This window comes from Micromonospora coxensis, from assembly GCF_900090295.1.
Lineage (GTDB): Bacteria > Actinomycetota > Actinomycetes > Mycobacteriales > Micromonosporaceae > Micromonospora > Micromonospora coxensis.
Genome location: NZ_LT607753.1, coordinates 4,307,666 through 4,535,934 on the forward strand (window position 1 = coordinate 4,307,666; position 228,269 = coordinate 4,535,934).

General features: G+C 73.2%; 202 protein-coding genes, 1 tRNA gene and 2 pseudogenes (2 of these 205 running past the window's edge). 110 read left to right on the top strand and 95 right to left on the bottom strand.

Going from position 1 to position 228,269, the window contains the following annotated elements; translation table 11 throughout:
* The 8 genes from cydD to deoC all read right to left on the bottom strand — a co-directional run.
* Positions 1 to 851, bottom strand: partial view of a thiol reductant ABC exporter subunit CydD gene (gene cydD / locus GA0070614_RS19775; protein WP_088977360.1) — the 5' portion only. The gene continues 850 nt to the left of window position 1, outside the view; the window shows 851 of its 1,701 coding nt (coding positions 1–851); its start codon is at positions 849 to 851; its stop codon lies beyond the left edge, outside the window.
* Positions 848 to 1,852, bottom strand: a complete 1,005-nt coding sequence (locus GA0070614_RS19780; protein WP_088977361.1) for a cytochrome d ubiquinol oxidase subunit II — start codon at positions 1,850 to 1,852, stop codon at positions 848 to 850. The genes cydD and GA0070614_RS19780 overlap by 4 nt, the downstream gene beginning before the upstream one ends.
* A gap of 12 nt (positions 1,853 to 1,864) precedes the next feature.
* The gene (locus GA0070614_RS19785; RefSeq protein ID WP_088977362.1) at positions 1,865 to 3,115 is read right to left on the bottom strand and encodes a cytochrome ubiquinol oxidase subunit I; all 1,251 of its coding nucleotides are present in this window, start codon (positions 3,113 to 3,115) and stop codon (positions 1,865 to 1,867) included.
* A gap of 119 nt (positions 3,116 to 3,234) precedes the next feature.
* Positions 3,235 to 4,140 carry a M56 family metallopeptidase gene (locus GA0070614_RS19790; RefSeq protein WP_088977363.1) on the bottom strand — a complete coding sequence of 302 codons (906 nt, stop codon included), beginning with the start codon at positions 4,138 to 4,140 and terminating at the stop codon, positions 3,235 to 3,237.
* A gap of 11 nt (positions 4,141 to 4,151) precedes the next feature.
* Entirely contained in the window at positions 4,152 to 4,583 is a 432-nt protein-coding gene (locus GA0070614_RS19795; RefSeq protein ID WP_088977364.1) for a BlaI/MecI/CopY family transcriptional regulator, read from the bottom strand.
* Between the two features lie 194 nt (positions 4,584 to 4,777).
* Positions 4,778 to 5,602, bottom strand: coding sequence for an aldehyde dehydrogenase family protein (locus GA0070614_RS19800; RefSeq protein ID WP_088977365.1), 825 nt, complete (start codon positions 5,600 to 5,602; stop codon positions 4,778 to 4,780).
* Positions 5,595 to 7,025 (bottom strand): aldehyde dehydrogenase family protein, encoded by a 1,431-nt coding sequence (locus GA0070614_RS19805; RefSeq protein WP_088979531.1) that lies wholly within the window; start codon positions 7,023 to 7,025, stop codon positions 5,595 to 5,597. The genes GA0070614_RS19800 and GA0070614_RS19805 overlap by 8 nt, the downstream gene beginning before the upstream one ends.
* Positions 7,026 to 7,030: 5 nt before the next feature.
* The gene (gene deoC, locus GA0070614_RS19810) at positions 7,031 to 7,990 is read right to left on the bottom strand and encodes a deoxyribose-phosphate aldolase (protein WP_088977366.1); all 960 of its coding nucleotides are present in this window, start codon (positions 7,988 to 7,990) and stop codon (positions 7,031 to 7,033) included.
* Positions 7,991 to 8,126: 136 nt separating this feature from the next.
* Here deoC and upp point away from each other — a divergent pair, with 136 nt between their 5' ends.
* Both upp and GA0070614_RS19820 read left to right on the top strand, forming a co-directional pair.
* Positions 8,127 to 8,759 carry a uracil phosphoribosyltransferase gene (gene upp / locus GA0070614_RS19815; protein ID WP_088977367.1) on the top strand — a complete coding sequence of 211 codons (633 nt, stop codon included), beginning with the start codon at positions 8,127 to 8,129 and terminating at the stop codon, positions 8,757 to 8,759.
* A 75-nt stretch (positions 8,760 to 8,834) separates the two neighbouring features.
* Positions 8,835 to 9,512 carry a GOLPH3/VPS74 family protein gene (locus tag GA0070614_RS19820; RefSeq protein WP_088977368.1) on the top strand — a complete coding sequence of 226 codons (678 nt, stop codon included), beginning with the start codon at positions 8,835 to 8,837 and terminating at the stop codon, positions 9,510 to 9,512.
* 109 nt (positions 9,513 to 9,621) lie between these two features.
* On the opposite strand, the gene GA0070614_RS19825 is transcribed toward GA0070614_RS19820, so the two are convergent.
* Positions 9,622 to 11,286: a phospho-sugar mutase gene (locus tag GA0070614_RS19825; RefSeq protein WP_088977369.1), complete on the bottom strand. Its 1,665-nt coding sequence runs from the start codon at positions 11,284 to 11,286 to the stop codon at positions 9,622 to 9,624.
* A 49-nt stretch (positions 11,287 to 11,335) separates the two neighbouring features.
* A complete protein-coding gene (locus tag GA0070614_RS19830) occupies positions 11,336 to 13,441 on the bottom strand; it encodes a protein kinase domain-containing protein (RefSeq protein ID WP_088977370.1) in 2,106 nt (701 codons plus the stop codon).
* Positions 13,442 to 13,637: 196 nt separating this feature from the next.
* Between GA0070614_RS19830 and GA0070614_RS19835 the strand changes: the two genes are divergently transcribed.
* Together GA0070614_RS19835 and GA0070614_RS19840 are read left to right on the top strand one after the other, a co-directional pair.
* On the top strand, positions 13,638 to 15,221 hold the full coding sequence (locus GA0070614_RS19835) for an acyl-CoA mutase large subunit family protein (protein ID WP_088977371.1): 1,584 nt from the start codon (positions 13,638 to 13,640) through the stop codon (positions 15,219 to 15,221).
* 660 nt (positions 15,222 to 15,881) lie between these two features.
* Positions 15,882 to 17,144 (top strand): amidohydrolase, encoded by a 1,263-nt coding sequence (locus GA0070614_RS19840; protein WP_088977372.1) that lies wholly within the window; start codon positions 15,882 to 15,884, stop codon positions 17,142 to 17,144.
* Here the strand turns inward: GA0070614_RS19840 and GA0070614_RS19845 are convergent.
* Entirely contained in the window at positions 17,098 to 18,105 is a 1,008-nt protein-coding gene (locus GA0070614_RS19845) for a DUF4349 domain-containing protein (RefSeq protein ID WP_088977373.1), read from the bottom strand. The two genes, GA0070614_RS19840 and GA0070614_RS19845, sit on opposite strands and share 47 nt — an antisense overlap.
* A gap of 120 nt (positions 18,106 to 18,225) precedes the next feature.
* On the opposite strand from GA0070614_RS19845, the gene GA0070614_RS19850 reads away from it, so the two are divergent.
* Genes GA0070614_RS19850 through GA0070614_RS19865 form a run of 4 tightly spaced genes read left to right on the top strand, consistent with a single transcriptional unit; the run spans position 18,226 to position 21,586 of the window.
* Entirely contained in the window at positions 18,226 to 18,858 is a 633-nt protein-coding gene (locus GA0070614_RS19850) for an MBL fold metallo-hydrolase (protein WP_088977374.1), read from the top strand.
* Between the two features lie 3 nt (positions 18,859 to 18,861).
* Complete coding sequence (locus tag GA0070614_RS19855) at positions 18,862 to 19,803, top strand: hypothetical protein (protein WP_088977375.1); 942 nt, start codon at positions 18,862 to 18,864, stop codon at positions 19,801 to 19,803.
* A gap of 31 nt (positions 19,804 to 19,834) precedes the next feature.
* Positions 19,835 to 20,581, top strand: a complete 747-nt coding sequence (locus GA0070614_RS19860) for an SCO6745 family protein (RefSeq protein ID WP_088977376.1) — start codon at positions 19,835 to 19,837, stop codon at positions 20,579 to 20,581.
* A 42-nt stretch (positions 20,582 to 20,623) separates the two neighbouring features.
* Positions 20,624 to 21,586, top strand: coding sequence for a GNAT family N-acetyltransferase (locus tag GA0070614_RS19865; protein ID WP_088977377.1), 963 nt, complete (start codon positions 20,624 to 20,626; stop codon positions 21,584 to 21,586).
* Positions 21,587 to 21,748: 162 nt separating this feature from the next.
* Here the strand turns inward: GA0070614_RS19865 and GA0070614_RS19870 are convergent, their stop codons facing one another.
* Positions 21,749 to 22,204: a gamma-glutamylcyclotransferase gene (locus GA0070614_RS19870; RefSeq protein WP_088977378.1), complete on the bottom strand. Its 456-nt coding sequence runs from the start codon at positions 22,202 to 22,204 to the stop codon at positions 21,749 to 21,751.
* A 165-nt stretch (positions 22,205 to 22,369) separates the two neighbouring features.
* Between GA0070614_RS19870 and GA0070614_RS19875 the strand changes: the two genes are divergently transcribed.
* Positions 22,370 to 23,773 (top strand): NAD(P)H-quinone dehydrogenase, encoded by a 1,404-nt coding sequence (locus GA0070614_RS19875; RefSeq protein ID WP_088977379.1) that lies wholly within the window; start codon positions 22,370 to 22,372, stop codon positions 23,771 to 23,773.
* 51 nt (positions 23,774 to 23,824) lie between these two features.
* Here the strand turns inward: GA0070614_RS19875 and GA0070614_RS19880 are convergent, their stop codons facing one another.
* The 3 genes from GA0070614_RS19880 to GA0070614_RS19890 all read right to left on the bottom strand — a co-directional run bounded on the left by GA0070614_RS19880 (position 23,825) and on the right by GA0070614_RS19890 (position 26,096).
* Positions 23,825 to 24,658: an NAD(P)H-binding protein gene (locus tag GA0070614_RS19880; RefSeq protein WP_088979532.1), complete on the bottom strand. Its 834-nt coding sequence runs from the start codon at positions 24,656 to 24,658 to the stop codon at positions 23,825 to 23,827.
* A 71-nt stretch (positions 24,659 to 24,729) separates the two neighbouring features.
* Positions 24,730 to 25,338, bottom strand: coding sequence for a DUF998 domain-containing protein (locus GA0070614_RS19885; RefSeq protein WP_088977380.1), 609 nt, complete (start codon positions 25,336 to 25,338; stop codon positions 24,730 to 24,732).
* A gap of 152 nt (positions 25,339 to 25,490) precedes the next feature.
* Positions 25,491 to 26,096: a DedA family protein gene (locus GA0070614_RS19890; protein ID WP_088979533.1), complete on the bottom strand. Its 606-nt coding sequence runs from the start codon at positions 26,094 to 26,096 to the stop codon at positions 25,491 to 25,493.
* Between the two features lie 520 nt (positions 26,097 to 26,616).
* On the opposite strand from GA0070614_RS19890, the gene thrS reads away from it, so the two are divergent.
* On the top strand, positions 26,617 to 27,834 hold the full coding sequence (gene thrS, locus GA0070614_RS19895; protein ID WP_088977381.1) for a threonine--tRNA ligase: 1,218 nt from the start codon (positions 26,617 to 26,619) through the stop codon (positions 27,832 to 27,834).
* A gap of 65 nt (positions 27,835 to 27,899) precedes the next feature.
* On the opposite strand, the gene GA0070614_RS19900 is transcribed toward thrS, so the two are convergent.
* The 4 genes from GA0070614_RS19900 to GA0070614_RS19915 form a co-directional block, all read right to left on the bottom strand.
* Positions 27,900 to 29,840 carry an ABC transporter ATP-binding protein gene (locus GA0070614_RS19900; protein ID WP_088979534.1) on the bottom strand — a complete coding sequence of 647 codons (1,941 nt, stop codon included), beginning with the start codon at positions 29,838 to 29,840 and terminating at the stop codon, positions 27,900 to 27,902.
* Between the two features lie 92 nt (positions 29,841 to 29,932).
* Entirely contained in the window at positions 29,933 to 31,666 is a 1,734-nt protein-coding gene (locus GA0070614_RS19905; RefSeq protein ID WP_088977382.1) for an ABC transporter ATP-binding protein, read from the bottom strand.
* A complete protein-coding gene (locus tag GA0070614_RS19910; protein WP_088979535.1) occupies positions 31,660 to 32,181 on the bottom strand; it encodes a MarR family winged helix-turn-helix transcriptional regulator in 522 nt (173 codons plus the stop codon). The genes GA0070614_RS19905 and GA0070614_RS19910 overlap by 7 nt, the downstream gene beginning before the upstream one ends.
* Positions 32,182 to 32,212: 31 nt before the next feature.
* Positions 32,213 to 32,659 carry a DoxX family protein gene (locus tag GA0070614_RS19915; RefSeq protein WP_088977383.1) on the bottom strand — a complete coding sequence of 149 codons (447 nt, stop codon included), beginning with the start codon at positions 32,657 to 32,659 and terminating at the stop codon, positions 32,213 to 32,215.
* Positions 32,660 to 32,745: 86 nt separating this feature from the next.
* Between GA0070614_RS19915 and GA0070614_RS19920 the strand changes: the two genes are divergently transcribed.
* Positions 32,746 to 33,297: a TetR/AcrR family transcriptional regulator gene (locus GA0070614_RS19920; RefSeq protein ID WP_088977384.1), complete on the top strand. Its 552-nt coding sequence runs from the start codon at positions 32,746 to 32,748 to the stop codon at positions 33,295 to 33,297.
* Between the two features lie 317 nt (positions 33,298 to 33,614).
* Here GA0070614_RS19920 and GA0070614_RS19925 read toward each other — a convergent pair whose 3' ends face one another.
* The gene (locus tag GA0070614_RS19925) at positions 33,615 to 34,157 is read right to left on the bottom strand and encodes a MarR family winged helix-turn-helix transcriptional regulator (RefSeq protein WP_408630699.1); all 543 of its coding nucleotides are present in this window, start codon (positions 34,155 to 34,157) and stop codon (positions 33,615 to 33,617) included.
* Between the two features lie 56 nt (positions 34,158 to 34,213).
* Here GA0070614_RS19925 and GA0070614_RS19930 point away from each other — a divergent pair, with 56 nt between their 5' ends.
* Positions 34,214 to 35,839: an MFS transporter gene (locus tag GA0070614_RS19930; protein WP_088977386.1), complete on the top strand. Its 1,626-nt coding sequence runs from the start codon at positions 34,214 to 34,216 to the stop codon at positions 35,837 to 35,839.
* 154 nt (positions 35,840 to 35,993) lie between these two features.
* On the opposite strand, the gene GA0070614_RS19935 is transcribed toward GA0070614_RS19930, so the two are convergent.
* Positions 35,994 to 37,433 carry a GuaB1 family IMP dehydrogenase-related protein gene (locus GA0070614_RS19935; RefSeq protein WP_088977387.1) on the bottom strand — a complete coding sequence of 480 codons (1,440 nt, stop codon included), beginning with the start codon at positions 37,431 to 37,433 and terminating at the stop codon, positions 35,994 to 35,996.
* Between the two features lie 249 nt (positions 37,434 to 37,682).
* On the bottom strand, positions 37,683 to 39,434 hold the full coding sequence (locus GA0070614_RS19940; RefSeq protein WP_088977388.1) for an acetyl/propionyl/methylcrotonyl-CoA carboxylase subunit alpha: 1,752 nt from the start codon (positions 39,432 to 39,434) through the stop codon (positions 37,683 to 37,685).
* Positions 39,435 to 39,581: 147 nt separating this feature from the next.
* On the opposite strand from GA0070614_RS19940, the gene GA0070614_RS19945 reads away from it, so the two are divergent.
* From GA0070614_RS19945 to GA0070614_RS19960, 4 genes are all read left to right on the top strand, one after another.
* The gene (locus tag GA0070614_RS19945) at positions 39,582 to 40,202 is read left to right on the top strand and encodes a PadR family transcriptional regulator (RefSeq protein WP_088977389.1); all 621 of its coding nucleotides are present in this window, start codon (positions 39,582 to 39,584) and stop codon (positions 40,200 to 40,202) included.
* A 116-nt stretch (positions 40,203 to 40,318) separates the two neighbouring features.
* Positions 40,319 to 41,278: an ATP-binding cassette domain-containing protein gene (locus GA0070614_RS19950; RefSeq protein ID WP_088977390.1), complete on the top strand. Its 960-nt coding sequence runs from the start codon at positions 40,319 to 40,321 to the stop codon at positions 41,276 to 41,278.
* 17 nt (positions 41,279 to 41,295) lie between these two features.
* On the top strand, positions 41,296 to 42,051 hold the full coding sequence (locus GA0070614_RS19955) for an ABC transporter permease (RefSeq protein ID WP_088977391.1): 756 nt from the start codon (positions 41,296 to 41,298) through the stop codon (positions 42,049 to 42,051).
* Between the two features lie 58 nt (positions 42,052 to 42,109).
* Positions 42,110 to 43,393 carry an MFS transporter gene (locus tag GA0070614_RS19960; protein ID WP_088977392.1) on the top strand — a complete coding sequence of 428 codons (1,284 nt, stop codon included), beginning with the start codon at positions 42,110 to 42,112 and terminating at the stop codon, positions 43,391 to 43,393.
* Positions 43,394 to 43,496: 103 nt separating this feature from the next.
* Here the strand turns inward: GA0070614_RS19960 and GA0070614_RS19965 are convergent, their stop codons facing one another.
* From GA0070614_RS19965 to mycP, 3 genes are read right to left on the bottom strand one after another with little or no spacing between them, the layout of a single operon-like run.
* Complete coding sequence (locus GA0070614_RS19965; protein WP_088977393.1) at positions 43,497 to 44,150, bottom strand: O-methyltransferase; 654 nt, start codon at positions 44,148 to 44,150, stop codon at positions 43,497 to 43,499.
* Between the two features lie 9 nt (positions 44,151 to 44,159).
* Positions 44,160 to 44,816, bottom strand: a complete 657-nt coding sequence (locus GA0070614_RS19970) for a Maf family protein (protein WP_088979536.1) — start codon at positions 44,814 to 44,816, stop codon at positions 44,160 to 44,162.
* A gap of 10 nt (positions 44,817 to 44,826) precedes the next feature.
* A complete protein-coding gene (gene mycP, locus GA0070614_RS19975; RefSeq protein ID WP_088979537.1) occupies positions 44,827 to 45,951 on the bottom strand; it encodes a type VII secretion-associated serine protease mycosin in 1,125 nt (374 codons plus the stop codon).
* 867 nt (positions 45,952 to 46,818) lie between these two features.
* On the opposite strand from mycP, the gene GA0070614_RS31555 reads away from it, so the two are divergent.
* Positions 46,819 to 47,007 carry a hypothetical protein gene (locus GA0070614_RS31555; protein WP_157745047.1) on the top strand — a complete coding sequence of 63 codons (189 nt, stop codon included), beginning with the start codon at positions 46,819 to 46,821 and terminating at the stop codon, positions 47,005 to 47,007.
* A 355-nt stretch (positions 47,008 to 47,362) separates the two neighbouring features.
* Here GA0070614_RS31555 and GA0070614_RS19985 read toward each other — a convergent pair whose 3' ends face one another.
* Both GA0070614_RS19985 and GA0070614_RS19990 read right to left on the bottom strand, forming a co-directional pair.
* Entirely contained in the window at positions 47,363 to 47,818 is a 456-nt protein-coding gene (locus tag GA0070614_RS19985) for a hypothetical protein (RefSeq protein WP_088977394.1), read from the bottom strand.
* A 111-nt stretch (positions 47,819 to 47,929) separates the two neighbouring features.
* Entirely contained in the window at positions 47,930 to 48,142 is a 213-nt protein-coding gene (locus GA0070614_RS19990) for an acyl-CoA carboxylase subunit epsilon (protein ID WP_088977395.1), read from the bottom strand.
* Positions 48,143 to 48,233: 91 nt separating this feature from the next.
* Between GA0070614_RS19990 and GA0070614_RS19995 the strand changes: the two genes are divergently transcribed.
* Entirely contained in the window at positions 48,234 to 50,117 is a 1,884-nt protein-coding gene (locus GA0070614_RS19995; RefSeq protein WP_088977396.1) for a serine/threonine-protein kinase, read from the top strand.
* Between the two features lie 89 nt (positions 50,118 to 50,206).
* On the top strand, positions 50,207 to 50,431 hold the full coding sequence (locus GA0070614_RS20000) for a hypothetical protein (RefSeq protein WP_088977397.1): 225 nt from the start codon (positions 50,207 to 50,209) through the stop codon (positions 50,429 to 50,431).
* Positions 50,432 to 50,522: 91 nt separating this feature from the next.
* Here GA0070614_RS20000 and GA0070614_RS20005 read toward each other — a convergent pair whose 3' ends face one another.
* Together GA0070614_RS20005 and GA0070614_RS20010 are read right to left on the bottom strand one after the other, a co-directional pair.
* A complete protein-coding gene (locus GA0070614_RS20005; protein WP_088977398.1) occupies positions 50,523 to 51,275 on the bottom strand; it encodes a lysozyme in 753 nt (250 codons plus the stop codon).
* Positions 51,276 to 51,402: 127 nt separating this feature from the next.
* Positions 51,403 to 51,948 (bottom strand): Uma2 family endonuclease, encoded by a 546-nt coding sequence (locus GA0070614_RS20010; RefSeq protein WP_231933340.1) that lies wholly within the window; start codon positions 51,946 to 51,948, stop codon positions 51,403 to 51,405.
* A gap of 100 nt (positions 51,949 to 52,048) precedes the next feature.
* On the opposite strand from GA0070614_RS20010, the gene GA0070614_RS20015 reads away from it, so the two are divergent.
* From GA0070614_RS20015 to GA0070614_RS20025, 3 genes are all read left to right on the top strand, one after another.
* Positions 52,049 to 52,792, top strand: coding sequence for a M50 family metallopeptidase (locus GA0070614_RS20015; protein WP_088977399.1), 744 nt, complete (start codon positions 52,049 to 52,051; stop codon positions 52,790 to 52,792).
* A 114-nt stretch (positions 52,793 to 52,906) separates the two neighbouring features.
* Entirely contained in the window at positions 52,907 to 53,398 is a 492-nt protein-coding gene (locus GA0070614_RS20020; protein WP_088977400.1) for a SigE family RNA polymerase sigma factor, read from the top strand.
* On the top strand, positions 53,398 to 54,291 hold the full coding sequence (locus GA0070614_RS20025) for a hypothetical protein (protein WP_088977401.1): 894 nt from the start codon (positions 53,398 to 53,400) through the stop codon (positions 54,289 to 54,291). Before GA0070614_RS20020 ends, GA0070614_RS20025 begins: the two co-directional genes overlap by 1 nt.
* A 48-nt stretch (positions 54,292 to 54,339) precedes the next feature.
* On the opposite strand, the gene GA0070614_RS20030 is transcribed toward GA0070614_RS20025, so the two are convergent.
* Entirely contained in the window at positions 54,340 to 55,923 is a 1,584-nt protein-coding gene (locus GA0070614_RS20030) for an acyl-CoA carboxylase subunit beta (protein ID WP_088977402.1), read from the bottom strand.
* Positions 55,924 to 56,009: 86 nt separating this feature from the next.
* Here GA0070614_RS20030 and GA0070614_RS20035 point away from each other — a divergent pair, with 86 nt between their 5' ends.
* Positions 56,010 to 56,891 carry a biotin--[acetyl-CoA-carboxylase] ligase gene (locus GA0070614_RS20035; RefSeq protein ID WP_088977403.1) on the top strand — a complete coding sequence of 294 codons (882 nt, stop codon included), beginning with the start codon at positions 56,010 to 56,012 and terminating at the stop codon, positions 56,889 to 56,891.
* Positions 56,892 to 57,054: 163 nt separating this feature from the next.
* On the top strand, positions 57,055 to 57,627 hold the full coding sequence (locus tag GA0070614_RS20040) for a PH domain-containing protein (protein WP_088977404.1): 573 nt from the start codon (positions 57,055 to 57,057) through the stop codon (positions 57,625 to 57,627).
* Between the two features lie 191 nt (positions 57,628 to 57,818).
* Here GA0070614_RS20040 and GA0070614_RS20045 read toward each other — a convergent pair whose 3' ends face one another.
* Together GA0070614_RS20045 and GA0070614_RS31560 are read right to left on the bottom strand one after the other, a co-directional pair.
* Positions 57,819 to 58,529: a GtrA family protein gene (locus GA0070614_RS20045; protein ID WP_088977405.1), complete on the bottom strand. Its 711-nt coding sequence runs from the start codon at positions 58,527 to 58,529 to the stop codon at positions 57,819 to 57,821.
* Between the two features lie 62 nt (positions 58,530 to 58,591).
* Positions 58,592 to 59,131 (bottom strand): GtrA family protein, encoded by a 540-nt coding sequence (locus GA0070614_RS31560; protein ID WP_088979540.1) that lies wholly within the window; start codon positions 59,129 to 59,131, stop codon positions 58,592 to 58,594.
* 464 nt (positions 59,132 to 59,595) lie between these two features.
* Here GA0070614_RS31560 and GA0070614_RS20055 point away from each other — a divergent pair, with 464 nt between their 5' ends.
* The 4 genes from GA0070614_RS20055 to GA0070614_RS20070 all read left to right on the top strand — a co-directional run bounded on the left by GA0070614_RS20055 (position 59,596) and on the right by GA0070614_RS20070 (position 64,629).
* Positions 59,596 to 61,440, top strand: coding sequence for a phosphoenolpyruvate carboxykinase (GTP) (locus GA0070614_RS20055; RefSeq protein ID WP_088977406.1), 1,845 nt, complete (start codon positions 59,596 to 59,598; stop codon positions 61,438 to 61,440).
* Between the two features lie 37 nt (positions 61,441 to 61,477).
* Positions 61,478 to 62,341: a hypothetical protein gene (locus GA0070614_RS20060; protein ID WP_088977407.1), complete on the top strand. Its 864-nt coding sequence runs from the start codon at positions 61,478 to 61,480 to the stop codon at positions 62,339 to 62,341.
* A 343-nt stretch (positions 62,342 to 62,684) separates the two neighbouring features.
* Entirely contained in the window at positions 62,685 to 63,812 is a 1,128-nt protein-coding gene (locus GA0070614_RS20065) for a geranylgeranyl reductase family protein (RefSeq protein ID WP_088977408.1), read from the top strand.
* 46 nt (positions 63,813 to 63,858) lie between these two features.
* A complete protein-coding gene (locus tag GA0070614_RS20070; RefSeq protein ID WP_088977409.1) occupies positions 63,859 to 64,629 on the top strand; it encodes an isoprenyl transferase in 771 nt (256 codons plus the stop codon).
* Between the two features lie 140 nt (positions 64,630 to 64,769).
* Here GA0070614_RS20070 and otsB read toward each other — a convergent pair whose 3' ends face one another.
* The 3 genes from otsB to GA0070614_RS20085 form a co-directional block, all read right to left on the bottom strand.
* Positions 64,770 to 65,594, bottom strand: a complete 825-nt coding sequence (gene otsB / locus GA0070614_RS20075; protein WP_088977410.1) for a trehalose-phosphatase — start codon at positions 65,592 to 65,594, stop codon at positions 64,770 to 64,772.
* Between the two features lie 92 nt (positions 65,595 to 65,686).
* Entirely contained in the window at positions 65,687 to 66,040 is a 354-nt protein-coding gene (locus tag GA0070614_RS20080; RefSeq protein ID WP_088977411.1) for a hypothetical protein, read from the bottom strand.
* Between the two features lie 162 nt (positions 66,041 to 66,202).
* Entirely contained in the window at positions 66,203 to 66,643 is a 441-nt protein-coding gene (locus tag GA0070614_RS20085) for an XRE family transcriptional regulator (protein WP_088977412.1), read from the bottom strand.
* 264 nt (positions 66,644 to 66,907) lie between these two features.
* Between GA0070614_RS20085 and GA0070614_RS20090 the strand changes: the two genes are divergently transcribed.
* The 6 genes from GA0070614_RS20090 to GA0070614_RS20115 all read left to right on the top strand — a co-directional run bounded on the left by GA0070614_RS20090 (position 66,908) and on the right by GA0070614_RS20115 (position 72,247).
* Positions 66,908 to 67,252 carry a hypothetical protein gene (locus GA0070614_RS20090; protein ID WP_088977413.1) on the top strand — a complete coding sequence of 115 codons (345 nt, stop codon included), beginning with the start codon at positions 66,908 to 66,910 and terminating at the stop codon, positions 67,250 to 67,252.
* A gap of 31 nt (positions 67,253 to 67,283) precedes the next feature.
* Positions 67,284 to 67,658: a hypothetical protein gene (locus GA0070614_RS20095; RefSeq protein WP_088977414.1), complete on the top strand. Its 375-nt coding sequence runs from the start codon at positions 67,284 to 67,286 to the stop codon at positions 67,656 to 67,658.
* Between the two features lie 344 nt (positions 67,659 to 68,002).
* Entirely contained in the window at positions 68,003 to 69,418 is a 1,416-nt protein-coding gene (locus tag GA0070614_RS20100; protein ID WP_088977415.1) for a PhoH family protein, read from the top strand.
* Between the two features lie 277 nt (positions 69,419 to 69,695).
* Complete coding sequence (locus tag GA0070614_RS20105; RefSeq protein WP_088977416.1) at positions 69,696 to 70,388, top strand: aggregation-promoting factor C-terminal-like domain-containing protein; 693 nt, start codon at positions 69,696 to 69,698, stop codon at positions 70,386 to 70,388.
* Positions 70,389 to 70,503: 115 nt separating this feature from the next.
* Positions 70,504 to 71,157 (top strand): rhomboid family intramembrane serine protease, encoded by a 654-nt coding sequence (locus GA0070614_RS20110; protein ID WP_088977417.1) that lies wholly within the window; start codon positions 70,504 to 70,506, stop codon positions 71,155 to 71,157.
* A 121-nt stretch (positions 71,158 to 71,278) separates the two neighbouring features.
* On the top strand, positions 71,279 to 72,247 hold the full coding sequence (locus tag GA0070614_RS20115) for an NAD(P)/FAD-dependent oxidoreductase (protein WP_088977418.1): 969 nt from the start codon (positions 71,279 to 71,281) through the stop codon (positions 72,245 to 72,247).
* Positions 72,248 to 72,316: 69 nt separating this feature from the next.
* Here GA0070614_RS20115 and GA0070614_RS20120 read toward each other — a convergent pair whose 3' ends face one another.
* Complete coding sequence (locus GA0070614_RS20120; protein WP_088977419.1) at positions 72,317 to 73,003, bottom strand: TetR/AcrR family transcriptional regulator; 687 nt, start codon at positions 73,001 to 73,003, stop codon at positions 72,317 to 72,319.
* Positions 73,004 to 73,145: 142 nt separating this feature from the next.
* Here GA0070614_RS20120 and GA0070614_RS20125 point away from each other — a divergent pair, with 142 nt between their 5' ends.
* Positions 73,146 to 74,063: an NAD-dependent epimerase/dehydratase family protein gene (locus GA0070614_RS20125; RefSeq protein ID WP_088977420.1), complete on the top strand. Its 918-nt coding sequence runs from the start codon at positions 73,146 to 73,148 to the stop codon at positions 74,061 to 74,063.
* 12 nt (positions 74,064 to 74,075) lie between these two features.
* Here GA0070614_RS20125 and GA0070614_RS20130 read toward each other — a convergent pair whose 3' ends face one another.
* Both GA0070614_RS20130 and glpX read right to left on the bottom strand, forming a co-directional pair.
* Positions 74,076 to 75,047, bottom strand: coding sequence for a DMT family transporter (locus tag GA0070614_RS20130; RefSeq protein WP_088977421.1), 972 nt, complete (start codon positions 75,045 to 75,047; stop codon positions 74,076 to 74,078).
* Positions 75,044 to 76,075 carry a class II fructose-bisphosphatase gene (gene glpX, locus GA0070614_RS20135; RefSeq protein ID WP_088977422.1) on the bottom strand — a complete coding sequence of 344 codons (1,032 nt, stop codon included), beginning with the start codon at positions 76,073 to 76,075 and terminating at the stop codon, positions 75,044 to 75,046. The genes GA0070614_RS20130 and glpX overlap by 4 nt, the downstream gene beginning before the upstream one ends.
* Positions 76,076 to 76,232: 157 nt before the next feature.
* On the opposite strand from glpX, the gene GA0070614_RS20140 reads away from it, so the two are divergent.
* Together GA0070614_RS20140 and GA0070614_RS20150 are read left to right on the top strand one after the other, a co-directional pair.
* Positions 76,233 to 77,021, top strand: a complete 789-nt coding sequence (locus GA0070614_RS20140; RefSeq protein WP_088977423.1) for a DUF4245 domain-containing protein — start codon at positions 76,233 to 76,235, stop codon at positions 77,019 to 77,021.
* A 324-nt stretch (positions 77,022 to 77,345) separates the two neighbouring features.
* Complete coding sequence (locus GA0070614_RS20150; RefSeq protein WP_088977425.1) at positions 77,346 to 78,191, top strand: hypothetical protein; 846 nt, start codon at positions 77,346 to 77,348, stop codon at positions 78,189 to 78,191.
* Positions 78,192 to 78,231: 40 nt separating this feature from the next.
* Here GA0070614_RS20150 and GA0070614_RS20155 read toward each other — a convergent pair whose 3' ends face one another.
* Positions 78,232 to 78,444, bottom strand: coding sequence for an exodeoxyribonuclease VII small subunit (locus GA0070614_RS20155; protein ID WP_088977426.1), 213 nt, complete (start codon positions 78,442 to 78,444; stop codon positions 78,232 to 78,234).
* Positions 78,444 to 79,670, bottom strand: a complete 1,227-nt coding sequence (xseA, locus tag GA0070614_RS20160; RefSeq protein WP_088977427.1) for an exodeoxyribonuclease VII large subunit — start codon at positions 79,668 to 79,670, stop codon at positions 78,444 to 78,446. The genes GA0070614_RS20155 and xseA overlap by 1 nt, the downstream gene beginning before the upstream one ends.
* A 131-nt stretch (positions 79,671 to 79,801) precedes the next feature.
* Here xseA and GA0070614_RS20165 point away from each other — a divergent pair, with 131 nt between their 5' ends.
* Complete coding sequence (locus GA0070614_RS20165) at positions 79,802 to 80,791, top strand: 4-hydroxy-3-methylbut-2-enyl diphosphate reductase (protein ID WP_088977428.1); 990 nt, start codon at positions 79,802 to 79,804, stop codon at positions 80,789 to 80,791.
* A 43-nt stretch (positions 80,792 to 80,834) separates the two neighbouring features.
* Positions 80,835 to 81,284: a hypothetical protein gene (locus GA0070614_RS20170; protein WP_088977429.1), complete on the top strand. Its 450-nt coding sequence runs from the start codon at positions 80,835 to 80,837 to the stop codon at positions 81,282 to 81,284.
* 77 nt (positions 81,285 to 81,361) lie between these two features.
* Here the strand turns inward: GA0070614_RS20170 and GA0070614_RS20175 are convergent, their stop codons facing one another.
* The 3 genes from GA0070614_RS20175 to GA0070614_RS20185 form a co-directional block, all read right to left on the bottom strand.
* Entirely contained in the window at positions 81,362 to 84,592 is a 3,231-nt protein-coding gene (locus GA0070614_RS20175) for a S8 family serine peptidase (RefSeq protein ID WP_088977430.1), read from the bottom strand.
* A 297-nt stretch (positions 84,593 to 84,889) separates the two neighbouring features.
* Positions 84,890 to 88,192 (bottom strand): S8 family serine peptidase, encoded by a 3,303-nt coding sequence (locus GA0070614_RS20180; protein ID WP_088977431.1) that lies wholly within the window; start codon positions 88,190 to 88,192, stop codon positions 84,890 to 84,892.
* Between the two features lie 149 nt (positions 88,193 to 88,341).
* Positions 88,342 to 89,505 (bottom strand): DNA recombination protein RmuC, encoded by a 1,164-nt coding sequence (locus GA0070614_RS20185; protein ID WP_088977432.1) that lies wholly within the window; start codon positions 89,503 to 89,505, stop codon positions 88,342 to 88,344.
* 54 nt (positions 89,506 to 89,559) lie between these two features.
* On the opposite strand from GA0070614_RS20185, the gene GA0070614_RS20190 reads away from it, so the two are divergent.
* A complete protein-coding gene (locus tag GA0070614_RS20190) occupies positions 89,560 to 90,342 on the top strand; it encodes a hypothetical protein (RefSeq protein WP_088979541.1) in 783 nt (260 codons plus the stop codon).
* Between the two features lie 282 nt (positions 90,343 to 90,624).
* Here the strand turns inward: GA0070614_RS20190 and ppc are convergent, their stop codons facing one another.
* Both ppc and GA0070614_RS20200 read right to left on the bottom strand, forming a co-directional pair.
* A complete protein-coding gene (ppc, locus tag GA0070614_RS20195) occupies positions 90,625 to 93,411 on the bottom strand; it encodes a phosphoenolpyruvate carboxylase (protein WP_088979542.1) in 2,787 nt (928 codons plus the stop codon).
* Positions 93,412 to 93,519: 108 nt separating this feature from the next.
* Entirely contained in the window at positions 93,520 to 94,542 is a 1,023-nt protein-coding gene (locus GA0070614_RS20200) for a hypothetical protein (RefSeq protein WP_088977433.1), read from the bottom strand.
* Between the two features lie 101 nt (positions 94,543 to 94,643).
* Here GA0070614_RS20200 and GA0070614_RS20205 point away from each other — a divergent pair, with 101 nt between their 5' ends.
* Complete coding sequence (locus GA0070614_RS20205) at positions 94,644 to 95,684, top strand: S66 family peptidase (RefSeq protein WP_088977434.1); 1,041 nt, start codon at positions 94,644 to 94,646, stop codon at positions 95,682 to 95,684.
* A 27-nt stretch (positions 95,685 to 95,711) separates the two neighbouring features.
* Here GA0070614_RS20205 and GA0070614_RS20210 read toward each other — a convergent pair whose 3' ends face one another.
* Together GA0070614_RS20210 and GA0070614_RS20215 are read right to left on the bottom strand one after the other, a co-directional pair.
* Entirely contained in the window at positions 95,712 to 96,632 is a 921-nt protein-coding gene (locus tag GA0070614_RS20210; protein WP_088977435.1) for a cyclase family protein, read from the bottom strand.
* Positions 96,633 to 96,808: 176 nt separating this feature from the next.
* Positions 96,809 to 97,378 (bottom strand): hypothetical protein, encoded by a 570-nt coding sequence (locus GA0070614_RS20215; RefSeq protein WP_172892468.1) that lies wholly within the window; start codon positions 97,376 to 97,378, stop codon positions 96,809 to 96,811.
* A 359-nt stretch (positions 97,379 to 97,737) separates the two neighbouring features.
* Between GA0070614_RS20215 and mfd the strand changes: the two genes are divergently transcribed.
* The 3 genes from mfd (at position 97,738) to GA0070614_RS20230 (ending at position 103,237) form a co-directional block, all read left to right on the top strand.
* Entirely contained in the window at positions 97,738 to 101,376 is a 3,639-nt protein-coding gene (mfd, locus tag GA0070614_RS20220) for a transcription-repair coupling factor (protein WP_088977437.1), read from the top strand.
* A gap of 95 nt (positions 101,377 to 101,471) precedes the next feature.
* Positions 101,472 to 102,257 (top strand): SurA N-terminal domain-containing protein, encoded by a 786-nt coding sequence (locus tag GA0070614_RS20225; RefSeq protein ID WP_088979543.1) that lies wholly within the window; start codon positions 101,472 to 101,474, stop codon positions 102,255 to 102,257.
* A complete protein-coding gene (locus GA0070614_RS20230; protein WP_088979544.1) occupies positions 102,254 to 103,237 on the top strand; it encodes a nucleoside triphosphate pyrophosphohydrolase in 984 nt (327 codons plus the stop codon). Before GA0070614_RS20225 ends, GA0070614_RS20230 begins: the two co-directional genes overlap by 4 nt.
* Before the next feature lie 139 nt (positions 103,238 to 103,376).
* Here the strand turns inward: GA0070614_RS20230 and GA0070614_RS20235 are convergent, their stop codons facing one another.
* The 3 genes from GA0070614_RS20235 to GA0070614_RS20245 are packed head-to-tail and all read right to left on the bottom strand — an operon-like array spanning position 103,377 to position 106,734.
* A complete protein-coding gene (locus GA0070614_RS20235; RefSeq protein WP_088977438.1) occupies positions 103,377 to 105,536 on the bottom strand; it encodes an FtsX-like permease family protein in 2,160 nt (719 codons plus the stop codon).
* The gene (locus tag GA0070614_RS20240; protein ID WP_088977439.1) at positions 105,533 to 106,213 is read right to left on the bottom strand and encodes an ABC transporter ATP-binding protein; all 681 of its coding nucleotides are present in this window, start codon (positions 106,211 to 106,213) and stop codon (positions 105,533 to 105,535) included. The genes GA0070614_RS20235 and GA0070614_RS20240 overlap by 4 nt, the downstream gene beginning before the upstream one ends.
* The gene (locus GA0070614_RS20245; protein ID WP_088977440.1) at positions 106,210 to 106,734 is read right to left on the bottom strand and encodes a PadR family transcriptional regulator; all 525 of its coding nucleotides are present in this window, start codon (positions 106,732 to 106,734) and stop codon (positions 106,210 to 106,212) included. The genes GA0070614_RS20240 and GA0070614_RS20245 overlap by 4 nt, the downstream gene beginning before the upstream one ends.
* Before the next feature lie 89 nt (positions 106,735 to 106,823).
* Between GA0070614_RS20245 and GA0070614_RS20250 the strand changes: the two genes are divergently transcribed.
* A complete protein-coding gene (locus GA0070614_RS20250) occupies positions 106,824 to 108,443 on the top strand; it encodes a DUF885 domain-containing protein (RefSeq protein WP_088977441.1) in 1,620 nt (539 codons plus the stop codon).
* Positions 108,444 to 108,494: 51 nt separating this feature from the next.
* Here the strand turns inward: GA0070614_RS20250 and nudC are convergent, their stop codons facing one another.
* Positions 108,495 to 109,376, bottom strand: a complete 882-nt coding sequence (nudC, locus tag GA0070614_RS20255) for an NAD(+) diphosphatase (protein ID WP_088977442.1) — start codon at positions 109,374 to 109,376, stop codon at positions 108,495 to 108,497.
* Positions 109,373 to 110,065 carry a hypothetical protein gene (locus GA0070614_RS20260; protein ID WP_088979545.1) on the bottom strand — a complete coding sequence of 231 codons (693 nt, stop codon included), beginning with the start codon at positions 110,063 to 110,065 and terminating at the stop codon, positions 109,373 to 109,375. The genes nudC and GA0070614_RS20260 overlap by 4 nt, the downstream gene beginning before the upstream one ends.
* A gap of 233 nt (positions 110,066 to 110,298) precedes the next feature.
* Here GA0070614_RS20260 and eno point away from each other — a divergent pair, with 233 nt between their 5' ends.
* The 5 genes from eno to GA0070614_RS20285 are packed head-to-tail and all read left to right on the top strand — an operon-like array spanning position 110,299 to position 114,316.
* Positions 110,299 to 111,582 (top strand): phosphopyruvate hydratase, encoded by a 1,284-nt coding sequence (eno, locus tag GA0070614_RS20265; RefSeq protein ID WP_088977443.1) that lies wholly within the window; start codon positions 110,299 to 110,301, stop codon positions 111,580 to 111,582.
* Positions 111,583 to 111,616: 34 nt separating this feature from the next.
* Positions 111,617 to 112,237, top strand: coding sequence for an FtsB family cell division protein (locus GA0070614_RS20270; protein WP_088979546.1), 621 nt, complete (start codon positions 111,617 to 111,619; stop codon positions 112,235 to 112,237).
* Positions 112,238 to 112,271: 34 nt separating this feature from the next.
* Positions 112,272 to 112,829 (top strand): DUF501 domain-containing protein, encoded by a 558-nt coding sequence (locus GA0070614_RS20275; RefSeq protein ID WP_088979547.1) that lies wholly within the window; start codon positions 112,272 to 112,274, stop codon positions 112,827 to 112,829.
* 2 nt (positions 112,830 to 112,831) lie between these two features.
* A complete protein-coding gene (locus GA0070614_RS20280) occupies positions 112,832 to 113,335 on the top strand; it encodes an amino-acid N-acetyltransferase (protein ID WP_088977444.1) in 504 nt (167 codons plus the stop codon).
* A gap of 48 nt (positions 113,336 to 113,383) precedes the next feature.
* Positions 113,384 to 114,316, top strand: a complete 933-nt coding sequence (locus GA0070614_RS20285) for a Ppx/GppA phosphatase family protein (RefSeq protein ID WP_088977445.1) — start codon at positions 113,384 to 113,386, stop codon at positions 114,314 to 114,316.
* Positions 114,317 to 114,360: 44 nt separating this feature from the next.
* Here the strand turns inward: GA0070614_RS20285 and GA0070614_RS20290 are convergent, their stop codons facing one another.
* Together GA0070614_RS20290 and GA0070614_RS20295 are read right to left on the bottom strand one after the other, a co-directional pair.
* On the bottom strand, positions 114,361 to 114,678 hold the full coding sequence (locus tag GA0070614_RS20290) for a helix-turn-helix domain-containing protein (protein ID WP_088977446.1): 318 nt from the start codon (positions 114,676 to 114,678) through the stop codon (positions 114,361 to 114,363).
* Complete coding sequence (locus GA0070614_RS20295) at positions 114,675 to 115,040, bottom strand: type II toxin-antitoxin system RelE/ParE family toxin (RefSeq protein WP_088977447.1); 366 nt, start codon at positions 115,038 to 115,040, stop codon at positions 114,675 to 114,677. The genes GA0070614_RS20290 and GA0070614_RS20295 overlap by 4 nt, the downstream gene beginning before the upstream one ends.
* Before the next feature lie 103 nt (positions 115,041 to 115,143).
* Between GA0070614_RS20295 and GA0070614_RS20300 the strand changes: the two genes are divergently transcribed.
* From GA0070614_RS20300 to GA0070614_RS20350, 11 genes are all read left to right on the top strand, one after another.
* Positions 115,144 to 115,476, top strand: coding sequence for a PadR family transcriptional regulator (locus GA0070614_RS20300; RefSeq protein WP_088977448.1), 333 nt, complete (start codon positions 115,144 to 115,146; stop codon positions 115,474 to 115,476).
* The gene (locus GA0070614_RS20305) at positions 115,473 to 116,534 is read left to right on the top strand and encodes an HAAS signaling domain-containing protein (RefSeq protein WP_088977449.1); all 1,062 of its coding nucleotides are present in this window, start codon (positions 115,473 to 115,475) and stop codon (positions 116,532 to 116,534) included. Before GA0070614_RS20300 ends, GA0070614_RS20305 begins: the two co-directional genes overlap by 4 nt.
* 108 nt (positions 116,535 to 116,642) lie before the next feature.
* The gene (locus GA0070614_RS20310; protein ID WP_157745049.1) at positions 116,643 to 117,275 is read left to right on the top strand and encodes an LppU/SCO3897 family protein; all 633 of its coding nucleotides are present in this window, start codon (positions 116,643 to 116,645) and stop codon (positions 117,273 to 117,275) included.
* Between the two features lie 203 nt (positions 117,276 to 117,478).
* Positions 117,479 to 118,165: a dienelactone hydrolase family protein gene (locus GA0070614_RS20315; protein WP_088977451.1), complete on the top strand. Its 687-nt coding sequence runs from the start codon at positions 117,479 to 117,481 to the stop codon at positions 118,163 to 118,165.
* The gene (locus tag GA0070614_RS20320; RefSeq protein WP_408630700.1) at positions 118,158 to 118,898 is read left to right on the top strand and encodes a uracil-DNA glycosylase; all 741 of its coding nucleotides are present in this window, start codon (positions 118,158 to 118,160) and stop codon (positions 118,896 to 118,898) included. Before GA0070614_RS20315 ends, GA0070614_RS20320 begins: the two co-directional genes overlap by 8 nt.
* 19 nt (positions 118,899 to 118,917) lie before the next feature.
* Positions 118,918 to 119,661 carry a DUF4129 domain-containing protein gene (locus tag GA0070614_RS20325; protein WP_088977453.1) on the top strand — a complete coding sequence of 248 codons (744 nt, stop codon included), beginning with the start codon at positions 118,918 to 118,920 and terminating at the stop codon, positions 119,659 to 119,661.
* Complete coding sequence (locus GA0070614_RS20330; protein WP_088977454.1) at positions 119,658 to 120,245, top strand: hypothetical protein; 588 nt, start codon at positions 119,658 to 119,660, stop codon at positions 120,243 to 120,245. Before GA0070614_RS20325 ends, GA0070614_RS20330 begins: the two co-directional genes overlap by 4 nt.
* A complete protein-coding gene (locus tag GA0070614_RS20335; RefSeq protein ID WP_088977455.1) occupies positions 120,242 to 121,249 on the top strand; it encodes an AAA family ATPase in 1,008 nt (335 codons plus the stop codon). The genes GA0070614_RS20330 and GA0070614_RS20335 overlap by 4 nt, the downstream gene beginning before the upstream one ends.
* Positions 121,246 to 122,625, top strand: coding sequence for a DUF58 domain-containing protein (locus tag GA0070614_RS20340; RefSeq protein ID WP_088977456.1), 1,380 nt, complete (start codon positions 121,246 to 121,248; stop codon positions 122,623 to 122,625). The genes GA0070614_RS20335 and GA0070614_RS20340 overlap by 4 nt, the downstream gene beginning before the upstream one ends.
* A 55-nt stretch (positions 122,626 to 122,680) precedes the next feature.
* Positions 122,681 to 123,241, top strand: coding sequence for a hypothetical protein (locus GA0070614_RS20345; RefSeq protein WP_088977457.1), 561 nt, complete (start codon positions 122,681 to 122,683; stop codon positions 123,239 to 123,241).
* A 102-nt stretch (positions 123,242 to 123,343) separates the two neighbouring features.
* Positions 123,344 to 124,696 carry an NAD(P)/FAD-dependent oxidoreductase gene (locus tag GA0070614_RS20350; RefSeq protein ID WP_088977458.1) on the top strand — a complete coding sequence of 451 codons (1,353 nt, stop codon included), beginning with the start codon at positions 123,344 to 123,346 and terminating at the stop codon, positions 124,694 to 124,696.
* 88 nt (positions 124,697 to 124,784) lie between these two features.
* On the opposite strand, the gene GA0070614_RS20355 is transcribed toward GA0070614_RS20350, so the two are convergent.
* Complete coding sequence (locus GA0070614_RS20355; protein WP_088977459.1) at positions 124,785 to 126,620, bottom strand: hypothetical protein; 1,836 nt, start codon at positions 126,618 to 126,620, stop codon at positions 124,785 to 124,787.
* 102 nt (positions 126,621 to 126,722) lie between these two features.
* Here GA0070614_RS20355 and GA0070614_RS20360 point away from each other — a divergent pair.
* From GA0070614_RS20360 to GA0070614_RS20375, 4 genes are all read left to right on the top strand, one after another.
* Positions 126,723 to 126,803 (top strand) — tRNA-Leu (locus GA0070614_RS20360).
* A gap of 110 nt (positions 126,804 to 126,913) precedes the next feature.
* A complete protein-coding gene (locus GA0070614_RS20365) occupies positions 126,914 to 127,735 on the top strand; it encodes a Bax inhibitor-1/YccA family protein (RefSeq protein ID WP_088977460.1) in 822 nt (273 codons plus the stop codon).
* Between the two features lie 147 nt (positions 127,736 to 127,882).
* On the top strand, positions 127,883 to 128,638 hold the full coding sequence (locus GA0070614_RS20370) for a Bax inhibitor-1/YccA family protein (protein WP_088977461.1): 756 nt from the start codon (positions 127,883 to 127,885) through the stop codon (positions 128,636 to 128,638).
* Positions 128,639 to 128,675: 37 nt separating this feature from the next.
* Positions 128,676 to 128,996: a hypothetical protein gene (locus GA0070614_RS20375; RefSeq protein WP_088977462.1), complete on the top strand. Its 321-nt coding sequence runs from the start codon at positions 128,676 to 128,678 to the stop codon at positions 128,994 to 128,996.
* Here the strand turns inward: GA0070614_RS20375 and GA0070614_RS20380 are convergent.
* From GA0070614_RS20380 to GA0070614_RS20390, 3 genes and pseudogenes are all read right to left on the bottom strand, one after another.
* Positions 128,993 to 130,255 carry an acetyl-CoA C-acetyltransferase gene (locus tag GA0070614_RS20380; protein ID WP_088977463.1) on the bottom strand — a complete coding sequence of 421 codons (1,263 nt, stop codon included), beginning with the start codon at positions 130,253 to 130,255 and terminating at the stop codon, positions 128,993 to 128,995. The two genes, GA0070614_RS20375 and GA0070614_RS20380, sit on opposite strands and share 4 nt — an antisense overlap.
* A gap of 83 nt (positions 130,256 to 130,338) precedes the next feature.
* The gene (locus GA0070614_RS20385) at positions 130,339 to 131,142 is read right to left on the bottom strand and encodes an SGNH/GDSL hydrolase family protein (protein WP_088977464.1); all 804 of its coding nucleotides are present in this window, start codon (positions 131,140 to 131,142) and stop codon (positions 130,339 to 130,341) included.
* Positions 131,139 to 132,271: pseudogene (locus GA0070614_RS20390) on the bottom strand (SGNH/GDSL hydrolase family protein). The gene GA0070614_RS20385 and the pseudogene GA0070614_RS20390 overlap by 4 nt, the downstream one beginning before the upstream one ends.
* 173 nt (positions 132,272 to 132,444) lie before the next feature.
* On the opposite strand from GA0070614_RS20390, the gene GA0070614_RS20395 reads away from it, so the two are divergent.
* Both GA0070614_RS20395 and GA0070614_RS20400 read left to right on the top strand, forming a co-directional pair.
* Positions 132,445 to 132,801 (top strand): YkvA family protein, encoded by a 357-nt coding sequence (locus tag GA0070614_RS20395; RefSeq protein ID WP_088977466.1) that lies wholly within the window; start codon positions 132,445 to 132,447, stop codon positions 132,799 to 132,801.
* 76 nt (positions 132,802 to 132,877) lie between these two features.
* Positions 132,878 to 134,248 carry a cystathionine beta-synthase gene (locus GA0070614_RS20400; RefSeq protein WP_088977467.1) on the top strand — a complete coding sequence of 457 codons (1,371 nt, stop codon included), beginning with the start codon at positions 132,878 to 132,880 and terminating at the stop codon, positions 134,246 to 134,248.
* Positions 134,249 to 134,299: 51 nt separating this feature from the next.
* Here GA0070614_RS20400 and GA0070614_RS20405 read toward each other — a convergent pair whose 3' ends face one another.
* The 6 genes from GA0070614_RS20405 to msrA all read right to left on the bottom strand — a co-directional run bounded on the left by GA0070614_RS20405 (position 134,300) and on the right by msrA (position 142,054).
* Positions 134,300 to 134,809: a GNAT family N-acetyltransferase gene (locus GA0070614_RS20405; protein ID WP_088977468.1), complete on the bottom strand. Its 510-nt coding sequence runs from the start codon at positions 134,807 to 134,809 to the stop codon at positions 134,300 to 134,302.
* Positions 134,806 to 135,735: a ribonuclease Z gene (locus tag GA0070614_RS20410; RefSeq protein ID WP_088977469.1), complete on the bottom strand. Its 930-nt coding sequence runs from the start codon at positions 135,733 to 135,735 to the stop codon at positions 134,806 to 134,808. The genes GA0070614_RS20405 and GA0070614_RS20410 overlap by 4 nt, the downstream gene beginning before the upstream one ends.
* A gap of 620 nt (positions 135,736 to 136,355) precedes the next feature.
* Positions 136,356 to 137,531 (bottom strand): osmoprotectant NAGGN system M42 family peptidase, encoded by a 1,176-nt coding sequence (locus GA0070614_RS20415; protein WP_088977470.1) that lies wholly within the window; start codon positions 137,529 to 137,531, stop codon positions 136,356 to 136,358.
* On the bottom strand, positions 137,528 to 139,357 hold the full coding sequence (gene ngg / locus GA0070614_RS20420) for an N-acetylglutaminylglutamine synthetase (protein ID WP_088977471.1): 1,830 nt from the start codon (positions 139,355 to 139,357) through the stop codon (positions 137,528 to 137,530). Before ngg ends, GA0070614_RS20415 begins: the two co-directional genes overlap by 4 nt.
* 2 nt (positions 139,358 to 139,359) lie before the next feature.
* Entirely contained in the window at positions 139,360 to 141,144 is a 1,785-nt protein-coding gene (locus tag GA0070614_RS20425; protein ID WP_088977472.1) for an N-acetylglutaminylglutamine amidotransferase, read from the bottom strand.
* A 247-nt stretch (positions 141,145 to 141,391) separates the two neighbouring features.
* Positions 141,392 to 142,054: a peptide-methionine (S)-S-oxide reductase MsrA gene (msrA, locus tag GA0070614_RS20430; RefSeq protein WP_088977473.1), complete on the bottom strand. Its 663-nt coding sequence runs from the start codon at positions 142,052 to 142,054 to the stop codon at positions 141,392 to 141,394.
* Positions 142,055 to 142,406: 352 nt separating this feature from the next.
* Here msrA and GA0070614_RS20435 point away from each other — a divergent pair, with 352 nt between their 5' ends.
* On the top strand, positions 142,407 to 143,660 hold the full coding sequence (locus tag GA0070614_RS20435) for a cation:proton antiporter domain-containing protein (RefSeq protein ID WP_157745050.1): 1,254 nt from the start codon (positions 142,407 to 142,409) through the stop codon (positions 143,658 to 143,660).
* Positions 143,661 to 143,727: 67 nt separating this feature from the next.
* Positions 143,728 to 144,234, top strand: coding sequence for a hypothetical protein (locus tag GA0070614_RS20440; protein ID WP_157745051.1), 507 nt, complete (start codon positions 143,728 to 143,730; stop codon positions 144,232 to 144,234).
* Between the two features lie 83 nt (positions 144,235 to 144,317).
* On the opposite strand, the gene GA0070614_RS20445 is transcribed toward GA0070614_RS20440, so the two are convergent.
* The 4 genes from GA0070614_RS20445 to GA0070614_RS20460 all read right to left on the bottom strand — a co-directional run bounded on the left by GA0070614_RS20445 (position 144,318) and on the right by GA0070614_RS20460 (position 147,646).
* Positions 144,318 to 145,922, bottom strand: a complete 1,605-nt coding sequence (locus GA0070614_RS20445) for a hypothetical protein (RefSeq protein WP_157745052.1) — start codon at positions 145,920 to 145,922, stop codon at positions 144,318 to 144,320.
* 229 nt (positions 145,923 to 146,151) lie between these two features.
* A complete protein-coding gene (locus tag GA0070614_RS20450) occupies positions 146,152 to 146,574 on the bottom strand; it encodes an HIT family protein (protein ID WP_088977477.1) in 423 nt (140 codons plus the stop codon).
* 46 nt (positions 146,575 to 146,620) lie between these two features.
* Complete coding sequence (locus GA0070614_RS20455) at positions 146,621 to 147,316, bottom strand: nucleotidyl transferase AbiEii/AbiGii toxin family protein (RefSeq protein ID WP_088977478.1); 696 nt, start codon at positions 147,314 to 147,316, stop codon at positions 146,621 to 146,623.
* Positions 147,317 to 147,319: 3 nt separating this feature from the next.
* Positions 147,320 to 147,646 (bottom strand): hypothetical protein, encoded by a 327-nt coding sequence (locus tag GA0070614_RS20460; RefSeq protein WP_088977479.1) that lies wholly within the window; start codon positions 147,644 to 147,646, stop codon positions 147,320 to 147,322.
* Between the two features lie 96 nt (positions 147,647 to 147,742).
* On the opposite strand from GA0070614_RS20460, the gene GA0070614_RS20465 reads away from it, so the two are divergent.
* From GA0070614_RS20465 to ilvA, 4 genes are read left to right on the top strand one after another with little or no spacing between them, the layout of a single operon-like run.
* Positions 147,743 to 148,885, top strand: a complete 1,143-nt coding sequence (locus GA0070614_RS20465; protein ID WP_088977480.1) for a cystathionine gamma-synthase — start codon at positions 147,743 to 147,745, stop codon at positions 148,883 to 148,885.
* Between the two features lie 16 nt (positions 148,886 to 148,901).
* Positions 148,902 to 150,311, top strand: a complete 1,410-nt coding sequence (locus tag GA0070614_RS20470; RefSeq protein WP_088977481.1) for an amidase — start codon at positions 148,902 to 148,904, stop codon at positions 150,309 to 150,311.
* 49 nt (positions 150,312 to 150,360) lie between these two features.
* Positions 150,361 to 151,257, top strand: coding sequence for a DUF4328 domain-containing protein (locus GA0070614_RS20475; RefSeq protein ID WP_088977482.1), 897 nt, complete (start codon positions 150,361 to 150,363; stop codon positions 151,255 to 151,257).
* Positions 151,254 to 152,474 carry a threonine ammonia-lyase gene (gene ilvA / locus GA0070614_RS20480; RefSeq protein WP_088977483.1) on the top strand — a complete coding sequence of 407 codons (1,221 nt, stop codon included), beginning with the start codon at positions 151,254 to 151,256 and terminating at the stop codon, positions 152,472 to 152,474. The genes GA0070614_RS20475 and ilvA overlap by 4 nt, the downstream gene beginning before the upstream one ends.
* Before the next feature lie 70 nt (positions 152,475 to 152,544).
* Here ilvA and greA read toward each other — a convergent pair whose 3' ends face one another.
* Together greA and GA0070614_RS20490 are read right to left on the bottom strand one after the other, a co-directional pair.
* Positions 152,545 to 153,045: a transcription elongation factor GreA gene (gene greA, locus GA0070614_RS20485; protein ID WP_088977484.1), complete on the bottom strand. Its 501-nt coding sequence runs from the start codon at positions 153,043 to 153,045 to the stop codon at positions 152,545 to 152,547.
* A gap of 141 nt (positions 153,046 to 153,186) precedes the next feature.
* Positions 153,187 to 153,621, bottom strand: a complete 435-nt coding sequence (locus GA0070614_RS20490; RefSeq protein WP_088977485.1) for a DUF4307 domain-containing protein — start codon at positions 153,619 to 153,621, stop codon at positions 153,187 to 153,189.
* A 187-nt stretch (positions 153,622 to 153,808) separates the two neighbouring features.
* On the opposite strand from GA0070614_RS20490, the gene mca reads away from it, so the two are divergent.
* The 3 genes from mca (at position 153,809) to GA0070614_RS20505 (ending at position 157,743) form a co-directional block, all read left to right on the top strand.
* Entirely contained in the window at positions 153,809 to 154,690 is an 882-nt protein-coding gene (gene mca / locus GA0070614_RS20495; protein WP_088977486.1) for a mycothiol conjugate amidase Mca, read from the top strand.
* A gap of 48 nt (positions 154,691 to 154,738) precedes the next feature.
* Positions 154,739 to 155,032, top strand: a complete 294-nt coding sequence (locus tag GA0070614_RS20500) for a hypothetical protein (protein ID WP_088977487.1) — start codon at positions 154,739 to 154,741, stop codon at positions 155,030 to 155,032.
* A gap of 248 nt (positions 155,033 to 155,280) precedes the next feature.
* Positions 155,281 to 157,743, top strand: a complete 2,463-nt coding sequence (locus GA0070614_RS20505; protein ID WP_408630779.1) for a putative bifunctional diguanylate cyclase/phosphodiesterase — start codon at positions 155,281 to 155,283, stop codon at positions 157,741 to 157,743.
* A gap of 102 nt (positions 157,744 to 157,845) precedes the next feature.
* Here the strand turns inward: GA0070614_RS20505 and GA0070614_RS20510 are convergent, their stop codons facing one another.
* Positions 157,846 to 158,877, bottom strand: a complete 1,032-nt coding sequence (locus GA0070614_RS20510) for a phosphatidylinositol-specific phospholipase C domain-containing protein (RefSeq protein WP_088977488.1) — start codon at positions 158,875 to 158,877, stop codon at positions 157,846 to 157,848.
* A 133-nt stretch (positions 158,878 to 159,010) separates the two neighbouring features.
* On the opposite strand from GA0070614_RS20510, the gene GA0070614_RS20515 reads away from it, so the two are divergent.
* Entirely contained in the window at positions 159,011 to 161,047 is a 2,037-nt protein-coding gene (locus GA0070614_RS20515) for a thioredoxin domain-containing protein (protein ID WP_088977489.1), read from the top strand.
* A gap of 98 nt (positions 161,048 to 161,145) precedes the next feature.
* Here GA0070614_RS20515 and GA0070614_RS20520 read toward each other — a convergent pair whose 3' ends face one another.
* A complete protein-coding gene (locus GA0070614_RS20520) occupies positions 161,146 to 161,796 on the bottom strand; it encodes a pyridoxine/pyridoxamine 5'-phosphate oxidase (protein WP_088977490.1) in 651 nt (216 codons plus the stop codon).
* Positions 161,797 to 162,008: 212 nt separating this feature from the next.
* Here GA0070614_RS20520 and GA0070614_RS20525 point away from each other — a divergent pair, with 212 nt between their 5' ends.
* Together GA0070614_RS20525 and purE are read left to right on the top strand one after the other, a co-directional pair.
* Positions 162,009 to 163,169, top strand: a complete 1,161-nt coding sequence (locus GA0070614_RS20525) for a 5-(carboxyamino)imidazole ribonucleotide synthase (protein ID WP_088977491.1) — start codon at positions 162,009 to 162,011, stop codon at positions 163,167 to 163,169.
* A 46-nt stretch (positions 163,170 to 163,215) separates the two neighbouring features.
* Positions 163,216 to 163,707, top strand: a complete 492-nt coding sequence (gene purE, locus GA0070614_RS20530) for a 5-(carboxyamino)imidazole ribonucleotide mutase (protein WP_088977492.1) — start codon at positions 163,216 to 163,218, stop codon at positions 163,705 to 163,707.
* A 114-nt stretch (positions 163,708 to 163,821) separates the two neighbouring features.
* On the opposite strand, the gene GA0070614_RS20535 is transcribed toward purE, so the two are convergent.
* Positions 163,822 to 168,741: a zinc ribbon domain-containing protein gene (locus tag GA0070614_RS20535; RefSeq protein ID WP_088979549.1), complete on the bottom strand. Its 4,920-nt coding sequence runs from the start codon at positions 168,739 to 168,741 to the stop codon at positions 163,822 to 163,824.
* Between the two features lie 154 nt (positions 168,742 to 168,895).
* Positions 168,896 to 170,323 carry a UDP-glucose dehydrogenase family protein gene (locus tag GA0070614_RS20540; RefSeq protein WP_088977493.1) on the bottom strand — a complete coding sequence of 476 codons (1,428 nt, stop codon included), beginning with the start codon at positions 170,321 to 170,323 and terminating at the stop codon, positions 168,896 to 168,898.
* 250 nt (positions 170,324 to 170,573) lie between these two features.
* Between GA0070614_RS20540 and GA0070614_RS20545 the strand changes: the two genes are divergently transcribed.
* On the top strand, positions 170,574 to 171,737 hold the full coding sequence (locus GA0070614_RS20545; RefSeq protein WP_088977494.1) for an acyl-CoA dehydrogenase family protein: 1,164 nt from the start codon (positions 170,574 to 170,576) through the stop codon (positions 171,735 to 171,737).
* 42 nt (positions 171,738 to 171,779) lie between these two features.
* Here the strand turns inward: GA0070614_RS20545 and GA0070614_RS20550 are convergent, their stop codons facing one another.
* Complete coding sequence (locus GA0070614_RS20550) at positions 171,780 to 172,451, bottom strand: hypothetical protein (protein WP_088977495.1); 672 nt, start codon at positions 172,449 to 172,451, stop codon at positions 171,780 to 171,782.
* A 23-nt stretch (positions 172,452 to 172,474) separates the two neighbouring features.
* Between GA0070614_RS20550 and GA0070614_RS20555 the strand changes: the two genes are divergently transcribed.
* On the top strand, positions 172,475 to 172,990 hold the full coding sequence (locus GA0070614_RS20555; protein WP_088977496.1) for an acyl-CoA thioesterase: 516 nt from the start codon (positions 172,475 to 172,477) through the stop codon (positions 172,988 to 172,990).
* Positions 172,991 to 173,164: 174 nt separating this feature from the next.
* Positions 173,165 to 175,156: an acetoacetate--CoA ligase gene (locus tag GA0070614_RS20560; RefSeq protein ID WP_088977497.1), complete on the top strand. Its 1,992-nt coding sequence runs from the start codon at positions 173,165 to 173,167 to the stop codon at positions 175,154 to 175,156.
* 125 nt (positions 175,157 to 175,281) lie between these two features.
* Here GA0070614_RS20560 and GA0070614_RS20565 read toward each other — a convergent pair whose 3' ends face one another.
* Positions 175,282 to 175,971, bottom strand: coding sequence for a TIGR03089 family protein (locus GA0070614_RS20565; protein ID WP_088977498.1), 690 nt, complete (start codon positions 175,969 to 175,971; stop codon positions 175,282 to 175,284).
* Between the two features lie 151 nt (positions 175,972 to 176,122).
* Here GA0070614_RS20565 and GA0070614_RS20570 point away from each other — a divergent pair, with 151 nt between their 5' ends.
* Positions 176,123 to 177,268: a glycosyltransferase family 4 protein gene (locus GA0070614_RS20570; protein WP_088977499.1), complete on the top strand. Its 1,146-nt coding sequence runs from the start codon at positions 176,123 to 176,125 to the stop codon at positions 177,266 to 177,268.
* A 52-nt stretch (positions 177,269 to 177,320) separates the two neighbouring features.
* Positions 177,321 to 178,412 (top strand): mannose-1-phosphate guanylyltransferase, encoded by a 1,092-nt coding sequence (locus tag GA0070614_RS20575; protein WP_088979550.1) that lies wholly within the window; start codon positions 177,321 to 177,323, stop codon positions 178,410 to 178,412.
* 118 nt (positions 178,413 to 178,530) lie between these two features.
* Here GA0070614_RS20575 and GA0070614_RS20580 read toward each other — a convergent pair whose 3' ends face one another.
* Positions 178,531 to 179,136 carry an NUDIX hydrolase gene (locus GA0070614_RS20580; protein ID WP_088977500.1) on the bottom strand — a complete coding sequence of 202 codons (606 nt, stop codon included), beginning with the start codon at positions 179,134 to 179,136 and terminating at the stop codon, positions 178,531 to 178,533.
* A 39-nt stretch (positions 179,137 to 179,175) separates the two neighbouring features.
* Here GA0070614_RS20580 and GA0070614_RS20585 point away from each other — a divergent pair, with 39 nt between their 5' ends.
* The gene (locus GA0070614_RS20585; RefSeq protein WP_088977501.1) at positions 179,176 to 180,213 is read left to right on the top strand and encodes a hypothetical protein; all 1,038 of its coding nucleotides are present in this window, start codon (positions 179,176 to 179,178) and stop codon (positions 180,211 to 180,213) included.
* 273 nt (positions 180,214 to 180,486) lie between these two features.
* A complete protein-coding gene (locus tag GA0070614_RS20590) occupies positions 180,487 to 181,485 on the top strand; it encodes an ArsR/SmtB family transcription factor (RefSeq protein ID WP_088977502.1) in 999 nt (332 codons plus the stop codon).
* 60 nt (positions 181,486 to 181,545) lie between these two features.
* Here GA0070614_RS20590 and GA0070614_RS20595 read toward each other — a convergent pair whose 3' ends face one another.
* A complete protein-coding gene (locus tag GA0070614_RS20595) occupies positions 181,546 to 182,634 on the bottom strand; it encodes a coenzyme F420-0:L-glutamate ligase (RefSeq protein ID WP_088977503.1) in 1,089 nt (362 codons plus the stop codon).
* Entirely contained in the window at positions 182,631 to 183,581 is a 951-nt protein-coding gene (gene cofD, locus GA0070614_RS20600) for a 2-phospho-L-lactate transferase (protein ID WP_088979551.1), read from the bottom strand. Before cofD ends, GA0070614_RS20595 begins: the two co-directional genes overlap by 4 nt.
* Before the next feature lie 97 nt (positions 183,582 to 183,678).
* On the opposite strand from cofD, the gene GA0070614_RS20605 reads away from it, so the two are divergent.
* From GA0070614_RS20605 to GA0070614_RS20630, 6 genes are all read left to right on the top strand, one after another.
* Positions 183,679 to 184,569 (top strand): hypothetical protein, encoded by an 891-nt coding sequence (locus GA0070614_RS20605; protein WP_088977504.1) that lies wholly within the window; start codon positions 183,679 to 183,681, stop codon positions 184,567 to 184,569.
* Between the two features lie 149 nt (positions 184,570 to 184,718).
* A complete protein-coding gene (locus GA0070614_RS20610; RefSeq protein ID WP_088977505.1) occupies positions 184,719 to 187,250 on the top strand; it encodes a bifunctional FO biosynthesis protein CofGH in 2,532 nt (843 codons plus the stop codon).
* A gap of 126 nt (positions 187,251 to 187,376) precedes the next feature.
* On the top strand, positions 187,377 to 187,658 hold the full coding sequence (locus GA0070614_RS20615; protein ID WP_088977506.1) for a hypothetical protein: 282 nt from the start codon (positions 187,377 to 187,379) through the stop codon (positions 187,656 to 187,658).
* A 99-nt stretch (positions 187,659 to 187,757) separates the two neighbouring features.
* Positions 187,758 to 189,155 (top strand): DUF4331 domain-containing protein, encoded by a 1,398-nt coding sequence (locus tag GA0070614_RS20620; protein ID WP_088977507.1) that lies wholly within the window; start codon positions 187,758 to 187,760, stop codon positions 189,153 to 189,155.
* Between the two features lie 16 nt (positions 189,156 to 189,171).
* Positions 189,172 to 189,522 carry a phospholipase gene (locus GA0070614_RS20625; RefSeq protein WP_088977508.1) on the top strand — a complete coding sequence of 117 codons (351 nt, stop codon included), beginning with the start codon at positions 189,172 to 189,174 and terminating at the stop codon, positions 189,520 to 189,522.
* A gap of 462 nt (positions 189,523 to 189,984) precedes the next feature.
* Positions 189,985 to 190,242, top strand: a complete 258-nt coding sequence (locus GA0070614_RS20630) for a WhiB family transcriptional regulator (protein WP_007455784.1) — start codon at positions 189,985 to 189,987, stop codon at positions 190,240 to 190,242.
* A gap of 107 nt (positions 190,243 to 190,349) precedes the next feature.
* Here GA0070614_RS20630 and GA0070614_RS20635 read toward each other — a convergent pair whose 3' ends face one another.
* Positions 190,350 to 190,799, bottom strand: a complete 450-nt coding sequence (locus GA0070614_RS20635) for a metallopeptidase family protein (protein WP_088963879.1) — start codon at positions 190,797 to 190,799, stop codon at positions 190,350 to 190,352.
* Between the two features lie 154 nt (positions 190,800 to 190,953).
* Here GA0070614_RS20635 and GA0070614_RS20640 point away from each other — a divergent pair, with 154 nt between their 5' ends.
* The gene (locus tag GA0070614_RS20640; protein ID WP_088977509.1) at positions 190,954 to 191,322 is read left to right on the top strand and encodes a DUF3499 domain-containing protein; all 369 of its coding nucleotides are present in this window, start codon (positions 190,954 to 190,956) and stop codon (positions 191,320 to 191,322) included.
* Between the two features lie 334 nt (positions 191,323 to 191,656).
* On the opposite strand, the gene GA0070614_RS20645 is transcribed toward GA0070614_RS20640, so the two are convergent.
* The 3 genes from GA0070614_RS20645 to GA0070614_RS20655 form a co-directional block, all read right to left on the bottom strand.
* The gene (locus GA0070614_RS20645; protein ID WP_088977510.1) at positions 191,657 to 193,033 is read right to left on the bottom strand and encodes an NAD(P)/FAD-dependent oxidoreductase; all 1,377 of its coding nucleotides are present in this window, start codon (positions 193,031 to 193,033) and stop codon (positions 191,657 to 191,659) included.
* An 83-nt stretch (positions 193,034 to 193,116) separates the two neighbouring features.
* Positions 193,117 to 194,463, bottom strand: a complete 1,347-nt coding sequence (locus GA0070614_RS20650) for an aspartate aminotransferase family protein (RefSeq protein WP_088977511.1) — start codon at positions 194,461 to 194,463, stop codon at positions 193,117 to 193,119.
* A gap of 152 nt (positions 194,464 to 194,615) precedes the next feature.
* Positions 194,616 to 195,128, bottom strand: coding sequence for an Lrp/AsnC family transcriptional regulator (locus GA0070614_RS20655; protein WP_088977512.1), 513 nt, complete (start codon positions 195,126 to 195,128; stop codon positions 194,616 to 194,618).
* A gap of 207 nt (positions 195,129 to 195,335) precedes the next feature.
* Between GA0070614_RS20655 and GA0070614_RS20660 the strand changes: the two genes are divergently transcribed.
* From GA0070614_RS20660 to GA0070614_RS20695, 8 genes are all read left to right on the top strand, one after another.
* Positions 195,336 to 196,520, top strand: coding sequence for a polyamine ABC transporter substrate-binding protein (locus tag GA0070614_RS20660; protein WP_088977513.1), 1,185 nt, complete (start codon positions 195,336 to 195,338; stop codon positions 196,518 to 196,520).
* A 5-nt stretch (positions 196,521 to 196,525) separates the two neighbouring features.
* Positions 196,526 to 197,692: an ABC transporter ATP-binding protein gene (locus GA0070614_RS20665; protein WP_088979552.1), complete on the top strand. Its 1,167-nt coding sequence runs from the start codon at positions 196,526 to 196,528 to the stop codon at positions 197,690 to 197,692.
* Positions 197,693 to 197,780: 88 nt separating this feature from the next.
* Positions 197,781 to 198,692, top strand: a complete 912-nt coding sequence (locus GA0070614_RS20670) for an ABC transporter permease (RefSeq protein WP_088977514.1) — start codon at positions 197,781 to 197,783, stop codon at positions 198,690 to 198,692.
* Entirely contained in the window at positions 198,689 to 199,531 is an 843-nt protein-coding gene (locus GA0070614_RS20675; RefSeq protein WP_231933341.1) for an ABC transporter permease, read from the top strand. Before GA0070614_RS20670 ends, GA0070614_RS20675 begins: the two co-directional genes overlap by 4 nt.
* On the top strand, positions 199,528 to 200,949 hold the full coding sequence (locus tag GA0070614_RS20680; RefSeq protein ID WP_088977515.1) for an NAD(P)/FAD-dependent oxidoreductase: 1,422 nt from the start codon (positions 199,528 to 199,530) through the stop codon (positions 200,947 to 200,949). Before GA0070614_RS20675 ends, GA0070614_RS20680 begins: the two co-directional genes overlap by 4 nt.
* Entirely contained in the window at positions 200,949 to 202,148 is a 1,200-nt protein-coding gene (locus GA0070614_RS20685) for a saccharopine dehydrogenase family protein (protein WP_088977516.1), read from the top strand. Before GA0070614_RS20680 ends, GA0070614_RS20685 begins: the two co-directional genes overlap by 1 nt.
* Positions 202,145 to 203,155, top strand: coding sequence for an agmatinase (speB, locus tag GA0070614_RS20690; RefSeq protein WP_088977517.1), 1,011 nt, complete (start codon positions 202,145 to 202,147; stop codon positions 203,153 to 203,155). Before GA0070614_RS20685 ends, speB begins: the two co-directional genes overlap by 4 nt.
* A 147-nt stretch (positions 203,156 to 203,302) precedes the next feature.
* On the top strand, positions 203,303 to 204,049 hold the full coding sequence (locus tag GA0070614_RS20695; protein WP_088977518.1) for a LamG-like jellyroll fold domain-containing protein: 747 nt from the start codon (positions 203,303 to 203,305) through the stop codon (positions 204,047 to 204,049).
* Between the two features lie 57 nt (positions 204,050 to 204,106).
* Here the strand turns inward: GA0070614_RS20695 and GA0070614_RS20700 are convergent, their stop codons facing one another.
* The 5 genes from GA0070614_RS20700 to GA0070614_RS20720 form a co-directional block, all read right to left on the bottom strand.
* On the bottom strand, positions 204,107 to 204,994 hold the full coding sequence (locus GA0070614_RS20700; RefSeq protein WP_088977519.1) for a hypothetical protein: 888 nt from the start codon (positions 204,992 to 204,994) through the stop codon (positions 204,107 to 204,109).
* A complete protein-coding gene (locus GA0070614_RS20705; protein ID WP_088977520.1) occupies positions 204,991 to 205,512 on the bottom strand; it encodes a polysaccharide deacetylase family protein in 522 nt (173 codons plus the stop codon). The genes GA0070614_RS20700 and GA0070614_RS20705 overlap by 4 nt, the downstream gene beginning before the upstream one ends.
* A gap of 115 nt (positions 205,513 to 205,627) precedes the next feature.
* Positions 205,628 to 206,020 carry a DUF779 domain-containing protein gene (locus GA0070614_RS20710; protein WP_088977521.1) on the bottom strand — a complete coding sequence of 131 codons (393 nt, stop codon included), beginning with the start codon at positions 206,018 to 206,020 and terminating at the stop codon, positions 205,628 to 205,630.
* Positions 206,020 to 207,525, bottom strand: coding sequence for an acetaldehyde dehydrogenase ExaC (gene exaC, locus GA0070614_RS20715; protein ID WP_088977522.1), 1,506 nt, complete (start codon positions 207,523 to 207,525; stop codon positions 206,020 to 206,022). The genes GA0070614_RS20710 and exaC overlap by 1 nt, the downstream gene beginning before the upstream one ends.
* 40 nt (positions 207,526 to 207,565) lie before the next feature.
* Positions 207,566 to 208,849, bottom strand: coding sequence for a GAF domain-containing protein (locus tag GA0070614_RS20720; RefSeq protein WP_088977523.1), 1,284 nt, complete (start codon positions 208,847 to 208,849; stop codon positions 207,566 to 207,568).
* 298 nt (positions 208,850 to 209,147) lie between these two features.
* On the opposite strand from GA0070614_RS20720, the gene GA0070614_RS20725 reads away from it, so the two are divergent.
* Positions 209,148 to 209,837 (top strand): RlpA-like double-psi beta-barrel domain-containing protein, encoded by a 690-nt coding sequence (locus GA0070614_RS20725; RefSeq protein WP_088977524.1) that lies wholly within the window; start codon positions 209,148 to 209,150, stop codon positions 209,835 to 209,837.
* Between the two features lie 237 nt (positions 209,838 to 210,074).
* Here GA0070614_RS20725 and GA0070614_RS20730 read toward each other — a convergent pair whose 3' ends face one another.
* From GA0070614_RS20730 to GA0070614_RS20755, 6 genes are all read right to left on the bottom strand, one after another.
* Complete coding sequence (locus GA0070614_RS20730) at positions 210,075 to 212,021, bottom strand: proprotein convertase P-domain-containing protein (protein ID WP_088977525.1); 1,947 nt, start codon at positions 212,019 to 212,021, stop codon at positions 210,075 to 210,077.
* 285 nt (positions 212,022 to 212,306) lie between these two features.
* Entirely contained in the window at positions 212,307 to 213,293 is a 987-nt protein-coding gene (locus GA0070614_RS20735; protein WP_088979554.1) for a transporter, read from the bottom strand.
* On the bottom strand, positions 213,290 to 214,180 hold the full coding sequence (locus GA0070614_RS20740; protein WP_088977526.1) for an ABC transporter ATP-binding protein: 891 nt from the start codon (positions 214,178 to 214,180) through the stop codon (positions 213,290 to 213,292). Before GA0070614_RS20740 ends, GA0070614_RS20735 begins: the two co-directional genes overlap by 4 nt.
* 11 nt (positions 214,181 to 214,191) lie before the next feature.
* On the bottom strand, positions 214,192 to 214,608 hold the full coding sequence (locus GA0070614_RS20745; protein ID WP_088977527.1) for a GntR family transcriptional regulator: 417 nt from the start codon (positions 214,606 to 214,608) through the stop codon (positions 214,192 to 214,194).
* Positions 214,609 to 214,787: 179 nt separating this feature from the next.
* Positions 214,788 to 216,059 (bottom strand): 4-aminobutyrate--2-oxoglutarate transaminase, encoded by a 1,272-nt coding sequence (gabT, locus tag GA0070614_RS20750; RefSeq protein WP_088977528.1) that lies wholly within the window; start codon positions 216,057 to 216,059, stop codon positions 214,788 to 214,790.
* Positions 216,060 to 216,115: 56 nt separating this feature from the next.
* A complete protein-coding gene (locus GA0070614_RS20755; RefSeq protein ID WP_088977529.1) occupies positions 216,116 to 217,549 on the bottom strand; it encodes a gamma-aminobutyraldehyde dehydrogenase in 1,434 nt (477 codons plus the stop codon).
* Positions 217,550 to 217,689: 140 nt separating this feature from the next.
* Between GA0070614_RS20755 and GA0070614_RS20760 the strand changes: the two genes are divergently transcribed.
* On the top strand, positions 217,690 to 219,129 hold the full coding sequence (locus GA0070614_RS20760) for an aldehyde dehydrogenase family protein (protein ID WP_088977530.1): 1,440 nt from the start codon (positions 217,690 to 217,692) through the stop codon (positions 219,127 to 219,129).
* Between the two features lie 15 nt (positions 219,130 to 219,144).
* Here the strand turns inward: GA0070614_RS20760 and GA0070614_RS20765 are convergent, their stop codons facing one another.
* The gene (locus tag GA0070614_RS20765) at positions 219,145 to 220,377 is read right to left on the bottom strand and encodes an SUKH-3 domain-containing protein (protein ID WP_172892470.1); all 1,233 of its coding nucleotides are present in this window, start codon (positions 220,375 to 220,377) and stop codon (positions 219,145 to 219,147) included.
* A 76-nt stretch (positions 220,378 to 220,453) separates the two neighbouring features.
* Between GA0070614_RS20765 and GA0070614_RS20770 the strand changes: the two genes are divergently transcribed.
* The 7 genes and pseudogenes from GA0070614_RS20770 to GA0070614_RS20800 all read left to right on the top strand — a co-directional run.
* Positions 220,454 to 220,885: a YbaB/EbfC family nucleoid-associated protein gene (locus tag GA0070614_RS20770; RefSeq protein ID WP_331715091.1), complete on the top strand. Its 432-nt coding sequence runs from the start codon at positions 220,454 to 220,456 to the stop codon at positions 220,883 to 220,885.
* Complete coding sequence (locus tag GA0070614_RS20775) at positions 220,878 to 221,222, top strand: hypothetical protein (RefSeq protein WP_088977532.1); 345 nt, start codon at positions 220,878 to 220,880, stop codon at positions 221,220 to 221,222. The genes GA0070614_RS20770 and GA0070614_RS20775 overlap by 8 nt, the downstream gene beginning before the upstream one ends.
* Before the next feature lie 17 nt (positions 221,223 to 221,239).
* The gene (locus GA0070614_RS20780) at positions 221,240 to 225,286 is read left to right on the top strand and encodes a toxin glutamine deamidase domain-containing protein (protein ID WP_088977533.1); all 4,047 of its coding nucleotides are present in this window, start codon (positions 221,240 to 221,242) and stop codon (positions 225,284 to 225,286) included.
* 394 nt (positions 225,287 to 225,680) lie between these two features.
* Entirely contained in the window at positions 225,681 to 225,875 is a 195-nt protein-coding gene (locus tag GA0070614_RS20785; protein ID WP_088977534.1) for a hypothetical protein, read from the top strand.
* Positions 225,876 to 226,017: 142 nt separating this feature from the next.
* Positions 226,018 to 226,707: pseudogene (gene nfi / locus GA0070614_RS20790) on the top strand (deoxyribonuclease V); the annotation flags it as partial.
* Positions 226,708 to 227,072: 365 nt separating this feature from the next.
* Positions 227,073 to 228,161: a hypothetical protein gene (locus GA0070614_RS20795; protein ID WP_088979556.1), complete on the top strand. Its 1,089-nt coding sequence runs from the start codon at positions 227,073 to 227,075 to the stop codon at positions 228,159 to 228,161.
* Between the two features lie 69 nt (positions 228,162 to 228,230).
* Positions 228,231 to 228,269, top strand: the beginning of a protein-coding gene (locus GA0070614_RS20800; RefSeq protein WP_088977535.1) for a phosphomannomutase/phosphoglucomutase. The gene runs 1,344 nt beyond the window's last position; only the first 39 of its 1,383 coding nucleotides appear in the window; its start codon is at positions 228,231 to 228,233; its stop codon lies off the right edge, out of view.

The following is a 228,269-nucleotide window of genomic DNA, read 5'->3' on the forward strand; positions in this document are numbered from 1 at the left end:
TCCGGCGTGAGCAGCAGCACCAGCAGCGCGGTGGAGAGGGTGATCCCGCCGCCGAGCAGCCGGATGCCGACCGGCACCGCGACCAGCGCCACCGAGAGGGTGGCGACCAGTTCCAGCACCAGCGCGGAGAGGAAGGCGATGCGCAGCGTCTTCATGGTGGCGACCCGGTGGCCGTCGGCCATCCGACGCACCACGTCGGTCTGGGCCCGGGCCCGGCCGAAGGCGCGCAGCGTGGGCAGCCCGGCGACCATGTCGAGGAAGTGCCCGCCGAGCAGCGACAGCCGCCGCCACTGCCGTTCGGTGGCGGCCTGCGCCTGCCAGCCGAGCAGCGCGCCGAAGACCGGGATCAGCGGGATGGTCAGCGCGACGATCAGCGCCGAGCCCCAGTCGGCGAAGACCAGCCGGGCCAGCACGGCCACCGGCACGGTCACGCTCAGCACGAGCTGGGGGAGGTAGCCGGTGAAGTAGGCGTCGAGCGCGTCCAGGCCGCGCCCGGTGAGGGTGGCGAGCCGGCCGGCCCGCTGGCCGGCGACCCAGCCGGGCCCGTGTCGGCCGACGGCGGCGAGCAGGTCCGCGCGCAGGGTCGCCTTCACGGTGGCCGCGGCCCGGGCCGCCACGGTGCCCTGCGCCCAGGTGACCAGCGCGCGGGCGCCGACGGCGGCGACGAAGGCGGCCAGCGCGACGGTGTCGAGCCGGCCGCCGAACGCGGTGGCCAGCACCGTGGCCAGGGCGGTGGCCTGCCCCACGACCAGCAGCGCCGTGACCCCGCCGAGGACCGCGAGCACGGCGAGGTCGCGCCGGGCCGCGGGGACCCGGCGCAGCAGACGCGGGTCGAAGGGACGGCGGTTCACCAGTACACCGGTGCCCTGCCGTCGGTCCGTCCCCGGAAAACCCACCAGCACATCGCCTGAAAGCCTAGTAGGGCCGGCAGGAGCGGAATCGTGAGCCAGCCCAGCAGCCGCAGCGTCGGCCCGCTCGCCGCCGCCTCGGCCACGGTCAGGGTGGCTGCCGGGTCGACCGTGGAGACCAGCACGGCGGGCCAGAGCGTCGCCCCGACCAGCGCCACCGGCAGCGCCAGCGCCGCCCCGGTGGCGGCGAAGGCCACCCCGGGCCGCCGCCGGGCGAGCGCCGCGCGGGCCACCAGCAGCGCCGTGACCAGCGCCGACGGCAGCAGTACGGCGGCCGTCGGCTGCTGCACGGTGGCGCGTACCCGGTCGGAGAGCAGGCCCAGGGCGGTGGCGGCGACGACCGCGACGACCGCCACCGGGACGAGCCGTCCGGCCAGCCGGCCGAGGGCGGCGGCGTCGGCGGCCGGCAGCCGCAGCGTGAGGAAGGTCGCACCGTGCGCCGCGACCAGGGCGAGCATCGCGAGCCCGGTGGCGGCGGCGAACGGGGTGGCCAGGTGGGTCACTCCGGCGACGTGGCCGTCGGCGTGCAGGGGTACGCCCTGCAACAGCCCGCCGAGCAGCCCGCCCCAGCCGAACGCGGCGAGCGCGCTGCCGACCACCACCACCCGGTCCCACCCGGCGCGGGCGGCGGCGCTGCGGGGCCGGCTGCGCAGCTGCACGCCGACGGTCACCAGGATCACCCCGACCAGCGCGCCGACCACGACCGGGTAGAAGCCGGAGAGCAGTTCCCCTTCGAGGGTGGGGAACGCGCCGAAGAGGATGCCGACGAAGGCCACCAGCCACACCTCGTTGCCGAGGAAGAACGGGCCGAGCGCGGTGAGGCCGGCGCGGCGGGTGGCCGGGCCGCCCCGGGCGAGCAGCAGCCCGACGCCGTAGTCGTAGCCACCGAGGACGAGGTAGCTGGCGAAGAAGAGGCCGAGCAGGGCGTACCAGGCGAGTTCCACGGGGGTCTCTCCTCAGGCGAAGGCGGGCGCGGGGCGGGGCTCGTCGTCCGGGGTGCCGGGCGGCCGGCCGAGCGCGGGGTCGGCGGCGCCCCGGGCGGCGTGCCGGGCGAGCAGCGTCCAGTTGGTGACCGCGAGCGCGCCGAGCAGCAGGCTGAACCCGATCAGCGAGGCGAGCATGAGCCCGGGGTCGACCCTGGAGACGGCCTGCTCGGTGGGGAGCAGCCCGTACGCCACCCAGGGCTGGCGGCCGACCTCGCGGGCGATCCAGCCGAGGATCACCGCGACGAACGGCAGTGGCAGGGCGAGCATGGTCAGCCAGAGCGGGAAGCGCAGCCGGATGATCCAGTCCCGCCAGAGCAGCGGCAGCAGCAGCCAGACGGCGCCGAGGGTGAAGCCGATCAGGATCATGAAGCCGAGCCCGACGCTGGCGAGCGCCGGTGGGGTGTAGTCACCGGGGCCGAACCGGGCGGTCCACTCGGCGACCAGCGCGTCGGCGGCCGGACTGCCGCCGAACTTGGTGGGCTGCACCTGCCCGATCGGGCCGAACTGGGCGAAGCCGAAGCCCTGCACCAGGGTCACCGCGCCGGCCGCGGTGACCAGGCCGAGCCGCAGCGAGGTGCGGAACAGCGCGAAGTCGGGGGTCCGCCGCAGCAGGTGCCAGGCGCTGACGGCGGCCATCAGGATCCCGCCGGTGAGCAGCGCGGCGGCGACGACGTGCCCGAACGCCATGCCGAAGGTGGGGTTGGTGAGCAGCGCGCCGAAGTCGGTGAGGTGGGCGATGCCGTCGCGCACCTCGTATCCGACCGGGTTCTGCAGCCAGGCGTTCGCCACCATGATCCAGAAGGCCGAGGCGTACGCGGTGAGCGCGACCCCCCAGAGCAGCGCGAGGTGCACCCCCCGGCGCAGCCGGTGCCAGCCGAAGATCCACATGCCGAGGAACGTCGACTCCAGGAAGAACGCCACGAGCGTCTCGATCGCCAGGGGTGCGCCGAAGACGTTGCCGACGTAGCGCGACAGCCCGCTCCAGTTCAGCCCGAACTGGAACTCCATGACGATGCCGGTGGCGATGCCAAGCACGTAGTTGATCACGTAGAGCTGCCCCCAGAAGCGGGTCAGCCGCTCCCACTTCGGGTTGCCGGTGAGGAACCAGGCGGTCTGCATGCCGACCAGCAGGGTGACCAGGCCGAGGGTGACCACCACGAAGAGGAAGTGGATCGAGGTGGTGGTGGCGAACTGCAGGCGCGCGAGGAGCAGGGTGTCCATGACCGCTCTCCAGGAGTTGGCTCTCTTGTCGTAGCGACCCTACAAGTAGGGACGCTACATATCCCTCGGCGACGATCCCTAGGGGAGACCCGGATTTCCGACCGCCCGTCGCGGGCCGGTCAGCTCAGGAAGAGCGAGACCGGCAGGGCGACCAGGGTGGCCGCGACGGCCAGCGCGGTGGCCCCGATGACCCGGGGCGGCCGGTCGGCGACCATCAGCCGCTGCACCCGCACGTCCAGATCGGTGTCGCCCATGCCGAGCGCGCCCGCCGGGGTGATCCGGTCGCCGCAGGCGGCGAAGCGGCGCAGCGCCCCCGCCAGCGGGGCCTCGGCGTGCAGCTCCCGGGCCTTGTCGTCGGCCCGCATCTCGACCAGCAGGGCGACCCGCTCGTGCGCGTCGCGTACCCAGCGGAACCAGGGCAGCGCGCGGCGGAGCGCGGTGAACGGCAGCAGCACCAGGTCGTGCCGCTCCTGCGCGTGCGCCCGCTCGTGGGTGAGCACCGCCGCCAGCTCGGCCCGGTCCAGCAGGTCGAGCGTGCCGGCGCTGACCACCACCCGGGGCCGCACCCCGGGCAGGCAGTACGCCGCGGCGCTCGGGTGGTCCAGCACCAGCGCGCCCGGCACCGTGGGGTCCCGGCGGGCGACCAGGGTGAGCAGGTCCCGGTGCCGGCGCTGGGCGCGGACGGTGGCCTGGACGCTGCGGACGGTCGTGGTGAGCAGCACCGCGCCGATGCCGAAGCCGACACCGACCAGGCCCAGGTGCACGGCCCCCACGCCGGCCGGGAGGGTGCCGTGGCCCAGGTCGGCGGCGAGGGCGAGCAGGGCGCTGCCGGTCGGCAGGTCGTACGCGGCCAGGCCGAGCGCCATCGGCAGGCCCATCGCGGAGAGGCCGACCGCCAGCCCGACCGCCTGCCAGCAGACGATCGCGACCCGCGGGGCCCGCCACGTCCAGGTGGACGCGGCCAGGACCTGCGCGGTCAGGTAGCAGGCCAGCATCGACGCGGCGAAGTGCACGGCGAAGGCCACGGCGTCCGTCCCTACCGGTCCGTCGCCTCGTCGGCGGCCCTGCTCCGGCCGGCGCGCGGGTCGTCGATCCGGTCGGTGAGCCCCGCCTGCGCGCCGAGCGCCGCGCGGAGCACGTCCGCCTCGGTGCCGGTGACCGAGCGGGCGAAGCGGACCAGCGCCGCGTCCCGGCTGCCGCCGAGGTCGAGCGCGTCGAGCATGAGCTGGGCGATGTGCGCCTCCCGGCTGGCGGCGGCCCGGTAGCGCCAGGCCCGCCCCTCCCGCCGGCGCTGCACCATGCCCTTGCCGGCCAGCCGGTCCAGCACGGTCATCACCGTCGTGTACGCCAGCTCACGCCCGTCGAGGGCGTCGGCGACCTCCCGCACGGTCACTCCGTCCGACGTGGCGGGGACCGAGTCCCACAACACGTCCATCACCGCACGTTCCAGATCGCCCAGCCGAGTCACCCGCCAATCCTACCCCGCGTAGTAGACCGGCCCACCACCCCGCCGACCGGGAACCCGACGCTGGGCAGCCCCCGTGAGATGGACCCCACGCGGACGCTGCGCCCGAGGGTTTCCGGGGAGCCCGCCCACGCAGGGATCAAGCCTGACCGCCCGGAGTGGGCGGGCTCCCCGGAAACCCCGACAGCGACCCGCGATCACACCCCCTTCGGGTGCCAGACCGTCTTCGTCTCCAGCAGGGTGGTCATCCGGGTGATGCCCGGGTCGCCGGTCCAGTCGTGGTCGGCCGGCGCCGGCCGGAGCACCCGCTTGAGGTTCTGCGCGGCGCTGACCTCCAGGTCGGCCGCCAGCTCGGCGTCGGTGACCCCGGTCAGGTCGATCGCGTTGACGTCCATGTGGCTCGCCAGCGTCGGCACGGTCTCCTTCAGGTGACCGGTGAGGATGTTGACCACCCCGCCGGGCAGGTCGGAGGTGGCCAGCACCTCGGCCAGGGTCACCGCCGCCAGCGGCGCCGACGGCGAGGCCGCCGCCACCACCGTGTTGCCGGTGACGATCGCCGGGGCGATCACGCTGACCAGGCCCAGCAGCGCCGGCTGCTCCGGGGCCACCACGGCCACCACGCCGGTCGGCTCGGGCGCCGACAGGTTGAAGTACGGCCCGGCGACCGGGTTGGCGCCGCCGTAGACCTGGGGGAGCTTGTCGGACCAGCCGGCGTACCAGACCCACCGGTCGATCGCCGCGTCCACCTCGTCGGCCGGGACGCCCAGGGCGACGAACTGCTCGCGCCGGCCCTCCAGCATCTCCGCGACCCGGTAGAGGATCTGACCCCGGTTGTACGCGGTCGCCCCGGCCCACCCCTTCAGGGCGGCGCGGGCGGCCACGACGGCGTCCCGCGCGTCCTTGCGGGAGGCCAGCGACACGTTGGAGTCCTGCACGAGATACGACCGTCCCGACTCGCTGCGCGGGAACTTCCCGCCGATGAAGAGCTTGTACGTCTTGCGTACCGCGACCCGCTCAGACATTGAGGTAGCCCTCCAGCCCGTGCCGGCCGCCCTCGCGACCGTAGCCCGACTCCTTGTAGCCGCCGAACGGCGAGGTGGGGTCGAACTTGTTGAACGTGTTGGCCCACACCACACCGGCGCGCAGCCGGTCGGCCATCCAGAGGATCCGGGAGCCCTTCTCGGTCCAGATCCCCGCCGACAGCCCGTACGGCGTGTTGTTGGCCTTCTCCACGGCCTCGGCCGGGGTCCGGAAGGTCAGCACGGACAGCACCGGGCCGAAGATCTCCTCCCGGGCGATCCGGTGCGCCTGGGTGACCCCGGTGAAGATGGTCGGCGCGAACCAGAAGCCCCGCTCGGGCAGCTCGCACGCGGGCGACCAGCGCTCGGCGCCCTCGGCGGCGCCCGCGTCGGACAGCTCGCGGATCCGGGCGAGCTGGGCGGCCGAGTTGATCGCGCCGATGTCGGTGTTCTTGTCCAGCGGGTCGCCGACGCGCAGCTGGGCCATCCGGCGCTTGAGCGACTCCAGCACCCGGTCGGCGACCGACTCCTGGACCAGCAGCCGGGAGCCGGCGCAGCAGACGTGGCCCTGGTTGAAGAAGATGCCGTTGACGATGCCCTCGACGGCCTGGTCGACCGGGGCGTCGTCGAAGACGATGTTGGCGGCCTTGCCGCCCAGCTCCAGGGTGAGCTTCTTGCGGGTGCCGGCGACCGCCCGGGCGATGGCCCGGCCGACCTCGGTGGAGCCGGTGAAGGCGACCTTGTCCACGCCCGGGTGCTCGACCAGCGCCCGGCCGGTGTCGCCGGCGCCGGTGACGATGTTGACCACGCCGGCCGGCAGGTCGGCCTGCTGGCAGATCTCGGCGAAGAGCAGCGCGGTCAGCGGGGTGGTCTCGGCCGGCTTGAGCACCACCGTGTTGCCCGCCGCCAGCGCCGGGGCGATCTTCCAGGCCAGCATGAGCAGCGGGAAGTTCCACGGGATGACCTGCGCGGCGACACCGAGCGGCCGGGGGTTCGGACCGAACCCGGCGTGCTCCAGCTTGTCGGCCCAGCCGGCGTAGTAGAAGAAGTGCGCGGCGACCAGCGGCAGGTCGACGTCGCGGGACTCCTTGATCGGCTTGCCGTTGTCCAGCGACTCCAGCACGGCCAGCTCGCGGGAGCGCTCCTGGATGATCCGGGCGATCCGGAACAGGTACTTGGCCCGGTCCCGGCCCGGCATCGGGCCCCAGGCCTTCTCGTACGCGGTGCGGGCGGCGCGGACGGCGCGCTCGACGTCCTGGCTGCCGCCCTCGGCGATCTCGGCCAGCACCTCCTCGGAGGCCGGGTTGATCGACTTGAAGCTGCCGCCGTCGGCCGGGTCGACGAACCGTCCGTCGATGAACAGCCCGTAGGAGGGCTTGAGGTCCACCACCGAGCGCGACTCGGGGGCGGGCGCGTATTCGAACATCACTCTCAGTCCAGGGTGAAGTAGTCGGGACCGGAGTAGACGCCGGTCGTCAGCTTGGTGCGCTGCATGAGCAGGTCGTTCAGGAGGCTGGACGCGCCGAAGCGGAACCAGTCCGGGTCCAGCCAGTCCGCGCCGACGGTCTCGTTGACCATCACCAGGTACTTGATCGCGTCCTTGGTGGTCTTGATGCCGCCGGCCGGCTTCACGCCGACCTGCCGCCCGGTGGCGGCGCGGAAGTCGCGGACCGCCTCCAGCATCACCAGGGTCACCGGCAGGGTCGCGGCGACCGGGACCTTGCCGGTGGAGGTCTTGATGAAGTCGCCGCCGGCCAGCATGGCCAGCCAGGAGGCGCGCCGCACGTTGTCGTACGTGGCCAGCTCGCCGGTCTCCAGGATCACCTTCAGGTGGGCGTCCCCGCAGGCTTCCTTGGTGGCCACGATCTCGTCGTAGACCTCCGAGTAGCGGCCGGCCAGGAAGGCGCCCCGGTTGATCACCATGTCGATCTCGTCGGCGCCGGCCTCGACGGCCGCCCGGGTGTCGGCCAGCTTGATCTCCAGCGGGGCCTGGCCGGACGGGAAGGCGGTCGCCACGCTGGCCAGGTGCACCCCAGAGCCACGCAGGACCTCGGCCACGTACGGGACCATCGCCGGGTAGACGCAGACCGCGCCGACGTGCGGGCAGGACGGGTCGGCCGGGTCGGGGCGCAGCGCCTTGGCCGCGAGCGCCCGCACCTTGCCGGGGGTGTCGGCCCCTTCCAGGGTGGTCAGGTCGACCATCCGGATGGCCAGGTCGATGGCCTGGGCCTTGGCCGTGGTCTTGATGGAGCGGGTGCCGAGTTGTGCCGCCCGCTGCTCCGCGCCGACCTGGTCCACGCCCGGCAGGCCGTGCAGGAAGGTCCGCAGAGCGGTCTCGGATCGTCCCAGCTCGGAGAGGTCCGACCGGGCCGACGTCGTCGTCGCCGTCATGCCCCGAATACTACGCATCCGCGAGCCGAGTGATCTTGGTCACGGCGACACCGTCGACAGCGCCACACGTGAGCGGCGTCGCTGGTCGGGCCGCACCCGCAGTGCCGGAGCGGGCGGACCGGTAGGTTGAGCGATCGTGGACGTACACGTCATTGACCACCCGCTCGCCCAGTCGCGGCTGACCGCCATGCGCGACGCCCGCTCCGACTCCTCGTCGTTCCGGGCGGCGCTGCACGAACTCACCACCATGCTGGTGTACGAGGCCGCGCGCTCCTTCCCGGTGGAGAAGTACCCGGTGCAGACCCCGGTCACCGGGACCGAGGGCACCCGGCTGGCCAACCCGCCGCTGCTGGTGCCGGTGCTGCGGGCCGGGCTGGGAATGGCCGACGCCGCCCTCGGCCTGCTGCCGGAGTCGTCGATGGGCTTCGTCGGGCTGGCCCGCGACGAGCAGACGTACGAGCCGCGCGCGTACATGGAGTCGCTGCCCCGCGACCTGACCGGCCTGCCGGTGCTGGTGCTCGACCCGATGCTGGCCACCGGCGGCTCGCTGGAGCACTGCTGCCGGCTGCTCGCGGACCGGGGCTGCACCGACATCACCGTGCTCTGCGTGCTGGCCGCGCCGGTCGGCATCGAGCGGCTGGCCCAGTCCGGCCTGCCGTTGCGCCTGGTCACCGCGTCGATCGACGAGGGGCTGAACGACGACATGTTCATCGTCCCGGGCCTCGGCGACGCCGGTGACCGGCAGTTCGGTGGCATGCCCCGGTTCTGAGCGGCGGGCCGGCCCGCCGTCGGCCCGGGCGCGTTGGGGCGCGGGAGGTGCGCGCAACCGCTACCGTCTCGGGCCATGACTGGTGTTGCGCTCGCCGAAGAGCTGCTGCTGCTGGCGTACGACGACGAGACCGGCCGGGCGACCATGCCCCGGATCAGCCTCGACCTGGGGATGGCCGCGGCCGTCCTGGTGGAGCTGGCCCTGGCCGGCCGGATCGCGTACGCCGACGGATCCCTGGTGGCGACCGACCCGACGCCGCTCGGCGAGCCGATCCTGGACGGGGTGCTGGCCCGGATCGCGGCGGACACCCCGCACAGCCCGTCCTCCTGGGTGCAGCGGCTCCGGCACGGCCTGCGCGACCGGATCCTCGCCGATCTGGTGAGCCGGGGCGTGGTCCGCGACGTCGAGGAGACCGAGCTGGACTTCATCGTCGTGCACCGCTACCCGGCGGCGGACCCCTCGGTGGAGGAGGACACCCGCCTGCGGCTCGGCGCGGCGCTCGCCGACGGGCACCTGCCCGACGAGCGGACCGCCGCCCTGGCCACCCTGGTGGCGGTGCTGCGGATGGAGCCCGCGCTGGGGCTGACCGGCAACGACGCCGTCGACGCCCGCCGCCGGCTGGAGGAGATCGCCGGCGGCGCCGGCTTCTCCGGCAACGTCAGCCTCGACGACTCGGTCGTCCGCCCCTCCGTCGGCCTGGTCGTCGCCGCCCTCGGCCACGCCGTCGACCAGGCCCTCGGCAAACGCCCCTGACCCCCTGACCCCCCGGGCCCACCCCCGCCCAACCCTGTTGATCATGAAGTTATTGCCACCGGAGAGCGCTTACTGGGGCAATAACTTCATGATCAACGCAAGGGGGTGGTCAGAGGCCGAGGGCGGTGGCGATCTCGGTGCGCAGCGCCGCGATCGCGGTCTGGGCGCGGGTGCGGGCCGAGGGGACGTCGCCGTCCGCGACCGGCTCCACCACCTCCAGGTACGCCTTCAGCTTCGGCTCGGTGCCGGAGGGGCGGATCACCACCCGGGCGGCGGCGGTCCGCAGGATCACCACGTCCGAGGCGGGTAGCAGGTCCTGCGCCTCGGTCACCGGCTGCCCGAGCAGCGCGCCCGGCCGGGCCGCCCGGATCCGGGCCATCGCGTCGGCGATCACCCGCAGGTCGTCCACCCGGACCGAGAGCTGGTCGGTGTGGTGCACGCCGAACTCGGCCGCCAGCTCGTCCAGCCGGTCGGTGAGCGTACGCCCCTGCTCCTTCAGCCCGGCGGCCAGCTCCGCGACGGTCAGCGCGGCGGTGATGCCGTCCTTGTCGCGCACGTGCTCCGGGGCGACGCAGTAGCCCAGCGCCTCCTCGTACCCGAACACCAGCGGCTGCGCCCCGCCGCCGGCCCGCACGATCCACTTGAACCCGGTCAGCGTCTCGTCGTACGGCAGGCCCCGGGCGGCGCACATCGCCCGCAGCAGCGACGACGACACGATCGTGGTGGCGTACAGGCCGCTCACCCCGCGCCGCATCAGGTGGTCGGCGAGCAGCGCGCCCACCTCGTCCCCGCGCAGCATCCGCCACGATCCCGCCGCCCGGACGGCCACCGCGCAGCGGTCCGCGTCCGGGTCGTTGGCGATGGCGACGTCCGCCCCCGTCGCGTCGGCGAGCGCCACCAACCGGTCGACCGCGCCCGGCTCCTCCGGGTTCGGGAAGCTCACCGTCGGGAAGGCCGGATCCGGCTCGGCCTGGTCCGGCACCACGCCCGGCACCGGGAAGCCGGCCCGGGCGAAGGCGGCGGTCAGCACCGCCGCGCCCACCCCGTGCAACGGCGTGTACGCCACCTTCAGGTCGCGGGGACCGTCCGGGTCGATCACCGAGGCGGCCCGCTCCACGTACCCGGCCACCAGGTCGTCGCCGAGCACCTGGCCGGCCGGGCCGAGGGGCACCTGCGCCAGCGGGCCGACCGACCGGATGGCCGCCTCGATCCCCGCGTCGGCCGGCGGCACGATCTGCGCGCCCGCGCCGAGCGCCCCGCCGAGCTGGGCGCCCAGGTAGACCTTGTAGCCGTTGTCCTGCGGCGGGTTGTGGCTGGCGGTCACCATCACCCCGGCGACCGCGCCGAGGTGCCGCACCGCGTACGCCAGCACCGGGGTGGGCAGCGGGCGGGGCAGCAGCAGCGCCGGCCGGCCCGCCCCGGTGGCCACCTGGGCGGTGCGCTCGGCGAACGCACGGGAGCCGTGCCGGGCGTCGTACCCGATCACCAGCGGGCCCTCGCCGCCCTCGGCGGCGAGCCAGGCGACCAGCCCGGCGGCGGCCCGGGTGACCACGGCGAGGTTCATGCCGTTGGGGCCGGCGCGCAGCGGGCCGCGCAGCCCGGCGGTACCGAAGGTCAGTGACCCGGCGAACCGGTCGGCCAGCTCCGGCCCGCTGCCCGGCAGCCGGTCGAGCACCGCCCGCAGCTCGTCCCGGCTGGCCGGATCGGGATCGTCGTCGAGCCAGCGCCGGGCCCGGTCACGAAGGTCGTCAAGGTCAGTGGTTTCCGCCGCCATTGCCTATGGATAGCACGGCGGCGGATCACCACGGCCCGGTGGCCTCGACTCAGCCGGCCGCCGTGAGCTGGAACGACTTCACCATCTCGTCGAAGATCGGCTTGCTCTCGGCGAACTTGGCGTCCGTCGAGGTCAGGTAGAACGAGTAGATCCGGCCGCCGTCGACCAGGCCGCGCCACACGCCGTGCCGCATCGTGTCACCGTCGCCGCAGGTGTACTCCAGTTCGGCGGCGTCCTTGCCGGCCAGCTTCTGCTCGGTCAGGTCGACCCGGTTGTAGGGCTTGGCGCAGGACTTGAACTTCTGGAGGTTCTGCTCGGCCACCTCCGCCCAGCCCATGGAGGTGCGTCCGCCCTTCTCGACCAGGATGCGGACCTTGCGGCTCTCGTCCTCCGGGTCGACGTAGTCGACCCAGTCGCCCGCGCTCTTGCGCTGCCAACCCTTGGGCACCATCAACCGGACGCCCTTGCCGCTGTGCTCCTGCATGTCGGGTACTCCGGCGGCCGGCGCGGTCGGCTGGGCCTGCTGCGGGGCGGGCGGCGCCGGGTCGTCACCGCCGGAGAACGCGATGACGCCGACCAGCAGCAGCACGGCCAGCCCGCCGGCCGCCGCGAGCTGCATCTTGCGGGGCCAGCCCTTGACCGTGGTGACCAGCTGCCCGCCGGCGCCCTTGACCTTGTCGAGCGCCCCGCCGCCGGAACCGGGCGGCGGGCCGGCCGGCGCGGAGGTCCACGGCTGACCGGTGCCGGGGACCGACCACTGGCCGCCGCCGTACACCGGCTGGGTCGCCTCCGGCGCGCCGGAGCCGTACACCCGCTGGGTGGCGTCGGGGGTGCCGCCGCCGTACACCCGCTGGGTGGCGTCCGGGTGGGTGGTGCCCAGGCGCTGGGTCGCGTCGGGGTGCCCGCCGAGGTGCCGGGTGGCGTCGGCCTGCCCGGCGCCGATGCGCTGGGTGGCCTCCGGGGCGCCGCCGTAGGTGCCGCCGGCCGGGCGGGCCGGCGCGGGCATCGCGCCGGTCGGGGTGTGCAGCGGGCCGGCCAGCGCGTCGGCGCTGGTGTCGTCGAGCCCGGCGGACCGGGCGGCGGCCGGCTCGGGACGCTCGCCCCGGCGCAGCGCGGCCAGCCGGTCGGTCAGCGACTCGCCCGGCGCGAGCATCGCCCGGCCGCCGATCTGCCCGCTCGGCTTCGGCTCCGGCCGGGCCGTCGGGGGCGGGGTGGACGGGCGCTGCACCGGCACCACCGCGTACGGGTCGGTGACCGAGTTGACCGCGGTCGCGGTGCTGGTCAGCGCTCCGGCGAGGAGTTCGCGCAGCATGCCCCGGGCGGTGTGCACGTCGAGCCGGCGGGCCGGGTCCTTCTCCAGCAGCCCCATCAGCACCCGGGTCAGCGGCCCGCTGCGTTGCGGCGTGGCCGGCGGGTCCTCGACCACGGCGTGCATGGTCTCGATCGGATCGCCCTTGTCGAACGGGGGACGCCCCTCCACCGCGGTGTAGAGCGTCACGCCGAGGGAGAACAGGTCGCTCGGCGGGCCGAAGTCCTGCCCCATGGCCCGCTCGGGCGAGATGAAGTGCGGCGAGCCGAGCACCATGCCGGGGGTGGTGAGCTGGACGTCGGTGGGCATCCGGGCCACCCCGAAGTCGGTCAGCACGCAGCGACCGTCGGTGCAGATCAGCACGTTGGCCGGCTTGACGTCGCGGTGCAGCACACCGTTGGCGTGCGCCACCTCCAGCGCGCCGAGCAGCGCGATGCCGATCTTGGCGACCGCCCGGGGCGCGACCGGCCCGTCCTCGATGACCATGTCGGCGAGGCTGCGCGCGTCCAGCAGCTCCATCACGATCCACGGCCGGCCACCCTCGGTGACCACGTCGTACACCTGGACCACGGCCGGGTGCTGGATGGCCGCGGCGGCCCGGGCCTCGCGCAGGGTGCGCTCGTACATCGCGTCGCGGTCGCTCGGGGCCAGCCCCGGCGGGAGGACGACCTCCTTGACCGCCACGTCCCGCCTCAGCAGCGTGTCTGTGGCGCGCCAGACCGTGCCCATGCCGCCGTTGCCCACCGCCGAGCGCAGCGAGTAGCGGCCACCGATGGTGGTGCCGGGCGCCGCGCGTCCGTTGGGGGGACTCACTGGTCCGCCGCTCCACGTCGGGATCTGAGTCACAGAAAAGCCACCGGGAGGTCGAGGGGGCTGGGACACAACCTCTCTATCTTGCTGGTTCCGACGCCCGATGCGAAACCCGACGCGGCGGTCGTTTGCCTACCGGACGGTACGTGCCCGTGGGCTCACCTCCCGTCCACCGGACAGGTGTGCGCAATCCCTCACCCATCGGCACGTCCCGCCGTCCTACCATCCGGTGATGAGCGAACGGCGGTCCAGCGAGTCCGGTTTCCCCATCAAGGGCGTCTACACGGCGGCCGACCTGCCCGGGGACCTGGAGACCCGGCTGGGTGGCCCCGGCGAGTACCCGTACACCCGTGGCGTCTACCCGACGATGTACACCTCCCGCCCGTGGACCATGCGGCAGTACGCCGGTTTCGGCACCGCCACCGAGTCCAACGCGCGCTACCACCAGTTGTTGCGGGCCGGCACGATGGGCCTCTCCGTCGCGTTCGACCTGCCCACCCAGATGGGCTACGACTCCGACGACCCGATCGCGCACGGCGAGGTCGGCAAGGTCGGGGTGGCGATCGACTCCATCGAGGACATGCGGATGCTCTTCGACGGCATCCCGCTGGACAAGGTCTCCACCTCGATGACGATCAACGCGCCCGGTTCGGTGCTGCTCCTGCTCTACCAGCTCGTGGCGGAGGAGAACGGGGTCGCCGGCGGCGCGCTCAACGGCACCATCCAGAACGACATCCTCAAGGAGTACATCGCCCGGGGGACGTACATCTTCCCGCCGAAGCCCTCGCTGCGGCTGGTGGCCGACACCTTCGCGTACTGCCGGGCGGAGGTGCCGAAGTGGAACACCATCTCCATCTCCGGCTACCACATGGCCGAGGCCGGCGCGTCGCCCGCGCAGGAGATCGCGTTCACCCTGGCCAACGGCGTGGAGTACGTCCGTGCCGCGCTCGCCGCCGGCCTGGCGGTGGACGACTTCGCGCCCCGGCTGTCGTTCTTCTTCGTGGCCCGGACGACCCTGCTGGAGGAGGTCGCCAAGTTCCGCGCCGCCCGGCGGATCTGGGCCCGGCTGATGCGCGACGACTTCGGCGCGAAGGACCCGAAGTCGATGATGCTGCGCTTCCACACCCAGACGGCGGGCGTGCAGCTCACCGCCCAGCAGCCCGAGGTCAACCTGGTCCGGGTGGCGGTGCAGGGGCTCGGCGCGGTGCTCGGCGGCACCCAGTCGCTGCACACCAACAGCTTCGACGAGGCGATCGCGCTGCCCACCGAGAAGGCGGCCCGGCTGGCGCTGCGGACCCAGCAGGTGCTGGCGTACGAGACGGACCTGACCGCCACCGTCGACCCGTTCGCCGGGTCGTACGTGGTGGAGGCGATGACCGCCGAGATCGAGGCGGCGGCCAACGAGCTGATGGACCGGGTCTTCGACCACGGTTCGGCGGTGGACGCCATCGAGGCCGGGTTCCAGAAGCGGGAGATCGAGCAGTCGGCGTACCGGATCGCCCAGGAGATCGACTCGGGCGAGCGGGTGGTGGTCGGGCTCAACCGCTTCACCATCGACACCGACGAGCCGTACGAGCCGCTGCGGGTGGACCCGACGATCGAGGCGGCGCAGGCCGAGCGGCTGGCCAAGCTGCGCGCCGACCGCGACCACGGGACGGTCGAGCGGGCCCTGGCCGAGCTGCGCGCCGCCGCCGAGGGCAGCGCGAACGTGCTGTACCCGATGAAGGAGGCGCTGCGGGCGCGGGCGACCGTCGGCGAGGTCTGCGGGACGCTGCGCCAGGTCTGGGGGACGTACCGCCCGAGCGACCGGTTCTGACCCGACCGTCCCGCCACCGGCGGGACGACCCGACGGCGGTCCCGCCGGCGCTCGCCGCGCCGGTGGGGCCGCCGTCGGCGTACCCGGCCCGGTCCCCGTCGCGGCGGGAACGCGGCGCGACCCGGGCGCGGACGGAGTCGCCGGACGGGCGCGGGCGGGGCTACCGTCGGTCACGGCGCCCTGGCCCGTCCCCCCGGAGGGCCGGCGGGGCGGCGGGGCGTTGCGGGGCGGGGCGTGTGCCCCGGGGCTCCCGGGGTAAAGCGAACGGATGAGCCGGAACGGACAGCATGTCCGGTCGCGGGTGGGACAGCCGTGTCACCGTCGGGAGTCGCCCGGCTGCCGAGGGTCGTCGGTTAATTGTCGGAGCGACCGTGAATTGCGGCGACTAATGCGACAATTCGGTAACGGCCACGGATTCGGAGCCGATTTCGCGACCGCCCAAATCGGTTACGCGTTGTAGGAGGTGGGGGGCAGATGACGGCGTTCGACCGCGATCTACCTGCTGTCCCGCAAATATTCGAGCCCTCCCACCAGGGCTTACGTGACGCTGTGCGGTCCGATCACTACCGTAACGAGGTTGCGCAGCGTCACCGTCGGAGGTCTAGGCTGTCTGCTGTCCTCCCCGATGATCCATCCATTCCTAGTGATCGAGAATTCGACGTGACGAGTGCGTTGACGCTGCCGAACGGCAGCCAGCTGGCGTCGTCCTGGCCGGAGGCGCCGTCCGGGTCCCAACCCCTGCCATTTGATCTGGATCATCTGCTCGCCCTGCGGGTACCCGGGCTCATCGCCACCCGGCGCCACATCCACTCCCACCCGGAACTCTCCGGTGAGGAGTTCGAGACGGCGGCGCTGATCGCCCGGGAACTCTCCCTGGCGGGCCTGCACCCACGGCTGCTGCCCAAGGGCAACGGGGTCATCTGCGACATCGACGGCCGCCCGGACGGGCCGGTGATCGCGCTCCGCGCCGACATCGACGCGCTGCCGCTGACCGACGTCAAGGACGTGACGTACCGGTCCACGGTGGAGGGTGTCTGCCACGCCTGCGGCCACGACGTGCACACCACGGTGATGCTCGGCGTCGGCATGCTGCTGGCACAGCTCAAGGACGCCGGTCAGCTCGACGGCCGGGTCCGGCTGATCTTCCAGCCGGCGGAGGAGATCCTGCCCTGCGGCTCGCTGGAGGTCATCGAGGCCGGCGGGCTGGAGGACGTGGTCCAGATCTTCGCCGTCCACTGCGACCCGAACCTGCCGGTGGGCAAGGTCGGCCTGCGGGTCGGCCCGATCACCGCCGCGGCCGACAACGTCACCGTCCGGCTCACCGGCCCGGGCGGGCACACCGCCCGCCCGCACCTGACCGTCGACCTGGTCGACGCGCTCGGCCGGCTGGTCACCGAGGTGCCGGCCCTGGTCAGCCGCCGGGTGCCGGCCAACAGCGGGCTGCTGCTGGTCTTCGGCCACGCCTCGGCCGGCACCCGGTACAACGTCATCCCGTCCGAGGCGTGCGCGTCCGGCACCCTGCGGGTGATGGACCGCGACACCTGGGAGCAGGCCCCCAAGATCGTCGCTCAGGTCGTCCGGGACGTGATCGCGCCCACCGGCGCCACCGTCGACCTGGAGTACCTGCGCGGGCGTCCGCCGGTCAGCAACGACTCCCGGGCCATCCAGGTCCTCACCGCCGCCACCGCCGCGGCGCTCGGCCCCGAGGGGATCGCCGAGACGCCGCAGAGCATGGGCGGTGAGGACTTCTCCTGGTACCTGGAGTACGTCCCCGGCGCGCTGGCCCGCCTCGGCGTCGGCCGGTCCGGGCCCAACGTGGACCTGCACCGGGCGTCGTTCGACGTCGACGAGCGGGCCATCCCCGCCGGGGTGCGGCTCATGGTGCAGACCGCGCTGAAGGCACTGGCGGCGGCCCGGCAGTAGCGGGAGCCGTCGGCAGGGGCCCGCCGGGCGTCGGCGGGTGCGGCCCGCCGACCGGCGTCGCGGGCGGCGGCGGTGGCGCGGTCCGCCGACGCCGCCGCCGCAGCACCGCCACGACCAGCACCACCGGTACGCCGATCGTCAGCAGCCAGGGCAGCACCGCCCCCAGCACGGTGAGCAGGATGCTCATCGAGGCGACGAAGACCTTCCAGCCGCCGCGCAGCCCCACCATGAAGCCGGTCTCGGCCTCCTCCTCCGCGGTCGAGGCGTCCTTGCCGACGAAGGTCACCGTGATCGTGGAGAGCGCGGTCAGGTCGGCCAGCCGCTTCTTCCTCGCCTCCAGCGAGGCCAGGTCGGCCTCCCGCTCGGCCACCTCCCGCTCCAGTGTCACCAGCTCGGAGACCGAGGTGGCCCGGGCCAGCAGCCTGCGGGCGCTCTCCACCCGGGCCCGCTGGGTCGCGATCCGGGCGTCCAGGTCGACGACCGCCTCGGTGACGTCCTCCGTCTTCACCTCCCGGCGCTGCTGCCGGCCGTACGTGGCCAGCTCGTCGAGGAGCGCGGTGAACTTCTCCGCCGGCACCCGCAGCTCCAGCCGCGCCTGCGCGCTGGCGGCCACGCTGCGCCGGTCGTCGCCGCCGACGAAGCCGCCGGCCGTGGTCACCGCGGTCACCGCCCGGCGGGCCGCGCCCTCCACGTCGTCGACCTGCACCCGCATCGTTCCGGTGTAGATGATCGACCGCTGGTCGACCCGCAGGTCCGGCGCGCCCGCCCCGGCCTTGCCCTGCTCCGCGGCCCCACCCCGCTCCGGCGCGCCCCCCGCCGGGGCCTCGGCGGCCGGCGCCTGCGCCGCCGAGTCGCCCGCCGAATCCGAGCGGTCCGCCGCCCCGCAACCGGCCAGCAGCACCGCCGCCAGCCCCAGCGCCGTGAGGGCCACGCCCCCGCGCCGTGTCGTCCGTCCCGTCATCCCCGCTCCGTCCTCTCCGGTCCGGCTCTGCGCCGGCGATAGCTCGGACGCGACGCGACACCGCGCCGGTTCCGGCAGACTGCGACGAGGACATCACGATTCGATAATCGAGGAGTCACGATGCAGGTCACCAAGTACGCCCACTCCTGCCTCCGGGTCGAGCACGACGGCGGGGTGCTGGTCGTCGACCCGGGCGTGTTCAGCGACGCCGCGTCGGCGCTGGACGGGGCGGACGCGGTGCTGATCACCCACGAGCACCCGGACCACGTCGACGTCGCAGCGCTCACCCGCCGGCTGGAGAAGGCTCCCGTCCCGGTGCGCGGCCCCGCCTCGCTCGCCGGCGTCCTCGGCGACGCGGCCGAGGCGCTCACCCCGGTCACCCCCGGCGACACCTTCACCGCGGCCGGCGTACCGGTCCGCGTCCTCGGCGGCCGGCACGCCGTCATCCACCCCGACATCCCCGTCGTGGAGAACGTCGGCTACCTGCTCGACGGGCGCGTCTATCACCCCGGCGACGCGCTGCACGTCCCCGAGGACGTCGAGGTGGAGACGCTCTTCGCCCCGATCCACGCGCCGTGGTCGAAGTTCTCCGAGGTGGTCGACTTCATCCGGGCGGTCGCCCCGCGCCGCGCGTACGCCCTGCACGACGGGCTGCTCAACGGCAACGGATTCGGCATCCTCGACCGGCAGTACACCGCGCTGTCCCGCACCGACTACCAGCGGGTCGAGCCGGGCACCCGGATCGACGTCTGAGCCGTGGCCGCGCCCCCGTCCGACGTGGTCCAGCAGCTCTACCGCACGCCGCCGGACAAGTTCGTCGCCGCCCGGGACGTCGCCGTCGCCGATGCCCGCCGGGCCGGTGACGCCGCCGCCGCCCGCCGGATCGCCAGGCTCAAGCGGCCCACCGTGGCCGCCTGGCTGGTCAACCTGCTCGCCCTGGAACGCCCCGAACTGGTCGCCGACCTGACGCAGCTGGCCGAGGCGCTGCGCACCGCCCAGCGCGACCTGAAGGGACCGAAGCTGCGGGAACTCTCCGCCCAGCGGCGCGCGGTGGTGGGCGCCCTGGTCGCCGAGGTGCGCCGGATCGCGGCCCGCACCCCGGACGCGCCCCCGGCCGCCCGCCTGCCGCTGGCCGAGGTCGAGTCCACCCTCAACGCCGCGCTCGCCGACACCGAGGTCGCCGAGCAGGTACGCAGTGGACAGCTGCTCAGGGCGGCGCACTACGCCGGCTTCGGCGAGGTGCCCCGGCCACAGCTGCGGCTGGTCACCGGCGGCGGGGAGGAGGCTGCCCGGGTACCCGGGAAGGAGACCGACCGCGACGGCGCGCGCCGGGCCCGCGACGAGCGGGCGGCGGCCCGGGCCGCCCGGGCCGAACGCGCCCGGCGGCGCCGGACGCTGGAGCGCGAGCTGACGGCGGCGCGCGGCGAACAGCGGCGAGCCGAGCAGGACCTGGACGGCGCCGCGACGGCCGAACGGGACGGCGCCGCGACCCTCGACCGGATCGAGGCCGAACTGGCCGAACTGGAACGCCGGCGGGCCGCCGCCGAGCAGGAGCTGAGCCGGTCGAAACTGGCCCGCCGGGGCGCGGAACGGGCGCTCACCGCCGCCCGGCGCCGCACGGGTGAGGTGGAGGCGGCGATCGAGGCGCTGGACGCCGAAGAGGAGGATGCCGCCGACGGCGAGGGCGAGGCAGACTGAGCGCGATGGATGCGCGCGACAGGCGGTGGCGATGACCCCGGAGCAGGTGGCGGCCGCCAGCAAACCGGCCGTGCTCGAACTGGGGGAGGCGTTCAGCCGCTGCCCCGGCACGTTGCGCCGGGCCCGGCTGCTCGGCATCTCCGGCTGGGCCTTCTACATCACCGGGCGGGCCGGCGCGCTCGGCGACGTCCGCGCCGAGACCGTCGCCGCCGCGATCGGCTTCATCGCCCCCGAGGCGGTCGCCGACGGCTGGGACGCCTCCGCCCGGGTGGTCCGGCCGCTGGAGGTGGCCGCCGCCAACCTCGCCGAGTGCTGCCGCTGGGGCGCCCAGCACCTCGACGACCTGCCCGGCACGCCCCGGCTGGCGGTGCTGCTGGATCGGGTCGTCGCCGCCGCGGACGCCACCGGGATGCCGCTCTTCGCCGCCTGGCGGGCGATGCCGGTGCCGCAGCACGCCGCCGGGGCCCGGGCGGCGGTGGCGTTGCTGCTGCTGCGCGAGCACTTCACCGGGGCGTACCTGCTGGCGGTGCGGGCCGGCGGGATGACCCCGCTGGAGGCGGTGCTGGCCGGGCCGGAGGGGGAGGCCGGGGCGACCGCCTGCGGCTGGTCCCCGCCGTACCCGCCGGTCGGGCCGCTGGTGCGGCGGCGGCTCTGGGCCGAGGCGGTGACCGACCGGCTGGCCTCGACCGCGTTCCGGGTGCTCCGGCCGGGGGAGGGCGCGGAACTGGTCGCGCTCCTCGGCGCCACCCGGGCCGGGCTGCGCACCGGCGTCCGATAATTCGGCGGCGCGCGGGGCGGTGCTCCTGCCACCATCTGCGCCGTGACCCTTCCCGCCGGCTGGACCGCCCGCCGCCCCACCCTGGACGACGTGCCGGCGATCCTCGCCGTGGTGCACGCCGCCGACACCTTCGCCGTCGGCCACCCGGACTTCGACGCCGAGGACGTCGAGGCAGCGCTGACCGCGCCCTTCTTCGACCCGACCCGCGACTCCTGGCTGGCCGAAGACCCGGACGGCCGGGTCGTCGGCTGCACCCTGATCGACAACCCGACCGGCGTGGGCCGGGAGTTCGTCGAGGTCTACGTCGACCCCGAGCGGGGCGCGGCGGTGCGCGCGCCGCTGCTCGCCCGGGTCCTCGACCGGATCGCCGAACGCGCCGCCGAGCGGGGCCTGCCGGCGCTGACCGCCCGGACCACCGTCTTCGCCCCGGAGACCCGCTGGGCGGCGGAGCTGGCCGAGGCCGGCTTCACCCGGGTGAAGAGGTACGTACGGATGACCCGCCCGCTGGCCGGGCTGCCCGCCGAGCCGCCGCCCCCGCCGGGGGTGGACGTGCGGCCGTTGCGCGCCGACGACGAGGCCGACCTGCGCCTGTTCCACCGGATCTTCGACACCGCGTTCCGGGACACCCCGGACTACGAGCCGGTCGGCTTCGACCAGTGGCGCGAGCAGCTGCCCCGCTACGCCAAGGTCTGGGACGAGTGGTTCGTCGCCGAGGTCGACGGCGAGCCGGCCGGGGCCCTGCAGTCCTCCGACCAGGCGCTCGACCAGGACACCGGCTGGGTGCGCACGCTGTCGGTGCTGCCCGCGTACCGGCGGCGCGGGGTGGGCGCGGCGCTGCTGCGGCGGGCCTTCACCGTCTACGCGGCGAAGGGCCGCGCCGCCGCCGGCCTGGGCGTGGACCTGACCAACCCGACCTCACCGGCGACCCTCTACCGCTCGGTGGGGCTGCGCGAGGAACGCTGGACCGACATGTACGAGCGGAGCGTCCCCGCCGCCGGTGTGTGATGGGCGACGCCGGCCGGGGTCGGCGACACGCGCCGGGGACGCCGGGAGCAGACTGGGGGCGTGCGACACACCCGGAGAGGCTGTCGAGGAGCCGCGCGGGCCGGGGCTGCCCGGACGGCGTCGGCGTCGCCGCCGAGGCCCGGCTGCGCGCCCCGGCACGCCCTAGGCCGACGCGGTGCCGGTGGGGCGGGAGCGCAGTTCGCTGACGTAGTCGTCCGGCGCGCCGGCCTTCTCGGCCGCGTTCGCGATCTCCGACAGGTACCAGGAGGTCGGCAGGCCGCCCTCGTAGCCGTCGAAGACGTAGATCCACGCGGTCACGTCCCCGTCCAGGGTCGAGACCCGTACGTGCAGCTTGCGGTACGTGCCGGCGGTCACGCCCTCGATCTCGTCGAGCTGCGCGGCGTCGTACGGGTGGATGTCGTACAGCGCCACGAAGACCCGGTCGCCCGGGGACTCGACGACGGTGCTGACGGAGCCCTCCCAGCCGATCACGTCCTCGCCCGCGAAGGTCAGTCGCCAGCCCTCCAGCCAGCCGATGCCCACCATCGGCGAATGCGGACAGTAGGCGCGCATCCGGGCGGGGTCCAGGTTTGAGCCGTAGGCGGCGTAGTGACGCACGGCGATGACGATAGCCCGGCGGACGGGTGGGGGAGAATACGACGGTGCGTGTCGGACGCGTTCGGGAGAAGAAAGTCACTGTGAGCATCGGTCGGGGTAGAGCGCGATGAGCGCGAGGAGTGCAGCGGAGCGGAGCCCCGCAGTCGCGAATGAGAGGATGGCCCGGTGAGCCGGATAGTGATCATCGGCGGAGGGCCGGCCGGCTACGAGGCGGCTCTGGTCGCCGCGCAACTGGACGCCGACGTGACCGTGGTGGAGGCCGAGGGGGCCGGCGGCGCCTGCGTGCTGTCCGACTGCGTCCCGTCGAAGACCTTCATCGCCAGCTCGGAGGTGGTCACCGGCTACCGGGACACCGAGGAGTTCGGGGTGCACTCCGACGGGCTGGAGGCCGTGACGGTCGACGCCCGTACGGTCCACGACCGGGTGAAGCGGCTCGCCCTGGTGCAGTCCGCCGACATCCACGCCAAGCTCGTGAAGGCCGGGGTCACCTTCGTCGCCGGCACCGCCCGGCTGGGTGAGGACACGCTCGGTCACACCCACCGGGTGGTCGTCACCCCGGCCGACGGTGGCGGTGAGTACTCGATCGCCGCCTCGACCGTCCTGGTCGCCACCGGCGCCACCCCGCGCCAGCTCCCCACCGCCGTCCCGGACGGCGAGCGGATCCTCACCTGGCGACAGGTGTACGACCTGCCCGAGCTGCCCGAGCACCTGATCGTGGTCGGCTCCGGCGTCACCGGCGCCGAGTTCGCCAGCGCCTACCTGGCCATGGGCGTTCAGGTCACCCTGGTCTCCAGCCGGGACCGGGTGATGCCGCACGAGGACGCCGACGCCGCCATGGCGATCGAGCGGGTGTTCCGCAACCGGGGGATGAGCATCCTCAACAACTCCCGGGCGGACGCGGTCCGGCGCACCGACGACGGGGTCGAGGTCGAACTCTCCGACGGTCGGGTGGTGTCCGGCTCGCACGCCCTGATCGCCGTCGGCTCGATCCCGAACACCGCCGGCCTGGGCCTGGCCGAGTACGGCGTCGAGCTGGCCAAGGGCGGCTACGTCACCGTCGACCGGGTGTCGCGCACCAACGTCCCCGGCATCTACGCCGCCGGCGACTGCACCGGGGTGCTGCCGCTGGCCAGTGTCGCCGCCATGCAGGGCCGGATCGCGATGTGGCACGCCCTCGGCGAGGCGGTCCGCCCGCTGCGGCTGCGTACCGTCGCGGCGAACGTCTTCACCGACCCGGAGCTGGCCACCGTCGGCGTCTCCCAGGACGAGGTGGACGCCGGCAAGGTGCCCGCCCGCCAGGTGATGCTGCCGCTGTCGGGCAACGCCCGGGCGAAGATGGACGACCTGGCCGACGGCTTCGTGAAGCTGTTCTGCCGGCCGGCCAGCGGCCAGGTGATCGGCGGCGTGGTGGTGGCGCCGAAGGCGAGCGAGCTGATCCTGCCGATCACCATGGCGGTGGAGAACAACCTGACCGTCAACGAGCTGGCCCAGACCATCACGATCTACCCGTCGCTGTCCGGCTCGATCACCGAGGCGGCCCGTCAGCTCATGCTGCACGAGCTGGAGTGACGCGGGTACCGCCGGGTCGGCCCCGTGGTCCGACCCGGCGGCACGCGCGGGTCACCGGAAGTCGGCGGCGTGCTCGGCGGCCCACTGCGCGTAGGTGCGGGCGGGGCGGCCGGTGAGCCGCTCGACGGTGTCGGTGACCTGCTCGGGGTGGTCCACGAACGCGGCCCAACCGGCCAGGGCCGCGTCGGCGAAGTCCGGGTCGCCGAAGGCGGCGGAGAGCATCACCCGGGCCTCCTCGACGGGCATGTCGGTCCAGCGCAGCTCCCGGCCGATCGCCCGGCCGATGACGCGTACCTGCTCCTCCTGGGTCAGGGCCGCCGGTCCGCTGAGCAGGTAGCGGGCCCCGGCGTGACCGTCCGACGTCAACGCGACGACGGCAGCCTCGGCGAGGTCCCGTTCGTGCACGAGCGACCGGGCTGCGCCCCCGTAGGGCCAGCGCACCGTGTCGCCGGCGCGGATCTGGTCCGCCCAGCCGAGCGTGTTCGCGGCGAAGCCGACCGGACGCAGGAAGGTCCACTCCGCGCCGGATGCCTCGACGGCCCGTTCCACGAGCCCCCAGGACGACTCCGGCTGATCGGCGCCGGGCGCGGAGAGGTACACGATCCGGGCTCCGTGGGCCGCGATCATGCGGGTCACCTCGGGCGCGGTCGTCCGGGCCACCGCCGGATCGGTGAACGGCCAGACCAGGAAGACCGCGTCCACCCCGGCCAGGTGCGGCGCGAGCGACGCCGGTTCGGCGAGGTCGGCGGCCACCACCTCCACCTCCGCCGGCAGCCCCGCGGTCGACGGGTTCCGGGTCACCGCGCGGACCCGCTCACCGCGGGCCACCAGCACCGACACCACCGCCCGGCCGACCGTGCCGGTCGCCCCCGTCACCAGGATCATCGCCGCCTCCTCGCTCATCGGGGTACCGCCGACCCCAGGGGGTGACGCTAGGAGTTCAACCGCGCTCGAAGTCAAGATCGAGCGACCCGCCGGCTCGGCGGCCGGGCGGCCAGGGCGACCGCGACCACGACGAGCGACGCGACCTCGGCGAGGATCAGCAGCCGCTCGGCGAGGCCGAGCAGCACCCGGTCCCCGGGGTACGCGGACCAGACCATCGCCCCGGCCAACAGCAGACTGGTGACGGCGAGGACGCGCAGCCGGCCCGCGGCGGGTCCGCCCAGACGGTCGGCGAGCAGCCAGCCGGCGAGCGGCAGGGCGAGGAAGGCCGCCACCGAGGCGTAGCGGTGCACGTACGCGGCGGTGTCCATGGGCAGGCCGGGTTCGTTCGTCGGCACCACGGCGGCCAGCAGCAGCCCGCCGATCCAGGCGGCGAGCAGCAGCCCGGCGACCCGGGGACGGCGGGCGCCGCGCAGCGCGGGGGACAGGTGGGCGCTGGCGGCGGCGAGCACCACCATCGCCACGTCGATGACGCCGCCCCGGTCGGAGACGGCGAAGTCGCTGACGGTCAGCGACCAGGGGTTCAGGTCGTCGTTCACCTCGACATGCCCGATCACCGCCAGCGTCGCCGCCAGGGCGATCCCGCCGAGGGCCAGCAGGCCGTTCGTCCGGTCGTCACGCATGCCCCAGCCTGTCGCCGCGGGCACCCGAGACGGATCCGGGACGCCCACCGACATCGATCCCGGGAACCACCCCTAGGTAGCTCCCGGGCCGACCTCCGCCGGGACTGTTGATCCATGGGTCGGGCGGGAGACGCCGACGCGCGATCGGCCGTTCAGTCGACCGGGACCTGGGGGCGGACGCGGTCGCCCAGCACCGTCATCGCCCAGCCGGCCGCCGCGAACCCGACCGCCGCCGCGCCCGCGATCACCGCCAGCTGCCAGGCCGACTCGGTCAGGGCCGCGCCACCGAGATGCCCGACCAGCCCGCCGTACGCCGCCCAGCCCGTCGCGGCGAGGGCCTCGTAGAGGAGGAAGAGCCGCCAGGGGTAGCGGCTGCGGCCGGCGGAGAAGCAGGCCGCCATCCGGCCGCCGGGCACGAAGCGGCAGAGCAGGATGACCAGCGGGCCGGGGCGACGCAGTCCCCGGGTGACCCGTCCGGCCATCCGGCGGGCCCGGGTCGGCTCGGCGTGCCGGGGCGTGCGGCGGCCTGGGGCGCTGCGCCCCAGCAGGTAGCAGGCGAGGTCGCCGGTGAAGACGCCGAGGGCGCCGACGCCGATGGTCAGGGGCAGGCTCAGCCCGCCGTAGACGGTGAGCGCGCCACCGGTGATCATGACGACCTGGGTGGGGACGACCGGCACGAAGGCGTCGGCGATCAGCAGGCCCAGCAGCGCGAGGTACGCCCACTGCGGCGACGCCATCTCAGTGAGAAGTTCGGGCACGACTGCCACCTCGCCGGTCAAGGCCGATCACGTCCCCCGAGCCTGACGGCGTGTCCGGCGTCACCGCGGACGGCCCCGGTCGGTGGTGACCACGGACACGACAAGGCCACCGGGATACAACGACACAGCTCGACCCGATGTGACGGACCGGTCGCCGGGAAACCGTACCGGTCCGGGACGGCGCATCGGCGGTCGTCGGCGTACCGTTGACGGGACGCGGCCCGTTGCGCGTCGGGCCCCCCGTTCCCGACGACCGGGCCGCGCCGGGCCGCCGGCAGGTCCCGTGCCGGCGGCCCACCCTCTCCTCGTACCGCACCTCGCCCGGAAATCCGTTCGCCGGGTGGGCCACCGCGGTCGTACCGTCGCCGCATGCGCAGCGCGGTGGTGACCACGACGCCGGGAGTCCCCGGCGCGCCGCACTGACGTACCCCGTCGACGAGGCCCCGGGCGATCCGCCCCGGGGCCTCGCGGCGTTCCGGACCAGGTCGCCCCCGGGTCGTACCCGATCAAGGAGAGCGACATGATCGACCACCGCAGGCTCGGCCGGGAGCTGGACCTGTTCGTCTCCGACCCGCTCGCCGGGGCCGGGCTGCCGATCTGGCTGCCGGCCGGCGCCGCCGCCCGGCACGCGGTCGAGGAGTACGTCCGGGAGTTGGAGCGCCGGGCCGGCTACCGGCACGTCTACTCCCCGCCCCTGGGCAAACGGGAACTGTTCGAACTCTCCGGGCACCTCGGCTACTTCGCCGACGACATGTTCCCGCCGCTGCGGCTCTCCGCCGACGACGAGTTCGTGCTGCGGCCGGCGCTCTGCCCGCACCACGCGCTGGTGTACCGGGCCCGGGGCCGCTCCTACCGGGAGCTGCCGCTGCGCGTCGCCGAGCTGGGCGGGATGTACCGGGCGGAACGCTCGGGCGTGCTGGGCGGGCTGTCCCGGGTGCGCGCCATCTCGCTGAACGACGCGCACAACTTCTGCGCCCTGGACCAGGTGGGCGCGGAGGTCCGGGAGGTCCTGGGGCTGATCCGCCAGGCGCACGCCGCGCTCGGCGTCCGGTCGGCCGGGTTCCGGCTGTCGCTGCGCGGGCCGGGCGAGAAGTACGTCGGCGACGACGCGCAGTGGGCGCGGGCCGAGGACCTGCTGCGCGCCGCGCTCGACGGGGTGCAGTTCACCGAGGCCCCCGGGGAGGCCGCCTTCTACGGCCCGAAGATCGACGTCCAGATCCTCGACGCCGCCGGGCGGGAGTCCACCATCGCCACCGTGCAGCTCGACTTCGACAAGCCGGAGCGGTTCGACCTGTCGTACACCGACTCCGACGGCGCCCGACGGCGGCCGGTGATGGTGCACCGCAGCCTGGTCGGCAGCATGGAACGCCTCTTCGCCTACCTGATCGAGGTGCACCAGGGCGCCTTCCCGGCGTGGTACGCCCCGGTGCAGCTGGTGGTGCTCCCGGTCGACGCCGGGCAGGCCGACGCGGCGGAGGAACTGGCCCACCGGGCGCTCGACGCCGGGCTGCGGGTCGAGGTCGACCACGCCGGCTCGCTGGGCGCCCGGGTCCGCGACGCGACCCGCCGCAAGGTCCCGTACGTCGGGGTGGTCGGTGCCCGGGAGGCGGCCGACGGGTCGGTGGCCCTGCGCCTGCGCGACGGTCGTGGCCCGGACCCGCTGCCGGTCGCGGACGCCCTGCGGCTGATCGGCCGGGTCGTCGCCGAGCGCTCGGCCGACCTGCTGCCGGCCGGTTGACGGTACGGGGTGGTGGCCGGGGCGCTCCTGCCCCGGCCACCACCCCGGCGGTGTCGGCACGGCGGTCAGCCCCCCACCGGCGCCGGCTCCGGAGCCGCCCCGGCCTCGTCGTCGTCCACCAGCGCCCCGGCGAACTGCGCCCGGTACAGCCGGTGGTACGCGCCGTGCGCCGCGAGCAGTTCCTCGTGGGTGCCCTGCTCGACGATCCGGCCGTTCTCCATCATCAGGATCAGGTCGGCGTCGCGGATGGTGGAGAGCCGGTGGGCGATCACGAAGCTGGTCCGGTCCGAGCGCAGCGCCGCCATCGCCCGTTGCAGCAGCACCTCGGTACGGGTGTCGACCGAGCTGGTCGCCTCGTCCAGGATCAGCAGCGACGGCTCGGCCAGGAACGCCCGGGCGATGGTGATCAGCTGCTTCTCGCCGGCGCTGACGTTGCTCCCCTCCTCGTCGATCACGGTGTCGTACCCGTCGGGGAGGCTGCGTACGAAGCGGTCCACGAAGGTGGCCCGGGCCGCGGCGTGGATCTCCTCCTCGCTCGCGTCCGGCCGCCCGTACGCGATGTTGTCGCGGATGGTGCCGCCGAAGAGCCAGGTGTCCTGGAGCACCATGCCGATCCGGCCGCGCAGGTCGTCGCGGCGCAGCGTGGTGATGTCCACCCCGTCCAGGGTGATCCGGCCGGCGTCCAGCTCGTAGAACCGCATGATCAGGTTGACCAGGGTGGTCTTGCCGGCGCCGGTCGGGCCGACGATCGCCACGGTGTGTCCGGGCTCGGCGACCAGGGACAGGTCCTCGATCAGCGGCTTGTCCGGGTCGTACCGGAAGGAGACGTGCGCGAACTCGACCCGGCCGTGCGGGTCGGTGACCCGGGCCGGCGGCTCCGGGTCGGGGCTCTGCTCCTCGGCGTCGAGCACCGCGAACACCCGCTCGGCGGAGGCCACCCCGGACTGGAGCAGGTTCGCCATCGACGCCACCTGGGTCAGCGGCTGGGTGAACTGCCGCGAGTACTGGATGAACGCCTGCACGTCGCCGAGGCTCATCGACCCGGACGCCACCCGCAGCCCGCCGACCACGGCGATCGCGACGTAGCTGAGGTTCCCGATGAAGAACATCGCCGGCATGATGATCCCGGAGATGAACTGGGCGCCGAAGCTGGCGTGGAACAGCTCGTCGTTCTTGGCGTGGAAGGCGGCCTGCACCTCCCGCTGCCGGCCGAAGACCTTGACCAGCTCGTGGCCGGTGAACGCCTCCTCGATCTGCCCGTTCAGCTCGCCGGTGTGCGTCCACTGGGCGATGAACTTGCGCTGCGACCGCTTGGCGATCTGCCCGGTCACCAGCACCGACAACGGCACCGCCACCAGGGCGACCAGCGCCAGCAGCGGCGAGATCCAGAACATCATGGCCAGCACGCCGACCACGGTGAGCAGCGAGGTGAGCAGTTGGCTCAACGTCTGCGAGAGGGTCTGCGAGATGTTGTCGATGTCGTTGGTGACCCGGCTGAGCAGCTCACCCCGGGGCTGCCGGTCGAAGTAGGGCAGCGGGAGCCGGTTGAGCTTCTCCTCCACCTCGGCGCGCAGCCGCAGCACCGTACGCTGCACCACCCCGTTGAGCAGCCAGCCCTGCCACCACATCAGCAGGCTGGCGCCCAGGTAGAGGGCGACGGCGAGGGCGAGGGTGCGGCCCAGGGCGGTGAAGTCGATGCCCACCCCGGGGACGACGTCCATCCGTGCCAGCATGTCGGCGAAGTTGTCGTTGCCCGCCGCCCGGGCCGCCGCCACCGCCTGCTCGGCGCTGCTGCCGGCGGGGAGCTGCCGGCCGATCACCCCGGTGAAGATGATGTCGGTGGCGTGACCGAGGATCTTCGGACCGACCACGCTGGCCGCGACGCTCGCCACGGCCAGGGTGACGATCGAGTAGAGGTGCAGCCGGTGCGGCCGGAGCCGGCCGAGCAGCCGCCGGGCCGACGGCCCGAAGTTCAGCGACTTCTCCGCCGGCATTCCGGCGCCCATCCACGGCGGCCCGCCGCCCTGCCGGCCCGGGGGCAGCCGCTTCGGCGTCCGCGCCTCGGCGGCCGGCTTCTGATCGGGTACGCGCTGCGCGGTCACGCCGCCACCTCCGTGGTCTGCTGGGACGCCACGATCTCGGCGTACGTCGGGCAGTCGGCCAGCAGGTCCTCGTGCCGGCCCAGCCCGACGACGGCCCCGTCCTCCAGCACGACGATCTGGTCGGCGTCGACGATCGTGGAGACCCGCTGGGCGACGATCACCACGGCGGCGTCCTCGGTGACCGGCCGCAGCGCCGCCCGCAGCCGGGCGTCGGTGCCGAGGTCGAGCGCCGAGAACGAGTCGTCGAAGAGGTAGATCTCCGGCTTGCGGACCAGCGCGCGGGCGATGGCCAGCCGCTGCCGCTGCCCGCCGGAGACGTTCGTGCCGCCCTGCGCGATCGGGGCGTCCAGCCCGCCGGGCATCTGCGCCACGAAGTCACGGGCCTGGGCGATCTCCAGCGCCGTCCACAGCTCCTCGTCGGTGGCGTCCGGGTTGCCGTAGCGCAGGTTGCTGGCGACCGTGCCGGTGAACAGGTACGGCCGCTGCGGCACCAGCCCGATCCGCCGCCACAGCTCGTCGGGCTCCAGTTCCCGCACGTCCACCCCGTCGACCAGCACCGCCCCGGCGGTCGCGTCGACCAGGCGGGGGATCAGGGTGAGCAGGGTGGTCTTGCCGGCGCCGGTGGAGCCGATGATCGCGGTGGTCCGTCCGGGGCTCGCCCGGAACGAGATGTCGCGCAGCACCGGCGCGCTCGCCCCCGGGTACTGGAAGGAGACGCCGCGCAGCTCCAACTCGCCGCGCCCCTCGACCCGGGTCACCGGCCGGACCGGCGGCACCACCGACGAGTCGGTGTCGAGCACCTCGACGATCCGCTCGGCGCAGACCGCCGCCCGGGGCACCATCATCAGCATGAAGGTCGCCATCATCACGGCCATCAGGATCTGCATCAGGTACTGGAGGAACGCGGTGAGCGCGCCGACCTGGATCTGCTCGGCGTCGACCCGCTGCGCGCCGAACCAGAGCACGGCGACGCTGGAGACGTTGAGCACCAGCATGACGATCGGGAAGATCAGCGCCTGGAGCCGGCCGACCCGCAGGGCGGTGTCGGTGAGGTCGGCGTTGGCGGTCGCGAAGCGGTCCGTCTCGTACGGCTCGCGGACGAAGGCCCGGACCACCCGGATGCCGGTGATCTGCTCGCGCAGCACCCGGTTGACGGTGTCGATCCGGGTCTGCATGAGCCGGAAGCCCGGCACCATCCGCCGGATGACCAGGCCGAGCGCGACCGCCAGCACCGGCACGCTGACCAGCATCAGCCAGGAGAGCCCGACGTCCTCGCGCAGCGCCATCACCACGCCGCCGACGCTCATGATCGGCGCGGCCACCAGCATGGTGCAGCTCATCAGCACGAGCATCTGCACCTGTTGCACGTCGTTGGTGTTGCGGGTGATCAGCGACGGCGCGCCGAAGCGGGCCACCTCGCGGGCGGAGAAGCGGTTGACCTGTTCGAAGACATCGCTGCGGACGTCCCGCCCGAAGGCCATCGCGGTCCGCGCGCCCAGGTACACGGCGGCCACCGAGCAGACGATCTGCACCAGGCTGACCAGCAGCATCCAGCCGCCGGTGCGCAGGATGTAGCCGGTGTCGCCCCGGGCCACGCCGAGGTCGATGATGTCGGCGTTGAGGCTCGGCAGGTAGAGCGAGGCCATCGTGCCGACGAACTGGAAGAGCACCACCGCGAGCAGGGGCCGGTGGTACGGGCGGAGGTGGCCGCGGAGCAGGCGGATCAGCACGGCGGGCCCCCCGGCGTCGGCTGGTCGGGATCATGGAGTCGTGGGTTCAACCGGCTGTCCTCCCCGTCGGACATGCTCACGATCAATTCGGTCAGGAACTCCCGGATCACCGCCTTCTTCGCCGGGTCGGCGTCGACGGAGGTGAGCGGGGTGTCGCGGTGGATCAGGGCGACGAGCTGCCGCAGCTGCTCCCGTCCCCGGTCGGTGAGGGCGAGCTGCACCGCGCGGCGGTCGGCGCCGTCCCGGCGGCGGACGACGAAGCCGTCGCGTTCGAGGGTGTCGACGATGCCGGTGAGGGTGGCCGGGCGGACGAAGCACTGCTCGGCGACCTGCCGGTGGGTGGCGTCCTCCATGCCGGCCAGGGTGAACAGCACCCGCGCCCCGGCCGGGGTGAGGCCGTGGTGCTCGGCCAGGTAGCGCCCCCAGTGCTGGTCGACGAGGTGGCCGGCGACCGACACCAGGCGCCCGATCGGCACCTGGCGCAGCGCGTCCGGGAAGCGGATCAGCGGGTCCATCTGCACGGCGTACACGTTAGCCCCCAAATGGTCAGGGGCCAAACGAAATAGCGACGGCGACGGCGACGAAGAGGACCTGCAGCGCGGTGCGGGCCGCCAACGGGGTGACCGGCCGGCCGCCCAGGGTCAGCCCGCGACGGGCCGCCGAGACGTTCGCGGGGAACATCGCCACCATCAGCAGGGCGAGCGCGGCGGCAGCCCAGCGTGCGGTGGCCGGGACCAGCAGGGCCACGGCGCCGACCAGTTCCAGCACGCCGGTGACGGTGACGAGCAGGTCCGGGCGGGGGAGTCGCGGCGGGACCATCGCGATCAGGTCGGCGCGGCGCGGTGAGGCGAAGTGCGCGAACCCGGTCAGCGCGAACATCAGTGCCAGGCCTACCCGGAGCGCGGGGTGCCAGCCGTCGAGGGGGTCGACGCCGGTCAGGCCGGCCAGCCGGGCGAGGGCGGCGCCGACGACGAGGGCGATCAGTGGGGCCATGGGAACCTCCGGGAGGGGAGCATCTTGATAATGACAAGATATGCCCGGCGGTGGTGGTCTTGTCAATGCCAAGTTACGATCGCGCAATGACGAGCAACCGGCCGTACCACCACGGCGACCTGCGCCGCGCCCTGCTCGTGACGACGGCGGAGGCGATCCGGGAAGCCGGTCCGGCGGCGCTCAGCCTGCGGGACCTCGCCCGCCGGGCCGGCGTCTCGCACGCCGCCCCGGCGCACCACTTCGGCGACAAGGCGGGGCTGCTCACCGCGTTCGCCGTCGAGGGCTTCGAACTGCTCGCCGAGGAGCTGGGCCGGGCCGGCGACGACCTGCTGGAGGCCGGCGTGGCGTACGTCCGGTTCGCCGTCGAGCACCGGGCCCACTTCGAGGTGATGTTCCGCCCCGACCTCTACCGGCCCGACGATCCCGCGCTGGTCGCCGCCCGGGCCCGGTCCGGCGCGGCGCTGCACGGCGGGGTGGCCGCCCATCCGGCCGCCTCCGCCCCCGACCGCGACGCCCTCGCGGCCTGGTCGATCGTGCACGGCTTCGCCACCCTCTGGCTGGCCGGCGCCCTGCCGCCCGACGTGGGGGACGACCCCGAGACCACCGCCCGCGAGGTCATCCGCCGCCTCTTCGCGTGACCCCGCCGGCCACGGCCCGCAGGTGTTCCCGCCCGACGTGGCTCCCGCGCGGCCTGCCCGGGTGCGGTTCCCCGGCGCTTCGCGCGGCTCGGCCTGGATCTCGCGCGGCTCTGCCCGTAATCCCGCGCGGCTCTGTCTGAGATCCCGCGCGGCTCAGCCCGTGATCCCGCGCGGCTCTGCCTGAGATCCCGCGCGGCTCGGCCCGTCATCCCGCGCGGCTCTGCCTGAGATCTCGCGCGACCCCGCCCGGGATCCCGCTTCCGCCTCGCTCTTCCGGCACGCGCCGGATCCCGGTGTGGACCCGGCAGCAGGGGCGGTCAGTCCGGGCGCGGGCCGGAGCGCGGCTCGTCCGGCGCCGTCGCGACGTACTCGCGCATCACCGCGGCGACCTCGCGCAGGAACGCGGTGGTCGCGGCCGCCTGGTCGGGGGTGAGCCGGGCGACCGCCTGCTCGACCCCGGCGAGCATCGGCCGCAACGCCGCCAGCACCTCGTCGTGGGCCTGCGCGGTGACCTGGAGCGAGAGCCGACGGCGGTCGCTCGGGTGCGGTGCCCGTTCCACGTGGCCGGCCTGCACCAGGCGGTCGACCAGGGTGGTGGCCGAGGCGGAGCGGATGCCGAGCCGGTGGCCCAGTTCCACCGGGCCGAGCGGCACGGGGGAGGAGATCAGGTGGTCGATGGCCGCCGCGTCGGTGGTGCCGATGCCGAGCCGGCGGGCCAGCGCCCCCCGGGTGTCACCGGCGGCCCGGAGCACCTCGCGCAGGGCGCGGGCGGTCTCGCTGGTCGTCGGCGCCTCGCTGTACGGCCCTCGGCGCGACACGCCGGACGCCCCACGCTCACCGGTTGACGCCGCCCCCTGCACGGGTAAAAGCTAGCACCTCAGGTAGCTAGAAAATCTAGCTAGTCGAGGAGGCCCGGATGCGCGGCGACGGACGCGGCCGCTGGTGGGGACTGCTGGCCATCAGCCTCGGTGTCGCGATGATCATCGTGGACGCGACGATCGTGAACGTCGCCGTACCGCAGATCATCCGGGACCTGGGCATCACCTCCGCCGACGCGCAGTGGGTGCAGGAGGCGTACACCCTGGTCTTCGCGGCCCTGCTGCTGGTCGCCGGCCGCTTCGCCGACCGGGTCGGACGGCGGCGGATGTTCGTCGCCGGCGTGGTGGTCTTCGTCGCGGCCAGCGTGCTCGCCGCCGTAGCCGGCACCGGGGAGACGCTGATCGCCTCCCGGGTCCTGCAGGGTGTCGGCGGCGCGATGATGCTGCCCACCTCGCTCTCCCTGCTCAACGCGAACTTCACCGGCCGGGAGAAGGGCGTCGCCTTTGCCGTCTGGGGCTCCACCATCGGCGGCGCGGCCGCCCTCGGCCCGCTGCTCGGCGGCTGGCTGACCACCGAGTACTCCTGGCGGTGGGCGTTCGGCATCAACGTCCCGGTCGGCGTCGCCGTGGTCGCGGCCACCCTCGCCCTGGTCCGCGAGTCCCGCGACGACCGGGCCGAACGCGGCGTCGATTTGGTCGGCGCGCTGCTGTCGGTGATCGGCATGACCGGCATCGTCTTCGCCCTCATCGAGGGCCGCACCTACGGCTGGTGGGAGCGGGAGCGGCCGTTCCGCCTCTTCGGTCTGGACTGGACCGCCACGCTCTCCCCGGTGCCGGTCGCCGGGCTGCTCGGGCTCGCCGCGCTCGGCGTCTTCGTGGCCCAGCAGCTGCGCCGAGGCCGGGCCGGCCGTCCCGCCCTGCTCGACCTGTCGCTGTTCGGCATCCGCTCGTTCCGTAACGGCGTCCTCGCCGCCGCGATCGTCAGCCTCGGCGAGTTCGGGCTGCTCTTCGCCCTGCCACTGTGGTTCCAGAACGTCCTCGGCTACAGCGCCTTCGGCACCGGCGCCGCGCTGCTGCCGCTCGCCGTCGGCAGCTTCCTGGCCAGCGGGCTCGGCAGGCCGCTCACCCGGCGCTGGGGCGCCGCCCGGATGGTCCAGCTCGGGGTCGCCGCCGAACTGGTCGGCGTCGCCGGGATCGGCCTGGTCGTCGCGCCGGACACCCGGTGGTGGGCCCCGCTGGGCTTCCTCTTCGTGTACGGCGTCGGTGTCGGCCTGGCGACCGCGCAGCTCACCGGCGTCTCCCTCGCCGACGTGCCGGTGCAGCGCAGCGGACAGGGCTCGGGCATCCAGAGCACCGCCCGGCAGGTCGGCTCCGCGCTCGGCATCGCGGTGCTCGGCACGGTGCTCTTCGCCAGCCTGGGCGGCCTGCTCGGCGACCGCCTCGCCGACCGGCCGGAACTCGACGCGGCGCAGCGCGACCGGGTGGTCGCCGAGGTCAAGGACAGCGCCGGCGCGGCCATCACCGGCCTGGCCGCCGACCCGCGTACGGCGCCGATCGCCGACGAGGCGAAGGAGGCGTTCTCCGACGCCACCCGGTACGCCGCGTTCACCGCCGCCGGCTTCCTCCTGGTGGGCCTGCTCGCCTGCACCCGCCTGCCCCGATCCGAGCCCGCCCTCACGGACCCCCGCACCGTCCCCTCCCGCGAACCCACCCCCACCCACTGAACCCGACCCCGCCCCGCCCCGCCCCGGCTCGCCCCGCCCCGGCCCGGTGATCAAGAAGTTTGCGTCTGTCCAGGGGCCGTGACGTACCGCAAACCCCTTGATCACCGAAGCCGGGTGGGCCGGGGCGGGTGGGTTCGGGTGAGGTGGGGGGGGGTCACCAGCTGGTGGGGAGGGGCATGCCTTCGGTGTAGCCGGCGGTGCTCTGGACGCCGACCAGAACACGCTCGTGGAACTCGTCCAGGTTGCGCGCACCCGCGTACGTGAAGGCGCTGCGCACACCCGAGATGATCTCGTCGATCAGGTCCTCCACCCCCGGACGGGTCGGGTCCAGGTACATCCGGGCGGAGGAGATGCCCTCCTCGAAGATCGCCTTGCGGGCCCGGTCGAAGGCGCTGTCCTCGGCGGTCCGCGCGCTGACCGCCCGCGCCGAGGCCATCCCGAAGCTCTCCTTGTAACGCCGCCCGTCCGGCTCGGTGTAGAGGTCGCCGGGGGACTCGTAGGTGCCGGCGAACCAGGAGCCGATCATGACGTTGGACGCGCCGGCCGCGAGCGCCAGCGCCACGTCGCGCGGATGCCGTACGCCACCGTCGGCCCAGACGTGCCGGCCCAGTTCGCGGGCCGCCGCCGCGCAGTCCAGCACGGCGGAGAACTGCGGCCGGCCCACGCCGGTCATCATCCGGGTGGTGCACATCGCGCCCGGTCCGACGCCGACCTTCACGATGTCCGCGCCGGCCTCCACGAGGTCACGGACGCCCTCGGCGGTCACCACGTTGCCGGCCGCGACCGGGACACCCGGGTCGAGCGCGCGGACCGCCCGCAGCGCCGAGATCATCCGCTCCTGGTGGCCGTGCGCGGTGTCCACGACCAGGGTGTCCACCCCGGCCGCCAGCAGCGCCTCGGCCTTGCCGGTCACGTCGCCGTTGATGCCCACCGCCGCCGCGATCCGCAGCCGGCCCCGGTCGTCCACGGCCGGCCGGTAGAGGGTGGCGCGCAGCGCGCCCTGCCGGGTGAGCACCCCGATCAGGCGTCCGTCGGCGTCCACCACGGGCGCCAACCGGCGTCGCCCCGCGGAGAGCCGGTCGAAGCCGGTACGCGGGTCCGCGTCCGCCGGCACCGTGTGCAGCTCGGTCGACATCACGTGCCGTAGCTGGGCGAAGCGGTCCACCCCGACGGTGTCCGCCTCGGTGACCACGCCGACCGGGCGGTTCGCGTCGTCGACCACGATCACCGCGCCGTGCGACCGCTTCGGCAGCAGGTGGATGGCGTCGCCGACGGTGTCGGTCGGGCCGAGCGTGATCGGGGTGTCGTGCACCAGGTGCCGCTGCTTCACCCAGGCGACCACGGTGGCGACCACCTCGATCGGGATGTCCTGCGGGATCACCGCGATCGCGCCGCGCCGGGCGACGGTCTCGGCCATCCGCCGGCCGGAGACGGCGGTCATGTTCGACACCACCAGCGGGATGGTGGTGCCCGTGCCGTCGCCGGTGGACAGGTCGACGTCGAGCCGGGAGCCCACCTCGGAGCGGGCCGGGGCCATGAAGACGTCGTTGTAGGTCAGGTCGTGCGCGGGGACCGCGCCATGAAGGAACCGCACCGGGCCATCATCCCTGCTCCCACCCGCTCCCGCCCCCGCTGGTGCCCCAAACCACCCCTCCCCTCCCACCCCACCCCACCCCACCTCCCACTCCGCCCCGCCTCCGCCCCACCCCGGCCTCCGGGCGCACTTACAGAGAAAGAGTGGCTATCCGGCCTGGGATAGCCACTCTTTCTCTGTAAGTGCGGACGTCGAGGGGGAGGGCGGAGGGTGAGGGGTGGGAGGGCGGAGGGGGAGGGGGAGGGAGGGTCAGGCGATGGTGCAGATGGGGGCGCCGGCGGTGATGACCGCGCCCACCTCGGCGGTGAGGCCGCTGACCGTGCCGGACTTGTGGGCGTGCAGGGGCTGCTCCATCTTCATCGCCTCCAGCACCACGACCAGATCGCCCTCGGCGACGGTGTCCCCCTCCGCCACAGCGATCTTGACGATGGTGCCCTGCATGGGCGAGGCGAGCGCGTCGCCGCTGACCGTGGCACCGGCCTTGGCGCCACCGCCCCGGCGGGCCGGCTTGCGGGCGGCGGGCGAGGCGGTGGTCGTACCCCCGCCGTAGCCGGCGGGGAGGCTGACCTCCAGCCGCTTGCCACCCACCTCGACCACGACGGTCTCGCGCTCGGCCGGGCCCTCGACGGCCCCGGCCGGCGCGGTGAAGGCCGGCACGGTGTTGTCGAACTCGGTCTCGATCCACCGGGTGTGCACGGTGAACGGCGCGGCGGTGAACGCGGGGTCCCGGACGACCAGGCGGTGGAAGGGCAGCGCGGTGGCCATGCCCTCGACGACCATCTCGTCCAGTGCCCGGCGGGCCCGCTCGATCGCCTCGGTACGGGTCTCGCCGGTGATGATCACCTTGGCCAGCAGCGAGTCGAAGTTGCCGCCGATGACGTCGCCGGCCGAGATGCCGGTGTCGACCCGGACGCCGGGGCCGGTGGGCAGCCGCAGCGCGGTGATGGTGCCCGGGGCGGGCAGGAAGTTGCGGCCCGGGTCCTCGCCGTTGATCCGGAACTCGATGGCGTGCCCGCGCGGGGTCGGGTCCTCGGTGAAGCGCAGCTTCTCGCCGTCGGCGATGCGGAACTGCTCGCGGACCAGGTCGATGCCGGCGGTCTCCTCGGTGACCGGGTGCTCCACCTGGAGTCGGGTGTTGACCTCCAGGAAGGAGATGGTGCCGTCGGCGCCGACCAGGTACTCGACGGTGCCGGCGCCGTGGTAGCCGGCCTCCCGGCAGATCGCCTTGGCGCTGTCGTGGATCTGCCGGCGCTGGGCGTCGGTGAGGAACGGCGCGGGGGCCTCCTCGACCAGTTTCTGGTGCCGGCGCTGCAACGAGCAGTCCCGGGTGCCGACGACGATGACGTTGCCGTGCTGGTCGGCGAGGACCTGCGCCTCCACGTGGCGGGGCTTGTCCAGGTACCGCTCGACGAAGCACTCGCCCCGACCGAACGCGGCGACCGCCTCGCGGGTGGCCGACTCGAACAGGTGCGGGATCTCCTCCATCGTGCGGGCCACCTTGAGCCCGCGCCCGCCGCCGCCGAAGGCCGCCTTGATGGCGACCGGCAGGCCGTGGTCGACGGCGAAGGCCATCACCTCGTCGGCGTTGCCGACCGGGTCGGGGGTGCCGGGGACCAGGGGAGCGCCGGCGCGCTGGGCGATGTGCCGGGCGGTGACCTTGTCACCCAGGTCGCGGATCGCCTGCGGGGTGGGGCCGATCCAGGTCAGCCCGGCGTCGATGACGGCCTGGGCGAAGTCGGCGTTCTCCGAGAGGAAGCCGTAGCCGGGGTGGACGGCGTCCGCGCCCGACTTCCCGGCGACGTCGATCAGCTTGTCGATCCGCAGGTAGCTGTCGGCCGCGGTGTCGCCACCGAGGGCGTACGCCTCGTCGGCGAGGGTGGCGTGCAGGGCGTCCCGGTCGGAGTCCGCGTAGACGGCGACGCTGCCCAGCCCGGCGTCGCGGCAGGCGCGGATGACGCGGACGGCGATCTCGCCGCGGTTGGCGATGAGTACCTTGCGCACCTTGAGGGCTCCTCCCGGAAGGTCGTTGACCGGGAGTGTATCGGCCACGCTGGACCCCCTAACGATCGCTCAGTGTGGGATGTGGCACTGTTCCGCCGGCCGTTAGTCAAACTTGTTTATTACGCTTGGCGGGTGTCTGCGACTCGCATGATGATTCTCGGCCTGGTCCGCTGGATGCAGCCGGTGCACGGCTACGACGTGCGCCGGGAGCTGCTCAGTTGGAACGCCGACAAGTGGGCCAACGTGCAGCCCGGATCGATCTACCACGCCCTGCGCAAGCTCGCCGAGGAGGGCCTGCTGCGGGAGGTGGCGACCGAGCAGGTCGGCGCCCGCCCGGCCCGCACCACGTACGAGGTGACGCCCAAGGGCGAGGACGAGTTCGAGGGACTGCTGCGCGCCCAGTGGTGGCAGGTGCACGAGACGCCCGACCCGTTCGTGGCCGCCTTCTCGTTCCTGCCCGCCATGCCGCGCGACGAGGCGGCGGCGGCCCTGCGCAACCGGGCCAACCTGCTGCGCGCCGGGGTCGAGTCGATGCGGGCCTCGCTGGCCTCCGACTGGGTGCGCGACACCAAGCCGGTGCACGTGGGCTGGATGTTCGAGTTGTGGCTGGCCCGGGCCGAGGCGGAGATCGACTGGTGCGGGCGGATCGCGGAGCGGATCGACTCCGGAGTGTCGTACCTGCCTGCTGGGCTGGCCGGGGCGGAGGACTGGCCGGGGTGGACGGACGGGGCGGCGCGACAGGGGCAGACGCGGAATAATCAACGTTGACCAAAAAAGTTATATCGCGTTAGCCTGCTCGCGGGACACACGGGGGAACGCGCCGTCCCGGCGCCGTTCCCGGGGGAGGGTGGCCGGTGCGGCCGGCCGGACGACCAGGAGCAGACATGATCGAGACCAGGGGGTTGCGGAAGTCCTTCCGCTCCCGCGCCGGTCGCCAGATAAAGACGGTCGACGCCGTACGGGGGGTGGACCTCCAGGTCGCCGAGGGGGAGATCTTCGGTTTCCTCGGCCCCAACGGCGCCGGCAAGACCACCACCCTGCGGATGCTCGCCACGCTCATCGAGCCGGACGGCGGCGAGGCCACCATCGCCGGGGCCGACCTGCGCAAGGACCCGGCCGAGGTGCGCCGCCGGATCGGCTACGTCGCCCAGGGCGGCAGCACCTGGGACGAGTCCACCGCCCGCGAGGAGCTGGTGCTGCACGCCCGGATGTACGGCATCGGCAAGGCCGACGCGCACCGCCGCGCCGCCCGCGCGCTGGACGCCTTCCAGCTCACCGAGTACGCCGACCGCAAGTGCAAGACCTACTCCGGCGGGCAGCGCCGGCGCGTCGAGATCGCCCTCGGCATCATCCACGAGCCGAAGATCGTCTTCCTGGACGAGCCCACCACCGGGCTGGACCCGCAGAGCCGCGCGCACATGTGGGACGAGATCCGCCGGCTGCGCACCGAGGGCATGACCGTCTTCATCACCACGCACTACCTCGACGAGGCCGACGCGCTCTGCGACCGGATCGCGATCATGGATCACGGCGAGGTGGTCGCCGAGGGCACCCCGGCCGAGCTGAAGCGGGAGATCTCCGGCGACGTGGTGCTGGTCGGCCTCGACCTGGCCACCACCCCGCAGGCCGCCCAACTGCTCGACGGCGAGGAGTACGTCACCAAGCTGGAGACCCTCGACGAGGGCGGCGTACGCCTCTACGTCGAGGAGGGCGCCACCGCCATCCCGCGGCTCCTGCGCCGACTCGACTCCGCCGGGCTGGCGCTCAGCTCCATCGAGCTGCACCGCCCCAGCCTCGACGACGTCTTCCTCACCAAGACCGGCCGCTCGCTGCGCGAGTCCTGAGAAACCGGAGACCGCAGATGAAACTCGCCCGCGACACCTGGCTGATCTTCCAGCGCCAGTTCCAACTGCTGTTGCGCAACCCGGTCTGGGTCTTCGTCGGCGTCTTCCAGCCGGTGATGTACCTGCTGCTCTTCGCCCCGCTGCTCAAGCCCGCGCTGAACGCCCCCACCCAGGCGGCGGCGTACAAGGTCTTCGTACCCGGCCTGCTGGTGCTGCTGGCCATCTTCGGCGGCCTGTTCCAGGGCTTCGGCCTGATCGCCGAACTGCGCGCCGGGGTGATCGAACGCTCCCGGGTCACCCCGGTCAGCCGGCTCGCCCTGCTGCTCGGCCGCTCCCTGCGCGACGTCGTCTCGCTGATCGTGCAGGCCGTCATCATCACCCTGCTGGCGCTGGCGTTCGACCTGCGCGTCTTCATCGGCGACCTGCTGCTGGCGTACCTGATGCTCGCCCTGATCGCGCTGATGACCTCGGCCGTCTCCTACGGCGTCGCGCTCAAGGTCAAGAGCGAGGACGCGCTGGCCCCGCTGATGAACACCGTCGCCCAGCCGGTGCTGCTGCTCTCCGGCATCCTGCTGCCGCTCACCTTCGCCCCGGGCTGGCTCCAGGGCGTCGCCGAGTGGAACCCGTTCTCCTGGGCGGTCGACGGCACCCGGGCCCTCTTCGCCGGCAACCTCGGCGACGACAAGGTCTGGCAGGGGCTGACCATCATCGCGGTGCTCGCCGCCGCCGGCGTCTTCTGGGCCGCCCGGCAGTTCGCCCGTAGCGTCCGCTGACGAGACCTGGCTCTCACCGGGGGCGGGGCGCCGGCCGCGCGCTTGTAGCGTAAGGCCGGTGCCCCGCCTCACCCATGACAGGACCACCTGGTTGGCCTACGCCCAACTGGGCCTGTGGGGCTTCTTCCTCTACGGGTTCGGTCCCGTCGTACCGCTGCTCCGCGACGAGCAGGGCACCAGCGCCGCCGTCGCCGGCCTGCACAGCACCGCCATCGCGGTCGGCGCGCTGCTCGGCGGCGCGATCTTCGCCCCGCTCGCCCGACGGATCGGCCGGGCGGCGGCGATCTGGTCCGGGCTCGCCGGGGTCGCCGTCGGCGTCAGCGCGTTCGGCACGCTCCGGCCGCTGCCGGCCACCCTCGCCGCCGTCGCGGTGATCGCCACCGCCGGCATGATGGTGATCAGCGGGGTCGCCGTCGTCCTCACCGCCCGGCACGGCCCCGCCGCGCCGGCCGCGCTGACCGAGGCCAACGCCGCCTGCGCCGGCATGGGCATCCTCGCCCCGCTGGTCATCGGCGCGAGCGTCGACGCCGGGTTCGGCTGGCGGCCGGTGATGGCCGTCGAGGTCGGGCTCATCGCGGCGCTCGCCCTCGTCGCCCGCCTCTCGCGGGTACGCCCGCCGCAGGGCGACTCCGCTGCCGCGGCTCCCGCCGGCCCGGTCGGGGTGACCGCCCCGGCCGCCGCCGCTCCCGGTTCGCCCTCGGCCGGCCTCCTGCCCGCCGAGCGGGCCGGCACGGGGAAGGTGCGTGTCGGGCGGCTGCCCCGGGCGTACTGGATCGCCTGGGTGCTGATGTCGGTCACCGGCTCGATCGAGGTCTGCCTGTCGCTGTGGACCGCCGACGTGCTGCGTACCCATGCCGGGATGTCCGCCGGTGGCGCGTCCGCCGCGGTGGCCGCGATCGTCTGCGGCATGTTCCTCGGCCGGATCGCCGGCGGCCGAATCGCCCTGCGCTGGCCGCCCGCCACGCTGCTGCTCGGCGCGCTGACCGTCTCCCTCGTCGGGTTCGCGATCTTCTGGCTCGCCCCGGTCGGCTGGCTCGCCGTCACCGGACTGGTGGTGCTGGGGCTGGGCAACGCGCTGCACTACCCGCTGGCCATCTCCATCGCGCTGGCCGCGGCCGGGCCCGCCGCCGACAAGGCAGCCGGTTGGGCGTCGTACTCGATGGGGGTGGGCTTCGGGATCGCGCCGGTGGCGCTCGGCGCGGTGGCCGACGGGGTCGGACCCCACCTGGCCTTCCTGCTGCTGCCCGGCTTCATCGCCGCGGCCCTGCTGCTCACCGTGCGGCTGTCCCGCGCCCTGCGGGTCGCGGCCCCGACGGACGACCGTGAGCCCGTCCCCGCCTGACGCTCCTCGCCCCACGAGCCGATGATCGACTCCGTGTCGCCGGGGTGGCGGGGGCGGGACGCGGGCGACCCCACCGATTCGGCGACACGGAGCCGATCTGCCGTCAACGCACCCGGGCCAGGGTGACCCCGTCGGCGATCGGGAGCATCACCGCCTCGACTCGGACGTCGGCCAGCACCTCGTCGTTGAAGGCGGCGATCGCCCGGTCGTCGGCGTCGCGCGGGGCGAGCACCCGACCGCCGCGCAGCGTGTTGTCCACCGCGATCACGCCGCCGGGGCGCATCCGGGGCACCAGCTCGTCCCAGTACACCGGGTAGCCGGTCTTGTCGGCGTCGATGAACGCGAAGTCCAGGTGACGCTCCAGCGGCAGTTCGCGCAGCGTGTCCCCGGCCGGGCCGATCCGCAGCTCGATCCGGTCGGCGACACCCGCCCGCTCCCAGTACCGCCGGGCGATGCCGGTGTACTCCTCCGAGATGTCGAAGCAGGTCAACCTGCCGCCGTCCGGTAGACCACGGGCGATGGCCAGCGAGGAGAGCCCGGTGAACGTGCCCACCTCCACCGCCTGCCGTACGCCGAGCAGCCGGGTGAGGAAGGTGAGGAACGCCGCCTGCTCCGGCGCCACCTGCATCACCGCCTGGTCGGGCAGAGCGGCCATCGTCTCCTCGGCCAGGTCGCGGACGATCTCGTCCGGCGACGACCCGTGGGAGACGAGGTACGCGTGCAGTTCCGGTGTCAGCGGCAAGGGCTTGGAGGTCATGTCCGGACGCTAGCCGAGATGGGCGACCTCCTGGCCCCCCGGCGCGACCTTCGTCCACAGGTCCGTGATGTCGAGTTCCAACTCGCCGAGCAGCCGGCGCAGCATCGGCAGCGAGAGACCCACCACCGTGCCCGGGTCGCCCTCGATCCCGGTCAGGAACGCCCCGCCCAACCCGTCGATGGTGAACGCCCCCGCCACCGCCAACGGCTCCCCGGTCGCCACGTATGCGGCGATCTCGTCGTCGCTGATGTCGGCGAAGTGCACCACCGTCGACGCCACCGCCTCCGCCCGGGCCTCGTGGGTCACGTCCACCAGGCAGTGCCCGGTGTGCAGCACCCCGCTGCGCCCCCGCATCCGCCGCCAGCGGTCCGTCGCGTCGGCGGCGTCCGCCGGCTTGCCCAGGATCTCCCCGTCGAACGCCAGCACCGAGTCACAACCCAGCACCAGGGTGCGCTCGTCCGGGGTGGCGCGCAGGCGGTCCAGCACCGCCAGCGCCTTAAGCCGGGCCAGTTCCAGGCACAGATCCTCGGCCCGGTCGCTGACCACCTGGGACTCGTCGACGCCGCTGACCAGCACGTCGGGTTCGATCCCGGCGGCCTGGAGGAGCTTGCGGCGGGCGGGACTCTGGGACGCGAGAACGAGGCGCAGTGGCAGGGAGTTCGGCACGTCGCCGACGCTACCGGCTGATCCGGGGCGGCGGGTCGTCGGCACGGCGACGGCGACGCCAGATGAGGTAACCGCCACCGGCGGCGGCGATCACGCCGAGCGTGACGAGACCACGAGCGGTCGCTGCGTCGTCGCCGTCACCACCTGCGGGGACCGTGGGTGCAGCGCCGTCAGGTGGTGGGGTGACCGTCGACGACTCGAAGCCCAGAGGAGGTACGTCGGCGGTGAGCGCGGCGACGAGGTCGATGACTCCGTAGCCGTACTCGTCGTCACGGCCGGGTGGGCCCTTGTCGACAGCGGTGGCAGTGAGCCGGTGTGCGACTTCGGCGGCGGGCAGGTGAGGGTACTTGGAACGTATGAGAGCGGCAGCTCCGGCAACAATTGCAGTGGCGCTAGAGGTTCCTGTGCCCTTGGAATACTTCGCGCCATAGCTAGTGCTGTAGATATCTACCGCCGGAGCTGCGACGTCTATCTTTGCGCCTCTAACCGATATTGTCGCGTGTTCTCCGAGATGGTCGACTCCGCCTACGCCGATTACTCCTTCCTCTGAAGCGGGGTACCCCACATTGAGGTCTTCTGGGCTATTTCCTGCCGCTGCAACAATGACAATATTTGCCTGTAGTGCGCTTCTTACTGCTCGCTGCAGTCTTGGGCTAGCTCCAGCGACCGCTGAGATGCTTATAACATCTGCGCCTTGCGATGTTGCCCACTCGACGGCGGCAGCGAGGTCTTCTGTGTCTCCATGATCGTTGACTAGCTTGGTCCTTATAGGCAAGACCTTCGCCTTGGGGGCGATCCCTAGGGCACCAGATCCTGGCTCTCTTCCATGGGCAGCGATCAATCCTGCCATCGAAGTGCCGTGGCTGTCCTTGTCTTGTCGGCCATCTCCGCTGCCGCCCGGGATCAAGTCTCGCCCAGCAAGCAGATTACCTATCAGATCGGGGTGGGGGGCCACGCCGGTGTCCGGTACCGCTACCGTGACTCCATCGCCTTGGCTGATCCGGTGTGCGTCAGTCACGCGAAGAAATCGCAAGTGCCACTGATCGCTGCGCACTCGCTTCTCGGGCGGGGGTTGTGGCGAGGCTTGTGCCGCAACGACCGAGGTAGGGGTACCTACAGTCAATAGGGCGACAATTGAGACAAGGAGCCCACCTGACCGAGTGGTCACTTTTGGAAGCCGATAGCTGGACCCGGGTCGATGGGTCCGTCCTCGTCTGGCGGAAGGACCACGGGGCTCACTCCCTCGTCTGTCTCCCAGGGATTGTCCGGATCCCAGCGCCGTGACTCGCCGCCCACCTGCTCTTGGCGAGCCGGCCTCCTTCCCGTTGTGTTGCCGATTCCCTGACCCCCGCCTCCCATACCAGGGCTGCCCCCGATTGGATGCAGGCCGGGCATGCTGCTTAGTTGTCCGCGACCTCCGCCGGGGCGAGACCCAGCGGCTCCCGTGGGTGCCGTCCCGGCGGCCCCACCGCCGATTACTCCGCCGACTGGGTTGACGCGTCGAGGCGATGTACCTCCACCTGGCTGCCCCAGTGGTAGACCGGGGACGCCGCCGATCAAACCTCCTGGGTGTACTGGTCGAGAAGGGAAGGCGCGAGCAGAGTTAGAGCCCTGATTGGTGCTTCCCGGGCCCGAACGGGTGGCCGGTCCTCGTAAACCGCTATTTCCGCCGCTTTGGCCAATTGGCAGCCCGAGGCTGGATGCAGGCCCAGGGGTGGACGTGGAGCTTCCTGGGCCTCCTGGCAATACGCCCGGCTGGCCAGATGCGGGTGGATGGGCTAAGCCAGTGTTTGCTCCGCCGAGGACGGGGCCAACGCTTGGCGCGCCTTGGATGGGAACCGGTGCGGTCGCCTTACCCGCGCCATTCACAGACCGGTTCTCGGTTGAGACTGCAAGAGGTACAGGAATAACCGGAGGGATAAGTGGAGCAGGGCCGACAGCGTAGGCATCAGGGTTTTCGATTTGCCTACCGGGAGTGGGCCTCGGCGGCGGCTTTTGGAGCATGACCTGGGCCTGTTGTAGTTCGCCGCTCAACCCGAACATGATCCCGCGGGCCTGCGAGTTCAACTGCTCCAGATCCGCGTCCGTCACCGGCGGCTTCGTCGTACGGTTACCGGCCAACGCCTTTGGGTCGGTGATCATCTCCTCGTACGAGCGCTTCTGCGCCAGCTTCGTCGCGTACTGCTCGTAGAGGGTCTTGACCTGCGGCCGGGCGCTGTCGATGGCGCGGGTGGCGGCGGCGAGCGCGTCGTGGTTGGCGGCGGCGGTGTCGTGGGTGCGCTGCACCTTCTCGATGAGCTGGTCCAGTTCGGCCAGGTACGCCCGGGCGGCGGCGTTGGTCTCCGGCGGCCACGCCTCGGCCAGGCCGCGGCGGTACTCGTGCAGCCGCCGCATGTGGTTCATCGCGAGGTCGCACACCTTGCGCCAACCGGCGACCTGCTTCCAGTGCCCGCTGGTGTCGTGGTCCTGGAGGCAGGCCCACATGCTCTGCACGTCCATCAACTGCCAGTCGGTGAGGCCGGACGTCCGGCCGCCGCCCCGTTCGATCACGGCAGCACCACCGGCCCCCGGTTGTCCGGGCCGGTGGGGTCGGTGAGGGCGGCTCGGCCGTGCGGCAGCACGGCGTACGGGCGGGCGAGCGCCTCCCGTACGTCGCCGACCCGGGCGGCGGCGAACGCGTCCGCGCCCTCGTACTCGGAGGCGATCTTGCCGGCGGCGCCGGCCAGGTGGCCGGTCGCCCCACCCAGGTCCCACACCGTGTTGGCGGTGGCCTGCTGGGTCTCGTGGTGGGCGCGCAGGAACTGCACCAGTTCGATGAACGCGTCGCACGGGTCGGGAATGGCGGCTGTCATGTCGTCCGCGATGTAGGACAGGTGCGGTGCGTAGTTGCGGTCGACCTCGGCCTGGAGCCGGTCGGCGAACTCCCGCATCTGGCGGATGTCGGCTTCGATGCGGTCGTTGTCGCGCAGCCAGGAAGCTGGGCGGTCCTCCTCAGGGATCATCGATCCTCCCTACCCGTCACGGCCCCGTTCCCCTGAGTGAGGTTAATGGGTTCCGCGCGATCTCGGCAGCCCCGACGAGGAGGGACGAACCGGGCCGCGTACCCGGGCGGGTCAGCGCGGCAGGCCGGAGGAGCGCCACGCGCCCGGGCCGACGCCGGGGGTGGCGGCGGCGGGGCGCGCGCTGCGCGCCCAGGTGGAGACGGCCGCCGGCGCGGGCGCGGCGACCGGTCGGGACCGGGCGACGATCGCGCCCACCAGCGCGGCCAGTTCTTCGGCGGTCGGGACTCCCCGGACGACCCGGAACAGCGGCTCTTCGGCAGACATGCCGTCAGCGTACGCGTCGCGAACTTGACCTTCGCCGCACAGTGGCGTGCCGGCGGTGTACGCGTTGGCGGCGCCGGGTACCGTCTCAGCGATGTCTGATGCGCTTCCCCAACTCGTCGCCGACCGGTACCGGCTCATTTCGCCGCTCGGTCAGGGCGGCATGGGTCGGGTGTGGAAGGCGCGGGACGAGGTTCTGCACCGGGACGTGGCGATCAAGGAGTTGGTCCCGCCGCCCAGCCTGACCGACGACGAGCGCCGCGAGATGCGGGAGCGGTCGTTGCGGGAGGCCCGGGCCATCGCCCGGCTGAACCACGTCAACGTGGTCCGCATCTTCGACGTGCTGCGCACCGACGGCGATCCCTGGATCGTCATGGAGTACGTCGCGTCGAAGTCCCTCCAGGACACCCTGGCCGAGGACGGTCCGGTGCCGCCGGCGAAGGCGGTCGAGATCGGCCTCGGTGTGCTCGGGGCGTTGAAGGCGGCGCACAAGGCCGGCGTGATGCACCGGGACATCAAGCCGGGCAACGTGCTGCTCGGCACCGACGGCCGGGTGGTGCTGACCGATTTCGGTCTGGCCACCATCCCCGGCGACCCGAACGTGACCCGCACCGGCATGGTGCTCGGCTCGCCCGCGTACATCGCGCCGGAGCGGGCCAGGGACGGCACGGCCGGTCCGGAGGCCGACCTCTGGTCGCTGGGCGCCACCCTGTACGCGGCGGTCGAGGGCAAGTCGCCGTACGCGCGGCCGTCGGCGATCGCCACGCTGGCCGCGCTGGCCACCGAGCCGCTGCCGCCGCCGAAGAACGCCGGCCCGCTGAAGCCGGTCCTGCAGGGGCTGCTCCGCAAGGACCCGAAGGAGCGGATCACCGCCGAGGTGGCCGAGCGGCTGCTGCGCCGCGCCGGCGGCAAGCGGGCGAAGAGCATCCCGCTGCTCGACGGCGTACGCCGGCCGGGGCCGAACGGCCCGCGCGAGCCGCGCCCACCGCTGGTCCCCGCGCCGCGCGCGGCCGAGCGGTCCGAGTCGACGCCGAAGCCGACCGCGCCGTCGAAGACCGCCGCGGCGGCCGGCGCGACGGCCGCCGACGACGCGACCGCCAAGGTGCCCGCGAACGCCGACGCGGCGCCGACCGCCAAGGTCGACCCGCCGAAGCCGGACACCGCGCCGACCGCCGAGGCCGAGGCGCCGAAGCGCACCAACCCCACGTCCGTGATGCCCGCCCCGGTCAGCCCGGCCGCCGCGCCCGCCGAGCGCCTCCCCGGCTCGGTGTACGACGGGACGAAGCACGACCAGCGCAAGCGGAACCTGCTGATCGGCGCGGTGGTGCTCGTGCTGCTGGTCGGCCTCGCGGTGCTCGTCCCGCTGCTCGGCCGTGGTGGCGACCCGGAGGACGACGGCCAGCAGGCCGGCCCGCCCAGCGCCGGGACCTCGTCGTCGGTCCCGGCCCCGACGACGGCTCCGGCCGCGCCGCCGCCGACCAGCGCCGCGCCGCCCAGCCCGACGCCGTCGGCCACCCCGTCCACCGACCCGAACGCGCTGCCGGCGGGCTGGACCCTGCACAAGGGGCCCACCTTCTCCATCCCGGTCCCGCCGGGCTGGCGGGTCGTCCGCACGGGCGGGGACACCGTCATCTTCGCCCAGCGCAACGGGGTCGGCGAGATGCTCGTGCAGTGGGGCAGCAACCCCAAGCCGGACGCGGTCGCCGATTGGCGGGCCCAGGAGCCGAGCCGCAAGCGGTACGTCAACAACTACCAGTACCTCGGCATCGAGCGCTGCGACTGGTACCGGACCTGCGCCGACTGGGAGTGGCTGGAGAGCCGGGACGGCACCCGGATCCACGTCCGCAACCGGGGCTTCGCCACCGCCAGCAACCGGGGCTACGCCATCCGGTGGGAGGTCGCGGAGAAGGACTGGCAGGCCCAGCTCGCCACCTTCGACCAGATCGTCAAGGGGTTCAAGCCCGACCGGGTGAACTGACGCCTGGGATTCGTACCGGTGCGAATTCGATTCGCATGACTCTCCGTCGTACGGGGTATCCCACCCCTGACGACGGAAGGAGGTACGACATGGGTTCCCGACGCAAGGACACCCGGCCCCGGCTGGCACTGTGGATGCTGGTCGCGCTCGGCGACATCGTCCTGTTGATGGTCAGTGTCGGCCTGTCGGTGCTGGTCGCGTTGCTCGCCGTCGTGGCGCTCACCGCTGCCGGGATCGCCGCCTGGCGGTTCACCCGACGCACCGCCCTGACCCGTGACGACGCCGTGCCGGTGGTCACCCGGCAGGAGGCCTGAATCCGGACCCGACGGTGGCGGCAGCCGGACCAGTCATCGACCGTACGGTGATGATCGATCCCGCTGCCGCCGACCCGTATCGGGGGCTGGCTCAGGTGTTGTTCGCCAGCGCGATCAGCCGGGTGCGGTCGCCGTTCCAGTAGTTGCGGTCGACGTTGCCGCTGATCCCGGAGACGCTGCCCGAGTCGGTGTACTGCCAGAAGCTCCAGAACGGGGCGCCGGCGGGCAGGGTGCCCGGGCTGCTCGCCCAGCGGGCGATCCACAGCGGGTGGTTGGCCCACGGGCCGGTCCAGCTGCCGGTGCACTGGTTCCACCAGCTGGTGGTGGTGTAGATGACCGCGTACCGGCCGGTGCGGGCGCGGTAGGTGTTGAGGAAGTCCTGGATCCAGCTGCGCATGCCGGAGGTGGACAGGCCGTAGCAGTAGCCGCCGGCGTAGGGGTTGCCCTCGACGTCGAGCGCGGCGGGCAGCGTCCGGCTGTCGGCCGACCACGCGCCACCGTTGCTGGCCAGGTAGTTGGCCTGGGTCGCGCCGGAGGAGATGTTCGGCCGGGCGAAGTGGTACGCCCCGCGGATCACCCCGGCGTAGTACGCGTTGGTGTAGTTGCTGTTGAAGTTCGGGTCCTTGTAGCTCGTACCCTCGGTGGCCTTGATGAAGGCGAACTGGATGCCGGAGTTGCGGACGCTGGTCCAGTTGATGGATCCCTGCCAGCGGGAGACGTCGATGCCGGGTACGGTCGCCGCAGCCGCCGGCGTGGCGGTGACGACCAGGGCCGCGGCCGCCGTGGCGGCGACGGTGAGGCCGGCGGCGAGGAGCCGGCGCAGCGAGAATCTGGTACGGGTCATGGATGCCTCCAGAGACGCCGATCGATTGACGACAATCTTTGGAGCTAGTTGCCCAAGAGCGCAAGAGGGCCTAAGGAAATTTTCATCGACGGCTTTCGACGTCTTTTGCAAGACTGATCGGTAACGGTCAGCGCAGCGCGGCGGGGTCGATCTGCCAGCGGAACGGCTCGGCCAGGGTCAGCGTCTCACCGGCCTTGGCCACCTGGTCCTCGACGTAGTGCTCACCATCGAGCCGGTACAGCCGCAGGGAATGTGTCTCGCCGTCCTGCTCCACCAGCAGGTACCAGGGGATCCGGGCGATGGCGTAGAGCTGCATCTTGACCAGCCGGTCCGCAGCCGCGTTGCCGGGCGAGACGATCTCGCAGACCAGCGCGACCTCGCCCGCCTCGACCACCGTGCCCTCGTCGTCGGTGTCGGCGACCACCACGTCCGGGATCACGATCCGGTTCGTGCCGAGCCGCAGGTTGACTGCCTCGAAGACCAGGAGGCCGTGCGTTGCGGCTTGGAGGCTGTTGGCCAGCAGACGGGACACCAGCTGGTGGCGCTTGCTCGGAGCAGGGCTCACGATCAGGCTCCCGTCGAGCAGTTCGATCCGGTGCGACGACTCGTCCATGGCGAAGTAGTCGGCCTCCGTCCAGAGGCCGACGTGGTGTTCCAGGGGTGCCGCGCTCACCGGCGTTCACCTCCCGCTCCGATCGCCACCTGCTCAGTCTCACACGATACGAGGTCGGGCCCGCCGAACGACACAGCGCCGGGCGGTAGGCTCCCCGCCCATGGTGTCGATCGACGGGCTGGGCGACCTCTGGGACAAGCTCTTCAGCGCCCAACCCGACCCCCCGCCCCTGCTCGTGCTCGTCACCGCGCTGGTCGCCCTGGTGGTGGTCGCCACCCGGCTGCCCTGGCGGATCGCCCGCAACGCGGTGACCATCGCCCACGAGGGCGGGCACGCCCTGGCGGCGCTGCTCACCGGTCGCCGGCTGCACGGCATCCGGCTGCACTCGGACACCTCCGGGCTCACCCTCTCCGCCGGACGTCCCACCGGACCCGGCATGATCCTCACCCTGCTCGCCGGGTACGTCGCCCCGTCGCTGGTCGGGCTCGCCGGGGCGTGGCTGCTCGGCGGCAACCGGATCACCCTGCTGCTCTGGATCACCGTGGCGCTGCTGCTCGCCATGCTCGTGATGATCCGCAACGTCTACGGGGTGCTCTCCCTGCTGGTCACCGGCGGGGTGGTGCTCGTCGTCTCCTGGTACGCCTCACCGCAGACCCAGGCCGCGTTCGCCTGGACCTCGGTCTGGTTCCTGCTGCTCGGCGGCGTACGCCCGGTGGTGGAGCTGCAACGGCTGCGCGCCCGGGGCCGGATGCCGGAGTCCGACGCCGACCAGTTGGCCCGGCTGACGCCGTTCCCGGCGCTGTTCTGGGTGGCCGTGTTCGGCCTGGTGAACCTGGCGGCGCTCGCGGTGGGGGCGATGCTGCTCGCCGGCCCGATCCTCACCGACGCCGGCCTCACCCTCTGACGGCCGGTGCCGAGGATCGCCGCCGCCGAACCCGGCCAGATTGATCGCCCGGGCCGGCAACCTCGACCGGGTCGCCGTGCGTGTCCCCTGCGACCGTCACGGGGGAGGTAGCAGGTGCCGGACGTCGACGGGTTCGACGAGTTCTACCGGAGCAGCCGACAACGGATGCTCGGCTTCGTCTACGTGCTGACCGGCAACCTGGCGGAGGCGCAGGACGCCGTCCAGGAGGCGTACATCCGGGCCTGGCAGCGCTGGTCCACGGTGAGCGGGTACGACGACCCGGAGGCGTGGGTACGCGTGGTGGCCAGCAGGATCGCGGTCAGCCGGTGGCGCAGCCTGCGCAGCCGGGCCCGGGCCTACCTGCGGCACGGGGCCCAGGAGAGCGTTCCCGGCCCCGGCACCGACACCGTCGACGTGGTGGCCGCGCTGCGCCGCCTGCCGGAGGAGCAGCGCACCGCCCTGGCGATGTACTACCTGCTCGGCATGCCCGTCGCCGAGGTGGCCCGGGAGACCGAGGCACCGGTCGGCACGGTCAAGGCCCGGCTGTCCCGAGGGCGGGCCGCGCTGGCCGGACTGCTCGCCGTCGCCGACCTGGAGGAGGCGTGATGCGTGAGGATCCGCACTTCGTCGACCGGCTGCACCGGGACCTCAACGCGGTCCGCTGGGCCGAGCCGGAGGAGATCCGCGCCGTGGCCCGCCGACGCAGCCGGCGTACCGCCCTGCTGGCGGCCACCGCGGTGCTCGCCGTGGTGTCGGGCACCGCGTACGCGGCGGTCGGGCGGTCGGTGACCCCGGCCCCTCCGGTCGCGGCCACCCCGGCGCCGGCCGTCGCGCCGGCCGAGATCCCGCCGGAGGTCCTGCTCGACCCGGGCGACGTGCCGCTGAGGACCGGCGTGCGGCTCGGCGAGTCCGGACTCGGGGAGACGGTACGGGTCGACCCGCTGCTGGAGTCGTGCGGCCGCCAGCGGGGGGTGCCGTCGACGGGGCCCACGTCCCGCTCGTCGCGGTCGCAGACCCTGATGCGCCCGGCGACCGGCGGCCCGACGGCGCCGGTGCTCACCCAGGACGTCTACCGCCTCGAACCCCGGCACGGTCGACTGCTCTTCGGGACCGTCTCGGTGCTGTTGAACGCCTGCGCCGAGTGGCGGTCCACCGACTCCGTGCCGCTGGCCGGCGGGCCGGCGCCCACCGTGAGCACCCACCGGTGGGAGGCGCCGGTCAGCGGGTTCGCCGGTGACGAGTCGGTGATGCTCCGCCACACGTCGGCGACGCCGCGTGGCCGGGCCGACGCGACGGTGGTGACCACGGTCCCGCCCACCGAGGTCACCATGGTGGTGCGGGTCGGTGACCTGGTCACCGTGATCGCGACCGGTCCGGACGTCGCCGAGGAGGCGGTCGACGGCACCCGTCCCGGCCTCCGCCTCAGCCACGCCCAGCTGGAGACGCTCGGACGCACCGCCGCCCGCCGGCTCTGCGTCGCCGCCGCCCCGGGCTGCTGACGGGACGGGCCGCGCGACCCGCAGGTCGCGCGGCCCGGTCCGGTCGGGTCAGAGCGGGATGTTGCCGTGCTTCTTCGGCGGCAGGGTCTCCCGCTTGGTACGCAGCACCCGCAGCGCCCGGACGATCTGGGTCCGGGTCTCGTGCGGCGGGATCACCGAGTCGACGTACCCGCGCTCGGCGGCGATGTACGGGTTGGCCAGGGTGTCCTCGTACTCGGCGATCTTCTCGGCGCGCACCGCGACCGGGTCCTCGGCGGCGGCCAGCTCCTGCCGGTAGAGGATGTTCACCGCGCCCTGCGCGCCCATCACCGCGATCTGCGCGGTCGGCCAGGCGAAGTTCAGGTCCGCGCCGAGGTGCTTGGAGCCCATCACGTCGTACGCCCCGCCGTACGCCTTGCGGGTGATCACGGTGACCTTCGGGACGGTGGCCTCGGCGTACGCGTAGATGAGCTTCGCGCCGCGGCGGATGATGCCGTCCCACTCCTGGCCGGTGCCGGGCAGGAAGCCGGGCACGTCCACGAAGGTCAGCACCGGGATGTTGAAGGCGTCGCAGGTACGCACGAAGCGGGCCGCCTTCTCGCTGGCGGCGATGTCCAGGGTGCCGGCGAAGTGCATCGGCTGGTTGGCCACGACCCCCACCGGGCGCCCCTCGACCCGGCCGTAGCCGACGATCAGGTTCTGCGCGTAGAGGGGCTGGACCTCCAGGAACTCGCCGTCGTCGAGGACGTGTTCGATCACCCGGTGCATGTCGTACGGCTGGTTGGCCGAGTCCGGGATCAGGGTGTCCAGCTCCCGGTCGGAGTCGGTGACGTCCAGCTCGGCCGGGGAGTCGTAGACGACCGGCTCGTCGAGGTTGTTCGACGGCAGGTACGACAGCAGCGCCTTGACGTACTCGATCGCGTCGGACTCGTCGCTGGCGAGGTAGTGCGCGTTGCCGCTGCGCGAGTTGTGGGTGCGCGCACCGCCCAGCTCCTCCATCGCCACGTCCTCGCCGGTGACCGTCTTGATGACGTCCGGGCCGGTGATGAACATGTGCGAGGTCTGGTCGACCATCACGGTGAAGTCGGTGACCGCCGGGGAGTAGACCGCGCCGCCCGCGCACGGACCCATGATCAGCGAGATCTGCGGGATGACGCCGCTGGCCCGCACGTTGCGGAAGAAGATCTCGCCGTAGAGGCCGAGCGAGGCGACACCCTCCTGGATCCGCGCGCCGCCGGAGTCGTTGATGCCGATGACCGGGCAGCCGATCTTCATGGCCAGGTCCATCACCTTGACGATCTTCTCGCCGAAGACCTCGCCGAGGGAGCCGCCGAAGACCGTGAAGTCCTGGGCGAAGACGCAGACCTGGCGGCCGTCGATGGTGCCGTAGCCGGTGATGACGCCGTCGCCGTACGGGCGGGTCCGGTCCAGTCCGAAGTTGGTGGACCGGTGCCGGGCCAGCTCGTCCAGCTCGACGAAGGAGCCCTCGTCGAGCAGCAGCTCGATCCGCTCCCGGGCGGTCTTCTTGCCCCTCGCGTGCTGCTTTTCGACCGCGCGCGCCGACCCGGCGTGCACCGCCTCGTCGACCCGTCGCTCCAGGTCCGCCAGCTTGCCCGCGGTGCTGTGCATGTTGATCCCGGTCTCGGTAGTCACCCTGGGAATATAACGATGGTTCAGGCCGGGGCCGCTGTGCAGTACGCCTCAATACCCTCCGTCGCGGCCGGCCGTAGGCTGGCGGGATGCCGGGCTCCCCGTACACCGATCTGGACCGACCGCCGCTGTCGGCGGCGCGGCTGGCCCGCGCGTTGACCGCGCCGCACGGGCCGTGGCGCCGGCTGGACCTGCGGGTCGAGACGGGCTCGACAAACGCGGACGTGGTGCGGGCGGCCCGCGCGGACGAGCCGGAGGGCCTGGTGGTGGTCGCCGAGCGGCAGACCGCCGGGCGGGGCCGGCGGGGCCGGGTCTGGCAGTCGCCGGCCCGCGCCGGCATCGCGACCAGCGTCCTGCTCCGGCCCGGGGTGGCCGTCGCGGAGCGCGGCTGGCCGCCGGCGCCCGCGACCGGGTACGGCTGGCTGCCGCTGCTCGCCGGCGTCGCGCTGGTCGAGGCGGTGGCCCGGCTGGCCGAGCTGGAGGCCGGGCTGAAGTGGCCGAACGACCTGCTGGTCTCCGACGCCAAGTGCGGCGGCATCCTCGCCGAGGCGGTGCCGGGGGCGTCCCCGACCCAGCCACCGGCGATCGTGCTGGGCATCGGTCTCAACGTCACGCTCCGCGCCGACGAACTGCCGGAGAACCCGACCGGCCTGCCGGCCACCTCGCTGCAACTGGCCGGCGCCGTGGCGACCGACCGGGATCCGCTGCTGCGCGCCCTGCTGCGCTCCCTCGCCGAGTGGTACGACCGCTGGCGCACCGCCGGGGGCGACCCGGTGACCAGCGGCCTGCGCGACGCCTACCTGGCCTCCTGCGCCACGGTGGACCGTCGGGTACGGGTGCTGCTGCCCGACGGCGGCGAGCTGACCGGCCGGGCCGTCGGGGTGGACCTCGACGGCCAGTTGCTGGTCGAGACGGCGGACGGCCGCCGGGCGCTGGCCGCCGGTGACGTCCTGCACCTGCGACCCCTCTGACGCACCCCGCCTGCCGTCGCGTCGCTCGTCGGACCGACGGCTCTCGGGTGGGGCCGGTGGCGGCCTGCGGAGCCGTGCGGGACGACGTGGGTCGTGTGGGTGATATGTCGAGGCGGCCGGAGCGGTTACGGTCGGCGCGACTGATTCCGGCGAGGAGGTTCCCGTGGCGTTCCCCGAAGACGTGCTCACCGAGGACGAGCACGTCGTCCTGCACCTGCATCCGCACTGGAAGGCGCTGCTGCGGCCGGTCCTGGTGCTGGGCCTCGGCATCGCCGCGCTGGTGGCCGCCGGGATCCTGCTGCCCCAGGGCGACGGCGGCACGATCGTGCTCTACGTCCTGGCCGGGCTGGTCCTGGTGCTGGCGCTGTGGTTGGCGCTCTGGCCGTTCCTGGTCTGGCGGACCACCCACTACCTGTTCACCAACGAGCGGGTGCTGCTCCAGCAGGGGGTGCTCTCCCGGGACCGGCGGGACATCCCGCTGACCCGGATCAACGACCACGCGATGAGCCAGCGCTTCGTCGAGCGGCTGCTGGGCTGCGGGACGCTCACCATCGAGTCGGCGGGGGAGCGCGGCCAGTCCGTGCTGCACGACGTGCCGCAGGTGGGCAAGGTCCAGACGAAGCTCTACGAGCTGGTGGAGGCCCACCACGACAAGCACTCGCTGGGCGACGGCGAGATGCGCGAGATCCTCGCCGACATGCGCGACGGCAAACCCCTCCGCGACCCCACCACCTGACCCGCCCCCGTACGGTGATCCGCCCCCCGCACGGTGATCAAGAGGTTTCGGGGTGCGGGAGCGCTTTCCCGGTGCCGAAACCTCTTGATCGACGCGGGCCGTGGGGGCTGTGCTCGGCGGGTGCGGGTGTCCGTAAGTGAGGACGGAGACGCCCCCGGGGGATTCCCCGGGGGCGTTCGGCGTGCGGTGGGTCAGCGGCGGGGGCGGCGGCTGCCGACCCGCAGTTCGGCGGCGAGTTCGGCGTCCAGGTCGGCGCCGACCGTGCTGCCCAGGCCGGCGTCCAGCGGCGCCGGTCGCACCTTGGGCTGTGGGAAGACCGGCTCGGTGACCGGCTCGCGTCGGCCCGTCTGCTGCTGGGCCTCCTCCAACTCGCTGACCGACTCGGCCAGTTCGGCGACCGGGTCCATCTCGGCCATCGTGTCCCACTCGTCGCGCGGGATGGAGTGCCACGTCTCCTCGGCGTGCTGCGGGACCGGTTGGAAGACGAAGGTCCGGTAGGACCAGAACCGGAACAGGGTGGCCAGCAGGACACCGCCCGTCTTCGCCACGTTGAGCGCGAGCAGGCTGGTCACGCCGAGGCCGTACTTGGCCGCCGCGAGGACGCCCAGCTCGATGAGCAGACCCGCGCCGTTGAAGAGGAAAAACAGGACGTATTCGCGCTGAACCGCTGCTTTCGGCCGATCACGGTACGTCCAGTGGCGATTCATCAGATACGACGTGATCGTCGCCACGATGGTGGCGATGACCGTCGCCTTCAGTTGGCCGTCGACGAAAACGGTGAGTGCCAGGGCGTTGAACACCGCGTAATTGATGACGGTGTTGATGCCCCCGACGATGCCGAATTTGAGCGCCTCGTGGATGAACTTCTGCCAGCGCTCGGGCAGCAGACGGACAAGACGCATGCGGAACACCTTAAACAGTGGGCGGGGCCGGCAGGTTCCGGCCGGACGGGATGGGCGGCAGGTCACGCCTCTGGCGGCCGGTCGTTCGCCGCCTCCGGAACCGGGGGAGTTCCCGCTTCCACGAAGACGAACCGTCGATACGACCAGAACCGGAACAGCGTCCCGAGCCCGGTGCCGACGATGAAGCTGGCGATGTTGTCGGCCAGCACGGTCTGGAAGACCTCCGGCCAGATGCGGCCGAGGCCGTACCGGCTGATGACGAGGCAGGCCACCGCGATACCCAGACCCACCGTGTTGAAGAAGAAGAAGAGACCGTACTCCCGGGCGGGATGCGAGCGCAGACGGTGGCGCCACGTCCAGAACCGGTTGCCGAGGAAGGCCAGGGTGGCGGCCACCACGGTGGAGATCGTCTTCGCCACGACCGGCGGGACGCCCCGGCCGGCGGAGAGGTAGTTGAAGAGCGCGAAGTCGACCAGGAACGCGATCCCGCCCACGGTGGCGAACTTGCTCATCTCGCGGACGAGGTGACCGAAGCGGTCCGTCAGTGTGCGGACCAGACCCGGGCGGGTCTGCGGGGACCCCGGTGGTTGGTCCCCGGTCATCGTCGCGGCCACCCGCCGAGCGTACCGGTTGGGTGCTCCCTGGACGCGCAGCAACGGCGAGCCGTCCGCGCGGCCCGCCGCGGGGCTCGCCGGGCCGGACGCCCACCGGTGCTCTCCAGTGAGCAGAGCGTAACGCGCGGTGGCGTATTCACTCCACGGTTCGACGATTCGCCGACGGCGTCACCGGAAGTCCGGTTCCTCTGTCCCTCGTCGTCCGTTCCCGCAGCCGTCGACAGTTCGCCGCAGGATTTGCGTGAAACTGCGCGCGAAAGCGGGTATTAGCTCGTGATGCCGCAGCCGGGCCGTACCTTGTGCAGTTCTTCACAACCAGTCCCACTGACTCGCGGGTCCGCCCGGTTTACGCTGAGCGCAATCCCAGGTTTCCACGAAGGCGACGCGGCCCGCGTCCGCCGTGACTCGTGCATCCCATAGATCGGTCAGCGTCGACCACAAGGAGATGTGACATGGTTGCTCCGGCAGTTGTGCGGGGTATCGACCAGGCCCCGACGACCCACCCCAAGCTGCTCGCCTGGGTCAGAGAAGTCGCTGAGCTGACCACCCCCGACCGGGTGGTCTGGGTCGACGGGTCCGATGAGGAGTGGCGGCGCCTCACCGACGAGCTCGTCGAGAACGGCACGCTGATTCGGCTGAACCCCGAGAAGAAGCCCAACTCGTTCTACGCGCGGACGGACCCGACGGACGTCGCGCGGGTCGAGGAGCGCACCTTCATCTGCTCCGTCGACGAGGCGGACGCCGGCCCCACCAACAACTGGATGGCGCCGGCCGAGATGAAGCGGACCATGTCCGAGCTGTACCGCGGCTGCATGCGCGGACGCACCATGTACGTCATCCCGTTCTGCATGGGCCCGGTCGAGGCCGAGAGCCCCATGTTCGGGGTGGAGATCACCGACAGCCCGTACGTCGTCGCCTCGATGCGGATCATGACCCGGATGGGGGCCAAGGTCCTGGAGGCCATGGGCGACGACGCGGACTTCGTGCACGCGCTGCACTCCATCGGCGCGCCGCTCGCCCCCGGCCAGCAGGACGTCGCCTGGCCGTGCAACGAGACCAAGTACATCTCGCACTTCCCGGAGACCCGGGAGATCTGGTCCTTCGGCTCCGGGTACGGCGGCAACTCGCTGCTGGGCAAGAAGTGCTACTCGCTGCGCATCGCCAGCGTCATGGGGCGCGACGAGGGCTGGCTCGCCGAGCACATGCTGATCCTCAAGATCACCTCGCCGGAGGGCAAGGTCTACCACATCGCGGGCGCGTTCCCGTCCGCCTGCGGCAAGACCAACCTGGCCATGCTGGAGCCGACCATCCCGGGCTGGAAGGTCGAGACCATCGGCGACGACATCGCCTGGATGCGCTTCGGCTCCGACGGCCGCCTCTACGCGGTCAACCCGGAGTACGGCCTCTTCGGCGTCGCCCCGGGCACCGACTGGAAGACCAACGCCAACGCCATGCGGACGCTGGACCGCGGCAACTCCATCTTCACCAACGTCGCCCTCACCGACGACGGTGACATCTGGTGGGAGGGCATGGGTGAGCCGCCGGCGCACCTGATCGACTGGAAGGGCAACGACTGGACGCCGGAGAGCGACAGCCTCTCCTCGCACGCGAACAGCCGGTTCTGCACCCCGATCACCCAGTGCCCGATCCTCGCCGAGGACTACTACGACCCGAACGGCGTGCCGATCGACGCCATCCTCTTCGGTGGCCGTCGCCGGGACACCATCCCGCTGGTCACCGAGGCCCGCGACTGGGTGCACGGCGTCTACATGGGCGCAACGCTCTCCTCGGAGACCACCGCCGCCGCCTCCGGCGCGGTCGGCGTGGTCCGCCGCGACCCGATGGCGATGCTGCCGTTCATCGGCTACCACGCCGGCGACTACTTCCGGCACTGGATCGAGATGGGCAAGGGCACCGACGGCGACGAGTCCAAGCTGCCCAAGATCTACTACGTCAACTGGTTCCGTAAGGACGCCGAGGGCAACTTCCTCTGGCCGGGCTTCGGCGAGAACTCGCGCGTGCTCAAGTGGGTCATCGAGCGGATCGAGGGTCGCGCCGACGCCGTCGAGACCCCGATCGGCATGGTCCCCTCGCAGGACGCCCTGGACGTCGAGGGTCTGGACATGACCCCCGAGGACGTCCGGATCGCCCTGAAGGTCGACCCGGAGGAGTGGCGGCGGGAGCTTCCGCTGGTCAACGAGTGGTTCGAGAAGTTCGGCGACAAGCTGCCGGGCGTCCTCTGGGCCGAGCTGGACGCGCTGCGCGCCCGGCTCGACGCGGAGCAGCCGCAGAAGTAGGTGTGACGGTTGCCCGTACCGGGCACCATCGGATTCCATGAGGACGGCCGCCGCGACCACCGAGGTCCGGCGGCCGTCCGCCGTCCGGGCGCTGACCGCACTGCTCGCCGTCACCGCCGCGGCCACCGTCGTGGTCGACCTGCTCAACTGGTGGTACGCCCCGGAGCAGGAGTTCGGGCTGGCCGTCCGCACCGGCTGGGCGATGCTGCGGGCGCTGGGCTTCCTCCTGCTGATCGGGCACGTCAACCGGGGTCGTACGGTCGCCAAACCGCTCGGGCTGATCCTCGCGGTCACCACCGTCTTCGCGGTCGCCCGGCTGGTGGTGCCCCGGCAGGGGGTGCCGCCCCTGCCCGGTCTGCTCGGCTTCGCCCTGCTCACCGCGCTCTGCGTGAGCGTGGTCTGGCTGCTCTACCGCTCCGAGGCGATCGGCGGGCACCTGGTCCGGCACCGCAAGGGCCTGGTCGTCTCCGGCGGCACGATCTCCTGGCGGGAGGTCGCCCCGAAGCGGCCCCCGGTCACCGGCTGGCTGCTCACCAGCCGGGTCGCCGCCTTCACGTACAGCCCGCTGATGCTGGTGCCGGCGTTGGTGGCCGGCGGCGCCGTCCTGGACGGCCGGCTGGCCGCCGTGCCGGCGGTGCTGCTCTGGTTCCTGGCCGGCATCGCCACCAGCTACGCGGTGCTCCTGTGCACCGCCTTCCTGATGCGCGGCAAACGCTGGGCCCGCACCCTGCTGGTGGTGATCACCCTGGGCGTGCTCGCCGTCGACCTGCCGCTCTGCTGGTGGCTGCTCGGCGTCGACGGGCTCGTCCGCGACGGCGCCCCGCTGGTCGCCGCCGCCGTCCTGGCGCTCTACGGCCTCCGCCGCGCCGCCCGCGCCGAACCCCCACCCACCCGAGCCTGACCCGCCCCCGTCCCTGGCCCACCCCGTCTCCGGCTCACCCGCCTACGGCGGCCCCATCCGGTCTCAGCCCGGCTCGGGCCCCAAGCCCTCCCGGAGGGCCCCAAGCCCTCCCGGTTGATCAAGAAGTTTGGGGCCGAATTCGGCCCCAAGGCCGACCAAAACTTCTTGATCACCGGCGACGGCGATGGCGGCGATGGCGGCGACGGCGGCGGGGTGGGCTGCCGGGCTGGAAGGGAAGGGCAGGGTGGTGCGGTGTGGGAGCCGGGGTTGGTGAGGGTGGGAGGGGCAGGATGGGCGCGGGGCCGCCGCGCTGCCGGTCGGGCGGCGCCGGAGGGAGGGCTCCGTGAGCGACGAGTTCGACGTCATCGTGGTCGGGGCGGGACCGGCCGGTGCGGCCGCCGCGCTCGCCGCCCGCCGGGTCGGGACCCGGGTGCTGCTGCTGGACCGGGCCGACTTCCCCCGGGACAAGGCGTGCGGCGACGGCATCGCGGCGCACGCGCTGGACGTCCTCGCCGGGCTGGGGGTGACCGACGCGGTGGCCGGGTACCCCCCGCTGCCGGCGTTGCGCCTGGTCGGTCCCGGCGGGGGAGCGGTGGCGCGGGCGCTGCCCCGGCCCGCGTACACGGTGCCCCGGGAGGTCTTCGACGCCCGCCTGGTGGCCGCGGCGGTGCGGGCCGGTGCGGTGCTGCGCCGGCACGCCGTCCGCCGGGTGGAGGTCCGCGCCGACCGGGTGGTGCTCGACGGCACGCTGTCCGCCCGGGCGCTCGTCGGGGCGGACGGCGCCGGCTCGGTGGTCCGCCGGGCGCTCGGCCACCCGGCCAACCCGGACCGCCACCTGGCGCTGGCCATCCGTGGGTACGCCCCGGCGCTGCCCGGCCCGCCCGAACAGCTCATCGTCACCTCGGCCCCGCGCTGGCCGGCGTACGCCTGGTCCTTCCCGATCGGCGACGGACGGGCGAACGTCGGGTACGGGGAGGTGCTGCGCGGCGAACGGCTCAGCCGCGCGCACCTGCTGGACCGGCTCGCGGCCCTGCTGCCGGCGACCGACCCGGCGACGGTCACCGGGCTGCGGGCCCACCACCTGCCGCTGTCCACGCACCGGCCGCCGCCCGGCCGGGGTCGGGTGGTGCTGGCCGGGGACGCCCTCTCGCTGATCAATCCGTTCACCGGCGAGGGGATCTTCTACGCCCTGCTCTCCGGCGCGCTGGCCGGTGCGGCGGCGGCGGGCTCGCCCGGTCGGGCGGCCGACCGGTACACGGCGGCGCTGCGGGGGCGGCTCGGCAGCCACCTGCGGCACAGTTCGGTGGCCGCCTGGCTGGCCCGCCACCGCCGCGTGGTCGACGCCGCAGTCCGTGCGGCCCGGCGCGACGACCGGGTGTACGCGACGGTCGTCGAGTTGGGGCTCGGCGACGGACGGCTGGACGCCCGCACCCTCGCGATGATCGGTGCCGGTCTCTCGGCCCGGAGTTAACCTCCGAGGTCACCATCGCTCGTGCGGGTCGCTACCCTGCAAGGTGATGACTCTGCGGAAACTTCTCTACTCCGTCTACGAGCGCCGGCTGACCGCGAAGCTCGCAGGCAGGCCGGTGCCCCGGCACGTCGGCGTGATGTGCGACGGCAACCGCAGGTGGGCGCGGGAGATGGGCTTCGTCGACCCGAACGACGGGCACCGGATGGGCGCCGAGCGGATCAAGGAACTGCTGCGCTGGTGCGACGCCGCGGGTGTCGGTCACGTGACGCTCTGGCTGCTCTCCACCGACAACCTCTCCCGGCCGGCGGAGGAGCTGGATCCGCTGCTCCAGATCATCGAGGACCTGACCACCGAGCTGGCCGAGGAGGGCAACCCCTGGCGGTTGCGGATGGTCGGCGCGCTGGACGTGCTGCCCGCGCACCACGCCCAGGCCCTGAAGGCGGCCGAGGAGCGCACCCGGGACCGCACCGGCGGCGCTCAGGTCAACATCGCGGTCGGGTACGGCGGCCGACGCGAGATCGCCGACGCGGTGCGCTCGCTGCTGCTGGAGCACGCCGCCAAGGGCGGCACGATCGAGGAACTGGCCGGCTCGCTGGACGTCGACCACATCTCCGAGCACCTCTACACCAAGGGCCTGCCCGACCCGGATCTGATCATCCGGACCAGCGGCGAGCAGCGGCTGTCGGGCTTCATGCTCTGGCAGTCGGCGCACTCGGAGTTCTACTTCTGCGAACTCAACTGGCCCGACTTCCGCCGCGTCGACTTTCTCCGCGCCCTGCGCTCCTACGCCACCCGCCAGCGTCGCTTCGGCGCCTGAACCTCACCCCCACCCCCGCCCAGCCCGGCCCATCCCCGGCTCCCAGCCACCGCCGGTGATCATGAAGTTATCGTCACGACACGCCGACGGCGGTGGTCATTACTTCATGATCGATGGAGGCGGGGCGAGCGGGGCGCGGGTCAGGTGAGGTGGTGGACGGCTTCGGTGAGGAAGTCGCCGAGGGCGGCGGGGGAGTCGATGGTCAGGTCGGCGGCCTCGGCGACCTCGTGACCGGTCTCCGGGTTGGCCACCGCCACGCAGACGCCGAGGAAGTCCGGGTCGGCGGCGGAGCGGGCGCGCAGCGCCGCGAACGCCTTGATGTCGGAGACGTCGTCGCCGAAGTACCACGCGCCGCCGGCGTCGCGGACGATCTCGCCGATGACCAGGCCCTTGTCCCGGTCGACGGGGGGCTTCAGCTCCAGCACCATCCGGCCGGCCTGCACCTTCAGCCCCAGCCGCTCGGCCTGTGCCCGGCCCCACTGCTCGACCTGCGCCTCGAGGTGCGGCGCGGTACGCCAGTGCAGCGCGACGCTGAGCCGCTTGAACTCCACGAGCGTGCCGGCGGGCAGTTCGGCGCGGGCCAGGTCGGCCAGCTCGGCCATGGTCGGCACCCAGGGGAGGGCGGCCGGCTCGGTGACCGTCTCGCCCCCGGAGTGGCTGTGCTCCAGGCCGTAGAGGCCGTAGAGGTCGATGCCGACGAGGCCGCCGAGGTGGTCGCGGAGGAAGTCCACCGGGCGGGCGGAGACGATCGCCACCCGCTGCACCACCGGGGCGAGGGCCTCCAGCGCGGCCAGCACCTTCGGGGCGGGCTGCACCGCGGTGGGGTCGTCGTCGACCGGCGCGAGTGTGCCGTCGAAGTCGAAGAAGAGCACGGTCTCGCCGGCGCGTGCGGCGGTGGCACGCCAGGCGTGGTCGGCGTCCAACGGGGTCTTCGGCTGCTGGTTGCCCAGATTCAACGGCGGCACGCGCGACAGCGTACCCCGGGGCGGGCGGGCTATTCGTGGCCGCGAGATGACGCCTTGACACCGCCCCGGTGCGTGCTCCTGTTCCCGACGGATCAGCGTTCGGCGGCTCCCCGACCACGCCGTCCGAACGGCAGCACCGCCGCGTCCTGGCCGTGGCTGAGCAGGTAGCCCTCCACGAAGCCGGTGTTCCGGTCGCCGGTGTGCGCCTCGATCTCGTTGAGCCGGGCCACCAGGAAGTCGGTCAGCGCGTCGACCCGGTCGTCGAGCCGCTCGTGCAGCTCGGCGATCACGGCCAGCACGACGGCGGTGCCGGCGGTGGTGAGCGCGAAGAGGTTGACGACCAGGGGAAGCTGCTCGCCCTCGACCGCGCCGATCACCACGTTGGCGGTCACGCACGATGTCACCGACACCGCCGCGACCACGACTGCCCACCATTTCAGGGTCATGGACAGACCCCTCCTTCTGTCCCGCAGGGCTTGGTTCGGCCTTGTCCCGTCCCCCCGCCGACGACGAGCCCAAGCAGTACGAATAGGGACGCTAGCGCTCCTTCCGCGACCCCGGGGCGAAACAATCAGGTCTGACCAGGCGTTCTTTCGCCATTTGAGGAACTACCCGGCCCGTTCCTGTCGGTTTCGATCAGCAACTGGCAGAGTCGGCCGGTACGCGAGGTAACGGATGGTTTCCCGGATGTGGAACTTCTCCGCGTCCGAGACGTCGGGGTCGACCAGCCGGCGCAGCAGCGCCTCGACGTCGGGGTCCATCGGGGGCGCCGTGGTGGTCTCCCGGGGGGTGGTGGCCCGGTCCCAGCCGAGGGCCGCGAAGGCGGCGGTCGGGTTGAGGCCGAGCCCCTCGCAGAAGGCGACCACCCGGTCCGCCTCCGGGTCGCTGGCCCAGTCGCCGCGTACCCAGCGGTTGATGGTCTGGCGGGAGACTCCGGTGCGGCGGGAGACCTCGGTGCCGGTCCAGGCCCGCATGGCGCGGGCGTCGTCGAGGGCGCGGCGGATGAAGGTGGCGAAGGCGATCTTCCGTGCGGGGGTGGTCTCGTTCACGTTCCGACGGTACGGCGGATCGCTCCCACGGCGGGGGGCGGGCACTCTCGTGTCACGTGTGCGGGACGGCGCTTCCCGGTCGCCGGTAAACGATCCGGAGCTGCTCTTGAGGGGTGTCACCCGGGCAGAATAGGCGGCCTTAGGTGTGACGGTAACCGGACGAAAAGCTGATACTGTCACGTTCATGGGACAATCTACGGTGTGTCACGTGCATGAGACGATCAGTGCTCACATGCGTCACGCCCCCCGCCCGAGGGGGGTGCGGTGACCGAACTCGCGACCCGTGCCCAGGCCTTCGGCCTGATCGCGGAGGGGGTGGCCGCGGGACTGAGCGCGCCCTGGCGCCTCTACCTCGCCCGGGGATGCCGTTACCTGTCACTGAGCGTCGGGGACCGGGCCGAGTGGAACGCCTGGCGTACCCACCTCGGCTGCCCGGAGCTGAGCGTCCGGGTCTACGACGCCGGCGGCGAGATCCGCCGGTCCTCGGTCGCCGAGGTGGTCCTGGACGGCTGCCGGATCAGCGTCGAACTGGTCGAGGAGATCAGCACCGACGACCTGGACCGGCTCCTGGTCGTCGATCCCACCACCATCGAGCCGGAGGACCGGTGAGCGGGCCGGCGCGGCGCACCGGAGCCGCCGGATGAGCCCGATCCTCGCGGTCTTCCTCGTCCTCGTCCTCGGGGCCACCAGTTACGCGGCCGGCCGGCTGCACGGTCAGCTCAGCTACCGGATCGGCTACCGCTTCGGCTACCGGCAGGGCTACTTCGACGGCGACCGGGGGGCGTGGAACCGGCGCCGCCGCGACGCCCAGGCCGCCATCGCCACCGCCCTGTCGGTGCCGGTGGGCACCGGTCCGGTCGTACCGGTGAGCGGCGCCCCGGTGGTCACCACCGTCAGCGTCGGGACGGTCCCCGCGCCGGTGGCCCGCCAGGGCACCACCTACACGGGCTCCTCCTTCACCGCCCCGGTCGCCGGCCGGCACCCGACCGGGACCCTCGTCCGGCGGACGGGCTGAGCGCCGCCACCTGAGCCGGTGCGTCGTCCGCGGCGGACACGCACCGTCGGGGACCACGTCAGACCGGTGGCGGTGGTCCCGCCGGCCGGGATGCGCGCAGGGGGCATGCATCCCGGCCGGTCCGCCGCGGCCGTTCATCTCCTGGACGGGCGAGATCCACCGCCACCACTAGCCGCCGGGGCTCCACGCGGCTAGCGTCTACTCATGGCACGGGGTTCTCCCGGGCCAGCCGGTCCGCCCGGAACTGCGACCTCGCGCACGGGGTTCCGCATCCGACCCCGTGTCCCCGGGCACCGGAGGAGGCGGAACACGGGTGGCGGGTGCCCATCCGTCGGAGCAGGCCTGTGACCACTCGCCGTACGACCGCCGGTGCCGACCAGATCCCGGCCGCGACTGCCACGACCCGCCGAGCCACCCGGAGCCGCCGGACGACGGCCGCCGCTCCGGCCGGCGCCGAGGAGCCCCGACCAGCCGGCCAGGTCTTCGTCCTGGACACGTCGGTGCTCCTCTCCGACCCGGCGGCCTTCCACCGGTTCGCCGAGCACGAGGTGGTGCTGCCCCTCGTGGTCATCTCCGAGTTGGAGGGCAAGCGTCACCACCCCGAGCTGGGCTGGTTCGCCCGCCAGTCCCTGCGCATGCTCGACGAGCTGCGGGTACGGCACGGGCGGCTGGACCACCCGGTGCCCGCCAACGACGCGGGCGGCACGCTCAAGGTCGAGCTGAACCACTCCGACGACGGCGTGCTGCCGCCCGGCTTCCGCAACGAGTCGAACGACGCGCGGATCCTCTCCGTGGCGTTGAACCTGGCCGCCGAGGGGCGGGACGTCACCCTGGTCAGCAAGGACATGCCGTTGCGGGTCAAGGCCGCCTCGGTGGGCCTGAAGGCCGACGAGTACCGGCATGGCCAGGCCAGCGATCCGACCTGGACCGGGATGGCCGAGCTGGAGCTGGGCGAGGACCAGATCGGCCGGCTGTACGCGGGCGAGACGCTGGACGTGGACGCCGCCGCCGGGCTGCCCTGCCACACCGGCCTGGTGCTGCACTCGGCCAACGGCTCGGCCCTGGGCCGGGTGCTGCCGGACAAGACCGTACGGCTGGTCCGGGGTGATCGGGAGGCGTTCGGGCTGCACGGCCGCTCCGCCGAGCAGCGCATCGCGCTGGACCTGCTGCTGGACGAGTCGATCGGCATCGTGTCGATGGGGGGCCGGGCCGGCACCGGCAAGTCCGCGCTGGCGCTCTGCGCCGGTCTGGAGGCGGTGATGGAGCGTCGCCGGCACAAGAAGGTGATCGTCTTCCGCCCGCTGTACGCCGTCGGCGGCCAGGAGCTGGGCTACCTGCCCGGCTCGGAGTCGGAGAAGATGTCGCCCTGGGCGCAGGCGGTCTTCGACACCCTCGGCGCGGTGGTGCACGAGAACGTGCTGGAGGAGGTCACCTCCCGGGGCATCCTGGAGGTCCTGCCGCTCACCCACATCCGGGGCCGCAGCCTGCACGACGCCTTCGTCATCGTCGACGAGGCGCAGTCGTTGGAGCGCGGGGTGCTGCTCACCGTCCTGTCCCGGATCGGTCAGGGCTCGCGCGTGGTGCTCACCCACGACGTCGCGCAGCGGGACAACCTCCGGGTGGGCCGGCACGACGGCGTGACGGCGGTGATCGAGGCGTTGAAGGGACACCCGCTCTTCGCGCACGTCACGCTGAGCCGTTCCGAGCGGTCGCCGATCGCGGCCATGGTGACGGATCTGTTGGAGGACATCCCGCACTGAGCGGCCTTCTGTCGCCATTTGTCCGCATTCACGTCGTGACGCAGGTCACAAAGAGGCGTGGGCGTTTCCCATCAGCCTCACTGTGCGCGATGGTGTCCAACGAGCGCCCACGCCCCGACAAGATCGTCGAGCATCGTTCGTCCCACCCCCGGACGGGCCTCGGTGAGGGTCGGTGCGTCGGTGGCGACCGGCTGTGGTCGGGGCGCTCGCGGCAACGACCGTGCCCGCTCCGGGCCGGCCCGCGCCGCGTCCTTGCCCCCGACGAAGGGACCACTTCGTGAGTCGGCTGTGGAGCCGGTTCGGCGCCCGTACGGCTGCTGTCGCGCTGCTCTCCGTGGGCGTTGCCGGCGGCTTCTACCTGGGCGAAGACCGCCAGACCCAGCAACAGGGCCTGACCGCGCAGGTCGGCCTGGTGGTCGACGAGGCCGAGTACGACTACCAGCGCGAGCGGCAGGCCGAGCACCGGCTGCTCTCCGCCAAGCAGCGGGCCGCCGAGTACCAGGCGAAGCTGCGCGCCGCCGCCGCGGCCAAGGAGGCCGCCGAGCGCGCCCGCCAGGCCGAGGCCGCCGCGGCGTCCCGCAAGAAGGCGCGTGAGGCGGCGGAGAAGGCCGCCAAGGAGACCGAGAGCAAGCCGTTCACCGGCCCGATCCCCGCCTCCTGCAACGAGTTCAGCGGCAACCGTGAGATCGGCTGCGCGCTGCTGCTCGACGCCGGCTTCGAGATCGACCAGATGCCGTGCCTGGACAAGCTCTGGACCAAGGAGAGCGGCTGGAACCACAAGGCCCAGAACCCGTCGTCCGGGGCGTACGGCATCCCGCAGGCGCTGCCCGGCAGCAAGATGGGCACGGTCGCGGACGACTGGCGGACCAACCCGGCCACCCAGATCAAGTGGGGCCTGGGCTACATCGAGGGCCGGTACAACACCCCCTGCGGCGCCTGGGCGCACAGCCAGGACGTCGGCTGGTACTGATCTTCCTGAGCGACGGCGGGGAGTGTGGGCGACCACACACCCCGCCGTCGTCGTGTCACGGCCCGACGCGGCGCTCGGGTGGCGGTCGGCCGGGATTGCTGATAGCTCTGTTCAGGTGACCCTGCACCCGACGGGCGGCGACCCCACCCGGTTCGGCACCGAGGCGTTCTACGCCGCACTCGGCCGGGCCTTCGTCGCCATGTGCGCGGTGGTGCCCTTCCTCTTCCTCATCGAGGCCCTCGACCAGGGGCTCGGCTTCGGGCTCGACGTCGCGGCCGGCATCATCCCGCTGCGCATCCAGGGGCTCGACGGGGTCTTCTTCTCGCCGTTCCTGCACCACGGCTTCGACCACCTCTACAGCAACAGCATCCCGCTGATCCTGCTCGGCACCTTCGTGCTGGCCGCCGGCGTCCGGCGCTTCCTCTGGTCCACCCTGATCATCATCCTGGTCAGCGGGCTCGGGGTGTGGTTCACCGGCGCGCCGAACTCGGTGGTGGTGGGCGCGAGCGGGGTCATCTTCGGCTACCTCGGCATCCTGCTCACCCGGGGCATCGTCGAGCGGAGCTGGTGGAACTTCGCGGTGGTGCTGCTGGTCGGCCTGCTCTACGGCTGGCAACTGCTCGGCATCCTCCCCACCGACGAGCGCATCTCCTGGCAGGGGCACCTGTTCGGGCTGCTCGGCGGGGTCGTCGCGGCGATCCTGTTCCGGCGTCGCCGGCCCCGGGCGTACGGGCCGGACCACCCGGAACACCCGCTCACGACCCTCTGAACCGCGCCGACCCGCCGGCGCGCGGCGGGACTGGGACATGCTTGCCCGACCGGGGTGCTGGGCCTACCGTCGGCATCAGCACGCGTAGATCCATCGGCGAGCGGAAAGCGACGGTACGCCCATGCGCGAGGTCGATGTCGCGGTGATCGGAGCCGGCCCGACCGGCCTCTTCGCGGCGTACTACGCCGGGTTCCGGGGGCTGTCCGTGGCGGTGGTCGACGCGCTGCCCGAGCCGGGCGGGCAGATCACCGCGATGTACCCGGAGAAGCTGATCCTCGACGTCGCCGGCTTCCCCGCCGTCAAGGGACGCGACCTGGTGGCCAACCTGGTCGCCCAGGCCGCTCCCTACCACCCGGAGTACCTGCTCGGCTGCCGCGCCGAGAAGCTCTCCCACGTCGACGGGCGGCCGGTGCTCGGCCTGGCCGGCGGCGAGCAGCTGCGCTGCGGGGCGGTGGTGGTCACCGGCGGTCTGGGCAGCTTCACCCCGCGACCGCTGCCGGTGGCGGAGAGCTTCGTCGGCGGCGGGATCGTCTACTTCGTCCCGGAGCCGGCCGCGCTGACCGGGCGGGACGTGCTGATCGTCGGCGGCGGCGACTCGGCCTTCGACTGGGCGGCGACCCTGCAACCGCTGGCCCGCTCGGTCACCCTGGTACACCGCCGGGAGCGGTTCCGGGCGCACGCGGCCACGGTCTCCCGGGTGCTGGCGTCGCCGGTCCGGGTGATCGTGAACGCCGAGGTGACGAAGCTGTACGGGGAGGACGCGGTCACCGCCGCCGAGATCACCGTACGCGGCGGGGCCGCCGAGACCCTGCCGGTCGACACGGTCGTCGCCGCGCTCGGCTTCACCGCCGACCTGGGCCCGCTCGCCGAGTGGGGGCTGCGGCTGGACCGCCGGCACATCGTCGTCGACAGCGCGATGGCGACCAACCTGCCCCGGGTCTTCGCCGCCGGGGACATCACCGAGTACCCGGGCAAGGTGCGCCTGATCGCCACCGGCTTCGGCGAGGCGGCGACCGCGGTCAACAACGCGGCCGTCGCCATCGACCCCACCGCCCACCTGTTCCCCGGGCACTCCTCCGACGCCGGCTGACCCCGCGAGCCACCCGGCCCGTCGGCCCACCGGCACGGGCGCGGGCAGGGGACGCGCCGGGTCGGGCGGTCAGCGGGGCAGGCCGATGAGGTCGGCCATCAGCGCCGTCTGGTGGTCGAAGTACTCGTCCCGGTGCGGCACGGCACGGTTCAGCCGGCCGAAGAGCTCGAAACTGATCAGCCCGAACAGCTGCGTCCAGCCCGCCATGCCCCGGGCCAGCAGCGCCTCCGGCAGGCCGGGGAAGAGTCCGGCGGCGATCTCGGCCAGGTCGGCGCGGACCGGCTCGGGCAGGTCGTCGGCCACGGTGAGCCGGCCGTCGGCGAACCCGTCGGCGAGGATGCCGACCAGGGTCGTCGGGGGGCGCTGCGCCGGCATGACGGTGTCGTCGGGGGCGGCGTACCCGGGGACCGGGCTGCCGTAGATCAGGGCGTACTCGGCGGGGTGGGCGAGCGCCCAGGCCCGGGCGGCGCGGCAGGCGGCGTGCCACCGGCCGCGCAGGTCGCGTCGGTCGACGGCGGTGTCGGCCGCCTCGACGGCGTCGCCGAGCGCGTCGTACGCCTCCAGGATCAGTGCGGTGAGCAGGTCGTCCCGGCTCGGGAAGTAGCGGTAGAGCGCCGAGGAGACCATGCCCATGTCCCGCGCGACCGCGCGCAGCGAGAGGTTGGCGCCGTCGGTGGCCAGGTGACGCCGGGCCACCGCCTTGATCTCGTCGATCATCTCGGCGCGGACCCGGGCGCGGATGGAGGGAGCCGACATGCGTCCACTCTGCCACGGATCGGAGCGGCAATCAAAAGAGAGAGCACCGCTCTTGACGATACGGGTGGAGAGCGCGCATGCTGGGGTGGCAACGACGAGAGCGCCGCTCTCGGTTCGTACTCATGCTTCGAAAGGTGTTCCCATGTCGCTGCACGTGATCGTCGGGGCCGGCCCGGTCGGCACCGCCACCGCCCGGCTCCTCGCCGGGCAGGGCGAGCGGGTCCGGATCGTCACCCGGCGCGGCACCGGGCCGGAGCACCCGGCCGTCGAGCGGGTCGCCGCCGACGCCGCCGACCCCGGCCGGCTCAGCACCCTCACCGAGGGCGCGACCGCGCTCTACAACTGCGCGAACCCCGCCTACCACCGCTGGCCGACCGACTGGCCGCCGCTGGCCGGGGCGCTGCTCACCGCCGCCGAGCGGACCGGCGCGGTGCTCGCCACCGTCGGCAACCTCTACGGGTACGGCCCGGTCGACGGCCCGATGACCGAGGCCACCCCGCTCGCCTCCACCGGGGTCAAGGGACAGGTCCGCACCCGGATGTGGGCCGACGCGCTCGCCGCGCACCGGGCCGGCCGGGCCCGGGTCACCGAGGTGCGCGGCTCCGACTACCTCGGCGCCGGCGGCACGTCGCTGGCCATGATGGTGCTGCCCCGGGTGCTCGCCGGGCGGCGGGTGTTCCTGCCGGTGGACTGGGACGCCCCGCACACCTGGACCTACATCGACGACGTCGCCCGTACCCTCGTCACCGCCGCCGGCGACGAGCGGGCCTGGGGACGCGCCTGGCACGTGCCCAGCGCGCCCGCCGTGACGATGCGCGACCTGGCCACCCGGGCGGCGGCCCTGGTCGGCGCGCCCGCGCCGAAGCTGACCCGGATGCCCTACCCGGTGCTCTGGCTCGGCGGCCTGGTCGACCCGATGGCCCGTGAGCTGCGGGAGACCGCCTACCAGTTCGACCGGCCGTTCCTGATGGACTCGACGGCGGCCACCGCCACCCTCGGCGTGACGCCGACCCCGCTGGACCGGGCGATCGAGGAGACCGTCGCGACCCTGCGCCGCTGAGCCGGGCGCGGGTCAGCGGCGCGGCGCCGGCCCGAGCGCCGCCACCAGCACCGCGACCATGGTCAACGCCGCGCCGGCCAGGGTCGCCGGCCCCGGACGCGAGGCGGCGGTCGGCAGGAGCAGGTCCAGCAGCACGGCCCCGACGATCTGCCCGGCGATGGTGGCCAGGCCGAGCAGCAGCACCCCGGTGAAGCGGACGATCGCCGCCGCGATCGCGATGAAGACGATGCCGATCGGGCCGCCCAGGTAGAGCCAGGGCTCACCCGGGAAGGCGCCGGACGGGCGGCCGCGTACCGCCACGTCGACGGCGAAGGTGGCGAGCAGGGCCACCGTGCCGACGGTGAAGTTGACCAGGGTGGCGGTCAGCGCGCTCCCGCTGGCCGCCCGGACCCGGCCGTTGACCGCCTGCTGCCAGGCGATGGCGACCCCGGCCAGCAGCGGCAACGCGGCCAGCGCCAGCGCCCGCGGGTCACCGAGCCGGTCACCCACCGCCAGCAGCACGGCGAGCACGGTCAGCACCGCGCCGGCCAGCCGGGCGGTGGTCACCGGCTGGCGGCCCGCCGGACCCACCCCGGCCCGGTCGACGGCGAGGCTGCTCGCCGACTGGCCGGCGACCACGGCCACGGTGAAGACCGCCACCCCCAGGGCGCCGACGGTGAGCCCCTGCGTGGCGACCAGGAACGCCCCGCACACCCCGCCCAGACACTGCCACGGGCGCAGCGACCCGTCGCCCAGCGCCGCCCGCAGCCCACGCAGTCCCCGCCGCCCACCCGGGGTGGCGGGGACCAGTACCAGCAGCACCAGCAGGCCCAGCCCGAACGAGACCACCGCGGCGGCGATCCCGTCGGCCAGGCGTACCCCCAGCTCGCCGTTGATCCGCGACTGCACGGCCACGGCGACGCCCGACGCGGTCGCCAACCCGACGCCGGTGATCCGCCGGGACGCCGGGACGGTCGGACGGACCGCCGTCCCGGTCGCGCTCACTCCTGTTCGGCCAGCGGCCGGCCGTCGAAGTCGACGGCCGAGTAGAGGGCCAGCTTCTCCAGCCGGTGGTACGAGTCGATGACCCGGATCGTGCCGCTCTTGGACCGCATCACGATCGACTGGGTGTACGCCCCACCGGCCCGGTACCGCACGCCGCGCAGCAGGTCGCCGGAGGTGACGCCGGTGGCGACGAAGAAGCAGTTGTCGCCGGTGACCAGGTCGTCGGTGCCGAGCACCCGGTCCAGGTCGTGCCCGGCGGCCAGCGCCTTCTCCCGCTCCTCGGCGTCGCGCGGCCAGAGCTTGGCCTGCATCGCCCCGCCCATGCACTTCAACGCGCAGGCGGAGATGATGCCCTCCGGGGTGCCGCCGATGCCCATCAGCACGTCGACGTCGGACTCGCCGCGGGCGGCGGCGATCGAGCCGGCGATGTCGCCGTCGGAGATGAACCGGATGCCCGCCCCGGTACGCCGGATCTGGCCCACCAGGTCGTCGTGGCGGGGACGGTCCAGCACGCAGACCGTGACCTCGGAGACGTCGGTGCCCTTGACCTTGGCGATCCGGCGGATGTTCTCCGCCGGCCCGGCGTTGATGTCGACCACGTCGGCGTACATCGGGCCGACGGCGAGCTTCTCCATGTAGAAGACCGCGCTCGGGTCGAACATCGCCCCCCGCTCGGAGACGGCCAGCACCGCCAGCGCGTTCGGCATGCCCTTGCTCATCAGGGTGGTGCCGTCGACCGGGTCCACCGCGACGTCCACCTCGGGACCGCTGCCGTCACCCACCTCTTCGCCGTTGAAGAGCATCGGCGCGTTGTCCTTCTCGCCCTCGCCGATCACCACCACCCCGCGCATCGGGATCGAGTTGATCAGTTTGCGCATCGCGTCGACGGCTGCCCCGTCGCCGCCCTCCTTGTCCCCCCGGCCGACCCACCGGCCGGCGGCCATGGCCGCGGCCTCGGTGACCCGGACCAGGTCGAGGGCAAGGTTGCGGTCGAGATCCTGCGGGATCCGCGTCCTGGTGTTGGTCATACGGCTTCCTCCTCGCGACGTTGCGGGGTGGACCGGCAGGGTCGGCGTCGCCGCTGCCGGTTGTGTCGCTGATCCTCACACGATGCCAGGTCCACCGCCGGAGCGGGGCAGAGGTGGGCCGGATCTCCCCACCCGGGACGGCTGCGAGAATGGGCCGGTGGAACCCGCACAGCCTGCCGACCGCGTACCCGCCGATCCGACCCCGCCGGAGGGCCGGCCGCCGGTGACCCCGACCGGGGCGACCGACGCGGCGGCCGGGACCCGACCCTCGACCGGCCCGACCGCGTCGGAGAGCGACCCGGCCGGGGCGGAAGCGGCGCTGGTCGAGACGCCGGCCGGGGCGGCCACTCCGGAGCCGGCGCTGGTCGAGCCGGACCAGGCCGACACGGACGTGCCGCCCGCCCGTCCGACGGGCCGCCCCGCCCGCCGGGAGAAGCCGCGCTCCGAGCGCTCACCCCGGGACATGGCGCTGTCGCTGCTGGTGCTGCTCGTGCCGATCGCCCTGCTGCTCGCCTTCTACCGGGGCTTCCTCGGCGGCGAGCAGCCGACCGTGGTCGACCCCGCCCCCGCCTACGAGCAGGCCCGTTCGGCGAACGCCTTCCCGGTCGGCGAGCCGGCCGGGCTGGGCTCCGGCTGGCGTACGGTCAGCGCCAGCTACCGCACCGTCGAGGGCGGCGCGAATCTGCGCGTCGGCTACCTCACCCCGGAGGGTCGGGGGGTGCAGCTCGTGCAGAGCAACGTCCCGCCGGAGAAGCTGCTCCCCAACGAGCTGACCGCGCAGGGGCAGCCCCAGGGCCCCACCGACGTCGGCGGGCGCAACTGGCAGCGGTACACCGGCCGGGGCAACGACCAGGCGCTGGTGCTGCTCGAACCCGACCGCACCGTGATCGTGGTCGGCGACGCGCGGGAGAACGAGCTGCGCCAGCTCGCCGGGGCGCTGCGCTGAGCCTGCTCAGCCGGCGTCGTCCCACCAGGCGCCGTCGCGCATGAGGTCCCGGCCGGCCATCTCGTCGACCTCGCCACCGCCGTCCAGGAGCCACCGGCGAGGCAGGGCGTCGACGCCGTCCCGGTGGTGGGGCGTCGGCGAGCTGTCCGGACCGGGGGCGGACCGGACAGGGATTGCCGAACGCGGCGTCAGGGAACAGAGGGTGTGCGACCTCGCCGGCCCGATCGTCCCGGCCGGACGGGACTCGTGCGCCGGGGCAGGAGCAGGGCCCCGACGCCACGCCTCCGGCGCCCGCGCGGGCCGGACGATCCTTGAGAGGTTCACGTGACCATTCGGCGATTCAGCGCGGCGGTCTTCGCCGCGACGCTCCTCACCCCTGGTCTGGCCGCCTGCAACAGCACCGGGACCGGCGAGGCGGGGGCCTCCGCGTCCCCCACGGTCTCCGGCAGCGCCTCGCCCGGGGCCACGGGCGCGGTGAGCGGGGACGCCAAGCAGGCCCTGCTGAACTCCACCAACGAGATCAGGAAGGGCAACTTCCGGTTCGCCATGTCCGGCGCCGGCTCGACCGCCGAGGGGCAGGTGCACGAGCCGAGCCAGAGCGCCGAGATGCGCGTCATGATCGGCGACGCGTCGTCGGACCTGATGATGAAGCTCGACCTGATCCACTACAAGCCGGACAGCTGGGTGAAGCTGGAACTCGGTGGCAGCTCCGCCAACAGCGTCCCCGGGGTGCAGAAGCTCAACCTCGGCAAGTACCAGCACCTCGACCAGACCCGGATCAAGGGCAACAAGGCGCTGGGCTTCGACTTCGAGAAGATCGACCCGGCCGGCAGCGAGGTGCTGACCCAGGGCGTCACCGAGGTCCGGCAGACCGGCGAGGGCAGCTACGCCGGCACGCTGGACGTGTCGAAGGCGGCCGAGGCCGGGTCGGTGGACCAGTCGGTGATCACCGCCCTCGGCCAGCAGGCGAAGTCGGTGCCGTTCACCGCGAAGCTCGACCCGCAGGGCCGGCTCAGCGAGATGGTCGTCCAGATCCCGGCGGCCGGCCGGAACGCCGCCCAGGAGATTAAGGTCACCTACTCCGACTACGGCAACGCCACGGCGGCCCAGAAGCCGCCGGCCGACCAGGTGGTCGAGGCGCCGCAGGAGTTCTACAACCTGTTCAACTGACCCGTCGGCGGCGGGACGGCGCCGGCCGTCCCGCCGCCGGTCAGGACTCGGCGGCCTGGCGGGCGGCGTCGATCCGGGCCCGCGCCCCGTCCAGCCAGCGCTGGCAGATCGCGGCCAGCTGCTCGCCGCGCTCCCAGAGCGCCAGCGACTCCTCCAGCGACGTGCCGCCGGCCTCCAACTTCTCGACCACCTGGGCCAGTTCGGCGCGGGCCTGCTCGTAGCTGAGCCGCTCGTCCGGCTTCTCGTCCACCATCACGGCTCCCTCGGTTCGTCGACGGTCGCGGTCAGCTCGCCCTCGGCGAGGCGTACCCGCAGCGGATCACCCTTGGCGACCTCGGCGGCCGCGCGGACCACGTGGCCGTCCGCGCGCTGCACGATGGCGTACCCGCGGTCGAGGGTGGCGGCGGGGGAGAGGGCGCGCAGCCGGGCCAGGGTGTGCCGCAGGTCGTCACCGGCGGCGCCGAGCCGATGGTCCAGGCAGCGGCCCGTCCGGTCGCGCAGCGCGGTCACCTCGGCGGCACGCTGGTCCACCATCACCTGCGGACGGGACAGCACCGGGCGGGACCGCAGCAGGTCGAGACGGTGCCGCTCCCGGTCCACCAGGTTGCGGACCGCCCGTTCCAGCCGGGACCGGGCCTGGCCGATCAGGCGCACCTCCTCGGTGAGGTCCGGGACGACCCGCTTGGCCGCGTCGGTGGGGGTGGACGCGCGTACGTCGGCCACGTAGTCCACCAGCGGCGCGTCCGTCTCGTGGCCGATCGCGCTGACCACCGGCGTACGACAGGCGAAGACCGCCCGGCAGAGCGCCTCGTCGGAGAAGGGCAGCAGATCCTCGATGCCGCCACCGCCCCGGGCGATGATGATCACGTCGATGGTCGGGTCGGCGTCGAGCACCTTGAGCGCGTCCACGATCTGCGGCACCGCGCTCGGCCCCTGCACCGCCACGTTGACCGTGCGGAACTCGACCGCCGGCCAGCGCCGCCGGGCGTTGGTGAGCACGTCCCGCTCGGCCGCGGAGGCCCGGCCGGTGATCAGCCCGATCCGCTGCGGCAGGAACGGCGGCCGGCGCTTGCGCGCCCGGTCGAAGAGCCCCTCGGCGGCGAGCAGCTTCTTGAGTTTCTCCAGCCGGGCCAGCAGCTCGCCGAGCCCCACCTGGCGGATCTCGTCGGCGCGCAGGCTGAGCGTGCCCCGCGCGGCGTAGAACTCCGGCTTGGCGTGCAGCACCACCCGGGCGCCCTCGCGCAGCTCGGGCGCGCCGGAGTCGAGCACGTCCCGGTTGGTGGTGACGGTGAGGCTGAGGTCGGCCGACGGGTCGCGCAGGGTGAGGAAGACGGTGCTGGCGCCGGGCCGGCGGCTGATCTGCGCGACCTGCCCGTCCACCCAGACCCAGCCGAGGCGGGCGATCCAGGCGCCGACCTTCTGGCTGACCACCCGGACCGGCCAGGGCTCCTCGGGGGTGCTGCGCGGGGCGTCGGTCACCCGCCCACCCTACGGTCAGGCTCCGACGACCTGCGGCAGGCCCGACGGCGCGCGCCGCTGGGCGGAGCCGTCCTCCCGTACCCCGGCCGCGGCCTCCTGCCGGCGCGGACGGCGCCACGTACGATGGTCGGGTGACTCAGGCTGAGACGACTCCCCGGACCGGCAAGCGCGTGCTCCTGGCCAAGCCCCGCGGCTACTGCGCGGGCGTGGACCGGGCGGTGCAGACCGTCGAGGAGGCGCTCAAGCTCTACGGCGCCCCGATCTACGTGCGCAAGCAGATCGTGCACAACAAGCACGTCGTGCAGACCCTGGAGGCCCAGGGCGCGATCTTCGTGGAGGAGAACGAGGAGGTGCCGGAGGGCGCCACCGTGATCTTCTCCGCGCACGGCGTCGCCCCCGAGGTCTACGAGCAGGCGAAGGCGCGCTCGCTGAAGGCGATCGACGCGACCTGCCCGCTGGTGACGAAGGTGCACCAGGAGGCCAAGCGGTTCGCCGCGGAGGACTACGACATCCTGCTCATCGGGCACGAGGGGCACGAGGAGGTCGTCGGCACCGCCGGTGAGGCCCCCGCGCACATCCAGCTCGTCGACGGCCCGGACGGCGTCGACAAGGTCACCGTGCGCGACCCGAACAAGGTCGTCTGGCTCTCCCAGACCACCCTGTCGGTGGACGAGACGATGGAGACCGTGGCCCGGCTGAAGTCCCGGCTGCCGCTGCTCCAGTCGCCGCCCAGCGACGACATCTGCTACGCCACCTCCAACCGCCAGCACGTGGTCAAGGAGATCGCCCCCGAGTGCGACGTGGTGATCGTCGTCGGCTCGCGCAACTCCTCCAACTCGGTGCGCCTGGTCGAGGTGGCCCTGGACGCGGGCGCCCGCGCCGGCCACCTGGTCGACTTCGCCCACGAGATCGACGACGCCTGGCTGGAGGGGGCCACCACCGTCGGCCTGACCTCCGGCGCCAGCGTGCCGGACGATCTGGTGCAGCAGGTGTTGACGCACCTGGCCGAGCGGGGCTTCACCGACGTGGACGAGGTGGTCACCGCCAACGAGCGGCTGACCTTCTCGCTGCCCCAGGAGCTCAAGCGCGACATGAAGGCCGCGGCGGCGGTTCGCGGCTGACCCCACCCGGAACGGATCGGCCGCGCGGCGCGTCCGAGTGGGTATGAAGACTCCTCGGATGGCCCTCGTCGCGCTGGTCGCCTGCGCGGCGCTGACCGCCTGCGGCGGGCAGGACTCCGGCGACGGACCGGGCACCTCCAGCCCTTCGGAAGGATCGCCGGTGACCAGCATGCCCAGCACCGATCCGGCCGACCCGACCGGCCCGAGCGCGCCGCCACCGAGCGCCCCGGCGACCGCGCTGCCGCCGACGAAGCGCCCGCCGGCCGGCCCCAGCCTGCCGCCGGGCCCCGGCGCGCACACCATCTCCGGCACCGTCGAGGCTGGCGTGGAGCCCGGCTGCCTCATGCTCGACGGCTTCCAGCTCATCGGCGGCCCCCGTGACGTGCTCACCGCCGGCGCGAAGGTGACGGTCACCGGCAAGCCGCAGCCCGACATGATGACCACCTGCCAGCAGGGCATCCCCTTCACCGTGGAGAGCGCCCGCCGGTCCTGACCGACCTCGCTCAGGCGGCGCGACGGCAGGAGGCCCGCCCCCGACGGGGAGCGGGCCTCCGCTGTGCGGCCGTCGGGTCAGCCGACCGTCCGGACCACCACGTCACCGTTGCCGATCAGGATGTTCGTGTCGGTGCGGACCTGGACGTTGCCGTGGAGCACGCGGCCCTCAGCCGGCGCCACCTTCGCGGTGACCGTGCCGGGAACCGTCCAGGTGGCGCCGCTGGGCCGCAGCGCGTGGGCGTCGGTCACGGCCACCGACCCGAAGGCCGGGTTGGTGAAGACGTCGATGTACCGGTAGGACGTCGAACCGGCCGGCACCGCGTAGCCCTCGACGCGGACCTTCCAGGCGCCGGCCGCCGGGTTGGCCACGGTCACCGACTCCTCCGAGTCACCGTCCGCGCTCTGCCCCGCCGCCACGCAGGTGCCGGAGGTGCAGTTGAGCAGGTACAGGTCGAGGTCGGCACCCGGGTCGGAGGTGCCGCCGATGGTCGCCCGCAGCTGGGTCGAGCCCGGGGTGACCGTCAGGTCGTACTCCTTGGTCTCACGGTTGGCGATGGTGAACGGACCCTGCCGGGCGCTGCCCAGCGTGCTGCCGGTCGCCCGACCGGTGAAGGAGCCCAACGTGCTGGTCAGGGTGTACGAGCGCTCGACCGGCACGTTCGCCGTGGCCGCGGCGATGTCGTCCGGGTTCGGGGTGACGGTGGCGCCCAGCACCGAGGCGGTCAGCGTGAACGGGGTCCACTCCGCGTCGGAGGTGCGCCGACCGTCCACGGTGATCTCCCAGACGCCGGTCAGCGGTTCGGAGACCGTCCGGCTGTTCGGCGACCCGGTGGCGCAGGCGCCGGCCGCCGGGACGAAGCAGGAGGTCGACGCGTTGCTGTCGATCCCCACCCCGTACGGGTGGTAGCGGAGGAACCGGGCCTGCCCCGTGCCGGCCGCGCCGGTCGGGCCGGCGAAGTCGACCTTCAGCGCGGGGGTGCCGGCCGGCACCCGGACGAAGTAGTGCAGGGACTGGTTGCGGCCGACCCGGCCTTCGACCGTCACCTGGTGGTTCGCCGACGCCTCGAAGGTGTACGGGGCGATGACCGTGTTCAGCGTCTGGTGGTCGACGCCGGCGGTGGCGGGGTCGTCGAGCCGCAGGATCGCCGAGTGTGCGCCCGGACTCGCCGGGTCGACCCGCACCGCCACGGTGACCGGCTTGTTCAGCGGCAGTGACACCGACGCCGGAGCGGAGAAGGTGCCGTCGTTGCCCACCCAGGTCAGCTGGTAGGTGGTCGCCTTCGACCCGCCGCTGGTGCGGGTGAAGGTGTAGGTGCGGGTGTACGCGGTGCCGACGGTGACGCCTTCACGGTCGTAGATGCCGACGCCCACACCCGGCTTCGCGAGGAAACCGGAGAGGACGGTGTCGACCGCCACCGACGAGCTGATGTCGACCGGCTTGAGGTTGGTGCGCAGCAGGTCGTACGCGCCCTTGACGTCGATCAGGCCGGCCCCCTGCTCGTACGCACCGGTGTTGTCGATGAACCGCGCCGAGGACTTCAGGGCCTGCCGGATCTGGACCGGCTTGGACTGGAAGCCCTCCGCCTTCGCGGCACCGACCAGCAGCGCGCCGACACCGGCGGCCTGCGGGGACGCCATCGAGGTGCCGTTGAACATGGCGTACCCCGGCGGCAGCGGGTACGTGCCGGGGACCGGGCCGCCGAGCTGCCAGGTGGGCACGGTGGAGATGGCCGAACCCGGCGCGACGAGGTCGGGCTTGAAGCCGCCGTCCTCACGCGGGCCGCGGGAGCTGTAGTAGTGCAGGCTCTCCGCGTACGGGGAGCTGGAGCCGTAGTTCGACCGCCAGGTGGCGTCGGTGATGTACGAGCCCACACTGAGCACCTTCTCGGCGACCGAGGGGTCGCCGACGGTGTTGACGCCCGGCCCGCTGTTGCCGGCCGAGATGTACATCTGCACGTCGTACCTGTCGATGAGTCGGTTGTAGAGCGCGGCCCGCGTGTTGTTGCCGTCGTTGAGGGCGGGCAGGCCACCGATCGACATGTTGATGACGTCCGCGTCGGCCTGCTTGGCCGCGTAGATCATGCCCTCGATGAGGGCGTGCGAGGTGCAGCCGGCGACGAAGAGGCAGGTGCGGACGGAGATCAGCTTGGCACCCGGGGCGGCGCCGGTCATCGCGCCGCCGAACATGCCGTTGGCGGCGACGATGCCGGCCACGTGCGAGCCGTGGGCGCCGGAGACGATGCCGATGTTCACGAACTTGTTCTTGCCGTCGACCTGCACGACGAACGGCATCGACTCGGCGACGGCGGTCGCCGGGTTGTCGGTGCCGAAGGTGCCGACGTCGTGGCGGACCTTGTAGTCGGTCATGGCGGCCTGGTCGGCGAAGGAGCCGTCCTGGTCGGTGTCGACCCAGACGGTCGACTCGCCGTCCCAGAGGACGCCGAAGACGCCGCTGCTGCCGGCCGGGTTGCCGTCGCGGTTGACGTCGTTGCCGACCTCACCGCCGAGTGCGGGGTTGCGCTCGTCGAAGGTGCCGAAGCGGTACCCGCCGGAGCCCGGAGCGGTCCACTGACGACCACCGACGGTGAAGGTGGGGCCGGAGACGCCGGCCGACATGCTGATCCACGTGGGGTCGCCGTCGTCGGTCGGGTGGGTCGCGGTGACCCAGTCGACGATCTTCCGTTCGCCGGTGGTGGTCTTCTGCAGCGCCGGGTGGGCGAGGTCGACGCCGGTGTCGATGATGGCGACGGTGGTGCCGCGGCCGTCCCGGGTCGGGTTCGCCGCGGCGAAGGCGGCCGCGCCGATGTCCCGGATCGGCATGTACGGGTTGTCGGCGGGGGTGTCCGCACCCGGCGCGGGCTGCGGCGCGGGGGCCTCCGAGCCGTCCGGACGAGGGTCGGGCAGCTCGACGGGGGCGTCGATCTCGACCGTCTGCACGCCGGCCAGCGTCGGGATCCGGTCGGCCTTGTCGACCGCGACACTCGCCCGCAGGTAGCCGAGGTCGTCGTCGCGATAGCGGACGTCGGCGCCGAGGGCGGCGAGACCGTCGGCGACCGAACGGGCCTGCCCGGCCTTCGCGGCGATGAGGACGGTGACCGCCTTACGGCCGGCGGCGCGGGCCTCGGTCAGCCGGTCGTGGTCGGTGGGGCTCCAGCCGGCGGTGGCGCTCTTGAGGGCGTTCACCTGGGTGGACTGGCCGGCGACGGCGGGGTTGGCCGAGCCGGTCAAGGTCAGGGCGCCGGCGGCCAGGGCCGACGCCAGAAGCGCGGCCGAGGTCCGGCCGCGCCGACTGTGGGGGTTTGTCACGTTCTCTTCCTCCGGGGGAGAGCAAGGGGTTGCGGGAGCGTGCCCGTCGACGGATGTGGAGGACGGTCCACCCCGCCACTCATTCAGCGACGGCTATGACGCTGCCATTACGCCTGGCGGGCACTTTCGTAACATCGGACCCGATTGATTGGAGCCGGACGGAGAACGGGCACCGTCCGCCCTCGATCGGCTGGTCGGGAGCGGACGGACGGTCGGTCCCCGACGTGTGCCACCCCGGACGCACGGGAGCCCGCCCCCGAGATTCGGGGACGGGCTCCGGCGGGTGCTACGGACGGATCAGTTCACCGCGCCGATCGAGACCGAGCCGCGGCCGACGACCGCGCCCTCGGTGGTGGTCACGGCCAGGTCGCCGTAGAGGGCCCGGCCGGCGGCCGGGGCGGACTGGGCGGTCACCGTACCGGTGAGGGTGGCGGTGTCGCCGTTCTGCAGCGCCAGCGGGGTGGCCGGCGCGGAGAGCGTGCCCAGCGACGGGGCCGAGAACGAGTCCCGGTAGTCGTAGGCGGTGCTGGTGCCGGGGCCGTCCACGGCGTACCCGTCGACCACGACCCGGTAGGTGCCCGGGGCGGGGTTGGTCAGGGTGACCGCCTCCTCCGAGTCACCGTCGGCCGAGATGCCCACCCGGGTGGCGCCCAGGAAGACCGACAGGTCCAGGTCGGCGCCGAGGTTGGCGGTGTTGCCGATCCGGGCGGTGAAGCTGGTCGCGCCGGCCGGCACGTCCACGGTCCACTCCTGCTGCGCGCCCTCGGCGATGGTCGGCCGCTCCGCGTGCACGCTGGCGAGCGGGCCGCCCTGGCCGGTCACCGCGACCGGGCCGAAGGTGTTGGTCAGGTCCCAGCTCACCTCGGCCGGGGTGCCGGCGGTCACCGACGGCAGCTCGATCACGGCCGGCTCGACCGTGACGCCCTGCACCCGCGCCTGGAGCTGGAACGGGTTGTTGAGCGACGGCGACGTACGCCGCGCCTCCACCTCGATCTCCCAGACGCCCGGGATCGGGTTCTGGTAGTCCCGCTCCTGCGGCTTGCAGGTCGCGGCGTTGGAGAAGTTGGTGTAGCAGGCGAGGCTGGAGGTGCTCTCCACCGGGACGCCGTACGGGTTGAAGGCGATGAACCGGGTCTGCGAGCCGGTGGCGATGCCGGAGAGGTTGACCTGGAGCGCGCCCGCCCCGGCCGGCACGGTCACGAAGTACGAGGTGAAGCCGTTGCGGTCGACCGAGCCCTCGGTGGAGAAGGAGTAGGCCGGCTTCTTCACGTCGTGGGCGACGACCACCACGGTGGAGACCTCGAAGTCGATCACCGAGGTGCTCGGGTCGTCGATCGTCAGCAGCGCGCCGTGCGCACCGGCGGTACGCGGCTTGGCGACCACGTTGACGGTGACGGCCTTGTTCAGCGGCAGCGAGACGGACTTCGGCGCGGTGAAGGTGCCGTCGTTGCCGCGCAGCGCCAGGTTGTGCCGGACGTTGCCGGCCGGGCCGGTGGTCCGGGTGACCTTGACCTTGTAGGTCTTCGTCTGGTTGACCTTCTGGCCGCCCTGGCCGGAGGCGCACCGGTTGTAGACGCCGGTGCCCCGGTCCGGGTTCGGCACGAACCTGCCGGTGCCCGCGTCGTAGCGGGTCAGGTTCTCCGACAGTTCGGTGCAGACCGGCGCGTCCGAGGTGTACGAGCGGGTCTCGACGCCCTTGCTGAGCAGCTTCCAGGCCCCCGGCACGTGGAACATGCCGTAGCCCTGGGCGTACGTGGCGACGCCGTCGATCGGCTTCGCCGAGGTGTAGATGGCCCGGCGCAGCGCGGCCGGGGTGACGCCCTGGTCGTTCGCCTTGGCGGCGGAGAGCAGCAGCGCGGCGGCGCCGGCGGCCTGCGGCGAGGCCATCGAGGTGCCGTTGAGCATCTGGTAGCCCGGCGGCAGCGTGTAGCCGGCCTCGACCGGGACGTTGCCCGGCTGCCAGGTCGGCGCGGTGGCGATGGCCGAGCCCGGGGCGGCGATGTTCGGCTTGAAGCCGCCGTCCTCACGCGGGCCGCGCGAGGAGAAGTTGAACAGCGCGTTCTCCTTGCGCACCACCGAGCCGTAGTTGGCCAACCAGGTGTCCTTGCTGATGCTGGCGGCGACGCTGACCACGTTGGAGGCGACCGACGGGTCGCCGATCGTGTTCAGACCCGGGCCGGAGTTGCCGGCCGAGATGAACATCTGCACGCCGTACGTGGTGATCAGGTCGTTGTAGAGCTGGGCGCGGGCGTTGGAGCCGTCGTTGAGCGCCGGGAGACCGCCGATCGACATGTTGACCACGTCGACCTTGCGGTTGATCACCAGGTCGGCCATGCCGGTGGTGAGCGCGGCGGCGGTGCAGCCACCCCCCCACGAGCAGGCGCGGGCGGAAACCAGCTTGGCGCCGGGCGCCGCGCCGTCGAAGGCGCCGTTGCCCATCATGTCGTTGGCGGCGGTGATGCCGGCGACGTGCGTGCCGTGGGTCGACTCGACGATGCCGATGTTGACGTAGTCGACCAGGCCGGGGCCGCCCACCGGGGCGGTGTCGACGTCCTCGCGGTACTCGACGACGAACGGGATCTGCTCGCGGACCGCGGTGGCCGGGTTGTCCGTGCCGAAGTGACCGACCTGGAACTTCTCCTTGTACGGGCGCATCAGCTCGTCGTCGGTGAAGTCGCGGTTCTGGTTGGCGTCCACCCGGATGTCGTGGGTGGTGCTGTCGTAGAGGATGCCGAACGTGTCGGTGGTGTCGCCGTCGCGGTTGACGTCACCGGCCGGGTCGCTGCCCGCCGTGATCGACTCGCGGAAGGTGGCGAACCGGTAGGTGCCGGCGGGAGCGGTCCAGGCGGCGCCGCCGACGGTGAAGGCCGGGCCGGTCACCTCGGTGATCATCGCCCGCCAGGTGGCGTCCTCCAGCGGGTCGGTGGCGGTGACCCAGTCGACGATCTTGCGCTCGCCGGTGGTGGTCTTCTGCAGCGCCGGCTGGTCGAGGTCCACACCGGAGTCCATGATGCCGATGGTGACCCCGCGCCCGTCCCACTCCGGGTGGGCGGCCTTGAAGGCCTCGGCGCCGGTCTCGTTGGTCGGCATGTACGGGTTGACCGCGCCGGTGCCGGCGCCCGGGCCGGCCAGGGTCTCGCCCTGTGCCGCGGTGCGGGCGCCGGCCGGGGTGGCCTCGGCGACCGGGTCGGGGAGCTGGATGGTCTCGTCGAGGTCGACCGCGGCGACGCCGGGGAGCGTGGCGGCCTTCAGGGCCTTGCCGGTGGGGACCTTCGCCAGCACGTAGCCGATGGAGTCGAAGCGCTGGCTGACCGTGCCGCCGAGCTTCTTCATCGCGTCGGCGACGTCCTTCGCCTCACCCTTCTCGGTGGCGACGATCAGCGTGACGGTCGGGGCGTGCTTCGCCTCGGCCTCGGCGAGCAGCTTGGCGTCGTGCGCGCCGAGGGTCTCGACGGCGTTGGTGGTGGCGTCCGGGGTGGTGGTCGCGGGTGCGGCGCTCGCGGTGGCGGCGCCGCCCGCGCCGGTCATGGCGCCGGCTGCCACGACCGAGGCGAACAGGCCGGCGGAGGTACGCCGGCGCAGGTTGCGGGGTTTGCTCACGTTCTCTTTCCTCCAGAGAACAGGGCCCTGAGATGACAGGGCACGCGTGAGCGAAATCCTTTGTGCTGCGTAGCTCCGGTGTCACTACCGACTGGTAAGTTGTGACCCCATCGTGACATGCACGGGTGCGCACTGTCACATGGGAGATGCTAGATGGAGCGCTCCATCGTGGACGGACCGTCCAGCAGCTCGGGCGCCTGCGGCTGCCGGGGCGTCAGCTCCACCTGCGCCGGCGTGGTCAACTCCTGGTCGGAGACGCCCAGCTCGGCCAGCTTGCGGGCGCTGACCAGCACCCGTGCCTCCAGCGAGCCGACCGCCCGGTTGTAGGCGGTCACCGCCGCGCTGAGCGAGCCACCGAGCTTGCCGACGTGGTCGCCCAGGGTGGACAGTCGGCCGTACAGCTCACGGGCCAGCGAGTGCACCGCCACCGCGTTGCGGGCCAGCGCCTCCTGCCGCCACGAATAGGCCACCGTGCGCAGCATCGCCACCAGGGTCGCCGGGGTCGCCAGCACCACGTTGCGGGCGAATGCGTGCTCCAGCAGGGTCGGGTCGCGCTGCAACGCCACGTCCAGGAACGGGTCGGCGGGAACGAAGAGCACCACGAACTCCGGCGTCGAGTCGAACGCCGCCCAGTACGACTTCGCGGCCAGCGCGTCGACGTGCGCCCGTAGGTGCCGCGCGTGCGCGTCGAGATGGGTGTCGCGTCCCCGCTCGTCGCGCGCCTCCATCGCGGTCAGGTACGCGTCGAAGGGCGCCTTGGCGTCCACCACCACCGTCCGGCCGCCGTGCAGCCGGACCACCAGGTCGGGGCGGACCCCCTGGTGGTCGGTGGCGGCGGTGACCTGCTCGCTGAAGTCGCAGTGCTCCAGCATGCCGGCGGCCTCGACGATGCGCCGCAGCTGGTGCTCGCCCCACCGGCCGCGCACCTGGGGGGCGCGCAGCGCGGCGACCAGCTGCTTGGTCTCGGTGCGCAGCTCGCCGGAGACGGTGCTCATGGCGCGTACCTGCTCGCGTAGTTCGGCGTAGGCGTCCACCCGGTCGCGTTCCAGCTCACCGACGCGCTGCTCGTAGCGACGGAGGGTGTCGTGCAGCGGGGCGACCGCGCGGGCCACCGCCTCCTGGGACTGGGCGGTGGCCTCGTAGCTGAGCGCCCGCATCGACTGCTCCAGCCGCCCCTCACCCTCCCGGGTGGCCGCCAGGGTGGCCTCCAGCCGGGCGACCTCCGCCGCCGACCGGGCCCGGGCCAGGTGCCAGCCCCCGACGCCGCCGACGGCGAGACAGACCACCACCACGGCCAGCGTCGACAGGTCCATCCCCAGAGCATGCCAAAGGGGTACGACCTGCGCCGGGCGGGTACGTTCAGCGGCATGGAACTTCTGCTCGTGGCGGTCCTCGTCGTCCTGCTGGTCGGCGGGTTCGTCTGGTGGCGGCGGGAACGGGCCGCCCGTGAGGCGCGCAGCCTCGCCGACGTCCGGGCCGACGCCCAGCGCTGGTACGAGCGCCTCGGCGGCCAGGTGATGAACCTGCACGGCGACGCCCCGGCCGTACGCCAGGCGCTGGTCGACGCCGCCGAGCGCTACAACGCCGCCGGCAGCCAGCTGGAGCAGGCGGGGACGGTCCACCAGTACCGGCTGGCCCGGGAGACGGCCCTGGAGGGGCTGGCGTACGCGCGGGCGGCCCGGGTGGCGCTGGGCCTGGACCCGGGTCCCGAGCTGCCGCCGCTGGCCGCCGCGCAGGGCACCGGAGAGTTGACCCGGGAACGCCAGGTGCAGGTGCAGGGACAGACCTTCAAGGCGGGGCCGCAGCCGGGCCGGGACACCCCGTACTACTACCCGGGCGGGCGGCTCCAGGGCCGGCCGGTGCCGGCCGGCTGGTACTCCACCCCGTGGTGGAAGACCGCGCTCGGCGCCGGCGCCGGGGTGATCGGCGGCATGCTGATCGCCGACGCGCTCTTCTCCCCGGCCTTCGCCGACCCGGGCTACGGCGACGAGGCCGGCTCCCAGGAGGGCTTCGGCGACGGCGCGGCGGACCAGGGCGACTTCGGCGGGGACCAGGCGGCCGACTTCGGTGGGGCCGCCGGTGACTTCGGCGGCGGCGACTTCGGGGGCGGCGACTTCGGCGGCGGCGACTTCGGAGGCGGCGACTTCTGAGCCGTGGCGGCCGGGGCTGCTGCGGGATGCCGGGCCCGGCCTGCGCCTCGCCGTGCTGGCCGGCCTGTGCCTCGCCGTGCTGCCCGGCCTGTGCCTCGCCGTGCTGCCCGGCCTGTGCCTCGCCGTGCTGCCCGGGCTGTGCCTCGCGGTGCTGCCCGACGACGCCGATCTGACCGCACGACGACGCCGGGTGACACCGTTCGGCGGCGAGCGACGATCGCCACCGCACGACACGACGAAGGCCCCGGTCACGCGGACCGGGGCCTTCGTCGTACCGGTGGATCAGCCGGTGTTGCGCATGCCGGCGGCGATGCCGTTCACCGTGGTGAGCAGCGCCCGCTCCAGGGCCGTGCCGTCGCTCGGGGCGCGCCGGCCCCCCGGCGCGGTCGCCACCGCGCGCCCGGCGGCGCCGGAGTCCCGGTACTGCCGCAGCAGCGCCACCTGGAGGTGGTGCAGCGGCTCCAGGTAGGTGTCGCGCACCGCGAGGGTGCGCTGGAGCACCGGCGAGTTCTCCAGCAGGGCCGGCGCGGCGGTCACCGCCAGCACCTCCTGCTTGGTCAGCTCGTACTCCTGCTCGATCTTGTCGAAGATCGGGTGCAGCTTCTTCGGGACCAGCGTCTCCACGTACCGGCGGGCGATGGTCAGGTCGGTCTTGGTCAGCATCATCTCGACGTTCGACAGGAACGTGCGGAAGAAGTGCCAGTTGCGGTTCATCTCGGCGAGGACGTCCTCCAGCCCGGCCGCCCGGGCCGCCGCCAGCCCGGAGCCCACCCCGAACCAGCCGGGCACGATCTGCCGGGTCTGCGTCCAGCCGAACACCCACGGGATGGCCCGCAGGCCGGAGAGCCCGGCCCCGGTGTTCGGCCGCTTCGCCGGCCGGGAGCCGATGTTCAGCGCGCCGAGCAGCTCCGTCGGGGTCGAGGCCCAGAAGTAGGCCGGCAGGTCCGGGTCCTCGACCAGTCCCCGGTAGGAGCGGAACGCCGACTCGGAGACCACGTCCATCGCCGCGTCCCAGCGCTCCAGCATCTCGGCCGGCTGGCGCGGCGCGGTGTGCAGCAGCGTCGCCTGGAGCACCGCGGCCACCGTCAGCTCCAGGTTCTCCCGGGCCAGGGCGGGCAGCGTGTACTTGTCGGAGATGACCTCGCCCTGCTCGGTCACCTTGATCGCGCCGTCCAGCGTGCCGTACGGCTGGGCCAGGATCGCGTCGTGGGTGGGGCCGCCACCGCGACCCACCGTGCCGCCCCGGCCGTGGAAGAGCCGCAGGTGCACGCCGTGCCGGGCGGCCACGTCCCGCAGCGCGCGCTGCGCCCGGTGGATCGACCACTGGCTGGTGGTGATGCCGGCCTCCTTGTTGGAGTCGGAGTAACCCAGCATCACCTCCTGCACGTCGCCCCGGGCCGCGACCAGCGCCCGGTACGCGGGCAGGGACAGCAGCTCGTCCAGCAGCTCACCGCCGGCGTTCAGCTCGGCCGGGGTCTCCAGCAGCGGCACGATGCCGATCCGGGCCCGGCCACTGTGCACGTCGATCAGGCCGGCCTCGCGGGCCAGCACCACCGCGGCGAGCACGTCGTCCACACCCAGGGTCATCGAGATGATGTACGACTCGATGACCTCGGCGCCGAACCGGTCCTGCGCCTCCCGGATCGTCGCGAACACGTCGAACGTCTTCTGCGCGCTCTCGGTCAGCGGGGTGTCCAGGGTGGAGAGCGGCCGGCGGCCGGTCAGCTCGTCGGCGAGCAGCTTGGTGCGCTCCAGCCGGGTCAGCGACGGGTAGTCCGACACCTCGCCGACGGCCGCGTAGAGCTGGGCGAGCACCTCGTGGTGCTTCTCGGCGTGCTCCCGGACGTCCATCGTCGCCAGGTGCAGGCCGAACGCGGAGACCGTACGGATGGTGGAGGCCAGCCGCCCGACGGCGGTGAGCTGCCCGGAGTTGCGGGCCAGCGACGCGCGCAGCAGCTCCAGGTCGGCGATCAGCTCGGCCGAGCCGCGGTAGTCGCGCCCCGGCACGTGCGCGGTGCCGGTGCGCAGCCGCTCCCGGGTGTTGGCCAGCTTCGCCTTCACGCAGCGGGCCTTGAGCCGGTACGGCTCCTCGGCGTTGACCCGGCGGAACCGGGGGGCCACCTCGGGCAGCGCGTCCAGGTCGGCGGCGAGGCTGGCGGACAGGTCGAGGGAGACCGCGCGCAGCCGACGGGAGACGGACACCTCGTTGATGAGGTGGTCCATCGCCTTCTCGGTGGCCGCGATGCCGTGCTCGTGCTGGATGCGCAGCACCTCACGGGTGACCGTCGGGGTGACGAACGGGTTGCCGTCGCGGTCGCCGCCGATCCAGGTGCCGAAGGTCAGCGGGCGGGACGTCGGCGAGGTCTCCACGCCCAGGGTGCGCAGCGTGTCGGCGAGGTCGTCGAGCACCTGCGGGGCGGCCTCGGCGTACAGGTCGCGCAGGTAGTAGATGGCGTTGCGGGCCTCGTCGGTCGGGTCGGGCCGGTCCAGCCGCAGCTCGTCGGTCTGCCACATCAGGTCCAGCAGTTCGGCCAGCCGCCGGTTGGCGGGCCCCTCGTCGCTGGCCCCGTAGAGGATGGCGTTGCTGGTCTCGGTGTCCAGCTCGTCGGCGATGGCGCGCAGCTTGGACAGGATCGACCGGCGGGCCGCCTCGGTCGGGTGGGCGGTGAACACCGGCCGGACCGCGAGCCGGCGGGCCGCCGCCGCGATCTCCTCGGCCGGCACCCCGCGCTCGGCGATCATCTTGGCCGCCTGGTCCAGCCAACCGCCGTGCATGGCCCGGCGGCGGCGCAGGTCCCGCGCCCGGTGCACCTGCTCGGTGATGTTGGCCAGGTGGAAGTAGGTGGAGAAGGCGCGGGCCAGCTTCGTGCCGGTGGTCACGTCCAGCCCGCCGAGGCGCTGCGCGGCGACCGGGGCGTCGGAGCGGACCTGGGCGCGGATCTCCTCGACCAGGTCGAGCAGGGGGCGGCCCTCCTGCCGGGCCAGGGTCTGGCCGAGCAGGGTGCCGAGGCGGCGGATGTCGGCCCGGAGAGCGGCGTCGGGCCCGTCGTGGTCGTGCTGGTCGGTCACCATGCGCTCCTTACGTGAGTACGAAGGACAGCGCTGTCCGACTCCCTGGATCGTATCGGTGCAGACCCCCCGACAAGGAGGGGGTCCGGGATGTCACCTTCCCCACGGTCACGGCCGGCCGGAGATCTTGACGGGGCGTGCGCCGGCCCGCCGGCCCCGCACCAGCGCGGCGGTGAGCAGCCCGACCACCCCGAGGACGGTCCAGACCAGCAGCCCCGCCAGCGGCCAGCTTCCGGCCCGCAGGTCGAAGTAGACCACGGACTTGAGCAGGTCGGTGGCGAGGCCGGGGACGTTCCACCGGTGCATCCCGCGCAGCACGGTGGGTAGGAACTCCGGCGCGTAGACGCCGCCCGAGCCGGGGTTGCCGAGGACGACCAGCAGCAGGATGACCAGGCCGGTGCCGAGCAGCCCCAGCCAGCCCTGCACGGCGGCGGCGACCATCCCGGCGGTGAGGACGGTGAGCACGCCCACCGCGGCGACCGCCGGCAGGTCGTGGTCCCAGACGCCGAGCACCGGCCCGACCAGCACCGCGCCGATGACGCCGAGCAGCACGGCGTGCACGGCCAGCGAGGCGATCCGCAGCCCGGCGCGGCGCAGGTCGCGCGGGGTGGTGCCGAGCGAGATGCCGAGCGCGGTGGACGCCAGGTAGCCGCCGAGCACCAGGCCGACGGCCAGGTAGAACGGCACCAGCCCGCGCGGGTCGTCGGCGGAGACGGGCACCTGGTCGGTCACCTCGAGCGGGAGCTGCGCCTGCTGCGCGGCCCGGTTCAGCACGTCGACGACGACGCCGGTGGCGGCCGGGGCGGACGCGCTGGCGGTGCTGAGGAGCAGCGTGCCGTCGGGGGTGGAGGTGAGCACGGCGTACACCTCGCGGGCGGTCAGGCCGTCGTCGGCCTCGCCCGGGGTGTCGTACTGGATCGGCTCGATCGTGTCGGTGCGGCCGCGCACCGCCGCCAGCACCGCCTGCGCGCGCTGGTCGCCGAGGACCACCCCGACGGGGACGTCGCGGGGGTCCGGCCGGTGCAGGGCGCCCACGTACGCCGCGATGAAGGCGACGGCCAGTGCCAGGGTGCCGGCCAGCAGCGCCGCCGTGCGGGGCAGCCAGTCGCGGTCCCGCTGCTCCTCGTCCACGTCGTCAGCCTATTGCCGGATCTGCCGGAGATGTGAGTTTTGGTCGCCTGGCTTGCTCCGGTCTGCCGGGCCGGCCCGGTCGCCATCGGTAACCTCCCGGCATGACGCTCCCGAGCTATCCTCCCGGGCCGAAGCCGGGCGACCGGGTCGCGGTCGTCTCCCCGTCCGCCGGCCTGCCGGGCATCTTCCCCCACGTGTACGAGCTGGGGCTGCGCCGGCTGCGCGAGGAGTTCGACCTGGAACCGGTCGAGTACCCGACCACCCGCCAGGTGGGCGCCGACCCGCGTGACCGGGCCCGGGACCTCACCGCCGCCTTCGCCGACCCGACGGTCACCGCCGTGCTCGCCACCGTCGGCGGGGACGACCTGATCACCGTCACCCCGTACCTCGACGACGACGTGCTGCGGGCCAACCCGAAGCCGTACTTCGGGTACTCGGACAACACCAATGTCCTCAACCACCTGTACCGGCTCGGCATCGTGGCGTACCACGGCGGATCGGTGCTGGTGCACCTCGGCCGGCCCGGCCGGCCGCACCCGCTGACCTTCGACTCGCTGCGCGCCGCCCTGTTCACCCCCGGCTGGTACGAGCTGACCCCCGCCACCGAGTGGGGCGACCGGCCGAACCCGTGGACCGAGCCGGAGACGCTGGCCGACGAGCCGGAGATGCTGCCGGGCGAGGGCTGGCGCTGGCAGGGGCCCGCACGGGTGGTGCAGGGGCGGACCTGGGGCGGCTGCCTGGAGATCCTGCACTGGCTGATGGCCGTCGACCGGGTCCCGACGGCCGCGGAACTGGCCGGGTCGGTGCTGGTCGTCGAGACCTCCAACGAGCTGCCCGACGCGCAGGAGGTCTTCCGGATCGTGCGCAACATGGGGGAGCGGGGGCTGCTCGCCGCCTTCCCGGCGGTCGTGGTCGGCCGGCCCAAGGCGTGGGACTTCGACCACCGGCTCTCCGTGCCGGAACGGCTGGCCTGGGGCGAGGCGCAGCGGGCGGCGATCACCCGGGCGCTCGCCCCGTACCGCCCGGACGCGGTGGTGGTCTTCGACGTCGACCTCGGCCACACCGACCCGCAGTTGATCGTCCCGTACGGCGGGGAGATCCGGGTGGACGCCGTCGAGCGGCGCATCTCGGTGCGGTACTGACCGGATCCCGGCCCGGCCGGCCCGGTGTCAGTCCAGCACGGCGAAGGCGCGGACGGGGAAGGTGCCCATGCCGGCCACCCTCGGCGGGGCGGCGGTGAAGCGGAATCCCTCGGGCGGCAGGGCGTCCAGGCCGGTCAGGTGCTCCACGATCGGGATGCCGGCGGCCAGCAGCGTGCTGTGCGCCGGGCGCTCGCCCCGGGCCGCCGGGCCCATGTCGTCGATGTTGATCGAGTCGATGCCGACCAGGGTGGCGCCCGCCTCGGCCAGGGCCCGCGCCCCGTCGCCGGTCAGGTGGGGCGCCTCCGGCGCGCCGTACCGGTCGGTGCCGAAGTGCGCGGACCAGCCGGTGTGCAGCAGCACCGCCCGGCCGGCCACGTCGTACGGCGCCAGCAGCAGCCGGTCCACCGCCCGCGTCCCGGCCGGCACCCGGACCACGACGCCGGGCAGGTCGGCGAGGCGGTCCAGCGGGACGCCGGTGAGGTCCGCGCCGTCGGCGTACCGGTGCGCCGGGGTGTCCAGGTACGTGCCGGTGTTGGCGATCATGTCGATCCGGCCCACCTGGAACTCCGTGCCCGGCGCGTAGTTCGCCCGGGACGCCTCCCGGGTCAGCCACTCGGTGATCCGGGGCGTCGGCCAGCCGGGCAGGGTGGTCGTCCCGTCCGCGATGACGTGGCTCAGCTCGACCAGCCGCCGTCCCCCGGACCCGCTGCCGGCGGCCGGCCCGGCCACGCCCCGGCCGCCCTTGTGCGGCTCCTCGACGATCGTCTTGTTGCTGATCCGCACCTCGCCGACCATCAGCAGCCCGAGGTGCCGGACGAGCAGCGCGGCGAGGTCGTCGTCGCTGATCTCCCGCCCGGCGATGTCGAGCCGGAACCCGTCGGTCCGCAGACCGCCTCCGTTGGCGAACGTGATCTCGGCGTCGAACTGCGCCCGGTACTGCCTCGTCATGGGCCCAGCCGACCACGCCGGCGCGGTCCGGTCAAGATCCTTTCCGGCACGCCCGGGGACGCCGCCGCGCCCGGGGACGCCGCCGCCTCCGGGACGCCGCGCGGAGCACGCGGGAATCCGCGGGACGGCGGACGAAGCCGGGGCCCGGCCGGGATCGTCCCCGACCGGGTCGCGCGTCAGACGATCCGGCAGCGGCCGGCGCTGTAGTGCGTGACCGCCGCCAGGATCTCCGACTCCGGGCGGTCCGCGAAGTTCAGGGTCGCGACCAGTCCGGAGCCGTAGAAGGCGCTCAGCAGGCCGCTGTCCAGCGCGGTGAAGGTGCCGAGATTCTGCAGGGCACGCTGGTCGTAGGGCTTGACGACCAGCATCTTCTCCAGGCTCCAGCGGCGGCGCGAGATCTGGGCGACGGCCTCCCAGGGCAGCCAGACCGCCTGGCCCCGGGTCGGTCGGGTACGGATCCAGAGCCCGGCCGGGCTCAGCGCCAGCACCGGGCCGCCGGAGCCGATCAGCCAGAGCTGGATGCCGATCGGCAGGGCGATCGCGACCAGCACGCAGCCCACGATCGCGAGCAGGCCGACCACGGCGGTGCCGCGGTCCTGCCCGTCGGTGCCGCCCAGCACGCCCAGGCCGAGGACGCAGACGAGCGGGACCAGCAGTACCGCCACGACCCCGCCCATGACCAGGCCACGCTTGGCGACGTTGGGCCGGACGACGAACGGCTGGTCCTCCGGGATGCGCCTGGTCACCGGCGCGGGCGGGGGCGGTGGCGGGTATCCCGGCGGCGGGCCGTACGGAGGCTGCGGCGCACCGTACGGAGGCTGCGGTGGCGGGCCGTACGGAGGCTGCGAGGGTTGGCCGGACGGCGGCCAGGGTGGCGGGGTGGTCACCGGGGGCGCTCCCACTGCTGCGCGGACGGGAGGGCCAGCCTACGGGTCGGCGGCCAGGACGGGTGCCCCGGATCCGCCGGCGGGGAGCCCCGGGCCCACCACGGCGGGCGGCGGGAGCCCGGAATGTCCGGGCAGCGGGATAGTCTCGACAGGTGCACCCCCCGTCCGACTGGACGCGGGGCCGTCGTCGTGTGTCGACCTCCTGGAAGTGATCACCCATGCTCGCCGGACTCTTCTCCGCCGCCCTGGCCGACCCCGGGCTGGCCCGGGCGCGTGACCTGGCGCGCTCCGGCGCCGCTCAGGTCGACGGCCTCGACCTCACCGCCCCGGCCGCCCTGCGCCCGTTCGCCGTCGCCGCCGTCGCGGCCGACGAGCCGGCCGGCGGGGCCGCGCGTCCCGTGCTCGCCGTGACCGCCACCACCCGAGAGGCCGACGACCTGGCCTCCGCGCTGGGCAGCCTGCTCCCGCCGGACCAGGTGGCGGTCTTCCCCTCCTGGGAGACGCTGCCGCACGAGCGGCTGTCGCCGCGCTCCGACACGGTGGGCCGGCGACTCGCCGTGCTGCGCCGGCTGGCGCACCCGGAGTCGGCCGACGCGCACGGCCGCACCGGGCCGCTGCGGGTCGTCGTCGCGCCGGTCCGCTCGCTGCTGCAACCGCAGCTCAAGGGGCTCGGGGACCTGGATCCGGTCCGTCTGGCCGCCGGCGACGAGGCGGACCTGGAGGAGGTGGCCCGCCGGCTCACCGACATGGCGTACGCCCGGGTCGACCTGGTGACCAAGCGTGGCGAGTTCGCCGTGCGCGGCGGCATCCTGGACGTCTTCCCGCCCACCGACGAGCACCCGTCCCGGGTCGAGTTCTGGGGCGACGAGGTGGAGGAGATCCGCACCTTCGCCGTCGCCGACCAGCGGACCATCGAGGGCGTGCCGCTGCTGTGGGCCCCACCGTGCCGGGAGCTGCTGCTCACCCCCGGCGTACGCAAGCGGGCCGCCGTGCTCGCCGAGGAACACCCGGAGCTGGCCGAGATCCTGGACCGGCTCGCCGAGGGCATCCCGGTCGAGGGCATGGAGTCGCTGGCCCCGGTGCTGATCGGCGCCGACTCGATGGAGCTGCTGCTGGACTGCATGCCGACCGGCACCCACGTCCTGCTCTGCGACCCGGAGCGGATCCGCACCCGGGCGCACGACCTGGTGCGTACCTCCGACGAGTTCCTCCAGGCGAGCTGGGCCGCGGCGGCCGTCGGCGGGCAGGCCCCGGTCGACGTCGGCGCCGCCGCCTTCCGCACCCTGGCCGACGTGCGGGCACACGCCCGCGCGCTGCGCCAGCCCTGGTGGACGCTCGCCCCGTTCGGCCTCGTCGAGGCCGACGCCGCCGCCCCGGCCCGGCAGCCGTGGGAGGACGCGCCGACCGAGGTCGACGTCACCCCCGACGACGCGATCGCGGTGACCCTGGCCGCCCAGCCCGCCCCGCTCTACCACGGCGAGACCACCCGGGTGGTGGACGACCTCACCCGCTGGGCCGGCGAGGGCTGGTCGATCGCGCTGGTCTTCGAGGGGCACGGCCCCGCCCAGCGGGCCGTCGAGGTGCTGCGCGACGCCGGTCTCGGCGCCCGGCTGGTCGAGGAGGTGCCGGCCGCGCCCGCCCCCGGCGAGGTGCTGGTCTCCTGCGGCTGCCTGACCGCCGGCTTCGTCGACGAGGCGTCGAAGTTCGTGCTGCTCACCGGCAACGACGTCACCGGCGGTCGGGGCACCTCGACCCGGGACATGCGCAAGATGCCGAGCCGGCGGCGCAACACCATCGACCCGCTGGAGCTGAAGGCCGGCGACCACGTCGTGCACGAGCAGCACGGCATCGGCCGCTACGTCGAGCTGGTGCAGCGCACCGTCAACGGCGCGTCCCGGGAGTACCTGGTCATCGAGTACGCCCCGAGCAAGCGCGGCCAGCCCGGCGACCGGCTCTTCGTCCCCACCGACCAGCTCGACCAGCTCTCCCGGTACGTCGGCGGCGAGCAGCCCACCCTGCACAAGATGGGTGGCTCGGACTGGCAGAAGTCCAAGGCCCGGGCCCGCAAGGCGGTCAAGGAGATCGCCGCGCAGCTGATCCAGCTCTACGCGGCCCGCAAGGCGTCCAAGGGGCACTCCTTCGGCCCGGACACCCCGTGGCAGCGGGAGCTGGAGGACGCCTTCCCGTGGCAGGAGACGCCGGACCAGCTCGCCGCGATCGAAGAGGTCAAGCGGGACATGGAGCAGACCGTCCCGATGGACCGGCTGATCTGCGGCGACGTCGGCTACGGCAAGACCGAGATCGCGGTGCGCGCGGCGTTCAAGGCGGTGCAGGACGGCAAGCAGGTGGCGGTGCTGGTGCCCACCACGCTGCTGGTGCAGCAGCACTACAACACCTTCGCCGAGCGGATGAGCCAGTTCCCGGTGACCATCCGGCAGCTCTCCCGCTTCCAGACCCCGAAGGAGTCCGAGCGGACCCTGGAGATGGTCGCCGACGGCACCGTCGACATCGTGATCGGCACCCACCGGCTGCTCCAGTCGGCCACCCGGTTCAAGTCGCTGGGCCTGGTCATCGTCGACGAGGAGCAGCGCTTCGGCGTCGAGCACAAGGAGCACCTGAAGTCCATGCGGGCCTCGGTCGACGTGCTGAGCATGTCGGCCACCCCGATCCCGCGGACGCTGGAGATGGCGATCACCGGCATCCGGGAGATGTCGACCATCGCCACCCCGCCGGAGGAGCGGCACCCGGTGCTGACCTTCGTCGGGGCGTACGACGACCGGCAGGTGGCCGCCTCCATCCACCGTGAGCTGCTCCGCGACGGGCAGGTCTTCTACCTGCACAACCGGGTCGAGTCGATCGAGCGGGCGGCGCGGCGGATCCGTGAGCTGGTGCCCGAGGCCCGGGTCGCGGTGGCGCACGGCCAGATGGGCGAGGAGGCCCTGGAGAAGGTGATGGTCGGCTTCTGGGAGAAGGAGTTCGACGTCCTGGTCTGCACCACCATCGTCGAGTCCGGCATCGACATCCCGAACGCCAACACCCTGATCGTGGAGCGGGCCGACCTGCTCGGCCTGGCCCAGCTGCACCAGATCCGCGGCCGGGTCGGCCGGGGCCGGGAGCGGGCGTACGCGTACTTCCTCTACCCGCCGGAGAAGCCGCTCACCGAGCACGCCCACGAGCGGCTGGCCACCATCGCGCAGCACACCGAGCTGGGCGCCGGCATGTACGTGGCGATGAAGGACCTGGAGATCCGGGGCGCCGGCAACCTGCTCGGCGGTGAGCAGTCCGGCCACATCGAGGGCGTCGGTTTCGACCTGTACGTCCGCATGGTCGGCGAGGCGGTCTCCGCGTTCAAGGGCGAGCGCCCCGAGGAGGAGACCGAGGTCAAGGTGGATCTCCCGGTCGACGCGCACCTGCCGCACGACTACGTCGGCGTGGAGCGGTTGCGCCTGGAGATGTACCGCAAGCTCGCCGAGGCGCGCGACGAGGAGCGGCTGCGCGAGGTGGTCGCCGAGATGACCGACCGGTACGGCGAGCCGCCCGCCCCGGTGCAGAACCTGGTCGCGGTGGCCCGGTTCCGCCTGCTGGCCCGCCGGTACGGCCTCACCGACGTGAGCATGCAGGGCAAGCACATCCGGTTCGGGCCGCTGCCGCTGCCCGACTCGAAGCAGCTGCGGCTCAAGCGCTACCACCCGGACTCGGTCTACAAGTCCGCGCTCGACCAGGTCAGCGTGCCCCGGCCGAGCACCCGCCGGTTGGGCGGCGAGCCGCTGCGCGACCAGGCCCTGCTGGAGTGGTGCGCCCAGCTCCTCTCCGACGTGCTGGGCGAGCCGGCCGCGCTCGCCGGGGCGAAGGCGTGACCGGGTGGCTGCGCCCGCGGCGACCCGGCCGGCGGGCGGCCGACCCGTGGTGGGCGGCGTCACAGCGGGTCGGAGGGCATGAGAGAGTGACCGTCATGCGTGCACGCCGTCTCATCGCCGCCGCCAGCGTCGCGGCTCTCGGTGTCCTCTCCCTGACCGCCTGCGGCCGGACGTCGCCGGACGTGGCCGCGTACGTCGGGGACCGCACCTACTCGGTCGACCGGGTGGACGCGGTCTACGACGACGCCCAGGCGCGGTTCGCGGAGGCGGTGCGTCAGAGCGCGACCCAGGCGGGCATCACCCCCACCGCCGAGCAGCTGCGGTCGCCGGTGACCCGGCAGGACGTGCTGAACCTGCTGGTCAGCATCGAGCTGGGCAAGCGGATCGCGGCCGACCAGGGCGTGTCGGTGCCGGACCAGGTCACCCCGGACCAGCTCGCCCAGCAGCTCCAGATGCCGCCGCAGGCCGAGTACGCCAAGCTCTGGGGCGAGTGGGCCGACATCTCGATCGCGCTCACCCAGAAGCTGCCCCCGGCCGAGCTGAGCGACGAGTCGGTGATGGCCGTCTACCAGGCGATCGCCAAGGCCGGCGGGATCCAGACCGGCCTCTCCGTGGCCCAGGTGCGCCAGCTCTTCGGCGAGGGCGGGTTCGTCCGGACCGCCTCGGCGCTCAGCGCGGCGATGGAGAAGGAGGCCGACGAGGTGAACCTCTCGGTCAACCCGCGCTACCGCCCGCTGGGCGTGCCGTCCTGGGTGAACAAGGGCCAGGAACTGGTCTTCTACGCCCTGCCGTACGTGGAGTCCGGCAGCCCGGTCACCGACATCTCGACGCCCGAGCCGGTCAGCACCCCGGCCGAGCAGAACGCGCCGGTGGCACCCTGAGCACGTCCCGCATCGTCCTGCTGGTCACCTCGCCCCGGCTGCCGGCCGGCCTGCTGACCGCCGCCGCCTGGGACGTCCTACGCTCCGCGCCGGTGCTGGCCGGCGCGGAGAGCCCGGTGACGGCGGCCGTGCGGGCGGCGGGCGCCGAGGTGACGGTGGTCGATTCCGGGGCGACGCAGGCGCTGCTCGACGCGGTGGCGACGCACGGCACCGTGGTCTGGCTGGCCGGCCCGGCGGGCGACGAGTCGATCGCCCGGGAGCTGGGCCTGCGGCTGGCCCGGGAGCCCGGGCTGGCCGAGTTGGAGCTGATGTACGGCTCGTGGGACCCGCCCGGCGCCCGGCTGCTCGACGCGGTCGAGGTGATGGACCGGCTGGCGTCCCCGGGCGGTGACCCGTGGAAGCGGGCGCAGACCCACCGCAGCCTGGCCGGGTTCCTGCTGGAGGAGTGCTACGAGGCGTACGACGCGATCAGCGCCGACGACACCGACGCGCTGCGCGAGGAGTTGGGCGACGTGCTGCTCCAGGTGCTGCTGCACGCCCGGCTGGCGGAGAACCTGCCCGAGGGCGAGCGGTGGAGCGTCGACGACGTGGCCGGCGGCCTGGTGGACAAGATGGTCCGCCGCAACCCGCACGTCTTCGCCGGGGACGAGGCCGGCACGCTGGAGGAGATCGAGGCGAGCTGGGAGCGGATCAAGCGGGCCGAGAAGGCCCGCGAGTCGGTGCTGGACGGGATCGCGCTGAGCCAGCCCGCGCTCGCCCTGGCCGCCAAGATCCTGGACCGGGCCGGCCGGATCGGGCTGGCCGTCCCGCCGCCGCTGGCCGACGGCCAGGTCGACCCGGAGGCGCGCCTCGGCGCCGGCCTGCTCACCACCGTCGCCGCCGCCCGGGAGGCCGGCATCGACCCGGAGGCGGCGCTGCGCCGCGCCACCCTGGCCTACGCGGACGCGGTCCGCGCCGCCGAACGCGCCACTCGCCCCTGACCTCGGGCGTCCCCACACCGCGTCCCTCAGTGGCGTGTCGCCTCGAACCTGCCGGCCCACCCGGCCGGAGCCGGGTGGGCCGGGACGCCCCCGCACGGTTTCGGCGAGCGGCGGGCACGATCCCCCGCCGCTCGCCCGGTCATTCGCTGCGTGCCGTCTCCGGACCGGTGATGCGTTCCAGCAACGGCAGGGTGGAGGCGATGATGCCGAGGCAGGCGGCCAGCCCGACGATCACGATCGCGGCGAACCCCACGCCTGGCGGCGTGAGCGTGTAGTCCATCTGCGCCTCGAGGAACAACTGGGCGGCGAGGAAGCCCATGCCGATCGCGACCACGGCGACGGCGAGCATCGGTACGGCGGCCTCCAGGAGAACCACCCGACGCAGGATCCGCACCGGCGCGCCACTGAGGCGGAGCAGACTGAACGGGCGTCTGCGTTCGCTGAGGCCGCCGACCACGCTGACCGCCAGGCTGCAGCCGGCGAGGGCGAGGCTGGCGACGATGACGACGTGGGCCATCTGCTGCCAGCCGCGCATCTGGTTGGCGAAGTCGGCCTCGAAGTCGCCGGGCACGTGGGGGGCCACCCAGAATTCCGTCGGGTAGGCGAGTTCGAGGACGGTGCGCGAGCGTTCCAGCGCGGCGGTCGAGGCGTCGGTGCCGACGACGATCGACAGCACCGGCGACCGCTGGAGTTCGTCGACCGTGACCGATGCGGCGGGCCAGACCCTGGTGGACGAGGCCGATCGCCCGAAGGGTGTGAGGCTCATCGGCACCTCGGCGACGGTGGCGTCGTCGGCGCACCGGCCGTACGCCGCCGGGAGATCGCGGCACGCGACCACCCCTGCGTCGCGGTCGTTGCCGCGGACCGGGTTCTCGCGGACCACCGTCGTGCTGCGTACGCCAGGGATCGCGCCCAGGTCGGTCAGGACGGTGTCGGGCACCGACGGCGGGTTCTCGGTGAAGACGGTGGACATCGTGCCGGCGTCGGTCGATCCGACCGGCGCCGGACCGCGGTTGGCGACGATCGTCGTGATCACGCCGACGGCCACACTCGTGACGAAGAGGGCGAGCATGATGCCGCTGATCGCCCGGAAGCCGGCCTTCGGGTTGTCGGCGAGGCGCCGTGCGGCGATGAGCGTGGCGGGTCGGCTGGCGCGCCGCGCCATGGCCCCGGCGCCCCTCATGGTCAGCCAGGGGCCGGCGAGGATCAGACCGGCCATGATCAGCAGCAGCCCGGGCAGGAAGACGGCGATCTGGCCGTCCGACGTCGGGGGCCGGTGGACGAGGGCGAATGCCAGCACGGCGACGCCGAGCACGAGCGGGATCAGCCGGTACGCGCGCGGAGGCCGGGGGGTGACCCGCCGGGTGACGCCGAGCGGGGAGATCCGGACGCGCCGTAGCGAGACCCGTGCCGCCAGCACCGCGCCGGCCGGAACGCCGAGCGCGACCACCAGGATGTCCAGCACTCCCAGCGACATGTCGTCGGTGAAGAACGGCATGCCGGTGAACGGAATCGCGGCGAGGTGGCCGCGGAGCGCGAAGAACAGCACGAAGCCGAGGGCGGTGCCGACGACGGCGGCAGCGGCCGCCTCGACCGCCGCGATGACCGAGATCTGTCTCGGTGTCGCCCCGACCAGCCGCATCGCGGCGAACCGCTGCTCCCGGCGGGCGGCGTTGAGCCGGGTGGCGGTGCCGATGAAGATCAGCACCGGAAACAGCAGCCCACCGGCCACCACGCCCATGATGAGGTTCACCATCGTCTCGGGGAGCGGGGGAGTGTCCGCGCCGATGCTGGTGAGCTGTCTGGCTCTCGGCAGCTCGGCGACCTCGTCGGGGGTGCCGCCGACGATGATGAGCAGGGCGTCCGGCGAGGTGAGCGCCGCCGGACCGATCGTGCCGAGGTCGTGCGGGGGGTAGCGGTCGCCGAGTTGGTCGGCGGGATTGGCGGCCAGCAGGCGCCGCATCGCGGGCGAGGCGTAGTACTCGCCCGGCCCCGGCGTCTTCGGAATGCCGACGGGGGTGGGCGCGTCCGGCCCGGTCGCGGCGACGTCGATGCGGACGATCTGCTCGCCGCGGAAGTAGTCGTCCCGCGTCGACCACCACAGTGGATCCGCGGTGCCGGTGGACGCGGCGGGGTGCAGCGCGGCGTACCGGGTGAGCTGCGCGTCGACGGCGTTGATGCCGGCGAGGGTGGCCAGCAGCAGCCCGGCGCCCACGGCGACCGCGGCGGCGATGGCTACGAGTCGGGTGAGCGCCTCCCGGCCGCCGGCCACCGCGAGGCGTAGCCCGAGGCCGATCATGAGGCGATCCGGTCCGGCGCGTTCACGCGCCCGTCGCGGACGATGACCTCGCGGTCGGCGTACGCGGCGACCCGTGGTTCGTGGGTCACCAGGACGACTGTGGTGCCCTGCTCGCGGGCGGCGGCGACCAGCAGGTCCATGACCTGCTCGCCGGTGAGCGAGTCGAGCGCTCCGGTCGGCTCGTCGGCGAAGAGGACCTGTGGCTCGGCGACCAGGCCGCGGGCGATGGCGACGCGCTGCGCCTGGCCACCGGACAGTTCCCCCGACCGGCGCTGCTGCATGCCGTCCATGCCGAGCCGGTCGAACCAGCCGTGCGCCTTGCGCAGCGCCTCCGTCCGGCGGACCCCGCTGAACAGCAACGGCAGGGCGACGTTCTCCACTGCGGTGAGCTCCGGGACGAGCTGACCGAACTGGAACACGAAGCCGAAGCGGTCGCGGCGCAGCCCGCTGCGCTCGGCCTCGGTCATGGAGTCGATCCGGGCCCCGTCGAACAGGATCTCTCCGGAGTCGGGAACGAGGATGCCGGCCAGGCAGTGCAGCAGCGTCGACTTGCCCGAGCCGCTGGGGCCCATGACGGCGAGGATCTCGCCCGAGTCCACGGCGATGCTGGCTCCGCGCAGCGCGGGAGTCGTGCCGAACGAGAACTCCACGTTGCGCGCCTCGATCGCGACGGTCATGGCTTCACCTCCCGCTTGAGGGCGTCCAGCCGGGCGCCGGTCATCTCGATCCACCGCAGGTCGGCCTCCAGGTGGTACAGGCCGTGATCGGCCAGCAGCGCGTCGACGAGACTGCCGGTGCGCTTGATCTCGGTGAGCTCGCGCATCCGTTGCAGGTGCGCGTGGCGCTGGGTGTCGAGGTACTCGTCGGCGGGGCGGTCCAGCATCAGCGCGAGCACGACCTTGGCGAACAGCACCGTCTGCAGGTGCGGCGCCGGCTCGACCGGTTGGGTGAGCCACTGCTCGACCTCGGTCGCACCCAGGTCGGTGATGACGTAGCGCTTGCGGTCGGGCCCGTCGCCCGGGCCCACCTCGCTGATCACCACCTTGCCGTCGCGGGCCAGCCGGCTGAGTGTCGAGTAGACCTGGCCGAACGGCAACGGCTTGCCACGGCCGAAGTACGCGTCGTATTCGCGTTTCAGGTCGTAGCCGTGGCTGGGTTCGCGTTCGAGGAGGCCGAGGAGGGTGACGGGAACGTTCATGACGGCAGAATACACCGAGGGTATACACCGCGTATATACCGGCGTTCGTCCATGGTCGTCTCCCGCACGGGCGTCGGTAAGGTCGGGGGATGGAGTCCTTCGTGCCCCTCGCCGAGCGGATCGTCGACGCCCTGCTGGAGAGCCGCCCCGGCCTCGCCACGTCGGCCGGCGACCACCGGTACGACGACCGCCTGCCCGACCTCTCCACCGAGGCGGTCGCCGCGGACCGGGCGATGCTGAGGGAGGCCGCCGACGCCCTCGCCGAGCTGGACGCCGACTCGCTCGACGTCGACGAGCAGGTCGACCACGCGCTGCTCGGCTCGTTCGTGGACCGGGCGCTCTTCGAGAGCGACGAGATCCGGGGGCACGAGTGGGACCCGCTGCGGCACAACCCCGGCCCGCTGCTGCACGCCCTGTTCGCCCGGCCGTACGCCCCGGTGGAGGAGCGGCTGGCCCACCTCGCCGGCCGGCTGGCGGCCGTACCGGATGCCCTGGCGACCGCGCGCGCGACGCTGCGGGACATGCCGCGCATCCATGCCGAGACGGCGGTCGGGCAGTTCACCGGCACGGCGGCGCTGATCCGCGACGAGCTGCCGGGGCTGCTCGCCCAGGCGCCCGCCCGCTACGACCGGGTGGAACCGGCGGCCACCGCGGCGATCGCCGCGCTGGAGGAGTTCGTGGCCTGGCTGCGGGCCGGTCTCGCCGCCGACTCCGGGCCGGGGCGTGACCCCCGGCTGGGGCGACGCCGCTGGGAGGCACGGCTCTGGCACACCCTCGACACCGAGCTGGGCGCGGCGGAGATCCAGCGCCGGGCCTGGGCCAACCTGGAGCGGGTCACCGAGGAGATCCGGGCGGCGGCGGTCGAGCTGGTCGGTGGTCCCGGCGACGACGAGACGGTACGCCGGGCGCTGGACCTGCTCGCCGCCGAGCACCCGGACGACCACTCCATCGTGGACCTCGCCTCGGTCAGCCTGGACGAGGCGACCGACTTCGTCCGCGCCCACGACCTGGTCAGCCTGGTCGACGACCCGTGCGTGATCCAGGAGATGCCGGAGTTCGCCCGGGGCGTCGCGGTCGCCTACTGCGACTCGCCCGGCCCGCTGGAGACGGCGAACCTGCCCACCTTCTACTGCATCGCCCCCACCCCGGCCGAGTGGCCCGCGCACCGGGTCGAGTCGTTCTACCGCGAGTACAACGACCACATGATCCGCAACCTGACGGTGCACGAGGCGATGCCGGGGCACTTCCTCCAGCTCGCCCACGCCCGCCGGTACGCCGGCCCGACCCGGGTCCGGCCGCTGACCGAGTCCGGGGTGTTCATCGAGGGCTGGGCCGTGTACGCCGAGGAGCTGATGGTCGGCCTCGGCTTCGGCGGCCTGCCGGTGAAGTTGCAGCAGCTCAAGATGCAGCTGCGGATGACCATCAACGCGCTGCTCGACCAGCTCGTGCACGGCGAGGACCTGCCCGAGGCGGACGCGATGGCGCTGATGACCGGGCGGGGGTTCCAGGAGGAGGGCGAGGCGGCCGGCAAGTGGCGGCGGGCGCTGCTCACCTCCACCCAGCTCTCCACGTACTTCGTGGGGTGGAGCGAGATGGCCGACATCGCCCGGTCCCGGCCGGACGGGGTGCCGGTGCGCGACTGGCACGACGCGATGCTGGCGCACGACTGCCCGCCGCCGCGTCACCTGCGGACCCTGCTCGGGATCTGACCCCGCCGGCCGGCACCGCGCCGCGACCCGGCGACCGAGGTCCGCCGGGTGTCAGCGCCGCCCGGTCGCGGCGACCGCGTCGATCAGCCAGCGCGAGATGGAGTACGCCGGCGGCAGCTCCGCCGGCAGCGCGTCCAGCGGGAACCAGCGCGCCTGCACCAGTTCCTTCCCGTCGACCACCGGTTCGGCGGTGGGGTCGGCGACGGTGGCGGTGAAGCCGGCGAGCAGGGTGCCCGGCCCGGACATGGCCCAGGGCTGGCTGCCGAAGTAGGCGACCGACGCCAGGGTCAGGCCCACCTCCTCGGCGACCTCCCGGTGCACGGCCGCCTCCAGCGACTCGCCCGCCTCCAGGAATCCGGCGACCAGGGCCCACAGCCCGGTCGGCCCGTACGAGTGCCGGACCAGCAGCAGTTCGTCGGGGCGTCCGGCCGGGCCGGGGCGGGTGACGGCGGCCAGCACGGCGGCGGAGAGGGCGACCGGGACGTACAGGTCGCAGTCGGGGCAGCGGCGGGCCGTCTCGCCGGGCACGTCGGCCAGTTCGGCCCGGCAGGCCCCGCACCAGCGGTGGGTACGCCGCCAGGTGAGCACCGCCAGCGCCCGCCCGGCGACGGTGGCGTGCGGTTCGGGCAGCTCGGCGGCGAGGGCACGCCAGCTCCGCCAGTTCCCGCTCTCGTCCCGTGCCACCTCGGCGCCCCACGCGCGGACCCCGTCCACGGTGCCGAGCGGCACCCAGGACGTCTGCGCCGGCAGGTCCCCGACCCGGGCGAGGCTCCCGTCGGGCCGGGTGAGCAGGGCGCGCCCGGCCACCGGCAGCGCCAGGTCGTCCGGCGCGGGCGGGACACCGGCGTCGGCGCCCGGCAGGAAGCCCGGGACCGGGCGGGCCGGCTCGCCGGTTGCCGGCGCGGACGCCGCGTCGGTGGACGGTTCGGTCACGGGGTGGCGGTGCGGCGGTCCACGACGCCCGCGCCCGCCGGCACCTCGAAGGCGGCCGGGTCGACCGACTCGGTGTAGCGGCTCAGGGTCACCTCGGTGGGGGCGCCGGCGAGGGTGCCGGAGAAGCTGCCGAGCACCCCTTCGGTGGTGACGCAGGTGGCGAAGTCGCCGGTGGAGCGCTTCACGTCGACGCAGGTGGCGTGGTGCCCGGCCACCGTGGTGTCGCTCTGCGTGATGACCGCGTCCGGGTCGAGGGCGGCGTCGGTGAGCAGACCCATCACCGCCGGCGGGGTGACCAGGCCGCGCTTCTCCGCCTCGGTCCAGACCAGCACCGAGGGCTTGCCGGCGGTCAGCTCCGGGGGCAGCACGGTGCAGGCGGTGCGGCCGGCCGTGGTCTCGCACCGGGTGACCGACTCCTGGGTGACGGTGATCTTGCCGTCCGGCCAGGTGTACGCCGACCGCAGCGGCGTCTTCGTCTGGGCGACGGAGGCGGTCCGGCCGCCGGGGAGCTGGTACTCGGCGGCCCACGTGGCGGTGAGCGCGCCGTCCATCCGCGCGGCGAGGTCGTTGACGAGGTCGGAGTGGCCGAGTGCCCGACCGGCGTCGTCGAGGGTCTGACAGCCGGTGACCGTGAGCGACGCGATGACCGACACGGAGAGCATGCGGAGAGTGGTCGAGGCGGCGGGCATGGCGACCAGCGTGGTCGATCGGGTCCACCGGACGCAAACCGGTTGCCGGTTGAGGGCCGAGAATCCGGGAATGTCCGTACCGTCCGTCACGGTGACGGGGTCCCACGGCACGGTTCGTACGGCGGGCGACGGCATGCGGCGGGCCGTCGCCCGATACGCTGCGTTCAACACCTGCCCCAGCCGCACCGTCGCGGCCCATACCGGACTCGCACACACGAACGAGGAGCGACTCAGTGGCAAGCATCGAAGGAATCGTCGCCCGGGAGATTCTCGACTCGCGGGGCAACCCGACGGTCGAGGTCGAGGTCGGGCTCGACGACGGCACGATCGCCCGCGCCGCGGTGCCGTCCGGCGCCTCGACCGGCGCCTTCGAGGCGATCGAGCTGCGCGACGGTGACAAGGATCGTTACCAGGGCAAGGGCGTCGAGAACGCGGTCACCAACATCGAGGACAAGATCGTCGACCAGCTCATCGGCTACGAGGCCAGCGAGCAGCGGCTGATCGACCAGAAGATGCTCGACCTCGACGGCACGGACAACAAGGGCGAGCTGGGCGCCAACGCCATCCTCGGCGTCTCGCTGGCCGTGGCGAAGGCCGCCGCCGGCAGCGCCGAGCTGAGCCTCTTCCGCTACCTGGGCGGCCCGAACGCGCACCTGCTGCCGGTGCCGATGATGAACATCCTCAACGGTGGCGCGCACGCCGACTCCAACGTCGACGTCCAGGAGTTCATGATCGCCCCGATCGGCGCGCCCAGCTTCCGCGAGGCGCTGCGCTCCGGCGCGGAGGTCTACCACGCGCTGAAGTCGGTGCTGAAGAAGAAGGACCTGTCGACCGGCCTGGGCGACGAGGGCGGCTTCGCCCCCAACCTGCCGAGCAACGCCGCCGCGCTGGACCTGATCGCCGAGGCGGTGGAGAAGGCCGGCTACCGGCTGGGCACCGACATCGTCTTCGCCCTCGACGTGGCCGCCACCGAGTTCTTCGACAACGGCACCTACACCTTCGAGGGCAGCGCGAAGAGCGCCGAGGAGATGAGCAACTACTACACCAAGCTCATCGGCGACTACCCGATCGTCTCGATCGAGGACCCGCTGTCGGAGGACGACTGGAGCGGCTGGGCCACCCTGACCGCCGCCGTCGGCGACCGGATCCAGATCGTCGGCGACGACCTCTTCGTCACCAACCCGCAGCGCATCGCCCGGGGCATCGCCGAGAAGGCCGCCAACGCGGTGCTGGTGAAGGTCAACCAGATCGGCTCGCTGACCGAGACCCTGGACGCCGTGGACCTGGCCCACCGGGCCGGCTTCAAGTGCATGATGAGCCACCGCTCCGGCGAGACCGAGGACACCACCATCGCCGACCTGGCCGTCGCCACCGGCTGCGGTCAGATCAAGACCGGCGCCCCGGCCCGCTCCGACCGCGTCGCCAAGTACAACCAGCTCCTGCGCATCGAGGAGGAGCTGGCCGACGCGGCGCGGTACGCCGGCGCGGGCGCGTTCCCGCGTTACCGTTCGGCCTGAGAGACGCGAGAGGCCTCGGGGGAGGGGTGTGACGATGCAGCAGCGCCGCACACCGGGTGGCCAGCGCCCCGTCCGTCGACCGACCGGTCGGCCGGGCGGGGCCCGCGCCCGGGCTGCCGTCCGTGACGGTGGGGTCCGCGCCGAGCCGCGGGCCGGCGCCGCGCGGACCCGGGGCGCGGAGGGCGTACGCTCCGCGAACCGGCCCGCCGCCGCCCGGCGTACGGCGGCCGGCGGCACCATCAAGCGGCTGACCGCACCCCACCCCCGACGCTTCACCGGGCGGGCCACCGTGCTCTTCGCGGTGCTGATCGCGCTCGCCCTGGCGTACACCTATCCGGTCCGGGTCTACCTCGACCAGCAGGTCGACATCGAGCGGATGGAGGCGTCCCAGGCCGCCCAGCGGCAGCGGATCTCCGACCTGTCGGCCGAGGCGGCGAAGTGGCAGGACAAGGAGTACATCAAGATCCAGGCTCGGGAGCGGTTCTACATGGTCCCGCCGGGCGAGGTGCCGGTGATCGTGCTGAACGACCCGGAGGGCGCCGCCCGGGACGCCGCCGCGGGCCGGCCGAAGGCCCCGCCGAAGACCCCGGATCCCTGGTACGACACCCTGTGGTCGAGCGTACGGGCGGCGGACGGCGACCAGCCCGAGCAGTGAGCAGCACCCGAGCACCGAACGAGAGATGGGCACCGTGACTGTCGTACCACCGCAGGAGCCGGCGGCGGACTCCGTACCCCCGCCGCAGCGCGAACCGGCCACCGAGGCCGACCTGGCCGCGGTGGCCGCGCAGCTCGGACGCCCGCCGCGCGGCACCCGGGCGGTGGCCCACCGCTGCCCGTGCGGACTGCCCGACGTGGTGGAGACGACGCCCCGGCTGGCCGACGGCACCCCGTTCCCGACGCTGTTCTACCTGACCTGTCCCCGGGCGACCGCGGCGTGCAGCCGGCTGGAGTCGGCCGGGCTGATGAAGGAGATGGCCGACCGTCTCACCGAGGACCCGGAGCTGGCCGCCCGCTACCGGGCCGCGCACGAGGACTACCTCGCCCGGCGCGAGGCGATCGGCGAGGTCCCGGAGATCGCCGGCATCTCCGCCGGTGGCATGCCGGGACGGGTGAAGTGCCTGCACGTGCACCTGGGGCACGCGCTGGGCGCCGGGCCGGGGGTCAACCCGTTCGGCGACGAGACGTTGGCGCTGGTGGAGAAGTGGTGGTCCGCCGGCCCGTGTGTGGACGTCCCGGCGGCGGAGTGACCATGGACGAGGTCGTCGTCCGGCGGGCCCGCACCGGCGACGTGCGGGGGATCCGGCGGCTGATCGACACGTACACCGACGACCGGCGGCTGCTCAGCAAGGCCACCGTCACCCTCTACGAGGACGTGCAGGAGTTCCGGGTCGCGGTGACCGGCGACGGCGCCGTGGTCGGCTGCGGCGCGCTGCACGTGATGTGGGAGGACCTGGCCGAGATCCGTACCGTCGCGGTGGACCCGGCCTGCCGGGGCCGCAAGCTCGGTCACCGGATCGTCGGCGAGCTGATCGACGCGGCCCGCGAGCTGGGCGTGGCCCGGATCTTCGTGCTGACCTTCGAGACCCGGTTCTTCGGCGCGTTCGGCTTCACCGAGATCGACGGTGCGCCGGTGCCGCAGCCGGTCTACGAGCAGCTGCTCCGCTCGTACGACGAGGGTGTCGCCGAGTTCCTGGACCTGGAGCGGGTCAAGCCGAACACCCTGGGCAACACCCGGATGCTGCTGCGGCTGTAGCGGTGGACCCCGCCCGGCTGCCGTAGGGTTGCTGCCGTGACGACGCGTGTGGCCGCCATCGACTGCGGGACCAACTCCATCCGTCTGCTGGTCGCCGACCTGCCCGAGGAGTCGGCGGGACCGCAGGCCCCGCTGGTCGACCTGACCCGCCGGATGGAGATCGTCCGGCTCGGCCAGGGCGTCGACCGGACCGGCCGGCTCGCCCCGGAGGCGATCGAACGGACCCGGGTGGCGCTCACCGACTACGCCGCCGAGATCGAGAAGCTCGGCGCGGAGCGGGTGCGGATGTGCGCCACGTCGGCCTCCCGGGACGCGTCCAACGCCGCTGACTTCCGGGCCATGGTGGAGCAGACCCTCGGCGTCGCGCCCGAGGTGGTCACCGGCGACGAGGAGGCCCGGCTCTCCTTCACCGGCGCGGTGCGCGGCCTGCCCGCCGACGCCGAGCCGCCGTACCTGGTGGTGGACATCGGGGGCGGCTCGACCGAGTTCGTCGTCGGCACCCGCTCCGGCGGGGTGCAGGCGGCGATCTCGATGGACATCGGCTGCGTCCGGATGACCGAGCGGCACCTGCACGGCGATCCGCCGACCCTGGACGAGATCGCCGCCGCGCAGGCCGACATCGCGGTCGCGGTGGACCGCGCGCTGGAGGCCGTCCCCGGCCGCGAGGCGGCCACGCTGGTCGGCCTCGCCGGGTCGGTCACCACCGTCGTCGCCATCGCCCAGGGCCTCACCGGGTACGACCCGGAGCGCATCCACCACGCCCGGGTGTCGTACGACGGGGTGGCCGAGGTGACCGCCGACCTGCTGGCGAAGTCGCGCGAGCAGCGGCTGGCCATCCCGGTGATGCACCCGGGCCGGGCCGACGTGATCGGGGCGGGCGCGCTGGTGCTGCGGGTCATCATGGAGCGGGCCGGGATGTCCTCGGTGATCGCCTCCGAGCACGACATCCTCGACGGCATCGCCTGGAGCCTCGCCGCGTAGCAGTGGGTGCCGGGGGCGTGGCTCGCCCGGAATGTCGCAGGTGTTCAGGCGATGGCGGCGATGTCCCCGTCATCGAAGTAGATGGCCTGGTGGAGGCGACCGCCGAGCGCGGCAGCGAACCGGGCCACGACGTCCTGACCCGAGATCCTGCCCTGCTCGATCTGGGACACCCGGCCCTTGGTGACGCCCATCCGGTCGGCGACCTGCTGCTGGGTCAGGCCTCGGGCCCGTCGTACCTCGGCCAGGCGATGCCCGATGACCTCGGCGAGGAGTTCCTGCTTGCCCGCCTCGACCGCGTCTTCGCCACCGGCGCGTGCGACGTGCTCGGCGCGGATGTCCCTCCAACGCGAGTAGTCGCTCATCCTGCTTCCCCCTCCTGCTGTGCCCGTTCCTTGAGATACAGCTCGTAGCGGTGTTCGGCCAGCGGAATGGCCTCGCGGTACCAAGCATTCCACTGCCCGGCCTTGTCGCCTGCGACGAGCAGGATGCTCGAACGCCAGGGGTCGAACGCGAAGAGGATGCGAATCGTCCCCGGCCGTAGCTCCTTCAGGTTTGCGACGGAGGACCCGTGGATGGTGTCGACCAGAGGCATGCCCAGCGCAGGCCCGGCCTCGGCCAGCAGGTCGATGGCTTGGACGACACGGGCGTGGTCGGCGTCGTCCAGGCATGCCAGCCAGTCCCGCACCTCGTCAACGAGGTAGATGTCCCACTCGTCTCCGTGCACCGAGCAAGTATAGCGATCGCTATACCTCGGTGGGCTCGTCCGTGACGGCGCGTCGCTACCGTGTTCTTGACGGTACTTCGCACTGCGCAGTAGTGTGCGAAGCGTGGATACCACACAACTACTGAAGGGTGTCCTGGACCTGGCCGTCCTCGCCGTGCTGCGCGACGAGGACGGCTACGGCTACGACATCCTGCGCCGGCTGCGCGAGGCCGGGTTGGAGGAGGTCGGCGACGCCTCCGTCTACGGCACCCTGCGCCGGCTCTTCGCCGCCGGCCTGCTGACCACGTACGTGGTGCCGAGCGAGTCCGGCCCGCACCGCAAGTACTACGCGCTCAACGCCGCCGGCCGGGACCAGCTCACCCGCTCCGGCAAGACCTGGCGCTCGTTCGCCACCACGATGGACAGGCTGCTCGACGATCGGGGGATGGCGGCATGACCGTCACTGGGCAGGAGATAGCGGACTACGTCGGGCGGGTGCGGGCCGCGTTGGCCGACCTGCCGCCCGCGGTGCGCGACGAGTTGACCGAGGACCTGCCGGAGCACCTCGCCGAGGTCGCCGCCGAGGGCGACGGCTCGTTGGTGCAGCGCCTCGGCGAGCCGGAGGCGTACGCCGCCGAACTGCGGTCCGCCGCCGGCGCGGCCGAGCCCGCCGCCGGTCGCCGCCGGCTGGAACAGCGGGTCGGCGCCGTCGCGCACCGGGTCCGCGGCCGGCTCGCCCGCTTCGACACCCGGCTGGGCCCGCTGCTCGGGTACGCCTCGGCGAGCGAGTTCCTGCGGCTGCTCCGTCCGGCCTGGTGGGTGCTGCGCGGCTATCTGGTCGCCATGCTGCTCAGCGTGATGAGTTCGGACGGCCCGATCGGCCTGCTGCCCCGGGTCGGCTCCAACGAGTTCGTCGGCCTCGTGCTGCTGGGCGGCGCCGTGCTCGCCTCGGTGTGGCTCGGCCGCAACACCGGCACGCTGCGGCGCTGGCCGCGCCGGCTGATGCACGCCGGCACCCTGGTGCTGGTGGTCTTCGGCCTGGCCACCCTGCTCGACGTCGACCAGGACGCCCGCTCGCACTATCCCTACGGCTACGACTCCATCTCCGTGCAGAACCCGTACGAGCAGGTGCAGGACGTCTTCGTCTACGACAGCGAGGGCCGGCTGGTGGAGAACGCGCGGCTGTTCGACCAGACCGGCACCCCGATCCGGCTCGGCTGGCCGAGCTGCGCCGACCCGTCGCTGCCGGACGTCAACCCGGTGCAGCGCGGCTACCCGTACTGCCCCGAGCAGGCGCCGTTCCGGCCTCGTCCGCCGGCCGCCGTTCCGGCCCCGCCCGGTACGGCGCCGACGACGGTGGCCCCGGCCCCGCCCGGTGCGGCGCCGACGGAGACGGCGCCGGCCACCCCGGCGCCCGCCCCGACCCCCGCCGTGCCGACCCCCGGCGGCAGCGCGAGCGCCTCCGTCGGCGCGGTGCCGACGTCCGTGCCGCCCGTCCCCGAGCCGACCCGGTGAGCATCGACACCCGGAAATGGCTGAACGGGTGAGCCCGGCGGGACAACGCATTCCGATCTTGGTGGCTACGGTGTCGTCTGCTCACTGACCCCACGGGAAGGAACGTCATTGTCCGAGCAGGTCGCACCGCCCGCCGGCTCCCCGGCAGGACCACCGGCCGGGGAGCCGGCAGCCCAGGTCACGCACCCCGGGCCGGAGCCGTCCCCGGGCGGCACACCGGTGCACACCGACGACCCGGCGGAGTCGGACGACCTGCGACCGGACGCCGACCGCACGGCCCCGGAGCCGGACGGGCCGGAAGGACCGGACGACGACCCGGCGGAGGAGGGGGCCGCCGGGACGGTGCGGCCGGTGCTGGCCGTGGCGAAGCTGCTCACCGTCGTCGCCGCGGTGGTCGGGGTGCTGGTCGTCGCCGGGCTGAAGTTCGGCGCCGGCGCGGCGCTGGCCGACCTGCTCCGCCCCGACCCGGTGGCCGACGCGAAGTCCGGCGACTGCCTCACCGAGCTGCCGCAGGTCAGCGGCACGGAGGAGCGGACGGTCCGGGATGTCGCGGTGGTCGACTGCGGCTCCGCCGACGCGGCGTACACGGTGGCCGGGCGGGTGGACGACCAGACCCAGGAGCAGGCGCGCTCCGGCCGGGCCTGCGAGCAGTTCGTGCGGCCCGACGAGGACGGCTACGTCTTCTACAACATCGCCCCGGGCGAGAGGGGCTACCTGCTCTGCCTCACCCGGCGCACCTGACGGCACCGGTACGACACCGCCGACGGCGGCGCGGGAAGGACTCCGCGCCGCCGCCGGTGTATCCGGGGTCCACGCCGGGTGAACGGGAGGTATATGCCACTGTTCTCGCGTCTTCCCGGCGCGCTCACGGCGTGGCAGGCTACCGGCACGTACGACCACTGTGCGACCAGCCAACGATGACTGACCGTCAGGAGGACAGACCAATGGGCGAGATGGTGAGCTACACCGGCAACGGAGGGACGCGCGAGGGGTATCTCGCGATACCCTCCAGCGGTGCGGCCAGCCCCGCGGTCATCGTCATCCAGGACTGGTGGGGTCTCGTGCCCCACGTACGGTCGGTCGTGGACCGGTTCGCCGAGGCGGGCTTCGTCGCCCTCGCGCCGGACTTCCGGCACGGCCAGCCGGCGAGCCGGCCGAGTGAGCCGCAGCAGATGTTGAACAGCGTCCAGATGGACGAGGCGGCGGCCGACATCGCCGTCGCGGCCGACTTCCTGGCCGGTCGTCCCGAGGTCGCCGGCAAGGTCGGCTGCGCCGGCTTCTGCGCCGGGGCCAGCCTGGCCCTCTGGGCGGCCACCCGCTCCGAGCGGATCGTCGCCACCGCCGCCTTCTATCCGCGCCTGCCGTGGGAGGGCATGGATTCCGCGTGGGGCGACTACGCGGGCAAGGCCGCCGTCATCCACTGCTCGGAGGCGGACGGCACCTCCGCCGACGAGGGCGTGCAGGCCGTCCGGCAGGCCGTGGAGACGGCCGGCGGCACCTGCCAGACCTACGACTACCCGGGCACCGCGCACGCCTTCTTCAACGAGGACCGGCCGGAGAACTACGACCAGCGGGCCGCCGCCACCGCCTGGGCCCGCACCCTCGAACTCTTCCGGGCCAAGCTTGGCTGAGGCCCGTACCCCCGACGAGGTGGTCGCCCGCGCCGCGCGGGCGACCGACCTGGCCGACCTCGACGGCGCGGTCGGTGACTGCTTCGCCTGCCCGCGCCTGGTCGGCTGGCGGGAGGAGGTCGCCCGGACGAAGCGGGCGGCCTTCCGGGACCAGGAGTACTGGGGCCGCCCGGTCCCCGGCTTCGGCACGGCGGACGCCCGGATCGCCATCCTCGGCCTGGCCCCGGCCGCGCACGGCGGCAACCGCACCGGCCGCATCTTCACCGGCGACCGCTCCGGCGACGTGCTCTTCGCCGCGCTGCACCGCGCCGGCCTGGCCAACCAGCCGACCAGCGTCGCCGCCGACGACGGGCTCACCCTGCGCGACCTGCGCGTCTTCTCCGCCGTGCGGTGCGCGCCGCCGGACAACAAACCCACCCCCGCCGAACGGGACACCTGCGCCCCCTGGCTGCACCGCGAGGTGGCGCTGATCCGGCCCACCCTGCGCGTGGTGGTGGCGCTGGGCGCCTTCGCCTGGGCCGCGTGGTGGCCGACGCTGCGGCACGTGTACGGCGTCGCCCCGCCCAGCCCGCGACCGGTCTTCGGCCATGGGGCACACTGGTCCGGGACGGCCGCCCCCGACCTGCTCGGCTGCTACCACGTCAGCCAGCAGAACACGTTCACGGGACGGCTGACACCAGGGATGCTGGACGACGTGTTCGCCCGGGCGAAACAACTCGCCGGAGTGGACTGAGCTGCGTGGGGCGGTGGCGATGGACCTCGGCGTGCTGCGCAGATGGTGGCCCGTCGCCGTGGTGGTCCTGCTGCTCGCCGCCGCGGCGCTCGCCGCCGGCAACTCCTCGATCGGGGCCAGCCGCATCCCGCCGGTCGCCGACAACATCCCGTACGTCCCGGAGTACCCCGCCGGTGAGCCGGCCCCCTCGATCCCCGTCGAGCCGCGCACCGACGCCGAGCGGACCCAGGCCGACGTGCCGCAGTGGATCGCCACCGTGGCGATCGTGCTGCTCGGCCTCGCCATCCTCGCCGCCCTCGGCTACCTGACCTGGACGCTGCTGCGCGGCGCGCTGCGCCGGCGGACCCGCGCGGTGCCGGTGGCCCGGGCCCGGCGCACCGCCGAGGGCACCGCCCGGGAGGTGGTCGCCGCCCTCGACGCCGGCCTGGTCGAGTTGGACGACGCCGACACCGACCCGCGCACCGCGGTCATCGCCTGCTGGGTACGCCTGGAGGAGGCCGCCACCGAGGCCGGGGTGCCACGGCGCACCGGGGACACCCCGACCGACCTGGTCACCCGGCTGCTGCGGGGCGACCCGGCCGCCGGGGTCCCCGCGATCGCCAGCGCCGACGTGCTGGCGGAGTTCGCGCACGTCTACCGCGAGGCCCGCTACGCCACCCACGCCGTGGACGCGCGGATGCGCGACCAGGCCCGGGCCGCGTTGCGCCGGCTGCGCGGCGAGCTGGCCGCCCTCGCCACCGCCGCCGGCGAGGTGTCGGCGTGAGCGAGCGGACCGGCCTCGACGACCTGCTCCGCTTCGAGGAGGAGGCCCCGCCCCCGGCCGGTCGTGCCCGGGGCGGACGGGCCCGGACGGTGTTCCGTACCCTCGCGGTGGCCGCCGCGGCGACCGCGGTCGTCCTGGTCTGCCTCCGCGCGGTCGGCCTCCAGCTCTCGATCTGGATCGTGGTGGCCGGTGTGCTGGCGGTCCTCGCCGTGCGCCGGGTCACCGCGGCGCTCTCCCCGCCGCCCCCGCCGAGGGCCGGCGTCCGCGCCCCGGCCGGCGAGGAGCCCGGCGGGTGGAACTGGGGCGCCCGGGACGCCCTGCGGGCGGCCATCAACGGCTGGGAACGGCCGCTGGACTGGTCCTCCGGCAACCGGGAGCGGTTCACCGAGCGGATCCTGCCCCGCCTCGGCGAGCTGGCCGACGAGCGGCTGCGCCAACGGCACGGGGTGACCCGCGAATCCGACCCGACCCGGGCCCGTGCCCTGCTCGGGGAGCCGCTGTGGACGTTTCTCGGCAGCCCCTCCCGACGCCCCCCGTCGCCGCGCGACCTCGCGGCGATCGTCGCCGAACTGGAGAAGATATGAACGACGTGGACCGCAGCATCCCCGCCACCGAGGTGGGCCACCTGGCCCGGGCGGTGCTGGACGCGGTCGGTCAGGTCGTGGTCGGCAAGCGGGAGGCGCTGGAGCTGGTGCTCGCCGGCATCCTGGCCGGCGGACACGTGCTGCTGGAGGACCTGCCCGGCCTCGGCAAGACGCTGACCGCGCGGTCCTTCGCGCAGGCCCTCGGGCTGGACTTCCGCCGCCTGCAGTTCACCCCCGACCTGCTCCCGGCCGACGTCACCGGCTCCTTCCTCTACGACCAGCGCAGCGGCGACTTCTCGTTCCGCGCCGGTCCGGTCTTCACCAACCTGCTGCTCGCCGACGAGATCAACCGGACGCCGCCGAAGACCCAGTCGGCGCTGCTGGAGGCGATGCAGGAGAAGCAGGTCTCCGTGGAGGGCGTCACCTACAAGCTGGACGAGCCGTTCCACGTGCTCGCCACCGCCAACCCGATCGAGTACGAGGGCACCTACCCGCTGCCGGAGGCGCAGCTGGACCGGTTCCTGCTGCGGGTGTCGTTCGGCTACCCGCAGCGCGAGGAGGAGTGGGACGTGCTGCGCCGGCGGATGGCCCGCCGCCGCGAGGAGGCCGAGATCAAGCCGGTGGTCGACGCGGCCACGCTGCGCGCCATGCAGGCCGCGCTGGAGGACGTGGTGGTCGAGGACTCCGTCGGCCGGTACATCGTCGACCTGACCGCGGCCACCCGGGAGCACCCGTCGGTGCTGGTCGGGGCGTCGCCGCGTGGCTCGCTGGCGCTGCTGCTGCTGGCCCGCGTCCGGGCCGTCTTCGCCGGGCGCGACTACGTGGTCCCGGAGGACGTCAAGGAGGTGGCGGCCCCGGCGCTGGCGCACCGGATCACCCTGCGACCGGAGATGTGGCTGCGCCGGGTCGATCCGTCCTTCGTGGTCGGTGAGGTGCTGGAACAGACCCCCGCCCCGGCCAGCGGCGCGCTTCCCAGCCACGCGGCCGGCCGGGCCGGGCGCTGACGGCCGTGCCCATCGAGGACGGGCAGGAGCCCGCGGCGGGCTGGGCGCCGACCTGGGCGCTGGGCCGGGCGGTGCTGCTCACCGGGCTGCTGCTGATCGCCGCCGTGCTGCTCGGCCGGGCCGATCTGGTGGTGCTCGCCACGCCGTTCGCGCTCGGCACCGCGTACGCGCTGCGCCGCCGCCCGGTCGCCGCCCCGCAGCTCGAGATCACCGCCGAGGACGCGCACCTGGTCGAGGGCGGTGCGCTGGCCGGGACGGTCAGCGTCGGCAACCCGGACACCGTGCCGTACCACCTGGCCGTGGTGCGGACCCGGGTCTCGCCCTGGCTGCGGGTCGAGCGGGTCGGCTTCGGCGGCGCCGGGGTGGACGTCAGCCGCTCCGGCGGCGCGGACCGTCCGTTCGTCACCGCCATCCCCACCGGCGCCGCCGTCGACCTGGAGCTGACCGGCACCGCGCTGCGCTGGGGCCGGCACCCGATCGGCCCGGCCGGCGCCCGGGTCGCCACCGCCGACGGGTTGCTGGTCTCCCGCGCGGTCATCACCGAGCCGGTGCGGATGCGGGTCTACCCGATGACCGAGCCGTTCGAGGCGGTGGAGGCGATGCCCCGGGCCGCCGGGCTGGTCGGCGCGCACCACTCGCGCCGACCCGGCGAGGGCGGTGAGCTGGCCGGCGTACGGGTCTTCGCGCCGGGCGACCGGCTGCGCCGCATCGACTGGCGGGTGTCGCTGCGGGCCCGGCAACTGCACGTGGCCGCCACCCTCTCCGACCGGGACGCGGAGGTGGTGGTCCTGCTCGACGTGCTCGCCGAGGCGGGCCGCTCGGGCGGGGTGAAGGGCGCGGCGTCGGTGCTGGACACCACGGTCCGGGCCGCCGCCGCGATCGCCGAGCACTACCTGCACCGCGGGGACCGGGTGGCGATGCTGGAGTACGGGCCGGCGGCCCGCCGGCTGCGTCCGGCCACCGGGCGGCGGCAGTACCTGACCGTGCTGGAGTGGTTGCTCGACACCCACGCCGAGTCGTCCCCGCACGAGCCGTACGACCAGGTCTTCGGCCCGCAGTTGCTCTCGGCGGACGCGCTGGTGGTGGTGCTCACCCCGCTGCTGGACGAGCGGTCGGCGCAGATGCTGGCCCGGCTGGCCCGGGGCGGCCGGTTCGTGGTGGCGGTGGACACCCTGCCGGTCGACCTCCCGCCGCCCGGCGACAAGGGCTGGGCGCCGGTGGCGTACCGGCTGTGGCGGCTGGACCGGGACACGATGATCGCCCAGCTGCGCGAGCACGGCGTGCCGGTGGTGCCGTGGGCCGGCGCGGGCAGCCTCGACCAGGTGCTGCGGGACGTGGCCCGGCTGGCCACCGCCCCCCGGGTGGGTGCCCGGTGAGCGCGAGGAACGCGGCGCAGCGGAGTCCCGCAGTCGCGAACGAGAGCGGGCGACGGTGAACGCCGTCGCCGGGCGGGTGAGGGCGGCGCGTGCCGCGCTGCACCGGGTGAGCCCGATGGCCCTGCTGGTGCGTCTCGGCATCTTCGTGGTGGTGTGGGCCGGTCTGTTGCTGGCGTTCCCGGCGCAGCTGTTCAGCGCGCGGGCGCTGCTCGCCCTCACCGTGGTGGCGGTGCTGCCGGCGGCGGGGCCGCGCCGGGTGTGGCCGACCTTCGCCGCCCTGGTCACGGTGGCCGGCTGGGTGATGGCCTCCGCCGGGTACGACCGCCCGATCGCGCTCTGGCGGCTGCTCGCCGTGGCCGCGACGCTCTACCTCGGGCACACCCTCTGCGCGCTCGCCGCGGTGCTGCCCTACGACGCGGTCGTCGACCCGGACGTGTTGGTGCGCTGGCTCACCCGGGCCGCCGCAGTGGTCCTCGCCACGTCGGTGGTCGGGGTCGTCCTGGCCTGGTTGGGCGGGATCGGCGGGGCTGACGGGTTCCAGGCGGCGACCGTGGCCGGACTGCTGGTGGCGGTGGTGCTCAGTGGGCTGTTGGGGTGGCTGTTACGTCGCAGATAGCGGGACGCTGCGAGAAGTTGTGCAGGTCACAGGGGTTGTGCTCCGTCACAGATGGGGGTCTCGAACGGGATTAGCCGAGCCGCCCGGGGAAAGATAGATGACGTGAATCCGAAGCGGATCCTTGTCGTGGGTGCCGGGCACGTCGGCCTGTACGCCGCTCTGCGCCTGTCCAAGAAGCTGAGCCCTCGTGAGGCCGAGGTCGTCGTCGTCGACCCGCAGCCGCACATGACCTACCAGCCGTTCCTCCCCGAGGCGTCGGCGGGCAACATCTCGCCCCGCCACTCCGTGGTGCCGCTGCGGCGGGAGCTGCGCAAGTGCAAGGTCCTGGTGGGCGCGGTGACGCGGATCGACCACGCCCGCAAGACGGCGGTGGTGCAGCCGATCAGCGGCCCGACCCGGGAGATCCAGTACGACCACGTCGTGGTGGCCCCCGGCTCGGTCTCCCGGACGCTGCCGATCCCCGGCCTGCACGAGCACGGGATCGGTTTCAAGACCATCGGCGAGGCGATCTACCTGCGCAACCACGTGCTGGACCGGCTGGACGTGGCGGCCGCCACGGTCGACCCGGTGGTCCGCCGCAACGCGCTGACCTTCGTCTTCGTCGGCGGTGGCTACGCCGGCATCGAGGCGCTCGCCGAGATGGAGGACATGGCCCGCGACGCCCTGCGCTACTACCCGGAGCTCAAGCCGGATGACATGCGCTGGGTGCTGGTCGAGGCGACCCAGCGGGTGCTGCCCGAGGTCGACCGGGACATGGGCGCCTACACGGTGCAGCAGCTGCTCAAGCGCAACATGGACATCCGGCTGGACACCCGGCTGGAGTCCTGCGTGGACGGCCTGGTGAAGCTCTCCGACGGCGACAGCTTCAAGGCCGACACGATCGTCTGGACGGCCGGCGTGAAGCCGTCGCCGATGCTGGACGCGACCGACTTCCCGCGGGACGACCGGCGGCGGGTCACCTGCCTGCCGACGTTGCAGGTGGTCGACGGCGACCGGGTGGTCGAGGGGGCGTGGAGCGCGGGCGACTGCGCGGCCGTGCCGGACCTCACCAAGGAGCCGGGCAACTTCTGCTCGCCGAGCGCGCAGCACGCGGTGCGTCAGGCCGCCCGGATGGCCGACAACATCGCCAACGTGATCCGCGGGCGCGAGCCGGTCAACTACAAGCACAAGCACGCGGGCAGCGTGGCCAGCCTCGGCCTGTACAAGGGCGTCGCCCAGGTGTACGGCGTCAAGATGACCGGCTGGCCGGCGTGGTTCATGCACCGGACGTACCACATGAGCCGGATCCCGTCGTTCAACCGCAAGGTCCGGGTCGTGGTCGACTGGACGCTGGCGTTCTTCCTCAAGCGTGAGGTCGTCGCCCTCGGCCAGCTGCACGACCCGCGTGAGGAGTTCGTCGAGGCGTCCGCGCCGCCGGCCCCGAAGCAGCCGGTCGGCGCCGGCAAGCCGGTCTGACCCGACTCGCGACAGGGCCCCTCCCGGGTACGGGAGGGGCCCTTCGTCGTCGGCGTCGCCGCGTCCGGGCGGTGAGGGCCGAGGCCGGTCAGACCCGCCAGGTCCAGGCGTCGGCGATCCGGGTCCCCGGGCCGTAGAGCTGCACCAGGGTGCGGCGCAGGCTCTCCGCGTGCGGGGCGTCGTCGGTGACCGCCACGCAGGACGCGCCCCAGAAGTCGGCGTCGGCGCGGGCCTGCCGCCGCTGCTCCTCACCGATCACCGGCTCGTCGCCCCGCTTCGCCACGTCCGCCAGCAGCGCGGAGGTGGGCTGCTTGAAGGTGCCCATCGCGGCCGAGCCGTCGGGCCCGTGCGGCCCGATGAAGAAGCCCTCCGGCAGGCCGAACTCCGCGTCCGCCGCCGTGGCCCAGCGCATCGGCCACGGCTCCTTCGGGGTGGCCGCCGGCACGGGCGCCAGCACGCCGCCGGGGGGTACGCAGTCGCGCCAGTGGCCGCCGCTGATGAACTCCGGCAACGCCGGCCGGTCGGCGGTCGGCAGGGGAGCGGGGAAGACGGTGAGCAGGGCCGCTCCGACGGCGGCCGGGACCAGCAGCCGGACCCGGCCGGGGGCGCGCAGGGCCCGGTCCACGGCGAGCACCAGCAGGGTGGCGGCCAGCGGCAGCACGGCCAGGGCGAACCGCATCGGCAGCGCGCCGTCGACCACCGGCAGCCCGGCGAGCAGCGCGTACGGCCCGGGCACCGGGCTGGGATCGCCGTCGAGGACGATCCGCGGGCCGAGCGACAGCGCCCCGGTGACCAGCGCCCCGGCGGTGCAGGCGACCACCAGCGGCCGGCGACGCAGCCAGAGCGCGCAGGCGGCGGTCACCAGCAGCAGGGGTACGCCGAGGAAGGTGTTGTACTCGGCCGGACCGGTGGTCAGCCGGGCCGAGGCGTCGTCGCCGACCACCGACAGCGGCGAGGTCGCCCACCAGCTGCGCAGGTCGGCCGAGAAGTAGTGCGGGCTGAACATCCCGTCCGCCACCCCCTGCGGGCCGGCGAACTGGAACCACAGCGGGTAGCCGAGGACGACCAGGGCCAGCCCGGTGGCCACCGTCATCCCGCCGGCGAAGCCGGGCAACGCCCGCCGCAGCAGCTCCCGGTCGGCGAAGCCGTACGCGACGGTCATCACCAGCAGGGTCACCGCGGCCAGGAAGAGCACCTCCTCGCCGACGAAGACCTGTACGCAGACCACCGCCGCCAGCCCGACCGCCGAGGTGAGCAGCCGCCGCCGGTCGGCCCGGTCGAGCGAGCGCGGCCCCGGGTCGGCGGCCCGCAGCAGCCGCACCACCAGCCAGACGATCACCGGCACCAGCCACTGCGCCGTCATGTGCAGGTGGCTGTTGGACTGCGACACCATGCCGGGGCCGAAGCCGCACAGTCCGGCGCCCAGCGCGGCGGCGAGCCGGCGGGCGTGCAGGGTTCGGGTGAAGAGCAGGTACCAGGCGATCGCGGTGCCGGCCAGGTTGACGGCGACCAGCAGGGCGAAGGTGACCGGCGCGCCGAGGAGCAGGGTGACCGGGGCGAACAGCACCCCGAGCGCGATGACCGTGGTGTTGGTCATCAGGTTCACCCCCTGCGGGGCGTTGAGCCGGTCGGTGAGCAGGCCGAAGTCGCCCCGCAGCGCCCGCGCGTCGACGGCCAGGAACCATTCGTAGAGGGTCTGGTCCGCCGGGTTGAGGGCCAGCACCCGGGCGCCCGGGTCGGGCCAGAGCCCGTGGGTGAGCCAGCTCGCGAGCAGTACGAAGGCCAGGCCGACCGTCAGGTCGACGCGGTGCTGCAGGAGCAGGGCCCGCCAGCGGGCGGTGCGGGAACCGGTCGCGGCCGGCTCGGCGAGGCCGACAGCCAGGTCGGGGTCGGCGCCGGACGCCGTACGGGCTGCGCTGGTCACACGCTCGACCCTAGTGCGGCGGCGGTCACCGGGTACGCCGGGTGACCGGGGAACGGTTACGGTGGCACTGCACCGCCGCGTGTCGGCACGCCGGTGTCCCTCGCCCGGGTGGTGGAACGGCAGACACGGCCGCCTTAAAAGCGGCTGCCGCAAGGCGTGCGGGTTCGACCCCCGCCCCGGGCACCGGAGACTCTCAGCTTTCCCACAGCCTGCCGTGCGGCGAGACGTGACCGGTGGCCGTACCCTGGAAGGGCACGTCGGACGTGCGACGACCCCCTGAGGGAGGCCTGAAAGTGAAGACCTCGAACCCGGTGCTCGCCCGGCTCGGCCAGGCGGCCGAGCGGGAGCGTTCCGCCGGGTACGCCCCGCCCGGGCAGTACGGTTACGGCCAGCCCGGCATTCCGCAGCAGTACCCGGGTCAGCCCGGCTCCCCGGTCGCCCCGGCGGCGACCGGCACCATGACGCTCGACGACGTGGTCGTCAAGACCGTCGCCCTCCTGGGCATCCTCGGCGTCTCCGCCGCGGCCGCCTGGGTGCTGGTCCCGGACGCCCTGCTCGGCGTCGCCTGGATCGGCGCCGCCATGGTCGGCCTGGTCCTCGGCCTGATCATCTCGTTCTCCCGGATGGCGAACCCGGCGCTGGTCATCGCGTACGCGGTGGTCGAGGGCGCCTTCGTCGGCCTGGTCAGCAAGGTGTTCGAGACGCGGTACGACGGCATCGTGCTCCAGGCCGTGGTGGCCACCTTCGGTGTCTTCTTCGTGATGACCATGCTCTACAAGGCGAAGGTCATCCGGGCGACGCCGAAGTTCGTCAAGGGCATGATCGCCGTGATGGCCGGCCTCTTCGCCGTCATGCTGATCAACTTCGTGCTGTTCCTCTTCGGCGTCAACACCGGCCTGCGTGACGGCAGCCCGCTGGCCATCGGCTTCAGCCTGGTCGTCATCGTGGTCGCCGCCCTCAGCTTCGTGCTGAGCTTCAAGGAGGTCGAGGACGGCGTCCGGATGGGGCTGCCGGCCCGCTACTCCTGGACGGCCGCGTTCGGCATCGTGGTCAGCCTGGTCTGGCTCTACCTGGAGCTGCTCCGCCTGATCAGCTACTTCCAGGGCGACGACTGACGCATCGGCCGCCACCCCGGCGCCCGCCACCGCTCTGCGGTGGCGGGCGCCGTCGTCTCTGCCCGCCCTCGCCGTTTCCCCGCCACCGCCGGGCCGTCGCGGGCAGAGTGACACCCAGGGGGTACGCCGGGGCGAGGAGGTGGCGGGATGCGCAGCGCCAATCCGGTGCTGGACCGGCTCGACGACACGACCCGGCAGCACCGGCTGCCGACGGCGGCCGGCGCGGAGGCGGTGACGGTCGACGACGTGCTGGTCCGTACCGTCGGGCTGCTGCTGCTCACCGTGCTCACCGCGGCGGTGGCCTGGGTGGTCGTGCCGCAGGCGGGGTGGGTGTCGGCGGCGCTGGCCGGCACCGCGCTGGCCGGCGTGGCGCTGGTCCTGGTGATCTCGCTGCGCGGCATCACCCACCCGGTGCCGATCATCGGGTACGCCCTGCTCCAGGGGGTGCTGCTCGGGGTGGCCAGCCGGGCGTTCGAGCTGGTCTACCCGGGGATCGTGGCGCAGGCCGTGGTGGGCACCTTCGGGGTGTTCCTCGGGATGGCGCTGCTCTACCGGGCCCGGCTGGTGCGGGCCACCCCACGACTGGCCCGGCTGGTGGTCGGGACGCTTGTCGGGCTACTCGCGGTCACCCTGGTCAACCTGGTCTTCCGGCTCTTCACCGGCCGGCAGGGGGTGGAGGTCTACAGCCTCACCGGCGAGGTGGGCTGGCTGCCGTACCTCTTCTCGGGCGTCGCCATCGTCGCCGGGGCGCTGAGTTTCATCCTCGACTTCGACCAGGTGGAGCGGTCGGTCCGTGCCGGCCTGCCCCGCCGCTACGCCTGGCTCTGCGCTTTCGGGATCCTGGTCGGGCTGATCTTCCTGTACTGGCAGATCCTCCGGCTGCTCAGCTACCTGCGGCGCTGAGTGGCGGGGTCCCGGCGCGGCCGTAGACTCTCCGGCGATGAGCGCAGCGGAGCTGGACCGGGCGGTGGGACTGCTGGTCCGTCAGGTGGGGCACTGGCAGCAGCCACGGTGGGCGGCGCGCCTCGACAGCGGGGACGGGTCCCGGGCGGACCACGTGCACCGGCTGGTGCAGACGATCGCCGACCTGGGCGCGGACGCCGAGGGCGGGCCGCGCCGGCGGGTGCCCCGGCTGCCGAACGACCTGGCCCTGGTCGACCAGCTCCGGGTGGTCGCGGCCGACCTGGTCGCGGCCGCGCCGCCGGAGGACGTGCTGGCCCGGGCCGCCGCCGAGGTGGCGGCGACCCGGGACGTGCTCTAGCTCAGCCGCTCCAGCACCATCGCCATGCCCTGGCCGCCACCGACGCACATGGTCTCCAGGCCGATGGTCTTGTCGTGCCACTCCAGGGCGTTGAGCAGGGTGCCGGTGATCCGGGCACCGGTCATGCCGAACGGGTGGCCGATCGCGATCGCGCCGCCCATCACGTTGAGCTTCTCCTCGGCGATGCCGAGCTGCCGGTAGGAGGGGATCACCTGCGCGGCGAATGCCTCGTTGATCTCGACCAGGTCGACGTCGTCGATGGTCATGCCGGCCCGCTTGAGAGCCTGCTTGGACGCCTCGACCGGGCCGAGGCCCATGATCTCCGGCGACAGGGCGCTGACGCCGGTGGAGACGATCCGGGCCAGCGGGGTGAGGCCGAGATCCTGCGCCCGCTGGGCGCTCATGACCACCACGGCCGCCGCGCCGTCGTTGAGCGGGCAGCAGTTGCCGGCGGTGACCCGGCCGTCCGGGCGGAAGACCGGCTTGAGCCCGGCCACCGCCTCCAGGGTGACGCCCGGGCGGGGGCCGTCGTCGGTGCTGACCACGGTGCCGTCCGGAGTGGTGACCGGGGTGATCTCCCGGGCCCAGAAGCCGTCGGCGATCGCCTTCTCGGCGAGGTTCTGGCTGCGGACGCCGAAGGCGTCCATGTCCTCGCGGGTGACGTCGTACGCCTGGGCCAGGTTCTCGGCGGTCTGCCCCATCGTGAGGTAGATGTCGGGCAGCTCGCCGGCCTCACGCGGGTCGCTCCACACCTCGGCGCCGCCCTGGGCACGCCGCGTCGAGCGCGCCTGGGCCTCGGCGAAGCGCGGGTTCTCCCAGCCGCCGCCGACCAGCGCCTGCGCCTCCGGCGGGAGGGTGTCGGAGTTGCCCCGGGCGTACCGGGAGACCATCTCCACACCGGCGGAGATGAAGACGTCGCCCTCGCCGGCCCGGATGGCGTGCATCGCCATCCGGGTGGTCTGCAACGACGAGGCGCAGTAGCGGGTCAGGGTGGCGCCCGGCAGGCCGTCCAGGCCCATCAGGGTGGCGACCACCCGGGCCATGTTGAAGCCCTGCTCGCCGCCGGGCAGGCCGCACCCGAGGTAGAGGTCGTCGATCTGGGTCGGGTCGAGCCCGGGGACCTTGTCCAGCGCGGCCTGGACGATGGTCGCGGCGAGGTCGTCCGGGCGGACCTCGCGCAGCGAACCCTTGAACGCGCGACCGATGGGGGACCGGGCGGTGGCGACGATGACGGCGTCGCGGGACGACTCAATCGGCATGAACCAACGTTAACCCGCGAGTAACTTAAGGCGGAAGGAGCCCGCCCGGCGGGAAATGTCACCCCGCCCCGCGCTGCTCGGAGTCAGTGCGGGGACGCGGCGGTGGCTGCGGCGGCGACCGCCGGGAGCAGGGCGTGCGCCCAGACCCGGTAACCGTCGCCGGAGGGGTGGAAGCCGTCGTGGCAGAGCGTCCCGGCATCGGCCCGGAACACCGGGCCGGTCTCGGCGGCCAGGTCGACCACGGTGCCGCCGGCCTCCAGCACCGCCGTGGTCTGGGCGCGGGCGATCCGCCGGCCCGACCAGCCGAGCACCTGCCGCAGCGGCTGCGCCACGGCGCGGATGGCGCCGAGGTCGGGGCAGGTGCCCACGACGACCTCGACCCGCGCCTCGCGCAGCCGGCGCACCGCCGAGCCGAGGTACGCCGCCGCCTCGGCCGGACGGCGCATCCCCGTGGCGTCGTTCGCCCCGATCAGCACGACCGCGACGTCCGGGCGTTCGCCGAGCAGCGCGCGGGCCACCTGGGTGGCCAGGTCGGTGGAGCGGGAGCCGGAGACGCCGACGCTGGACAGGTGCACCCGTCGCCCGGTCGGGCCCTCGGCCAGCAGATGGGCGAGCTGACCGCCGACGGTCTCGTCGAAGCGGTCGACGCCGACGCCGAGGGCGGAGGAGTCACCGAGCAGCACCAGCCGCAGCGGCGGGGCACCCACCCGCCCGACCGTGGCGCGCAGCGCCAGGCCGAGTTCCGGCTGCGCGTAGCTGCGACTGCGCGCCGCCACGGCCTGCCCGGCGAGCACCGCGGCGCCGCCGATCGTGCCGGCGACCAGGGAGACCGCCGCCGCCTTGCCGAGCCGGAGTGCCAGCTCCGTCCCGGGGGACCGTCCGTTCATGCCGTTCCCTCCCTCCGGTCGGGACCGGCCTGGGGCCGAGCCGCACCGAGCCGGACGGCTCGCTCACCGCGCTCGCTCATGCCGTTCCCTCCAGTGTCGGTGAGTCGGCCGTGCTGCCGGGTTGCGGCACCGTGCCGACGCCGAAGAAGGCCCGTCGGCGCAGTTGCGCCCACCGGCCCGCAGGCCCACGGTCGCGGCCCCGGACCTGGGTGCCGCTGACCTCGGTGCCCGCGTGCCGCGCCGCCTCCTGGGCGGCCTGCGGCAGCGAGCGTACGCCCTCACCACGGCCGAGGACAGGTCTGCGTTCCTGGGCGGCGCCGAGGGCGGAGATGACGGTGGGCAGCAGCGCGGCGGCGGCGACGGCGTACCCCTCGGCGGAGGGGTGGAACCGGTCCCAGGCGAACATCCGGGTCGGTTCCGCCGCGAACCGGGGGCCGAGCAGGTCGCCGAGGGAGACCGTCCAGCCACCCGCCTCGACCACCGCGACCGTCTGGGCGGCGGCGAGCTGTCGGCTCCACCGTCGGGCCAGCCAGCGCAGCGGCGGCTGGATCGGCTGGATCGCGCCCAGGTCCGGGCAGGTGCCGACGACCACCTGGCAGCCGGCCGCGCGCAGCGTGCGGACCGCGTCGACCAGGTAGCGCACGGCCAGGCCGGGCGGGGTGCGGTTGGTGACGTCGTTGCCGCCGATCAGGATCACCGCGATGTCCGGTCGGTGCTCCAACGCCGACTCGACCTGCGGCTTCAGCCCGGCCGACAGGGAGCCCACCACGGCGAAGCGGTGCAGCCGGACCTGCCGGTGCAGCCGGCGGGACAACCCGGTGGCGAGCAACGCGCCGAGCGTCTCCCGCCGCCGGTGCACGCCGTAGCTGGCGGCCGAGGAGTCGCCGAGGATCACCATGGTCAGCGGTGGGCCGGGCAGCTTCACGCCGTAGACGCCGTCGCAGCGGGGCGGGGGCGCCTCGGCCATCGGGATGGTCCGCCGGGCCTGCCGGGCCTGCCCGAGCAGCACCCCGCCGGTCGCGACCACGGCCGCCGCGGTGGCGCCCGTGCCGATCGCCGCGGCCCGGGCGATCTGCCGCACGCGCTGCCAGCGCGGACCAACCGGTACGACGGAACCAGCGACCCCCATACGGCGACAGTATCGCGCCGGCACGACACACCGCTGTCGTCGTACGTGCTGCCTGGTGGCTGAGGGACGACCGTTCTGGGTACCGGTGGGGGTGACGACGACGGGTCCCGGGGCGCGGGCGCCGAGGGCTTGCGGGCCCGCGTCACGCTGGGACCGGCGAGAGGGGCTGGACGATGGGCAGGACGTTGAAGCGGAGCGCGGCCTTCACCGCGTTGGCGAGGGCGCTGGCGGCGGGTGCGCGGGGTGGCCCGTCGCTGGGTGCCCGGGTGGCCGCGCTGCCGCGGATGATCCGGGCGACCGCCCGGGGCGAGTACGACGGCGGTCTGCGGCTGGCGCTGATGGCGGCGGCGACGGCGTACGTCGTCTCCCCGGTCGACGTGGTGCCGGAGCTGTTCCTGACGGTCTTCGGCCTGCTGGACGACGCGGTCATGGTGACCTGGCTCGCCGGCAGCGTGCTGGCCGAGACGGAGCGCTTCCTGGAGTGGGAGGCCGCGCGCCGTCCCGTGGTCCCCGGGCAGGTGATCGGCTGACGGGACGTACGCTGGGCGGCGAAGCAAACGTCTGCCCGGCAGCCGACGCCGGCGCCGCAACGAAGGGCACAACGAGGTGCAGTACTACGACAACGTCGTCGACATGATCGGCAACACCCCGCTGGTACGGCTACGCAACGTCACCAAGGGCATCCGGGCGACCGTGCTGGCGAAGGTGGAGTACCTCAACCCGGGCGGTTCGGTGAAGGACCGGATCGCGCTGCGGATGGTGGAGGACGCCGAGGCCGCCGGCATCCTGAAGCCGGGCGGCACGATCGTCGAGCCGACCAGCGGCAACACCGGCGTCGGGCTGGCCCTGGTGGCCCAGCTCAAGGGCTACAAGTGCGTCTTCGTCTGCCCGGACAAGGTCAGCCAGGACAAGCAGGACGTGCTGCGGGCCTACGGCGCCGAGGTGGTGGTCTGCCCGACCGCCGTCGCGCCGGAGGACCCCCGCTCGTACTACAACGTCTCCGACCGGCTGGCCCGGGAGATCCCCGGCGCGTGGAAGCCCAACCAGTACGCCAACCCGGCTAACCCGCGGTCGCACTACGAGACCACCGGCCCGGAGCTGTGGAAGCAGACCGAGGGGGCGATGACCCACTTCGTCGCGGGCGTCGGCACCGGCGGCACCATCTCCGGCATCGGCCGCTACCTCAAGGAGGCGTCCGAGGGCCGGGTCAAGGTCATCGGGGCGGACCCGGAGGGCTCGGTCTACTCCGGCGGCACCGGCCGGCCGTACCTGGTCGAGGGCGTCGGTGAGGACTTCTGGCCGGAGACGTACGACCGGGGTGTCGCCGACGAGATCATCGAGGTCTCGGACAAGGCGTCCTTCGAGATGACCCGGCGGCTGGCCCGCGAGGAGGGCCTGCTGGTCGGCGGCTCCTGCGGCATGGCCGTGGTCGCGGCGCTGGAGGTGGCCCGCACGGCCGGCCCGGACGACGTGGTCGTGGTGCTGCTGCCGGACAGCGGCAAGGGCTACCTGTCGAAGATCTTCAACGACGACTGGATGGCCCGGTACGGCTTCCTGGACAACTCCGGCACCGAGCCGACGGTCGCCGACGCGCTGGCGAGCAAGCCGGGCGGCCTGCCCGAGCTGGTGCACGTGCACCCGACCGAGACGGTCCGCGACGCCATCGACTACATGCGCGAGTACGGCGTCTCCCAGCTCCCGGTGCTCAAGGCCGAGCCGCCGGTCGTCACCGGCGAGGTGGCCGGCTCGATCGCCGAGCGGGACCTGCTCGACGCGCTCTTCACCGGCCAGGCGCACCTGCACGACACCATCGAGCGGCACATGGCCGAGCCGCTGCCGATGATCGGCGGCGGCCAGCCGGTGAGCGAGGCGGTCAACCTGCTGGAGAAGTCCGACGCGGCGCTGGTGCTGGTCGACGGCAAGCCCCGGGGCGTGCTCACCCGGCAGGACCTGCTCGCCCACCTCGGCGCGCGCTGACCCGAACTCCGTCAGGGCCCCTTCCGGACGCCGGGAGGGGCCCTGACGTCGTCAGAGCAGTCGGGCGTACCGGAGCTGGGGCGCGGCGACCGGGCCGACGTGGTCCTCGCGTACCGCCCCGGTGGCCGTCCAGCCGCCGCGCCGGTAGAAGCGCCGGGCGTGGCTGTTCTGCCGCAGCACCCAGAGCACGGCGCGGGACCAGCCCCGCGCGCGCATCGCGTCCAGCGCGTCGACCATCAGAACCCGGCCGGTGCCCCGGCCCCGCTCGTCCGGCTCCAGGTGGATGGCGCTGAGCAGGCCGGTGGCGGGGTCGCCCTCGTCGTCCGGGCCGAGGTAGCTGAAGCCGACGAGCCGCCCGTCCCGTTCGGCCACGGTCATCCGGTGGTCGTCGCGCTCCCAGCCCCACCGCTCGACCCAGTAGGCCCCCATCGCCTGCGCCGAGGGCTCGGCCAGCGCCTCGGGCGGCAGGAACGACGAGTACGCCGCCACCCGGGAGCGCTGGTGCAGGGCGCCGACCGCCAACAGGTCGTCGACGGTCGCGGGGCGTAGCGTGACGGTCACCCGGCCGAGGCTACCCGCCGGGGCGGGACCGGCACGGTGCTCAGGTCCTCGGCGACCACCAGCTCGCCGGCGAAGTGCTCCCGCGCCTCGTCGGCGAAGCGACGCGGGTCGGCGTACCGCTGGGAGAAGTGGGTGAGCACGAGGGTGCGTACCCCCGACTCGGTGGCCACCCGCGCGGCCTGCGCGGCGGTCAGGTGGCCGACCTCGGCGGCCAGCGCGGCCTCCGACTCCAGGAAGGTCGACTCGATGACCAGCAGGTCGGCGTGCTCGGCGAGGGCGTACACCCCGTCGCAGAGGCCGGTGTCCATCACGAAGGCGAACCGCTGGCCCGGCCGGGTCACGCTCACCTCGGCCCGGGTGACGCGGTGCCCGTCGAGGTCCAGGTGGCCGGCGCGGAGCAGGTCGCCGACGGCCGGGCCGGCGATGCCGTACGCGGCCAGCCGCTCCGGCAGCACCCGCCAGCCGTCCGGCTCGATCAGCCGGTAGCCGTACGTCTCGATCGGGTGCCGCAGCCGGCGGGCCTCCAGCGTGCCGACGCCCAGGGCGATCCGCTGCCCGTCCGCCTCGATCGGCTCGACGGCCAGCTCGGCGGTCTCGTAGAAGCTCGACGCGTGCCGCAGCCGGGCGAAGTACTCCGCGCCACCGGCCGGGAAGTGCACCGCCACCGGCCTGGTGACCCGGTCCAGGGAGAGCCGCTGGATGGTGCCGGGCAGGCCGAGGCAGTGGTCGCCGTGGAAGTGGGTGACGCAGATCCGGGTCAGGTCGGTGGCGGTGACCCCGGTGTGCAGCAGTTGCCGCTGGCTGCCCTCGCCCGGGTCGAAGAGGATCACCTCGTCGTCCCAGCGCAGCACGTACCCGTTGTGGTTGCGCAGCCGGGTCGGCGCCTGGCTGGCCGTCCCGAGCACCACCAGCTCGCGCATCGACACCGGAATCTCCTGGGTATGAAGCGACCCCCGGGGCTTCCGCGCTGACGCGCGGGCCGGCTGGACTGGGCCGGCACCCCGGGGGTCGGGTGGCTGTCGTGGTTTCGCCGCACCGCTGCCACACGGTCTCGACGATGGAGCTGTGCCCGCCTCGCGGCGGACGGGTTTTCACTGTCGAGGACAGCGGCTAGCGGACAGCCACCTCACGAGTCCGATTGCTATACAAGTCTGGACCACCTCCTTTCCCGTGTACGGCCACGCTATCCACTCCCGCCGGGGGCCGGCAACGGATTTCGATCACAGGGTCGGAGCGGGAATGCCCGGCGGACGCCCGTCGCGGTCTGCCGGCGGTCACCGCCCCGGTGCCGGTGGGGCTGTCCCTGCTCCTGGGGCGGGTGGCGGTGACCGGGGCAGCCCCGCGGTGGCGGACGTCGCCCAGCAGCAGATGCTTCAACCCGGTGTGTCCCGGCCAGGGCCGCCTCCACCCGGGTCGCGGGCGCTACGGACTTGAGTACAAATCTGGCTCGCCGGTCCGCTCGTCACCGGCCGATTCACATTCGTACTCAAGTCCGTAGCGTCGGAAGGGCGGGTCGTGTCCCCGTGGGTGCGGGGAGGCGTGGCGCTCAGTCGATGCCGATCGGGCCCTCGCGGGGGCCCTCCTCACTGGCCGGCTGCACCGCCAGCGACGGGAAGTCGGCCAGGTCGCCCTCGGGCTCGGCGTCCCACTCCGGGAAGACCAGATCGCTCTGGAGGTAGAGGCAGAGCAGTTGGGTGAGGTGGCGCAGCCCGTCCAGGTGGGTGCGCTCGTGGCCGTGGGTGGCGTCCACCCCGAAGCCGAGCAGCGCCACCCGGGCGTGCGCGCCCGCCTCGACCGCCGCCGCCACGTCCGAGCGGTAGTACTCGAAGACGTCGCGGACCAGTTCGACCCCGTGCTCCTTCGCGATCGAGGCGAGGTTGCGGGTCAGGTGGTAGTCGAACGGGCCCACGCCGTCGCCCATCGCCAGGGTGGCGGCGTGTTCCCGGGACTGCTGGCCGGGGGCGACCACCGCCGCGTCCACCGAGACGATCTCGGCGACGTCCGGGTCGAGGCCGTGGCTGGCGCCGTGGCCGATCTCCTCGGTGACGGTGACCAGCAGGTGGGCGGTGACCACCGGAGTGATCCCGGCGTCCACGAGCGCCTTGAGCGCGGTCAGCACCGCGGCCACGCCGGCCTTGTCGTCCAGGTGCCGCGACTTGACGTACCCGGACGGGGTGATCATCGGGTTCGGCAGGAACGCCACGAAGTCGCCCGCGTCGATGCCGAGCGCGCGCAGGCCGGCGATGTCCTCGACCGGCTCGTCCACCCGCACCTCGACCTGCTCCCAGCCGACGCCCTGGAGGTCGACCGCCTCGTTGTAGCGGTGCCCGCTGGCCTTGAGCGGGAGCACCTGGCCGGTGATCACCCGGTCCAGGTCGTCGGTGAAGATCCGCACGTGCGCGCCCTCGGCGAACCGGGCGCTGTGCGTGCCGATGGTCTTCAGCTCCAGCCGGCCGTTCTCCTTGAGCCGCTTCACCATGCCGCCGATGGTGTCGGTGTGCACCACGATCGCCCGGTCGGCCCCGGTCTGCCGAGGGCCGGGCAGGCAGGCGCTGAGCGCCCCGCGCCGGGTCAGCGTCGACGGGATCCCGAGGGCGGAGAGGCGCTCGCCCACGTACTGCTGCACGTGGTCGGTACGCCCCGACGGGCTGGGGATCTCCAGCAGCTCCAGCAGCACCTGGCGCAGGTAGTCCAGGTCGATCTCCAAGGGCTTCGGGCTCACGCCACGCCTCCCGGCCCGGCGGGACTCCACAGCCGCTGCGGCGCCCGGGTGCCGGGGAAGAGCAGGTCCACGAAACGCTCGGCGGTCGGCTGGGGCTCGTGGTTGGCCAGCCCCGGCCGTTCGTTCGCCTCGATGAAGACGTGCTCGGGTCGATCGGGGGAGGGCACGAGCAGGTCGAGCCCGGTCACCGGGATGTCCAGTGCCCGGCTCGCCGTCACGCAGGCCTCGGCGATCGCGGGGTGCAGGTCGGCCGTCACGTCGTGGATCGTCCCACCGGTGTGCAGGTTCGCGGTGCGCCGCACCGCCAGCACCTGCCCCTCGGGCAGCACGTCGTGCATCCGGTGGCCGGCCTCCGCCACCACCTCGCGGGTCATGTCGTCGATCGGGATGCGCGACTCGCCCCCGGTCGCGGCGGCCCGCCGCCGGCTCTGCCGCTCGATCAGCTCGGTGACGTCGTGGACACCGTCCCCGGTGACCTGCGCCGGCCGGCGCACCGCCGCCGCCACCACCTCGTGGTCGATGACGACGACCCGCAGGTCCTCGCCGGCGCGCATCTCCTCGATCAGCACGTCGGGGCAGAACCGCCGGGCCAGCTGCACCGCCGCGGTCAGCGCCTGCGGCGTCCGTACGCCGACGGTGATGCCGTTGCCCTGCTCGCCCCGGGCCGGCTTGACCACGACCGGACCGACGTCCTCCAGGAAGGCCAGGTCGTCCGGCTCGCCGGTGGCGGTCCGCCCGCGCGGCACCGACAGCCCCGCCTCGGTGAGGATGCGCCGGGTGACCCGTTTGTCGTCGCAGCGGCTCATCGCCACCGCCGAGGTCAGCTCCGACAGCGACTCGCGGGTGTGGATCGTCCGGCCGCCGTTGCTCAGCCGCAGCTCGCCCCAGTGCGCGTCGGTCACCTCCACCCGGATCCCACGCCGCATCGCCTCGTCGGCGACGATCTTCGCGTACGGGTTGAGCTCGTCGTAGCCCTCCGGGGCGGCGGGCAGGAAGAGCCGCTCGTTGATCGGGTTCTTCCGCTTGACGCAGAGCGTGTTGGTGCGGTGGAAGCCCAGCCGCTCGTAGAGCCGGATCGCGCCGGAGTTCTCCGCCAGCACCGACAGGTCGACGAAGGCGCGGCCGCGCTCGTCCAGCCGGTCGGCCAGCGCGGTGAGCAGCGCCTGGCCGGTGCCGGGCGGCGCGGTGTTGAAGTCGACGGTCAGGCACCAGAGGCTGGCACCGTTCTCCGGGTCGGCGAAGACCGCCCCGTGGTCCACCCCGGTGATGGTGCCGACGATCTCGCCGGTGCTCCCCTCGGCGACCAGATGCAGGAAGCGGTCGGTGCGGGCGTTGTCCACCAGCACCTCGACCGGCGCGGTGACCATGCCGTTGCACGCGTAGATCCGGTTCACCGCGTCCGCGTCGTCGGCGTCGCGCAGCGGGCGGATCACCAGCCCCGGGACCTCGCCGCCGTCGTCGATGGCCGCCGGCCGCCGCTCGCCCAGCGGCAGCCGGTAGGTCAGCGACGGGTCGATGAACAGCTCGTCGGGGAGCCGGGAGACCAGCACGTGCGGGTCGCGCAGGTAGATGCAGATGTCCCGGGCGCCGGCCGCCTCGGAGCGCAGCACGTCCGCCACCTCCGCCGGGTCGGTGAAGGTCTGCCCGAAGACCAGCCGACCCCAGCCGCAGTCCAGCACCACGTCCGCCGGGCCGGTGCCCCGCTCGCGGGGCTCGGGCGCGCCGGGAGCGACCGGATCGCCGCCGGGGCCGACCCGCTCGCGGCGTCGTCCCAGCACCCGCTCCCGGTCCGTACGGGCGGCTCCGGTCGCCAACGTCTCGGTCACGGTCAGTCGATTCCGTGGCTCTGGAGCCACATTTCCAGGAGGCCGAGTTGCCACAGCTTGTTTCCGTTCAACGGGGTCAGTTCGGCGTTCGGATCGGCGAGCAGCGCGTCGACGTAGTCGGCACGGAACAGGTCGCGGCGGCGGGCGGCGGGCGCGGAGAGCGCGTCGCGTACCCGGTCGAGGAGCTTGCCCTCGAGGTGGGTGAGGCCCGGCACCGGGAAGTAGCCCTTCGGCCGGTCGATGACCTCGTGCGGGAGGACCCGGCGGCCGATCTCCTTGAGCACGCCCTTGCCGCCCTGGGCCAGCTTCAGCTCCGGCGGGCAGCTCGCGGCCAGCTCCACGAACTCGTGGTCGAGGAACGGCACCCGGGCCTCCAGCCCGTGCGCCATGGTCATGTTGTCGACCCGCTTCACCGGGTCGTCGGTGAGCATGACCTGGGTGTCGATCCGCAGGCCGGCGTCGACCGCGGTGTCCGCGCCGGCCCGCGTCAGGTGGGCGGCGACGAACTCCCGCGCCGGGTCGCCGTCGGCCAGCCAGTCCGGGTTCAGCACCCGGGCCAGGCCGGCCGCGTCCCGGTCGAAGAACGCCTTGGCGTACGTGTCGAGCGCCTGCTCCCGGTCGATGCCGGCGAGCGGCGGGTACCAGTGGTAGCCACCGAGGATCTCGTCCGCGCCCTGGCCCGACTGGACCACCTTGACGTGCCTCGCGACCTCCTGGCTGAGCAGGTAGAACGCGACGCAGTCGTGGCTGACCATCGGCTCGCTCATCGCCGCCACGGCCGCCTCCAGCGGCGGCACGAGGTCCTGGGCGGCCACCCGGAGCTGGTGGTGGTCGGTGCCGAAGGTCTTCGCGACCAGATCGGAGTAGACGAACTCGTCGCCCTCCCGGCCGCCGACGGCGTCGAAGCCGATGGAGAAGGTGGCCAGGCCGGTCTGCCCCTCGCCGGCCAGCAGCGCGACGACCAGGCTGGAGTCGAGCCCGCCGGAGAGCAGCACGCCGACCGGCACGTCGGCGACCATCCGGCGGCGCACGGCGGTGGTCAGCGACTCCAGCAGCGCGTCCTGCCAGTCCCGCTCGGACCAGTCGGCGCGCTCGGCGGCGCGGGTGAAGGCCGGGTCCCAGTAGACCCGCTCGTGGGTACGGCCGTCCGGCTCGTACACCCGGACGGTGGCCGGGGGGAGCTTGGCGACGCCACGCAGGATGGTGCGCGGCGGCGGCACGATGCTGTGGAAGCTGAGGTAGTGCGCGAGCGCGACCGGGTCGATCGAGGTGTCGATCCCGCCGCCGGCCAGCAGCGCCGGCAGGGTGCTGGCGAAGCGCACCACGCCCGGGGTCTCGGCCACGTACAGCGGCTTGATGCCGAGGCGGTCGCGGGCCAGCACCAGCCGGCCGGTGTCCCGCTCGGTGATGGCGACGGCGAACATGCCGATCAGGTGGTCGACGAAGTCGAGCCCCCACTCGGCGTACGCCTTGACGACCACCTCGCTGTCGCCGGTGGAGAAGAAGCGGTGCCCCTTGGCCTGCAACTCCGCGCGCAGCTCGCGATAGTTGTAGACGCAGCCGTTGAAGACGCCGGTGAGCCCGGAGTCGGGGTCGACGAGCGGCTGCCCGCTGGCCGCCGACAGGTCGATGATCTTCAGGCGTCGGTGCCCGAGGGCGACCGGCCCCTGGGACCAGACCCCACTGTCGTCGGGTCCCCGGTCACTCATCGTGGCCGCCATGCGCTCCACCGCCGCGACATCGGCGCGTGAGCCGTCACGGCGGAACTCCCCAGCCAGTCCGCACATGGCAGGCAATGCTGCCAGAGGTTGTTGCGATTCGCCTGTTGAGACGATGACAGTTGTGTGACGACGTTGCTAGAATCTCCGCCCGCGCCGAGCAGGCCGTGATCGCCGGCCGTGGCGCTGGCGTTCCGTGTCGGCGAGGGTCACGCTGCGAGGATCCGGCCGGGCCGCCCGTGTGACAAACACCGCACCGACGTGACTGCCCGCCGGCCGGCGGAGGTCGGCATCGACCTCCACCGGCTCCGGAACGTCAGCCGGCGGTACGGGCCACGCCGACCGGACAGCTCAGCCCGTTGGGGCCGTGGTTGCAGTACCCGTTCGGGTTCTTCGTCGGGGCGAGGTACTGCTGGTGATAGTCCTCGGCGAAGTAGTAGTCACCGAGCGGGGCGATCTCCGTGGTGATCTCGCCCTTGCCGGCCCGGGCCACGATCGGGGCGAACGCGTCGCGCGACGCCTGCGCGGTGGCCAACTGCTCGTCGGTCGTGGTGTAGATCGTCGAGCGGTACTGGGTGCCGACGTCGTTGCCCTGGCGCATGCCCTGAGTCGGGTCGTGGTTCTCCCAGAAGACCTTGAGCAGGTCCTCGTAGCTGATGACCGTCGGGTCGTAGACCACCTGGACCACCTCGGCGTGCCCGGTCATGCCCGAGCAGACCTCCTCGTACGTGGGGTTCGGCGTGACGCCGCCCGCGTAGCCGGCGGAGGTGGTGAGCACGCCCGGCAGGGTCCAGAACAGTCGCTCGGCGCCCCAGAAACAACCCATCCCGAAGACCGCGACCTGCGCACCGGCCGGGAACGGGCCCTTCAGCGAGGAGCCGAGCACCTCGTGGCGGTCGGCGATCGGCATCGCGATCGGCCGGCCGGGCAGGGCCTGGTCGGGGGTGGGCAGCTCGGCCTTCATGCGGCGAAGGAACACGGTGGGACTCCTCTCGTACCTGTCCCAGCGTGCAACGCCGCCGGGCCGCAGTTCCTTACCCGTCCCGTCGTCGATCACCCGGCCACCCCCGGTCCGGCTGATCCGGGCACGACCGCGCTCGCCGGGCTTTCCACCCGTATCAGGCGGAAAGCACCATGAACCACCCGCCCCTTCTCCGGCCGTGCGGGGCTCCGGGCCGTCCATTGCCCGGGTCACCACGCCTGGTTAGCGTGCGACTACCGGTCCACCCTGATCGATGTCCGGCGTTCGCGCGCCGGGGTCGGCTCCGGACCCGTCTGGGGGCCTCGTGCAGTCACTCGCCAGTCCTGGGGAACTCACCGTCGCCGTGGTCATGGCGGACGTCGCCATCGTCCTCGTCGTCGGGTACGTCTTCGGCCGCTGGCTGCGGCGGATGGGTCAGCCCGTGGTCATCGGCGAGATCATCGCCGGCATCGCGCTCGGTCCGAGCCTGCTCGGGCTGCTGCCCGGCAACCCCACCGCGGTGATCTTCCCGGCCGAGGCCCGGCCCTACCTCAGCGCCATCTCGCAGGTCGGGCTCCTGCTGTTCATGTTCCTGATCGGCTGGGAGTTCGACCGTCGGGTGGTGGCCCGCCGCAAGGCGTTGACCCTGTCGGTCTCGCTCTGCTCGATCGCGCTCTCCTTCGGCCTGGGCGTCGGTCTCGCCGCCCTGCTCTACGCCGACCACGCCACGGTCGCCGGCCGGCGGGTGCCCTTCACGGTGTTCGCGCTGTTCCTCGGCGCCGCGATGTCGATCACGGCGTTCCCGGTGCTGGCCCGCATCCTCAAGGACCGCAAACTGCTGCACACCGAGGTCGGCGTGCTCGCGCTGGGCAGCGCGGCGATCGACGACATCCTCGCCTGGTGCATCCTGGCGCTGGTCGCCGCGATCGCCGCCGCCGGGGACGGCACCGACCTGGTCCAGATCGCCGTGCTCTCGGCCGCCTACGTCGCGGTCATGTCCACCGTGGTCCGCCCGCTGCTGACCGCCTTCGTCCGTCGTACGGCGGCGCTGAACCGGCCGGCGTACCTGGCGATCTTCGTCGCGGCCGGTGTGTTCCTGTCCTCCTACGCGACCACCTGGATCGGCATCCACGCGATCTTCGGCGCGTTCGCCTTCGGCTTCATCATGCCCCGCCGGCCCGAGGCGGCGCTGCACCGGCAGGTGCGCGAGCCGTTCGAGAACATCGGCCTGGTACTCCTCCCGGTCTTCTTCATCGTCACCGGGCTCGGCGTCGACATCGCCTCGTTGACCGCGGCGAACTACCTGGAGCTGGGGGCGATCATCCTGGTCGCCTGCGTCGGCAAGACGATCGGCGCGGCCGCACCGGCGCTGGCCCTCGGCCTGCCCGGCCGGGACGCCCGCACCCTCGGCGTCCTGATGAACACCCGAGGGCTGACCGAACTGATCGTGCTGAACGTCGGCGTGAGCCTGCACGTGCTGGACAAGCAGATGTTCACCATGATGGTGATCATGGCGCTGGTCACCACGGCGATGGCCGGACCGCTGCTGCCGAAGGCCCCGGCGACACCCGCTGCGGACGTCGCCCGGCCGGAGCCGGCCGACCGGGCCGTGCCGTCGCGCTGACGCCGCCCGTGCGGGATCGTCACCGTAGGTGGTGGAACGGTCCGGGACGGTGACACGTCGAACCGGTATGAGCAGATGGAGCAGGTGGCTGGGCGGTGTCGCGGTGCTGTCGGTCGCCGTGCTCGCCGGCTGTGCGCAGCCCGATCCGGACGCGTCCGCCTCCGCCCCGGCGACGGCGTCCGGCACCGGCCCGGCGGCCCCGCCGGTCACGGTCACCGTTCCGGCCGACCGTCACCGCGTCGGTGACGTCATCGTGCTGACGGTGGTCAACGGCGGCGCCGCCCCGCTGTACGCCGACGACCTGCGGACCGACTGCTCTCCGGTGCTGCTGGAACGGCGCGAGGGCGGGACGTGGACCCGCTACGACAACTGCGGCGTCGAGCGGGCGTCGGCCGTCGTCACCTGGGCGCCGGGTGAACGGCGCGAGATCCGGCTCGACACGGCCGGCGGCAACTTCTCCGCGCCGCCGCTGCTGGCCGGCGTCCACCGGATCGCCTTCGGCTTCCGCTGGTCGCCCACCCCGGAGGGTGCCGTCACCGAGTGGGTCCACTCGTCGGAGTTCCGGATCGGCTGACCCGTTGGCCCGGTCCGCGCCCGAGGGCACGGACCGGGCGACACCGGGTGGGCGGTCACCCGAGGGCCCACCGGGTCCAGGGGTCAGAAGCAACCCGAGTCGAGGGTGCTGCCGAACTCGACGTAGCGCGCGTTGACGTGGGCGGACGTCGTGTTGCCCCCGGACAGCGCGTAGTTGGTGCCGACCCAGGTCCGTTGGCACTTCGCGTTGGTGCGCACGGTGAAGTAGTCGCCGTACCGGCCGTCGGTGCGGTTGTGCGTGCCCGAGGCGGTCAGGATCACCGATCCGAAGGCGATCGGGTCGGCCGGGGTGTCGTCGACGCCCACGTAGCCCTGTGCCGCCGCGCCACCCCCACCGGCGGCGCCACCCGCCGCGATGGAGATCCCCAGGTCACCGAAGACGTTGCCGCTCACCACCGGGTACCCGAAGCAGAGCGAGGCGTTCCAGATGTGCGGCTGCTCGACCAGGGTCAGGTCGGAGGTGCGGAACGAGGCCGCCCGGACGTGCCCCTGGGTGATGCCGCCGGTCGGCGCGGAGTGCCAGTACCAGGTGACCCGGGAGCCGTGCAGCGCGCCGCGCATCCGGAAGCCGGCCGCGGTCCAGGACGTGGCGCGTTCGATGAAGTCGAAGTTGCCGGTGCCACCCCGGCAGTCGGGATTGCTGAAGTTGGACGCGCTGATGGTGCGTACCGTCTGCGGCACCGACGTGCTCGACTCCGCCCAGCTGAAGATGCGGAACGAGGTGTTGCTCTCGATCGCGCCGAAGTACATGGTGGTCGAGTTCTGCGCGCCCTCGACGGGGGTGAACACCCGCTGACCGACCGACCCGACGTGGGTCAGGGTGTTGGTCGTGGCCGTGGTGCAGGCGGACATCTGCGCCAGGTTGAACCGCCTGATCTGCGAACCGATCCAGGAACCGGCCCGCTGGTTCTGGGTGGTCAGATAGAGGGCGTTGGCGCTGACCCCGATGTGCGGATAATCCGGCAGTACGTCGTCGGCGGCGCCGCCCGGGTCGATGTAATAGGTGCACAATGGTGCGCTGGCCGGATTGTCCCGGACGAAGATTCGTACTCCGCCATTGTTCAGAGCGGCGTTCGTGTAGAGCAGGATGCTGAAGATGCGGTCGGTGTTGTGCGCCCGTACCACGTCCTGGTCGCAGCACGCGTTGGGCGCGTCCGCCGGACCGGCCGGCAGGCCGACCCCGGTCCAGGTGCTGCCGTCGTTGGTGGAGTACGACGCGTAGGTGTTGCCGGTGTAGAAGACCGACGAGCCGTCGTTGGCCGCCGCCGTCTCGCCCAACGTGCTGCTCACCGCCGAGGCGCGCGTGTTGGCGTTGTTGCGCCGGATCAGCAGCGACTGGGCGCTGATCTCCGCCGCCTCGGTCTGCGCCACCGGCTTCGCCCGCTCCGCCGCGTCGACCTGGGCGCCGGCCGGCGCGGGCTGCGCCGCGGCGATCCGTTCCCGCTGCTCGCGGTGGCGGCGGTCGAGATCCGCCATCTGCTCGCGGCTGGCCGTCGACTGCCTCAGCGCGCCCTCCGGCCGCACGGTCGTCGGCACCGTCCGCGTGGCCGGCCCGGCGGGCGCCGCCGCGGTCGCGGTCGTCGCGGCGGCGCCGCTGGCCGGTGTCAGCGGCGCCAGCGCCGCCACGGTGGCGAGCGCCACCGCCGCCACTGTCGATCTCCTTGGCATCTGTTCTCCCGACGTCAGATGCCGGCGGGGACCTGTTGTCCCACTGCTCGGCAGAATGCACTCTGCCATTTGATCGATATTCGGCATTCCCTCAGTCGGTAGGCGGACAGTACGCCATTCGCCAGTGTGAACGGAATTCTGAAACAGGTGCGGGACTTGTTTCGCAAATGCGATTCCTGTCGGCGGATGTTGCGACAGCCGTGCAATTTCCAGGACGGCGGCGGGTCCGCTATCCGGTGGCGGGTGACGCCCCGGCGATCCGGTCGGCGTACCGGTGCGCCTCGGCGTCGTCGGTGTACCGGGTACGCGGCCAGAAGAAGCCGCGCAGGCCGTCGCCCTTCGTCCTCGGCACCACGTGGGTGTGCAGGTGCGCCACCGACTGCGACACCCGGTTGTTCATCGCCACGAAGGTGCCGCCGGCCCCCAGGCCGGTCTCCACCGCCACCGCGAGCCGCTGCACCAGACGGAAGTAACCGGGCAGCGCGTCCGCCGGCAGCTCGTCCAGGGTGACCAGGTGGGCGCGGGGGACCACCAGCACGTGCCCCTTGAACACCGGCCGGGTGTCCAGGAAGGCGACCCCGTCCGGCTCGTCGACCACCCGGAACGCGGGCACCTCGCCCGCGACGATCCCGCAGAACACGCACCCGCTCATCCGGCCCAGGCTAGTACGACCGGCGCGTCCTTGCCGCGCCAGATCGTCATGGCTCGTCGAGGTAGCTCTCCCACTCGTCGTCCGAGGGGAGTCCGGCGGGCCCGTGGTCACCGGTCGCGAGGCGCCGCCGGATGTCGGCCTCCCACCGGACTGCCCAGTCGATCAGCCGGCGGATGTCCTCGTCACCGAGCCCGTAGGACATGAAGGTCTGGTCGTCGAGTTCCTCGATCCCGCCCAACCGGTCGGCCAGTTCCGCCAGGGAGAACCCCTGCGTGTGCCGTGCGCCCAGGGTCTCCAGATCCGCGAAGCTCAGCTGGCCGTTGGCGGCGCGGATGTCGATGTAGTCGCGGTGCGCGGCCCGGTCGTGCAGCGCCCGGACCTTCAACCCCACGGCGTCCTCGAAGGCGAGAACCGGCCCGACGCTCAGCGTCGCCGGCGGCCCGATGGCCTCTTTGAGTACGTCCACCTCGCAGGCGACGGTGCGGGTCGACACGAGCAGGCGGGCCATTCGGGCACCGGCTTCGACGACCCGGCAGTCAAAGCCCTCGGACGAGTACGCCTGAGCCAGGCGCTCGGCCACGATCGGCAGGGGCACTGCCGTCGCGGTGGCGAAGTCGATGTCCCGTGACGGCCGGCTGATCAGGTTGTGCGCCGACAGTGCGTACCCGCCGGCCAGCACCAACCCGAGGTCGTCCCCGGCGGTGAAGCCGACCTGGAGCAGCCGGCGGTGCAGCTCGTCCAACGATCAGGCCCTGAGTTCGGGCAGCCGGCGCTCCCACAGGGCGATCACCCGCCGGGCGGTCAGCCGCCGGATCCGAGGCCAGTCCCGGCGCAGCAGCGTGGCGTTGACGTAGCGGACGATGTCGTCGAGTTGGCCGCAGTCCATCAGCGTCCGGTAGAGCGTCAACCGCTGACGGGGATCGGTGACGTCGAATTCGGTGAGGCCGGACCAGGCCAGCCGCACCGGCAGGCTGACCCGACCCTGGCTCGGACCGGCGAGCAGCGACAGCGAACCCGGGATGCGTTCGGCGACGCCGATCAGGCGGGACGGCAGCGGGGCGGGCGAGGTCACCGGGCCAGTATGACCCAGCGGGACGACGGAACCGCCGATGTGACCCGCGGCCGGGTTCCACACGCTGGGACGAGGGGGAGGACTAACGTCTCCGTCATGAACCACGGCTTCGAGACGCTCGCCATCCACGCCGGCCAGGACCCCGAGGCCCGTACCGGCGCGGTGATCCCACCGATCTACCAGACCAGCACCTACGCCCAGGACGCCGTCGGCGCGCCCCGGCAGGGCTACGAATACAGCCGCTCCGGCAACCCCACCCGCGACGCGCTCCAGGAGTGCCTCGCCGCGCTGGAGGGCGGCCCCGTCGGGCTCGCCTTCGCCAGCGGCCTGGCCGCCGAGGACACCCTGCTGCGTACGGTCTGCAAGCCGGGTGACCACGTGGTGATCCCGGACGACGCGTACGGCGGCACGTACCGGCTCTTCGCCCGGGTGGCCGAGCGCTGGGGGCTGGCGTACACCCCGGCCAAGGTCTCCGACCCGGACGCCGTGCGGGCCGCGATCCGGCCCGGCAGCACGAGGATCGTCTGGGTGGAGACGCCGACGAACCCGCTGCTCGGCATCGCCGACATCGCCACCCTGGCCGCCGTGGCGCACGACGCCGGGGCGCTGCTGGTGGTCGACAACACCTTCGCCTCGCCGTACCTGCAGCAGCCGATCGCGCACGGCGCGGACGTGGTGGTCCACTCCACCACCAAGTACGTCGGCGGGCACTCCGACGTGGTCGGTGGCGCGCTGATCGCCGCCGACACCGGCCTCGGCGACGAGCTGCGCTACCACCAGAACGCGATGGGCGCGATCAACGGCCCGTTCGACGCCTGGCTCACCCTGCGCGGCATCAAGACCCTCGGGGTACGGATGGACCGGCACTGCGACAACGCCGAGCGGATCGCCGCGTACCTGGAGGGGCACGCGAAGGTCGGTCAGGTCATCTACCCTGGTCTGCCCTCGCACCCCGGCCACGAGGTCGCCGCCAAGCAGATGCGCCGCTTCGGCGGCATGATCTCCTTCCGGGCGGCCGGCGGCGAGGAGCACGCCGTTCAGATCTGCAACCGGGCCGAGCTCTTCGTCCTCGCCGAGTCCCTCGGCGGCGTGGAGTCGCTGATCGAGCACCCGGGCCGGATGACACACGCAAGTGCTGCCGGCTCGCCGCTTGAAGTTCCCGGCGATCTCGTGCGACTGTCTGTCGGCATCGAGACGGTCGACGACCTGCTCGCCGATCTGGAGCAGGCGCTGGGCTGACCGCTGGCTGGGGAGGGTGGCCGTGCAGGACATCATGCCGACCTGGGTGGGGGCGACCGCCAAGCAGATCGCCCGGGGCGTACGCCGGGGCGACGTCTCCGCCACCCAGGTCGTCGCCGACCACCTGGAGCACATCGCCCGGGCCGACGCCGACCTCGCCGCGTTCCGCGCGGTGCGCGGCGGGGAGGCGATCACCGAGGCGGAGAAGGTCGACGAGCAGGAGGACCTGGCCAACCTGCCGCTGGCCGGGGTGCCCGTCGCGGTCAAGGAGAACACCGCCGTCGCCGGCCTGCCCACCTGGAACGGGTCGGCGGCGGTGCGTACGCCGGTGGCGGAGGCCGACCACGAGGTGGTCCGCAGGCTGCGCGGCGCGGGCGCGGTGATCCTCGGGGTGACCCGGATGCCGGAGCTCGGCCTCTGGGGCCTCACCGACGACGAGACGGCGATCACCCGCAACCCGTGGGACACCCGGCGCACCCCCGGCGGCTCCTCCGGGGGCGCGGCCGCCGCGGTGGCCGCCGGGCTGGTGCCGATCGCGCACGGCAACGACGGTCTCGGTTCGATCCGCATCCCGGCGGCCTGCTGCGGACTGGTCGGGCTCAAGCCGGGCCGGGGCGTCGTCCCCTGCCAGCTCGGCGCGGAGGACTGGTTCGGCCTGACCGAGCACGGCATGCTCACCACCACGGTCGCCGACGCGGCGGTCGGCTTCCAGGTGCTCGCCGGCCGTCCCCAGGAGAAGCTGGTCCCGCCGTCGCGGCTGCGGGTCGGCGTCTCGCTCCGCTCCCCGGTGCGCGGTGTCGCGCCGGACGCGTCCAACCGGGACGCGGTGGCCGCCGCCGGCCGGCTGCTCGCCGCCGCCGGCCACGACACCGTCCCCGCCGACCCGGTCTATCCGACCGCGCTCGGCCTGCAGGGCATCGCCACCTGGTTCGCCGCGGCCGCCGCCGACGTGCGCGCCGCCGGTGTCGCCCCGCGCCACCTGCAGCGCCGCAGCCGCCGGCACGTCGCGCTCGGCGAGTGGGCGCAGCGGCGGGGGTACGTGCGGGAGGCCGACCGGGCCGCCTGGCGGGACCGCTCGATCGGGTTCTTCACCGACCACTCGGTCGACCTGCTGCTCACCCCGGCGCTGGCCGGTCCGCCGCCGGAGGCCACCGCCTGGTCCAGCCGCTCCTGGCTGGCGAACATGAAGGCCAACATCCGGTACGCTCCGTACGCGGCCCCGTGGAACATCGCCGGCCTGCCGTCGATCGTGGTGCCGGTCGGCCGCCGTCCGGACGGCCTGCCGGTCGCCGCGCAGCTCATCGGTCCGCCCGGCTCGGAGCTGCTGCTGCTCGGCGTGGCGGGGCAGTTCGAGATGCAGGCGCCGTGGACCCGACACGCCCCCGGCTACCCGCGCGTCGGAACGGGGTCGCCGGCCACCGCATGATCGTCTAGCGTGTGCGCGCACCCCCGCCGCACTCCCAGGACGGTCATCGATGCACTGCCAGACCTGTGGGGACACCACGTCCCCGACCTTCGACGAGTGCCGGAACTGCCACACCCCGCTCGGCCGGCCGGCCGTGACGCCCGGGCTCCCGACGTACGCGGTGCGCGGCATCGGGACGGCCGTGCAGATCGCGGTCGGCGCGACCGCTCTGCTCTTCCTGCTGGTGTCGCTCTTCCCGGTCGTCGGCCTGATGATGGCCGACCGGGCCGCCGCCGACCGGGACGGCGACCTGCTGCTCGGCGCCGCGGTGGTCGAGCTGGCGTTCTCGCTCCCCTTCGTCCTGGCCATCCTGACCGCCGCCGTGCTGGTCATCATCTGGACCTGGCGGGCGCGCAAGAACATCGAGGCCTTCCCGGGGGCGCTGCCCTCGCTCGGCGCGGGCTGGGCCATCGCCGGCTGGCTGGTGCCGTTCGCCAACCTGGTGGTGCCCGCCCGGGTGGTGGCCAACATCGCCCGGGACAGCCTGTGGCAGCGGCGCACCCCGGCGCTGGTCGGCGTCTGGTGGACCGCCTGGCTGGTGTTCAGCCTCGGCGAGCGGTTCGTCGACAAGCGCGACGAGCGCGAGTACGCCCGGCTGCCGGAGAACCCGGTCGACGCGGCGGACTTCCAGGCCTACGTCGCGTACTACGAACGGGTCCTCGGCTGGCACCTCGTGCCGGCGGTGGCCTGCCTGGTCGCGGCGGCCAGCCTCATCGTGCTGGTCCGGCGGATCTCCGCCGCGCAGCAGGCCCGCATCGCCCGCGCCACGCCCGCGTGGCCGGTCACCCCGGGCATGACGGTGACCCCGGGCGGGCCCGTCCCGTCCTACCCGCAGCCGGCGCCGATCCCGCCGACCCCGGTGTCACCGCAGGTCCCACCGGCGGCGGGTGGCACGATCGGGGCATGACGGAACTGGTCGGTCTCGCCGACGTACGGGCCGCGCGGGACCTGCTCGCCGGCGTCACCCGCACCACGCCGCTGGAGCCCTCCCGGCCGCTGAGCGCCGCGCTCGGCGGACCGGTCTGGCTCAAGTGCGAGAACGTGCAGCGCGCCGGGTCGTACAAGGTGCGCGGGGCGTACGTGCGGATCTCCCGGCTGTCGGCGGAGGAACGGTCCCGGGGCGTGGTGGCCGCGAGCGCCGGCAACCACGCCCAGGGGGTGGCGCTCGCCGCCGGCCTGGTCGGCACCCACGCCACGGTCTTCATGCCGGTCAACGCGCCGCTGCCCAAGGTGGCCGCCACCAAGGGGTACGGCGCGCAGATCGAACTGGTCGGCAACACGGTCGACGAGTCGCTGGTGGCGGCGCAGACCTTCGCCGAGCGCACCGGGGCGGTGCTGATCCACCCCTTCGACCACCGGGACGTGATCGCCGGCCAGGGCACGGTGGCGCTGGAGATCCTCGAACAGTGCCCGGACGTCAGGACGATCGTCACCGGCGTCGGCGGCGGTGGGCTGATCTCCGGGATGGCGGTGGCGGCCAAGGCGCTGCGCCCCGACGTACGGGTCATCGGGGTGCAGGCGGCCAGCGCCGCCGCCTTCCCGCCCTCGCTCGCCGCCGGCGAGCCGGTACGCCTGCCGGCCTTCTCCACCATCGCCGACGGCATCGCGGTCGGCCGGCCCGGGGAACTCACCTTCACCCACGTCCGCAAGCTCGTCGACGAGATCGTCACGGTCGCCGAGGAGGACATCTCCCGGGCGCTGCTGATGCTGCTGGAGCGGGGCAAGCAGGTGGTGGAGCCGGCCGGCGCGGTCGGCGTGGCCGCGCTGCTGGCCGGGGCGGTCGAGGTGGAGACCCCGGTCGTCGCGGTGCTCTCCGGCGGCAACATCGACCCGCTGCTGATGCTGCGGGTGATCGAGCACGGCCTGGCCGCCGCCGGGCGCTACCTGCGGGTGACGGTGCGCTGCTCGGACCGTCCCGGCCAGCTCGCCTCGCTGCTCGCCGAGATCGCCGAGCACCGGGCGAACGTGGTGGACGTGGAGCACCAGCGGGCCAATCCGCACCTGCGCCTCGGCGAGGTGGAGGTGGCGCTGTCGGTGGAGACCCGGGGCGTGGCGCACTCGGACACGCTGATCAGCGCGTTGCGGGCCAGCGGCTACCAGGTGGTCTTCGCGGGCGAGGCGTGACACCGGACGGTGCCACGCCTCGCCGTACGCGGGAAGGTCCCGCCGGGTCGCGGACCCGGCGGGGCCGGACTCAGCCGGCGAAGGGCTCGAAGCTGACGATCGTCACCTTGATGTCGGCGCCGCTCGGCGCCGTGTAGGTGCAGGCCTGGCCGGCGCGGCCACCCAGGATCGCCTTGCCGAGCGCCGACTCCGGGCTGTAGACGGTCAGCTCGGTGGTGGAGGCGATCTCGCGCGACCCGAGCAGGAACGTCTCGGTGTCGTCGGTGTCGTCGTCGAAGTAGATCGTCACCACCATGCCGGGCGACACCGCGTCGGCGGTCGGCGCCTCGCCGACCTGGGCGGTGCGCAGCAGCTCCTTCAGGTAGAGGATGCGACCCTCGGCCTTGCCCTGCTCCTCGCGGGCGGCGTGGTAGCCGCCGTTCTCCCGCAGGTCGCCTTCCTCACGCCGGGCGTTGATCTCGGCGGCGATGACCGGCCGGTTGGCGATCAGCTCGTCGAGCTCGGCCTGGAGGCGGTCGTACGCGTCCTGGGACAGCCAGGTGGCGGGCGCCTCTTTGCCGTTGGTGGACACAGGGCGTTCTCCTCGGTTGTGCGGACTGGCTGACAGGTGAGTTACCAAGTTACCAGCGCGGCACACCCCGGGGTGTCGTCGATCACCAGGGGGCACCGCACGCGAATCGGACGTTCCCGCCGTCCGTGCCGGGTGGTGGGCTCAGCCGGCGGGCCGGCAGCGGACCACCTCGCCGATGAAGGGGCGCGCGGTGGTGGCGACCCGGTGCCGTACGGTGAGGTGCCGCTCGCCGGGCGCGGCGTCGACGGGCACCTCCTCCCGGCCCACCTCGGCGCCGTCGTGCGAGCGGGCCCGCAGCAGGCACACCGCCGTACCGCCGGCGGGCACGGTGACCCGGAAGTCGACCCGTACGCCGGTGTCGGTGACGTCGGTGTAGGTGATCACCTCGGCGTCGTAGTCCGGATCGCCGTAGCGGGCGTACTGCTGCACGGCGACCAGGCTCAGCCCGGCGACCACGACGGCCACCAGGAGCCAGACCAGCAGGGGGCGGCGGCGGCCGGGCTCGCGCCGACGGCCGTACCGACCGGGCGGGAACACCGGCGCGCCCGATGGAATTGTGGCGTGCGTCTCGGTCACCGGCGGGTATCTCCTGGCGTCGTTGTCGGTGGCATCGGCAAGAATGGGAGGGTTCCATTCTCCCAGCCCGTCCTGTGGTCAAGGATGACAGGTCGGTGCCGGCAGGGTCCGGTGCGGGGGAGGATTCCGGCAGGTCAGCCGGGGGCCCGGTCGGGTCGCCGGCGGACACAGACGAGGAGCGCCCGAGTTGGCAGAGCAGCTGCGTCTCATGGCCGTGCACGCGCACCCGGACGACGAGTCCAGCAAGGGCGCCGCCACCACCGCCAAATACGTCGCCGAAGGCGTGGATGTCCTGGTCGTGACGTGCACCGGTGGTGAGCGCGGCAGCGTGCTCAACCCGAAGATGGACCGGCCCGACGTCTGGGCCAACATCGCCGAGATCCGCCGCGCCGAGATGGACGCGGCCCGCGCCGTGCTCGGCGTGGAACAGGCGTGGCTGGGCTTCGTCGACTCGGGGCTGCCCGAGGGCGACCCGCTGCCGCCGCTGCCCGAGGGCTGCTTCGCGCTGCAGGACGTCGAGGTCGCCGCCGGCCCGCTGGTGCGGCTGATGCGTGAGTTCCGTCCGCACGTCGTCACCACGTACGACGAGGAGGGCGGTTACCCGCACCCGGACCACATCATGACCCACAAGATCAGCGTCGCGGCCTTCGACGCGGCCGGTGACCCGGAGCGCTACCCGGAGCTGGGCGAGCCGTGGCAGCCGCTCAAGCTCTACTACGACATCGGGTTCTCCAAGGGCAAGATCATGGCCCTGCACGAGGGGATGCTCGAAGCCGGCCTCGAGTCGCCGTACGAGGAGTGGATCACCCGCTGGGAGGGCCGTCCGGACAAGGGCCCCCGGATCACCACCCGGGTCGAGTGCGCCGACTACTTCCCCGTCCGCGACGACGCGCTGCGCGCCCACGCCACCCAGATCGACCCGGACGGCTTCTGGTTCCACGTGCCGATGGAGTTGCAGAAGCGCGCCTGGCCGACGGAGGACTTCGAACTCGTCCGCTCGCTGGTCGACAGCCCGCTGCCCGAGTCCGACCTCTTCGCCGGGGTGCGCGAGACGGTCCATGCCCGCTGACCGGGCGTCGGGCTACGCTGAAACCCCACCGCACATCGGAGAACCACCATGCTGACCGCTGCCCAGGTGCTCGCGGCGAACAACTTCGGTGACACCCGCACGGGTGGTCTGGCCGGGCCCATGGGCCTGCTCCTCATCCTGCTGCTGTCCGCCGCCACCATCTTCCTGATCCGCAACATGAACTCCCGGCTGCGCCGGCTGCCCGACCGCTTCCCCGACCAGCGCGGGTCGGCCGACGCGGGCCGGTCCGACGCCTCCGCCGCCGATCCGACCGGCGAGACGGGGCCGCAGGAATCACGTACGAATGCTCCCAACGGCCACCAGCAGCACCGGAACGGCTGATCGGGTCGTGATTCACGTCGATCCGGGTCGTCGCCCCCTGTTGCGGCCACCCGGATTGGCTTAGCCTTCCGCCGGGGGGATCGAAAGTCCCTGAGCCGTGCGCGGGAGGGGGGCGCCATGACCGTGGCAGCAGCGTCCGTCCCGTGCGCCTCCCGGACGACGGCGGACGGAGCGGGCCGGTGAGCTCCGGCAGGGCCGGCGATCCCGTCGACCGGGCCGACTCCCACGGCACCCCGCCACGAGTCCTCCTGCTGATCGCCGCCGTCACGCTCACCGCACTGGCGGCGATCGTGATCGGCCTGACCGTCCCGGTCACGCTCCCGCCGGACGACCCCCTGCCCGCGCCGGCGCGGTTCGGCCTCGCCGTCGCCGCGTTCGCGGTCGCCCAGCTGGCCCGGCTGCGGTTCCGCACCGCGACCGGCATGATCAGCATCACCTGGGGCGAGGCCGCCCTGATCGTCTGCCTCTACTTCGTGCCGCCCGGGTGGCTGCCCGCCGCGGCGCTGCTCGGCGTCGGGCTCGCCTGGGGCGGGATGTCCCTGGCCGTCGACCGCCGGCCCCCGGTCGAGGTGCTGCGGATCGCCGCCTCGCTGACCGCCGCCACCGCGCTGGCCGTCACGGTCGCCACCGCGCTCGGCGCGCCGCTGCTGGCCGCCCCCACTCCGGGGCTCGCCGCCGCGCTGATCGCCGGCTCGGTCACCTACCTGCTCGCCACCGCCTGTCTCGGCGGGGCCACCCTGGCCCTGCGGCACGGCGTTCCCGTCGGCCCGCCGATCCTCGTCGCGCTCCGCGGCAAGTCGCTGATGTTCGTCGGCAACGTGGCGGTCGGCCTGGCCGTGGTGGCGCTGCTGGAGATCGACGCCCGCTGGCTGCTGCTGCTCCCGCCGCCGCTCTGGCTGCTCCAGCAGACCTACCGGCACCGGCTGCGCGCCGATCGGGAGCGCCGGGACTGGCGGGCGTTCGCCGAGGCCACCGCCGCGCTCAACCAGCTCGACGAGCGCGGGGTGGCCACCGCCGCGGTGACCGGCGCGCTGCACCTGTTCGGGGCCGAACTGGTCGACGTCGACGTGGCCCGGGGCGACGGCCGCTGGCGGCGCTACCGGGGCGACGCCGCGGGCCAGGTCCGCGACCGGGAGGTGGGCCCGCCCGGCCCGTCCACCGCCGGCGAGCACGAGCTGACCCGCCCGCTCACCGTCGGCGACGTCGAGGTCGGCCAGCTGCGGGTCCGGTTCCCCGCGTCGGGGCCGCCGAGCGCCCGCGAGCGCGACGCGGTGGCCGCCTTCTCCGACGCCCTCGCCGCCGCGCTGCACGACGCGGCCACCCACCGGGAGCTGCGGCTGGTCAGCGCCCGGTCGTCGTACGAGGCGGTGCACGACGCGCTGACCGGGCTGGTCAACCGGGCGGCCATGCTCAGCAAGGGCGACCAGTCGCTGCGACAGCTCGCCCACGACCGTCCCGTCGCCCTCCTGCTGCTGGACATCAACCAGTTCAAGGAGGTCAACGACACCCTGGGGCACGCGGCCGGCGACCAGCTGCTGCGGCTGACCGCCAACCGGCTGGGCGCGCTCGCCCGCCCCGGTGACCTGCTGGGCCGCCTCGGCGGGGACGAGTTCGCCCTGCTGCTGACGTCGGTGCCGGTGGTCGGCGACCGGGCGGCCCCGATGGCGTACGCGCTGCGCCAGGCCCGGGAGATCGCCGAGCGGCTGGCCGCACCGACCGAGGTGGCCGGGGTGCGGATGTCCGTCGAGGTCTCGGTCGGGGTGGTGGTGGCCGGCGCGGGCACCGCCGACCTGACCGAGCTGCTGCGCCGGGCCGACATCGCGATGTACCAGGCCAAGGAGGGCGGCGGCAGCGTCGCCGCGTACGACAGCTCCCGCGACGCCGCGAGCACCGACCAGCTCGCGCTGCTGGCCGAGCTGCGGGAGGCGTTGCAGACCGACGACCAGCTGGTGCTGGCCCTGCAACCGGCGGTCGACCTGGCCACCGGCGCGCCGACCGGGGTGGAGGCGCTGATCCGCTGGCGGCACCCCCGGCGCGGCTGGCTCGGCCCGGTGGACTTCATCCGCCCGGTGGAGAACAGCGAGCAGCTCGGCACCTTCACCCGGTACGTGCTGGACAAGGCGCTCGCGGTGGCGGCCGACTGGACCCGGCAGGGGCTGGACGTGCCGATCTCGGTGAACCTGTCGGCGCGCAGCCTGCTCGACCCGCGACTGCCGGCCGAGATCGCCGACGCGCTGCGCCGGCACCAGGTGCCGCCGCACCGGCTGGTCCTGGAGATCACCGAGACGGTGGTGATGAGCGAGCTGGAGGTGATCGACGAAGTGCTGGCGACCCTGCGGGCCATGGGCGTGCAGCTCGCCGTCGACGACTTCGGCACCGGCTTCTCGTCGCTGACCTTCCTGACCCGGATCGCCGTCGACGAGTTGAAGGTCGACCGCTCCTTCGTGATCCGGATGGTCGACTCGCCGGAGGCCGCCGCGATCGTCCGGACCACCGTCGGGCTCGCCCACGAGCTGGGCCTGCGGGTGGTCGCGGAGGGTGTGGAGACCGCCGAGCAGCGGCTGGCCCTGGCCGAGCTGGGCTGCACCGCCGCCCAGGGCTACCACTTCTTCAAGCCGATGCCGGCCGACAAGATCGGCGCGGTGCTGGGGACGCTGCGCGACTCCGCCGAGTCGAACGTCTTCCCGCTGCGCGCCGACGGCGCTTCCTGACCGTCCGCGCGGCCGGGCGACCCGGGACCGTGCTCACGGGATGCGGCGTGTCGCGGTGTCCCTTCTCGGGGACACCGCGACACGCCGCGAACCGCCGACGGGTCAGCCCCGGGGCAGGACCGTGCCGACGACGGCGGGCATGGTGGCCCAGTCCGCGGAGGCGATGCTGGCGTGGGCGGCGGCGAGCTGGGCGACCCGGGCCCGGGCGGCCTCGACGTCACCCGCCGGCACGGCCGGGGCGACGTTCTGCGCGTCGGTCATCACCAGCAGGTAGTGGTTGGCGCCGTACCAGGAGGTGTCGATCCCGCCGGTGACGTACGCGCCCGCGTCGCCGTCGAAGAGGACGAACCAGGGGCGCAGGCCGGTGTCGGCGTACCGGGTGCGGGGGTCGCCGGCCTGGGCCCGGTGCACGGCGGGGAACGCCTGCGCCCGCTCCAACGTGCCGGCCGCGGCGAGCGTGCGCAGGTGCTGGGCATACTCGACGTCGGTCCAGAGGGTGTCGGTCGGGTTGCCCTCCTCGACCGTGCCCGGGATCAACTCGACGATCACCTTGCCGGCGAGCTGCTGCCGGCTCGGCCAGGCGTCGGCCCGGGCGGCGGCGTCGAGCGTCGGGTACCCGCCCTTCAGGTCGGCCGGACGGAAGACCCGGCTGCCGAGCCGGGCGGCGAGCAACGCGTCGAGCTGGGCCGGTCCCTGCCCGGTACGGGAGCTGAAGCCGGTCTTCAGTTCCAGCTTGAGCTGGATCGGGCCGGCGTCGGGGTGGGCGCCGAGCCAGAGCCGGATGTCGTCCAGGCAGTGCTCCAGGTTCTTGTTGCGGGTGCCGGTGTAGAGCTGGGCGGCGCTGGTGGCGGCGACGCAGTTGTTGTCGTTGCCGAACGGGTTGGAGTGGCTGACCCGCCACTGCCGGGTGAACACGTCCGGCCAGACGTCCAGCTCGATCAGGCCGGGCCGGGCGTCGAGCGCCTGCGCCAGGTAGGTGTACGTGCCCTTCTCGTACGCGTTGTGGGTGCCGACGGCGGTGGTCCCGGAGACGCGGGTCTGCGGGTCCACGGCGGCGGAGGCGGGTTGTCCGGTGAGCACCGCCGCGAGCACCGCGGTCGAGGTGAGGGCGGTCAGGGTACGGATTCCGCGCATGCGTGCCTCCTCGCGAGGCCGGCGACCACCGCCGGCATGCACAGATATAAATAGATGAACGTGAACGGGGGAAGGCCCCCGGATGCCATCGGTCCGACCGCCGGACGCGTCGCGGGGTGGATATGGTCGTCGGGTGAACCGACTCGCGGACGCCACCTCGCCGTACCTGCTCCAGCACAAGGACAACCCGGTCGACTGGTGGCCCTGGTGCGCCGAGGCGTTCGAGGAGGCGAAGCGGCGGGACGTCCCGGTGCTGATCTCCGTCGGCTACGCGGCCTGCCACTGGTGCCACGTGATGGCGCACGAGTCGTTCGAGGACGAGAACGTCGGCGCGCTGGTCAACGACGACTTCGTGGCGATCAAGGTGGACCGTGAGGAGCGGCCGGACGTCGACGCCGTCTACATGACCGCCACCCAGGCGATGACCGGGCAGGGCGGCTGGCCGATGACGGTCTTTGCCACGCCCGACGGCACCCCGTTCTTCTGCGGCACCTACTTCCCGAAGCCGAACTTCGTCCGGCTGCTCCAGTCGGTCGACACCGCCTGGCGCGACCAGCGCGAGGCGGTGCTCCAGCAGGGTGCCGCCGTGGTCCAGGCGATCGGCGGGGCCCAGGCCGTGGGCGGCCCCACCGCCCCGCTCACCGCCGAACTGCTCGACGCCGCCGCCGACCAGCTCGCCCGCGAGTACGACGAGACGAACGGCGGCTTCGGCGGCGCACCGAAGTTCCCGCCGCACATGAACCTGCTGTTCCTGCTGCGGCACCACCGGCGTACCGGATCGGCGCGCAGCCTGGAGATCGCCCGGCACACCGGCGAGGCGATGGCCCGAGGCGGCATCCACGACCAGCTCGCCGGCGGCTTCGCGCGCTACTCGGTGGACGGGCACTGGACCGTGCCGCACTTCGAGAAGATGCTCTACGACAACGCCCTGCTGCTGCGCTTCTACACCGACCTGTGGCGGCTCACCGGCGACCGGACGGCCCGCCGGGTCGCCCGGGACACCGCCCGCTTCCTCGCCGACGAGCTGCACCGGCCGGGGGAGGGGTTCGCCTCGGCGCTGGACGCCGACACCGAGGGCGTCGAGGGTCTCACCTACGCCTGGACGCCGGCCCAACTCGTCGAGGCGCTCGGCGACGAGGACGGCCGCTGGGCCGCCGACCTGTTCGAGGTCACGGCGGACGGCACCTTCGAACACGGCATGAGCGTCCTGCGGCTGGCCCGCGACGTCGACGACGCCGACCCGGAGATCCGGGCCCGCTGGCAGGACGTCGTCGGCCGGCTGCTGGCCGCCCGGGACACCCGCCCACAGCCGGCCCGCGACGACAAGGTGGTGGCCGCCTGGAACGGCCTGGCGATCACTGCCATCGCCGAGTTCCTCCGGGTCGCCGCCGGGTACGCCTCCCGCGAGGACGAGGACGCGAACCTGATGGAGGGCGTCACCATCGTCGCCGACGGGGCGATGCGGGACGCCGCCGAACACCTGGCCACCGTGCACATCGTGGACGGGCGGCTGCGTCGCGCGTCGCGCGACAAGGTGGTCGGCGAGCCGGCGGGCGTGCTGGAGGACTACGGCTGCGTCGCCGAGGCATTCTGCGCCATGCACCAGCTCACCGGCGAGGGGCGCTGGCTGGAGCTGGCCGGCGCCCTGCTCGACACCGCCCTGGCCCGCTTCGCCGCCCCCGACGGCGGCTTCTACGACACCGCCGACGACGCCGAGCGGCTGGTCACCCGCCCGGCCGACCCGACCGACAACGCCACCCCGTCCGGCCGCTCGGCGATCGTGGCGGCGCTGGTGGCGTACTCCGCGTTGAGCGGGGAGAGCCGGTACCGGGAGGCGGCCGAGAAGGCGCTCGCCACCGTCGCGCCGATCGTCGGGCGGCACGCCCGGTTCACCGGCTACGCGGCGACCGTGGGGGAGGCGCTGCTCTCCGGGCCGTACGAGATCGCGGTGGTCACCGACGACCCGGAGGGGGACCCGCTGGTCGCCGCCGCGGTGCGGCACGCCCCGCCCGGCGCGGTGGTGGTGGCCGGTCGCCCCGACCAGCCCGGGGCGCCGCTGCTCGCGGACCGGCCGCTGGTCGACGGCCAGCCCACCGCGTACGTCTGCCGGGGTTTCGTCTGCCAGCGGCCGGTGACCTCGGTCGACGACCTGGTCGCCCAGCTCGCCTGACCGGCGTCACCCGGCTGGCGTCGGCGTCGGTCGTGGTCAGGGCCGGAGCGGCTCGCGTGACCGGCGTCACCCTCAGCGCGTCGGCGCCGGTCGCCCGGTCACGGCCAGAGCAGCTCGCGGTCCCAGCCGTCCGGGGTCCGGCGGTAGCGGAGCCGGACGTGCCGGCGCTCCCGGTCGGCCTGCCAGAACTCGACGGTCTCGGGGCGGACCCGGTAGACGGTGTGGGACTCGGCGACGAGGTCCGGGTCGGCCCCGATCAGGGCGCGGCTGCGGGCGAAGGCGATGTCGAGGGCGGCCCGGTCGGCGAGCGGCTCGCTCTGCCGGCCGGTGAGGGTGGCGACCCGGGAACCGAACGGGCGGGCCAGGAAGTCCTGCCGGGAAGCCGCCGGGTCGGCCGGCCGGGCGAATCCGCGTACCCGTACCTGCTGGCCCAGCTCCCGCCAGTGGAAGGTCAGCGCGACGCGGGGGTTGCCGGCGAGCTGCCGGCCCTTGGCGCTGGTGGCGCTGGTGGCGAAGGCCCAGCCGTCGTCGTCGAGGTCCTTGAGGATCAGCACCCGGGCGTCGGGGAAGCCGTCGGCGTCCACCGTCGAGACGGTCATCGCGTGCGGCTCGTCCACCCCGGCGGTGACCGCGGTGGCGAACCAGGCGGCGAAGAGGGGCACCGGGGCGTCCGGCACGTCGGTGGGGTCGAAGGAGGGCATCTCGTGCGCCAGCACCGGGAGCCCGCGCAGCATGTCACGGGTCGTCATGCGGTGATCATGTCAATCTCCGGCCGTCGGGGTGGCCCCACGGCCGGCCGCGCCGTGCGTGCCCCGGGTGGGCTCCAGGCTCTCCCGCTTCATCGTCGGCGGATGCCGACTGCCGTGCCGGCCGGCTGCGGCCGGTGACGCCGACGGTCCGCTCGGGCGGTGACGCCCCTCCGCTCCGGCGGGGTCGGCGGTCCCGATAGGCTGGCGGCGCTATGGATTCCCGTACCGGTCTGCCTGTCGTCGGCATGGTGGGCGGGGGCCAGCTGGCCCGGATGACCCACCAGGCCGCGATCGCCCTCGGCCAGTCGCTGCGCGTGCTGGCGCTCGCCCCTGACGACGGCGCCGCCCTGGTCGCCGCCGACGTCCAGTACGGCGACCACACCGACCTCGCCGCGCTGCGCACCTTCGCCAAGGGCTGCGACGTGGTCACCTTCGACCACGAGCACGTCCCCACCGAGCACATCCGCACCCTGGCCGACGAGGGGGTGAAGCTCTTCCCGCCGGCGGACGCCCTGCTGCACGCCCAGGACAAGCGGGTCATGCGGGAGCGCCTCACCGCCCTGGGCGCGCCGAACCCGGCCTGGCGTCCGGTCACCACGCCGGCCGAACTGGTCGCCTTCGGTGAGGAGCGGGGCTGGCCGGTGGTGCTCAAGGCGGCCCGGGGCGGGTACGACGGCCGGGGCGTCTGGATGGTCGCCGACGCCGGTCAGGCCGCCGAGCTGGCCGCCACCCTGCTCGCCGGGGGCACCTCGCTGCTGGTCGAGGAGCGGGTGGTGCTGCGCCGGGAACTGGCCGTGCAGGTGGCCCGCTCGCCGTTCGGGCAGGTCGCCGCGTACCCGGTGGTGGAGACCGTGCAACGGGACGGGATCTGCGTGGAGGTGCTCGCCCCCGCCCCCGACCTGCCGGAGGAGGTGGCCGTCGCCGCCCAGCAGCTCGCCATCGACCTGGCCACCGCGCTCGGCGTGGTCGGCATGCTGGCGGTCGAGCTGTTCGAGACGCCCACCGGGCTGGTGGTGAACGAGCTGGCCATGCGCCCGCACAACTCCGGGCACTGGACCATCGAGGGGGCCCGCACCTCGCAGTTCGAGCAGCACCTGCGGGCCGTGCTCGATTACCCGATGGGGGACACCTCGCTCACCGCGCCGGTCGTCGTGATGGCGAACGTGCTCGGCGGCGAGCCGGGCGGGATCTCCATCGACGAGCGGCTGCACCACCTCTTCGCCGCCGAGCCGGGCGCCAAGGTGCACCTGTACGGCAAGCAGGTGCGACCCGGCCGCAAGATCGGGCACGTCACCGTGCTCGGCGACGACCTGGACGACGTACGGGCCCGGGCCGCGCGAGCCGCCCGCTGGCTGCGCGAGGGACACGAGTGAGCCCGTCTGCGGCGGCCCACCCGGTCGGAACGAGGGGAGACCGAGCGTGAGCACCGTCGGACTGATCATGGGCAGCGACTCGGACTGGCCGACCATGAAGGCCGCCGCCGAGGCGCTGGACGAGTTCGGCGTGCCGTACGAGGTCGGCGTCGTCTCCGCCCACCGCACCCCGGTCAAGATGATCGAGTACGGCCGGTCCGCCGCCGACCGGGGTCTGAAGGTGATCATCGCGGGGGCGGGTGGGGCCGCCCACCTGCCCGGCATGGTCGCCTCGGTCACCCCGCTGCCGGTGATCGGCGTGCCGGTGCCGCTCAAGCACCTGGACGGAATGGACTCGCTGCTCTCCATCGTGCAGATGCCGGCCGGCATCCCGGTGGCCACGGTCTCCATCGGCAACGCCCGTAACGCCGGCCTGCTCGCCGTGCGGATCCTGGCCGCGAGCGACCCGGCGCTGCTCAAGCGGGTGGCCGACTTCCAGGCCGCCCTGGAGGAGATGGTGGCGGAAAAGGACGCCGCCCTGCGCGCCTCCCTCGACTGAGCCGCCTCCCGCTGCCGGCTGCCCCGCCCAGGCCCCAAGCTCGCTGCGCCGGCACCACCGCTCCCACCCGGCCCGCTCGGCGCAACACGGCAGTCACACCGCAGCCCCTCGAATTCATCGCATGCCGCGCAGCGCCGTCTGCAGGCGCTCCTGGGCCCGGCGACGGCGCTCGTTGCTCGCGCCGAGCACCAGCAGCACCAGCCCGACCGGGATCAGCACCAGCCACGGGCCGAGGCTGAACAGGGCGTGCACCGCCGCGATCGCGGTCACCGTGGCCCCCACGATCACCGGCGCCTGCTGCTGGCTCATCGACCCGAAGATCAGCACGGCCACCGCGCCGAGCAGCAGGAGCACCTGCCGCAGCATGCTGGACTCGGTGGCCAGCACGATCGCCAGGGTCGGCACGAACGCGGCGACCAACGCCGGCCCGTACGCGACCCAACTCGACAGGTCCGGCCGGTGCCGCAGTTCGAGGACCCCCACCAGCAGCGCCAGCGCCGCGAACGGCAGCGTGTACGCCTCGGGCAGCGCCACGTCGGCGACCTGCATCAGGATCCACCAGGCGGTGATCTCGCAGGCCACCACCGACCAGAACAGGATGCGCCGTTCCACCGGGCGTCGGCCCGGCCGGGTCGCCGCCACCCCGAGCACGGCGCCCCAGGCGGCGAGCAGGGCGGCGATGTGCCGGGGCGAGTCGAAGGCCAGCGCCAGGGCGATCAGCGCGGCGGCGTACCCGCTCCACTCCACCGTGGCCGCCTCACGCTGCGCCTCGGGGCGGCGCAGCCGGGGCAGGGTGGCCGCGAAGACCTGCAACGCCGCACCGACGGCCAGCACCCCGAACGCCGACCAGACCGCGGCGAACCCGGCCACCAGGCCGGCGGTGAGCACGAAGAGCTGCGCCATCAGCGAGGCGAAGAGCCAGCCCAGGATCCGTGCCCGCTGGGTGCTGCCGAAGAGCGCCGCCACCGTGCCGACGCCGACCGCCCCGCCCAGGGTGAACAGGGTCAGCCCCCGGGCGCCGAGGCTGCCGGCCAGCCCGGCGCCACCGGCGGCCAGACCGATCACGAAGACCAGCACCCGGGCGACCCGCAGCGACCGGGCCCGCTCGGCCAGCGACGGCGGCGGGGTCAGCGCGAGGCCGAGCATCGAGATGGTGAAGACCGCGAGCGCGGCAAGCGTGCTCTCCGGCCAGGCGTGACCCAGGGCGGTCGGCGTGATCAGCAGGGTCACCGCCAGGCCGGGCAGCACCACCGGTACGGCCCGCGAGCGCCGCCCGCCGCTGAGGCCGGTGGCGGCCAGCGCCGCCGTCGCGGTGAGCAGCAGCGCGGTGAGCACGTGTGTGCCGTCGACCGCCTCCGGCGGCGGGGTGAGCAGCTCCGGTGGTGGGCCCTGCCAGATCCGGGAGAGCATCCGGTGCGGCTCCACCAGCGCGACGTAGAGCAGCGGGGCCAGCGAGGCCAACGCCAGCAGGGTCGGCAGGGCCGCCGCGGCCAGGGCGCCGGCGGCGGGGCTGACCCGCCAGCGGCGGCGCGTGCCGTCGTCCGGCAGTCGGCGCAGGGCGCCGTCCAGCAGCACCGCCCAGCGGCGTACCGGCTGGGCCGAGCCGACGGGCGGGACGGTGGCCGCCCGGACCAGCTCGGCGAGCACCCCGAGCAGCGCGGCAGCGGCGGCGTACACCCCGGAGGGCAGGCCGGCGAAGATGGCCGCCAGCGCGCTGATCGTCGCGCCGCCGACGATCGCCGCGCTCGCGTACGGCAGGTACTGCGGCACCTGGCGGCGGACCGCCGCCACCGCCGCCAACCCGACGCTGGAGGCGGCCAACGCGGCGGTCAGCACCACCTGGGCGGGGTGGCCGAACTCCGCTGCCAGAGCGGCGACCGCCCCCGGCAGCGCGAGCAGCGCCGCTCCGGCCGCCGCCCCGCCGATCTGCACCAGGTGCGGCGGCATCCCCTCGGTCTCGACGTCCTCCACCAGCGACGGCGCGAGCGTACGGGCCAGACCGGCGACGACCAGGCCGATGAGCGCGACGCCGCCCAGCGCCAGCGCGGTGGTCCACGGGCGGACCAGACCGGCCCCGGCCGCGTGCAGCGCGACGGCACCGGCCACGACGGCCCGGGACAGCGCCCCGCGCGGATCGACGGTGGCCGCCGAGGCCGTCCCGAAGACGGTGGCCACCGCCAGGCCCACCAGCACCGGCGACCACCACGGCAGGTCGAACGCGGCGGGCGCGCCGATGGTGGCGAGCGCCGCGGCGGCGCCGGCCACGTCGTACTTCCAGGGTGGGGGCAGGAGGATCGCGGCGGCGGTGCCGAGCAGCGCCAGCGCGACCGGGGCCTGCCAGGTGGAGCCGCCGGTCGGGGCGGCCGGCCAGCCGGTCAGGTCACCGGCCCAGATCGGACCCGGGGTGGCCAGCACCCCCCAGCCGCCGCGCAGCGCCGACCAGCCCGCGATCAGACCGATCAGCACGCCGCCGATGGCGATGCCGGCCACCGGGCCGCGCCGCCACTCCTCCGGCATCGCGCGGGCGGCGACGGCGACCACCAGCACCAGCGCGGCGGCGACCACGAGCTGCCCGCCGGGGGAGATCACCGCGGCGATCCGGGCCAGCGTGGCGATCAGCGCCGCAGTGACCGCGGCGGCGGCCAGGTCGGAGCTGTCCAGGGTGGCGTCCGAGCGGCGGGACGCGTCGATCCTCGGCGCGAAGAGCAGCAGCAGGGTCGCGACCAGCAGCAGCCCGCCCACCCAGGCGTCGGCGGCGGTCCGGCCCGGCGCGAAGAAGGCCGCCCCGACCACGGCCAGCGCGCCGAGCCCGGTGCCGATCGCGTGCGGCAGCGGGACGTGCCGCTGGGAGACCTGAACCATCGCCGCGTACCCGAGGGTCACGCAGACGGCGAGGAAGCTCGCCGCGAGGATCGGGACGGTCAGCTCGCGCAGCACCGCCGGGGTGGGCGCGGGGCCGGCCGGCTCGGTGGCCGCGACGAAGGCGGCCACCGCCCCGGGCAGCGCGAACGCCGCCCCACCGGCCGCCCAGCCGGAGAGCGTGTCGGCGACCGCCGGGGTGATCCGCACCCGGGGCGCGAGCGCGACCAGCACCCCGGCCAGCATGAGCACGGTCAGCGCCGCCGCGGTCAGCGCGGGCCGGCTCAGCGCGGCGCCGGCCCCGATGATCCCGACCACGGTCGCGGTGACGGCGTGCGCCAGGGCCGCCCGCTCGGTGCCGGCGGAGAGGCCGAGCAGGCCGATGGCCACGGCGGCGAGCACCATCGGCCAGGGCGCCGCCGCCCAGCCCAGACCGAGCGAGGCGGGCACGGCGAGCGCGGTCAGCCCCGCGCCGACCACCGCGAACTCCCGACGGATCTCCGGTGGCAGCGCGAGCACCGCCGCCACGGTCAGCAGCAGGGCGCTGGCGGCGAGCTGCCAGGCGGCCGGGCCGACCGCGGCGGCCAGCTCGGCGGGGAACCGGTCCAGGTCGGCCGACCAGGCCGGCAGGGCGGCGCGGACCGGGGCCAGGCCGGCGCGCAGCGCGCCCCCGGCCACCACCACGCCGCTGACCGTCAGCGCCGCCGCCGAGGCGAACTGCGGCCCGCGCCGGGCCGCCTCCGGTACGGCCCGGACGGCCAGTCCGGTGAGCGTGATGACGGCGGCGATCAGCAGCAGCGCGCGGCCGGGGAAGGCGACCGAGGCGATCCGGCCCAGCGCCCCGATCACGGCCAGGGTGAAGATGCCGGCGCCGACGTCGGGCAGCGGTGGCCGGCGCAGCACCAGGGTGCCGGCCAGGGTCACCGCCGCCGCCAGCAGCAGCGCCGCACCGGCCACCACGGCCGCCGGCACGGTGCTCGCCCGCAGCAGCGCGGTGACCCCGTACGCCAGGGCGAGTGCCGCCGCGGCGCCGTGCAGCAGCCAGGTCAGTTGGGGCAGCCACGGCACCGGCCGGGACGCCTCCGGCGGCGCGGTGGCGGCTGCCTCGCCGACCACCTCGCCGGTCTCCTCGGGGGCCGTCTCGGGGCGGGTCTCGCCGGAGGTGCGCTGCCGGGGCGGGACCGGCGTGGTCGGGGCGGCCGGGCCGGCCGGCGGCAGGTCGTCGCGGACCGGGCGTTCCCGCAGCAGCCCGGAACGGGCCAGCCAGAGGTCGAGCACCGCCACCACGGTCAGCACGAGCGCCCACCCGCCCGGACCGGTGACCCGGTCGTACGCCAGCAGTGGCACCACGGGTTGGGCGGCGAGCACGGCGGCGAAGCGGGGCGCGCGCAGCCCGGTGCCCTTGGCGTAGGCGAGGGCGACGCCGGCGGTGACCGCGAAGATGACGCCGGAGAAGACCGCCCCGGAGGCGCCCCCGTTGCCGATCCGGTCCACCGCCCACAGCGCGTACCCGGCGAGCGGCACCAGCAGCAGGCCGACCGTGGCGATGGTCTCGGCGGTCGAGGTCAGCCCCCGCCGGGCCAGCACGGGTGGGGCGAGCAGGAGCAGCACGGTGGCGACGAGCAGGATGCCCAGTCGGGCCAGCGCGTCCATCGAGCTGGTGGCGACGGCGGCGAAGACCACGGCGGCCACGGCGAGCAGCAGCGCGCCGAGCCCGAGCGGGATGTTCTGCACCTCGCGGGAGGACGCCTCCGGCGGGTGCTCCGGGTCGTCCGCGTCCAGCCAGGTGGCGGTGGCGCGCGGCGGCGGGGGCGGCTCGTCGGGGCCGGCGGGCCCGGCGCCCTGGCGGGGCACCCGGGGTGGCGCGCCGGTGGCGGCGGTCGGCGGGCGGCGGCCCGGCTTGCGGCGCAGCACCCGCCGGGGACGGGTGGCCTGCTTGACCCGCTCCTCACCGGCGTGCGCGAGGATGTCCCGCTGGAAGAGGGCGGCCTGCATCTTCGCGGCGATCTGCCGCTGCTCGGCGGCGATGGCGGCGTCGCGCGCCTTCAGTTCCGCGATGGAGCGTTCGATCTCGGCCAGGTGCTCGCGCCAGCGCGGCTGCTCGGCCCCGCAGTGCGGGCAGTGGGCGGCCGGCGTGAACTGCCGCCCGCACGAGGAGCACTGAAAGTTCTCCACCACACCCCTCCACCCGGCCGGACCGCACTGTGGATCCCCACTGTCGCAGCATGCCCTGACCCGGCGCGGATTTCGACACCCGGCAGTGCGATTCGGGACGACAAAACGCGCCGGCCGGGAAACGGTGCTTCCCGGTCGGCGCGTCAGGTCGAGGTCAGGGGCGGCCCATGCCCCGGTACTCCCAGCCGGCCTGCGTCCACAGTGCCGAATCCAGACAGTTGCGTCCGTCGACCACCTTGCGGCCGGCGACCAGCTCGCCGAGGGCGACCGGGTCGGCGTTGCGGAAGTCGGCCCACTCGGTGAGCACGCAGACCAGGTCGGCTCCGGTGACGGCGTCGGTCACGCTGGCCTCGTAGGTCAGCTCGGGGGCCACCCGGCGGGCGTTCTCGGTGCCCTGCGGGTCGTACACGTGCACGTCGGCGCCGGCCTTGTGCAGCAGTGCGGCGACGGCGAGCGCCGGGGCGTCGCGGACGTCGTCGGTGTTGGGCTTGAAGGTCGCGCCGAGCACCGCGATCCGGGTGCCGGCGAAGTCGGGCCCGGCCGGGCCGGAGCGGCGGCCGAGCAGGTCGGCGGCGAGCTGGAGCACGCGGGTCCGGCGGCGCAGGTTGATCAGGTCCACCTCGTGCAGGAAGCGCAGCGCCTCGCCGGCGCCCAGCTCCTGCGCCCGGGCCTGGAAGGCGCGGATGTCCTTGGGCAGGCAGGCGCCGCCGAAGCCGAGGCCGGCCTGGAGGAACCGGTTGCCGATGCGCGGGTCGTACCCGATGGCGCGGGCGAGCTGCGTGACGTCGCCGCCCGAGGCCTCGCAGACCTCGGCCATCGCGTTGATGAAGGAGATCTTGGTGGCCAGGAAGGCGTTCGCGGCGACCTTGACCAGCTCGGCGGTGGCGAAGTCGGTGACCACCAGGGGGACCTCCCGGTCCTCGGTGGCGGCCAGGTCGAAGACGCCCTTGTGGGCGGCGTAGAGCATGGCGTTGGCCCACTCGCTCTTGACGCCGACCACGATCCGGTTGGGGCGCAGCACGTCGTCGACGGCGAAGCCCTCCTGGAGGAACTCGGGGCTCCAGGCCACCTCGACGCCCAGGTCGGCCGGGGTGTGCTTGCCGACCAGCTGCTCCACCCACTCGGCGGTGCCGACCGGCACGGTGGACTTGCCGACGATCAGCGCCTTGCGGGTCAGGTGCTGGGCCAGGCTGGTCACCGACGCCTCGACGTACGACAGGTCGGCGCCCATCCCGTCGGCGCGCTGCGGGGTGCCCACGCAGATGAAGTGCACGTCGCCGAACTCGGCGGTCTCGGCGATGTCGGTGCTGAACCGCAGCCGGCCGGCGGCCAGGTTGCGCTTGAGCAGCTCGTCGAGGCCGGGCTCGTGGATCGGCACCTCGCCGGCGTTCAGCTTGGCGATCTTGTCGGCGTCGACGTCGAAGCCGAGCACCTCGTAGCCCAGTTCGGCGTAGCAGATCGCGTACGTCGCGCCGAGGTACCCGGTGCCGAGGAAGGTGACCCGGGGCCGCGGCGCACCCGAGGGCGGCGTCACCGGGGCGATGGCCGGCACCGGCTGGATGTTCGGGTACGGGATCGTCACGCCTGTCTTCTCCGCTCGCACTGGCGGCGCTTCGTTGCGTCGCAATCGGCTGGGGCGCCATGGCCGGGCACCGAGGGGAACTTTGTCGTCTTGTGTGAGGGTAGTTGTGCCGTGTCGACGCCTGTCGTGCGCGAGCCTACCCGCCGGTAAGGTCCGGCCGGACCTGGTGGCTATCCTTCAGTCTGCGGCAGTCGGCGGTCTCCCGGACGCCACAGACTGCGCATGATAGCGGTGAAAGGGGAGGGCCGACATGGCCGCAGAGCAGTCGTTCGACGTCTACCGGTTGCCCGAGGAGCACGAGGCGATCCGCGAGGCGGTCCGTGAGGTCTGTGACGCGAAGGTGGCCCCCAACGCCGCCGAGGCGGACGAGACCGGCGAGTTCCCGAAGGCGTCGTACGACGCCCTGCGGGCCGCGGACTTCCACGCCGCGCACATCCCCGTCGAGTACGGCGGCGCCGGCGCGGACGCGCTGGCCACGGCCATCGTGATCGAGGAGGTGGCGCGGGCCTGCGCCTCGTCCTCGCTGATCCCGGCGGTCAACAAGCTCGGCACGATGCCGCTGATCCTGGCCGGCTCCGAGGAGCTGAAGCAGAAGTACCTGACCAAGGTCGCCTCCGGCGACGCGATGTTCTCGTACTGCCTCTCCGAGCCGGAGGCGGGCAGCGACGCGGCGTCGATGACCACCAAGGCCGTCCGCGACGGTGACCACTGGGTGCTCAACGGCGTGAAGCGGTGGATCACCAACGCCGGCGTGTCGGAGTTCTACACCGTCTTCGCTGTGACCGATCCCACAGCCCGCTCGCGCGGCATCTCCGCCTTCGTGGTGGAGAAGTCCGACCCCGGGGTCAGCTTCGGCGCGCCGGAGAAGAAGCTCGGCATCAAGGGCTCCCCGACCCGCGAGGTCTACTTCGACAACGTCCGGATCCCGGCCGACCGCATGATCGGCGCGGAGGGCACCGGCTTCGCCACCGCGATGAAGACCCTGGACCACACCCGGGTCACCATCGCCGCCCAGGCCGTCGGCATCGCCCAGGGCGCGCTCGACTACGCCAAGGGCTACGTCCAGGAGCGCAAGCAGTTCGGCAAGCCGGTCGCGGACTTCCAGGGCATCCAGTTCATGCTCGCCGACATGGGCATGAAGCTGGAGGCGGCCCGGCAGTTGACGTACGCCGCCGCCGGCAAGTCGGAGCGCGGCGACGCCGACCTGACCTACTTCGGCGCGGCCGCCAAGTGCTACGCCTCGGACGCCGCCATGGAGATCACCACCGACGCGGTGCAGCTGCTCGGCGGGTACGGCTACACCCGGGACTACCCGGTCGAGCGGATGATGCGGGACGCCAAGATCACCCAGATCTACGAGGGCACCAACCAGGTGCAGCGCATCGTGATGGCCCGCCAGCTGCTCAAGGGCTGACGGTCGGGCGGGCGGGCCGGGTGACCGGCCCGCCCGCGGCCGTCAACGGTTCTCGGTGCTGCCCTCCGGCTTGGCCCCGTACCGGGGCGGCGGGGCCGTCCACGGCGACTCGGTGCCGGAGCGGCGGGGCAGCGGCTCCGTCGGTGTGTCCGCAGCCGGGTAGCCGAGCGAGAGCGGGGCGGTGTCCGACTCGCCGCGCGGAGCCGGCGGCGGCCAGTCACTGAGGGTGAAGGTGTTCTCCGCTGGTGGGTCGGTGGCCGGGGTCAGCTCCGCCCCGGACGTCGACGGCGCCGGCCGGCGGCGCCACCGCTGGACGCTGAACGTCGCCATCAGCAGCAGCAGACCGATCAGGAACAGGGTGCCGTTCTGCACGGGCAGGCTCAGCGGCAGCGGGTCCCCGAGGACCTTGCCGCCGTCCGGGATCCAGTCGAGCACGGTGAACGGTGCGATGAACATCCCGACGTACGGGGTGATCAGCAGCAGCCCGGCGACGAGCGGGCCGAGCGGCGAGACGCGCAGCGTGCCGAGCAGTCCGAGCAGGATGCCGGCGACGCCGAGGTAGACGGCCGGTTCGATCAGGTTGGGCGTGCTGTACGTGCCGATCTCCACCCAGCGGCGTACGGTCCGGCCCGACCCGTCCTGCCCGAGGGTGATCAGCACCCAGGTGATGGGCGCCACCACCAGCCCGGCGAGGAAGCTCCAGAGATGTCGCATTGGCGCACCGTACCGTTTCCGGCATGACCGAGCACCCCTCCGCCCCGCAGGGCAAGCCGACCTCGTATTCGCGGGTCACGCTGAGTCGCATCATGACTGCTGTCGATGTCAATCTGTACGGGACCGTGCACGGCGGGGTCCTGATGAAGTTCGTCGACGACGTGGCCGGCGCGGCGGCGGCCCGGCACAGCGGCGGCACGGCGGTCACCGCCTCGATCGACGAGATCGTCTTCTCCGAGCCGGTCCGGGTGGGTGACCTGGTCCACGCGCACGCCCAGATCAACTGGACCGGGCACACCTCGATGGAGGTCGGCGTGAAGGTGATGGCCGAGCGGTGGGACCAGGTCGAGGACGCGCCGGTCCGGGTCGCCACCGCGTACCTGGTCTTCGTCTCGGTGGACCTGGGCGGCGCGCCGCGTCCGGTCCGGCCGGTGCTGCCGGAGACCGCCGAGGACGAGCGCCGCTTCCGGGAGGCGGAGATCCGCCGCGCGCACCGGCTGGCCAAGCGGCGGGCGATCCAGGCGCACCGGGCGGGCTGAGCGGGCGCTCCCGGGGCGCGCACCGGCCCGGCCCACACCCGACGGGGGCCGGTGGTGTGGGCGGGCCACGCCCCGTCACCGGCACCGGGTGCGGAGAATGGCGCTGCGAGGTAGGGCAAGATGGCGCCACGGCCCATGGACAGTGTCGTGCGGGGCCTCAGGGAGGGTGGAGCAGTGGGTGACGTGCTGTGGACGCCGCCGGCGGACGTACTCCAGCGGTCGCGGATCGGGAACTACCTGCGTTGGCTGCGTGAGCACCGCGGGCTCGACTTCGCCGACTACGACGAGCTGTGGCGCTGGTCGGTGACCGACCTGGACGCCTTCTGGCGCTCGATCTGGGACCACTTCGAGGTCGTCGCGCACACCCCGCCCACGGCGACCCTGACCGACGCGGGCATGCCCGGCGCCCGCTGGTTCCCCGGCGCGACGCTCAACTACGCCCAGAACGTGCTGCGGATGCCGGGCCGGGCCGACGACGACCCGGTGGTGATCGCGCACGGGCAGACCCGCGCGCCGGTCACCCTGACCGCGGCCGAGCTGCGCGAGCAGGTCCGCCGGGTGGCGGCCGGGCTGCGCCGGCTCGGCGTGGTCGCCGGGGACCGGGTGGCGGCGTACGCGCCGAACATCCCGGAGACGTACGTGCTGCTGCTGGCGACCAGCAGCCTGGGCGCGATCTTCTCGTCCTGCGCCCCCGAGTTCGGCACCCGCAGCGTCACCGACCGGTGGCAGCAGATCGAGCCGAAGGTGCTGGTGGCCGTCGACGGCTACCGGTACGGCGACAAGCCGGTGGACCGGCGCGGCGAGGTGGCCGCGATCCGGGCCGCGCTGCCGTCGCTGGAGCACACCGTCGGCATCGCGTACCTCGACCCGGCCGCCACCCCGCCGGAGGGGGCGCTGGGCTGGGACGAGCTGACGGCGGAGACCGACGAGCCGCTCACCTTCACCCCGGTGCCGTTCGACCACCCGCTCTACGTGCTCTACTCCTCCGGCACCACCGGGCTGCCGAAGCCGATCGTGCACGGGCACGGCGGCATCCTGCTGGAGCACCTGAAGATGCTGGCCCTGCACCACGACCTGGGCCCGTCCGACCGGTTCTTCTGGTTCACCACCACCGGCTGGATGATGTGGAACTTCCTGGTCTCCGGCCCGGCGGTGGGCGCGACGATCGTGCTCTTCGACGGCAACCCGGGCCACCCCGACCTGGGGGCGCTCTGGCGGTTGGCCGAGGAGACCGGCACCACGTACTTCGGCACCTCGGCGCCGTTCCTGCTGGCCTGCCGCAAGGCCGGCCTGAGGCCTGCGGAGATCGCCGACCTCTCCGCGCTGCGGGGGCTCGGCTCGACCGGCGCGCCGCTGCCCGCCGAGGGCTTCACCTGGGTGTACGAGACGGTCGGCGACCGCCTCCAGCTCCAGTCGCTCTCCGGCGGCACGGACGTCTGCACCGGTTTCGTCGGCGGGGTGCCGCTGCTGCCGGTGCACGCCGGTGAGATCACCTGCCGGGCGCTCGGCGCGAAGGTGGAGGCCCGCTCCGCCGACGGCACCCCGGTCGTCGGTGAGCTGGGCGAGCTGGTCATCACCGCGCCGATGCCGAGCATGCCGGTCGGCTTCTGGAACGACCCGGACGGCCGCCGCTACCGCGAGGCGTACTTCGAGGTCTACCCGGGCGTGTGGCGGCACGGCGACTGGATCACCATCAACTCCCGGGGCGGCTGCGTGATCACCGGCCGCTCCGACGCCACCCTGAACCGGGGCGGCGTACGGCTGGGCACCGCCGAGTTCTACTCGGTGGTGGAGGGGCTGGACGAGGTCGTCGACTCGGTGGTGGTGCACCTGGAGGACGACGAGGGTGGCGCGGGTGAGCTGCTGCTCTTCGTGGTCCTCGCCGAGGGCCTGGAACTCGACGACGACCTGCGGCGCGCCATCTGCCGCGAGCTGCGCACCTCGCTCTCGCCCCGGCACGTCCCGGACGAGATCCACCAGGTACGCGCCGTCCCGCGCACCCTGAGCGCGAAGAAGCTGGAGGTCCCGGTCAAGAAGATCCTCACCGGCACCCCGGTCGACCGGGCCGCCGCCAAGGGCGCCCTGGCCAACCCCGAGTCGCTGACCGCCTTCGCCACCTTCGCCCAGCGCCGCACCCCCGACGCCAACTCGGCCACCCCCGCCTGACCCACCCGCCCGGACCCGGGTCCCCGCTCCGGTGATCTTGCACTCGTGGCCCCTGCCGGCAGGGTTGAACCGCCGCAAGGGCGACACGACGGGCGAGATCACCGGGGTCGGCGTGGTGGGGCGGGTCAGGTGACGGTGCGGGTGACCTTCTCGGTGGCGGTGCGGGCGTCGAGGCGGCTCGGGTCGAGATTCGCGCAGACGACGAGGCTCGTACCCGCCGACAGCGGTGCCAGCAGCCAGTCGACCGGGTCCGGGTGGCGCCCCGCGTCGATCAGCACCCGGTCGCCCGCGGTGAGACAGAGCTCCGTCGCCCTGGCCGCCGCGCGGGCCAGCAGGTCGGCGTCGCCCGGGCCGCCCTGCGGGGACGGCGTGAAGTGGTCGCCGTGGCCGCGCACCTCGCCGACGAAGTCGGCGAAGCCGGCCGGCACCTGCCGCATCGGCAACCCGAACGGGTCCAGCGCCAGGGCGTAGCGGTCGCCGGCCGACCAGGCGTCCGCCTCGGCGACCCGGCTGGCGGCGGCGAAGAGCACGTCCACGTCGCCCGGCGTGTCGGCCACCGTCAGCTTCGCCGACCAGCAGCCCAGCAGCACCGCGGCGGTCTGCCAGTGCGGCGGGAGCAGCACCGCGGCGGAGTCGCCGGGGGCCAGGGCCAGCTCGTCGACGAGCAGGTTGGCGGTCTTGGCCACCCAGTTCGCCAGCGTGGCGCCGGACAGTTCGGTGCGCTCACCGGTGGCGTCGTCGTACCAGGTCAGCAGGGGACGGGTCGGGTCGGTCGCGATCGCGTCGGCGAAGACCCGGGCAATGTTCTCGGCCATCGACGCGAACGATACGCCCCCGGTCTCCGTACTCGATGTCGATGACAAGTCGGCGTACCGTCGGGTCGCAGTCAGCGTCCGGCCCGGGCACCGGCGTAGGCTTGCCCGCAGTGTTGTTCCCCACAGACCCGCCAGTTCAAGGAGTCGCCCCGTGACCGCCGGTCGCCCGCCCCGCGTGCTCATCGACGCCACGAGTGTCCCCGCCGACCGTGGCGGCGTCGGTAGATACGTCGACGGCCTGCTCGGCGCCCTCGGCACGGTCTGCGGATCGGCGGTCGACCTGGTCGTCGTCAGTCTCCGCACCGACCTGGAGCGCTACACCCGCATGCTGCCGGGAGCGGAGGTCGTCCCCGCCCCGGCGGCCGTCGCCCACCGTCCCGCCCGCCTCGCCTGGGAGCAGACCGGCCTGCCGCTGCTCGCCCAGCAGGTCGGCGCCGAGGTGCTGCACTCGCCCTTCTACACCTGCCCGCTGCGGGCCGGATGTCCGGTCACGGTCACCGTGCACGACGCGACCTTCTTCACCGAGCCGGAGCACTACGACAAGTCCCGCCGGACGTTCTTCCGCAGCGCGATCAAGACGTCGCTGCGCCGCGCCGACCGGGTGATCGTGCCGAGCAAGGCCACCCGCGACGAGCTGATCCGGCTCCTCGACGCCGACCCCACCCGGATCGACGTGGCCTACCACGGCGTCGACCACGCGGCCTTCCACGCCCCCGGCGACGAGGAGAAGGCCCGGGTCCGGGCCCGGCTCGGGCTCGGCGGGAGCAGCTACGTCGCCTTCCTCGGGGCGAAGGAGCCGCGCAAGAACGTGCCCAACCTGATCCGGGGCTGGGCCCGCGCGGTGGCCGACCGGGAGGACCCGCCGGCCCTGGTGGTCGCCGGCGGCCAGGGCCACGACGACGACATCGACCGCGCGGTGGCCGAGGTCCCGTCGCACCTGCGGCTGCTGCGCCCCGGCTACCTGCGCTACGCCGACCTGCCCGGGTTCCTGGGCGGGGCGCTGGTGGCGGCCTACCCGTCGTACGGCGAGGGCTTCGGGCTGCCGATCCTGGAGGCGATGGCGTGCGCCGCCCCGGTGCTGACCACCCCGCGCCTCTCCCTGCCCGAGGTGGGCGGGGACGCGGTCGCCTACACCAGCGAGGACCCGGACCAGATCGCCACCGACCTCGCCGCCCTCCTGGACGACGAGCCGCGCCGGTTGTCGCTGGCCAAGGCGGGCTTCGACCGGGCGAAGGAGTTCACCTGGGAGTCCAGCGCGGAGGTGCACATCGCCGCGTGGAGCCGGGCACGGTCCTGACCGTACGGCCGACCCCGCTTCCCGCCTGTGCCGGTTCGGGCATGATGTGCTGATGCTCTACGCCGTCATCCCGGCGGGTGGCAGCGGCACGAGGTTGTGGCCGCTGTCCCGCGCGGGGCATCCCAAGTTCCTCCACCCGCTCACCGGCACCACGGCGTCGCTGCTCCAGGCGACGGTGGACCGGTTGGCGCCGTTGACCACGCCGGAGCGGATCCTGGTCGTCACCGGGGCCGCCCACGCGGCGGCGGTGGCCCGGCAGCTGACCGGGCTGCCCGAGGAGAACATCCTGGTGGAGCCCTCGCCCCGGGACTCCTGCGCGGCGATCGCGCTGGCCGCCGCGGTGATCGCGCAGCGCGACCCGGACGCGGTGATGGGCTCCTTCGCGGCCGACCACCTGATCCGCGACGCCGACGCCTGGGTGGAGACGGTCCGCGCGGCGGTGCGCGGCGCGGAGCAGGGGCTGCTGATGACGGTGGGCATCACCCCGACCCGCGCGGAGACCGGCTACGGCTACCTGGAGACCGGCGAGCCGACCGGTGACGGTCCGCTGCGTCCGGTCGCCGAGTTCAAGGAGAAGCCGGCCGCGCCGGTCGCCGAGGCGTACCTGCGCTCCGGACGGCACCTCTGGAACGCCAGCATGTTCGTCTGGCGGGTGGACGTCTTCCTCGCCGAGCTGGCCCGTCAGCAGCCGGCGCTGCACGCCGGGGTCGTCGCCATCGCCGCCGCCTGGGGCACCCCGGAGCAGGACGACATCCTCGGCACGGTCTGGCCCACGCTGCCGAAGATCTCGGTGGACTACGCGGTGATGGAGGGCGCGGCGACCGCCGGCCGGGTGGCGACGGTCCCCGGCGACTTCGGCTGGAACGACGTCGGCGACTTCCACACCCTAGGCGAGGTGCTCCCCGCCGACGAGGCGGGCAACGTCGTCCTCGGCGCCGACGGCAAGCCCGACGTGCTGTTGCACGACGCCCACGACCTGGTGGTGGTGCCGCAGTCCGGCCGGCTGGTGGCCGCGCTCGGGGTACGGGACCTGATCGTGGTGGACACCCCGGACGCGGTGCTGGTCTGCCCCCGCGACCGCGCCCAGGACGTCAAGGCGCTGGTCGACGAGCTGAAGGCGCGTGGCGAGGAGGGCCTGGTCTGACGGCTGCCACCGGGCGGCGGCACGGGCCTGCCGGGGTGGCGCGACGACCGGTCGGGCGACGGGTCGGGCCCGGACCGGCGGCGGGTCGGGGAAGCGGACCGTCAGCGGGCCGCCGGGGTCAGGAGGCTGTCGCGCGGCGGGCCAGGGCGGCCAGCGCCGGCGCGACGAGCTGCACCGTCCCGCCGGCCAGCGGCTCGGGCAGCCGGTCCGGCGGGAACCAGCCCAACGCCTCGGACTCGTCGCTGACCCGCTCGACCGCCCCGGGCGGGGCGAAGACCGCGAAGCGTACGTCGTGGTGCAGCGAGCCGCCCTGGCAGCCGACCCGGTGGATGTCCACGTCGATCGGCACCGGGTCGACCACCAGGCCGGCGATGCCCGACTCCTCGGTCGCCTCGCGCAGCGCGGCGGCGGCCAGTGTCCGGTCGGTCTCCTCGCAGTGCCCGCCGAGCTGCACCCACCGGTGGAACTTGCCGTGCAGGCAGAGCAGCACCCGGGAACCGGTGCTGTCGAGGACCAGCGCGCTGGCGGTGACGTGACCGGGCAGGTGGCTCCGGTCCGTCGCCACCGGGCCGGCGGCGAGCAGGTCGAGGGTGCGCCCGGCCGCCTCGGCGGCCGCCGGGCTGGTCGGCGTCCAGCCGGTGAGCACCGCGACCGCGTCGGCGTGCAGCGCGGAACGACGGTCGGTGGGGCCGGCGGTACGTGGGGCGGGGGAGGTGTCTGGCACCCCGACACTCTACGAGCGCCGGCTCCGTACCCTGGCCCGGTGACCTTGCGACTCGTCGAGTTCGTCGTGGCCGGCAACGAGGCCAGCGACCTGCTGCCGGTCCGCTCCTCGGCGGTGCTGCGCGCCCACCGGGCCCGGCGCGGCTTCTGGACCGTGCTCGACGAGGGCCCGGTGGAGCGCTGCCTGGCCCTGCTGCTGGAACTCGAGGACGGCGAGTGGGTCGCGCACCACGTGCCGGCCGACGCGGGGCCGGAGAACGGCCGCACCGAGGACGGCGAGGCGCTGGCGCACCACGACGGCTGGGTGTACGTCTTCGGCTCGCACTTCGGTTCGAAGGGCGGCCCGCTGCGCCCCCGCCGCGCGTTCGTGGCCCGGTTCCGGGAGGACGACGCGGCCCTCGCGACGCTGCCGGTGCGGGTGGTGCGCAACAGCTTCCGGGTGCACCGCGCGGTCAACGACGCCCTGGCGAAGGCGCCGTTCGCCCCGTTGACCCCGGGGGAGCGGGTGCGCAGCCGGTTCATCGTCGAGACGCGGACCCGGGGGACCGTCCGGGCGAAGAGCTGGGTGAGCCGGCTGGCCGAGGACGACCTGCCGCTCAACGTGGAGGCCGCCGCGTTCGCGCCGGACGGCACCGTGCTGCTCGGGCTGCGGTTCCCGGTGACGGCCGAGGGGGAGCCGATCCTGGTCGAGCTGTCCGGGGTGCCGGAGATGTTCACCGGCGGGCAGTGGCCCCGCGCCGGCCGGGCGTACGCGCTGACCGGCGTGACCCCGCCCGGCGCCCTGGTCGGCTTCCGGGCCGTCACGCCCACGCCCGACGGCGGGTACGCGGCGGTGGTCGGGTCGATCGACGCCCTCGGCAAGGGTTCGGTGCTGCTGGACGACCACCCGCAGGGCGGTGAGGTGACCTCCCGGCACGTCCGGTTCCGCTGGCGGCCGGGCGCCGACGAGCACCGGATCGCCGGGGAGGTAGTGGCCGACCTGGCGCCGTTCCACCACGTGGAGGGCCTGGCGGAGGCGGACGGTGCCTGTTTCTACGTCACCGACGAGGACCACCGGGTGGCGCTCTGGATCGGCTGACCGGCGGAGGTCGACGCCCGGGTGACACCTCTGCGGAACTGGGGCCGCAGACCCTCGTGGTGCCGCCCGGGCGTCGCGTCCACCCGGCCCCCGTGATCCGGGCGCGTGACGGGAGCGATCCCGTGCGCGCCCAACCGGGCAGTAGGAGCATGCCAAGCGACGGCCGGGCCCGTCGAGGAGTTTCAGCTCACGCTTAAAAATGCAGGTAAGTTCCGCACGGTACAGTGCAGAAGGTCGGCGGGCGTCCCTCTGCCCGCCCTCGGGAGCGCCGCCATGCTGACGATCCACTTCTCTCCGGAGGACATCCTCCGGACCCGGATGGCCCCGGCCGCGGACCCGGTCTGGGAGCTGGTACTCAGCCTGCACCTGCTTCAGGGGCGCAGCAGCGACCCGTTGATGGCGCACTGGCGTCAGGGGGTGGCCCGCGAACTGCGTCGCGACGCCGCCTCGGAGCGGCTGCGGCTGCTCTTCGCGCTCAACCCGCCCCAGGGGTACTTCCCCGACTTCCTCACCCCGTACGACAGCGTGGAGGGGTTCGAGGCGGGGCTGGAGGCCGTCCGGTCCACCCCGGCCGGGATCCTGCACCGGGACCTCACCGTGCTGGCCGGCGCGAACACCCTGCCCTCGTCGGCCGCCGCGCTGGCCCGGGGCGAGTCGGAGGTGCTGCGACACCTGACCGAGTCGATGTCCCGGTACCGGTCGGTGGCGCTGCGGCCGTACTGGGGGCGGATCCAGGCGGCGGTGGAGGCGGACCGGACGCGCCGGGCCCGCGCCCTGCTCGACGGCGGCGTGGAGGGCCTGCTCAACAGCCTGCGCCCCACGATGAGCTGGAAGTCCGACCGGCTGGAGATCCACGGGTACCCGGACAGCCGGGAGCTGTACCTGGACGGGCGCGGGTTGCTGCTGGTGCCCTCGTTCTTCTGTGCGCGTACCCCGGTGGCCCTGCTCGACCCGGCGCTGCCGCCGGTCCTGGTCTACCCGGTGGACCGGCTGGGTGGGCTCGTCCCCGGGGACAGCGCCGGCGGGGCCGGGAACGGGGCCGGCCGGGAGGCGCTCGCGGCGCTGCTCGGGCGGACCCGGGCCGCCGTGCTGGAGGCCAGCGACGACGGCTGCACCACCGGGGAGATGGCCCGCCGGCTGCACATCTCACCGGCGGCGGCCAGCCAGCACACCGCCGTGCTCCGCAAGGCCGGGCTGCTGGTGAGCCAGCGGGACCGCAACACCGTGCTGCACACCCTCACCCCGCTCGGCCGGGCCATGCTCGACGCCTGAGCCGGCCGTGGGCGCCCAGGGACCCGCGCCGTCCCTGCCGGCCGGCCCGCCTGCCGGGTGTCAGATCGCCAGGCAGGCGCTGGCCGTGCTGCCCGCGGGCGGGGGCAGCAGCGCGGACGGCACGCCCTCGGCGGCCAACGCGGTGCGCAGCCGCTGCACGTCGGCGCCGAAGCGCACCAGGTCGGCCCGGTCGATCGGGGTGGGCGCCGCGCCGAGGACCAGCCCGGTGGCCTGCTCCGGCCAGCCGGGCACGCTCGCCACCAGTCCGGCGCGTACCTCGTCGTCGGTGACGTGGGTGAAGGCGGTGCCGGGCGCGACCACCTCGGCCACGGCGGCGATCGCCCGGGCCACCGCCGCCGGATCGGCCGGCGTCGCCCCGGGCCCGTCGGCCAGGGTCGCGGCCTCCCGCAGCCCGGCGGCCTTCGCCTCGGCCGTGCCGAGGGAGAAGAGGTCCAGCGCCGCGTCCCGGATCAGGGTGGCCGCGCCGCCGCCGTCGTCGATCCGGCCGGCGGCCAGGTAGCCGCGGACCACCGCGACCGGGACCTGGTCGCACTTGCCCTTGATCAGCTCACCCGCGCCGGCCAGCTCGTCCACCACGGCCATCTGGGTCAGTTGCAGCTCGTTGCCGTACGGGTCGACCTCGCCCCGGTGGTCGCGCAGGGCGGACATCCCGGCCACCCCGAGCGCGACGTCGGTGAGTCCGTTGCGCCAGGGCCGGCCCATCGTGTCGCTGACGATGACGGCGACGTCCAGCTCGTAGCGCTCGCGCAGCGCGGCCCGCAGCGCCCGGGCGGAGGCGTCCGGGTCCTCGGGGAGCAGCACCAGCCGGGTCTTGCCGACGTTGGAGGCGTCGATGCCGGCGGAGGCCATCACGAAGCCGTGGTGGGTCTGCACGATCCGGGTCGCGCCCCGGGTCGCCACCACCCGCGCGGTCTCGCCGGCCAGCACCTCGTCGCGGGCGGCGAGCCGCTCCGGCCCGTCCGCCGGCACGTCGACGAGGCGTCCCTCCGCCTTGGACACGATCTTGCTGGTGACGACCAGCACGTCGCCGTCGCGCAGCCACGGCGCGGCGGTCGCGATCAGCGCCGCCAGGTCGTCGCCCTCGGTCACGTCGCCGATGCCGAGCACCGGCAGGATCTCCAGCCTCACACCAGCTCCAACGCGGCCCGGACCAGCTGCGCTGTCGCCGCCTCGTCGGTCATCCGCAGCGGCGCGGCGCGGACCGTCGTCCCCGGCACCACCGTGCCCTCGTCCTCCGGCGCGACCAGCCAGGCGTCGAGCAGCCCGCCCTCGCTCCGTCCGCCGTACAGCCGGCCCACCCCGGCCGCGCTGCACTCCACACCGAGCACGGACAGGCAGCGGTCGGCCATCCCCCGGACCGGGGCGCCGCCGATGATCGGCGAGACGCCGACGACCGGGGCGGGACCCTGGGCGACCGCGTCGCGCAGGCCCGGCACGGCCAGCACCGGGGCGACGCTGACCACCGGATTGCTCGGCGCGATCAGCACCACGTCCGCGTCGGCGATCGCCTCCAGCACCCCGGGGGCCGGCTTCGCGCTCTCCGCGCCGACGAAGACGAACCGGTGGGTGGGGATGTCCGCCCGGTGGCGCACCCACCACTCCTGGAAGTGGATCGCCCGCTGGCCCTGCTCCCCGTCGACCACCACGTGCGTCTCCAGGCGGTCGTCGGTGGCCGGCAGCAGGCGTACGCCGGGCTGCCAGCGGGTGGCCAGCGCCGCCGTCACCTCGGACAGCGGGTACCCGGCGTTGAGCATGGTGGTCCGCACCAGGTGGGTGGCGATGTCCTTGTCCCCGAGGCCGAACCAGGTGGGCTCGGCGCCGTACGCGGCCAGTTCCGCCTTGACCGTCCAGGTCTCACCGACCCGGCCCCAGCCCCGTTCCGGGTCGGCCCCGCCGCCCAGGGTGTACATGACGCTGTCCAGGTCCGGGCAGACCTTGAGCCCGTGCAGGAGCAGGTCGTCGCCGACGTTCACCACGGCGGTCACCTCGACGTCGCCCACCTCCCGGGCGTACGCCCGGACGCCGAGCAGGAACCGGGCACCGCCGATGCCGCCGGTCAGAACCACGATGCGCATGCCGTCCATCCTCGCGTACGCGACGCCTGCGTTCGGCCGGTGGTCCGGGAGACTAGGCTCACGTCGGCATCTGTCCGTTTCGCCCGAGGGAGAACTCGTGACCAGCCCCGCCGAGCCGGCGTCGCACGACGCCACGCAGGCCAGGAACCTCACCCGCCCGTTGCGCGAACTGGCCGCGCTCGTGCTGCTCGGCGCGAACGCCGTGCTGCTCTTCGTCGGCCTGATCCGGCTGCTCGCGCCGGCCAACGAGTACAGCACCTTCTCCGGCCGCGCGGGCAGCACCTTCTTCTCCTTCGTGGGCATCGAGTCGACGGTCCTGCCGCTGCTGGCCGTGCTGCTCGCCACCCACGTGTCGCCGGTGGTCGGCCGGGCGCGGCAGATCACCCAGGCCGCCGTCGCCGAGTACGCCTTCGGCGCGCTGTTCGGCGCGCTGACCTTCCTGATCTGGCTGGTCGGCCAGCTCGCCGAGGCGGAGGTGCTGGAGGCGCTGCTGGGCATGCTGACCCGGGCGGCCTGGTTCGCGGTCTTCGCGATCGCCGCCTTCGCCGCGTACCGGGTGTGGCGGACGCTGTACCACGTCCCGAAGCCCAAGCCGCAGCCGGGCGTGTACGGCCAGCCGCAGCCCGGCTGGCCGCAGCAGCCCGCCCAGGGCGGCTACCCCTCCGCCGGGTACCCGCCGCCGGGTCAGTCCGGCTTCCCGGGCCCGGCCGCCCCGTACGGCCAGCCCGCCCCCGCCTCGGCCCCGCCGTTCGGCGCCCCGCAGTACGGTGCCCCGCCGCAGTCCGCGCCGCCGTACGGGGCCGCCACGCCGCAGTCCGCCCCGCCGTTCCCCGGGCCGAACACCGCCCCGCCCTTCGGGCAGCCGCCGTCGGCCGACCCGACCCAGACCATCCCGAGGCAGCCCGGTGACGCCGGCGCGGGGCCGGGTGGCGACGACAGCGACCGCACCCAGCGGTTCCAGCGGGACGATCCGCACTTCCCCCGCTGACCTGGACGCCCCGGCACGGGCGGGACGCGTCGGCGTCCCGCCCGTGGCGTGTCCGGCGCTGCCCGGGCGGGCCGTCCGGGCCACGGGGCCGATGTCACACCGCGTTCCGTGGCCGTCGCGGCGTCGGCTCCAGCGCATAGGCTGAGCGGATGGTTGACCGCACCGATCCCGGCCCGACCACGGCGAGCGTGCGGCGCGCGCTGCGCCGGGCGGCCACCGGACGCGCGTTGGACGTCGACGAGGCGACCGCGCTGCTGGCGGCCCGGGGCCCCGAGCTGGACGAGCTGCTGCGGATCGCGGGGGAGATCCGCGACGCCGGGCTGCGGGAGGCCGGCCGGCCCGGCGTGGTGACGTACTCGAAGAAGGTCTTCGTCCCGCTCACCCGGCTGTGCCGGGACCGCTGCCACTACTGCACCTTCGCCACCGTGCCGCACCGATTGCCGGCCGCCTTCCTGGAGCAGGACGAGGTGTTGGCCATCGCCCGGGAGGGCGCGGCGCTGGGCTGCAAGGAGGCGCTGTTCACCCTCGGCGACCGGCCGGAGGAGCGCTGGCCGGCGGCCCGGCGCTGGCTGGACGAGCGCGGCTACGACTCCACCCTGGACTACCTGCGCGCCTGCGCGGTGGCGGTGCTGGAGCAGACCGGGCTGCTGCCGCACCTCAACCCGGGGGTGCTCTCCTGGTCGGAGCTGCAACGGCTCAAGCCGGTGGCGCCGAGCATGGGGATGATGCTGGAGACCACCGCGACCCGGCTCTGGTCGGAGCCGGGCGGCCCGCACTTCGGCTCGCCGGACAAGGAGCCCGCCGTCCGGCTGCGGGTGCTGGACGACGCCGGCCGGGTCGGGGTGCCGTTCACCACCGGCATCCTGATCGGCATCGGCGAGACCCCGGCCGAGCGGGTCGACGCGATCTTCGCGATCCGCCGGGCCATGCGGGAGTACGGCCACCTCCAGGAGGTGATCGTGCAGAACTTCCGGGCCAAGCCGGACACCGCGATGCGCGGCATGCCCGACGCGGAGCTGCACGACCTGGCCGCCACGGTGGCGGTGGCCCGGGTGCTGCTCGGCCCGAGGGCCCGCCTCCAGGCCCCGCCGAACCTGATCGAGGGCGAGTACGACCTGCTCCTGCGGGCCGGCATCGACGACTGGGGCGGGGTCTCCCCGCTGACCCCGGACCACGTCAACCCGGAACGGCCGTGGCCGCAGCTCGACGAGCTGGCCCGGCACACCGAGAAGTCCGGCTTCACGCTGCGCGAGCGGCTGACGATCTACCCGGAGTACGTGCGGGCCGGCGACCCGTGGCTCGACCCGCGGCTGCTGCCGCACGTCGGCGCGCTGGCCGACCCGGAGACCGGGCTGGCCGTGGAGTCCGCCCGTCCGGTCGGGCGGCCCTGGCAGGAGCCGGACGAGACGTACGGCGGCCGGACCGACCTGCACGCCACCATCGACACCACCGGCCGCACCGGCGACCGGCGGGGCGACTTCGACAGCGTCTACGGCGACTGGTCGGAGGTGGCCGGCAAGGTCGCCCCGGAGGCGGTCGCCCGTGGGCGGGGCGGGGGCGCGCCGGCAGCCGGCGGCGACCTGGCGGCGGGCCTGCGGCTGGCGGCGGACGACCCGGCGGCGCTGCTGGAGCCCCGGCACGCCGACGCCGCGCTGGCGCTGTTCGGCGCGGACGGCCCGGCGCTGGACGAGCTGTGCCGGCTCGCCGACGACGTCCGCCGCGACACCGTCGGCGACGACGTGACCTACGTGGTCAACCGCAACATCAACTTCAGCAACGTCTGCTACGTGGGCTGCCGGTTCTGCGCCTTCGCCCAGCGCGAGCGGGACGCCGACGCGTACCGGCTGTCGGTGGAGCAGGTCGCCGACCGGGCCGAGGAGGCGTGGGCGGCCGGGGCGAGCGAGGTCTGCCTGCAGGGCGGCATCGACCCGAAGATGCCGGTGACCGGCTACGCCGACCTGGTCCGGGCGATCAAGGCGCGGGTGCCGGGGATGCACGTGCACGCCTTCTCCCCGATGGAGATCGTCACCGCCGCCGCGAAGGCCGGGGTGCCGGTGCGGGAGTGGCTGACCCGGCTGCGCGAGGCCGGGCTGGACACCATCCCGGGCACCGCCGCCGAGATCCTCGACGACGACGTGCGCTGGGTGCTCACCAAGGGCAAGCTGCCGGCCGCCGCCTGGGTCGAGGTGGTCTCGACCGCCCACGAACTGGGCATCCGGTCCAGCTCCACGATGATGTACGGCCACGTCGACCACCCCGGCCAGTGGCTCGCGCACTTCCGGGTGCTGGCCGGCGTGCAGGACCGCACCGGCGGCTTCACCGAGTTCGTGGCGCTGCCGTTCGTGCACACCAACGCGCCGATCTACCTGGCCGGCATCGCCCGGCCCGGTCCCACCTGGCGGGAGAACCGGGTGGTGCACGCGATGGCGCGGCTGCTGCTGCACGGCCGGATCGACAACATCCAGTGCTCCTGGGTGAAGCTCGGCGACTCCGGCACGGTGGCGATGCTCCAGGGCGGCTGCAACGACCTGGGCGGCACGTTGATGGAGGAGACGATCTCCCGGATGGCCGGCTCCGGCAACGGTTCGGCGCGTACCGAGGAGCAGTTGCGGGCCATCGCGACGGCGGCCGGACGGCCGGCGCGCAAGCGGACGACCGCGTACGGTCACCGCTCCGGATAGCGTCGAACCTTTCCGCGGCGGGAGCCGTACCACTTGTCGCCGGCGGCGGTTTGGGCGAGGGCCGCCGCCGGCAGCCTCGCGCTCCACACCGCGCGCGCTGACGCGCCGCCGGAGGAAAGGTTCCCCATGACGAGTGAAGTGCGGAAGCGTTCCTGGCCGCGACTGACCCGCCGGCAGACACTGACCGCCGCCGCGAGCGCCACGCTCGGCGCGGCGGCGCTGACCGTGACCGGGGTGTCGGCGGCGCAGAACGCCCCGTCGGCGGCGGGTTCGAAGGACGACCCGATCGTCGTCCACCTGCGCGACGCCGCCTCCGGGACGATGGACATCTTCGTCGGCACGTCCCGGATCGAGGTACGCGACCGCGGCCTGGCGGACCGGCTGCGCACCGCCGCCCGGCGGCGCTGACCCGCCCCCGTCCGCTCCTCCTCACGACCCGGCGCAGGCTCCCGGCGCCCGGCTCGTCATGCCCCGACGTCCTCCTGATCCCGCAAAGGTTGGTCCGCCATGTCCTCCCACCGCGAAGCACCGGAGATAAGCAAGGACCCGGTCGCCGACAGCTCCGACCTGTACGCCTTCGTCACGCCCGACCGGCCCGACTCAGTGACGTTGATCGCGAACTACGTGCCGTTGCAGCTCCCCTCCGGCGGACCGAACTTCTTTGAGTTCGGCGACGACGTGCGGTACGAGATCCATATCGACAACGACGGTGACGGTCATCCCGATGTCACCTACCGTTTCGAATTCACCACCGAGATCACGAATCCGAACAGTTTTCTCTACAACACCGGGCCGATCGAGTCGCTGGACAGCAAGAACTGGAATCGCCGCCAGTTCTACAAGCTGACCCGGGTGACCGACGGCCGGGAGCACGTGCTGGCGCACAAGCTGCCCTGCCCGCCGTGCAACGTCGGCCGGCTCTCCATCCCGAAGTACAACGATCTGGTCCGGCAGGCGACGTTCAGCCTCTCGACCGGTGAGAAGGTCTTCGCCGGGCAGCGCGCCGACGGCTTCTTCGTCGACCTGGGGGCGATCTTCGACCTGGGCACGCTCCGGCCGTTCCAGCAGTTGCACGTGGCCGGGAAGAACATCTTCAAGGCCGAGGGTGAGCCGGTCAACGCGCTGGACCGGATGAACGTGCACAGCATCGCGGTGCAGGTGCCGCTGAGCAAGGTGCGCCGCAAGGCCAACCGGTACGGCGCCGGCGACCGCGCCTCGGTCATCGGGGTGTGGACGACGGCCTCCCGCCAGCAGGTGCGGATTCTCGGCGACAAGGTGGCGGCGGACGCCGCGGCCGGGCCGTGGACGCAGGTGTCGCGACTCGGCAACCCGTTGTTCAACGAGGTCATCGTGCCGATGTCCAAGAAGGACCTGTGGAACACCCTGCCGCCGTCGGAGGACAAGCGCTTCGCCCGCTTCGTCGAGCAGCCGGAACTCGCCGCCCTGCTGCCGGCGCTCTACCCGGACGTCTTCCCCAACCTGGACCGACTGAACAAGTCGAAGAAGGCCCGGGCCGACCTGGTGGCGATCATGCTGACCGGTATCCCGTCCGGTCTGATCGACGGGTTCACCAACAACACCGGTGACGTCCAGGCCGACATGCTCCGGCTGAACACCGCGATCCGGCCGTCGGCCAAGCCGGACCGGTTCGGCGTGCTCGGCGGCGACCTGGCCGGCTACCCCAACGGCCGGCGGGTCGGCGACGACGTGGTGAGCATCGCGCTGCGGGCGGTCGCGGGGGTCACCGTCCCGCTGGTGGACAAGACCTTCACGCCGGACGCGGCGGCCGGGGCGGTCACCCCGGGGCTGAGCGCGGCCGACGTCACCGCGCCGTTCCTGCGCAACTTCCCCTTCCTCGGCACGCCGTACGACGGGTTCAACAACCCGCCGGCGTCGGCGTCCTGACCGGACGGAGATCACCATGCACGCGCACCACCACGACCACCGGTACGGGCCGACGGAGAGCGGGACCGTCCTGCTCGACCTCGGTGGGGACACCGGCGCACTGATCATCTACTGCGGACGTGACCTGCACGGCCGGGAGATCGAGATCAGCCGGGCCGACCAGCCGGCGGCGCAGCGGACCCACGTCGCGGTACGTGAGCGGATCGTCCGCGACGGGGTGTTCCACAGTGCCGTCTACCCGGACCTCCCGGCGGGGCTCTATACCGTCTGGTGGGACGAGGACACGCCCGCCGGGGCGATCTCCGTCACCGGTGGCGCGATCGCCGAATTCGTCTGGCCGAGCAGCGCTCCGCCGGGGGCCGACTGATCGTCGCAGCGTGCCCGAACCGTCGCGCCCCGTCCACATCGTGGACGGGGCGCTGTCGGCATTTCCGCCTCGACGGGCGGCTCGCGCCGAACCGCGTTAACCTGTGCCCCACTGAGAACCTGATCTTGGTTGGCTGGTCCACCGGAGCCTCCGCCGGCGTACCCCGGTGGCGACGCCACGGCAGAAATCTCGGGCAACTCGCCGGAGAGGGCGTTACTCGTCCGGGGTCTGAATCGATAGGGCAGGTTGCGAGGCCGGGCGGCCGAAGTGGTCGTCCGCGACGGTGTCGGGAGGGCGACTCCATTATCAAGTTCGGCTTGACGGCGCACGCATTACACGCGTGTAATTTGAATGGGGTTGTTCGCACGGAACGCAACAAATTGGGACCGGACGGACAAGCACGCCTTTCGCGTGGGGGGTTGCAGCGGCGGTGAACGCCGGTGCGCGACAAGGAGGCATCTGATGGACGGCCAGCTCGAGGTGGCCGACCTGCTCGGAAACGCGCCGGAGTGGCAGGAGCGGGCGTTGTGCTCGCAGACCGATCCGGAAGCGTTCTTTCCCGAGAAGGGCGGCTCGACCCGCGAGGCGAAGCGGATCTGTTCGCGGTGCGAGGTCAAGACGGAATGCCTCGAATACGCTCTCGGTCACGACGAGCGGTTCGGGATCTGGGGCGGGCTCTCCGAGCGGGAGCGGCGCAAGCTCAAGCGGCGGGCCGCCTGAGTCGAGGTCGAGCCGGGGCGGTGGGGGCCGCCCGGCTCACGTCCGGCGGAGCGTCGCTCCGCGGGTGAACGGTCGGGGTCGCGGGGGCGGCCCGGCCAGGGGGTCGGTCAGGCCAGCTCGTCCGGGTCGACCCCGAGCAGGTTCGCCACCTGCTCGATGATCACGTCGTGGACGAGGTCGGCGAGGTCCTCACGGTCCATCGCCCGGAACTCCAGCGGACGCCGGTAGAGCACGATCCGGGGCGGCACCTCCTGCCGGCCGGGTCGCCCCGGCAGCAGGCGGGCCAGCGGCACCTCGCCGTCCTCCAGCACGTCGGAGTCGTAGACGTTCAGGTCCGGCGGGACGTCCTCGACGGCGAACTCGACGCCGGCCAACTCCTTGGCGAAGCGGCGCTCCAGCGTCTCGACGGTGTCGAGCACGAGATCGTCGAAGACCTCGGCTTTCGTCCGGGCCAGCGGCACGGTCGCCGGCACCAGCCGCCCGCGCAGGCCGCGGCCGTGGCGGTCGCGGTGGGTGCGCCGGCCGGAGCCGGGGCGGCGGTGTTCCGGGCTCGTCATGAGGCAAAGGGTAGCCGCCCCGATCGCCTGGCCTGCGGCAGCGCCGCGCCCGTGGCGCGCCGGGTGGCCGGTGGTGCGAATTGTGATCACCGTGACGGGCGTGTCGGAACGCGAACGAGTGCGCCGGACCCGGTATTGGGGATACCCTGCCGCCGTGAGGTCACCACGGCGCTGCTCCCGTAACGGCTGCCCCCGGCAAGCGGTCGCCACGCTGACCTATGTCTACAACGAGTCGACGGCCGTGGTGGGTCCGCTCGCGGCCTTCGCCGAGCCGCACACGTACGACCTCTGCGAGCCGCACGCCCGCAGTCTGACCGCCCCCCGGGGCTGGGACGTGGTGCGGCACGAGGGCGAGTTCGAGCCGCCGCCGCCGACCACCGACGACCTGGTCGCGCTCGCCGAGGCGGTCCGCGAGGCCGCCCGCCCGGTCGCCCCGCGCCCCCCTGAGGACGACCAGAACGTCCACCAGGGTCCGCAGACCGGCCGTCGCGGCCACCTCCGCGTCATCCCCCCCAACCACTGACCCACCCCTCCCACGGCACTCGCCCAGGCCGCAGTCCAAGCCCCCGCCCCGCACAGCCCTCACCGCTGCGCGGGGTCGCGCCGCACTCGTCCAGGCCACGCCTCGCCCTGCCGCTGTGCACCTCAGCGCCTCGCATCGCCGTACCACTGCGCCCCCGCGCGCTGCGCCCCCCGCCCCCCACGCCGCTGCGCCTCCGCGCCCCCCACGCCGCTGTGTTGATCAAGAGGTTTGCGGGTGACTCAGGCTCGGATTCAGACCAAAACTTCTTGATCAACTCGGACGGGTGGCGCGCGGTGGGTGGCGCGCGGTGGGTGGGGGGAGCTGGTGGGTGGGGTCAGTGGCCGAGGAGGCGGGAGAAGGCGGCGGCGCGGCGGGAGGGGCGGCCGGTGCGCCGCTCGGCGCGGTCGGCGGCGAGCATCACGCGTAGGCCGGCGTTGACGGCCAGCCAGCGCAGGGGCTCCGGCTCCCAGCGGGGAGAGCGGTGGCCGACCCAGGGCAGCCGGGTCAGGTCGCTCTCCCGCTCCAGGATCAGGTCCGCGAGGGTACGCCCGGCGAGGTTGCTGGCGCCCACCCCGTCCCCGACGTAGCCGCCGGCCCAGCCCAGCCCGCTCGCCCGGTCCAGCCCCACCGAGGCGTGCCAGTCCCGGGCCACCCCGAGCGGCCCGCCCCAGGTGTGGGTGACCGGCACGTCCGGGCCGAGCACCGGGAAGAGTTCGCCCAGCGCCCGGCGCAGCGCCGCGAAGACCTGCGGCTCCTGGTCGTACGCGGGACGGACGCGGGAGCCGAAGTGGTACGGGGCGCCCCGGCCGCCGAAGGCGAGTCGGCCGTCGGCGGTGCGCTGGCCGTAGACGATGACGTGCCGGTGGTCGGAGAAGGTCTCCCGCGCGCCCAGCCCGATCTCGTCCCACGTCGGGTCCGGCAGCGGTGCGGTGGCGACCATCAGCGAGTACACCGGCGCGACGGTGCGGCGGTGCCCGGGCAGCCCCGGCGTCCAGCCCTCGGTGGCCCGGACGACGACCGGCGCCCGCACCGTCCCGTGTCCGGTGACCGCCGCGCCGGGCCGGATCTCGGTCACCGGGGTCCGTTCGGCGATCCGCACCCCGCGCGCCTCGACCACCCGGGCCAGCCCTCGGACCAGCTTCGCCGGATGCACGGCGGCGCAGTGCGGGGTGTACGTCCCACCGCGTACCCCCTCGGCGGCGCAGCGGGCGGACGCCTCGGCGGCGTCGAGCAGCACCAGGTCCTCCGGGTCGAGGCCGTGGGCGCGGGCCGCCGCCACCTCGGCCCGGGCCCGGGCGAGCTGGACCTCCGAGCGGGCCAGCACCACCGTCCCGCCCTGCCGCCAGTCGCAGTCGACGCCCTCGGCCTCGACCACCCGGCCCACCTCCCGGACGGTTTCCCGCATGGCCCGCTGCATCGCCAGCGCCCGGTCCCGGCCGTGCCGGCGGGCCAGGGCGGACAGCGAGGTGGGGAAGAGCGCCGAGCACCAGCCGCCGTTGCGCCCGGACGCGCCGTACCCGGCGATCTCGGCCTCCAGCACGGTGATCCGCACGGTCGGGTCGGCGACGGCCAGGTAGTACGCCGTCCAGAGCCCGGTGTAGCCGGCGCCCACGATCACCACGTCGGCGTCCGTGTCCCCGGTCAGCGGCGGGCGCGGGGTCAACGGCTCGTCCACCGTCGACAGCCAGTACGACAGCTCCGGGTAGCGCATCGGGGGCTCCGCGGGTGGGAAGGGACCGGGCCGGCCGGGCGCCACGGGGGAGGCGTCCGGCCGGCCCGGCCGGCGAGGGGGGATTACAGGCGGGTCCACGCCTCGGTGAGCACCGCGCGCAGGATCTGCTCGATCTCGTCGAACTGCTGCTGATCGGCGATCAGCGGCGGGGCGAGCTGCACCACCGGGTCGCCCCGGTCGTCGGCCCGGCAGTAGAGCCCGGCGGAGAAGAGCGCGGACGACAGGAAGCCGCGCAGCAGCCGCTCGGACTCGGCCTCGTCGAAGGTGGCCCGGGTGGCCTTGTCCTTGACCAGTTCGATGCCGTAGAAGTAGCCGTCGCCCCGGACGTCGCCGACGATCGGCAGGTCGGTGAGCTTCTCCAGGGTGGACCGGAAGGCGTCCTCGTTGGCGCGTACGTGCCCGATCAGGTCCTCGCGCTCGAAGACCTCCAGGTTGGCCAGGGCCACCGCGCAGGAGACCGGGTGGCCGCCGAAGGTCACCCCGTGGGCGAACATCCCGGTCTCGGTGAGGAACGGCTCCATCAGCCGGTCGCTGGCGATCATCGCGCCGAGCGGGGCGTAGCCGGAGGTGATGCCCTTGGCGGTGGTGATGATGTCGGGGCGGTAGTCGTACCGGACGGCGCCGAAGTACTCGCCGAGCCGGCCCCACGAGCAGATCACCTCGTCGGAGACGAGCAGCACGTCGTACGCGTCGCAGATCTCGCGGACCCGGGCGAAGTACCCGGGCGGCGGCGGGAAGCAGCCGCCGGAGTTCTGCACCGGCTCCAGGAAGACCGCCGCGACGGTGTCCGGCCCCTCCCGCTCGATGGCCCGGGCGATCTCGTCGGCGGCCCAGCGGCCGAACGCCTCGGGGGAGTCGCCGTGCTCCGGTGCCCGGTAGAAGTTCGTGTTCGGCACCTTGATGCCGCCCGGCACCAACGGCTCGAAGTCGCTCTTGATGCCCGGCAGCCCGGTGATCGACAGCGCCCCCATCGAGGTGCCGTGGTACGCGATGTAGCGGCTGACCACCTTGTGCTTGTTCGGCTTGCCGGTGCGCTTGAAGTAGGCCCGGGCCAGTTTCCACGCCGCCTCGACGGCCTCCGAGCCGCCGGTGGTGAAGAAGACCCGGTTCAGGTCGGCCGGGGTCAGCGCCGCGATCCGCTCGGCCAGTTCGACGGCCTTCGGGTGGGCGTACGACCAGAGCGGGAAGTAGGCCAGCTCGGCCGCCTGCTTGGCGGCGGCGTCGGCCAGTTCGGCGCGCCCGTGCCCGGCGTTGACGACGAAGAGCCCGGCGAGCCCGTCGAGGTAGCGGCGGCCCTGCGCGTCCCAGATGTACGCGCCCTCGCCGCGCACGATGGTCGGTACCTCGCCTGCGGCGTAGCTGGCCATCCGGGTGAAGTGCATCCAGAGGTGGTCGGTGGCGTCGGCCATGTCAGCCCCATCGGGTCCAGGGCCGGTCAAGGGGGTGGCACCGGCCGCTCTGCCCACGGTTATCCCACAGCTTCACCGCGAAATGCAAGCCTGATGCCGTCAGCTGGCAACGGATTCAGCGTGGATGTGGAGCGGGTGCGACGGAATCCGTATCAGGCTGTGCCCCAGGTGTAGGTCTGCTTGCGCAGCTTGAGGTAGACGAACGCCTCGGTCGCCAGTACGCCGTCGACGGCGCGCAGCCGTTGCAGGATCTCCAGCAGGTGCGCGTCGTTGCGGCAGACCACCTCGGTCAGCAGGTCGAACGAGCCGGCGGTGATCACCACGTAGTCGACCTCCTCGAACTCGGCGAGCCGGTCCGCGACGGTCTCCAGGTCCCCGTCGGTGCGCAGGCCGATCATGGCCTGCCGGGGGAACCCGAGCTGGAGCGGGTCGGTGACCGCGACGATCTGCATCACCCCGGCGTCGAGCAGGCGCTGCACCCGCTGGCGTACCGCCGCCTCGGAGAGCCCGACGGCCTTGCCGATGGTCGCGTACGGCCGCCGGCCGTCCTCCTGGAGCTGCTCGATGATCTGCTTCGCCACGTCGTCCAACAGCGCGTGGCTGGCGCCTTCGCGCACCGTGACGCGTCGCCCGCCGGCGCCGTTCTCCTGCTGTCGGTTCGTCATCGACCACTCCCCATGTCCGGTACCGCGCTGAGCCTAGTGCCACCGGCGAGTGTGGCGTAATTCGTCGTCCATCGCTATTCCCGCAACGGAATCCCTTGTAAGAGAGGGAACCTCATGTCAGGATCAGTCGTCCCTGGCAAAGACCCCCTCCCGCCGGCGCGTCACCCCCGTCCCGTCGCCGACGGACGACCCCCTAGGAGTCGTCACATGCGCACTCCCCCGCTGCCCCTCACTCGACGTGGACTGCTCACCGGCACCCTCTCCTCGGCCGCCCTGCTCGCCGCGGGCGGTGTGCTCGCCGGCTGCGGCACCAAGGCCGCGACGCAGACCGAGGCGGGCTGCAAGAGCGAGGACCTCTCCGCCACGGAGAAGAAGCTGGCCTTCGCCAACTGGCCGCAGTACATGGACGTCGACGAGAAGGACGAGTCGAAGCGGCCCACCCTCGACGCGTTCGTCGCCAGGACGGGCATCCAGGTCACCTACACCGAGGACGTCAACGACAACAACGAGTTCTTCGGCAAGGTACAGAACCAGCTCGCGAGCTGTCAGAGCACCGACCGGGACATCATCGTCCTGACCGACTGGATGGCCGCCCGGATGATCCGGCTCGGCTGGATCCAGAAACTCGACCCGGCGAAGATCCCCAACGTGGCGGCGAACCTGCTGCCGTCGCTGCTCAACCGCTCCTTCGACCCGGAGAACCGGATCTCCATCCCGTGGCAGTCCGGCCTCGCCGGGCTCGCCTGGAACGGCAACGTCACCAAGGAGATCCGCACCGTCGACGAGCTGCTCACCCGCCCCGACCTCAAGGGCAAGGTGACCGCGCTGAGCGAGATGCGCGACACCATGGGCCTGCTGCTCCAGTCCAACGGACACGACCCGGCGAACTTCACCGCCGCCCAGTTCGACGACGCGCTCAACAAGCTCAAGAAGGCGGTGGACTCCGGCCAGATCCGCCGGTTCACCGGCAACGACTACGCCCCCGACCTGGCCAAGGGCGACATCGCCGCCTGCATCGCCTGGTCCGGCGACGTCATCCAGCTCTCCGGCGAGGACGAGAAGGTCAAGTTCGTCGCGCCCGAGTCGGGCGTGATGCTCTTCAGCGACAACATGATGGTGCCGAACAAGGCCACCCACAAGGGCAACGCCGAAGCGCTGATCAACTACTACTACGAGCCCGCGGTCGCGGCCAAGCTCGCCGCGTACGTCAACTACATCTGCCCGGTCAAGGGCGCGCAGGCCGAGATGGAGAAGATCGACCCCGAGCTGGCGGCCAACCCGCTGATCTTCCCGGACGAGGCGCTGCTGCGGAAGTCGAAGGTCTTCATGGCCCTCGACGAGAAGCAGGAGAAGGAGTACGAGTCCAAGTTCCAGCAGGTCATCGGGGCGTGATCGGGATGGGCGCGAAACCTCGGGAACACGGTGCACCGGCCGGCGACCTGCGGCTGGCCAACCTCACCAAGCGGTTCGGCATCTTCACCGCCGTCGACGACCTCAGCCTCACCGTCCCGCAGGGCTCGTTCTTCGCCCTGCTCGGCTCGTCCGGCTGCGGCAAGACCACCACCCTGCGGATGATCGCCGGGCTGGAGGAGCCGACCAGCGGTCAGGTGCTGCTCGGCGACCGGGACGTCACCCGGCTGCGGCCGTACCAGCGGCCGGTCAACACCGTGTTCCAGAGCTACGCGCTCTTTCCGCACCTCGACGTCTACCGCAACGTCGCCTTCGGGCTGCGCCGGCGTGGGCGCCGCTCCACCGACGACGATGTCCGGCGCATGCTCGAACTGGTGCAGCTGGCGGAGTACGGCAACCACTACCCCGGTCAGCTCTCCGGCGGTCAGCAGCAGCGCGTCGCCCTGGTCCGCGCCCTGGTCAACCACCCGCAGGTGCTGCTGCTCGACGAGCCGCTCGGCGCGCTCGACCTGAAGCTGCGCCGGCAGATGCAGATCGAGCTGAAGCGGATCCAGACCGAGGTGGGGATCACCTTCGTGCACGTCACCCACGACCAGGAGGAGGCCATGACGATGGCCGACACGGTCGCGGTGATGAACGCCGGGCGGATCGAGCAGCTCGGCGCTCCCGCCGAACTCTACGAGTTCCCGGCCACCGCGTTCGTGGCGAACTTCCTCGGCCAGTCCAACCTGCTCGCCGCCGAGGCCGCCGGGCCCGCCGGCGCCGACGTGCCGGTCACCGCCCACGGCGCCCGCTTCTCCGTGCCCGCCGACCGCGCCCGCTCCGACCGGGGCCCGGTCTACCTGGGGGTACGCCCCGAGAAGCTGCACCTGGCCGGCTCCGCCGCCCAGGTCCCCGCGGGACACCAGCACGTCGAGGGCATCGTCACCGACGCCTCCTACGTCGGGGTCAGCACCCAGTACCTGGTCCGGACCGGCTGGGGGAGCGAGCTCTCCGCGTTCACGGCGAACAGCGGCACCGGTGGGCAGCACCCGGTCGGCACCCCGGTGGTGGCGCACTGGGATCCCCGGCACGCCTTCCTGCTGCCCCGCGAACCCGGCCAGGAGGACCGCACCACCCCGCTGCTCGACGAGCCGGTCGGAGCGCCGTCGTGACCGGGCCGATCCGCGGCGTGTCGCGGTATCCCGCGACCCAAACACCGCCACACGCCGCAAACCCGTCGCGCGGGGCCGGAGTGACGGCGTGAGCGCGCTGGCGCGCGTGCCGGCGCCGACGGGGCGGGCGGACCTCGCGCCACCGTCTCGTGGGGGGCGGCACCGGCTGCTGCCGTACCTGCTGCTCCTGCCGGGCGCGGCCTGGCTGTTCGTCTTCTTCGCCGTGCCGCTGCTGCAACTGGCCGCGGCCAGCCTCTACGACCCGAGCGGCTCGCTCTCCACCGGGTACGTGCTGACCTGGGCGTTCAGCAACTACCCGGACGCGTTGCAGGCGTACTGGCCGCAGTTCGCCCGCTCCTTCGGCTACGCCGGGATCGCGCTGGTGCTGGCGCTGCTGATGGGCTACCCGCTGGCGTACGCGATCGCGCAGAAGGCCGGCCGGTGGAAGAACCTGCTGCTGGTCTGCGTCGTCGCCCCGATGTTCACCAGCTTCCTGGTGCGCACCCTGGCCTGGAAGACCATCCTGTCGGACAACGGCTGGTTCGTCGGGCTGCTGCGTGACGTGCACCTGCTCGCTCCCGACGGACGGCTGCTGGCCACCCCGTTCGCGGTGATCCTCGGCCTGACGTACAACTTCCTGCCCTTCCTGGTGCTGCCGCTGTACGCCAGCCTGGAGCGCCTCGACCACCGGCTGCTGGAGGCGGCGGGCGACCTGTACGCCAACCCGGTGCAGACGTTCCGCCGGGTCACCCTGCCGCTGTCCATGCCCGGCCTGATCGCCGGCACGCTGCTCTTCTTCATCCCGGCCACCGGCGACTACATCAACGCCGAACTGCTCGGCACCCCCAACGAGTACATGATCGGCAACGTCATCGACTCGGCGTTCCTGGTCCGGCTGGACTACCCGCAGGGCGCGGCGCTGTCGTTCCTGCTGATGGCGGCGATCCTCGCGGTGGTCTTCGGCTACCTGCGCCGGGCCGGCACGGAGGAGGTCCTGTGACGACCCGCGTCTCGCGTTGGCTGGCTGACCGCTGGGTGATGATCGTGGCCCTGCTGGTGCTCGGCTACCTCGCCCTGCCGATCCTGGTGGTGGCCGGGCTGTCGTTCAACCGCCCGTCGAGCCGGCTGTCGTACGACTTCCACGAGTTCACCCTGGACAACTGGCGCAACCCGTGCGCCACCGCCGACATGTGCGACGCGGTGGTGCGCAGCGTCCAGATCGGCTTCATCGCCACCGTGGTCGCCACGGTGCTCGGCACGCTGATGGCGTTCGCCCTGGTCCGGCACCGGTTCCGGGGCCGCTCCGGGGTCAACCTGCTGATCTTCCTGCCGATGGCCACGCCGGAGCTGGTGATGGGCACCTCGCTGCTCGCCCTCTTCGTCTCCGCCGGCGTGCCGCAGGGCTTCTGGACCGTCGTCATCGCGCACGTCATGTTCTGCGTGTCGTTCGTGGTGGTCACGGTCAAGGCGCGGCTGGCCGGGATGGACCGGCGGCTGGAGGAGGCCGCGATGGACCTCTACGCCAACGAGTGGCAGACCTTCCGGCTGGTCACCCTGCCGCTGGTGCTGCCCGGCATCGTGGCCGCCGCGCTGCTGGCCTTCTCGCTCAGCTTCGACGACTTCATCATCACGAACTTCAACGCCGGCACCACCGTCACCTTCCCGATGTACGTCTGGGGCGCCGCCCAGCGCGGCATCCCGCCGCAGGTCAACGTCATCGGCACGGCCATGTTCGTGATCGCGCTGCTGCTGGTCGGCGTCAGTTCGCTGCGCGCCCGGCGGGCCCGGCGCGCCGCGCTGGCGCCCCTGGCGGGCCGACGGGCGAGCGGCCCGTCATGATCCTCCCGCATACCGGCAGGGCGCTCGCCGACGCGGCGCCCGTGCCCTACTGGCTGGACCGCCCGGAACGCCCCGACCCGCTGCCGCCGCTGCACGGTACGCACACCGCCGACCTGCTGGTCGTCGGCGGCGGGTACGCCGGACTCTGGACCGCCCTGCTCGCCAAGTCCGACGACCCCGACCGGGACGTGCTGCTGGTCGAGGCGGGCACCTGCGGGTGGGCCGCGTCCGGGCGCAACGGCGGGTTCTGCGCCGCCTCGCTCACCCACGGCCTCGCCAACGGCGCGCAGCGCTTCCCCGGCGAGATCGACGAGCTGGAACGGCTCGGCCGGGAGAACCTGGACGCGATCGCGGCGACCGTCGAGGCGTACGGGATCGACTGCGACTTCGAGCGCACCGGCGAGCTGGCGGTGGCGGTGGCGCCGTACCAGCTCGTCGGGCTGGCCGAGGACGCCGCGCTGGCCCGCCGGTACGGCCACGACGTCCGGCTGCTCGACCGGGACGAGGTTCGCGCCGAGGTGCACTCGCCGACGTACCTCGGCGGGCTGTGGGACACCGGCCGGGTGGCCCTGCTCGACCCGGCGAAGCTGGCCTGGGGGCTGCGCCGCGCCTGCCTGCGGCTCGGTGTCCGGATCGCCGAACGGACCCGGGTCACCGGGCTGCGCCGGGACGCCGCCACCCTGCGCGCCGTCACGGCCGGCGGCCCGGACGCCGCGCCCGGCCTGGTCCGGGCCCGACAGGTGGTGCTCGCCACCAACGCCTTCCCGCCGCTGCTGCGCCGGCTGCGCGCCTGGATCGTGCCGGTCTACGACTACGCCCTGATGACCGAGCCGCTGACGCCGGCCCAGCGCGACGCGATCGGCTGGCGCAACCGGCAGGGGCTCGCCGACACCGGCAACCAGTTCCACTACTACCGGATCACCGCCGACGGGCGGATCCTCTTCGGCGGCTACGACGCGGTCTACCACTACGGCAACCGGGTCGCCCCGGAGCTGGAGCAGCGCCCGGCCACCTTCACCGCCCTCGCCGAGCACTTCGCCACCACCTTCCCGCAACTGGCCGACCTGCGCTTCAGCCACCGCTGGGGCGGGGTCATCGACACCTGCACCCGGTTCTGCCCGTTCTTCGGCACCGCCTACGAGGGCCGGCTCGCGTACGCGGCCGGCTTCACCGGCCTCGGCGTCGGCGCCACCCGGTTCGGCGCCCGGGTGATGCTCGACCTGCTCAGCGGTGCGGACACCCCACTGACCCGGCTCGACCTGGTCCGCAGCACGCCGCTGCCGTTCCCGCCGGAACCCGTCCGGGCCGCCGGCATCCACCTCACCCGCTGGTCGCTGGCCCGCGCCGACGCGCGCGAGGGCCGGCGCAACCTCTGGCTCCGTACCCTCGATCGTCTTGGACTGGGGTTTGATTCCTGATGCGCATCCTGCTCGTCGGCGCCGGCGGGGTCGGCGCCGCCGCCGCCGCCATCGCCGCCCGCCGATCGTTCTTCGAGACCATGGTGGTCGCCGACCACGACCCCGACCGGGCCGCGCGGGCCGTCGCCGCCCACGGTGACCGGTTCGTCGCCGCCCAGGTGGACGCCGCCTCCGCCGACGCGGTCGCCGCGCTCTGCCGGGAGCACCGGATCACCCACGTGCTCAACGCGGTCGACCCGCGCTTCGTCATGCCGATCTTCGACGCCGCGCTCGCCGCCGGGGCCGACTACCTGGACATGGCGATGTCGCTGTCCCGGCCGCACCCGTCGCGCCCCTACGCGGAGACCGGCGTGAAGCTCGGCGACGAGCAGTTCGCCGCGGCCGACCGGTGGGAGGCGGCCGGACGGCTGGCGCTGTGCGGCATCGGTATCGAGCCCGGCCTGTCCGACGTGTTCGCCCGCTACGCCGCCGACGAGCTGTTCGACGAGATCGACGAGATCGGGGTACGCGACGGCGCGAACCTCACCGTCGACGGGTACGACTTCGCGCCGTCCTTCTCCATCTGGACCACCATCGAGGAGTGCCTGAACCCGCCGGTGATCTGGGAGGCCGGTCGGGGCTGGTTCACCACCGAGCCGTTCAGCGAGCCGGAGGTCTTCCACTTCCCCGAGGGGATCGGCCCGGTCGAGTGCGTCAACGTCGAGCACGAGGAGGTGCTGCTGATCCCGCGCTGGGTGAAGGCGAAGCGGGTCACCTTCAAGTACGGCCTCGGCGACGAGTTCATCGAGGTGCTGAAGGCCCTGCACAAGGTCGGGCTGGACGCCACCGCCCCGGTGACGGTGCGCGGGGTGCAGGTGTCCCCCCGGGACGTGGTCGCCGCGTCGCTGCCCGACCCGGCCACCCTCGGCGCGCGGATGCGCGGCAAGACCTGCGCCGGGACCTGGGTGCGCGGATCGAGGTCCGGGCGGCCCCGTGAGGTCTACCTGTACCACGTGGTCGACAACGAGTGGTCGATGCGGGAGTACGGCCACCAGGCCGTGGTCTGGCAGACCGCGGTGAACCCGGTGGTCGCCCTGGAACTGCTCGCCACCGGCGCGTGGTCCGGCGTCGGCGTGCTCGGTCCGGAGGCGCTGCCGCCCACGCCGTTCCTGGACCTGCTCACCGGGTACGGCTCGCCCTGGGGAATGGAGGAGCGATGAGGTACGGCCCGATGTTCGGCCCGGACGTCACCTTCCTCGGCGTGCCGCCGTGCACGCTGGAGGAACCCGTCACCTACGCGGACGCCGACGTGGTGATCATCGGTGCGCCCTTCGACGGCGGCACCTCGCACCGGCCGGGCACCCGGTTCGGCCCGTCCGCCATCCGGCAGGCCTGCTACCTGCCGCACGACGGCTCCCGCCCGTCCCTGGCGATGCGGGTGGACGGGCTGCGGGACCTGTGCGTCTACGACGCCGGTGACGTGGAGATGTTCTCCGGCGACATCGAGCGGTCGTTGGGCGCGCTGGAGACCGCCGTCCACGCGGTCGCGCGCGCCGGGGCGATCCCGGTGGTGCTCGGCGGTGACCACTCCATCGCCCTGCCCGACGCCACCGGGGTGGCCCGCCACCACGGGCTCGGCCGGGTGTCGCTGGTGCACTTCGACGCGCACGCCGACACCGGCGACATCGAGTTCGGCTCGCTGCACGGGCACGGTCAGCCGATGCGCCGGCTCATCGAGTCCGGCGCGGTACGCGGCGACCGGTTCCTCCAGATCGGGCTGCGCGGCTACTGGCCCGGCCCCGAGACGCTGGCCTGGATGGCCGCGCAGCGGATGCGCTCGTACGAGATGACCGAGCTGGTCGCGCGCGGGCTCGACACCTGCCTGACCGAAGCCTTCGCGATCGCGGTCGACGAGTGCGAGGGGGTCTTCCTCTCCGTCGACGTGGACGTGGTCGACCCCGGCATGGCCCCCGGCACCGGCACCCCGGAGCCCGGCGGGTTGACCTCGCGGCAACTCCTCGACGCGGTCCGCCGGGTCTGTTACGAGCTGCCCGTCGTCGGTCTCGACGTGGTCGAGGTGGCCCCGCCGTACGACCACGCCGACATCACCGCGTACCTCGGCAACCGGGTGGTGCTGGAGGCGCTGTCGGCCATCGCCCGCCGCCGCCGCGACGCCGCCGGCGGCCCGCCCTGGAACCCCCACCAGCCCCTCCTGGACGCCCGCTGACCCCGCCCCAGTGATCCGGCCCGTCGGGTTCCCTCCGGGTCGACCGGAATCGATCCGCCGGGCATTGACAGGGGGCGGACACGACGTGATCATGTGGTGACGCTGCGGCCGTACGGGGGCCCGCGGCCAAATCTCCGGAGGACCTTCATGGGTCGTGCCCTGTCCACATTCGCCCTGGGTGTCGCCGCCCTCGCCACCGCCGCGCTGGTCAACGCGACGCCCGCGTACGCGGCCACCGAACAGCTCCGGCTCGACTTCGACGCCACCCCGACCGGGCAGGTCGAGCCCGGTCCCTGGACCGCCGGCTGCTTCGCCGACGTCGCCACTCCGGGCGACTCCGGGTGCATCGCGGTGGGCGCCCCGGGCAGCATCTCCCGCACGTCCCGCCCCGGCGGATCCGGCCCGAGCCCGGCGATCGCGTTCCCGGCCACCGGCAGCGCGCTGATCCAGGTGCCGGACGCCGCCAACCTCAACCCGGGGACGCAGGACTTCACCATCAGCGCCATGGTGAAGGTGACCACCGGTCAGGTGACCGAGGGTGCCAACCTGGTGCAGAAGGGCGTCTACGCCGACCCGGCGCAGTGGAAGCTGCAGCTCGACGGCGGCAAGCCGGGCTGCCGCATCAAGGGGCTCGACACCGCGGGTCTCACCGTGTCGAAGCTGATCACCGCCGACGCCTCCATCGCCGACCAGGGCTGGAAGTTCGTCCAGTGCAAGCGGCGCGGTGACACGTTGAGCCTGATCGTCGGCAGCACGGTGGTGGCGGAGGGCACGGGCGCGACCATGGACGTCACCAACACCGCGAAGGTGCACATCGGCGCCAAGGGTGCGGGGCTGACCAACAACGACCAGTTCCGCGGCGAGATGGACAACGCCGTCTTCAGCATCGGCTGACCAGCGGCGAGCACCGTGGGGGCGGGCGCCCGGCGCCCGCCCCCACGGTTCGTCCGGTCAGGTGTAGATGACCCGGGTCGTCCCGGTGGCGCTGTCCAGGACGATCGCGCCGTGCTGGAAGTCGGACCGGCGGCCGCCGGTCACCGCGTACTCGTCGGTGGTGGGCAGGCCGAGCCGGCTGCCGGTGCCGCCGAGGCTGAGGTAGCGGCTCAGGATCAGCCCGTGCACCTCGTGCGCCCCGGTCGTCGACGACCAGTACACGTTGCCGCCCTGGAACTGTGAGGCACGCCCACCGGTGACCGCCACCTCGTCCGAGACGGGATAGCCGAGGAAGCCGGCCTCGGCCCCCAGCGCCGTCCACTTCGTCCGGATGCCGCCGTTGACCGTGTGCGCCCCGGTCGCCGTCGACCAGTAGATCGACCCGCCCTGGAAGTGCTGGTACCGACCGCCGCCGGCCCCGGCCTGCTCGTCGCCGAGCGGGAAGCCGAGGAACGAGGTGACCGTGCCCAGCGAGCGGTACTTGGTCAGGATGCCGCCGAACACGTAGTACGTGCCGACGCCGCTGCGCCAGTAGATCCGGCCGCGCTGGAACCACTGCACCGCCGTGCCGCTGGTGGTGGCGACCATCTCGGCGGTGACCGGAGCCCCGAACGCCGACGACGGGCCGCCCAGCGAGAGGTACTTCGACCTGATCCCGCCGACGGTCACCGCCCGGTACGGGCTGGCGAAGCCGTACCCCATGCCCCTGAGCCTGTCGATGATCGCCTGGAGGTACCCGGGGTCGGTGGAGGGCGCGCTGACGTGCATCACCAGGATCGCGCCCGGCACCGTGTACGCGTCGATCCGCTGGCTGATCACCGACCACGGCTTCGCCTGGTAGCCGGTGGTGTCGTAGGTCCAGTCGAGGTTGACGTACCAGCCGCGCAGGGCGAGGTCCCGGTTCACCCGGGGTCGAGGTAGCCGGACCGGTACGGGGTGCGGAACCAGCCGGCCGAGGTCAACCCGAGCGCCCGGTAGGCCGCCTCGGCGCGGTCGAGCTGGGACCACCGGGCGGCCTGGGTCAGGGTCAGGAAGTCCGGGTGGTCCCAGCTGTGGTTGATCAGCTTGTGCCCGCCGGCGGCGATGGCCCGGGTGGCGTCCGGGTTCTGCGTCACGAACCGCCCGGTCAGCCCGAACCCGGCGGTGATCCCGTTCGCGGCCAGGGTGTCCAGGACGGAGGCGATGTTCGCCCTGGTCCGCTCGTCGTCGGAGGTGGGCCAGTCCGAGTCGAAGGTCAGGGTGACGAGCTTCGTGCTGTCGTACCCCTTGGTGAAGACCGCGGCCCGGTAGGGCGCGGTGTCGGCGGCGACGGCGCGCGACGGCGTCACCACCACCCCGACGGCGGCCACCAGCACCAGGACCGCCGTGGCCACGAGCACGGCCCGGATCCGCCGGACCACACCGTCGCTGCTCCGCTCGTTCACGGGAATCACCTCCGACGCGGGCGTCGGACGGGGCGGGGAGCCTCTCGCGCCCGCTGCCTCCATCCTCCGCCCGCCGGGTGACGCCGTGCAGAGCCGGACGTCCCGTTTCCGGGGCTCAGGCCAGCCGCGACCGGATGAGGAAGCGGACGCCGTCCGGGGCCTCCAGCGAGAACCCACCGCCCCGGCCGGGCACCACGTCGACGGTCAACGTGGTGTGTCTCCACCGCTCCCACTGCGCCGCCGACATCCAGAACTCGACCGGTTCCGCGACCCCCTCGATCCGCAGCGCCGCGAGCAGCACGTCCGAGGAGCCGGTGCGGAACTCGCCGGCCGGGTAGCACATCGGGGCGCTGCCGTCGCAGCAGCCGCCGGACTGGTGGAACATCACCGGCCCGTGCCGCTCGCGCAGCGCCCGGATCAGTTCGGCCGCCGCCGGGGTCACCGAGACGGGCGGCGGTGCCGCGGCCCCCGGGACGGGAGTCGCGGCACCGTCGGCAGCGGCACCCATCAGAAGAGGCCGAGCTTCTTGGTGGAGTAGCTGACCAGCAGGTTCTTGGTCTGCTGGTAGTGCTCCAGCATCATCTTGTGGTTCTCCCGGCCGATGCCGGACTGCTTGTACCCGCCGAACGCGGCGTGCGCCGGATACGCGTGGTAGCAGTTGGTCCAGACCCGGCCGGCCTGGATGGCCCGCCCGGCCCGGTACGCGGTGTTCATGTCCCGGGTCCAGACGCCCGCACCGAGTCCGTACAGGGTGTCGTTGGCGATCTTCACGGCGTCGTCCAGGTCGGCGAAGGAGGTCACCGAGACCACCGGGCCGAAGATCTCCTCCTGGAAGATCCGCATCGCGTTGTCGCCCTCGAAGATCGTCGGCTCGACGTAGTACCCGCCGGACAGCTCGCCGCCCAGCTCCGCCCGCCCGCCGCCGGTCAGGACGCGAGCGCCCTCCTGCCGGCCGACGTCCAGGTAGGACAGGATCTTCTCCAGCTGGTCGTTGGACGCCTGCGCGCCGATCATCGTGTCGGTGTCCAGCGGGTGGCCCTGGCGGACGGCCCGGGTCCGCTCCACGGCCGCCGCCAGGAAGTCGGAGTAGTGGCCCTGCTGGATCAGCGCCCGGGACGGGCAGGTGCAGACCTCGCCCTGGTTGAGGGCGAACATGGTGAAGCCCTCCAGGGCCTTGTCCAGGAAGTCGTCGGTGGCGGCGCTGACGTCGTCGAAGAAGATGTTCGGGCTCTTGCCACCCAGCTCCAGCGTGACGGGCCGGATGTTCTCGCTGGCGTACTGCATGATCAGCCGGCCGGTGGTGGTCTCCCCGGTGAAGGCCACCTTCGCCACCCGGGGCGAGGAGGCCAGCGGCTTGCCCGCCTCGACGCCGAAGCCGTTGACCACGTTCACCACGCCGGGCGGCAGCAGGTCGGCGACGAGCGAGAGCAGGTGATGGATCGACGCGGGGGTCTGCTCGGCGGGCTTGAGCACCACGGCGTTGCCGGCGGCGAGCGCCGGGGCGAGCTTCCAGACGGCCATCAGGATCGGGAAGTTCCACGGGATGATCTGCCCGACCACGCCGAGCGGCTCGTGGAAGTGGTACGCGACGGTGTCGTCGTCGATCTCCCCGAGGGTGCCCTCCTGGGCCCGGATCGCCCCGGCGAAGTACCGGAAGTGGTCGATCGCGAGCGGGATGTCGGCGGCCAGGGTCTCCCGTACCGGCTTGCCGTTCTCCCAGGTCTCGGCGACGGCGAGGGACTCCAGGTGCTCCTGCATCCGGTCGGCGATCCGGTTCAGGACCAGTGCCCGCTCGGCCACCGAGGTGCGTCCCCAGGCGTCGGCGGCGCCGTGCGCGGCGTCGAGAGCCTTCTCGACGTCCTCGGCGGTGCCCCGGGCCACCTCGCAGAAGGTCTGCCCGGTGACCGGGGTGGGGTTCTCGAAGTAGCGACCGCCGTGCGGCTTCACGTACTCGCCGCCGATGAAGTGGTCGTAGCGGGACTGCCAGTGGGTGGGGGCGTCGTAGCGCGTCATCGGGTACCTCCGCCGTCCGTGGGTGGTGGATGGCCGGACGCTAGTGGCGGCGACGTTGCAGCGAGGTTGCGCGGCTGAGGTCGTACTCCCCGGAGAGCTGGCGGATCCGCGCGAGGGCGAGGGGCCGGCGGGGCGCGCCCGCCGGCAACGCCCGCGCCATCGCCTGCCAGGCGGTGAGGTCGTCGCGGCCGGCGGGCATCGCGGTCCAGGCCGCGAGCAGCGCCGGGTCCGCGGCGGCCAGCACGGCCCCGCGCAGCTGGTCGTCGACCAGCCGGCGCAGTCGCACCACTCCCGGCGCGTCGGAGGCCGGCAGCAGACTTCCCGGGTACGCCCCGAGCGCGCCCGGCACGTCGCCGCGTTCCAGCAGCTCGACGACGGTACGGAAGTCCGCGCGCACCGGCCCCCGCAGCCGGTACGGCCGGGAGTCGAGCAGTTCGTCGCCGAGTGCCCGGCGCAGCCGGGACAGCTCGGCGCGGAGGGTGACCGGGTGCAGCCGGTCGTCGCCGTAGAGGTCGAGGCCGAGCTGTTCGCCGGTCCGCCCCTCGGGGTGGTCGAGCAGCAGCACCAGCAGCTCGCTGTGCCGGCGGCCGAGCCGTACGCGCCGCCCGCCGACGCGCAGTTCCGCCTCGTCGCGGCCGAGTGCGGACACCTGGACCAGGTCGGGTTCGACCGGTGTGGCGCCGGCCAGGAGCGTCTCGGCGGCGCGGGCGGTGGCCCGGACCAGGGCGAGGCTCTGCGGGTTGGCGAGGTGGTCGCCGCCGGTGATGTCGACCGCGCCGAGCAGCCGGCCGGTGGTCGGGTCGTGGATGGGCGCGGCGGCGCAGGTCCAGCGCTGCACCGGCCGGACGAAGTGCTCGGTGGCGAAGATCTGCACGCTGTGGTCGACGGCGAGGGCGGTGCCGGGGGCGTTGGTGCCGGCGTGCTGCTCGTCCCAGCGGGCCCCGGGGACGAAGTTCATCCGCTCGGCGTGCCGGAGCACCCCCGGATGCCCCTCCACCCAGAGCAGCCGCCCGTACGCGTCGCAGACCGCCATCAGGTGCGCGCCGTCCTGGGCGATGCCGCCGAGCAGGTCGCGGAAGAGGGGCAGCACCCGGGCCAGGGGATGCGCCGCGCGGTAGCTCTCCAGCGCGTCGCCGGTGAGGTCGACGGGGGCGGTGGTTTCCGGGTCGAGCAGCGCGGACCGTTCCCAGGACCGTCGGACCACGTCGCGGACCGGGTGGGGGGTGACGCCGGCGGTCAGGAACGCCTCGTGGGCGGCGCCGACCTGCGCGATCCGCTCTGCGGGATCGACGCCGAACTCCAGGGCGAGCCACGGGTCAGCCATCGGCGACCTCCTCGCGCCCATGGTGACCCAGCTCACCCTCGATCGCCAGTACCGGTTGTCCGGGCGATCGACGCTCTCCCATCCGGTGTCCGGCGCACAGGGTGCGCGTGGCGGCACGGGAAGGGCGGTCGTGCTGGTCGGGACGCGGGGAACGGATGACATCTGATCCTCCGTGGGCCCGGTATCCCCGCCCGGTGTCCGTCCCACTCGAAACTTCCCTGCCGGAAACGGTGAACCCGGCAGCGCTCCCAGTCCGTACCCGGCGTCGTAGGAGCTCGACGGAGGACGGGAGTGACAGGTGAAGGTGCAGCGGAAGCACGTGCTGGCGGCCGGGGTGGCCGTGGTGGCCTCGGCGGTGGTGGCGGTCGGGACCGGGTTCGGCTTCGCCGACACCACCACCACCCGGCCGAGCGCCTGCCAGGGATCGGTCACGTTCTCGGCCGAGGGCGGCGCGCCGGCCGCGACCAGCGACCGGTTCCCGGTCGGGACGCGGCTGCGGGTGACCAACCTGGACAACGGCAAGGCGGCCACCGTGACGGTGACCGGGCCGTCGGGTAGTTGCGTGCTGCTCAACGCCGCCGCGATGGACCTGGTGCGCGAGCCCGGCAAGAACGTGATCCGCCGCAATCTGGTGGAACGCCTCGACGGCGGGGCGCAGCCGGGGGGAGCGGCCCGGCCCGACCAGCAGACCCGGCCGGGCAGCGCGCAGCCCGGCGCGTCGGCGGGCGGCGCACAACCGGGTGGCGCCAGCGTGTGCGCCGGGGCGATCACCTTCTCCGCCGAGGGCGGTGCGCCCGCCGCGACCAGCGGCCAGTTCCCGGTCGGGACGCGGCTGCGGGTGACCAACCTGGACAACGGCAAGGCGGTCAGCGTGACGGTGACCGGGCCGTCGGGCAGTTGCGTGCTGCTCAACGCCGCCGCCATGGACGCGATCCGGGAGCCCGGCAAGAACCTGGTCCGCCGCAACGTGGTCGAACTGCTGCGCTGACGTGGTGCGACGCCGGGCAGGTCTCCCCGCCCGGGACGACCTGCACGGCGTCGCCGTCGGTGCCGGCTCGGCCGGGCGTCGGCAAGGGCCCGCTGCCGTGCGGCGGTGCGGCGGATCCGACGGCGTGATCCTGGTGTCCCGTCGACGCTGCGCATCCCGGACCAGCCGAACGGGCCCCTCACCAGGTGATGGCGAGGGGCCCGTCGGGCCCGGTCCGGTCGGACCGGGGTGGGGGAACTACAGGGTCAGCGTCCAGCTGTCGATGTAGCCGGTGTCGCCGCTCGCGGCGTCCTGGACCCGCAGGTTCCAGGTGCCGTTGCGGGTCTCGGTGGAGAGGTTGACCGCATAGGTCTGGTTGATGTTGTCGGTGGAGCTGCCGCTGCGGTTGTGCAGGGTGTAGACGCTGCCGTCCGGCGCGACCAGGCTGACCACCAGGTCACCGATGTAGGTGTGCACGACGTGCACCTCGACCTTGCTGGTCGACGAGGCGGTGCCGGTGCAGCCCGAGACCGCGACGGCGCTGGACACCGTGGCGTTGTCGTTGATCGTCACGTTGGCGCCGTTGGTGCCGCCGCAGGTGGCCGTCGAGCCGCCCAGGTTGAGCGTCCAGCTGTTCAGGTAGCCGGTGTCACCGGCGGCGGCGTCCTGGACGCGCAGTTTCCAGGTGCCGTTGGCGACCTCGCCGGAGAGGTTGACCGCATAGGTCTGGTTGATGTTGTCGGTGGAGCTGCCGGCGCGGTTGTGCAGGGGGTAGGTGCTGCCGTCGGGGGCGATCAGGCTGACCACCAGGTCGCCGATGTACGGGTGCACGATGTTGACGGCGACGGTGCTGGCGGCGCCGGCGTTGCCCGTGCAGCCGGAGATGGTGATCGTGCTCTCGACGGTGGCGTTGTCCGTGACGGTCACGTCGGCGTCGTTGGTCTGCGTGCAACCCGACGGCGGCGGCGGGGGCGGCGTGGTGGTGCCGCCGCCGACGTAGAGCAGCTTGTTGGGCGAGCCGGTGCCGACGTTGGTCACCACGTTGCTGGTGGCGTCGGTGACCAGCTTGTCGCGCACCTGCTGCGGGGTGAACGACGGGTTGGCGGCGAGCACGAGCGCCGCCGCGCCGACCACGTGCGGCGTCGCCATCGAGGTGCCGCTGATGGTGTTCGTCGCGGTGTTGCCGGTGTGCCAGGCCGAGGTGATCGACGAGCCCGGGGCGAAGATGTCCAGGCAGCTACCGATGTTGGAGAACGACGACCGAGCGTCGGTGTTGGTGGTCGAGCCGACGGTGATGCCGGCGGGGGTGCTGGCCGGCGAGCTGTTGCAGGCGTTGGCGCCGCTGTCGTTGCCCGCCGCGAGGCCGTAGGTGACGCCGTCGGCGATGGAACGGGCGACCGCGTCGTTGAGCGCCTGGTCGTAGCTGCCGCCGAGGCTCATGTTGGCCACCGCGAGCTGGCCGGCGGCGTGGTCGCCGGTGACCCAGTCGACGCCCTGGATGACGCCGGCGTTGGTGCCGCTGCCCTCGCAGTCGAGCACTCGGACGCCGACCAGGGTGACGCCCTTGGCCACGCCGTACGAGGTGCCGCCGACCGTGCCGGCGACGTGCGTGCCGTGGCCGTTGCAGTCGTCCGCGGTGCCGCCGTCGACCGAGTCGAAGCCGGAGATCGCGCGACCACCGAAGTCGCTGTGGCTGGTCCGGATGCCGGTGTCGATGATGTACGCCTTCACGCCCGAGCCGGTGTTCGGGTACGTGTAGGAGTTGTTCAGCGGCAGGGCGCGCTGGTCGAGCCGGTCGAGCCCCCAGGACGAGGTCGGGCTCTGCGTGCCGGTGATGCGCACGGTGTGGTTCTGCTGGACGTAGCGCACCGACGGGTCGGCGGCGAGCTGCCGGGCCTCGGCCTCCGAGAGCCGGGCCTCGAAGCCGCGCAGCGCGTTCCGGTAGGTGCGGGCCACCGCGCCGCCGTGCTCGTCGGCGAGGGCGCGCGCGGTCTTCGCGACGTCGGCCCGGTTCACGGCGGCGTCGTCGAAGACGACGATGTACGAGCCGGTGACCGCGGTGGCGCCACCGGCCTGGAGGATCTGCCCCTCGGCGGGGGCGGTGGGGGCGGCGGTCGCCGGGGCGCCGAGGGCCACCGCGGTGGTGACGGCGGCTGTGGCGATCCCGATGCGCCAAGGGGTTCGGGGTGCGTGGGGGTTCGTCATCCCTGGGGGTGTTCCTTCCGGTGAGGTGTGCTCGTGGCACACCACCCGATCGATGTTGATCGAGTTGAAGGAGATCGTAGGGCGGGAATCGACGTATGGAGAAAGATCGAAGAGATAGGAAAAAAATCACAAACTCTGGACGGCCTCCGAGTGCCGTATCCGCAGGCAGGCGGCCTGCCCGGCTCGTGCCCGACTGACTGAAGAGTCAGTATTCGATGGCCGTGCCCGGCCGGGCGGTGGGTGGAACACCATGGGTGCGTGACACCCATGGTGTTCCACGGTCGGTCAGGCGATGCGCCGGACGCGGCGGACGGTCAGGTAGAGCAGGACCACGGCGAGGGCGACGAAGATGCCGGTCTCGATGCCCTGGAACAGCCAGAACCGGTCTTCCGGCTGGTAGAGCTGCCAGTTGTACGCGCCGGGCTGCAGGCCCAGCTCGGCGCCGCAGGCCCGGCCGTCCGGCGCCTTGCCGCCGGGCGGGCAGATGATCCGCGCGCCCTCCGCCACCATCGTCCCGTCGGCGTTCCGGATGCCCCGGCCGAGGATCCAGTCGCCACGGCCCATGTCCGCCTCGGTGGATCCCTCGATGGGGAAGGTGAGGGTGCGGGCGGGCTGGTAGTGCGGTCGGGCCAGGAGCGCCACCGCCGCCCGTACGCCGATGAACCCGGCCAGGGTGATGCCCATGGCGGGCAGCATCCGCTTCGACACGGTGCCGGCGAAGATGCCCAGGGCCACGGCGAAGAGGGTGTACCCGATCGGGACGACACCCTGGAGGTCGAAGACGATCATGCCGAACCGGCCCTCGCGCGCGGCCTGGGTGAGCGGCTCGACCCACCACGACATGCCCAGCCCGTAGCCGACGGCGAGGGCCGTCGCCGCCGTGCCGACCAGCCCGAACTTCACCAGCGCCCAGCGGCTCCGAGCGATGCCCTGGGTCCAGGCGAACCGGTGCGTGCCCTGCTCCACCTCGCGGGCGACCAGCGGGGCGCCCCAGAACAGGCCGACCAGCACCGGCAGGGCGAGCAGCAGCACGGCCAGCAGGTTCAGGTCCGCGTACTCGTTGGTGAAGCGGTAGAAGCCCGCGTCGCAGGTCTCGCTGGTCGCCGCCGTCCCGCCGTCGGCGAGCCGGCGTACGCACTCCGCCAGTCCGAGGTCGGCGAAGGTGTGCCGCATCGACAGGCCGATCGGCACCATCAGGGCGGCGAGCGCCGCGAATCCCAGCAGCGTGAAGAACGCCTGTCTGCGGTGTTGCCGCCAGGTCAGCCAGATCATGCCGGCACCCCCCACTCGCGGTGACTGGTCTGCGTGACCCCGTCGGCCAGGTAGGCCAGGACGACGTCCTCCAGGCCGACGTCGCGCACCGTCCAGCTGGGATCGGTGACCGGGCCGTCGGTGCGGACCAGCAGCGTGGACTGCCGGTCGGTGTGGCTGGCCCGGACGACCCCGGCGACGCCGCCGATCGGGGCGTCGTCGTGCCGTGGGCCGACCAACTGCCGGTGCGCGGCGACCAGGTCGTCGACGACACCGGCGAGCTGCACCCGGGCGGAGTTGAGCACGATCAGGTAGTCGCAGACCCGTTCCAGGTCGGCCAGCAGGTGCGAGGAGAGCAGCACGGTCGTCTCCGACTCGGCGACGCTGCCCATCAGTGACTGGTGGAACTCCCTGCGGGCCAGCGGGTCGAGGCTGGCGACCGGCTCGTCGAGCAGCAGCAGTCGGGGTCGCTTCGCCAGCGCGAGCGCGAGCGCGACCTGGGCGCGTTGGCCGCCGGAGAGCTTGCCGACCGGCAGGTGCGGTGGGATGCCGAGTTGGGCGAGCCGGTCCCGCGCCAGCGCGGCGTCCCAGCGCCGGTTCATCCGGCCACCGAGGTGGACCAGTTCGGCGGCGGTGAAGTCGCGGTACAGCGGGGTGTCCTGGGCGACGAAGCCGATCTCCGGCAGGATCCCGGGGTTGTCGTACGGCGCCTCGCCGAAGACCCGCACCGTGCCGGCGTCCGGTCTCAGGAGGCCGACCGCCAGGTGCAGCAGGGTGCTCTTGCCCGCACCGTTGGGCCCGACGAGAGCGGCGACGCGTCCGGCGGGCAGCCGCAGCGTGCAGTCCCGCAGTGCCCAGCTCCTCCCGTAGCGTTTGCCGAGCTGCTCGGCCTCCAGCACGATCTCCATTCGCTGTCCTCTCATTCCGCTCGTGCGGTCTCGTCGCGCGACGCCTCGGCGGCGAGTGCGGCCCGCATGGTGGTCTCGACCAGGGCGGTGACGTCCTCCGGGGCGAGCCCCGCAGCCCGGGCCCGCTGCACCCAGGCGACGAGCTCCTCGCGCAGCTCGACCTGGTTGGCCAGGGGCGCGTCGGCGAGGCTGCGCCGGACGAAGGTGCCCACCCCGGGGCGGCCCTCCACCAGGCCCTCGATCTCCAACTCGCGGTACGCCTTCAACACCGTGTTCGGGTTGATCGCCAACGACTGCGCGACGTCGCGGACCTTGGGCAGCTGGTCGCCCGGCGTCAGCAACCCCACGCGGAGGGCCTGTTTGACCTGCTGAATCAGCTGCACGTACGTGTTCACCCTGGACCGGCTGTTCAGCACGAACTCGATCACCCAGGACCAACCCTTCTATTGTCCTACGACAGTAAGACTATAAGACAGGATGGTCCGACGGGGCCCCTGCCGGCGGCAGCCCCCGACGCCCGGGGCGAGGCGGGCCGGTCCTGGGTGGAGAGCGCACCGAACCCGCCCCTCGGGCGAGGGACGGGTTCGGGCGGCGGGTGGGACGGGGGTCAGCCGACGGCGGCGTCCAGGATGTCCAGACCCCGGTTCAGCTCCTCGTCGGAGATGACCAGCGGCGGCAGGAACCGCAGCACGTTGCCGTACGTGCCGCAGGTCAGGGTGAGCAGGCCGGCGGCGTGGCAGGCCGCCGAGACGGCCGCCGCCGCAGCCGGGTCGGCCGTCAGCGTGCCCGGCCGGACCAGCTCCACGGCGAGCATCGCGCCGCGCCCGCGCACCTCGGCGATACCCGGGTCACGGGCGGCGATCGCGCGCAGCCGGTCACCCATCACCCGCCCGATCCGGCGTGCGGCGGCGGCCAGGTCCAGCTCGTGCATGGTCTCGATGCTCGCCAGCGCCGCCGCACAGGCGAGCGGGTTGCCGCCGTACGTGCCGCCGAGGCCGCCGACGTGCACCGCGTCCATCAACTCGGCCCGGCCGGTCACCGCCGCCAGTGGCAGCCCACCGGCGATGCCCTTGGCCAGGGTGACCAGATCCGGCTCGACGCCCTCGTGCTGGCAGGCGAACCAGTCGCCGGTACGGCAGAAGCCGGTCTGGATCTCGTCGGCGACGAACACCACGCCGGTGGCGGTCGCCCACTCGCGCAGCGCCGGCAGGAACCCCGGCGCGGGTACGACGAAACCGCCCTCGCCCTGGATCGGCTCGATCAGCAGCGCGGCCACGTTCTCCGCGCCCACCTGCTTCTCCACCGTCTCGATCGCCCGGGCCGCCGCCTCGGCGCCGGAGAGACCGCCGTCGCGCAGCGGGTACGACATCGGCACCCGGTAGATCTCCCCGGCGAACGGCCCGAACCGGTGCTTGTACGGCATGTTCTTCGCGGTCAGCGCCATGGTCAGGTTGGTCCGCCCGTGGTACGCGTGGTCGAAGACCACCACCGCCGGCCGGCCCGTGGCGTGCCGGGCGATCTTCACGGCGTTCTCCACCGCCTCGGCGCCGGAGTTGAACAGCGCCGAACGCTTCTCGAACGTCCCCGGTGTGAGCAGGTTCAACTGCTCGCACACCGCCACGTACGACTCGTACGGGGCGACCATGAAACAGGTGTGGGTGAAGCGTTCGACCTGCGCCTTCACCGCCTCGACCACCCGGGGGGCGGAGTTGCCGACGTTGGTGACCGCGATGCCGGCGGCGAAGTCGATCCACTGCCGGCCGTCGACGTCGGTGAGGGTGCCGCCCGCGGCCCGGTCCACGTAGTACGGCACGACGCTGCCGACGCCGCGGGCGACCGCCGCGCCACGCCGCTTGTGCAACTCCTCCGACGACGTCACGGTGTGCCTCTCTCGTTCGTGGCCGTCCGGCTCGGCTCCCTCGTCGCGCGCACGGCTCAGCCCTCGATGTGGTGCATGACGTGCTTGATCCGGGTGTAGTCCTCCAGGCTGTAGACCGAGAGGTCCTTGCCGTGCCCGGAGTGCTTGAAGCCGCCGTGCGGCATCTCCGAGACGAACGGGATGTGGGTGTTGACCCAGACGCAGCCGAAGTCGAGCCGGCGGGTCATCCGCATCGCCCGGCCGTGGTCCTTCGTCCAGACCGAGGCCGACAGGCCGTAGTCGACGCCGTTGGCCCAGCGCACCGCCTCGTCCTCGTCGGCGAAGCGCTGCACGGTGATGACCGGGCCGAACACCTCGTCCTGGACGATCTCGTCGGCCTGCCGGACCCCGGAGACGACGGTCGGGGCGTAGAAGTACCCGCGCTCGCCGAGCGGTGAGCCGCCGGTCTCGACGTTCGCGTGGTTCGGGAGACGGTCCACGAAGCCGCGTACCCGGGCGAGCTGGTTGGCGTTGTTCAGCGGGCCGTAGAGGACGTCGTCGTCGGGCGCGCCCGTCTTCGTGCCGCGGGCCTGCTCGGTGAGGGCGGCGACGAAGTCGTCGTACACGCCGGGACCGGCGAGCACCCGGGTCGCGGCGGTGCAGTCCTGGCCGGCGTTGAAGTAGCCGCCCACCGCGATCGCCTCGGCCGCCGCCGCGACGTCCGCGTCGTCGAAGACCACCACCGGGGCCTTGCCGCCCAGCTCCAGGTGGGTCCGCTTCAGGTCGGGCGCGGCGGCGGACGCGACCTCCATGCCCGCGCGGGTCGAGCCGGTGATCGACACCAACTGCGGGGTCGGGTGCGCCACCAGGGTACGACCGGTGTCCCGGTCGCCACAGACCACGTTGAACACCCCCGGCGGGAAGAACTCGGCCGCGATCTCGGCGAGCAGCAGCGTCGACACCGGCGTGGTGTCCGACGGCTTGAGCACCACCGTGTTGCCGGCCGCCAGCGCCGGGGCGATCTTCCAGACCGCCATCATCAGCGGGTAGTTCCACGGGGTCACCTGCGCGCACACCCCGATCGGCTCCCGCCGCACGTAGGAGGTGTGCCCGGCCAGGTACTCGCCGGCCGAACGCCCTTCGAGCAGGCGGGCCGCCCCGGCGAAGAAGCGGAACTGGTCCACCGCCGGGGGCAGCTCCTCGTCGGCGGTGAGCTGGCGCGGCTTGCCGGTGTTGCGCACCTCGGCGTCGACCAGCTCGGCCGCGCGCGCCTCCACCGCGTCGGCGAGCTTCAGCATCGCCCGCTGCCGCTCGGCGGGAGTGGTGTCCCGCCAACTCTCGAAGGCGGTGGCGGCGGCCGTCATCGCCGCGTCCACGTCCGTCGCGCCGGAGACCGGCGCCTGGGCGAACACCTCCCCGGTGCACGGGTCGATCAGGTCGGCGTACCCGCCGTCCACCGGGTCGACGTACTCGCCGTTGATGAAGTTACGGAGCTTCTGCTGGTCGCTCATGGGGGTGACTCCGAGGGTGGCCGGGGGATGGTCAGCGGAGGTAATCGCAATCTGTCTGCCATCTTGGCTACTGAATTCGCGGCAGACAAGGCCCATGGCGACTGTTTCCGTGCGGGTGGGGAGTCGTCTACGCTGCCGACGTGGAGCCGAGAGCCTTCTATGTCGCCGGCCGGGAAGTCCACGGCGAGGGCGAGCTGACCGTCACCCACCCGTACGACGGCCGGACGGTGGGGCGTACCACCCTCGCCACCGCCGACCAGGTCGAAGCCGCCGTCGCGGCGGCGGCCGGCGTGGCGGCGGAGGCCGCGGCCCTGCCCGCGCACGCCCGGGCGGCGGCCCTGGACCACGTGTCCCGCCGGCTGGCCGAACGGGCCGACGAGGTCGCGGCGCTGATCACCGCCGAGAACGGCAAGCCGGTCAAGTGGGCGCGGGCCGAGGTGGGACGCGCGGTGTCGACGTTCCGCTGGGCGGCGGAGGAGGCCCGCCGCTTCTCCGGAGAGCTGCAACGCCTCGACACCGACCCGACGGCGACCGGACGGATCGCCCTGGTGCGGCGGGTGCCCCGAGGGCCCGTGCTGGGCATCGCCCCGTTCAACTTTCCGCTCAACCTGGTCGCGCACAAGGTCGCCCCGGCGATCGCGGTCGGCGCGCCGATCATCGTCAAGCCGGCCCCGGCGACCCCGCTGTCCGCGTTGCTGCTCGGGGAGATCCTGGCCTCCACCGATTTGCCGGCGGGCATGTTCTCGGTGCTGCCGCTGCCCAACGAGCGCGCCGCCGAACTGGTCACCGACCCGCGCCTGCCGGTGGTGTCGTTCACCGGATCCGGCCCGGTCGGCGCGGCGATCCGCCGCTCCGTGCCGGAGAAGCACGTCACCCTCGAACTGGGCGGCAACGCGGCGGCGGTGATCTGCGAGGACTGGGCCGCCGACGAGGACCTCACCTTCGCCGCGCACCGGATCGCCACCTTCTCCAACTACCAGGCCGGGCAGTCCTGCATCGCCGTGCAGCGGGTGTTCGTGCACGAGTGGCTCTACGACGGCTTCCTGCCCCGGCTGGTCGCGTCGGTGCAGGAACTGCGCACCGGCGACCCCACGTCGGAGTCGACCGACGTCGGGCCGCTGGTGTCGGAGGACGCCGCGCGCCGGGTCGAGGCGTGGGTGGACGAGGCCGTCGCCGCCGGGGCCACCATCGAGGTGGGCGGCCGGCGCGACGGCGCCACCTACCCGCCGACCGTGCTGTCCGGGGTGCCGGCCTCGGCCAAGGTCTGCGCCGAGGAGGTCTTCGGGCCGGTCCTGGTGGTCGCCCGGGCCGAGACCGACCGGGCGGCGTTCGCCGCGGTCAACGACTCGGCCTACGGGTTGCAGGCGGGAGTCTTCACGCACCGCCTCGACGTGGCGTTCGAGGCCGCCCGGGTGCTAGAGGTCGGCGGGATCATCGTCGGCGACGTGCCGTCGTACCGGGCCGACCAGATGCCGTACGGGGGCGTCAAGGGCAGCGGGGTCGGACGCGAAGGGCTGCGCAGCGCGATGGAGGACTACACCGAGCCGCGGGTGATGGTGCTGACCGGGATGCGGTTGTAGCTTCCCCGCCGGGGGTCACCAGGTGCCGTCGTCGTGGACCCGCCGTGGGGTGAGGCCGAGCAGCAGCGTGGTCAGCGCGGCGTCGACGTCGTCGCCGAGGAACCACTCGCCGGCCTGGTCGAGGGCGAAGATCCTGCCCCGCTCGTCGACCGCGAGGATGCTGTCCTGACGCTCCGAGCCGATCGGGAAGAGCCGGACGCCGAGGACGGCGCCGAAGTCGGCGAGGGTGTCGGCGGTGTGCGCGGCTCGTAGCGGATTGGTGTCGAAGAGACGAACCCACACCTCCCGCCCCGGCCGCCGGCGGAACGTTCCGATCGCCGGGAAATCCAGGAAGACACGTTCGGCGGCCGGAAACGGCTCATGCCGATGCGTCCGACCTGCCACCTCGCATGTTTCGGCGATGGCACCCTCGGCCATGGCCCAGTTCAGGGGATTCTGATCCCAGCCCGCATCGGCGAGGGCTTGGGCGACCTCAGGTGGGAAGCGGTCGGGATCCGGAATCTGCCGGTCGAGCGCAGGAGGCTCCGTGATTGCTCCTAGCTCCCCCCACGGGAGGGGGCCGAGACGGACAAGAGCCGTCGTGCACGACTCGCACAGGTTTTCCGTCCTGCCAGCGGCCGGATCGCCGGATTCCCGGACGCGGAAGACCTCCAGCCTGCCGTTGGCCAGCAGCCCCCGGGCTTCCTCGGTCGTCAGTGGAGGTTGGCCGGCGGCGGCGCGGCGGTGGTCGTACTCGTGGAGGACGTCGGAGACGACGATCAGCTCGGCGTGACGGTCCCCGCCCCGGACCAGATGCCCGGCCGGCAGTTCGTCCAGGTAGGCGCGGACCAGCGGGTGGTGGTGCAGCTCGACGTCGCCCTTGGCGCCCTGGGCCACGTACGTCCGGCCGTCGACGGTCAGGTGGGCGACGGTGGCCGGAGTCGGCAGCCGGCGGATCTCGCGGAGCAACTGGCTCGCCGGATCGACGGTGCGCGGCGCGGGCGTGCCGGTGGGGCGACTACGGCGGTACATCTGCTCGACCGCGGTGGCCGGCACCCGGGGCCAGGTGGAGACCTCGCCGGTCTCCTTGTCGACGACCGTGGTGGGCAGGTCACCGGGGACGGTGTCGACCTCCGGCGCGACGACCGACCTGATGACGTAACCCAGATCGAACTCGTCGACCCGGGGCCGGCATTCGTACCCCAGGCGCTCGGAGTCGCGGCGGGCCCACACCGTGGCGAGTTGCTCGGCCTGCTGGCGATCGATCACGAGGCAGAAACTACCGGACCCCCACGATTCCGTGGCGCCCGGTATGGTTCGCCTGACTGAACGTGACCGGGGGAGGGTGGCGTTGGCCGAGAGTGTCGACCGGGACGCCAATCGCGCGCTCCGGGCGCGGTTCGAGGAGATCCACGGGCAGTACCAGCGGCTCCGGTCCGGTCTGGACGAACTGCAGACGAAACTGGCGCAGCTGCGGGTCACCGAACGCTCCGACGACGGTCAGGTGACCGCGACCGTGGGAGCGCGGGGCGAGTTGATCTCGGTGGAACTCCATCCCAGCGTCTTCCACGACCGTGACGCCAAGGCGCTGAGTCGGAAGATCACCCTGACGGTGCACCGGGCCACCGCGACGGCCGTCGCCACCACCCAGGACCTCGTCGCCGGCTACCTGCCGGCCGGGTCGGGTTCGGTGGAGTTCCTGCGTACCGGTGATTTCGGGGCGCTGCTCGGCCGGGCCGACGCGGTGTTCCGAGGCGAGGGGGAGCGGCGTGGCTGAGGGACAGCTCTGGCTCGACCCGGACCGGGCCCGCCGGGGAGGCAAGGACCTCCACCTGGCCGGCGAAGCGGTCGGCAGCCGGCGGCGGGAGGTCGGCGGCCGGATCGCGGCGGCGAGCGCCCAGCGGCCCTGGGGCCGCGACGACATCGGGGCCGCGTTCGAGAAGAGCTACCGGGGCTACGAGGAGACGCTGTTGCGCGCCTGGGAGGGCCTCGGTCGTTCGCTGGCCGGACTCGGCGCGGACGTGGTCACCTCCGTCCAGGCCACCGTGGACACCGACACCGCGAGCGGCCGGCGCTTCGACGGAGTCGCCGGCCGGCACGACTACCGGCGCTGACCTGCGGAGGACCAGGCGTGAGCATCCTGCCGAGCCCGATCCCGCATCCGCTCCAGTACAGCCCCTGGGACCTGCCGGGCTGGGTCTACGAAGCCTTCGACTGGATCATCGGGGTGGAGTGGCCCGAGGGCGACGAGCGTGCCGTGTGGGAACTCGCCGACCAGTGGTACGCGGTGGCGTCGACGCTGACCGGGCCCCGCGACGACGCGATCACCGCCGCCGCCGAGGTCCGCAGCGGGTACGGCGGCGTCGGTCTGGTGGCCGAGGCGTTCGACACCGCCTGGCGGCGGGTGGCCGAGGGCGACGACGCGCCGCTGGCCGTCCTGCTCGCGGTGAGCAACGACCTGGGCCGGCTCGTCGAGGAGTGCGGTTGCGACATCGAGGGCGCCAAGCTGGAAGTCTGGATCGAGCTGGGCATCCTCGTCGTCGAGCTGATCGCGCTGGCCGTGGCGGCGGTGCTGACCGCCGGGGCGGCGTCGCCGGCCGCCGCAGCGGCGATCACCGCCACCCGGGTCCTGGTCCAGCAGATCTTCAAGCGCCTGCTGGCCCAACTCGCGAAGAAGGAGCTCAAGGCGGGCCTCAAGGAGGCCGGGGAGCGCGCCGCCAAGCAGGTGACCAAGGACGGCATGCGCGGGCTCGGCAAGCGCTCCCTCAAGGGCGGGCTGGAGGAGGCGGCGGAGGAGTCCGGGATCAACCTCGCCACGCAGGCGTACCAGAACACCACCGGACGACGCGACGGCCTGGACATGGCCGACCTGGGCGCGTCGGCCGTCGGTGGCCTGGCCGGCGGTGCGGTGGCGCCCCTGGCCGGGTTGGGACGGCACGCCCAGGGACGCGGCGGGCGCATCGCCGAGCACTTCGGCCGGGAGATGACCGGCGAGACGATGGCCGAGGGGGCGGCCAGCCTGGCCACCGGCCAGGGCGTGCTGTCGCCGGAGGACGCGGCCCGGGCGGCCGTGTCCGGCGCCACCGGCTCCGCGACCGGTCAGGCGGACGCGACACTGCGTGCCCGCCTCGACAGCCAGTTGGGCGCGCTCGCCACACCCGTCCCACCGATGGACCTGCCGCTTGCGCCGCCACCGGCGGTGACGACTGGGGGCGAGGTCCCCTCTCCTCGAAGCGCGAGCGTCGATGCGGGCACGTCCGCGCCTGCCGTGTCGAGTGCAGGTGGCACGGTCGTGGGCGTTGCCGACAGCCCCATGTTCGCCACCCAGTCGGGCCCGGTCGCTGCGACTACGAGTGGCGCGTCGCCCGCTTCGGTCGGGGACACAGGATCGACGGCGGCCCTCGCCGCGTCGACCGGCGCTGTGGTTGCCGACGGGGCTACCGGAAGCAACTCCAGCTCTGCCAGCCCAACGCTGTCCTCGGTAGCGGTCGAGCGTCCGCCGTCGCTCCCGCACCCGCCGGCCGATGTGCCGGCGACGGCGGGTCAGTCGACCGTCCAGCCGACAACGACGGCAACCATGGCGACATCCGGCCCGGTTACCGTGTCACCGTCCGCCCCCACGATGGGACTTGGCAGCGCAGGGACATCCGTGTCTTCGGCCGGATCCGCCAGTGGGGTGGTCGGCGCCACGTCCTCGGCCGGCAGCACGCCTCTCCTCGATTCGCAGTACGGTCGCGCCGGGACGGCGGCGCCTCACACACCGGTGGCGGCATCCCACCCCACCGCCTCGACCGTTGCTCCGCCCTCCACTCCACGGCATCCATCGGAATTCGGTGCGGATCCGGCCCCGATCCCGGGCGGCGCGGCGACGGAGCGAAACAGCGACGACAGCACGGCGCGGAAACCGAGCCGCTTTCCCGAGTTGGAGGCGCTGGCTCCCAGGACGGCCGCACCACCACCGTCCGACGTGCCGCCTCCTGTGTCGCCATCGCCGAGCAACGGCGGTGACGAGCTCCGCCCGAGGACACCCGAGTGGTATGCCGCCAAGTGGGCCGCAGAACGTGAGGCGCTGGAGCGGCGCCGCTACCAGGGCTACTTCGAGTCGCAACGCGCTTGGTACGAAGACAGGCGGCGGCGGGACCTGGGCGCACATCTTCTGCAATCAGCAAGTCACTATCTCGACCGAGCACGATGGTTGAAGCATCGCGCGCGCCAACTGCTCGAGGCGGGCCTCTCGCTCCGTGCTGAGCACATGTTCGAGGCCAGTAACGTCGCGGAGCGGGAATCGTACGAGTTCACCGACTGGGCGGACGCTGTCCGGGACGGCAGGGTCGTGCCGGAGCAGGTCGTCATTGACGATCCGGCCGACTTCCAGCGACTCAACGACGACGTGGCGGAGCTCGCTCTCGGTGCGGTGGAGACGAGTGACTGGTCGGCGTTGACCTGGGACGACCATCCACCGCCGATCGACCGTTCCCGCCCCTACGGGCGGTGGGGCGGTCTACGGCCGCCGCTGGCGTTGCACCAGACCGACCTCGAGCGGGCGATGCCGCGTAACGCAGACGGCAGCGTGGTCCGTACCGCCGATCCCCGCGAGGGCGGGTGGTTCGCGCTCGCCAACGACGGAGGGTCGCAGGCGGATCCCACCCGGGGCATCAACTGCCTCGACTGCACGCTGTCGCTCTACGACACCTGGGTGCACGGCCGGCCCCGCGTCTCCGCGCCGCGCACCTTCGACGGCTACACCGACGGCGACATCTCACGGCCGATCATGGGCGAGCAGGGCGGTCCCGGTCGGGTGGAGGAGGTGACCGGCGGGCGCTTCCAGCGGCTCCTCGCGATCCCGGATGACGAGGAGTGGAGCCCGAACCTGACGCGTCACGTCGTCGACCGCCGCTTCGACGACCTGCAGCACCAGTTGCAGCTCGGTGGCCACGGAAGCTACGCCTTCCTCATCACCGAGTGGGAGGGCGGAGGTTCGCACGCCTGGGTCGCGGTCAACCAGGACGGCACCATCCTCTATCTGGATCCGCAGAGCGGCGCGGTCCGTGACCAGCCGCTGTACGGGCATGCCGGGGTGGCCCACGAGGACAACGTGGTCGGCATCGACGTGTTGGTGCTCGGTGGGGACGGGCGACCGATGCCGCTGGACGGGTTGGCCCGTGGCCGGTTCAGCGCCCTGCCGGAGCTGCCCGACCATCCGTCGGCGCCGGACGAAGCGGTGAGGGCGGGCGACCCGTACCTGAACCGCCCCGCCGGACCGACAGGCGCGGCTGCCTCATCGAGTGAAGAGCGCGACGGATCCTCTGCATCAGAGGCTCCTCATGGCAGTGCTGCGGATCCGATGGGGCTGCTTTCCGCAGCCGACCGCGCCGTGCTGACCGAACTGCATCAACGTGCCGGGAGTGTTGCTGAAGCGGTCGAAGCTCGAGTGGCAGCCGTCTGTGACCGCATCAGTGCCGCGCAGGGTGCCAGTGGGTGGGTAGAGATGAGGGACCAAGAGCATCGGCTGAAGTCTCTGCACTCCCTCGCCCGTAAGTTTCTCGATGAGGCGGCCGTCTTCGGGATTGCGGCGGAGGAGTTCGGCAGCGAGGTGAACGATGTGCTGCGATTCTGCCTGGTGTTGCCCAGTAAGGAACATTACGCTGTCGCTGTTGATCGAGTGTTGGATGAGTTGCGGCGCGACGGCTTCTCCGTCGACGACCGAGCTTGCAAGAACTTCTGGCGTGCAGGGAACCGCTTCTACGGCTTCAACTGCACCGTGCGATCACCTGAGGGGCAGGTGTTCGAGTTGCAGTTGCATACAGAGTCATCAAGGGCCGCATGGCTGCAGACGCACCACGCTTATGAGGTCTTGCGCCGTTCTGACAGATCTCCGGTGGAGAGGCTGGAGGCTCTACTGGAAATGCTTGCGGTCAACAGGCGGGCAGGTATGCCTGACGAGGTGCCCTTGCGGTTGGACTCGAAATTCCCGACGAAGGACGGTAGCTTCGCCAAGTGGATCAGTGTCTACCCCGAGACGTGGGCGGCCTATCGTCGTGCTCTGGAAACGGCCGGATCGAGGTTTGTGGACGTGGTTGGTCGGTTGGGGTTGACGGGGCACGACTTTCCGATCGCGCCCGAGTTGGAGCATCGAATGGAGCGGTCTGATGTTGACCTACTACGTTCTCTACCGTGACGAGGAGAGGGTCAGGCCCTCTGGGTTGTTTGTGGTTGACGAGATCGGAGGGCATGCGGTCATTTGGGACCACCGCCAAAAGTCTTGGTCATATAATCCTGACCTTGCTTTCCGTTTTTTGGCTGACTATCGGAACCTGGATCGGCTTCAGCCCGTGGAAAGAGCTGCCATGGAGGCAGTTGCGGTTGATGTGACCGGCGGTTCACCCCTGCCTAAGTCGGAGGATATTGAGCGAACGTTCCGGCAGGCGGGCGAGGGTTAGACCGGTCTCGAGCTTCGCACCCGCTCATTCGGCTGGCCGAAATGCTTCCCAGCTGCGAAACTCGAGAATTCCTGTGCCATCTGAGCGGGATGTGGAGGGAACCGGCTTGCGCCGGCTGCATAGGGTGAAGCGATGGCGGAAAGCGAGGTCATGAAGCGGCAGCTCGCCGCCGGAATGGCATTTTTCGGCATCGTCATTGGTCTGGCCATGTGTCAGGACGCCTCAGTAGCGGCCTTCGGAATCACGATCAGCATCGTCTCCGCTATGGCCCTCGGCGCCATGCGAAGGGGCGGTGCGGTGAAAAGCGGGTCTGGGGCGGTGATGTGACACTGTGAAAGGCGATCCAGTCCGTCGAAGCGATATGGAGGTGTCCGGCATGGCGGGACACCACGACATGCGCGAACCGGAGCGGAATGACCAACACGTACCGACAGAGGTCGGTGGCAACGAGCAGCCACCGCCAACAGCGATGGGTCAAGGCCAGCGTCAGATCCAGGACCAAGTCCACAACCAGCCGCGCACCGTGGCCGAGGCGGTGGCCGTGCAGGATCGGTTGCGACCGCTCACCGACCTGACCGGGCCGGGCCCGCGCCGCCCCGCGACCGTAGCCGGCCTCGACGTGGCGTACGCCGAGAGCGGTGACCTGCTGGCGGCGGCGGTGACCGTGCTCGACACCGCGACGTTCGCCGTGGTGGACCAGGCGGTCAGTGTGGGACGGCCGGCGTTCGGGTACGTGCCGGGGCTGTTCGCCTTCCGGGAGATGCCGGCGCTGCTGGCCGCGCTGGACGGGTTGACCATCCGCCCCGAGCTGCTGGTCTGCGACGGGCACGGGCTGGCCCACCCGCGTCGGTTCGGGCTGGCCTGCCACCTGGGTGTGGTCACCGGGTTGCCGGCGATCGGGGTGGGCAAGACGCCTCTGGTCGGGGAGTGGACCGAGCCGGCGCGGGAGCGGGGCGCCAGCACTCCGCTGGTGGACCGGGGCGAGACGGTGGGGCGGGTGCTGCGTACCCGCGACGGGGTGAAGCCGGTCTTCGTCAGCGTCGGGCACCGGATGAGTCTCGACAACGCCGTCGACCAGGTGCTCGCCCTCACTCCCAGCTACCGGCTGCCGGAGACCACCCGGACCGCCGACCGGCTCTGCCGTGACGCCCTCGCCGCAGCCCTGGCATCCGCCGCCTTGCCGGCAGCCGGACCGGTCGGCACCGGCCCCAGCCGGGTCGACACCATCGCCGGCAGTGGACCGGGCGACGCTGCCACCGGCGAGGGCGACAGCGGCGCAAGACCGGGCGACACGGGCGACACGGGCGAAGGAGCAGGCAGCGGGCCGGGCGACCCGAGTCGAGCAGCAGGCGGTGGACCGGGTGGGGCCGCTGATCGGACGGCAGCGGCACGGCCGGCGTGATCCAGGCCACGGCCGGCAGGGTAATGCCGCACACATGTGGAGCGTTCAATGAGCGAGGGACCCCCTGACCCGGTAGTAGCCTGACCGCCGGACGCCGGTGGGGCGGAGACGGTGAGGTGGAGATGTCGGTGCGTCGGCACGTGGCGCGCCTGGTGACGGCGGGCGCCCTGCTGGGTGGCCTGCTGGTCGTCGGCGTCGTCCCCGCGTACGCGGACTCCGACCGGGTCGGGGTGCGGGCGGCGAGCGCCTTCGCCGCCGGTGGCTCTCCCGGCGGCGTCTCGCTGGAGGTGCGCAGGCGCACCGACGGGTGCGTGCAGCTGCGCACGTCGATCGGGCTGCGCCTGACGGGGTTGAACCCCGACCGGGTGCGGGTACAGGTGAACGTCGGAGGCCGCTGGTTCCCGGTGGCGGTCTCCGGTGGCGGTGGCAGCGTGGCCACCGCCCGTACCTCGCCGGCCGGTGCGACGTTGTGCAAGGGGAAGAGCATCACCGTCCGGTACCGGGTCGCGTTCCTCGCGGGCGCACCCGCGGGCCGGTTGGAGGTGGTCGGCGAGGCGACGACCGCGGTCGGCCGGCTCGTCGGCCGGGCCGTGGACACCTCCCGGGTCGGTGGTCGGGCTGCCGCCTCCCCGACGCCGAGCAGCAGGCCCACCCCGACCCCCAGCCCGAGCGCGATCGAGACCCCCGCCACGGACGAGCCGAATCGGGCCGTCCTCGCCGCCCCGACCACCGGCCAGGCCACCGCCGCTGCCGAAGAGTCCTCCGGAGGATCCATGCTCATGTGGTTCGGCATCGCCCTGGTCGCCGTCGGCGTCGGGCTGATCGCCCTTCTCGTCCGCAACAACCGCAAGGACCGCTCGCACGCCGAGGGGCCGGCGGCCCACCCGGGCGTGCCGTTGCCGCGCAACCCCGGTCCGACCACCTACCGCTCCGGCGGCGGGCTGCCGGGCGGCACCCCGGCGCCGACCGGCCAGGTGTACGGCCAGCAGGCCCCTCCCGTGCCCCGCTCCAGCGGCCTCTACGGCAGCCCCGGCGCGTACCCGACGGTCAACCCGGCGTCCCGCCCCACCGGCGGCGTGTACGGCGCTCCGGCCGCGCCGGACCGCGCGCACCCGGGGCCGCAGCGGCCCACCTCGGCGCCGCCGGCCCCGCAGACCCCGCCGCCCGCCGGCGGTGACGCGACGACGGTGATGCCCCGCCTGCCCGGCTAGGACGGGACGGGCCCGTCCGCTCCGATACGCTCAGGTTCGTTGACGACCTGCTGCCGAGGAGCGAAACCGGTGTCTGACCTGTCCCAGATCGTGAAGGCGTACGACGTC

Excerpts from the sequence above, each read along its gene's own strand:
- GA0070614_RS19955 (WP_088977391.1), top strand. The coding sequence starts at position 41,296 with ATGAAACTCGCCCGCGACACCTGGCTGATCTTCCAGCGCCAGTTCCAA.
- GA0070614_RS20000 (WP_088977397.1), top strand. The coding sequence starts at position 50,207 with ATGGGTTCCCGACGCAAGGACACCCGGCCCCGGCTGGCACTGTGGATG.
- GA0070614_RS19800 (WP_088977365.1), bottom strand. The coding sequence starts at position 5,602 with ATGTCTGAGCGGGTCGCGGTACGCAAGACGTACAAGCTCTTCATCGGC.
- GA0070614_RS20575 (WP_088979550.1), top strand. The coding sequence starts at position 177,321 with ATGCTCTACGCCGTCATCCCGGCGGGTGGCAGCGGCACGAGGTTGTGG.
- glpX (WP_088977422.1), bottom strand. The coding sequence starts at position 76,075 with ATGACCAACACCAGGACGCGGATCCCGCAGGATCTCGACCGCAACCTT.
- GA0070614_RS19900 (WP_088979534.1), bottom strand. The coding sequence starts at position 29,840 with ATGGGCGCCGGAATGCCGGCGGAGAAGTCGCTGAACTTCGGGCCGTCG.
- GA0070614_RS20270 (WP_088979546.1), top strand. The coding sequence starts at position 111,617 with ATGCAGCAGCGCCGCACACCGGGTGGCCAGCGCCCCGTCCGTCGACCG.
- GA0070614_RS20070 (WP_088977409.1), top strand. The coding sequence starts at position 63,859 with ATGACTCTGCGGAAACTTCTCTACTCCGTCTACGAGCGCCGGCTGACC.
- GA0070614_RS20795 (WP_088979556.1), top strand. The coding sequence starts at position 227,073 with ATGTCGGTGCGTCGGCACGTGGCGCGCCTGGTGACGGCGGGCGCCCTG.
- GA0070614_RS20290 (WP_088977446.1), bottom strand. The coding sequence starts at position 114,678 with ATGAGCGACTACTCGCGTTGGAGGGACATCCGCGCCGAGCACGTCGCA.
- GA0070614_RS20115 (WP_088977418.1), top strand. The coding sequence starts at position 71,279 with ATGCGCGAGGTCGATGTCGCGGTGATCGGAGCCGGCCCGACCGGCCTC.
- GA0070614_RS19845 (WP_088977373.1), bottom strand. The coding sequence starts at position 18,105 with ATGACGGGACGGACGACACGGCGCGGGGGCGTGGCCCTCACGGCGCTG.
- GA0070614_RS20025 (WP_088977401.1), top strand. The coding sequence starts at position 53,398 with ATGCGTGAGGATCCGCACTTCGTCGACCGGCTGCACCGGGACCTCAAC.
- mfd (WP_088977437.1), top strand. The coding sequence starts at position 97,738 with ATGCTCGCCGGACTCTTCTCCGCCGCCCTGGCCGACCCCGGGCTGGCC.
- GA0070614_RS20435 (WP_157745050.1), top strand. The coding sequence starts at position 142,407 with ATGGCGGACGTCGCCATCGTCCTCGTCGTCGGGTACGTCTTCGGCCGC.
- GA0070614_RS20465 (WP_088977480.1), top strand. The coding sequence starts at position 147,743 with ATGAACCACGGCTTCGAGACGCTCGCCATCCACGCCGGCCAGGACCCC.
- GA0070614_RS20450 (WP_088977477.1), bottom strand. The coding sequence starts at position 146,574 with ATGAGCGGGTGCGTGTTCTGCGGGATCGTCGCGGGCGAGGTGCCCGCG.
- GA0070614_RS20250 (WP_088977441.1), top strand. The coding sequence starts at position 106,824 with ATGGAGTCCTTCGTGCCCCTCGCCGAGCGGATCGTCGACGCCCTGCTG.
- GA0070614_RS20650 (WP_088977511.1), bottom strand. The coding sequence starts at position 194,463 with ATGGCCGACGCCACCGACCACCTCTGGATGCACTTCACCCGGATGGCC.
- GA0070614_RS19860 (WP_088977376.1), top strand. The coding sequence starts at position 19,835 with ATGACCCCGGAGCAGGTGGCGGCCGCCAGCAAACCGGCCGTGCTCGAA.
- GA0070614_RS20665 (WP_088979552.1), top strand. The coding sequence starts at position 196,526 with ATGGGCGCGAAACCTCGGGAACACGGTGCACCGGCCGGCGACCTGCGG.
- GA0070614_RS19945 (WP_088977389.1), top strand. The coding sequence starts at position 39,582 with ATGATGATTCTCGGCCTGGTCCGCTGGATGCAGCCGGTGCACGGCTAC.
- GA0070614_RS20235 (WP_088977438.1), bottom strand. The coding sequence starts at position 105,536 with ATGATCGGCCTCGGGCTACGCCTCGCGGTGGCCGGCGGCCGGGAGGCG.
- thrS (WP_088977381.1), top strand. The coding sequence starts at position 26,617 with ATGATCGACCACCGCAGGCTCGGCCGGGAGCTGGACCTGTTCGTCTCC.
- GA0070614_RS20755 (WP_088977529.1), bottom strand. The coding sequence starts at position 217,549 with ATGAGCGACCAGCAGAAGCTCCGTAACTTCATCAACGGCGAGTACGTC.
- GA0070614_RS20155 (WP_088977426.1), bottom strand. The coding sequence starts at position 78,444 with ATGGTGGACGAGAAGCCGGACGAGCGGCTCAGCTACGAGCAGGCCCGC.
- GA0070614_RS20095 (WP_088977414.1), top strand. The coding sequence starts at position 67,284 with ATGAGCCCGATCCTCGCGGTCTTCCTCGTCCTCGTCCTCGGGGCCACC.
- GA0070614_RS20185 (WP_088977432.1), bottom strand. The coding sequence starts at position 89,505 with ATGGACCTGTCGACGCTGGCCGTGGTGGTGGTCTGTCTCGCCGTCGGC.
- exaC (WP_088977522.1), bottom strand. The coding sequence starts at position 207,525 with ATGACGCGCTACGACGCCCCCACCCACTGGCAGTCCCGCTACGACCAC.
- GA0070614_RS20005 (WP_088977398.1), bottom strand. The coding sequence starts at position 51,275 with ATGACCCGTACCAGATTCTCGCTGCGCCGGCTCCTCGCCGCCGGCCTC.
- GA0070614_RS20035 (WP_088977403.1), top strand. The coding sequence starts at position 56,010 with ATGCCGGGCTCCCCGTACACCGATCTGGACCGACCGCCGCTGTCGGCG.
- GA0070614_RS20225 (WP_088979543.1), top strand. The coding sequence starts at position 101,472 with ATGCGTGCACGCCGTCTCATCGCCGCCGCCAGCGTCGCGGCTCTCGGT.
- GA0070614_RS20380 (WP_088977463.1), bottom strand. The coding sequence starts at position 130,255 with ATGCCGATTGAGTCGTCCCGCGACGCCGTCATCGTCGCCACCGCCCGG.
- GA0070614_RS20315 (WP_088977451.1), top strand. The coding sequence starts at position 117,479 with ATGGGCGAGATGGTGAGCTACACCGGCAACGGAGGGACGCGCGAGGGG.
- GA0070614_RS20055 (WP_088977406.1), top strand. The coding sequence starts at position 59,596 with ATGGTTGCTCCGGCAGTTGTGCGGGGTATCGACCAGGCCCCGACGACC.
- GA0070614_RS19990 (WP_088977395.1), bottom strand. The coding sequence starts at position 48,142 with ATGTCTGCCGAAGAGCCGCTGTTCCGGGTCGTCCGGGGAGTCCCGACC.
- GA0070614_RS19805 (WP_088979531.1), bottom strand. The coding sequence starts at position 7,025 with ATGTTCGAATACGCGCCCGCCCCCGAGTCGCGCTCGGTGGTGGACCTC.
- GA0070614_RS20590 (WP_088977502.1), top strand. The coding sequence starts at position 180,487 with ATGCTGACGATCCACTTCTCTCCGGAGGACATCCTCCGGACCCGGATG.
- GA0070614_RS20045 (WP_088977405.1), bottom strand. The coding sequence starts at position 58,529 with ATGCGTCTTGTCCGTCTGCTGCCCGAGCGCTGGCAGAAGTTCATCCAC.
- GA0070614_RS20335 (WP_088977455.1), top strand. The coding sequence starts at position 120,242 with ATGAACGACGTGGACCGCAGCATCCCCGCCACCGAGGTGGGCCACCTG.
- GA0070614_RS20730 (WP_088977525.1), bottom strand. The coding sequence starts at position 212,021 with ATGACGAACCCCCACGCACCCCGAACCCCTTGGCGCATCGGGATCGCC.
- GA0070614_RS20680 (WP_088977515.1), top strand. The coding sequence starts at position 199,528 with ATGATCCTCCCGCATACCGGCAGGGCGCTCGCCGACGCGGCGCCCGTG.
- GA0070614_RS20305 (WP_088977449.1), top strand. The coding sequence starts at position 115,473 with ATGACCGTCACTGGGCAGGAGATAGCGGACTACGTCGGGCGGGTGCGG.
- GA0070614_RS20375 (WP_088977462.1), top strand. The coding sequence starts at position 128,676 with ATGAGCGCAGCGGAGCTGGACCGGGCGGTGGGACTGCTGGTCCGTCAG.
- GA0070614_RS20645 (WP_088977510.1), bottom strand. The coding sequence starts at position 193,033 with ATGCGCTACCCGGAGCTGTCGTACTGGCTGTCGACGGTGGACGAGCCG.
- GA0070614_RS20500 (WP_088977487.1), top strand. The coding sequence starts at position 154,739 with ATGCTGACCGCTGCCCAGGTGCTCGCGGCGAACAACTTCGGTGACACC.
- GA0070614_RS20385 (WP_088977464.1), bottom strand. The coding sequence starts at position 131,142 with ATGAACGGACGGTCCCCCGGGACGGAGCTGGCACTCCGGCTCGGCAAG.
- GA0070614_RS20245 (WP_088977440.1), bottom strand. The coding sequence starts at position 106,734 with ATGAACGTTCCCGTCACCCTCCTCGGCCTCCTCGAACGCGAACCCAGC.
- GA0070614_RS20370 (WP_088977461.1), top strand. The coding sequence starts at position 127,883 with ATGCGCAGCGCCAATCCGGTGCTGGACCGGCTCGACGACACGACCCGG.
- GA0070614_RS19825 (WP_088977369.1), bottom strand. The coding sequence starts at position 11,286 with ATGGCGGCGGAAACCACTGACCTTGACGACCTTCGTGACCGGGCCCGG.
- GA0070614_RS20735 (WP_088979554.1), bottom strand. The coding sequence starts at position 213,293 with ATGATCTGGCTGACCTGGCGGCAACACCGCAGACAGGCGTTCTTCACG.
- GA0070614_RS20615 (WP_088977506.1), top strand. The coding sequence starts at position 187,377 with ATGACGAGTGAAGTGCGGAAGCGTTCCTGGCCGCGACTGACCCGCCGG.
- GA0070614_RS20080 (WP_088977411.1), bottom strand. The coding sequence starts at position 66,040 with ATGACCCTGAAATGGTGGGCAGTCGTGGTCGCGGCGGTGTCGGTGACA.
- GA0070614_RS20120 (WP_088977419.1), bottom strand. The coding sequence starts at position 73,003 with ATGTCGGCTCCCTCCATCCGCGCCCGGGTCCGCGCCGAGATGATCGAC.
- deoC (WP_088977366.1), bottom strand. The coding sequence starts at position 7,990 with ATGACGGCGACGACGACGTCGGCCCGGTCGGACCTCTCCGAGCTGGGA.
- GA0070614_RS20630 (WP_007455784.1), top strand. The coding sequence starts at position 189,985 with ATGGACGGCCAGCTCGAGGTGGCCGACCTGCTCGGAAACGCGCCGGAG.
- GA0070614_RS20510 (WP_088977488.1), bottom strand. The coding sequence starts at position 158,877 with ATGCGCGGAATCCGTACCCTGACCGCCCTCACCTCGACCGCGGTGCTC.
- GA0070614_RS20210 (WP_088977435.1), bottom strand. The coding sequence starts at position 96,632 with ATGACGAGGCAGTACCGGGCGCAGTTCGACGCCGAGATCACGTTCGCC.
- GA0070614_RS19910 (WP_088979535.1), bottom strand. The coding sequence starts at position 32,181 with ATGGACCCGCTGATCCGCTTCCCGGACGCGCTGCGCCAGGTGCCGATC.
- GA0070614_RS20125 (WP_088977420.1), top strand. The coding sequence starts at position 73,146 with ATGTCGCTGCACGTGATCGTCGGGGCCGGCCCGGTCGGCACCGCCACC.
- GA0070614_RS19950 (WP_088977390.1), top strand. The coding sequence starts at position 40,319 with ATGATCGAGACCAGGGGGTTGCGGAAGTCCTTCCGCTCCCGCGCCGGT.
- GA0070614_RS20520 (WP_088977490.1), bottom strand. The coding sequence starts at position 161,796 with ATGACGACCCGTGACATGCTGCGCGGGCTCCCGGTGCTGGCGCACGAG.
- GA0070614_RS20240 (WP_088977439.1), bottom strand. The coding sequence starts at position 106,213 with ATGACCGTCGCGATCGAGGCGCGCAACGTGGAGTTCTCGTTCGGCACG.
- GA0070614_RS20060 (WP_088977407.1), top strand. The coding sequence starts at position 61,478 with ATGAGGACGGCCGCCGCGACCACCGAGGTCCGGCGGCCGTCCGCCGTC.
- GA0070614_RS20190 (WP_088979541.1), top strand. The coding sequence starts at position 89,560 with ATGGAACTTCTGCTCGTGGCGGTCCTCGTCGTCCTGCTGGTCGGCGGG.
- GA0070614_RS19820 (WP_088977368.1), top strand. The coding sequence starts at position 8,835 with ATGACTGGTGTTGCGCTCGCCGAAGAGCTGCTGCTGCTGGCGTACGAC.
- GA0070614_RS20635 (WP_088963879.1), bottom strand. The coding sequence starts at position 190,799 with ATGACGAGCCCGGAACACCGCCGCCCCGGCTCCGGCCGGCGCACCCAC.
- GA0070614_RS20625 (WP_088977508.1), top strand. The coding sequence starts at position 189,172 with ATGCACGCGCACCACCACGACCACCGGTACGGGCCGACGGAGAGCGGG.
- GA0070614_RS20475 (WP_088977482.1), top strand. The coding sequence starts at position 150,361 with ATGCACTGCCAGACCTGTGGGGACACCACGTCCCCGACCTTCGACGAG.
- GA0070614_RS20440 (WP_157745051.1), top strand. The coding sequence starts at position 143,728 with ATGAGCAGATGGAGCAGGTGGCTGGGCGGTGTCGCGGTGCTGTCGGTC.
- GA0070614_RS20425 (WP_088977472.1), bottom strand. The coding sequence starts at position 141,144 with ATGTGCGGACTGGCTGGGGAGTTCCGCCGTGACGGCTCACGCGCCGAT.
- GA0070614_RS20260 (WP_088979545.1), bottom strand. The coding sequence starts at position 110,065 with ATGCCCGCCGCCTCGACCACTCTCCGCATGCTCTCCGTGTCGGTCATC.
- GA0070614_RS19835 (WP_088977371.1), top strand. The coding sequence starts at position 13,638 with ATGAGCGAACGGCGGTCCAGCGAGTCCGGTTTCCCCATCAAGGGCGTC.
- GA0070614_RS19885 (WP_088977380.1), bottom strand. The coding sequence starts at position 25,338 with ATGCGTGACGACCGGACGAACGGCCTGCTGGCCCTCGGCGGGATCGCC.
- GA0070614_RS19930 (WP_088977386.1), top strand. The coding sequence starts at position 34,214 with ATGCGCGGCGACGGACGCGGCCGCTGGTGGGGACTGCTGGCCATCAGC.
- GA0070614_RS20565 (WP_088977498.1), bottom strand. The coding sequence starts at position 175,971 with ATGGCCGAGAACATTGCCCGGGTCTTCGCCGACGCGATCGCGACCGAC.
- GA0070614_RS20395 (WP_088977466.1), top strand. The coding sequence starts at position 132,445 with ATGGGCAGGACGTTGAAGCGGAGCGCGGCCTTCACCGCGTTGGCGAGG.
- GA0070614_RS20205 (WP_088977434.1), top strand. The coding sequence starts at position 94,644 with ATGACGCTCCCGAGCTATCCTCCCGGGCCGAAGCCGGGCGACCGGGTC.
- GA0070614_RS20685 (WP_088977516.1), top strand. The coding sequence starts at position 200,949 with ATGCGCATCCTGCTCGTCGGCGCCGGCGGGGTCGGCGCCGCCGCCGCC.
- GA0070614_RS20545 (WP_088977494.1), top strand. The coding sequence starts at position 170,574 with ATGGCCGCAGAGCAGTCGTTCGACGTCTACCGGTTGCCCGAGGAGCAC.
- GA0070614_RS19995 (WP_088977396.1), top strand. The coding sequence starts at position 48,234 with ATGTCTGATGCGCTTCCCCAACTCGTCGCCGACCGGTACCGGCTCATT.
- GA0070614_RS20655 (WP_088977512.1), bottom strand. The coding sequence starts at position 195,128 with ATGACGAACCGACAGCAGGAGAACGGCGCCGGCGGGCGACGCGTCACG.
- GA0070614_RS20015 (WP_088977399.1), top strand. The coding sequence starts at position 52,049 with ATGGTGTCGATCGACGGGCTGGGCGACCTCTGGGACAAGCTCTTCAGC.
- GA0070614_RS20325 (WP_088977453.1), top strand. The coding sequence starts at position 118,918 with ATGGACCTCGGCGTGCTGCGCAGATGGTGGCCCGTCGCCGTGGTGGTC.
- GA0070614_RS19985 (WP_088977394.1), bottom strand. The coding sequence starts at position 47,818 with ATGATCCCTGAGGAGGACCGCCCAGCTTCCTGGCTGCGCGACAACGAC.
- GA0070614_RS19850 (WP_088977374.1), top strand. The coding sequence starts at position 18,226 with ATGCAGGTCACCAAGTACGCCCACTCCTGCCTCCGGGTCGAGCACGAC.
- GA0070614_RS20620 (WP_088977507.1), top strand. The coding sequence starts at position 187,758 with ATGTCCTCCCACCGCGAAGCACCGGAGATAAGCAAGGACCCGGTCGCC.
- GA0070614_RS31560 (WP_088979540.1), bottom strand. The coding sequence starts at position 59,131 with ATGACCGGGGACCAACCACCGGGGTCCCCGCAGACCCGCCCGGGTCTG.
- GA0070614_RS20720 (WP_088977523.1), bottom strand. The coding sequence starts at position 208,849 with ATGGCTGACCCGTGGCTCGCCCTGGAGTTCGGCGTCGATCCCGCAGAG.
- cofD (WP_088979551.1), bottom strand. The coding sequence starts at position 183,581 with ATGCGCATCGTGGTTCTGACCGGCGGCATCGGCGGTGCCCGGTTCCTG.
- speB (WP_088977517.1), top strand. The coding sequence starts at position 202,145 with ATGAGGTACGGCCCGATGTTCGGCCCGGACGTCACCTTCCTCGGCGTG.
- GA0070614_RS20785 (WP_088977534.1), top strand. The coding sequence starts at position 225,681 with ATGGCGGAAAGCGAGGTCATGAAGCGGCAGCTCGCCGCCGGAATGGCA.
- GA0070614_RS19920 (WP_088977384.1), top strand. The coding sequence starts at position 32,746 with ATGACGAGCAACCGGCCGTACCACCACGGCGACCTGCGCCGCGCCCTG.
- GA0070614_RS20710 (WP_088977521.1), bottom strand. The coding sequence starts at position 206,020 with ATGGGTGCCGCTGCCGACGGTGCCGCGACTCCCGTCCCGGGGGCCGCG.
- GA0070614_RS20740 (WP_088977526.1), bottom strand. The coding sequence starts at position 214,180 with ATGGAGATCGTGCTGGAGGCCGAGCAGCTCGGCAAACGCTACGGGAGG.
- GA0070614_RS19785 (WP_088977362.1), bottom strand. The coding sequence starts at position 3,115 with ATGGACACCCTGCTCCTCGCGCGCCTGCAGTTCGCCACCACCACCTCG.
- GA0070614_RS20610 (WP_088977505.1), top strand. The coding sequence starts at position 184,719 with ATGGTTGACCGCACCGATCCCGGCCCGACCACGGCGAGCGTGCGGCGC.
- GA0070614_RS20170 (WP_088977429.1), top strand. The coding sequence starts at position 80,835 with ATGAAGACTCCTCGGATGGCCCTCGTCGCGCTGGTCGCCTGCGCGGCG.
- GA0070614_RS19965 (WP_088977393.1), bottom strand. The coding sequence starts at position 44,150 with ATGACCTCCAAGCCCTTGCCGCTGACACCGGAACTGCACGCGTACCTC.
- GA0070614_RS20525 (WP_088977491.1), top strand. The coding sequence starts at position 162,009 with ATGGATTCCCGTACCGGTCTGCCTGTCGTCGGCATGGTGGGCGGGGGC.
- GA0070614_RS19880 (WP_088979532.1), bottom strand. The coding sequence starts at position 24,658 with ATGATCCTGGTGACGGGGGCGACCGGCACGGTCGGCCGGGCGGTGGTG.
- GA0070614_RS20445 (WP_157745052.1), bottom strand. The coding sequence starts at position 145,922 with ATGCCAAGGAGATCGACAGTGGCGGCGGTGGCGCTCGCCACCGTGGCG.
- GA0070614_RS20555 (WP_088977496.1), top strand. The coding sequence starts at position 172,475 with ATGACCGAGCACCCCTCCGCCCCGCAGGGCAAGCCGACCTCGTATTCG.
- GA0070614_RS20550 (WP_088977495.1), bottom strand. The coding sequence starts at position 172,451 with ATGCGACATCTCTGGAGCTTCCTCGCCGGGCTGGTGGTGGCGCCCATC.
- GA0070614_RS20695 (WP_088977518.1), top strand. The coding sequence starts at position 203,303 with ATGGGTCGTGCCCTGTCCACATTCGCCCTGGGTGTCGCCGCCCTCGCC.
- GA0070614_RS20280 (WP_088977444.1), top strand. The coding sequence starts at position 112,832 with ATGGACGAGGTCGTCGTCCGGCGGGCCCGCACCGGCGACGTGCGGGGG.
- GA0070614_RS31555 (WP_157745047.1), top strand. The coding sequence starts at position 46,819 with ATGACCTGGGCCTGTTGTAGTTCGCCGCTCAACCCGAACATGATCCCG.
- ilvA (WP_088977483.1), top strand. The coding sequence starts at position 151,254 with ATGACGGAACTGGTCGGTCTCGCCGACGTACGGGCCGCGCGGGACCTG.
- GA0070614_RS19915 (WP_088977383.1), bottom strand. The coding sequence starts at position 32,659 with ATGGCCCCACTGATCGCCCTCGTCGTCGGCGCCGCCCTCGCCCGGCTG.
- GA0070614_RS20660 (WP_088977513.1), top strand. The coding sequence starts at position 195,336 with ATGCGCACTCCCCCGCTGCCCCTCACTCGACGTGGACTGCTCACCGGC.